At 53.2% G+C, this 184,228-nt stretch carries 165 protein-coding genes, 1 tRNA gene and 5 pseudogenes; 116 read left to right on the forward strand and 55 right to left on the reverse strand.

From position 1 onward, the window contains the following. Window positions 1-119 precede the first annotated feature (119 nt). The 9 genes from CJO09_RS13105 to CJO09_RS13145 are packed head-to-tail and all read right to left on the reverse strand — an operon-like array spanning window position 120 to window position 7,722. Window positions 120-1,112: a serine hydrolase gene (locus CJO09_RS13105; protein WP_119442757.1), complete on the reverse strand. Its 993-nt coding sequence runs from the start codon at window positions 1,110-1,112 to the stop codon at window positions 120-122. Between the two features lie 39 nt (window positions 1,113-1,151). Then, window positions 1,152-1,757, reverse strand: coding sequence for a Maf family protein (locus CJO09_RS13110; RefSeq protein ID WP_119442758.1), 606 nt, complete (start codon window positions 1,755-1,757; stop codon window positions 1,152-1,154). Between the two features lies 1 nt (window position 1,758). Continuing rightward, a complete protein-coding gene (gene pyk, locus CJO09_RS13115) occupies window positions 1,759-3,195 on the reverse strand; it encodes a pyruvate kinase (RefSeq protein ID WP_119442759.1) in 1,437 nt (478 codons plus the stop codon). 29 nt (window positions 3,196-3,224) lie between these two features. Beyond that, entirely contained in the window at window positions 3,225-3,695 is a 471-nt protein-coding gene (rlmH, locus tag CJO09_RS13120) for a 23S rRNA (pseudouridine(1915)-N(3))-methyltransferase RlmH (protein WP_119442760.1), read from the reverse strand. Beyond that, window positions 3,692-4,090 (reverse strand): ribosome silencing factor, encoded by a 399-nt coding sequence (gene rsfS / locus CJO09_RS13125; RefSeq protein WP_119442761.1) that lies wholly within the window; start codon window positions 4,088-4,090, stop codon window positions 3,692-3,694. Before rsfS ends, rlmH begins: the two co-directional genes overlap by 4 nt. Window positions 4,091-4,125: 35 nt before the next feature. After that, a complete protein-coding gene (gene nadD, locus CJO09_RS13130) occupies window positions 4,126-4,722 on the reverse strand; it encodes a nicotinate (nicotinamide) nucleotide adenylyltransferase (RefSeq protein ID WP_119442762.1) in 597 nt (198 codons plus the stop codon). Continuing rightward, window positions 4,713-5,621, reverse strand: a complete 909-nt coding sequence (hemF, locus tag CJO09_RS13135) for an oxygen-dependent coproporphyrinogen oxidase (protein WP_119442763.1) — start codon at window positions 5,619-5,621, stop codon at window positions 4,713-4,715. The genes nadD and hemF overlap by 10 nt, the downstream gene beginning before the upstream one ends. A gap of 25 nt (window positions 5,622-5,646) precedes the next feature. Next, window positions 5,647-6,936: a phosphoribosylamine--glycine ligase gene (gene purD, locus CJO09_RS13140; RefSeq protein ID WP_119442764.1), complete on the reverse strand. Its 1,290-nt coding sequence runs from the start codon at window positions 6,934-6,936 to the stop codon at window positions 5,647-5,649. A gap of 51 nt (window positions 6,937-6,987) precedes the next feature. Beyond that, window positions 6,988-7,722, reverse strand: coding sequence for a YebC/PmpR family DNA-binding transcriptional regulator (locus tag CJO09_RS13145; protein ID WP_114420934.1), 735 nt, complete (start codon window positions 7,720-7,722; stop codon window positions 6,988-6,990). A 132-nt stretch (window positions 7,723-7,854) separates the two neighbouring features. On the opposite strand from CJO09_RS13145, the gene CJO09_RS13150 reads away from it, so the two are divergent. Beyond that, on the forward strand, window positions 7,855-9,348 hold the full coding sequence (locus CJO09_RS13150; protein WP_119442765.1) for a helicase HerA-like C-terminal domain-containing protein: 1,494 nt from the start codon (window positions 7,855-7,857) through the stop codon (window positions 9,346-9,348). Between the two features lie 28 nt (window positions 9,349-9,376). Here CJO09_RS13150 and CJO09_RS13155 read toward each other — a convergent pair whose 3' ends face one another. Further along, the gene (locus CJO09_RS13155; protein ID WP_119442766.1) at window positions 9,377-10,387 is read right to left on the reverse strand and encodes a class 1 fructose-bisphosphatase; all 1,011 of its coding nucleotides are present in this window, start codon (window positions 10,385-10,387) and stop codon (window positions 9,377-9,379) included. 46 nt (window positions 10,388-10,433) lie between these two features. Next, window positions 10,434-13,130, reverse strand: coding sequence for an aminopeptidase N (gene pepN / locus CJO09_RS13160; RefSeq protein WP_119442767.1), 2,697 nt, complete (start codon window positions 13,128-13,130; stop codon window positions 10,434-10,436). Between the two features lie 71 nt (window positions 13,131-13,201). On the opposite strand from pepN, the gene CJO09_RS13165 reads away from it, so the two are divergent. Further along, entirely contained in the window at window positions 13,202-13,834 is a 633-nt protein-coding gene (locus CJO09_RS13165) for a DUF4136 domain-containing protein (protein WP_119442887.1), read from the forward strand. A gap of 1 nt (window position 13,835) precedes the next feature. Here CJO09_RS13165 and CJO09_RS13170 read toward each other — a convergent pair whose 3' ends face one another. Further along, window positions 13,836-14,204, reverse strand: a complete 369-nt coding sequence (locus tag CJO09_RS13170) for an H-NS histone family protein (RefSeq protein WP_119442768.1) — start codon at window positions 14,202-14,204, stop codon at window positions 13,836-13,838. Window positions 14,205-14,344: 140 nt separating this feature from the next. Between CJO09_RS13170 and CJO09_RS13175 the strand changes: the two genes are divergently transcribed. The 7 genes from CJO09_RS13175 to thpD all read left to right on the forward strand — a co-directional run bounded on the left by CJO09_RS13175 (window position 14,345) and on the right by thpD (window position 20,837). Further along, a complete protein-coding gene (locus CJO09_RS13175) occupies window positions 14,345-15,163 on the forward strand; it encodes a carbon-nitrogen hydrolase family protein (protein ID WP_119442769.1) in 819 nt (272 codons plus the stop codon). A gap of 59 nt (window positions 15,164-15,222) precedes the next feature. Beyond that, entirely contained in the window at window positions 15,223-16,680 is a 1,458-nt protein-coding gene (gene tldD, locus CJO09_RS13180) for a metalloprotease TldD (RefSeq protein WP_119442770.1), read from the forward strand. Window positions 16,681-17,008: 328 nt separating this feature from the next. Continuing rightward, window positions 17,009-17,554 carry a MarR family winged helix-turn-helix transcriptional regulator gene (locus CJO09_RS13185; protein ID WP_391523639.1) on the forward strand — a complete coding sequence of 182 codons (546 nt, stop codon included), beginning with the start codon at window positions 17,009-17,011 and terminating at the stop codon, window positions 17,552-17,554. Beyond that, complete coding sequence (gene ectA, locus CJO09_RS13190) at window positions 17,554-18,102, forward strand: diaminobutyrate acetyltransferase (protein WP_245961339.1); 549 nt, start codon at window positions 17,554-17,556, stop codon at window positions 18,100-18,102. Before CJO09_RS13185 ends, ectA begins: the two co-directional genes overlap by 1 nt. Before the next feature lie 92 nt (window positions 18,103-18,194). Continuing rightward, a complete protein-coding gene (gene ectB, locus CJO09_RS13195) occupies window positions 18,195-19,505 on the forward strand; it encodes a diaminobutyrate--2-oxoglutarate transaminase (RefSeq protein WP_119442772.1) in 1,311 nt (436 codons plus the stop codon). Further along, window positions 19,502-19,897, forward strand: a complete 396-nt coding sequence (locus CJO09_RS13200) for an ectoine synthase (protein WP_114420924.1) — start codon at window positions 19,502-19,504, stop codon at window positions 19,895-19,897. Before ectB ends, CJO09_RS13200 begins: the two co-directional genes overlap by 4 nt. Before the next feature lie 19 nt (window positions 19,898-19,916). After that, entirely contained in the window at window positions 19,917-20,837 is a 921-nt protein-coding gene (thpD, locus tag CJO09_RS13205; RefSeq protein ID WP_119442773.1) for an ectoine hydroxylase, read from the forward strand. A gap of 71 nt (window positions 20,838-20,908) precedes the next feature. Here the strand turns inward: thpD and ehuA are convergent, their stop codons facing one another. From ehuA to ehuB, 4 genes are read right to left on the reverse strand one after another with little or no spacing between them, the layout of a single operon-like run. After that, window positions 20,909-21,673: an ectoine/hydroxyectoine ABC transporter ATP-binding protein EhuA gene (gene ehuA, locus CJO09_RS13210; RefSeq protein WP_119442774.1), complete on the reverse strand. Its 765-nt coding sequence runs from the start codon at window positions 21,671-21,673 to the stop codon at window positions 20,909-20,911. Next, window positions 21,670-22,362: an ectoine/hydroxyectoine ABC transporter permease subunit EhuD gene (gene ehuD, locus CJO09_RS13215; protein WP_119442775.1), complete on the reverse strand. Its 693-nt coding sequence runs from the start codon at window positions 22,360-22,362 to the stop codon at window positions 21,670-21,672. Before ehuD ends, ehuA begins: the two co-directional genes overlap by 4 nt. Then, window positions 22,346-23,020, reverse strand: coding sequence for an ectoine/hydroxyectoine ABC transporter permease subunit EhuC (gene ehuC / locus CJO09_RS13220; protein ID WP_119442776.1), 675 nt, complete (start codon window positions 23,018-23,020; stop codon window positions 22,346-22,348). The genes ehuD and ehuC overlap by 17 nt, the downstream gene beginning before the upstream one ends. Before the next feature lie 18 nt (window positions 23,021-23,038). After that, window positions 23,039-23,899 carry an ectoine/hydroxyectoine ABC transporter substrate-binding protein EhuB gene (ehuB, locus tag CJO09_RS13225; protein ID WP_119442777.1) on the reverse strand — a complete coding sequence of 287 codons (861 nt, stop codon included), beginning with the start codon at window positions 23,897-23,899 and terminating at the stop codon, window positions 23,039-23,041. A 295-nt stretch (window positions 23,900-24,194) separates the two neighbouring features. Between ehuB and aroG the strand changes: the two genes are divergently transcribed. The 3 genes from aroG to mnmA are packed head-to-tail and all read left to right on the forward strand — an operon-like array spanning window position 24,195 to window position 27,849. Next, entirely contained in the window at window positions 24,195-25,271 is a 1,077-nt protein-coding gene (gene aroG, locus CJO09_RS13230) for a 3-deoxy-7-phosphoheptulonate synthase AroG (protein WP_114420918.1), read from the forward strand. 26 nt (window positions 25,272-25,297) lie between these two features. Beyond that, window positions 25,298-26,722 carry an FAD-binding oxidoreductase gene (locus tag CJO09_RS13235; protein ID WP_119442778.1) on the forward strand — a complete coding sequence of 475 codons (1,425 nt, stop codon included), beginning with the start codon at window positions 25,298-25,300 and terminating at the stop codon, window positions 26,720-26,722. A 2-nt stretch (window positions 26,723-26,724) separates the two neighbouring features. Beyond that, entirely contained in the window at window positions 26,725-27,849 is a 1,125-nt protein-coding gene (gene mnmA / locus CJO09_RS13240; protein ID WP_119442779.1) for a tRNA 2-thiouridine(34) synthase MnmA, read from the forward strand. Window positions 27,850-27,856: 7 nt separating this feature from the next. On the opposite strand, the gene CJO09_RS13245 is transcribed toward mnmA, so the two are convergent. Next, window positions 27,857-28,477 (reverse strand): glutathione S-transferase, encoded by a 621-nt coding sequence (locus CJO09_RS13245; protein WP_119442889.1) that lies wholly within the window; start codon window positions 28,475-28,477, stop codon window positions 27,857-27,859. 176 nt (window positions 28,478-28,653) lie between these two features. On the opposite strand from CJO09_RS13245, the gene purB reads away from it, so the two are divergent. Continuing rightward, window positions 28,654-30,030 (forward strand): adenylosuccinate lyase, encoded by a 1,377-nt coding sequence (gene purB / locus CJO09_RS13250; protein ID WP_119442780.1) that lies wholly within the window; start codon window positions 28,654-28,656, stop codon window positions 30,028-30,030. On the opposite strand, the gene CJO09_RS13255 is transcribed toward purB, so the two are convergent. The 3 genes from CJO09_RS13255 to CJO09_RS13265 form a co-directional block, all read right to left on the reverse strand. Beyond that, window positions 30,027-30,386, reverse strand: a complete 360-nt coding sequence (locus tag CJO09_RS13255) for a hypothetical protein (RefSeq protein ID WP_114420913.1) — start codon at window positions 30,384-30,386, stop codon at window positions 30,027-30,029. The two genes, purB and CJO09_RS13255, sit on opposite strands and share 4 nt — an antisense overlap. 64 nt (window positions 30,387-30,450) lie before the next feature. Continuing rightward, window positions 30,451-30,609 carry a hypothetical protein gene (locus tag CJO09_RS15615; protein WP_218961065.1) on the reverse strand — a complete coding sequence of 53 codons (159 nt, stop codon included), beginning with the start codon at window positions 30,607-30,609 and terminating at the stop codon, window positions 30,451-30,453. 115 nt (window positions 30,610-30,724) lie between these two features. Beyond that, window positions 30,725-31,006: a hypothetical protein gene (locus tag CJO09_RS13265; protein WP_119442782.1), complete on the reverse strand. Its 282-nt coding sequence runs from the start codon at window positions 31,004-31,006 to the stop codon at window positions 30,725-30,727. Between the two features lie 142 nt (window positions 31,007-31,148). Between CJO09_RS13265 and CJO09_RS13270 the strand changes: the two genes are divergently transcribed. The 9 genes from CJO09_RS13270 to CJO09_RS13310 all read left to right on the forward strand — a co-directional run bounded on the left by CJO09_RS13270 (window position 31,149) and on the right by CJO09_RS13310 (window position 40,324). Then, window positions 31,149-31,337 (forward strand): hypothetical protein, encoded by a 189-nt coding sequence (locus CJO09_RS13270; protein WP_119442783.1) that lies wholly within the window; start codon window positions 31,149-31,151, stop codon window positions 31,335-31,337. A 189-nt stretch (window positions 31,338-31,526) separates the two neighbouring features. Further along, window positions 31,527-32,345: a TcpQ domain-containing protein gene (locus CJO09_RS13275; protein ID WP_119442784.1), complete on the forward strand. Its 819-nt coding sequence runs from the start codon at window positions 31,527-31,529 to the stop codon at window positions 32,343-32,345. Then, entirely contained in the window at window positions 32,342-33,955 is a 1,614-nt protein-coding gene (locus tag CJO09_RS13280; protein WP_119442785.1) for a hypothetical protein, read from the forward strand. Before CJO09_RS13275 ends, CJO09_RS13280 begins: the two co-directional genes overlap by 4 nt. A gap of 8 nt (window positions 33,956-33,963) precedes the next feature. After that, a complete protein-coding gene (locus tag CJO09_RS13285) occupies window positions 33,964-35,271 on the forward strand; it encodes a type IV pilus inner membrane component PilO (protein ID WP_119442786.1) in 1,308 nt (435 codons plus the stop codon). After that, window positions 35,255-35,824, forward strand: a complete 570-nt coding sequence (locus tag CJO09_RS13290; protein ID WP_119442787.1) for a hypothetical protein — start codon at window positions 35,255-35,257, stop codon at window positions 35,822-35,824. The genes CJO09_RS13285 and CJO09_RS13290 overlap by 17 nt, the downstream gene beginning before the upstream one ends. Next, window positions 35,821-37,524, forward strand: coding sequence for an ATPase, T2SS/T4P/T4SS family (locus CJO09_RS13295; RefSeq protein WP_119442788.1), 1,704 nt, complete (start codon window positions 35,821-35,823; stop codon window positions 37,522-37,524). Before CJO09_RS13290 ends, CJO09_RS13295 begins: the two co-directional genes overlap by 4 nt. After that, entirely contained in the window at window positions 37,521-38,624 is a 1,104-nt protein-coding gene (locus CJO09_RS13300; RefSeq protein ID WP_119442789.1) for a type II secretion system F family protein, read from the forward strand. Before CJO09_RS13295 ends, CJO09_RS13300 begins: the two co-directional genes overlap by 4 nt. 55 nt (window positions 38,625-38,679) lie before the next feature. Then, the gene (locus CJO09_RS13305; RefSeq protein ID WP_245961340.1) at window positions 38,680-39,288 is read left to right on the forward strand and encodes a type II secretion system protein; all 609 of its coding nucleotides are present in this window, start codon (window positions 38,680-38,682) and stop codon (window positions 39,286-39,288) included. After that, window positions 39,263-40,324, forward strand: a complete 1,062-nt coding sequence (locus CJO09_RS13310; RefSeq protein ID WP_147404929.1) for a type II secretion system protein — start codon at window positions 39,263-39,265, stop codon at window positions 40,322-40,324. Before CJO09_RS13305 ends, CJO09_RS13310 begins: the two co-directional genes overlap by 26 nt. A 44-nt stretch (window positions 40,325-40,368) precedes the next feature. Here the strand turns inward: CJO09_RS13310 and CJO09_RS13315 are convergent, their stop codons facing one another. Continuing rightward, the gene (locus CJO09_RS13315; protein ID WP_119442791.1) at window positions 40,369-41,646 is read right to left on the reverse strand and encodes a urate hydroxylase PuuD; all 1,278 of its coding nucleotides are present in this window, start codon (window positions 41,644-41,646) and stop codon (window positions 40,369-40,371) included. A gap of 39 nt (window positions 41,647-41,685) precedes the next feature. Continuing rightward, window positions 41,686-42,036: a hydroxyisourate hydrolase gene (gene uraH / locus CJO09_RS13320; RefSeq protein WP_119442792.1), complete on the reverse strand. Its 351-nt coding sequence runs from the start codon at window positions 42,034-42,036 to the stop codon at window positions 41,686-41,688. Between the two features lie 105 nt (window positions 42,037-42,141). On the opposite strand from uraH, the gene CJO09_RS13325 reads away from it, so the two are divergent. The 13 genes from CJO09_RS13325 to trmD all read left to right on the forward strand — a co-directional run bounded on the left by CJO09_RS13325 (window position 42,142) and on the right by trmD (window position 55,554). Next, complete coding sequence (locus CJO09_RS13325) at window positions 42,142-42,906, forward strand: GntR family transcriptional regulator (protein ID WP_119442793.1); 765 nt, start codon at window positions 42,142-42,144, stop codon at window positions 42,904-42,906. Window positions 42,907-42,915: 9 nt separating this feature from the next. Then, the gene (gene puuE / locus CJO09_RS13330) at window positions 42,916-43,842 is read left to right on the forward strand and encodes an allantoinase PuuE (RefSeq protein ID WP_119442794.1); all 927 of its coding nucleotides are present in this window, start codon (window positions 42,916-42,918) and stop codon (window positions 43,840-43,842) included. After that, a complete protein-coding gene (gene uraD, locus CJO09_RS13335; protein WP_119442795.1) occupies window positions 43,843-44,364 on the forward strand; it encodes a 2-oxo-4-hydroxy-4-carboxy-5-ureidoimidazoline decarboxylase in 522 nt (173 codons plus the stop codon). Window positions 44,365-44,483: 119 nt separating this feature from the next. Beyond that, window positions 44,484-45,533 (forward strand): allantoicase, encoded by a 1,050-nt coding sequence (alc, locus tag CJO09_RS13340; protein ID WP_119442796.1) that lies wholly within the window; start codon window positions 44,484-44,486, stop codon window positions 45,531-45,533. A 1-nt stretch (window position 45,534) separates the two neighbouring features. Further along, entirely contained in the window at window positions 45,535-46,059 is a 525-nt protein-coding gene (locus tag CJO09_RS13345; RefSeq protein ID WP_119442797.1) for an ureidoglycolate lyase, read from the forward strand. Window positions 46,060-46,147: 88 nt separating this feature from the next. Next, window positions 46,148-47,605, forward strand: coding sequence for a xanthine dehydrogenase small subunit (gene xdhA, locus CJO09_RS13350; protein WP_119442798.1), 1,458 nt, complete (start codon window positions 46,148-46,150; stop codon window positions 47,603-47,605). Beyond that, complete coding sequence (xdhB, locus tag CJO09_RS13355) at window positions 47,605-49,953, forward strand: xanthine dehydrogenase molybdopterin binding subunit (RefSeq protein WP_119442891.1); 2,349 nt, start codon at window positions 47,605-47,607, stop codon at window positions 49,951-49,953. The genes xdhA and xdhB overlap by 1 nt, the downstream gene beginning before the upstream one ends. After that, complete coding sequence (gene xdhC / locus CJO09_RS13360; protein WP_158582757.1) at window positions 49,946-50,893, forward strand: xanthine dehydrogenase accessory protein XdhC; 948 nt, start codon at window positions 49,946-49,948, stop codon at window positions 50,891-50,893. The genes xdhB and xdhC overlap by 8 nt, the downstream gene beginning before the upstream one ends. Before the next feature lie 58 nt (window positions 50,894-50,951). After that, window positions 50,952-53,573 carry an alanine--tRNA ligase gene (gene alaS / locus CJO09_RS13365; RefSeq protein WP_119442800.1) on the forward strand — a complete coding sequence of 874 codons (2,622 nt, stop codon included), beginning with the start codon at window positions 50,952-50,954 and terminating at the stop codon, window positions 53,571-53,573. Beyond that, window positions 53,570-53,821, forward strand: a complete 252-nt coding sequence (locus CJO09_RS13370) for a sulfurtransferase TusA family protein (RefSeq protein WP_119442801.1) — start codon at window positions 53,570-53,572, stop codon at window positions 53,819-53,821. The genes alaS and CJO09_RS13370 overlap by 4 nt, the downstream gene beginning before the upstream one ends. Before the next feature lie 98 nt (window positions 53,822-53,919). After that, the gene (rpsP, locus tag CJO09_RS13375) at window positions 53,920-54,174 is read left to right on the forward strand and encodes a 30S ribosomal protein S16 (protein WP_119442892.1); all 255 of its coding nucleotides are present in this window, start codon (window positions 53,920-53,922) and stop codon (window positions 54,172-54,174) included. Window positions 54,175-54,181: 7 nt separating this feature from the next. Further along, window positions 54,182-54,796: a ribosome maturation factor RimM gene (gene rimM / locus CJO09_RS13380; protein WP_119442802.1), complete on the forward strand. Its 615-nt coding sequence runs from the start codon at window positions 54,182-54,184 to the stop codon at window positions 54,794-54,796. Between the two features lie 8 nt (window positions 54,797-54,804). Then, window positions 54,805-55,554, forward strand: coding sequence for a tRNA (guanosine(37)-N1)-methyltransferase TrmD (gene trmD / locus CJO09_RS13385; protein WP_119442803.1), 750 nt, complete (start codon window positions 54,805-54,807; stop codon window positions 55,552-55,554). Between the two features lie 106 nt (window positions 55,555-55,660). Here the strand turns inward: trmD and CJO09_RS13390 are convergent, their stop codons facing one another. Then, window positions 55,661-58,510, reverse strand: coding sequence for a valine--tRNA ligase (locus tag CJO09_RS13390; RefSeq protein ID WP_119442804.1), 2,850 nt, complete (start codon window positions 58,508-58,510; stop codon window positions 55,661-55,663). Window positions 58,511-58,700: 190 nt separating this feature from the next. Here CJO09_RS13390 and ndk point away from each other — a divergent pair, with 190 nt between their 5' ends. The 19 genes from ndk to rpoD all read left to right on the forward strand — a co-directional run bounded on the left by ndk (window position 58,701) and on the right by rpoD (window position 79,692). Next, on the forward strand, window positions 58,701-59,126 hold the full coding sequence (gene ndk / locus CJO09_RS13395) for a nucleoside-diphosphate kinase (protein WP_119442893.1): 426 nt from the start codon (window positions 58,701-58,703) through the stop codon (window positions 59,124-59,126). A gap of 3 nt (window positions 59,127-59,129) precedes the next feature. Further along, a complete protein-coding gene (rlmN, locus tag CJO09_RS13400) occupies window positions 59,130-60,284 on the forward strand; it encodes a dual-specificity RNA methyltransferase RlmN (RefSeq protein ID WP_119442805.1) in 1,155 nt (384 codons plus the stop codon). After that, on the forward strand, window positions 60,281-60,778 hold the full coding sequence (locus tag CJO09_RS13405; RefSeq protein ID WP_119442806.1) for a helix-turn-helix domain-containing protein: 498 nt from the start codon (window positions 60,281-60,283) through the stop codon (window positions 60,776-60,778). Before rlmN ends, CJO09_RS13405 begins: the two co-directional genes overlap by 4 nt. 3 nt (window positions 60,779-60,781) lie before the next feature. Next, window positions 60,782-62,065: a flavodoxin-dependent (E)-4-hydroxy-3-methylbut-2-enyl-diphosphate synthase gene (ispG, locus tag CJO09_RS13410; RefSeq protein WP_119442807.1), complete on the forward strand. Its 1,284-nt coding sequence runs from the start codon at window positions 60,782-60,784 to the stop codon at window positions 62,063-62,065. Between the two features lie 34 nt (window positions 62,066-62,099). Beyond that, entirely contained in the window at window positions 62,100-63,389 is a 1,290-nt protein-coding gene (hisS, locus tag CJO09_RS13415; protein WP_119442808.1) for a histidine--tRNA ligase, read from the forward strand. Between the two features lie 7 nt (window positions 63,390-63,396). After that, window positions 63,397-64,032 (forward strand): YfgM family protein, encoded by a 636-nt coding sequence (locus CJO09_RS13420; protein ID WP_119442809.1) that lies wholly within the window; start codon window positions 63,397-63,399, stop codon window positions 64,030-64,032. A gap of 1 nt (window position 64,033) precedes the next feature. Next, entirely contained in the window at window positions 64,034-65,194 is a 1,161-nt protein-coding gene (gene bamB, locus CJO09_RS13425; RefSeq protein WP_391523671.1) for an outer membrane protein assembly factor BamB, read from the forward strand. Beyond that, window positions 65,191-66,642, forward strand: coding sequence for a ribosome biogenesis GTPase Der (gene der, locus CJO09_RS13430; protein WP_179950543.1), 1,452 nt, complete (start codon window positions 65,191-65,193; stop codon window positions 66,640-66,642). Before bamB ends, der begins: the two co-directional genes overlap by 4 nt. Beyond that, window positions 66,639-67,736: a histidinol-phosphate transaminase gene (gene hisC / locus CJO09_RS13435; RefSeq protein WP_119442811.1), complete on the forward strand. Its 1,098-nt coding sequence runs from the start codon at window positions 66,639-66,641 to the stop codon at window positions 67,734-67,736. The genes der and hisC overlap by 4 nt, the downstream gene beginning before the upstream one ends. A 71-nt stretch (window positions 67,737-67,807) precedes the next feature. Further along, a complete protein-coding gene (hfq, locus tag CJO09_RS13440) occupies window positions 67,808-68,047 on the forward strand; it encodes an RNA chaperone Hfq (protein ID WP_114420882.1) in 240 nt (79 codons plus the stop codon). Between the two features lie 76 nt (window positions 68,048-68,123). After that, window positions 68,124-69,221: a GTPase HflX gene (hflX, locus tag CJO09_RS13445; RefSeq protein ID WP_119442812.1), complete on the forward strand. Its 1,098-nt coding sequence runs from the start codon at window positions 68,124-68,126 to the stop codon at window positions 69,219-69,221. Continuing rightward, window positions 69,196-70,557 (forward strand): FtsH protease activity modulator HflK, encoded by a 1,362-nt coding sequence (gene hflK, locus CJO09_RS13450; RefSeq protein WP_119442813.1) that lies wholly within the window; start codon window positions 69,196-69,198, stop codon window positions 70,555-70,557. Before hflX ends, hflK begins: the two co-directional genes overlap by 26 nt. Before the next feature lie 12 nt (window positions 70,558-70,569). Continuing rightward, window positions 70,570-71,469 (forward strand): protease modulator HflC, encoded by a 900-nt coding sequence (gene hflC, locus CJO09_RS13455; RefSeq protein ID WP_119442814.1) that lies wholly within the window; start codon window positions 70,570-70,572, stop codon window positions 71,467-71,469. 169 nt (window positions 71,470-71,638) lie between these two features. After that, on the forward strand, window positions 71,639-72,802 hold the full coding sequence (locus CJO09_RS13460; protein WP_119442815.1) for an ATP phosphoribosyltransferase regulatory subunit: 1,164 nt from the start codon (window positions 71,639-71,641) through the stop codon (window positions 72,800-72,802). Between the two features lie 99 nt (window positions 72,803-72,901). After that, a complete protein-coding gene (locus CJO09_RS13465; protein ID WP_119442816.1) occupies window positions 72,902-74,197 on the forward strand; it encodes an adenylosuccinate synthase in 1,296 nt (431 codons plus the stop codon). An 85-nt stretch (window positions 74,198-74,282) separates the two neighbouring features. After that, window positions 74,283-74,828, forward strand: coding sequence for a phosphoribosyltransferase (locus CJO09_RS13470; protein WP_114420876.1), 546 nt, complete (start codon window positions 74,283-74,285; stop codon window positions 74,826-74,828). Between the two features lie 53 nt (window positions 74,829-74,881). Continuing rightward, window positions 74,882-75,094, forward strand: a complete 213-nt coding sequence (rpsU, locus tag CJO09_RS13475; RefSeq protein ID WP_114420875.1) for a 30S ribosomal protein S21 — start codon at window positions 74,882-74,884, stop codon at window positions 75,092-75,094. Further along, window positions 75,091-77,064, forward strand: a complete 1,974-nt coding sequence (gene dnaG, locus CJO09_RS13480) for a DNA primase (protein ID WP_119442817.1) — start codon at window positions 75,091-75,093, stop codon at window positions 77,062-77,064. Before rpsU ends, dnaG begins: the two co-directional genes overlap by 4 nt. Window positions 77,065-77,424: 360 nt before the next feature. After that, window positions 77,425-79,692 carry an RNA polymerase sigma factor RpoD gene (gene rpoD / locus CJO09_RS13485; protein WP_425454091.1) on the forward strand — a complete coding sequence of 756 codons (2,268 nt, stop codon included), beginning with the start codon at window positions 77,425-77,427 and terminating at the stop codon, window positions 79,690-79,692. Window positions 79,693-79,768: 76 nt separating this feature from the next. On the opposite strand, the gene CJO09_RS13490 is transcribed toward rpoD, so the two are convergent. After that, a complete protein-coding gene (locus CJO09_RS13490) occupies window positions 79,769-81,298 on the reverse strand; it encodes an MDR family MFS transporter (RefSeq protein WP_119442819.1) in 1,530 nt (509 codons plus the stop codon). A gap of 229 nt (window positions 81,299-81,527) precedes the next feature. On the opposite strand from CJO09_RS13490, the gene CJO09_RS13495 reads away from it, so the two are divergent. The 5 genes from CJO09_RS13495 to CJO09_RS13515 all read left to right on the forward strand — a co-directional run bounded on the left by CJO09_RS13495 (window position 81,528) and on the right by CJO09_RS13515 (window position 86,159). Continuing rightward, a complete protein-coding gene (locus CJO09_RS13495) occupies window positions 81,528-82,751 on the forward strand; it encodes an ABC transporter substrate-binding protein (RefSeq protein ID WP_119442820.1) in 1,224 nt (407 codons plus the stop codon). A gap of 91 nt (window positions 82,752-82,842) precedes the next feature. Further along, entirely contained in the window at window positions 82,843-83,712 is an 870-nt protein-coding gene (locus tag CJO09_RS13500) for a branched-chain amino acid ABC transporter permease (protein WP_119442821.1), read from the forward strand. After that, the gene (locus CJO09_RS13505; protein ID WP_114420869.1) at window positions 83,709-84,701 is read left to right on the forward strand and encodes a branched-chain amino acid ABC transporter permease; all 993 of its coding nucleotides are present in this window, start codon (window positions 83,709-83,711) and stop codon (window positions 84,699-84,701) included. The genes CJO09_RS13500 and CJO09_RS13505 overlap by 4 nt, the downstream gene beginning before the upstream one ends. Next, window positions 84,698-85,438 carry an ABC transporter ATP-binding protein gene (locus CJO09_RS13510; RefSeq protein WP_119442822.1) on the forward strand — a complete coding sequence of 247 codons (741 nt, stop codon included), beginning with the start codon at window positions 84,698-84,700 and terminating at the stop codon, window positions 85,436-85,438. The genes CJO09_RS13505 and CJO09_RS13510 overlap by 4 nt, the downstream gene beginning before the upstream one ends. Continuing rightward, on the forward strand, window positions 85,428-86,159 hold the full coding sequence (locus CJO09_RS13515) for an ABC transporter ATP-binding protein (protein WP_174233146.1): 732 nt from the start codon (window positions 85,428-85,430) through the stop codon (window positions 86,157-86,159). Before CJO09_RS13510 ends, CJO09_RS13515 begins: the two co-directional genes overlap by 11 nt. A gap of 16 nt (window positions 86,160-86,175) precedes the next feature. Here CJO09_RS13515 and CJO09_RS13520 read toward each other — a convergent pair whose 3' ends face one another. The 3 genes from CJO09_RS13520 to CJO09_RS13530 are packed head-to-tail and all read right to left on the reverse strand — an operon-like array spanning window position 86,176 to window position 87,953. Beyond that, window positions 86,176-86,400, reverse strand: coding sequence for a DUF3820 family protein (locus CJO09_RS13520; protein WP_119442823.1), 225 nt, complete (start codon window positions 86,398-86,400; stop codon window positions 86,176-86,178). An 8-nt stretch (window positions 86,401-86,408) separates the two neighbouring features. Next, window positions 86,409-87,422 carry an LLM class flavin-dependent oxidoreductase gene (locus CJO09_RS13525; RefSeq protein WP_119442824.1) on the reverse strand — a complete coding sequence of 338 codons (1,014 nt, stop codon included), beginning with the start codon at window positions 87,420-87,422 and terminating at the stop codon, window positions 86,409-86,411. Window positions 87,423-87,431: 9 nt separating this feature from the next. Beyond that, window positions 87,432-87,953, reverse strand: coding sequence for a thermonuclease family protein (locus tag CJO09_RS13530; protein WP_119442825.1), 522 nt, complete (start codon window positions 87,951-87,953; stop codon window positions 87,432-87,434). 111 nt (window positions 87,954-88,064) lie between these two features. Here CJO09_RS13530 and phrB point away from each other — a divergent pair, with 111 nt between their 5' ends. Together phrB and CJO09_RS13540 are read left to right on the forward strand one after the other, a co-directional pair. Further along, window positions 88,065-89,546 carry a deoxyribodipyrimidine photo-lyase gene (phrB, locus tag CJO09_RS13535; RefSeq protein WP_245961341.1) on the forward strand — a complete coding sequence of 494 codons (1,482 nt, stop codon included), beginning with the start codon at window positions 88,065-88,067 and terminating at the stop codon, window positions 89,544-89,546. 74 nt (window positions 89,547-89,620) lie between these two features. After that, on the forward strand, window positions 89,621-91,780 hold the full coding sequence (locus CJO09_RS13540; protein WP_119442826.1) for a TonB-dependent receptor family protein: 2,160 nt from the start codon (window positions 89,621-89,623) through the stop codon (window positions 91,778-91,780). A 31-nt stretch (window positions 91,781-91,811) separates the two neighbouring features. On the opposite strand, the gene CJO09_RS13545 is transcribed toward CJO09_RS13540, so the two are convergent. Beyond that, a complete protein-coding gene (locus CJO09_RS13545) occupies window positions 91,812-93,275 on the reverse strand; it encodes an MFS transporter (RefSeq protein ID WP_119442827.1) in 1,464 nt (487 codons plus the stop codon). Between the two features lie 132 nt (window positions 93,276-93,407). Between CJO09_RS13545 and CJO09_RS13550 the strand changes: the two genes are divergently transcribed. Together CJO09_RS13550 and CJO09_RS13555 are read left to right on the forward strand one after the other, a co-directional pair. Continuing rightward, window positions 93,408-95,054, forward strand: coding sequence for a Na+/H+ antiporter (locus CJO09_RS13550; RefSeq protein WP_119442828.1), 1,647 nt, complete (start codon window positions 93,408-93,410; stop codon window positions 95,052-95,054). Window positions 95,055-95,220: 166 nt separating this feature from the next. After that, the gene (locus CJO09_RS13555) at window positions 95,221-95,991 is read left to right on the forward strand and encodes an alpha/beta hydrolase (protein ID WP_119442829.1); all 771 of its coding nucleotides are present in this window, start codon (window positions 95,221-95,223) and stop codon (window positions 95,989-95,991) included. Here the strand turns inward: CJO09_RS13555 and CJO09_RS13560 are convergent. Further along, window positions 95,955-96,848 carry a pirin family protein gene (locus CJO09_RS13560; protein ID WP_119442830.1) on the reverse strand — a complete coding sequence of 298 codons (894 nt, stop codon included), beginning with the start codon at window positions 96,846-96,848 and terminating at the stop codon, window positions 95,955-95,957. The two genes, CJO09_RS13555 and CJO09_RS13560, sit on opposite strands and share 37 nt — an antisense overlap. A 32-nt stretch (window positions 96,849-96,880) precedes the next feature. On the opposite strand from CJO09_RS13560, the gene CJO09_RS13565 reads away from it, so the two are divergent. Beyond that, the gene (locus tag CJO09_RS13565) at window positions 96,881-97,180 is read left to right on the forward strand and encodes an I78 family peptidase inhibitor (protein WP_119442831.1); all 300 of its coding nucleotides are present in this window, start codon (window positions 96,881-96,883) and stop codon (window positions 97,178-97,180) included. Window positions 97,181-97,203: 23 nt separating this feature from the next. Here the strand turns inward: CJO09_RS13565 and CJO09_RS13570 are convergent, their stop codons facing one another. Continuing rightward, window positions 97,204-98,115 carry a LysR family transcriptional regulator gene (locus CJO09_RS13570; protein WP_119442832.1) on the reverse strand — a complete coding sequence of 304 codons (912 nt, stop codon included), beginning with the start codon at window positions 98,113-98,115 and terminating at the stop codon, window positions 97,204-97,206. Window positions 98,116-98,237: 122 nt separating this feature from the next. Here CJO09_RS13570 and CJO09_RS13575 point away from each other — a divergent pair, with 122 nt between their 5' ends. The 10 genes and pseudogenes from CJO09_RS13575 to CJO09_RS15855 all read left to right on the forward strand — a co-directional run bounded on the left by CJO09_RS13575 (window position 98,238) and on the right by CJO09_RS15855 (window position 109,068). Further along, complete coding sequence (locus tag CJO09_RS13575; RefSeq protein ID WP_119442833.1) at window positions 98,238-99,149, forward strand: branched-chain amino acid transaminase; 912 nt, start codon at window positions 98,238-98,240, stop codon at window positions 99,147-99,149. Between the two features lie 30 nt (window positions 99,150-99,179). Next, window positions 99,180-99,479: an aminopeptidase P family N-terminal domain-containing protein gene (locus CJO09_RS13580; RefSeq protein WP_119442834.1), complete on the forward strand. Its 300-nt coding sequence runs from the start codon at window positions 99,180-99,182 to the stop codon at window positions 99,477-99,479. After that, window positions 99,448-100,338, forward strand: a complete 891-nt coding sequence (locus CJO09_RS13585; protein WP_147404930.1) for a M24 family metallopeptidase — start codon at window positions 99,448-99,450, stop codon at window positions 100,336-100,338. Before CJO09_RS13580 ends, CJO09_RS13585 begins: the two co-directional genes overlap by 32 nt. A gap of 11 nt (window positions 100,339-100,349) precedes the next feature. Further along, window positions 100,350-101,420, forward strand: a complete 1,071-nt coding sequence (locus CJO09_RS13590) for a hypothetical protein (RefSeq protein ID WP_119442836.1) — start codon at window positions 100,350-100,352, stop codon at window positions 101,418-101,420. Then, window positions 101,417-102,709 carry a metal-dependent hydrolase family protein gene (locus CJO09_RS13595; protein ID WP_119442837.1) on the forward strand — a complete coding sequence of 431 codons (1,293 nt, stop codon included), beginning with the start codon at window positions 101,417-101,419 and terminating at the stop codon, window positions 102,707-102,709. Before CJO09_RS13590 ends, CJO09_RS13595 begins: the two co-directional genes overlap by 4 nt. An 84-nt stretch (window positions 102,710-102,793) precedes the next feature. Continuing rightward, window positions 102,794-103,780 (forward strand): TRAP transporter substrate-binding protein DctP, encoded by a 987-nt coding sequence (gene dctP / locus CJO09_RS13600; protein WP_119442838.1) that lies wholly within the window; start codon window positions 102,794-102,796, stop codon window positions 103,778-103,780. A gap of 464 nt (window positions 103,781-104,244) precedes the next feature. Continuing rightward, window positions 104,245-104,505, forward strand: a pseudogene (locus tag CJO09_RS13610) (group II intron reverse transcriptase/maturase); the annotation flags it as partial. A gap of 61 nt (window positions 104,506-104,566) precedes the next feature. Further along, a protein-coding gene (locus tag CJO09_RS13615) for an IS3 family transposase (protein WP_119442839.1) occupies window positions 104,567-105,933 on the forward strand; the annotation gives its coding sequence in 2 pieces (ribosomal slippage) (window positions 104,567-105,076 and window positions 105,079-105,933; 1,365 coding nt in all). A gap of 45 nt (window positions 105,934-105,978) precedes the next feature. Next, window positions 105,979-107,091: pseudogene (gene ltrA / locus CJO09_RS13620) on the forward strand (group II intron reverse transcriptase/maturase); the annotation flags it as partial. Window positions 107,092-107,295: 204 nt separating this feature from the next. Next, on the forward strand, window positions 107,296-109,068 hold the full coding sequence (locus CJO09_RS15855) for a methyl-accepting chemotaxis protein (protein ID WP_281270769.1): 1,773 nt from the start codon (window positions 107,296-107,298) through the stop codon (window positions 109,066-109,068). Here the strand turns inward: CJO09_RS15855 and metE are convergent. Continuing rightward, window positions 109,024-111,318 carry a 5-methyltetrahydropteroyltriglutamate--homocysteine S-methyltransferase gene (gene metE / locus CJO09_RS13630; protein WP_119442842.1) on the reverse strand — a complete coding sequence of 765 codons (2,295 nt, stop codon included), beginning with the start codon at window positions 111,316-111,318 and terminating at the stop codon, window positions 109,024-109,026. The two genes, CJO09_RS15855 and metE, sit on opposite strands and share 45 nt — an antisense overlap. Before the next feature lie 162 nt (window positions 111,319-111,480). Between metE and CJO09_RS13635 the strand changes: the two genes are divergently transcribed. The 6 genes from CJO09_RS13635 to CJO09_RS13660 all read left to right on the forward strand — a co-directional run bounded on the left by CJO09_RS13635 (window position 111,481) and on the right by CJO09_RS13660 (window position 116,058). After that, window positions 111,481-112,374, forward strand: coding sequence for a LysR family transcriptional regulator (locus CJO09_RS13635; protein ID WP_119442897.1), 894 nt, complete (start codon window positions 111,481-111,483; stop codon window positions 112,372-112,374). Window positions 112,375-112,434: 60 nt separating this feature from the next. Continuing rightward, window positions 112,435-113,763: a TrkH family potassium uptake protein gene (locus CJO09_RS13640; RefSeq protein WP_114420851.1), complete on the forward strand. Its 1,329-nt coding sequence runs from the start codon at window positions 112,435-112,437 to the stop codon at window positions 113,761-113,763. Continuing rightward, the gene (locus CJO09_RS13645) at window positions 113,756-114,460 is read left to right on the forward strand and encodes a potassium channel family protein (protein ID WP_218961066.1); all 705 of its coding nucleotides are present in this window, start codon (window positions 113,756-113,758) and stop codon (window positions 114,458-114,460) included. Before CJO09_RS13640 ends, CJO09_RS13645 begins: the two co-directional genes overlap by 8 nt. Before the next feature lie 97 nt (window positions 114,461-114,557). Then, window positions 114,558-114,767 carry a cold-shock protein gene (locus CJO09_RS13650; protein ID WP_114420849.1) on the forward strand — a complete coding sequence of 70 codons (210 nt, stop codon included), beginning with the start codon at window positions 114,558-114,560 and terminating at the stop codon, window positions 114,765-114,767. 206 nt (window positions 114,768-114,973) lie between these two features. Continuing rightward, window positions 114,974-115,360 carry an MbcA/ParS/Xre antitoxin family protein gene (locus tag CJO09_RS13655; RefSeq protein WP_119442844.1) on the forward strand — a complete coding sequence of 129 codons (387 nt, stop codon included), beginning with the start codon at window positions 114,974-114,976 and terminating at the stop codon, window positions 115,358-115,360. Beyond that, window positions 115,360-116,058 carry an RES family NAD+ phosphorylase gene (locus tag CJO09_RS13660; RefSeq protein WP_119442845.1) on the forward strand — a complete coding sequence of 233 codons (699 nt, stop codon included), beginning with the start codon at window positions 115,360-115,362 and terminating at the stop codon, window positions 116,056-116,058. Before CJO09_RS13655 ends, CJO09_RS13660 begins: the two co-directional genes overlap by 1 nt. Window positions 116,059-116,076: 18 nt before the next feature. Here CJO09_RS13660 and CJO09_RS13665 read toward each other — a convergent pair whose 3' ends face one another. From CJO09_RS13665 to CJO09_RS13680, 4 genes are read right to left on the reverse strand one after another with little or no spacing between them, the layout of a single operon-like run. Beyond that, entirely contained in the window at window positions 116,077-116,907 is an 831-nt protein-coding gene (locus tag CJO09_RS13665; protein WP_114420846.1) for an ABC transporter permease, read from the reverse strand. Window positions 116,908-116,911: 4 nt separating this feature from the next. After that, entirely contained in the window at window positions 116,912-118,156 is a 1,245-nt protein-coding gene (locus CJO09_RS13670; protein WP_119442846.1) for an ABC transporter permease, read from the reverse strand. Between the two features lie 3 nt (window positions 118,157-118,159). After that, the gene (locus CJO09_RS13675; protein WP_119442847.1) at window positions 118,160-119,230 is read right to left on the reverse strand and encodes an ABC transporter substrate-binding protein; all 1,071 of its coding nucleotides are present in this window, start codon (window positions 119,228-119,230) and stop codon (window positions 118,160-118,162) included. 2 nt (window positions 119,231-119,232) lie between these two features. Then, entirely contained in the window at window positions 119,233-120,402 is a 1,170-nt protein-coding gene (locus tag CJO09_RS13680) for an ABC transporter ATP-binding protein (protein ID WP_119442848.1), read from the reverse strand. Window positions 120,403-120,556: 154 nt separating this feature from the next. Here CJO09_RS13680 and CJO09_RS13685 point away from each other — a divergent pair, with 154 nt between their 5' ends. The 3 genes from CJO09_RS13685 to CJO09_RS13695 all read left to right on the forward strand — a co-directional run bounded on the left by CJO09_RS13685 (window position 120,557) and on the right by CJO09_RS13695 (window position 129,752). After that, window positions 120,557-122,524: a sensor histidine kinase gene (locus CJO09_RS13685; RefSeq protein WP_119442849.1), complete on the forward strand. Its 1,968-nt coding sequence runs from the start codon at window positions 120,557-120,559 to the stop codon at window positions 122,522-122,524. A 35-nt stretch (window positions 122,525-122,559) separates the two neighbouring features. Continuing rightward, window positions 122,560-123,255: a response regulator transcription factor gene (locus CJO09_RS13690; protein ID WP_119442850.1), complete on the forward strand. Its 696-nt coding sequence runs from the start codon at window positions 122,560-122,562 to the stop codon at window positions 123,253-123,255. 107 nt (window positions 123,256-123,362) lie between these two features. Continuing rightward, the gene (locus tag CJO09_RS13695) at window positions 123,363-129,752 is read left to right on the forward strand and encodes an autotransporter outer membrane beta-barrel domain-containing protein (protein WP_119442851.1); all 6,390 of its coding nucleotides are present in this window, start codon (window positions 123,363-123,365) and stop codon (window positions 129,750-129,752) included. Window positions 129,753-129,759: 7 nt separating this feature from the next. On the opposite strand, the gene CJO09_RS13700 is transcribed toward CJO09_RS13695, so the two are convergent. After that, window positions 129,760-131,325, reverse strand: coding sequence for a class I adenylate-forming enzyme family protein (locus tag CJO09_RS13700; protein ID WP_119442852.1), 1,566 nt, complete (start codon window positions 131,323-131,325; stop codon window positions 129,760-129,762). Window positions 131,326-131,907: 582 nt separating this feature from the next. On the opposite strand from CJO09_RS13700, the gene CJO09_RS13705 reads away from it, so the two are divergent. Then, a complete protein-coding gene (locus tag CJO09_RS13705) occupies window positions 131,908-132,144 on the forward strand; it encodes a putative hemolysin (protein WP_119442853.1) in 237 nt (78 codons plus the stop codon). A 120-nt stretch (window positions 132,145-132,264) separates the two neighbouring features. On the opposite strand, the gene CJO09_RS15860 is transcribed toward CJO09_RS13705, so the two are convergent. Together CJO09_RS15860 and CJO09_RS13710 are read right to left on the reverse strand one after the other, a co-directional pair. Next, window positions 132,265-132,390, reverse strand: a complete 126-nt coding sequence (locus tag CJO09_RS15860) for a hypothetical protein (RefSeq protein ID WP_281270770.1) — start codon at window positions 132,388-132,390, stop codon at window positions 132,265-132,267. Between the two features lie 253 nt (window positions 132,391-132,643). Then, window positions 132,644-133,351: an ankyrin repeat domain-containing protein gene (locus tag CJO09_RS13710; protein WP_245961342.1), complete on the reverse strand. Its 708-nt coding sequence runs from the start codon at window positions 133,349-133,351 to the stop codon at window positions 132,644-132,646. Window positions 133,352-133,439: 88 nt separating this feature from the next. Here CJO09_RS13710 and CJO09_RS13715 point away from each other — a divergent pair. After that, window positions 133,440-133,586, forward strand: a pseudogene (locus CJO09_RS13715) (transposase); the annotation flags it as partial. Between the two features lie 42 nt (window positions 133,587-133,628). Here CJO09_RS13715 and CJO09_RS13720 read toward each other — a convergent pair. Continuing rightward, window positions 133,629-133,707, reverse strand: a tRNA-Ile gene (locus tag CJO09_RS13720). Window positions 133,708-133,759: 52 nt separating this feature from the next. Then, window positions 133,760-133,897, reverse strand: a complete 138-nt coding sequence (locus CJO09_RS15620) for a hypothetical protein (RefSeq protein WP_158536691.1) — start codon at window positions 133,895-133,897, stop codon at window positions 133,760-133,762. A gap of 124 nt (window positions 133,898-134,021) precedes the next feature. Between CJO09_RS15620 and CJO09_RS13725 the strand changes: the two genes are divergently transcribed. Beyond that, window positions 134,022-134,633, forward strand: coding sequence for a SecDF P1 head subdomain-containing protein (locus CJO09_RS13725; RefSeq protein WP_119442854.1), 612 nt, complete (start codon window positions 134,022-134,024; stop codon window positions 134,631-134,633). A 175-nt stretch (window positions 134,634-134,808) separates the two neighbouring features. Next, entirely contained in the window at window positions 134,809-136,104 is a 1,296-nt protein-coding gene (locus tag CJO09_RS13730; RefSeq protein ID WP_119442855.1) for an aspartate carbamoyltransferase, read from the forward strand. Here the strand turns inward: CJO09_RS13730 and CJO09_RS13735 are convergent. Beyond that, window positions 136,101-137,000, reverse strand: coding sequence for a recombination-associated protein RdgC (locus CJO09_RS13735; RefSeq protein WP_119442856.1), 900 nt, complete (start codon window positions 136,998-137,000; stop codon window positions 136,101-136,103). The two genes, CJO09_RS13730 and CJO09_RS13735, sit on opposite strands and share 4 nt — an antisense overlap. A gap of 359 nt (window positions 137,001-137,359) precedes the next feature. Here CJO09_RS13735 and recA point away from each other — a divergent pair, with 359 nt between their 5' ends. From recA to ppa, 11 genes are all read left to right on the forward strand, one after another. Further along, window positions 137,360-138,457, forward strand: a complete 1,098-nt coding sequence (recA, locus tag CJO09_RS13740; RefSeq protein ID WP_114420834.1) for a recombinase RecA — start codon at window positions 137,360-137,362, stop codon at window positions 138,455-138,457. Between the two features lie 36 nt (window positions 138,458-138,493). Continuing rightward, window positions 138,494-139,054 (forward strand): recombination regulator RecX, encoded by a 561-nt coding sequence (gene recX, locus CJO09_RS13745; RefSeq protein ID WP_119442857.1) that lies wholly within the window; start codon window positions 138,494-138,496, stop codon window positions 139,052-139,054. Window positions 139,055-139,216: 162 nt separating this feature from the next. After that, entirely contained in the window at window positions 139,217-139,789 is a 573-nt protein-coding gene (locus CJO09_RS13750) for a DUF2889 domain-containing protein (protein ID WP_114420832.1), read from the forward strand. Between the two features lie 37 nt (window positions 139,790-139,826). Continuing rightward, a complete protein-coding gene (gene sucC, locus CJO09_RS13755) occupies window positions 139,827-140,987 on the forward strand; it encodes an ADP-forming succinate--CoA ligase subunit beta (RefSeq protein ID WP_119442858.1) in 1,161 nt (386 codons plus the stop codon). Window positions 140,988-141,008: 21 nt separating this feature from the next. Next, a complete protein-coding gene (sucD, locus tag CJO09_RS13760; RefSeq protein ID WP_114420830.1) occupies window positions 141,009-141,890 on the forward strand; it encodes a succinate--CoA ligase subunit alpha in 882 nt (293 codons plus the stop codon). A 74-nt stretch (window positions 141,891-141,964) separates the two neighbouring features. Continuing rightward, on the forward strand, window positions 141,965-142,093 hold the full coding sequence (locus tag CJO09_RS15865; RefSeq protein ID WP_255455236.1) for a hypothetical protein: 129 nt from the start codon (window positions 141,965-141,967) through the stop codon (window positions 142,091-142,093). 5 nt (window positions 142,094-142,098) lie between these two features. After that, window positions 142,099-143,052: a hydroxymethylbilane synthase gene (gene hemC / locus CJO09_RS13765; protein ID WP_119442859.1), complete on the forward strand. Its 954-nt coding sequence runs from the start codon at window positions 142,099-142,101 to the stop codon at window positions 143,050-143,052. A gap of 12 nt (window positions 143,053-143,064) precedes the next feature. Then, the gene (locus tag CJO09_RS13770) at window positions 143,065-143,889 is read left to right on the forward strand and encodes a uroporphyrinogen-III synthase (RefSeq protein ID WP_119442860.1); all 825 of its coding nucleotides are present in this window, start codon (window positions 143,065-143,067) and stop codon (window positions 143,887-143,889) included. Window positions 143,890-143,915: 26 nt separating this feature from the next. After that, window positions 143,916-145,184, forward strand: a complete 1,269-nt coding sequence (locus CJO09_RS13775; RefSeq protein ID WP_158582758.1) for a uroporphyrinogen-III C-methyltransferase — start codon at window positions 143,916-143,918, stop codon at window positions 145,182-145,184. Beyond that, complete coding sequence (locus CJO09_RS13780) at window positions 145,181-146,680, forward strand: heme biosynthesis HemY N-terminal domain-containing protein (RefSeq protein WP_119442862.1); 1,500 nt, start codon at window positions 145,181-145,183, stop codon at window positions 146,678-146,680. Before CJO09_RS13775 ends, CJO09_RS13780 begins: the two co-directional genes overlap by 4 nt. 61 nt (window positions 146,681-146,741) lie before the next feature. After that, window positions 146,742-147,278 (forward strand): inorganic diphosphatase, encoded by a 537-nt coding sequence (ppa, locus tag CJO09_RS13785; RefSeq protein ID WP_119442863.1) that lies wholly within the window; start codon window positions 146,742-146,744, stop codon window positions 147,276-147,278. A gap of 95 nt (window positions 147,279-147,373) precedes the next feature. Here the strand turns inward: ppa and pobA are convergent, their stop codons facing one another. Further along, complete coding sequence (pobA, locus tag CJO09_RS13790; protein WP_119442864.1) at window positions 147,374-148,555, reverse strand: 4-hydroxybenzoate 3-monooxygenase; 1,182 nt, start codon at window positions 148,553-148,555, stop codon at window positions 147,374-147,376. Between the two features lie 307 nt (window positions 148,556-148,862). Between pobA and CJO09_RS13795 the strand changes: the two genes are divergently transcribed. Next, window positions 148,863-149,765, forward strand: coding sequence for a helix-turn-helix domain-containing protein (locus CJO09_RS13795; RefSeq protein WP_119442865.1), 903 nt, complete (start codon window positions 148,863-148,865; stop codon window positions 149,763-149,765). A gap of 23 nt (window positions 149,766-149,788) precedes the next feature. On the opposite strand, the gene CJO09_RS13800 is transcribed toward CJO09_RS13795, so the two are convergent. After that, a complete protein-coding gene (locus CJO09_RS13800) occupies window positions 149,789-150,451 on the reverse strand; it encodes a 3-oxoacid CoA-transferase subunit B (protein ID WP_119442866.1) in 663 nt (220 codons plus the stop codon). Window positions 150,452-150,461: 10 nt separating this feature from the next. Beyond that, window positions 150,462-151,160, reverse strand: coding sequence for a 3-oxoacid CoA-transferase subunit A (locus CJO09_RS13805; RefSeq protein WP_119442867.1), 699 nt, complete (start codon window positions 151,158-151,160; stop codon window positions 150,462-150,464). Between the two features lie 106 nt (window positions 151,161-151,266). Here CJO09_RS13805 and CJO09_RS13810 point away from each other — a divergent pair, with 106 nt between their 5' ends. Beyond that, window positions 151,267-152,064: an IclR family transcriptional regulator domain-containing protein gene (locus CJO09_RS13810; RefSeq protein ID WP_119442868.1), complete on the forward strand. Its 798-nt coding sequence runs from the start codon at window positions 151,267-151,269 to the stop codon at window positions 152,062-152,064. A 3-nt stretch (window positions 152,065-152,067) separates the two neighbouring features. On the opposite strand, the gene CJO09_RS13815 is transcribed toward CJO09_RS13810, so the two are convergent. From CJO09_RS13815 to pcaH, 3 genes are all read right to left on the reverse strand, one after another. Next, entirely contained in the window at window positions 152,068-153,819 is a 1,752-nt protein-coding gene (locus CJO09_RS13815) for a cytochrome c/FTR1 family iron permease (RefSeq protein WP_119442869.1), read from the reverse strand. A 146-nt stretch (window positions 153,820-153,965) separates the two neighbouring features. Further along, complete coding sequence (pcaG, locus tag CJO09_RS13820) at window positions 153,966-154,598, reverse strand: protocatechuate 3,4-dioxygenase subunit alpha (protein WP_119442870.1); 633 nt, start codon at window positions 154,596-154,598, stop codon at window positions 153,966-153,968. Then, window positions 154,598-155,338 (reverse strand): protocatechuate 3,4-dioxygenase subunit beta, encoded by a 741-nt coding sequence (gene pcaH / locus CJO09_RS13825; protein ID WP_114420817.1) that lies wholly within the window; start codon window positions 155,336-155,338, stop codon window positions 154,598-154,600. Before pcaH ends, pcaG begins: the two co-directional genes overlap by 1 nt. Before the next feature lie 108 nt (window positions 155,339-155,446). Between pcaH and CJO09_RS13830 the strand changes: the two genes are divergently transcribed. Further along, window positions 155,447-156,430, forward strand: a complete 984-nt coding sequence (locus CJO09_RS13830) for a LysR substrate-binding domain-containing protein (protein WP_218961067.1) — start codon at window positions 155,447-155,449, stop codon at window positions 156,428-156,430. On the opposite strand, the gene pcaCD is transcribed toward CJO09_RS13830, so the two are convergent. The 7 genes from pcaCD to CJO09_RS13865 form a co-directional block, all read right to left on the reverse strand. Beyond that, window positions 156,396-157,661: a bifunctional 4-carboxymuconolactone decarboxylase/3-oxoadipate enol-lactonase PcaCD gene (pcaCD, locus tag CJO09_RS13835; protein ID WP_119442871.1), complete on the reverse strand. Its 1,266-nt coding sequence runs from the start codon at window positions 157,659-157,661 to the stop codon at window positions 156,396-156,398. The two genes, CJO09_RS13830 and pcaCD, sit on opposite strands and share 35 nt — an antisense overlap. 33 nt (window positions 157,662-157,694) lie before the next feature. Next, window positions 157,695-159,062, reverse strand: coding sequence for a 3-carboxy-cis,cis-muconate cycloisomerase (gene pcaB / locus CJO09_RS13840; RefSeq protein WP_119442872.1), 1,368 nt, complete (start codon window positions 159,060-159,062; stop codon window positions 157,695-157,697). An 82-nt stretch (window positions 159,063-159,144) separates the two neighbouring features. Continuing rightward, on the reverse strand, window positions 159,145-160,782 hold the full coding sequence (locus CJO09_RS13845) for a methyl-accepting chemotaxis protein (protein ID WP_119442873.1): 1,638 nt from the start codon (window positions 160,780-160,782) through the stop codon (window positions 159,145-159,147). Between the two features lie 140 nt (window positions 160,783-160,922). Then, entirely contained in the window at window positions 160,923-161,933 is a 1,011-nt protein-coding gene (locus CJO09_RS13850; RefSeq protein ID WP_245961343.1) for an ABC transporter substrate-binding protein, read from the reverse strand. Beyond that, window positions 161,930-163,141, reverse strand: a complete 1,212-nt coding sequence (locus CJO09_RS13855; RefSeq protein ID WP_119442874.1) for an FAD-dependent oxidoreductase — start codon at window positions 163,139-163,141, stop codon at window positions 161,930-161,932. Before CJO09_RS13855 ends, CJO09_RS13850 begins: the two co-directional genes overlap by 4 nt. After that, window positions 163,138-164,142, reverse strand: coding sequence for an aromatic ring-hydroxylating oxygenase subunit alpha (locus CJO09_RS13860; RefSeq protein WP_119442875.1), 1,005 nt, complete (start codon window positions 164,140-164,142; stop codon window positions 163,138-163,140). The genes CJO09_RS13855 and CJO09_RS13860 overlap by 4 nt, the downstream gene beginning before the upstream one ends. 68 nt (window positions 164,143-164,210) lie before the next feature. Beyond that, complete coding sequence (locus CJO09_RS13865; RefSeq protein WP_114420811.1) at window positions 164,211-164,900, reverse strand: TetR/AcrR family transcriptional regulator; 690 nt, start codon at window positions 164,898-164,900, stop codon at window positions 164,211-164,213. Between the two features lie 186 nt (window positions 164,901-165,086). Between CJO09_RS13865 and CJO09_RS13870 the strand changes: the two genes are divergently transcribed. The 15 genes and pseudogenes from CJO09_RS13870 (at window position 165,087) to CJO09_RS13935 (ending at window position 182,891) form a co-directional block, all read left to right on the forward strand. Then, window positions 165,087-165,359, forward strand: a complete 273-nt coding sequence (locus CJO09_RS13870) for a hypothetical protein (protein ID WP_114420810.1) — start codon at window positions 165,087-165,089, stop codon at window positions 165,357-165,359. Next, the gene (locus tag CJO09_RS13875; protein ID WP_245961344.1) at window positions 165,356-166,678 is read left to right on the forward strand and encodes a Tad domain-containing protein; all 1,323 of its coding nucleotides are present in this window, start codon (window positions 165,356-165,358) and stop codon (window positions 166,676-166,678) included. The genes CJO09_RS13870 and CJO09_RS13875 overlap by 4 nt, the downstream gene beginning before the upstream one ends. Beyond that, window positions 166,678-167,457 carry a hypothetical protein gene (locus CJO09_RS13880; RefSeq protein ID WP_119442876.1) on the forward strand — a complete coding sequence of 260 codons (780 nt, stop codon included), beginning with the start codon at window positions 166,678-166,680 and terminating at the stop codon, window positions 167,455-167,457. Before CJO09_RS13875 ends, CJO09_RS13880 begins: the two co-directional genes overlap by 1 nt. After that, entirely contained in the window at window positions 167,454-167,975 is a 522-nt protein-coding gene (locus tag CJO09_RS13885) for a hypothetical protein (RefSeq protein ID WP_119442877.1), read from the forward strand. Before CJO09_RS13880 ends, CJO09_RS13885 begins: the two co-directional genes overlap by 4 nt. Beyond that, on the forward strand, window positions 167,972-168,967 hold the full coding sequence (gene cpaB / locus CJO09_RS13890) for a Flp pilus assembly protein CpaB (protein ID WP_119442878.1): 996 nt from the start codon (window positions 167,972-167,974) through the stop codon (window positions 168,965-168,967). The genes CJO09_RS13885 and cpaB overlap by 4 nt, the downstream gene beginning before the upstream one ends. After that, window positions 168,968-170,308 (forward strand): type II and III secretion system protein family protein, encoded by a 1,341-nt coding sequence (locus tag CJO09_RS13895; RefSeq protein ID WP_119442879.1) that lies wholly within the window; start codon window positions 168,968-168,970, stop codon window positions 170,306-170,308. Beyond that, window positions 170,298-172,055: a TadA family conjugal transfer-associated ATPase gene (locus tag CJO09_RS13900; protein WP_119442880.1), complete on the forward strand. Its 1,758-nt coding sequence runs from the start codon at window positions 170,298-170,300 to the stop codon at window positions 172,053-172,055. Before CJO09_RS13895 ends, CJO09_RS13900 begins: the two co-directional genes overlap by 11 nt. A 1-nt stretch (window position 172,056) precedes the next feature. Next, window positions 172,057-172,902 (forward strand): type II secretion system F family protein, encoded by an 846-nt coding sequence (locus tag CJO09_RS13905; protein WP_119442881.1) that lies wholly within the window; start codon window positions 172,057-172,059, stop codon window positions 172,900-172,902. Next, window positions 172,899-173,801 carry a type II secretion system F family protein gene (locus CJO09_RS13910; RefSeq protein ID WP_119442882.1) on the forward strand — a complete coding sequence of 301 codons (903 nt, stop codon included), beginning with the start codon at window positions 172,899-172,901 and terminating at the stop codon, window positions 173,799-173,801. Before CJO09_RS13905 ends, CJO09_RS13910 begins: the two co-directional genes overlap by 4 nt. Window positions 173,802-173,828: 27 nt before the next feature. Further along, a pseudogene (locus CJO09_RS15870) lies at window positions 173,829-174,104 on the forward strand (DUF192 domain-containing protein); the annotation flags it as partial. A 96-nt stretch (window positions 174,105-174,200) separates the two neighbouring features. Next, on the forward strand, window positions 174,201-174,761 hold the full coding sequence (greB, locus tag CJO09_RS15825; protein ID WP_245961346.1) for a transcription elongation factor GreB: 561 nt from the start codon (window positions 174,201-174,203) through the stop codon (window positions 174,759-174,761). A 40-nt stretch (window positions 174,762-174,801) separates the two neighbouring features. Beyond that, a complete protein-coding gene (gene purL / locus CJO09_RS13920) occupies window positions 174,802-178,836 on the forward strand; it encodes a phosphoribosylformylglycinamidine synthase (RefSeq protein WP_119442884.1) in 4,035 nt (1,344 codons plus the stop codon). A gap of 61 nt (window positions 178,837-178,897) precedes the next feature. Further along, window positions 178,898-180,361: an IMP dehydrogenase gene (gene guaB / locus CJO09_RS13925; protein ID WP_119442885.1), complete on the forward strand. Its 1,464-nt coding sequence runs from the start codon at window positions 178,898-178,900 to the stop codon at window positions 180,359-180,361. A gap of 82 nt (window positions 180,362-180,443) precedes the next feature. Further along, window positions 180,444-182,030, forward strand: a complete 1,587-nt coding sequence (guaA, locus tag CJO09_RS13930) for a glutamine-hydrolyzing GMP synthase (protein ID WP_119442886.1) — start codon at window positions 180,444-180,446, stop codon at window positions 182,028-182,030. Window positions 182,031-182,396: 366 nt separating this feature from the next. Beyond that, window positions 182,397-182,891, forward strand: coding sequence for an integrase arm-type DNA-binding domain-containing protein (locus CJO09_RS13935; protein ID WP_425454092.1), 495 nt, complete (start codon window positions 182,397-182,399; stop codon window positions 182,889-182,891). On the opposite strand, the pseudogene CJO09_RS13940 reads toward CJO09_RS13935, so the two are convergent. Next, window positions 182,859-184,112: pseudogene (locus CJO09_RS13940) on the reverse strand (DUF3141 domain-containing protein); the annotation flags it as partial. The gene CJO09_RS13935 and the pseudogene CJO09_RS13940 overlap by 33 nt on opposite strands. Window positions 184,113-184,228 lie beyond the last annotated feature (116 nt).

A 184,228-nucleotide genomic window follows, 5' to 3' on the forward strand; every position in this document is an offset into this window, starting at 1 on the left:
GCGCCGATGATAGTGGATGTACATCTGTGAAAGTAGGTCATCGTCAGGCTCTTATACCAAAACGCCCCAACATCAAACATGTTGGGGCGTTTTACTTTGTAAGAACGAAAAAACAATAATTAAGCTAGAGAATAAATCATTTCCGAGCTGTATTTTACGAATTGCGCAAACGTGGGTGTAATAGTGGATTCGGCGCCAGACCAATTGGTAATGAAGCAGAAATTGACAGTGCGTGTTCCGGGAATAACCATTTGGCCTGCAATGGTAAAGCAGTTGAAATCGTTCCAGACAATACTTCCCCCCTTGCCATAACCCATAATGCCGTCGGGCATTAAGGAGGGAATGGCATTGGCCATGGCCGATATACGTTTGAACTCTTTCAAGGTGCTTTCATCTTTAAACAGCTTGCCGGAAAGAACGTAGTCGTACCACGCGCGCATTTCCTCCGCGGTGCTCATCATGGTTTGATCGGGATTAATAGGATCGCGAATGGGGCCGAATGACTCGCCTTTTTCCATGGCTTGCATGCCGTCCCAGCCCAAATCTTTGCCAGAAGGGGCGCCGTTCAGATATGAAAATAAAACACGGGTGGAGTCGGGTATTTGGGTGTGATGCAATCCCAGCTTTTTTATTAGTTCCCGCACCCGTGCCGGGCCAACTTGCTTGATGGCCATATCGGTCGACGTATTGTCACTGTGGGCGATCATCATTTCGAGCACGTTACGCGCGGGGATGGTGCCCTGCACGTCGACCAGTACATCGCCTCCGGGAGACCAGACTGCTGGGCCAACTTGAAGCCGCTCATTTTCGTCGAGTTTTCCAGTTTCCACATCCAGCAGATACTGTCCCAAAATATATGTTTTAACTGCGCTACCCACGAATAACGGCTTGGTGCCCAGATGATCGAATCTGTAGGTGCTGTCGGGGTCATGAACGGTGAGACTAACCGATGACTGTCCAGGGTTAATTTGTGCAAAACTTTCCAGGGCCTGGCGAAATTTATCATTGTTTTTTGGATTGCTTGTTGTATGTGCTTTGGCCGTCGTGGCGTGAAGAACAACCGGAGCTGACAGACTGCCTGCCAGAACTTTTAATGCGCTTCTGCGTTTCATAAAGGTCTCCTCTGAAAAGGTTAAGTGCTGCGTATACGCTTAAACGGCTTGTGATTCGTTCATTTTTTTCAGGAGTTGTCCGGTTTCGTAAATGGGTAAACCGACAACACCACTGTAGCTGCCGCTGATATGTTCTATGAACCACGACGCTTTACCCTGTATGCCATATGCACCGGCTTTGCCCCATGGTTCGTTGGTTCTGCAGTATGTTTCTATATCTTGCCGATCAAGATGAGCAAACCTCACGGCAGTAGTACTTAGAATATCGATGCGTTGTTCGTTGAACGCCAGCGTGACGGCGGTATAAACCTGATGGGTATGGCCGGAAAGTTGCGTGAGCATGCTTTTGGCTTCTTCGTATGTGCCCGGCTTACCCAGAATAATGTCATCCAGCGCAACCGTGGTGTCTGCAGTTAGAATGGGTAAGACAGGTAAAGATTGATGTTTTATCCAGGCTAGAGCGCGATCTGATTTTTCTGATGCCGTACGCATGACGTAATGCTTCGGGGATTCTCCTGCAAGACGCGGTTCGTCTTCGCCGGGCGGTGGCGGGACAATGAGGACACGGTGCTGTATACCCATTTGATTGAGTATTTCATGTCTCCTGGGGCTGGCCGAAGCAAGATAAATTTCACGTTCAGGCATATTATTCGGCGCATACAACGCGCAGTGTATTGGTTCCGCCGTCTTGATTCGTGTCGCCGCGGGTGATAATGGCCCATTCACCTTTATTCAACTGCCCGCTTTCAACCAACGCTTCAACAGCAGACGCGCTGACTTGTTCGCGATCCATGCTGCGCGTGTCGAAAGGTAGGGCGTATACGCCCCTGAACAGGGCAACGCGACGTTCTGTAGCAGGGTGCGATGTGTAACAGTAAATCGGTACGCCGGACCGAATGCGCGACATAATCAAAGGGGTATGACCACTTTCGGTGAGGCTTACAATGGCTTTAATCCCGTGAAAATGGTTGGCCGCATACATGGCCGATAATGCAATGGTTTCATCACAGCGAGTAAACGTCTCACCCAGCCGATGTTGGGATTTCGTTGTGCCGGGCTCTTGTTCAGCACCCAGGCAGACACGTGCCATGGCTTTCACGGCCTCAACCGGATAGCGTCCCGAGGCTGATTCCGCCGACAGCATGACAGCATCGGTGTAGTCGAGTACGGCATTGGCTACATCGGATACCTCCGCACGCGTGGGTAATGGGCTGCTTACCATTGACTCCATCATTTGCGTGGCGGTAATAACAAGTTTGTTGTAAGTGCGGGCGTGCAGAATAATCCTTTTCTGTATGCCCGCAAGACGGGCATCGCCCACTTCAACCCCCAGGTCGCCACGGGCCACCATAACACCGTCGCTGGCCATGATCAGTTCATCTAGTGCGTTGTCGTCGATCACCGCTTCAGCGCGTTCAATTTTTGCGATAATCCAGGCCTTACTGCCCGCCGCTTCCAGTAAATGCCGCGCCTCCTCAATATCGCTGCCCTGACGTGGAAACGATACGGCGACATAATCAAGCTCAAGCTCGGCAATAGTTTGAATATCGGCTTTGTCTTTGTCGGTAAGGCTGGGCGCCGAGATTCCGCCGCCCCGGCGATTAATGCCCTTATTGTTGGACAGCGGCCCGCCTTGAGTTACCGTAGTGTGTACGGCGTGGTCGTCGACTTGATTCACCTCAAGGACAACGCGGCCGTCGTCCAGCAGAAGTTCGTCACCAGGCTTGCAATCGTGAATCAGTGTGGGATAGTCGATACCGACAATTTTTTCATTGCCGTCCTCGAGCGGATGTTTGTTCGATAGGGTAAACGGCTGGCCGGCAACCAGTTCAATCTGCCCGTTGCTGAAGCGCGCAATACGAATTTTGGGGCCTTGAAGGTCACCCATGATTGCGACACATTTTTTATGTTGGGCCGCAAGGGCCCGAACGGTTTGCGCCCGTTCACGATGGTCGTCGGCGGTGCCGTGGGAAAAATTCAGCCGGGCTACGTCCATACCCGCCAAAATCAGTTTTTCAATGACTTCCGGGCTTGAGCTTGCAGGCCCCAGGGTGGCGACAATTTTCGTGCGGCGTTTTTGCATGAAGACAACCCCATAATGACTGATGTAAATCAGGCCCGGTGATACGGGTGGTTGGTGTTGATGGCCCAGGCGCGATACAGTTGCTCGGCCAACACTACCCTGACCATCGGGTGTGGCAACGTTAAAGAAGAGAGCCGCATAAGACTATCACAACGTTGTTTCAACTTCGGGTTCAGACCGTCGGGACCGCCGATAAGAAAAGCGACATCACGGCCGCTGCCGCGCCATTTTTCGAGTTCGACAGCAAGTTTGGCGGTTGTGATATCGCGCCCGTGCTCATCCAGTGCAATAGATAGTGCGTTAGTTGGCAGGGCGGCTTGAATACGGTCGGCTTCGGCTTGCATTAGTTGTGCCGGAGATTTTCCGCTCGTGCGCGACTCGGGTTTAATTTCTTTTAGCTCTAAACTGCAGTCGGGAGGAAGTCGCTTCGCGTAGTCATGCCAAGCATCGGTAACCCATTGTGGCATGCGTGTACCTACCGCAATCACCCAAAGCCTCATGTGTCAGGCAACTCATCGTCGTACACCGGGGTGCCGACCGGTGTGGATTGTGGCAGAAGTTTCACCCGCACGGGTTTGCCACCCCAAATTTCTTCCAGGTTATAGTAGCGTCGAATTTCCGGCTGCATGCAATGAACGACAATATCCCCTATGTCGAGCAGAACCCATTCTCCGGTGTCCTGCCCCTCATAGGCAACAATGGGAATTTTGTGCTCACGAGCCGCGTCGGCCACGCTGGCAGCCAAGGCGCGGGTTTGGCGGTTTGAGGTACCGGTTGCCAGTACTACGCGATCAAACATCGTGGTGATTTCTGTGGTGTTGAAGACTTTAATGTCTTGGGCCTTGACGTCTTCAAGGGCGTCAATGACAAGGCGTTGCAATTTCTGAATGTTCATGTAAAAAGGATCAGGATGCCCGCGCACGAATGCGGTTAGGCTTGGTAAAGGTGATGTTCCCGGATGTAGGCGAGAACGTTCTGGTCAAGCATGTCGTTAACCGATTGTCCGCCTGCAAGCAGATCACGAATTTCGGTTGCGGCAATAGGCATAGGTTCAAAAGGAAGCGAGATAAGCGGTTTTTTTAGCGTTTCAAGCATCTTGATCAGCGGCTCGGGAGGAACAGGCTCTGTTCCCGGACGATTGGCGACAACCAGATGGACGTACGCGAGAATATCTTCCCATCGATGCCAGGTACAAAAGTTCTGTAATTGGTCGGTTCCCAGGATCCAAAAATATTGGGCGGTTTTGGGCAAGCCTTCCAACGTATCGATTGTGTAGGTTTTGCCGCCGCGATCGACCTCAACCGTATTCAAGTTCAGGAACGGATACGATGCAATGGCCAGATCCAGCATTTTCATGCGGTGTCGGCGGCTTGCTTTCAAGGCTGGGCGTTGCCAGGGGTCGGCGGCGGGAATCAGTTGCACTTCGTCGAGCGCAAGATGCTTTCTGGCTGTTTCGGCCAGTGCAATGTGGGCGCGGTGTACAGGGTCAAAGCTACCGCCGAGAAGTCCGATTTTTTTTAAATCCATTCGCGTGGTGTTAAAAATTCTGCCAGTTTCGCTTCCGGAGTGCCGGGCTCGGGAGACCAGTTGTATCGCCATGTAGCCAACGGGGGCATCGATAGCAAAATAGATTCGGTCCTTCCCCCCGACTGTAAACCAAATAGGGTGCCGCGGTCGAATACCAGGTTAAATTCAACGTAACGACCGCGTCGATAAGCTTGAAAATCGCGTTCGTGTTCGCCGTACTCCATGTGTCGTCGTTTTTCGACAATGGGCATATAAGCATCCAGAAAGCAGTTTCCGACAGATTGAACGAGGGCAAAACTGTTTTCGAATCCATTTTCGCTCAGATCGTCGAAGAAAATACCGCCAATCCCGCGAGTTTCCTTTCGATGCTTCAGATAAAAATATTGGTCGCACCAGGTTTTGTAAGCGGGATATTTGTCGGGGCCGAAAGGCGCCAGCGCATTCGCGCAGATCTGATGAAAATGCCTGGCGTCTTCTTCAAAAGGGTAGTAGGGGGTGAGGTCGAGTCCGCCGCCGAACCAGAAAATGTCATCTTCGTTGCTGTTATCGGGTGCGCGCGCCACGAATACGCGCACGTTCATATGGGTAGTGGGGATATAGGGATTGCGTGGGTGCAATACCAGTGAAACACCCATGGCCTCCCAGGCACGCCCAGCCAGTTCGGGACGATGAGCGCTGGCCGACGGGGGCAAGGTTTTACCTTGCACATGACTGAACAATACCCCTGCGCGTTCCAGTAACTTGCCGTTCTCAACCAGCCGGGAGATGCCGCCGCCGCCTTCTTCACGCTTCCAATGGTCGGTTTGGAAAGTATCGCCGCCGGCGTCTTCCAGGCGCTTCACAATGCGTGATTGCAGGTCGAGAAAATAATTGTAAGCGGAGGAAATAGGTACAGCCATGTTGGATCCTGGTAACGTGTGGCGCTTACTGAGTATCGGTTGGCAGGGCGCGCCATCCGATATCAGTACGATACTGGCAGCCATCGAAATGGGTCTGCCGCACGGCCTGGTACGCGGCATCTTGCGCACGCTTAACGGATTCACCTAAAGCCGTGACGCACAATACGCGCCCACCCGCGGTTTTCAGCACACCCTCTTCCAGTTTGGTGCCTGCATGAAACACAACACATTCGTCGGTGTTTTCGGGTATGTCGGTAATGACGTCTCCTGTGCGGGGCGTTGCGGGGTAGTTGTGTGCGGCCATGACGACGCCCAGTGCTGTACGCCGGTCCCACTCCAGTTCAGCTTGTTCCAGCGTGCCGTTAACCGCATGCTCGAATACACTGGCCAGATCACTTTTTACCCTCATCATGATAGGTTGGGTTTCCGGGTCACCCATGCGGCAATTAAATTCCAGTACCTTAATGGTGCGATCATTGTCGGCTCCCGGGCCAATCATGAGGCCGGCATAAAGGAAGCCGGAGTAGGGTATGCCGTCTTTGGCCATGCCTTGCAGTGTGGGCTGAATAACTTCCCGCATGATCCGATTATGCAGGGCGGGGGTAATGATGGGCGCGGCGGAGTAGGCTCCCATGCCTCCGGTGTTTGGTCCTTTGTCGTGGTCTTTCAGGCGTTTGTGATCCTGGCTGGTTGCCATAGCCAGTACTTGCTGGTCGTCGCACATCACAATAAAGCTGGCTTCTTCACCTTCCAGGCATTCTTCGATAACAACACGGGCGCCGGCAGCACCGAATGTTCCATCGCCCAGCATTTGTTCGACGGCATCCAGCGCCTCGTTTTCGCTTGTGGCGACCACTACGCCTTTCCCTGCGGCCAAGCCGTCTGCTTTAACAACAATAGGCGCCCCTTGAGTTTTTATATACGTCTTGGCGGCCTCTGGGTCGGTGAAGGTTTGATAGGCTGCGGTGGGGATGTTGTGTCTGATCATGAATGCTTTTGCATAGTCTTTCGAGCTTTCAAGCTGAGCGGCCTGGCGGGTTGGGCCAAAAATTTTCAGCCCGGCTTTTCGAAAAGCGTCGACAATTCCGTCGGCGAGCGGCGCTTCCGGGCCCACCACCGTGTAGGCAATATTCTCTTTGCGAGCAAATTCAATAAGCGAGTCAACGTTGGTGTAGGGAAGGTTTTCAAGAAGCTCTGTCGTGGCGGTCCCGCCGTTTCCGGGAGCGACGAAAACTCGTTGTACACGAGGTGATTTTGACAAGCGCCAGGCGATCGCGTGTTCGCGGCCACCGCTACCAATAACAAGAAGTTTCATAACAAGGAGTCGAAAGTGAGTAAGCGGTAATAGGGGGAACAGCCTGTTGCATCAAGCGCTTGTTTCGTTGAACACAGCAGTGGTATAGACCTGCTGAACGTCATCCAGGCTTTCCAGGACGTCGATCATTTTTTGCATTTTTTCAGCATCGTCGCCTGTTAGCTCAACTTCGTTCAGTGGCTTCATAATAATTTCCTGCCATTCAGGCTCAAGACCGGCATCGTGAAACGCGTTCTTTACGGCGGCGTAATCACTGGGCTCGCAAATGACTTCGATCATGCCGTCGGCATCGGTTTCGATGTCTTCCGCGCCCGCTTCCAGCCCGATTTCCATGACTTTTTCTTCAGAAGTGCCGGGAGCAAACAGGAATTGTCCGCAATGTTTGAACATGAAGGTAACCGAGCCGTCCTGGCCCAAATTACCACCATGCTTTGATAGAGCATGGCGCACTTCTGCGACGGTACGCATGCGGTTATCGGTCATGCAGTCGACAATGACGGCGGCACCGTTTACCCCATAGCCTTCATAACGAATTTCTTCGTAGTTGGAGTCATCGCCCCCTCCTGCGCCTCGGGTGATGGCGCGCTGAATATTGTCTTTAGGCATGTTGGCGGCCGTGGCCTTGTCCCATGCAAGACGTAAACGCGGGTTGCTGTCGGGGTCGGCACCGCCCATTCTTGCGGCAACGGTGATTTCACGAATGATTTTGGTCCAGATTTTGCCCCGTTTGGCGTCTTGACGACCTTTCCGGTGCTGAATATTTGCCCATTTACTGTGTCCGGCCATATGCGTGATCTGTTTTCTATATAAAGTAAAGGTTGTAATTTTAACGCGTGCAGACAGGTACACCGAGATTAAACCTGCGCAACGCTTTAATATTGTGTAAGTTGCTTGATTGTGCTGCTTCCAGGAGCTTTTATGGCCACACCCATTCTTATCGCAAAAAACAACACAACTGAATTGCGGCTATTGCCCCAAATGGCTAACAGACATGGTTGTATCACAGGAGCGACCGGTACTGGAAAAACGGTGTCGTTACAGGTTTTGGCGCAGGCGTTTTCGCAAGCCGGCACGCCTGTTTTTGTGGCGGACATCAAAGGCGATTTAAGCGGTATTTCCCAGGCGGCCCAACCCAGCGAAAAGCTGCAAGCCCGATTGGATAAGCTGGGTCTTCCCACACCCGCCTGGTCTGGGTGCCCGGTGACGTTCTGGGATGTATTCGGCGAGAACGGACACCCTGTTCGCGCGACAGTGTCCGATATGGGGCCGTTGTTGCTGGCGCGAATGCTGGAGCTGAATGATACACAGGAAGGGGTGTTGAATCTTGTGTTTCGTGTGGCCGACGATGAAGGTCATCTGCTACTTGACTTGAAAGACTTGCGCGCTATGTTGCAAGACGTTGCCGACCGGGCCAAAACACTTCGTACCCAATATGGCAATGTGTCCTCTGCATCAATAGGTGCCATTCAACGCAGTTTGCTGCGTCTGGAGTCACAAGGCGCCGAGCAGTTTTTCGGAGAGCCGATGCTGGATATTCACGATTTGATTCGCACCAATGCCCAGGGGCAGGGCATGGTGAATATATTGGCGGCTGATCGTTTAATGCAGTCGCCGCGATTGTATGGAGTCTTTCTGTTGTGGCTGTTGGCGGAAATCTATGAAGCACTACCTGAGGTCGGTGACCTGGAGCAACCGAAGTTCGTTTTCTTTTTCGATGAAGCGCATTTGTTGTTTAGCGATGCACCCAAAGCGTTGGTAGAGAAGATCGAACAAGTGGCGCGGCTAATTCGTTCCAAAGCGGTTGGTGTTTATTTTGTGACGCAAAATCCTTTGGATATTCCCGATACGGTATTAGGGCAGTTGGGGCATCGTGTGCAACACGCTCTGCGTGCGTACACGCCAAGAGATCAAAAGGCGGTTCGTGCCGCCGCTCAAACCATGCGAGTTAATCCCAATCTGGACATTGAGGCGGCGATCACCGAGTTGGGTGTGGGGGAGGCGCTTGTTTCGCTGCTCGACGAAAAAGGGCGCCCGACAATCACGGAAAGAGCCTGGATGGTGGCGCCGGGTAGCCGGATTGGCCCGGCAACCGTACAGGAGCGTCAGGCAATTCGTAATGCGTCTCTGGTGGGTGGCAAGTATGAACGTGCCGTCGACCGAGAGTCTGCGTATGAGCGTCTGGCTCAGCGGGCTGAGGCGGAGCCAGGGCAGGTGGCTCAACACGGTACTGAAGCGGCATCGTCTGATGAGGGTGGGGTGATGGGGGCTGTAAGCGATTTTCTGTTTGGTAGTACAGGGCCTCGGGGCGGACGCCGTGACGGCGTGGTGCAATCGGTTGCCAAAAGTATGGCCCGGCGCGCCGCCACCCGCCTGTTAAGAGGCGTGTTGGGTTCATTAACAGGCGGGCGTTGAACGAGCGTTGCCGGGTACTGAGTTTGCCTCAGTCTTCTAGGTGATAACGACCTACGCGTTCGACCTCATTTTTGGACCCAAGGATAACGCCCACACGCTGGTGCAGCCCTTCGGGGTTAATGTCAAGAATACGTGTATCGCCGTCGGTGGCGGCGCCACCCGCCTGCTCCACCAGGAAACTCATTGGGTTGGCTTCGTACATTAAGCGTAACTTGCCTTTGCGACCCGAAGGGCGGGCATCGCGCGGGTACATGAAAATACCACCTCGTGTCATGATGCGGTGGACATCGGCGACCATTGAGGCAATCCAACGCATGTTGTAGTCTTTGCCCAGTGGCCCCGTGCTGCCGGCCAGACAATCGTTAATGTACAGTTTTACCGGCTCTTCCCAATGCCGCATATTCGACATATTAATGGCGAATTCCGACGTCTCTTCCGGAATAGTCATGTCTTCATGGGTAAGCACCCATGTTCCCATTTCCCGATCCAGCGTAAAGCCCACGACGCCCGTTCCGACGGTTAGAACCAGCATGCTTTGCGGCCCGTAAACGGCGTAGCCGGCCGCAACCTGTTTATTGCCGGGCTGAAGAAAGTCGCTTTCCTCTATGTCGCGGCCGGCGGCGTCGGCAGGTGCCTGCAATACCGAGAATATTGTTCCAATAGAAACGTTTACGTCGATATTGGAAGAACCATCCAGCGGATCAAAGAGCAAAAGATATTCGCCTTTAGGGTAGCGGTTAGGAATGCGGTGCAAGGTTTCCATTTCTTCGGAAGCCATGGCTGCCAGATGGCCGCCCCATTCATTCGCTTCCAGCAATATTTCATTCGACAGAACATCGAGTTTCTTTTGTACTTCACCCTGCACATTTTCACTGTCAAGACTTCCCAATACCCCGCCTAAAGCGCCTTTACCTACTGCGTGGGCAATGGCTTTGCAAGCCCGGGCAACCGTTTCAATTAATAAGCGCACTTCGGCCGAGACTGCTTGTTCCATGCGTTGTTGTTCGACCAGGTATTGAGTAAGCGTTTTACGTTTCATCTTTTAGGGCTCCTGCCTTTGGGTGGGGCAATGGGAAAATAGGGAATTAAAGCTCCAGCGCTTTATTAATAATTTCTGACACATTGCGGGAAAGCGTTGGATGGGCTTGAATTTTCTTAAGTGCGGTTTCAATGGCGTCTCGATACGCTGGTGCAAATCTGCGCCAGTTATCGAAGGCACGGGCCAGGCGCGCGGCAATCTCGGGATTAATCGCATCGAGTGCCAGCACCTGTTCGGCCCAAAATGCGTATCCGGCTTGACTGTGCACGCCTTTTAAGTTGTTCAGGCAAAATTGAAACAATAATGCGCGGGCACGGTTCGGGTTGCGCATTGTGAATGCGGGGTGCGTCATAAGTGACCGCACCGTGTCGACATCGGTAGAGGCGGCAGTCGCTTGTAGCGCAAACCAGCGATCAATAACCAGGGGGTTGTTTTCATAACGCGAATAAAAAGAGGCGAGCGCTTTTTGGATTGTTTGGACAGAGTCTTGGTGAACAATGGTACTTAAGCTTCCCATGCGCTCAGTCATGTTTGTTGCCCCTTCGTACTGCTTTACGGCCAGATCAAGATATTTCTGCGGCTGGCCTGTTACCAGGTAGCTGAGCGCGCAGTTTCTTAGCGCCCGTTGCCCAGCCTGGAGTGGGTTGGGGGCATAGCTTGATTTATTGAGCGTTTCACTGAGATTTTGATAGTGGCTTTGCCAAATGTCTTGCAACGCAATACCCAGCTCCGCCCGCAAGGCGTTGCGTGCAGCGACAATCGCTTGAGGGTCGGCCGGTTTGCACTTTTCAAGCAGAATGCGTTCCGATGGCAGTACAAGGGCTCGTGCAAGGTATGCAGCACTCAGCGTGTCATCGCTAGCCAGTGTTTGCCATGTTTCAACCAGCAAAGCCAGTTCAGGTGCGTTATTGGTTATGTTCTCAGAAACTTGCGCGAGCAGGTAACGCGTTGCCAGTTCCTGGCCGGCCTCCCATCGCGCGAAAGGGTCGGTATCAAAGCGTGCCAGTAAAGCCAACTCGTCATTCCGGTAATCGTATTCCACAATAACCGGTGCGGAAAAGTGACGCAGTAAAGAGGGAACGGGTCGGCCCGGTACGTTTTTAAACGTCCAGCTTTGAGTGTGTTCCGTGAGGTCTAAAACAAGGGTGTCGGTTGTGTCTGAACCGTTTTGCAGTGGAATGGGTGTGCCCTCGGGGCTGAGCAGCCCAAGCGCAAACGGAATATGTAACGGTGGTTTTTCAACCGGTGGGTTCCGGCGTTTTTCTACGCCAACAGGCTCGCAGCGTTGCGATAATGTAATGCTGCACGACTGGTTTGCTGCGTCGTGGTTAATGCTTACGTTAACGCGTGGCGTGCCCGCCTGTGAATACCAGCGTCGGAAAACGGACATGTCTTTGCCCGGATTGCGTGCGCGATACACAGTGTCCATGGCGTCGACGAAGTCGTCGCAGGTAACCGCCTGGCCGTCATGACGGCGAAAATACGTTTGCATGCCGGCCTGAAAACCTTCTTCCCCCAACAGCGTATGTTGCATGCGAATGACTTCCGCTCCTTTTTCATACACAGTGGCGGTGTAGAAATTACCAATTTCCTGGTAGCTTTCGGGCCGAATGGGGTGCGCCATAGGGCCGGCATCTTCAGGGAACTGAGCCGTTCGAAGGGCCACAACGTCGTCGATGCGTTTTACGGCGCGCGCGCTGACTGCTTCTTTTTCGGGAAGCGATGCCGCCATCATATCGGCTGAAAACTCCTGGTCACGAAAGACGGTTAAACCTTCTTTCAGAGAGAGTTGGAACCAATCGCGGCATGTAACGCGGTTACCCGTCCAGTTGTGGAAATATTCATGCCCAATAACACTTTCAATGGCCTCGTAACTGGCATCGGTAGCGGTATCGGGGTCGGCCAGCACGTAAGCCGAATTAAACACGTTAAGGCCTTTATTCTCCATAGCACCCATATTGAAGTCGCGTGCGGCCACAATCATAAAGCGATCAAGGTCGAGTGGCAGGCCAAATCGTTGTTCGTCCCACCTTACTGAACGTTCAAGGCATTGCAATGCCCACGCGGTTTTACCTAAATCACCTTTGTCGCAGTAGACCTGCAACAGCGCTTCACGACCTTCGGCCGTCTTAATGCGCGTTTCACGGCAATCAAAATCGCCTGCAACCAACGCAAACAAGTAGCATGGTTTGGGGTGTGGGTCTTCCCACACCGCTTCGTGGCGCCCGTTGGCAAGGTCCGTCTGCGAAATAAGATTGCCGTTGGACAAAAGCAGAGGATAGCGTTTGGCGTCGGCGCGCAGCGTGACCGTAAAACGCGACATGACATCGGGACGATCAGGAAACCACGTGATACGACGAAAACCTTCAGCTTCGCACTGCGTAAAAAGGCTTTTTCCTGAAACATAAAGGCCCATCAAGCTGGAGTTGTCTATCGGTTTGCAACGGTTTGTAATTTGCAGCGAGAATGACGTGCTTTCCGGGAACAGCGTCAGCGTCTCGGTGTCTAATCGATAATCATTTTCCGACAGAGGTGAACCGTTTACTTCAATGCTGATGAGTTCCAGATGTTCCCCATTCAGTATGAGGGGAACGGGTGTGGTTCCGGTGCGTTCAATATCAAGTGTTGAAACGACGGTGGTTACGTTTTCATCCAGCTCGAAACATAGTCGGGTGGATTTAACGCGATAAGCGTAGGGCTGATAGTCGTGTCGATAAATGGTGGGGGCAGTATCTGTACGCATAAATTTAATCGATGTATTGTATTAATCGGTTTATTGTAATGTTTGTTGTGTGCGGTGTTTTGGAGAAGCAAATGGGCGTTAATCGTTGGCCGATGTTAGGTCGTTTTTGTGCGGGGCTGCTGGCATTGTTGATGTTAGCTGGATGCGCCTCGTCAATTTCCGCACGTGTGACAACCTACGAAAAATGGCCGGAGGATGCGCCAGGCCAAAAATATACAGTAGCGCCGATGGCCGGCCAGGACAGTAATCTTGAGTATCAGTCTTTCGCAGACATGATTCGAGCTTCGATTGGCCGCACCGGGTTGGTAGAGGCCGGCAACCCCTCTGAGGCACGTTTTGTTGTTTCGTTCAGCTACGATAATCCAATGAGCCAGAGTTGGGTGCAGCAATTTGCCGAACCCTACTTTCCGGGCCCGTTTTTTGGGCCGTGGGCAGGTTATTACGGGGGGCCGTATGGCTTTGGCGGCGGCATGTTTTATTCGCCACCGGTTATTAATACGCCGGTGACGACATTTAAAAACAGCCTGACGGTCATTATTAAAGATAACGAGCTCGACGGCGCAGAGGTATATAGATCAACTGCAGTAGTAATAACCGAAAGTGATAACCTGCCGGCCGTTATGCCTTATTTAACCAATGCGATATTCGATGGCTTTCCGGCGAATAATGGCAGTGTGCGCGATATAAGCTATACCATCGATTAATTTATTGGTTGTTTGGCTTAATTAAAAAGGTATCGCGCGAATGGCCTTGTGATTCGGCATTGGAAATCCAACGGGGCGCTTTGCCTCGCCCGGTCCAGGTGGCGCCGGTTTCAGGGTGGCGATATTTCGGCGGCACGACGCCGCGTGATTTACCATTGCTGACATTGGGCGCGCGTTTGCCGGTTTCTTTTGTTTTTGAGAAAGCTTTCGTAATGTCGTCGGGCGTGATGTCGTATTCACGCATTTTCCGGACGATATCTTTAATGACGGGAGTGCGTTGTTTTGCCTTTAGCGCTTCCGCCTGTTTTTTCAGTTTCTGAATTTCTTTTTCTATTTTCTGTTGTAGCGAAGCATAAGATTCACGAGTCATTAATTTTGCCTTGTGGTAATAATTATTAATTCACTAAAAAAACATGGAAAATTTTAACTTATTATTTGTTTGTTAATAAATAAAGAAAATCTTTATTTATTAATATGAAAACCGATACAAAATATTGAGCAAGGTGTTTTATGGTCGAACTCCAGCAGAGTTTTCAGGTTGCCGCACTGCAAACAGTTTCAACAACCAGTGTAAAAAACAATATTCAGCAGGCGGCTGAACTTATTTCCGAAGCGGTGGAAAAGGGGGCGCAATTACTTGTGTTACCTGAGTATTTTTGTTTAATGGGTAAAAATGATCATGACAAAGTTGACATTGGCGAGCCACTCGACAATGGTCCAATTCAGCAATTTTTGGCCGATCAGGCCCAGCGGCACGGTGTTTGGATTGTGGGTGGTACCGTCCCTCTTGTAACAGGGGAATCCAGCCGCATCTATAACACAACACTGGTATTTGACCCGCAAGGGCGTCGCGTGGCTCGTTATGACAAAATTCATTTGTTTGGGTTCAAAAAAGGCACTGAAGCCTACGACGAATCCGTTTCAATCAGGCCGGGCGAAAATGCACCGCAATCGTTCGATGCACCCTGTGGCAAGGTGGGTTTGTCGATCTGCTACGATTTGCGCTTTCCCGAGTTGTATCGTGCTCTGGGTAACGTGAACTTGATTCTGGTGCCGGCGGCTTTTACTTACACTACGGGGTCGGCACACTGGGAAATGCTGCTGCGTGCCCGCGCGGTTGAGAACCAGTGTTATGTGTTGGGTGCGGCTCAAGGCGGCAAACACGAGAACGGTCGCCGAACCTGGGGTCATTCCATGTTGATTGACCCCTGGGGTGAAGTGCTGGCGTGCTTGCCGGAAGGGCCTGGTGTAGTGTCGGGCGCTATTAACCAAACACGTTTATCTGAAGTTCGAACCGCCTTGCCCGCACTTCAGCATCGGGTACTATGATGATGTGTTTTCCCATATTGGAAGATTTATTTGTTAATGCATATTAATTGGCTGAATTTATGAAAGTAGCGGATCCGGGTATTGAGGCACTGGCAACAGCCAAATCGTTGCTGCTCGACCCATGGGAGCTTAACGAAGACCACATGTCGCGAGCGCTGGCCGAGATTTTTTCACGCCAGGTCGATTACGCCGACTTGTATTTCCAGTACACACGAAGTGAGGGCTGGAGTCTTGAAGAGGGCATTGTAAAAACCGGCAGTTTTTCAATTAGCCAGGGTGTTGGTGTTCGTGCCATTAGTGGTGATAAAACGGCCTTTGCGTATTCCGATTCATTATCCCCCGAGGCGTTGTTGTCATCGGCCAAGGCGGTGAAAAGCATCGGGCGCAAAGGGGGCGGCACACAGAAAATGGACGGTAATTTAATTACACCATCCACCAGTTTGTATCCCTTTATCGATCCTGTAAATACGTTGCCGGCGCCTGAGAAAGTGGCCTTGCTTGAACGCGTGGAAGCCATGGCTCGGGCGGTTAACCCGGCTATTGTTCAGGTTATGGCGGGCTTGGGTGCGGAATACGACGTTATTATGGTGGCCGGCAGCGATGGCCGCCTTGTTGCCGATGTTCGCCCGTTGGTGCGTTTGTCTCTCACCGTGATTGCCGAGCGCAATGGTCGCCGCGAAATGGGCCACGCCGGCGGTGGTGGGCGTTCCGGGCTTGAGTACTTCACAGACGACGTGCTTAAAAACTATGCACATCGTGCTGCCGGCGAGGCGTTAACCAACCTTGAAGCGGTAGCCGCACCGGCGGGAGAAATGACTGTTGTATTGGGGTCGGGTTGGCCTGGCATTTTGCTGCACGAAGCGGTGGGGCATGGGCTCGAAGGCGATTTCAATCGCAAAGAATCCAGTATTTTCTCAGGCCGCATTGGAAAGCGTGTGGCATCGAAAGGTGTCACGGTTGTTGACGACGGCACGTTGGCAGGGCGCCGGGGTTCACTGAATATCGACGACGAAGGCAATCCCACCCAGCGTAATGTCCTTATCGAAGATGGTATTTTGCGTGGGTATATGCAAGATTCCATGAATGCGCGTTTAATGGGGGTGCCGGTAACCGGTAACGGACGACGTGAATCATTTGCGCATCTACCTATGCCGCGCATGACCAATACCTTTATGCTGGGGGGGGATGCGCCACCCGAAGAGATTGTGCGGTCAGTCAAGAAAGGTTTATACGCAGCGAATTTTGGTGGTGGGCAGGTCGATATCACCAGCGGTAAGTTTGTTTTTTCTGCGTCTGAGGCTTATTTGATCGAGAACGGAAAAGTTACGCGACCTGTGAAAGGCGCGACGCTTATCGGTAATGGGCCGGACGCAATGACTAAAGTGGGCATGGTCGGCAACGACATGGCGCTCGACTCAGGTGTGGGTACGTGCGGCAAAGAAGGGCAGAGTGTTCCTGTTGGGGTTGGAATGCCCACGATTCGTATTGATGGTTTAACCGTGGGCGGAACAGGTTGAGTGGTACACGGTGTTCAATTAGTTTGCTTAAGTATTAAATGATTTGTGCCGCACCCAAATGATTCGACCTCAATGAATAATTTGTCTGCATAAACCGCTTATTGCTCCGATTTTATTTTTTGTTACAAGGGTTTGCGCTTGTTGTAAAGCGCAAACCCTTTTTTATTTTCAGTTAAATATATTTAACTTCCGTTAAGTTGGCGGTAAGAAAGCGCATTCGTATAGCATTTTTGGAGTTTAATTTGATTCGGGGTTGACAAGAATATTTATTCCCCATATGATTTCAGTACGAATTAATTTTAGTGAAGTCTTTCGTACTATGACGAATATGCCTGAAACTGTACAGCCGTACGATATACGCATCTTGCGTGCGTTACGTCGCATCACACGTGCAGTGGCGCTGCACTCACGCCAGTTGTCCGCCGTTAGCAATATCACGGCGCCTCAGCTTCTTTGTTTGCGAGCCATTGCCGAAAGTGGCCCGCTCACGGCAACGGCAATTAGCCGGGAAGTGCATGTGAGTGCGAGTACGGTGGTCGGCATTCTTGATCGCCTGGAAGATAAAGGGCTGATTCGTCGTGAACGGGGGCGTGAAGATCGACGCATTGTTTTTGTGTCGGCCACGGAAGCGGGCATAGCGTTGGCAAAAGGAACGCCTTCCCCATTGCAGCAAAAGTTGGCCGACTCCTTGAACGAATTACCCGAGCTTGAGCAAGCCACTATTACTTTGTCTCTTGAGCGTATTGTCGATCTCATGGAGTCACGCGGCGTTGCACCCCCTGAGCCTGCCGGTGAACTGGCTTCACCCATTTTGGAAGTACCTGAAACTGGCCTGGATACGGCAGCAACAGGCCTGGAAGTTGAAGAGCAATGATGACAATAAACAATAAGGAAGAGGTTGCGTCGCGAACCAGCGCGCAGCCGGCCAACAAGACACAACCGGTATTGCGCGCGCCAAATCTGGATGACGCCAAGGCCGTTCATGCGCTTATTACGGCAAGTCCCCCCCTCGATGTCAATTCAGTGTATGTGTATTTGCTTTTATCACATCACTTTACCGACACCTGTGTCGTAGCCGAGCTCGACAATGAAATTGTGGGGTTTGTCTCCGCCTATGTACCGCCCAAAACGCCGGATGTGCTTTTTGTTTGGCAGGTGGCCGTACATGAGCGTGGCCGGGGCTTGGGTTTGGGCAAATCAATGTTGCAAGAAATCTTGCAGCGGCCGGGTTTACAAAACATTCGGTTTGTAGAGACAACCGTCGGCCCTGATAACGCAGCGTCTCGTGGCATGTTTGCCTCGCTGGCGCGCAAGGCGGGTACCGAAATTAATGAAACTGCCTTGTTTGAAGGGCATCATTTTGGTGAGCAGGCGCATGAAGATGAGCGTTTGTTGCGAATTGGCCCGTTTACTGAAAAGTAATTGTGCCGTGTGATCAGTAAAAAGAGCCGGGTTACCGGCCGGTTAAGTTACTGAGATCATCAAATTTTAATTTTAACGAGAGGAACCAAATCATGGACTTGAATATTTTTGATCGGATGGAGTCTGAAGTTCGCGGCTACATTCGGTCTTTCCCAGTTATTTTTAGCAAGGCACAGGGTTCGACCCTGTTCGATCAAACCGGTCGTGAGTATATCGACTTCTTTGCCGGTGCCGGAACACTTAACTACGGGCACAACAACCCCAAGCTGAAAGAAAAACTCATCGAATATATCCACAGCGACGGCGTGGTGCATGGCCTCGATATGGCCACCGAAGCGAAGAAACATTTCATGGAAACGTTCGAGCGAGTGTTGCTCAAGCCGCGTGGCATGAATTACAAACTGCAATTTACCGGGCCCACGGGTACCAATGCTGTTGAAGCCGCATTAAAGCTGGCTCGCTTGGTTAAAGGGCGCGAGAACGTGGTTTCCTTTACTCATGGCTTTCACGGTGTAAGCGGCGGCTCGCTCGCCACCACGGCAAATAGCAAGTTTCGCGATGCCGCGGGTGTAGGGCTTGATAACACCACGTTTATCCCCTACTGCGGTTACATGGGCGATAACATTGACACTATCGAGTATTTCGAGCGTTTGCTGGAAGATCCCAGTAGCGGCCTGGACCAGCCTGCTGCGGTGATCGTGGAAACGGTGCAGGGTGAGGGCGGTGTAAATGTGGCAACCAAACGTTGGTTGCTGAGCCTTGAAAAGCTTTGCCGCAAATACGATATGTTGCTCATTGTGGATGACATCCAGGTGGGTTGTGGTCGTACCGGTTCGTTCTTCAGTTTCGATAAATACGGTATTAGTCCCGACATCGTCACGCTATCGAAGTCGTTGTCTGGCTATGGGTTGCCGATGTCGTTGGTACTGATGAAGCCCGAGCTCGATATCTGGGCTCCCGGTTCGCACAGCGGTACTTTCCGCGGTAATAATCTGGCCTTTGTGACGGCTGCCGAGGCGCTGGATACCTATTGGACGAACGATCAGTTCGAACAAGAAATTGCCAAGAAGTCCGAGATGATTCGCAAGTCGCTCGACAACATTGTGTACAACTATCCCAATGAAGGGTTAAGTGTACGGGGTCGCGGCATGATTCAGGGTTTGGTTGCCCCGGCCGATAGCGACGATCTGGCTAATGAAATTGCGCATAAAGCGTTTGAGCACGGTCTGGTTATTGAAACCTCGGGTGCCAACGATGAAGTGCTGAAGCTGTTGCCTGCTTTAACCATTAGCGAAGAGCAGCTTCAAAAAGGTCTTGAAATTATTGAACGCAGTGTTGCCGAAGTCTATAAGGGACGGGGTGTCAGTGCACGTGTATTGAAGTTTGGAGGTAAACGCGGATGATTGTAAAAAACGTTAAAGATGTAATCGGAACAGAGTACGAAATGCGCACTGACAACTGGGTTAGTCGGCGTGTTCTGCTCAAGAAAGACGGCATGGGTTTCTCGTTTCATGAAACCGTTATTCGCCCGGGTACGCAAACGCATATCCATTACAAAAATCACCTGGAAGCGGTGTGGGTTGTAGAAGGTGACGGCGAGATTGAAACCATTGCCGATGGCAAGAAATACAAGCTGGAGCCTGGCGTGGTGTATGCACTCGACGAGCATGACGAGCATTGGCTGCGTGGCGGGAAAGAACCTTTGCGCGTTATTTGCGTGTTTAACCCGCCCTTAACGGGTGACGAAGTTCACGACGAAAAAGGAGTGTATCCAGCTGCAGCAGACGCTGCATAAAGTTTTGCAGGAGGACTGTATGACAACACTACAAGATGTTTATTCTTCGCGTGATGCCCGTACGTCAGCCATAATTGCCCGACAGGATCCGGTCGTTTATGCAAACGGTAGTTATGCCAAAGCGCTAACGGCCGATCAGGTCGACACCTACGCCCGCGACGGCTTCATTGTGCTGGAAAACCTGTTCAATGAAGATGAAGTGCAGGCCATGCTCAATGAAGTCAAGCGCATGGGCGAGGATCCCGAGATTCGCAAGCTCGACGAAGCAATCACCGAGCCCGGAAGCGATGCCGTGCGTTCCATTTTTAGAATGCATGAACTAAGCGGCATGGCTTCCGATATAGCGCGTGACCCGCGTCTTATTCATGTGGCCCGCCAGGTACTGGGGTCGGAAGTGTATATCCACCAGTCCCGAGCCAATCTGAAACCGGGCTTCAAAGGGAAGGAGTTTTATTGGCACTCCGACTTTGAAACCTGGCATATTGAAGACGGTATGCCGCGCATGCGTGCGGTCAGCTGCTCCATTTTGTTAACCGACAACAATGAGTGCAATGGCCCGCTCATGCTTATCCCTGGTTCGCATCAGCAGTTCATTTCGTGCCAGGGAGTCACGCCCGACAACCATTACCGGCAGTCGCTGAAAAAACAAGAGTTTGGTGTGCCCGACCCGATCAGCCTGCAGCTCTTGGTTGAGCAAGGCGGCATTCAGCCGGTATTGGCCAAGGCCGGTTCGGTGATTTTTTTCGAGTGCAACACCATGCATGGATCGGCAAGCAATATTTCGCCGTGGCCACGTGCCAATTTGTTCATGGTGTACAACAGCATCGAAAATACGCTCGACGAGCCAAAGTATGGTTTGAAACCGCGTCCTGAGTATATTGCGACGCGTGAAAAATATGTTCCTCTCGAGCCACTCGAAGCCAATGCAGAAGTTGTATAACTGCCTCTGGCGTTGATGATGGTTTGTTTTTACGTTGCGAAGGAGTCCCACCTTCGCAACGTTTTTTTTGTTTAATCCAACTTCAGAAATTCTCGTGTTCGGGCTTCTTTGGGGTGTGTAAAAATAACCTCTGGAGGGCCGTCTTCAACAATTTCTCCCTTGTCGAAAAAGCACACGCGGTCGGAAATGTTGTGGGCAAATTGCATTTCGTGCGTTACGAGCAACAGGGTTAAATCACTCTCCTGGGAAAGGCGTTGAATGACCGCCAATACTTCGCCGACCAGTTCAGGGTCGAGTGCAGACGTAGGCTCATCGAACAGCATAATACCTGGGCGCATGGCCAGAGCACGTGCGATGGCAACACGTTGTTGCTGACCACCGGATAATTGATGCGGATATTTATCTGCCTGGTCGCTTAAGCCCACAAGTTGCAGGTATTCCTCGGCGCGCGCATTTGCGTCGTTCTTCGATAGACCCAGAACGTGTCTCGGTGCTTCAGTAATGTTGCGCCGAACTGTCATATGTGGGAACAGGTTGAACTGTTGAAAAACCATCCCCATTTCCCTGCGCATTTCACGTAAGTGGCGCTCACCGGCCGGGGCTAACCGACCCTCACGTATTTCATGCCACAAAGGCTGCTCTGCGACGTAAACCGCACCCGATTCTATTTTTTCAAGCGTCATCAATATGCGCAGAACAGTAGATTTTCCGGAGCCGGATGGGCCGATAATACTGACCTTTTCTCCTTTCTTTACCGAGAAATTCAGGTGATTAAGTACCGTAACGTCGCCAAAGCATTTAACAACATCACGAAATTCGATGGCAGTTTCATTCATCGCAATGGTATTCCTTGTTTAGGCAGACGCGTATCCAGGTAACGTACGCCCGCGGCGGCAACCAGTGTCATAACCAGGTAAAGTCCACCCACCATGGAAAGGGGAATGAGGTAGTTGAAGGTACGGTCACCAATAATTTTTGCGACATTCAGCATCTCAAGCACGGAAACGACTGACAGCAGTGGGACGTCTTTCATGATGGAAACCAGATAGTTTCCCAGGGCCGGAATAATGCGTGGAATGGCCTGTGGCAGCACGATGATCCGGAATGTGTGGATGGGAGACAAATCCAGTGCACGGGCGGCCTCATACTGACCTCGTGGTACCGACTCCAGCCCGGCTCGATAAACTTCAGATGCATAAGCGCTGTACTGCAAACCCAAAGCCAGGGCGCCCGTTAGAAAGGCGGGTAACACAATACCGTAGTCCGGCAGCACGTAGTAAAGAAAAAACAATTGCACCAGCAGTGGTGTGTCGCGCAGAAATTCGCTAATGAGTTTGGCCGGCCACGAAACAAGACGCAAAGGTACGCTTTTAAGTGCCGCCAGAACAAGTCCGAAAATGGCGGCGAGCACAAAGCCCACCACAGTGGCCTGCAAGGTTACGACCATGCCGCGCAAAAGAATCGGCAAGATAGACAGTGCGAACTGCCAATTGCTGTCGGTGTTCCACTCAATGCCGAACAGCATGGCGCCACCTTCCTACCAGAAGTTCCAGACTTTTCATGAGCCCGGCCAGCACCAGCGCCATGCCGAAGTACATCAGCAGCAACAGGGTGTAGACCGTGGTACTGTCTTGTGTGAAATTTCGTACCTGTTCGGCTCGGAACGCTAGATCGCCCAAGCTGATCAGCGAGACCAACGCCGTATCTTTCAGATTTTGTATCGCCAAGTTGCCGAAGCTCGGCATCATTTCAGGAATTGCTTGTGGCAAGCTGACGCGCCATAGTGTTTGTCGCGACGAAAAATTCAATGCCGTGGCCGCTTCAAGCTGTGGCTTTGGAACGGCTTGCAAGGCGCCTCTTACGACCTCGGCGCCATACGCGCCTATGTTCAGGCTCAGCGCCAGGGTGCCGGCTAACACGGGAGCCAGTTTCAGGTTCACCCCCAGAGTGTCTCCCAAGATAGGCAGGGCGAAATATAACCAGAACAATTGCACTAAAAGCGAAGTGCCTCGAAAGATCTCGATAACAGCAATGGACGGCAGGCGAATGGCGGCATGTGACGCCAGGCGGCCGATACCCAGAGCAAATGAGATCAACCCGCCCAAAACGGTTGAATAGACGGTCAGTTGAACCGTGACCCAGGCGCCCTCCATTAAAGGAGGTAGATAATTAAGCCATTCCATGCGATCCAGGGCTAAAAATCACGACGCTTTACATAACTGTGCCGTGGTTTTTTGAAAGGATTCGTTTATGTCGGCGGATGAAAAGCCGTAATTTTGCAAAATAGCCTTCCATTGGTCGGTTTTCTTAAACTGTGTCAAAGCGTCGTTTACGGCTTTTTGCAGTTTTTCCGAGCCTTGTGCAAAGGTAAACCCACCCCAACTACGTACCGCTGTTCCATTAATAATGGGGTCGTTGAACGGTTCGGCTGACTCAACCTTGTCACTTTTTGCCGCCAGTTCAGCCACGGTTAAGCTGGTGGCGGCGTAAGCATCGGCACGCCCGGTTGCCACTGTGGAGATCGCGTCAGCATTATTGGCAATGGTTACCATACGAGCACCGGGCACCCCCAGTGCCTGTAGAATTTCAAGTTGGTCGGCGCCTGCCATAATGGCGATTTTCAGGTCGCCTTCTGTAAATTGCTCAAACGCATTCAGTTTCATAGGGTTGCCTTGGGCAACCAGTAGGCCTTCACCGTAGGAACTATTCGGCTCGGAGAATAAAACCTGCCGGCAGCGTTCCGGCAAAATGGCCATTTCCGCCGCAACCATGTCGAAACGGCCTGCTTTTAAGCCGGGAATCAGGGAGCCAAAAGCCGCAGTTTCCCATTTAATGTTGTTGATGCCGAGCACTTTGGCAATATGTTTGGCGATCTCGGGGCCTACCCCTTTGGCATTGCCCGATAAATCCATGAAGCCGTAAGGAATTTCATTGGCAATGGCAATGCGAATTTCGCCCCTTTCTTTGATTTCCTGAAGCGTAACCGCCTGGGTTGTCGAGACGCCCAAGAGGCCAAAAACACTGGCAATCAGGCCAGTGGCAAGAAGTCGGGTGGGTTTCATGCCTGATGTCCTGTTTATTTCGATGTCGATCATCAATATTGAAATGATAGCGCATAAAATAATTCGTACTCAAATGATGGCGTTTGCAGTACTTGGCGCCGGGCGGTATTTTGTGCTAGCATAAGCGCACTATGAACCGCACTCCCGAGTTTTTCTTCTTTTATTTTTATACTTTCCCGGCGCGTCTGGTGGGGGAAGGGAAGAAGGGTTTGTTTCAAACTCGGTAGCAAACAAAAATTTCCCAAAAAGCCGCCAGCCCTGTCGCTAGGCGGCTTTTTTTGTAGGAGTATCCAAAGTGCCACACAATACCGACGACTTGCGCATTCGTGAAATCAAAGAGCTTAGCCCGCCTTCTCATGTGATGCGTGAATTCGCCACTACTGATACGGCGGCGGAAACCGTTTATGCCAGTCGCAAGGCAATCCATAACATATTGCATGGTTCCGACGATCGCCTGGTGGTCATTATCGGGCCTTGTTCTATTCATAACACTGAAGCGGCGCTTGAGTACGCGAATCGCCTGAAGGCACAGCGTGAGCAGTTCAAGGGTGAACTTGAAGTGGTCATGCGGGTGTATTTCGAGAAACCTCGTACTACAGTAGGTTGGAAAGGGCTGATTAACGATCCGGGTTTAGATGGGAGTTTCAATATCAATCTTGGCCTGAGAACAGCGCGTGAGTTGCTGCTGCAAATCAACAGTATGGGTTTGCCTGCAGGTTGCGAGTTTCTGGATATGATTACCCCCCAGTACTTTGCCGATTTGGTTTCTTGGGGCGCGATTGGCGCACGCACCACCGAAAGTCAGGTTCACCGTGAACTGGCATCGGGTCTGTCGTGTCCAGTGGGCTTCAAAAACGGGACGGACGGCAATATCAAGATTGCGATCGACGCCATTAAGGCAGCCTCTCAGCCGCATCATTTTCTCTCTGTTACCAAGGGCGGTCATTCCGCGATTGTTTCCACCGAAGGGAATGAGGACTGTCATGTGATTTTACGTGGCGGGAAAGCGCCGAATTACGATGCCGAACACGTTGAAGATGCATCCACTTATTTGGCCAAAGCTGGGTTACGGCCTCGAATCATGATTGACTCCAGTCACGCCAACAGCAATAAAGACTACCGTAATCAGCCGCTGGTAATCGATGATGTGTCGCAACAACTTGAGTCCGGCGAAGAGCGTATTTTCGGTGTCATGATTGAAAGCCACCTGGTGGCGGGGCGGCAGGATCTTGTGGCTGGTGAGTCGCTGGTATATGGTCAAAGCATTACTGATGGCTGTGTCGACTGGGAAACATCCGTGCAAATGCTGGAGCGCCTGGCTCGTGCTGTACGCAAGCGCCGTGAGGTCGTGGCCAGCGCGCTGGATGCGTAACGGTACGAATAATCCTGGGAGAAAGCGTGAGTATTGGCTTGGAACTTTCTTGTGAACGTCGATTTGTGCCACAAGCTTTATTGGATGCGCTGGCTTCCCGGTTCGGAAGTCGCTTCAGCGTGGCACAGTCGGTGCGTGAGCACCATGGTACCGACGAATCACCGTATCAGCCGATGTTGCCGGATGCAGTTGTGTTTGCCGAAAGCACGGAAGAGGCCGCATATGTTGCCCGACTATGCAACGAGCACAAGGTGCCGCTTATTCCATTTGGAGTGGGCTCTTCCCTTGAGGGGCACGTGCTTGCGGTAGAAGGGGGCATTAGCCTGGATTTAACCGGGATGAACGCCATTCTAAAGGTGAATCCGGAAGATTTAACGGTTACCGTGCAACCCGGGGTGACACGCAAACAACTGAATGAAGAAATTCGCGACACAGGTCTGTTTTTTCCAATTGACCCGGGTGCCGATGCCACTATTGGCGGGATGTCTGCTACGCGGGCCTCGGGCACCAACGCTGTGCGTTATGGCACCATGCGGGAAAATGTGTTGGCGCTTGAGGTCGTCATGGCCGACGGCCGTATTGTGCGCCCCGGCAGCCACGCACGCAAATCCTCGTCGGGGTACGACCTGACCCGCATTTTCGTGGGTAGCGAAGGGACACTGGGCATTATCACCGAAATTACCCTGCGGTTATATCCGCAACCCGAAGCCATTTCCGCGGCTATTTGTAACTTCCCCACGCTGTCTGCGGCGGTGGAAAGTGTTATTCAAATTATTCAGATGGGTATTCCGGTGGCTCGGGTTGAGTTTATGGATGAATGGGCGGTGAAGGCGACTAACGCCTACAGCAAGCTTAATTTGCGTGAATCGCCGTTACTGTTGTTTGAGTTTCACGGCAGCCCGGCTTCGGTACAGGAACAGGCCGAGGCCGTGCAGGACATTGCGCGCGACAACGGTGGCCGTGATTTCGACTGGGCTATGTTGCCCGAAGAGCGTTCCAAACTCTGGACGGCTCGTCACCATGCTTATTTCGCCGGTCTGCAATTGCGCCCTGGGTCGGTCGCCAGTACGACCGATGTCTGTGTGCCTATTTCGTGTTTGGCTGATTGCGTGCTTGAAACGGCGCAAGAGCTCGATCAAGCACCGTTTCCCTATACCATTTTGGGCCATGTGGGAGACGGAAATTTCCACGTCATGATGTTGCTCGATCCCGACAATCCATCCGAGTGGGAAGAATCGCAGGCGCTAAATCGCCGTCTGGCCGAACGTGCCATTCGGATGCAGGGTACGTGTACCGGTGAACATGGAATCGGTCTGCACAAAATTGAATTCATGCAGCTGGAGCACGGTGAAAATGGTCTGGCATTGATGGCTGGTTTGAAGAAAACATTCGACCCAAATAATATTCTGAACCCCGGCAAAATGTTGCCGGCCAAGAGTATGCAGGGCTAAGCATGTCGGATACTGTTGCCAAGAAAGAGCGTGTTGTGATTGGCTTGTCGGGCGGCGTGGATTCGTCGGTTTCCGCGTGGCTTTTAAAACAGCAAGGGTACGACGTTGTGGGTCTTTTTATGAAGAATTGGGAAGACGACGACGACTCCGAATATTGTTCAACGCGTCAGGATTGGCTTGATGCCGCCAGTGTGGCTGATTTGCTGGATATTGAAATTGAGGCGGTAAATTTCGCGACTGAATATAAAGACCGTGTGTTTGCAGACTTTCTGCGCGAATATTCGGCCGGTCGAACGCCTAACCCCGATGTCTTATGCAACGCTGAAATTAAATTCAAGGCGTTTCTGGACCATGCCATGGCGCTGGGCGCCGAAAGGATTGCTACCGGGCATTATGCAAGGGTACGTAAAATAGAAGGCCCGCAAGGGCCGGAGTGGCAGCTTTTGAAGGGTTTGGATCACACCAAAGATCAAAGTTACTTTCTGCATCGCTTGACGCAGAGTCAATTGTCGCGATCCATGTTTCCGTTGGGGGAAATCAAAAAAACCGAAGTGCGCCGAATTGCGCAGGAACTGGGTCTGCCCAATGCTGCCAAGAAAGATTCGACTGGAATCTGTTTTATAGGCGAGCGTCCATTCCGTGAGTTCTTGAATCGTTATCTTCCCACACAGCCAGGCCCCATTAAAGCGCCTGACGGCAAAGTGTTGGGTCGGCATCAGGGTTTGGCTTTTTATACTCTGGGCCAACGTAAAGGGCTGGGGATCGGCGGCGTTAAGGGTCGCCAAAACCCTGACGGGGTGGCGCCGGCATGGTATACAGCGCGCAAAGATATGGAAAACAACACGCTTTATGTTGTGCAGGGGCACGATCACCCGTGGTTGTTACAACATCATCTGCAGGCACAAGAGGCCAGCTGGATTGCCGGTGTACCGCCTGCACAGGGTCAGTATGCGGCCAAGACCCGCTATCGACAAGCTGATGCGCCATGTAATGTGATTCTGGCTGAAGAGGGGCAGGACTCTTTCGAGCTGAGCTTCGATTCAGCGCAGTGGGCCGTTACCCCAGGTCAATCGGCGGTGCTATACGATGGCGACGTCTGTTTGGGCGGCGGTATTATTACCGCCTAGTTTGTAGCTAAACCTGCTGGGGTAATTGCGGTACAGTGCTGGAAAAAGACGGACGCGCTTGCAATTTGGTGTAGAGCTGCGCTAACTGAGGGTGAGATTCACGCCAGCTTTTTTCCGGCATGCGAAAGTCGAGAAAACCCAGTGCACAGCCCACCGCAATGTCGGCCAGGCTGAAATTTACGCCCATGCAGTAACCGTTGCCCTCAAGCCCCCGCTCCATGGAGGCCAGAGCGCCGTCAATTTTACCGAGCTGGCGCTTGATCCAGTCTTCGCTGCGCAATTGTTCCGGTCGGCGCCCCTCTGCCACAATAGTGACGCCGGCATCAAGCAACCCATCGGCAATGGCTTCCCAACATTTGGTTGCCGTCCGATCACGGTTTCCCTGTGGCAACAAACGACCAACCGGTGAGAGGGTATCGAGATATTCGACGATCACCCGGGAGTCAAAGATACTGCCGCCGTCGTCGGTTAAAAGACAGGGTACCTTGCCCAAAGGGTTCCATTGCTGAATTTTGGTATCGGGAGACCAGACATCTTCCGGAACGAACTCGAAATCGAGTTTTTTCTCGGCCATTACGATGCGAACTTTACGTACATAGGGACTGGTCAGTGAACCAATAAGTTTCATGGCGCAATCAGGTAGTTGAAAGGTCGGAAAAGTATAGCAGGCTGTTGCAGGAATAATGATTTCCCGCATGCGTGAATTGACGCGGTTTGTGATTCGTTGCAGATTCTGTTTTATTAACCCAACAGAAATGGGTGGGGTGGTAAAATCCCGCCTTGTTTTTTTATACTTGGGCCGCTATGCAAATCGCCGATCAACTTAGTCAATTAAATGCTCTTTCTCCGCTCGATGGTCGCTATGCGGCTAAGGCGAATGCGTTGCGGGGCTTATTATCCGAGGCGGGCTTCATGGCCCATAGGGTTGAAGTGGAAATTGCGTGGTTAACTGGTTTGTCTGATGCCGGTTTACCTGAGCTACCTGCATTTTCCGATTCAGCACGTGAACGCCTGGCTGCTATGGTGGCTGCATTTTCCGAAAGCGATGCGGCACGCATTAAGGACATTGAGCGCGTTACGAACCACGACGTAAAAGCGGTTGAGTATTGGCTTAAGGAAAAAGTGGCCGACGATGAAGAGTTGTCTCGTGCCGCCGAGTTCATTCATTTTGCCTGCACGTCGGAAGATATCAATAATACCTCGCACGCCTTGATGCTGACGCGTGCGCGCGACCAGGTCATGGTGCCGCATTTGACGGCCGTATTGGACAAGTTGAAAGCACTGGCTCACATTTACGCCGATCAACCCTTGTTGTCGCGTACTCATGGGCAACCGGCCAGCCCAACCACAGTGGGTAAAGAGTTTGCTAATGTTGCTGCGCGCCTGGAGCAAGCGCTGGTCAATATCGAGCGTGTACAACCTCTGGCCAAAATGAATGGCGCAACAGGTAATTACAACGCCCATATAAGCGCCTATCCCGAAATTGATTGGTGTGCATTTAGCGCTCGTGTATTGGGTGATCTGGGTTTACGGCAAAATCCATTTTCAATTCAAATTGAGCCGCACGACTGGATGGCGGAATTGTTCGATGCACTTGCACGCGCTAACACGATTGTGCTTGATTTGAATCGTGATGTATGGGGTTATATTGCCCTGGGTTATTTCAAGCAAAAGCTCAAAGAGGGTGAGGTCGGTTCATCTACCATGCCCCATAAAGTAAATCCAATCGATTTCGAAAACTCCGAAGGTAATATCGGCCTGGCAAACGCTACCTTGCGTCATTTGTCTGAGAAGCTTCCGGTGTCACGGTGGCAGCGCGACCTTACCGACTCAACGGTATTGCGTAATTTGGGTGTGGCTTTTGGCTATTGCATCATTGCCTGGGAAGCGTGCTTGCGAGGTTTGAACAAACTGGAGCTGAACGCTGCAGCGATCGATGCCGATATTGATGCATGTTGGGAAGTTTTGGCTGAGCCGGTACAAACCGTTATGCGTCGTTATGGGTTGCCTCAGCCATACGAACAATTGAAAGCGCTGACACGGGGTAAGGGTATTACCCAAGAAGCATTAACGGAATTTATTAAGGCGCTCGACCTGCCCGAGGAGGCCCGCCGGCGCCTGCTGGCTCTCACTCCCAGGAACTATATCGGACTGGCGGCCGAACTGGCGCGCAAGATTTAGTTGACGGTGGGCGGCGTTTGCATTTGTGCTTGCGCCGCCAGAATACGCTCTTCAAGTTGTGGAGACGTGTGCAATGCCAGAATCGGCGCCTCATCAGCGTCGGTTTCTTCGAGTTGCAACGTAATATGCTGACCTTCGAAGGCGTCGGGGTTAGCCTGAATTTGCTGATATTGTTTCAATAGGCGATCTACCGCTTTTTGCGCTTCGTATAATTGGACTTCAGGGGCTGATTGGGCATGCAGATGAAACTGCTGCTCAATGGTTTTAGCCAGGTCCCAGCTAAAAAATAGCAATGCTTTTTGGCCGAAACATTCAGGATGCAAAAAGCCCCACGATTCGTTTGGTGTCGGATTCAAAATAAAACCATTCTCTTTGTATGTACGTAGGCATATTGTAAAACTTCGATGCCCTTCGTGTCTTTTATCCGGTAACCGACAAATAGATAACCGCCAGTAGGAGTAAGGCGAAATAAACCGCGACGCCGGTTGCAAGACTTTGCCCGACGATGTGCAGTTTTTCTTTGAACGACAGACGGGAATGGCGATTACTGCGGAATAACCACCAAGCGGTGGCAGCCATAGTGATGATGCTAAAGAGAACAATACCAACTTTCATGCAACCATTCTAGCGGCATTTCCAAGCTCCGGGGGAGGAAATCGGGAAATGCCGCTGGAAGGGATTGGATTTCATGGTGTTAGTAGATTGGAATACGGTTGACGGAACCGGCCAATTCGGCCAAAGCTGAGTTAACCGTGTCTGTGTGCGACTTATTATTGGCACTGTTAAGCAGGCGTTGTTCAAGCAACAAGCAACATGCCAGACGGTCGGAGTCGGGTATGCCGGAAAGGGATTCATGAAAGGCTGCCGAATAATCGTCAACCAGCCCGGTTAAGTCTGCAAAAGTGAGTTGATCGGATTCGTAATGATGCGCAATTTTCAGTGCGCGCCCCCAGAACTCTTCAACCAGTTTTTTCATGATGCGTCTCCTGAGCATGCGAACCAGAAAAGCAATGGGTAAAGACGAAGCTGAAATACTTTCTGATTCAGTTGGCGAGACCGTGTTGCGCTGGCTTTTGCTTGGTTATAGGTAGCTCTTCAAAAGCGCAAAGGTAACACGCATGAAAGTGTTTTCTAAGAATAATAATGCTGCGATGAAACTGGTGCGCCCATGGGTTTTATTTTTGGGCGTAGTCAAGCGTACCAAAGTGTTGACGCCCCATGTGTTGCTAAATGAAACAAAGTTTATTGTGATTTGTTTGTCACTATTTTCCCAACAAGAGCAGCCAATCGTTTTTTGGTTTCAATAGTTTTGTTATTTCAATAACTAATTGATTTAAAACAAAAATAATTTAATTTAAGGGGAATTTAAACGCTTTTGGACGGCGTGTCGAATTCATCTATTCGTAAATCTCAGGCTGGTGCTGAAGGCTGACCGGGCCGACGATGTGTTCGTGCGAGCCAGTACGTGGTGTGCGGGCTTCGAAGGGAGAACAAGCATGATCAGTTTCGGCATTTTTTTCCGGTACAGCGTTTTTTCATTGTTGACGATAACAGCCGGTTGCGCGCAGGTGTCGCACTGGGCAAGGATATTCGATACACCCGCCTCCGTGGGTCAGTTCAATTTCGAGTGGGCAATCAAAGGAGATAAACGGGTTACGCCCCTACAGGCGTTCGATGATGGTCGCCGAACCTGGTTGCAGTTCCCGTCCGGTACGCCGGTTCCCGCAATATTTGCAAGACGTGGCCAGGAGGATACTTTACTTACTTACCGTCAATCTGGGGCATACGTGATATTGCCCGGTGTGTGGTCACATCTTGTGATCCAGGGTGGTCATGCGCAAGGGCATGTGTATCGGCAGGCCGAGGTGGCAGGAGATACAAACTCAAAGGCCCCGGTCATGGCCGAACAGGTGGCAACTTCCGTGGTGCCTGATGCGTCGGCCATTCCGGTCGAAGTGATCGCCGCGTCCGAGCCGCTCAAATCCGCCATTCTGGTTGAAAAGATCGAGACCAAGGCCGTCAAAACTTTCAAGGTGAGTCCGGCCGACGGCACCATGCGTGAGGCTCTGGCGCACTGGGCACGGTTCGCGCAATGGGATTTCGGGCCTGAGCACTGGGCGGTTGATGTCGACATCCCAATAGTGGGAAGCGCGCAATTCGATACTTCGTTTGAGGAAGCCGTGCGCGGTTTGGTTGCTTCGAGCGAATTGGGAGACAGGCCTTTACAGCCATGCTTCTATTCCAATCGTGTGTTGCGCATAGTGCCGTTTGCGCAACCTTGTGATCGTGCCCGAACGACGATGAGTGCATCATGAGCCGTCTGAAACTTTTTCGTCTTGTTGCCATATCGACTGCCTATCCGTTATTGGTGTCCATCCTGGCAGGGTGTGCGCTGGGTGATGCGATTCAAAAAGTCACGTTGTCAGCTGCCGAAACCGACAGCAAAGTAACGGCAAGCCATAACGCATTTGCGCAAATGGTGAGTAGCCCGCAGTTGCGTGAGCAAGCTCAACATGTTGATCGTCCCTGGCTTGCAGGGCGCTCTTTACCTTTGGCGCGTGAAGTGACGTTACCCACTGCGTTGCGCAGCCATGTCCGAACGACCTTGTTGTTTTCCGACGGACCGATTGGGTTGACAAGGGTCGCACGGCGTATTACCCAGGCTACCGGCATTCCTGTTTATGTTCATCCAGAGGCTTTGTTGTCAAATGATTTGTTTACACAGCGCTTGTCAGGAGCGGGCAGTGCACAGACACGCGTTGGCCAGAATCGGCAAACGGTCAGTTTGTCAGGCGAATCAGAACCGCTGGCGCGTATTCTTGATCGTGTCGCTGCAGCGCTTGGCGTTTACTGGCGCTATGAACACGAGCGGATTGAATTCTATCGGACTGAGACACGCATTTTTAATGTTCGTGCGCTCACCCTTGCCGTCCAGGCACAAGCAGCGCTGGGCGCAGGGCGAAAATCCGGAGACAGCGGCTTTGCCAGTAGCTCGCGTACGGAGCTGCAAAGCGATGCAGTTAGCGTAATGGAGGTCGTTGAGGCACGTATTCAGCCATTTTTAACTCAGGCGGGTGTGGCAGTTGCGCACGAAGGGGGGAGTGCTCTGGTTGTGGTTACGGATACGCCTCAAGTCCTTCAGCAGGTTGCCGGCTATCTTGAAAAAGAAAATAGGGCTCTTACGCGTCGCGTGAGGCTTATTTTTGAAGAAATTACGTTAATGACCAACGATTCGGTAGAGGCCGGGGTTGACTGGAACATTGTTTTTTCCAGTGCCCGTGTTGCGGCTGCCGCTGCTGCGCCGGGCGCCATCGCGGCTGACATGGCTCAGTTGGGCTTAGGCATACGTAAAGGCCCGTTTAGTGGCAGTGAGGCGATCGTAAGCGCTTTGGGCAAAGTGGGGAAAGTTATACGGCGCAGCAGTGTGCCGGTTTTAACCCTTAACAGACGTCCAGTGACTCATGCTGTGCGTACTACCTTTTCTTATATCGACAGGGTTGAAAGTTCCGTATCCGGCAACTATCTTGATGCGACGCTGCCGACCGTTTCTATCAGTCAAAAGGAAGAGACGGTGGGTTCGCTGTTGACGCTCGTGCCCGATGCGCAAGAGGACGGTCAGATTTTGTTGTCGTTGGCTTACGACAACACCGTTGCCCAGCCGCTGAAGTCCATCACCTTTGGTGATTCAAATAACCCGTTGCAATTGCAACAGGTCACAATCGATGGCAATGGAACAGTTCAACAACTGGCGTTGCGTCCGGGACAACCTGTTTTGGTCTCGGGTTTTGATCGTAGCCAGGAGAGCGCCGACTTGCGTCGCCTTAATCCAGGTATGCCCTTGGTATTAGGCGGCAACGACAAGGCATCACAGCAACGTCTTAAAACGGTCATTGTGATTACCGCGCAGGTAGAAGAAGGGTTTTAGGTGAGACGATGAAAGAGTCTCTTCTTAAATCTGTTGCGGGGAAAACCTTGGCATTTGGCCTGGAATGGTTGCCTCTGATTGAGTCGCTGGGCATACGGGAAGCCCGGCGCAGGGCGGATCGCTATCGGGCCAGTCATTTTGTCTTGGCGTCCGATAAGACGGCGGCGGTTGGATTGGCCAATATTCCCCGACGCAAAGCCTTGGCCATGAATAAACAAGTGGTTTTTTCCGCCGCTCAGAGTGTGGCTACTCTGTATCAGAGCGGTACGTGGGTTGTGTGTTTGAACTTGGCGCCCGATTGTTGGTGGCTTGTAGCGGTTCACGAAGGTGTTGTTGTGATGCGCACCGATGTTCTTGCCTCTGACCCCGAGTCATTCGATGCTGTTGTGATGGAGTTGCGTCGCGCTTATCCCCGGATGGTCTATTTGCAATCAGGTCGTGATAAAGACGCGCCGAGTCTGGGTCTCTTGGCTCAACAGGCAGGACAGGTCAGTGTGCTGCAAGAGCGTCGTCGAATGTGGGTAGGTAAGCCCGTCTGGGTGTCGGCCGCGATTGTCGCCTTATTGATGGGGCTGGCGATTGTTGCAGGTTTTAGCGGGTCCGAATCGGCCGCTGACTCAGAAAGATTGGCAGCAACGACCCAAGACCATGAGCACCAGTGGCGTGTGGCTCAGAAAGCGGCCTTGGATCAGGTTGTTGTGCATGGCGTTGCGGGAACGCGACGGTTGCTGGAGGCACTTTATGAGGTGCCCGTGACGCCTGCGGGGTGGCGATTAAAACAAGTTGAGTGCCTGCCTGCCCGGCAACTTTGGCAGTGTGCCGCGCAGTATCGTCGTCGCCATCCTGCAACGGATATTCAGGCGCTTGAGTCCGCTTTACCGGCTTCCTGGGCGCTGGAGCCGCGCGATCTTGATCGGGTTTCGGCGAGTTGGTCTGTTCCTTACTTTGGGCTGACACTTGCTCAGATGCAGATCGCAACTGCAGCAGAAAGTCGTAAAACCTGGTTGGGCATCCTGCAACGCTCAAGTATTGCGTTCGATCGCATCACATGGGGACAAGCCACGCCGTTTGCAATCGCAGCGCCCATCGGCCCTAAGGGGAGCGCATTGCCGCGACCTGAAGGGTTAACGACTTACCAGTCTCGTTCACTCCAGCTGTCGGGGCCGCTGCGTTCGTATGTTTTGTTATTAGCCGATTTGAATGCAATCCGCTGGTCGCGCGCACGTCTTTCCGTTAAAGACAAAGTTGTTCCGGGTGCACGCGCCAGCCGGCTGCATTTGCTACTTGAAGGGGAGTTTCATGAACGTATTGAATGAATTGCTGTGCGCGTGTTTTCTGAAGCGCCGCGTATTGATAGTGTTTGCCTCGTTGTTTTTGTTGAATGTTTGTGCGCACGCGCAGACGATTAATTTGGGTGAAGCCGGTCGGGTTACGGAGAAAACCGCCGCGGCAGGCATCACGACAACGGAGAATGTCGCGACCGATAACAACACAATGACCGAAGAGTTGGTATCTGTACGTGCGTTGATGAGAATGGAAATGGCCATGGTGTTGGCTCATGCGCGCCAACAGTCGGCACGTTTGGAGCAGACAAAAAAAGCGTCTGGTGGTATGGCATCTCGCCTGGAGTTGCCTCTTTCAAAAGTACGTTTGACTGCGCTTTACGGTACCGGCAGCAAACTGGTGGCGGAAGTACAGGCGGGTACACGCACCCTAACTTACATCAATGGAAAAGCATTGCCCGTGGGGGTGACGTCTGGCGAAACTGTTTATCGTCTTGTTGGGATGAAGGGCCGTTGTTTGACGTTGGTTCGTCAGGGAAAGTCGCAACATGTGTGCATGGATGCCGATGCAGGGGAGACGCCATGAGTCTGTTTTTGCGAGGCAAGCGCAAATATGCTGTTTTGCCGGGCTTCGAAGTATCGGAGCCTGTCTGTTTCGAGCGTTTTGACGTCAGTCGAGCGATTGAATTATCTAATTTTGATGCACTAAGGGCCTTGTCTCCGGCGCTTGTGCGAACGCTGGTTAAAGATCTGGAAGTAGATGCTTTAGCCAATCGGATCTGCCCGGTGCTACGTGCCGATAATAAAGTGGTTTTGCTGGCACTGGCTGCCGATGTGGCCGGCGACCAGGCAGACGAGCTGGCTCGGCGTTTAAGCGCAAGCGGTTACGAACTGGCTGAGCCGCAACGTTATGTCGTGTCGGCGACTATGTTAATGGCAATCGCACGTGGGCAAGCGCTCGGAGCAGTCGCTGTGTTGAATAGCGCGGTCGACGGCGCATATCGGACGACGACGCTGGCTGCCGCGTTTCAGGACATGGTCGAATGGGGCGTGGTTAATCAGGCCAGTGATGTGCACATCAATATTTTTCTGGATGCTCCCGAGTCGGAGGTTCGTTTCACGATTGCCGGTCGTTACGTGATGCCCGAACGTTTCTGCGGAATATCAACTGCTAACTTGATGGATATGGTTGCAGTTGCCTGGATGGACATTCGGGCCGGCAATGGGGCGGTATTCGATCCACTGGCGGAACAACAGGGCGCCATGAGTCGAGTAGTTGGGGGGAGGCGGGTGTTATTACGCTGGGCCTCGATGGCTGCCGAGCGTGGACCCAGCGTGTGTTTGCGTTTGTTGTTGCGTGATCAGATTGCGCCTCAGAATGATTTGTTGAAACTGGGGTATCTGCCGGATCAGGTCAATCAAATAGAGCGGGTGGCCACATCCGAAGGCGGCGCGATTCTATTCGCAGGAAGTGTAGGGTCGGGCAAGTCAACTACGCTGGCCACTTTGATGGCGGCTATTCCCGCACATCGCAAAGTGATGACACTGGAGGATCCCGTTGAATATTTAATACCTCGTGCGGTTCAAAGTGCAATTGCGCGCGATGTCGACACACTTTCTGGTAGTCGTTTTGTCACAAAACTAATGGCATTGAAGCGATCGGCCATGACGGATGTATTGTTGGGCGAAATTCGTGACTTGGAAACCGGCCGGGCTTTCGTTGACCTGGCGAGTTCCGGCGTAAGTGTGTATAGCACCACTCACGCAGCATCGGCCTTGCTTGCGGGGGAGCGTTTGGCATCGTCTTCTGTTGGTGTGCCGAGAGACTTCCTGGCCACCCCAGGTGTGTTGAAAATGCTCGTTTATCAGGTGCTGTTGCCGACACTCTGTCGGGAGTGTGCATTACCCGCCACGAAAATAAAAACACTACCCGCTGCAATGTTGGACCTGATTCAGCATTTGTTTGAAGGAAGTATTAGTGCGTTGAAGTTCCGCAACCCCAATGGTTGCCCCAACTGCATTAACCGCCATTTGCCTGAGTTATCGGGTTATTCAGGGCGTACCGTCGCCGCACATTGTTTGGAGCCTGCTCTGACTAATGGGTACTACCAGGCATTGAGGTCGGCGAATTATGACACTTTGCAAATATCCCAGGAAGATGGCGCGTTTGCCGTCGCTATGCAAAAAGTATTTCAGGGTTTGGTGGATCCGCGTGACATCGAAACGCGTTTTCATGCATTTGAAACAGAGCGCCGATTACGACAGATACGCAGGTGCAATTCATGAGGTTTGCACATAACAGCATGTTGAGATTCATGGCGTGGCGTTTTCATCATCAGCGCGCCGATTATTACGAGTACTTGTCGTGTTTGTTAACGGGGTCGCAAGGCCGCGTGACGCTAAAAGAAATTTTTGAACGAGATGCGGATCGTTATGGTTTGAGAACGGCTCGTGGATATTTGTCTGCTCATTGGGCACGACGTTACCCGCTTACAGGCGGCGACGTATCGGAAACGTGGCAAGCACACTTTCCACCATCGGAGTGTGTGGTACTGCGTGCTGCGCAACGTTCCGGGAACCGTCCGCTGATTAACAGTTTGAGTGATCTGGCACACGCATGCCGATTAATTGAATCGATACGCCGCATGATGTGGGCAGGGGCGTTGCCCGCGTTGATTGCCGTATTAGTGCTGCTTGGCATGACTATTGCTATGCCGCTGTTTACGGTACCGAGGTTGCAGCAGGTTTTCAGTAGCTTGCCTCTTGAGTACTACGGGGCGACTGCAAGTGCCTTGTTCAGATTCGCGGAATACGTTGAGCAGTTTTGGTGGCTTGTGCCCGTTTTCCTATGCATTCTCATGTGGCTCGTTGTTTGGTCACTTTCCAACCTGGTCGGGTCTTTTAGGGGGATCTTGGACGCCAGTTTGTTGTGGCGATTGTATCGCCTGGCGCAAGCCATGCGTTTTTTGGCCGTATTGGTCGTTTTGCTTGAGGCAGACGGGAAAGGTTCGGTGCAGTTGCGCACGGCCATTGAGGCGTTGCGAGCCGGCTCAACGCCATGGATGGAAGAACATTTGTGCCGGATGCTGGCCCGGATTGATGCGGGGGTCGTGGGCGCCCGATCGCTTGATACAGGGCTGCTCGATCGAGAGCTGCTTTGGTATCTGGAAGACATGACCATGGCGCGCAGCCTGGCGCAAGCGTTGATTCTGACGCGGCAAAGGCTTGAACAGCAAATGTTGGGAACGGTTCGTCTTCAGATCGCAGGTTTGCGCTGGCTGGTGCTTTTGGCGTGCGCAATCGGGTTGTTGGCGCTGGGTCTTTGGCATTACGCCGCAATCGATGACTTGCGTCGGGCGCTGATGGTTTATTACTCAGCCCATTGAGTTTCTTTCGCAGTGCCTAATCAATTGGCGGTTTTATTCTTACAGGAGTGGTTTTATGTCGAATGCAATGACTTTTTCTCTTTTCTGCTCGAGATCATCAACGAAAGCAGACGGTTTAACGCCTGCGGTACTGCGTTTTCAACGTGGTTTTTCTCTGGTGGAAGTTGCGGTTGTCACCGCTATTGTTCTGTTGCTGGCCATTATCGGTATTCCGGCCATAGGCAATTATTTAGTTGAGAATAAAGTTCCCAAGGTCGGAGAGGAACTGGCGCGTTTCGTTTTACATACCCAGGTGAATGCTTCCTCAGGAAGCGCCGAACCATATAACGCGATTACCACAGCCAGTTTTGCCAGGATGGTCGGAGACTCAGGGCTGTTTTCTGTTTCCGGGGCGGACGCGACTACGGTTGTCGCTCACGGCCTGGGCACAGATGGTGTAGTAAGTGTGCAGGCGGAAGATCTGGGGGCGGCGTTTTCAATTTCTTTGTCGAATGTCAGTCACGTGGCTTGCCCATCGATTGCTTCGATTATGCAAAGAGTGTCCAAGACGATGACTGTTGCCGGAGTCACGATTAAAGATGCGTCTACACCGTATAGCGCTATTGAAACTGAGTCGGAGTGCGAACATGGTGATGTTAATGATTTTGTGTTCATCGCAGGTTAGGTCCAATGCTCAGGCATGGCAGCGTGAAACTGATTATCGCGGATTTGCGTTGCTGGAACTGATTGTTGCCGCCTTGATCTCAACATTGTTGGCCGTATGGGCGGCTGACATGTGGGTTAATCGCATAAACGATTCAGTCGCACAGTCGTCGGCAAGCTGGATGCGAACTGCCAAAACAGCGGCGGCGCATTATTTGGCTAGGCATGGTTCGACGATTCGTATGGCTGAAAGTGCGACTGCATTGAACGCGGAGGGTTACGACAATTGGGCCCGGCCCACGATATCTGAGCTTATTAATCAAGCATTGTTGCCCCAGGGGTTTCCTGCGCGATTTGCATCTGGTCCCGCGCTGGCGTTGCGCATTCTTCGTTCCGGCACGTGCCCAGGACAAGACTGTGATTTACAGGCGCTAATTTATACAGAAGGGGCATTGATGCCCGAAATCGGCTCCGCTGACTATGCTGCCATGCAAGCTCAATGGATACTTGCCGCGCGAGGTGAAGGCGGGGCCGTGTTTGCCGCTTCACCAAATCGGATTGCGGGTGCAGGTTTTGAGTTTTCGAATCCCCCGGAAATGGGCATGACGGCGTTGCCGGTTGGCGCGGTGGCTATGGCCGTGACGGTTGAACAAACCCAGGCCATGGATTTTCTGAAGGTGAAGGATGAACGGGATCCCCAGTTTCAAGCGACACTCTCGGTCCAAGGTACGGTAACGACGGAGGAATCCTTGCGAGCGGCCGATACACTATGGTTGGGGCATCGGGCTTTTGCTCAGGCGCCTTGTTCAGAGGACGGACTGGTGGCCCGGGAAAATTTTGGTGGTTTGCTTGTGTGTCGGGGAATGCGCTGGGTGTCGGCCGGCGGGGTGGGGGGAGGCGGTTTTTCGGTGAATAGTTCGACCGGTTGCACCATGGATACCATGAACCCGGTAACCGGCGCCTGCACTTGTCCCACTAGTTATACCGCAGTGCGTATTGCAGACAGCGGCGTTGATGCAGGCGCGGGCCGAACCCGGGGTTATATGTGTGTTGGTTAAGCTTCAGCCGGCTAATGGTATTAGATTGTTTGCTTCAGAGGAGCTCACGGGGTCCAGTTGGCAATGAATTCGCGCTCCTCATCGGTCATTTTCGTCATATTGGCCAATGGCATGTAGCCGCTAACAGTGACCTGTTTGATGAGTGCGGGGTTGGCCATTACCTGCTGTTCTGTTTCCAGGGCGATACCGGCAGGTGCCGACGCGAACCCTGCTTGTGTGGGCTGCGCTGCGTGGCATTGCACGCAGCGGGCTTCCACGATTTCCATTACCCGAGCCATTTCGCTGTTTGCAATGGATTCATTATTACCACCGGTGTTATTGGCCGTACCCTGGGCGACTGGGTTTGCAACTTGCGAGTTCGTGGTGGGTTGATTCCCGGGCGCAGACTGCTTGCTTGCCGGTGCGGCAAGGAATGCAATCACAATAAGCAATGCTATGCCGACTATTGGATACGCGATTTTGTTTTGACCCAGATGCCGCAATACAAAATACTGGCGAATCGTCGCACCTGAAAAAATGAACAGGCTCATGATGATCCAGGCGTATGGACTGGTATAGGTGAAGGAGTAGTGGTTGCTTAGCATCAGGAACACAACAGGCAGCGTGAAATAGGTGTTGTGAACCGAACGCTGTTTGCCCCTCTTGCCGTCAAGGGGGTTCGGCGTTTCGCCTTTTTTCATGGCGTTAACCATGCGACGTTGACCGGGAATGATCCAGAAGAACACGTTAGCCGACATGGCGGTGGCCATGACCGCACCTGTCATGAGAAAAGCCGCGCGCCCCTGGAAAATATGTACGCTGAGGTAAGCAACAATCACCATCATGACGGCGACGCCGATACTTAATATGCCGTCGCGCTCCATGTTGGGGCTGATGCGCCGGCAGAGCTGATCGTAAACGACCCATCCGGCGATGAGGAAAAGGATGGCGATAACGTTAACTTGCCACCCTGATAGTTCGCGCACCCATTCCCATGGGCTGGATGGATTGGCCAAATAGAAAGCCGGGTTCGACATATACATAATGACGAAAAGGGCAAAACCCGACAGCCAGGTGGTGTAAGCCTTCCAAAATGACCAATGCAGATCTTTCGGCAACTCGGCTGGTGCGGTCATGTACTTCTGGTTGTGATAAAAACCGCCGCCATGTACAGCCCACATTTCACCCAGAACACCGCGCTTTTTTACCGCGTCGTCGGTGGGCGTTTTCAGGCTATTGTCGAGCATGACGAAGTAAATTGACTCACCAATCCAGGCTATGGCGGCAATAACATGCAACCAGCGCAACAGCAAGTTTCCGAATTCGACCAGGTAGGCTTCCATGATTTTATTTTCCGAGATTGGGGACGGGCGAGGCGTGCATTAGCTGCCGCGATAAGTGGAGTATGTCCAGGGGGTGACCACCAGGGGGACGTGATAGTTTTCTTTGGGGTTTGCGATGCCGAACCGGATAACGACTTGATCGACAAACCGAGGATTGGGCATCACCACGCCTCTGGCGGCAAAGTAGTCGCCCGCGTGAAAAACGATTTCGTACACCCCTGCCTGAATTTCATCCGGGCCGAGTAACGGGGTGTCGCAACGACCGTCGGCGTTGGTCGTGTCTGTTTTCAGGAGTTTCCGGGTTTCGCCGGCAGCGTACAGCTCAATTTTGACGCCCTCAGCCGGGCCTCCATGCATGGTATCGAGTACGTGGGTGGATAGTTTTCCCATGAATCCTCCAAATTGTTAACAATTTATGTTGACGATTTTGTTTTAAGAGCCAATAATTGTCAAGACGTGATTTTGTGAAATGCAACGACCGGGGCGAATAAGGGCATGCTTTATTTAGACCAACACGATGATCTGCAAGGGGAAAGTACCGCCCCGCCTGCGTCTTCGCTGCTTGAAAGGCGCGGCCAAAAAATAGGGCGGGTCTCTGAGGTGGACCGCGTTTACGCAGAAATTTTCGATGCCGTCATGGATCGGCGCTTGCTTCCTGGCGCAAAACTGACCGAATCGGCGTTGTGCGATATTTTCAGTTGCTCGCGTGCAACCGTGCGCGCGGCGCTGGCACAGTTGGGGCACGACAAAATTGTCGTGTTGTTGCCGAACAGAGGCGCGTATGTATGGCAACCAGATCCAGCGGAGACACGAGAGGTTTTCGAGGCACGCAGAACGCTGGAGTGTGTTTTGATCGACAAGTTGCTGCAAATGTCTGATTTGTCCGCGCGTCTGGAACCTTTGCGGGAAATGGTGCGCCAGGAAAAGGAGGCGTTTGAAACAGGTGATCGAATTAGCTGGTTGCGGTTGTCGAACGCGTTTCACGTAAAGATGGCACGTCTGGTGGGCAATCATGTTCTTACCGAGTTCATGCACGCGCTGTGTTGCCGGACCACACTGATTATTGCGTTTCACGACACCCCCAGTTCAAGCACGTGCTCGTATATGGAGCACGACCAGATTCTAGATTTATTACTGGCCGGCAACCGCGAAGGGGCAATAGCGGCCATGTGTCACCACCTGGAAGATTGCGAGCATAGGGTTGAGGAAACCCAAACTCGTAAACCCGATCCCTGGTCGGTATTTACCGTAAAACGTTAAGGAGCTTGCATGCCCGTTGAGTATCCCCGTGACCTGGTCGGTTATGGTCGCAATGTGCCACATGCGCAATGGCCTGGCAAGGCCAAAATTGCGGTTCAGTTTGTGCTGAATTACGAAGAAGGCGGTGAGAACTGTGTGTTGCACGGCGATCCGGCTTCGGAGCAGTTTCTGTCGGAAATTGTTGGGGCGGCGGCGTATCCCGATCGCCATATGTCAATGGAGTCCATATACGAATATGGTTCGCGTGCCGGCGTATGGCGTATTTTGCGTGAATTCGAAAAACGTAAAGTGCCTTTAACGGTTTTCGGCGTCGGCATGGCCCTTGAGCGTCACCCTGAGGTAGCGCAGGCGTTTGTTGAGCTGGGCCACGAAATTGCCTGCCATGGCTATCGCTGGATTCATTATCAGTCTATGCCTGAGTCAATCGAGCGCGAGCATATGCAGCGCTGTGTAGAGGTCATTACCGCCTTATTGGGCGAACACCCGTTGGGCTGGTATACCGGGCGCGACAGCCCCAATACCCGTCGGCTGGTAGTGGAAGAGGGGCAATTTCTTTACGACTCTGATTACTACGGGGATGACCTGCCGTTCTGGACACAAGTTGAACGGCAAGACGGGACGCTTAAACCCCATTTGGTGGTGCCTTACACGCTTGATACCAACGACATGCGCTTTGCAACCCCCCAGGGCTTCAACACCGGTGAACATTTCTTCAGTTACTTGAAAGATGCTTTCGACGTGTTGTATGCAGAAGGGGAGGAAACGCCCAAGATGTTGTCGATAGGCTTGCATTGCCGCTTAATCGGGCGTCCAGGGCGTTTTGTGGCTTTACAACGTTTTCTCGACTACATCCAGCGTCATGATCGTGTGTGGGTATGTCGCCGCGCTGATATTGCGCGTCACTGGGTCGAGCATCATCCATTTCAAGAGGTTTGAATGACCAAAAAAGTTTCACTTTCCGAATTGAATCAGTTATCCGAAGCGGATTTCGTAAAGCTTTTGGGGGGTATTTTCGAGCATTCACCCTGGGTGGCCGAAGGAGCCGCGAGCGCTCGGCCCTATAACAGCGTAGCGGAATTACATGCCGCGATGGTGAAGCAAATTGAAGGGGCCGGAGAACAAGCTCAACTCAAATTGATTCGTGCTCACCCAGAGCTGGCCGGCAAGGCCGCTGTGCGGGGCGAACTCACCGATGAGTCCACGTCGGAACAGGCCGGGGCCGGCCTGGATCAGTGTTCGCCACAGGAATATGCCCGCCTTACCGAGTTAAATGAGGCCTATAACAAAAAGTTTGGTTTTCCTTTCATTCTGGCAGTGAAAGGTTACGACCGTGCCGGCATTATTCAGCAATTCGAACGACGTTTGCAGCTTTCGGTTGAAGATGAAAAGCGTGAAAGCTTGCAGCAAATCTACAAAATTGGTGGTTTCCGCTTGAACGATCTGGTAACCACTGCTTAAGCCCAGCAGGCTTATTGAATGAGATATTGCCGTCCGGCGGGCAAAAAATGCCGGAGAACAGTTGTTTTAATCAATCCGTTAATCGGTTTTCTAATTTTTGTTTTGTCAGGAGTGTAGTCATGGCAGCGCCTCATATGCCCGTTGGTACGGTCATTAACGCCCCAAGCGTTGAGTTTCCGGAGTTTGTGAATCGTTATGCGAATCTGGCGCTCGATGACTTCGGTGCCGAAGTGATTGAATGTTCCGATCAGTGGTTTGGTGACGCCAATCGTATGCTGCAGTCGGCCGAACCCGTTTTTATTGTGGGCAAATTCGACGACCACGGCAAATGGATGGACGGCTGGGAGACGCGTCGTCGTCGCGATGGTGGGCATGACTATGCCGTCATCAAACTGGGCGTTTCGGGTGTGATCAAAGGCATCGATATTGATACCAGCCATTTCACCGGTAATTATCCACCGGCGGCTTCGGTTTTGGCCTGCTATTGTGAGGATACCCCCGACGAGTCTACAGTCTGGACGGAAATCGTGCCTTCCACCACCTTGTCGCCTAGTACTCATCACTTTATCGAGTTCGATGACGATCGTCGCTGGACTCACTGTCGTTTGAATATTTATCCCGATGGCGGGGTGGCCCGCTTCCGTGTGTATGGGCAGCCTGCCACCGACTGGACATCGAAAGACTCCGATGCATTGTACGAAGTATCGGCATTGGCCAACGGTGGCCGAATTGTTGGCTTTAACGATGCACACTTTGGCGTGCCGTTTCGCTTGGTGATGCCCGGTCGTGGCGTGAATATGGGCGACGGTTGGGAAACGCGCCGCCGTCGCGAACCCGGTTATGACTGGGTGGTGGTCGAGCTGGGCCATCCGGTTATTGTTGAAAAAATCGAAGTAGATACCGCACACTTCAAAGGGAATTATCCTGATCGTGTTTCCATTCAGGCTGCCAATGTAACGTACGGTACTGATCAATCGACCATCACACAGGCCATGTTCTGGCCTGTGTTGCTGCGCGAACAAAAAATGGGGCCCGACAAGCAGCATTTTTTCGAGCGTGATCAGTTGGAAGAACTTGGCGCAGTCACGCATGTCAAATTGAATATGCACCCCGACGGCGGGGTTAGCCGCTTGCGCATTTGGGGTCGCCTGGCCAAGAAAGGGAGTTAATGTGCCACAGGTATTAAAGTTAAAACCATTAACCAAAGAGGCGTTCGCGCCTTTTGGCGATGTCATTTCAACGCGCGAGGGTGACGCTTTCCCCATTAACAGCGGTACCACTCAGCGTTATCATCACCTTGGGAAGATTCAGGTTGAAGGAAACGACGGCGAACCCGGAATCAGCATGACGGTGGGGCAGGCATTTGCCTTTCCCATAAAAATTGCCATGCTCGAGCGTCATCCGTTGGGCAGTCAGGCCTGGATTCCCACCACCGGCAATGCTTTTATTGCAGTGGTGGCCCCTGGTGGTGCGAATGACCGCCCGGATGAAACCGCTTTACAGGCTTTCTATGTAAACGGTGATCAAGGGGTGAATTATCACGCCGGTGTGTGGCATCACCCCTTATTGAATTTGGGGCCGGGCGGCAATTTCATTGTGGTTGATCGAATTGGTTCTGCACCCAATTGCGATGAATGTAATTTAAATCAGGTTTTTTTATTAGACGGTACGTTTGCAGAGCCGGCATCCGTCTGATCCAATAATAAGAATGAAGCCGCCGTGCGGGCTTCATGTTTGCACGGCGGGGTCGGTTTAAAAACCGATCCTCACCGGAGATGAAAGAATGACGCAAAGACACACAGTAAGTTTTTATTTGAATGGGCAGTTGCATACCGTGGTGCCTGAATCCCCCACCCAAACCGTGTTGCAGTATTTACGCAACCAGGCGGGGCTGGTGGGCACGAAAGAGGGCTGTGCCGAGGGAGATTGCGGGGCATGTACCGTAACCGAAGCCTCGCTTGAAGACGGTCAGGTTGCATTTCGTGCCATTAACGCTTGCATTCGCTTCTTGCCCACCCTGGACGGCAAAGCAGTGTGGACAGTAGAAGGTCTGGCGGCGCAGGGTGAGCCATTGCATCCGGTGCAGCAAGCCATGCTGGATTACCATGGCTCACAATGTGGCTTCTGCACGCCCGGTTTTATCATGTCGATGTACACCATGTACCGCAAAGGCCAGGTGCGGCCAAGCCGCGAAGAAGTGCTGGATAACTTGTCGGGCAATTTATGTCGTTGTACCGGGTATCGGCCCATTATCGATGCCACCATGAATATGGGTCAGTACCCCGAAGCAGAACAGGCGCTTGAAACGCTTAAGCAACAGCTACAGGAACTGCACGATCAAACCCAAGCACCATTATTCATTGAAACGGCGGATCAAACCTATTGGGCGCCCACAACCAGCAGCCAACTGGCACAATTGTTTAACGAGCATCCCGATGCAACCCTGCTGGCGGGCGGCACTGACCTGGGTTTGATGGTTACCAAGCAACTAAAGCATTTTTCCAAAGTCATTTATTTGGGTAATGTGGCCGATGCCGCCGCTATTAAAGAAGAAGATAACCATCTGGTTATTGGCGCTGCGGTGCTATTGAACGAAGGTTACGAAGCACTGGCCAAGCAGTACCCCGAAGCCACCGAGTTATGGAAACGGTTTGCTTCCATGCCCATTCGTAATTCGGGCACGTTGGTGGGTAATGTTGCCAATGGTTCGCCTATTGGTGATACTGCCCCGTTGTTAATTGCCCTGCAAACCCGGGTGGTCCTGCGCAAGGGCGATAGCCGTCGCGAACTGGCACTTGAGGATTTGTATCTGGATTACCGCAAGCAAGACCGCGAACCGGGCGAGTACCTGGAAGCCATCAAGGTGCCGCTACGTAATCCGGCCATCAAGGTGGCAACTTACAAACTTTCCAAAAGAATTGACCAGGACATCTCGGCGGTGTGCAGTGCCTATGCCATTCAGTTCGATGGCGAAACAGTCGCCTCGGCACGCATTGCGCATGGGGGCATGGCGGCGACGTCGCGTCGTGCGTACGAAGCGGAAAAAGCCCTGGTTGGTCAACCTTGGAATGAGCAAACCGTTGCCGCGGCCATGGCCGCGCTGGAACAAGATTACCAGCCCTTAACCGACATGCGGGCCACCAGCGATTATCGCTTGCAAACCGCACGCAATCTTCTATACCGGTTCTATCTTGAAAGCTCGGGAGAAACCGCCACGCGCATAAGCACGGAGGTCGTATGATGAAAAGTAAATATCGAACAGTCGGCACAGTCGCTCCTCATGAGAGTGCCCACTTGCACGTAAGCGGTCGTGCTCAGTACACCGACGATATCCCCGAGTGGCAGGGTACGCTATATGGCGCGTTCGGTTTGTCCGAACGTGCTCATGCCCGGATCACGAAACTCGATTTGTCGAAAGTACGCTCGGCGCCGGGCGTGGTAGCGGTCATTACAGTCGAAGACGTTCCCGGCGATAAATATATCGGCGCGGCCAAAGCGGATGAGCCGGTGCTGGCCGACGGCCTGGTCGAGTACTACGGGCAACCCATGTTCGCCGTGGCGGCCACGTCCTACGACTTGGCACGCAGAGCGGTGAAGTTAGCCGAAGTTGAGTATGAAGATTTACACCCTGTGCTCGATGTACAGGAAGGGGCAGAGAAAGAGTCTTACGTTTTACCCCCGGTTCGAATCGCTCAGGGCGATATGGAAGGCAAACTGAATGCCGGTCCACATCGTCATCAAGGTAGTTTTTATTGTGGTGGGCAAGAGCAGTTTTATCTGGAAGGGCAGGTGTCGTACGCGGTGCCCGGTGAAGACGGTGAGATGCAGTTGTTCGCATCTACACAGCACCCCACTGAAATGCAGCTTATGATTTCCCATGTGTTGCACCAGCCCTCGCATACCATTAAAGTGCAGTGCCGCCGCATGGGCGGTGGTTTCGGTGGCAAGGAAACCCAATCGTGGCAGTTCGCCGTGAACGCAGCGATGCTGGCCCAAAAAACAGGCCGCCCGGTAAAAATTCGCGCCGACCGCGACGACGACTTCATGATTACCGGTAAACGGCACGACTTTCGCGTTGAGTACGACGTTGCCTATACCGACGATGGCCAAATTACTGCTGTGAAATTCGTCCAGCAACTACGTTGCGGTTATTCAGCCGATTTATCCGGTGCAGTGGCTGATCGTCAGGTTTTTCATTCCGACAACGCTTACTATCTGGATACGTTCGACATTTTGTCGTTGAGGGTAAAAACCAATTCGCAATCGAACACCGCGTTTCGTGGTTTTGGCGGCCCGCAGGGCATTATGGCTATCGAGTATGTTATTGAAGATATAGCTGCCAAGTTGGGTAGGGATCCGCTCGATGTGCGCAAGCTTAATTTTTACGGCCGCACCGATCGCAATATCACCCCATATCAAATGAAGGTGGAAGACAATGTCATCCACGAATTGGTCGACCAGTTGGAAAAAACCTCGCAATACCGCGAGCGTCGTAAAGAGGTCGATACCTTCAACGCAAACAACCGGGTGCTGAAGAAAGGCTTGTCGCTGGTACCTGTGAAATTTGGTATTTCCTTCACGCTGACGCAGTTAAACCAGGCCGGTGCTCTGGTGCATGTGTACACCGACGGATCGGTGTTGGTGAACCATGGTGGTACCGAAATGGGTCAAGGCCTGAATACCAAGGTCGCGCAGGTCGTGGCCGAGGAACTGGGGGTTGACCTGAAGCATGTTCGTTCATCGGCAACTGATACATCGAAAGTGCCCAATACCTCGGCAACCGCCGCTTCAACGGGTACTGACCTGAACGGTAAAGCGGCGCAGGTGGCTGTGCGCAAAATCAAGGCTGCGCTGGCTGATTTCGCGGCTGATCATTATGGTTGTGATGCTGCTGAAGTGGCTTTCGTCGACAACCATGTGGAATGTGGCGACAAGGCTCGTGTGCCATTTGCCAAGTTCGTGCAAACGGCCCATGCCAATCGTATTCCGTTGTGGTCTTCGGGTTTTTATCGCACTCCGAAAATTCATTACGATACGGAAACCTTAACCGGTCGCCCATTCTATTATTTTGTGTATGCGGCCGCCTGCGCCGAGGTCATTATCGACACTCTTACCGGTGAAAACCGGTTGGTACGTGCCGACATTTTGTACGACGCAGGGCGCCCCATTAACCCTGCTGTCGATCTGGGTCAGGTAGAAGGGGGCTTTATTCAAGGCATGGGCTGGTTGACAGCAGAGGAACTTTGGTGGAACGACAAGGGCCGCTTAATGACACATGCGCCGTCTACCTACAAAATTCCGTCGGTGTCCGATTGTCCGGCACAATTCAACGTGGCGTTCTTCGAAAACAACAATCGCGAAGACAGCATTTACCAATCCAAAGCCATGGGGGAGCCGCCACTGCCTCTGGCCTTATCGGTCTTCTTTGCTATTCGAGATGCGGTTCACGCTGCCGGTGATCGCAAGGCAGTGCCGCTTATGGATGCTCCGGCTACAGCTGAGTGCGTACTTAAAGCGCTGGAATCGGTGGGTGGATGTCCGGCCTCGAAATTGGGGCAAGCCGTCGAGGTTGCCGCCGATCATGGCTAACCCGGCTTGGCAACCCGAAGCGGTTGAAGGGTTGCGGGCGGGCAAGCCGACAGTGCTGGTAACCGTATTGCGTTCGGCGGGCTCCGCCCCACGGGGTGGCGGAGCCAAAATTTGGGTAAACGAGACACAAACGTGGGGCACGATCGGTGGGGGGCATCTGGAATATCAGGCTATCGCACTGGCCCGGGAAACGTTGGCCAACAACACAGCGTCGCAACGTAAGGTTCAGCGTTATGCGCTAGGGCCCAGCCTGGGGCAGTGTTGTGGCGGTGTTGTGTGGCTGGCATTCGAGCGCCTGGATGCCGGCGATCTGGCTTGGTGCAATGAAGTAGAGACTGCGCTTGGGCAGCGGCGTTCGGTTATCCGACGGGTACCATTTAATGACGCAGATCCGGTGCAAATTCACTTATCGGAACAAGCCGCTGCTGGGTTTAACGTTGATGAGGCACGTTGGGACGACGATCAGGGCATTCTAGAAGACCGTATCATGGCGGCGTCCCTAACGGTTGTCGTTTGCGGTGCGGGTCATGTAGGGCGCGCTATTATCAATGTGCTGGGCACGTTGCCGGTGAACGTTGTCTGGCTCGACCCGCGTGACGACTTATGGCCCGAACAGGTTCCAGCCAATGTGCAATGCCTGCAGGGAGACGCAGACGACGTGCGCGATTTGCCAAACGATGCATGTTGGCTGGTATTAACCCACAATCATGCGCTTGATCTTGAAATTGTGCAGGAGATCATGGCGCGCAAATCGTTTCGTTTTTTGGGGCTCATTGGTTCGGCCACCAAGAAAGCCCGTTTCGTATCGCGCTTGCGTCGGCAGTTTCCCGAGGCGATGGTGGCGCGTATGCAGTGCCCCATCGGGCTGGTGAAAACCTCCAGTAAACTGCCGGAAGTGATTGCCGTTTCCGCTGTTGCGCAGTTGCTCTCGCTCGACTAAGTCTATAATCTTGCGCTGGTTGCATTCACTCTTGCCAAACAATTACGCTGCACAGCAAATGAAGACATCTGAAATACGTCAAAAATTCCTGTCATTCTTTGAATCGAAAGGCCATCAGGTAGTGCCGTCGTCGCCGTTAATTCCGGCCAACGACCCCACATTGCTGTTTACCAATGCGGGTATGGTGCAATTCAAAGATGTCTTTACCGGCAAGGAAACCCGTGCCTATACGCGTGCGGTCAGTTCACAACGCTGCGTGCGTGCCGGCGGCAAGCATAACGACCTGGAAAACGTAGGCTACACTGCGCGCCACCATACGTTCTTTGAAATGCTGGGTAATTTCAGCTTCGGCGATTATTTCAAACGCGATGCCATTATGTATGCCTGGGAGCTATTGACCCAGGTTTACGGGCTGCCTTCCGATAAGCTGTGGGTGACGGTCTACGAAGAAGACGATGAAGCCTACGACATTTGGGCCAACGAAGTGAATGTGCCCAAAGACCGTATTGTGCGCATTGGCGATAATAAAGGTGCTCGGTACGCTTCCGACAATTTTTGGCAAATGGCAGACACCGGTCCGTGCGGCCCCTGTTCAGAAATTTTTTACGATCATGGTCCGGATGTGTGGGGTGGACCACCCGGGTCGCCGGATGAAGACGGCGACCGTTACATTGAAATCTGGAATCTGGTGTTCATGCAGTTCGAGCGCGATGCGCAAGGCAATATGAACCCGTTGCCAAGCCCGTGTGTTGATACCGGCATGGGGCTGGAGCGCATCGCTGCGGTTTTGCAGCATGTGCATTCGAACTACGAAATTGACCTATTTCAAGCGCTTATTAAAGCCGCCGCGCGTGAAACCAATACGGCCGATCTGGGTAACAACTCGCTGAAAGTTATTGCCGATCACATTCGTGCCTGCAGCTTTTTGGTAATAGACGGCGTGATACCCAGCAATGAGGGCCGGGGTTACGTGCTGCGCCGCATTGTACGGCGTGCACTGCGGCATGGGCATAAATTGGGTCAGTCGGGCTTGTTTTTTCACAAATTGGTCGCCGATCTTGTACAGCAAATGGGCGACGCATACCCTGAGTTGGCTGCCCAGCAAGCCCGGGTAGAGCAAGTGTTGCGCCAAGAGGAGAGCCGTTTCAGCGAGACGCTTGAAAACGGCATGAAAATTCTGGAAGGTGCGCTGGCTGGCCTCAAAGAAGAGGAAGTGCTCGACGGCCAAACGCTGTTCACGCTCTACGACACTTATGGATTTCCAGTTGACTTAACCGCCGATATTTGCCGCGAGCGTAAAGTGGGCGTTGATTTAAGCGGCTTTGAGCAAGCTATGGCACGACAACGTGAACAGGCGCGGGCGGCCGGAAAATTCAAAGCAGTCGAAGGCTTAACTTACGAAGGGGTGGATACCCGCTTCGAGGGTTATGAGCACCTGCAGGCGCAAGGAAAAATTACGGCCTTGTATGTTGATGGCTCGGTTGTAAACGAAATTGAAGCCGGTCAAGACGCCATCGCGGTGCTCGACATCACCCCTTTCTATGCCGAATCAGGTGGCCAGGTGGGTGATGCCGGGCTACTGGAAACCGATAGTGCCTTGTTTGAAGTGCATGACACACAGAAAGTGCAACCCCAGGTGTTCGGCCATCATGGTCGACTCAAGCAGGGGCGGCTCGCGGTGGGTGATTCGGTCCGAGCAACAGTCGATGCTGTGCGCCGTGCCCGCACCATGCGCAACCATTCTGCTACGCACTTGCTGCACAAGGCCTTGCGCGATGTATTGGGTGATCACGTACAGCAACGTGGCTCTTTGGTCGATCATGAAAAAACCCGTTTCGATTTTGCGCACGATGCCCCGGTAAGTGCCAAGGAAATTGTCGAAATTGAGCAGATTGTGAACGCTCAGGTGCTTGAAAATAAAGCGGTTGCAGCGCAACTTATGTCTTACGATGATGCCGTGCAGGGCGGGGCGGTTGCCTTGTTTGGTGAAAAGTACGGCGATGAAGTTCGTGTTCTTGATATTGGTTTTTCACGTGAGCTTTGTGGTGGTACTCACGTGTCGCGTACTGGTGATATCGGCTTGTTCAAAGTGGTGTCGGAAGGTGGCGTGGCGGCGGGTGTGCGTCGTATCGAAGCCATTACAGGCGATAACGCCGTGAACTGGGTGCAGCAAACCCAGGCGACATTGCAAAATGCGGCCGGCCAATTGAAAACTCAGCCTGTCGAGCTTGGTCAGCGTATTTCCATGTTGCAAGGGCAGCTTAAGGCGGCCGAAGCGGAAGTGCAGCGCCTGCAGCAAAAACTGGCCTCATCAGCGGGTAATGACTTACTATCGCAAGCGATCGAGCTAAACGGTGGCGGCCGTTTGCTGGTGGGTCAGTTGGCCGGGGTGGAAGCCAAGGCTTTACGCGGCATGGTCGACGATATGAAACAACGTCTTAAATCCGGCATTGTGTTATTGGCTACGGTAGATGGCGACAAAATAAGCTTAGTGGCAGGCGTAACAAATGATTTAACCGACAAGGTTAAAGCGGGAGATCTGGTTGGGCTGGTAGCCGGCCAGGTAGGCGGTAAGGGCGGTGGCCGTCCCGATATGGCCATGGGCGGCGGCACCGAGGTTCAGGCGTTGCCTAAAGCGTTGGAAAGTGTTGAAGCGTGGGTACGGGAACGGGTGGCATGAGCGGTTCAGAACAATCTTTACCGGAATTTCAACTGGAAGTGGACGCAACTGGGTTAAAATGCCCGTTGCCCATTTTGCGCGCCAAGAAAGCCTTGGCGCAACTGGAAAGTGGTCAGGTTTTGAAAGTGATTACCACCGACCCCAACGCGGTGCGCGACTTTCAGGCCTTTGCCCGTCAAACCGGAAATGCGCTTGTGGCGCAAGTCACCGGGGCCGATAATGCTCTGCATTTCATGGCGCGGCGTTAAATAACTATTTTTGGTGGTTTTGGCGTTTTCTGTTTGCTATAAGCAAAGAAAAAATGCTAGAATCTTTTGTTTTCCACAACATTTTCAAAGGATTACCTATGGTGGTGATTCGTCTAGCCCGTGGTGGCTCGAAGAAGCGTCCGTTTTACAGTTTAGTAGCAGCCGACTCACGTAATCGTCGTGATGGTCGTTTTATTGAACGCATTGGTTTTTACAACCCGTTAGGCGGTGAAGGCCAGGAAAACCTGCGCATTGCCCTAGACCGCGTTGAATACTGGACATCCAATGGTGCCAAGTTGTCGCCTGCTGTTCAGCGTTTGGTGAAAACTTACTCCGAACAGGCTGCAGCCTAATACTGCAGTGACACAGTCTGTCGAAGCGGCGCCGCACGACCTGGTCGAGCTAGGCCGTATCGTTTCAGCCTATGGTGTAAAAGGCTGGGTGAAGATCCAGCCCCATTCGGCTCATGCAGACGTCTTGCTGGGTACCTCCGTTTGGTGGTTAAAAGCGCCCGTCCCGCCTGGGAAGCTGGGCGCTTTTTCGCATCAGGGTAAAAGCTATCGTGTGCAAAGCTCGCGCTTTCATACAGATAGCGTCGTTGCGCAGCTTGATTCTGTTAATGATCGCAATCAAGCAGAGGCGTTGAAGGGTTATACCGTATGGGCGCCGCGCAGTTCGTTTCCTGCAGCCGATGACGATGAGTATTATTGGATAGATCTTATTGGTTGTCGCTTATATGGCGAACAAGGTTCTGAAACGGTATTGCTCGGTGAAATTATCGAAGTCATCGATAACGGAGCCCATGGCGTTTTGCGCGTAGCTCGGGCTTGCGAAACGGAAGGCGGTGTGTTGGAGCGCCTTATGAATGAAAAAGGTCGTGCTCAGGAGGTGTTGGTACCATTCGTGCAGGCTCATGTGCATACGGTCGACCTTCAAAACAAAAGTCTGTACAGTAACTGGCCTGCCGATTGGTAAGGACAGCGATGCGTTTCGACGTTATTACACTTTTCCCCGACATGTTTTCGGTTGTGCGCGATTTGGGCGTAACCGGACGCGCCCATCGGCGGGAACAGTGGGCGCTGCAATTATGGAACCCACGCGACTTTACCCAAGACGTCCACCGCACAGTTGATGATCGCCCCTATGGCGGCGGGCCGGGTATGGTTATGATGGCAGAGCCATTAGAAAAAGCCGTGACGGCGGCGCAAAGCGCCCGTCCCGACAGCCCCGAAGTCATTCTGTTATCGCCCGCCGGCAAGCCATTTACGCAAAATCGGGCTCAGGCATTGGCACATAGCCAGGGCGCTATTCTCATCTGTGGACGTTATGAAGGGCTTGATCAGCGTTTCATTAATCGCTGCGTAACGGAAGAAATTTCACTCGGCGATTTTGTATTGTCGGGCGGTGAGATCCCGGCGTTGGCTGTTATGGATTCTGTTATACGTCTGTTGCCGGGTGTATTGAATGATGCCGATTCGGCTCGCCAGGATTCGTTTAATGAGGATCTGACCGGGTTGCTCGACAGCCCTCATTACACCCGGCCGGAAGTGTACGAAAGTGAGTCGGTTCCGGCTGAGTTATTGTCGGGGCACCACGCTAATATTGCGCAATGGCGCAGGCGGCAATCATTGAAGATAACCGCACAGCGGCGCCCCGATCTTATCGAGGCGGCACGCCGCAACGGCCTGCTTTCCAAGGTGGATGAAGCGTTTCTAAAAACGTTATTATTTTAAGCGCGCCTTAAGAGGCGACAAGCAAATAGTCAAAACCTTAGACCTTAAGCCCGCGGCGCAAACTAATGCGAAGCAGGCACGCAACGCGTGCCTGCTTCCAGCACGTTTACTTCAACTTGTTGAACTGTTCTTTTACTTTCTCAAGTGTTTCCGTAAATTGCACCATGCGGTCCTTTTCCTGCTGGACCACCGCTTCGGGTGCGCGCTGCACAAAATTGTCGTTTGAGAGTTTCGCGTTGGCTTTGCTGATTTCATTGGTTAAGCGCTCAATTTCCTTACCTAACCGGGCGCGCTCGGCAACAACATCGATTTCCACCCTGAGCATTAACTCGGTTGTGCCTACCACTTGAACCGGGGCCCCCATTTCCGGGAGAGTCGCAACAATGTCAACATCGCTTAACTTGGCCAATGCCGATAAATAAGCCTGGTTGCGTGCCAGTGCGGCAGGCTCTCCACGGGCAACAAGCGGGACGCGCTGAGCGGGGGAAATGTTCATTTCGCCGCGTAAGGCGCGCACCGCTTCAACCTGCGCTTTTAGTTCCGCCACTTGGTCTTCAGCAACTTTATTGATTTTGCCGGGTTCTGAGACGGGGTAGGGTTGCACGCTGACACTGGTTTCTTGTTTGACGCTGCGTTTGCCTGCAACCACCGACACTTTCTGCCAAAGTTCTTCGGTAATGAATGGAATAATGGGATGAGCCAAACGCAGCACGGTTTCCAGTACACGAATGAGTGTGCGGCGCGTACCCAGTTGCTGGGCGGGCGTGCCGGTTTGTAATTGAACTTTGGCCAGCTCCAGGTACCAGTCGCAATATTCGTCCCAAACAAAGTGATACAACTTGTTGGCTACGAAGTCGAAACGGTAATCGTTGAAGCCTTTTTCAATATCGGCCTCCAGGCGCTGTAATTGGCTGACAATCCATTGATCGGTAAATTGCAATTCGTCACCGCTGTCGCCCGCCAGGTTATGTCCTTCCGTATTCATCAAGACAAAACGCGAGGCATTCCAGAGTTTGTTGCAAAAATTGCGATAGCCTTCGCAACGCTTCAGGTCGAAGTTGATATTGCGACCCAATGTTGCATAAGCGGCCATGGTGAAGCGCAGTGCATCGGTGCCGTAGGCAGGGAAGCCTTCGGGGTAGTCTTTACGCGTGCGTTTTTCAATGCCGGCGGCCTGGCGTGGGTTCATCAGGCCGGCGGTACGTTTGGCCACCAGCGACTCCAGGTCGATCCCGTCGATTAGGTCGACCGGATCGATGGTATTGCCTTTTGATTTACTCATCTTCTTACCTTCCATGTCGCACACCAGGCCGTGCACATAAACATGTCGGAAGGGAACTTGCCCGGTGAGGTGCATGCTCATCATGACCATGCGGGCCACCCAGAAGAAAATAATGTCAAAACCGGTTACCAACACGCTGGAGGGTAGGTAGCGTGCCAAATCGGGTGTTTGTTCGGGCCAGCCCAAGTCGGTAAAGGGTACCAAGGCCGACGAAAACCAGGTGTCGAGTACGTCCGGGTCTCGGGTTAGGGGGCCGGTAATGCCGGCCGCCGCCGCTTTGCTCTTTGCCTCTTGCTCATTGCGTGCGACGACAATCCGGCCGTCTTCGGCATACCAAGCTGGAATTTGATGTCCCCACCACAATTGACGCGAAATACACCAATCTTGTATTTTTTCGAGCCATTGGTTGTAGGTGGTGCTCCAGTTTTCCGGGAAGAACTGCACGCGACCGTCGGCGACGACTTCCAGTGCGACATCGGTAATGCTTTTGCCGGGGTGCAAGGCATTTTCCGGAGCGGGTTTGCTCATGGCCACGAACCATTGGTCGGTTAGCATCGGTTCAATCACGGTTTGCGTGCGATCGCCGCGTGGAACCATAAGCTTATGTTTTTTAACGTTTTTCAACAGGCCCAGGGCGTCCAGGTCGGCTACGACCTGTTCGCGTGCGTTAAAACGGTCTTTGCCACGGTAGGCCTCGGGCGCGTTGTCATTGATTTTGGCATCTAACGTCAGGATGCTGATTTGTGGCAGAGCATGGCGTTGCCCGACGGCGTAGTCGTTGAAGTCGTGCGCCGGCGTAACTTTAACCGCGCCGGTACCAAACTCTTTGTCGACGTATTCATCGCCAATAATAGGAATTTCCCGATTGCATAATGGCAGTGAAACGGTTTTGCCAATTAAATGAGCGTAGCGTTCGTCTTCAGGGTGCACCATGACAGCAGCATCGCCCAGCATGGTTTCGGGTCGGGTCGTCGCGACAACAACATGGGTTTGATCTCCGTGTGGCTGTGTCAGTGGATAAGCAATTTCCCATAAAAACCCGTCTTCCTCCTCGCTGACGACCTCCAGGTCGGAAACTGCGGTGCCCAAAACCGGATCCCAGTTCACCAGACGCTTGCCGCGGTATATGAGACCTTGCTCGTACAACCGCACAAATGTCTCTACCACCCCGCGTGACAAATTGTCATCCATGGTGAAGTATTCGCGATCCCAATCAGCCGATGAACCGAGCCGGCGGAATTGGCTGGTGATGGTGTTGCCTGATTGTTCCTTCCATTCCCAGACTTTCTCCAGGAATTTTTCGCGGCCAAGGTCGTGGCGGCTCACCTTCTGGGCATCAAGCTGGCGCTCAACCACAATTTGGGTGGCGATGCCGGCGTGGTCGGTGCCCGGAATAAATACAGTGTCGTCGCCGCGCATACGGTGGTAACGCACCAGACCGTCCATGACTGTTTGGTTAAACGCATGACCCATGTGCAGGGTGCCGGTTACGTTTGGCGGTGGGAACTGAATGACATAGGGCTCACTTGCCCGAGAGGCAACGGGTTCCACATGTTGACCCCCTTTAAAGTAACCGCGTCGCTCCCATTCCGGGTACCAGCGCGATTCGATTTCTTGCGGTTCGAAGCTTTTGGGAAGTTGGTCGAGGTCTTGCTTAGTGGAAGAAGAGGTCATATAAAACAGTGAAAAACGAATAAATGGATGAATTGGCAGACAAAATGCCGTTTCTGTTACAAAATGGCTAAAGCCTTCTATTTTATGATGGAGTGGTGGTTTTTGGGCGTGTTAAAATGAACGGTTAACAAAAACTCTAGCAAAGTTCTTGTTTTTATTGGAAAAACCGTTTTTAATCTTTGGATATTTTATGGCAATCGAACGCACCCTTTCCATTATCAAACCCGACGCCGTCGCGAAAAACGTGATTGGCCAAATCGTAGCCCGTTTCGAACAGGCCGGTTTGAAAGTTATTGCAGCATCGTTAAAGCAGTTGTCCCGCTCGGAAGCAGAGCGTTTTTATGCCGTTCACAGCGAACGCCCGTTCTTTAAAGACTTGGTCGATTTCATGGTATCGGGCCCGGTTTTCGTGCAAGTGCTGGAAGGCGATAACGCCATTCAGAAAAATCGCGACCTGATGGGTGCAACCGATCCCAAGAAAGCGGAAGCCGGTACCATTCGCGCCGATTTTGCGGAAAGCATTGATGCTAATGCAGTGCATGGTTCCGATGCCCCTGAAACAGCAGCCGTTGAAATTGCTTTCTTCTTTCCTGAAAGCAACATTCACAGCCGTTAAATTATGACAGAACCGAACGAACCGATCGACGTTTTGGGTATGGGCCCCGCCGAACTGACTGCGCTGGTCGCGCAGTGGGGCGGCAAGCCGTTCCGTGCCCGTCAACTTATGCGCTGGGTGCACCAGCGCGGGGCCGGCTCGTTCGACAACATGTCTGACCTGGCCCGTAGTTTCCGTGAACAGCTATCGCAACATTGCCGTATCGGTGCGCCGCTGGTGCAAACCCGCCAGTGTTCATCCGACGGTACACGCAAGTGGCTGTTCGACGTTGGCCAGGGTAATGCCGTGGAAACGGTTTTCATTCCTGAAGACGACCGCGGTACCTTATGCATTTCAAGCCAGGCGGGTTGCACCGTGGGTTGCCCGTTTTGTTCCACGGGTTATCAAGGGTTCAACCGTAACTTAAGCACTGCTGAAATTATCGGCCAACTCTGGCATGCCAAACGTGAGCTTGAGGCCGAGCGCGATGCCGCTCGTAGTTCAGATGAGGCCAAAAATCCGGCTGACCGCGTAATTACCAATGTGGTCATGATGGGCATGGGCGAGCCGCTGCTGAACTACGACCAGGTCGTAGGCGCCCTTCACTTAATGTTAGACGACAACGCCTATGGCCTGTCACGCCGTCGCGTTACTGTTAGTACGTCGGGTGTGGTGCCGTTTATGGATCGCCTGGCCAAGGATTGCCCGGTTGCGTTGGCGGTATCATTGCACGCGCCCAACGATGCTTTGCGCGATAAACTTGTACCGTTGAACCGCAAGCACCCGTTGTCGGAACTCCTGGATGCCTGCAATCGTTATCTGGAATACGCACCGCGGGATTTCATCACCTTTGAATACATTATGCTCGACGGTGTAAACGATACCGACCAGCACGCCCAGGAGCTTATTGATATTGCGCGTCAGGTACGTTGCAAGTTCAATTTGATTCCGTTCAATCCTTTTCCGCAATCGGGCCTGAAGCGTTCGCCGGCCACTCGGGTCCGTTTGTTTGCCCAGCGTTTAATCGACGCGGGTTTGGTTACAACCGTTCGTAAAACCCGTGGCGATGATATCGCTGCGGCCTGCGGTCAGTTGGCCGGCGATGTAAAAGACAGAACACGTATTAACGAAAGGCTGCCCCATCGTGCAACCATTCTCATGAAAGAGGAGCATGCATGACTCAACCTCTGCTTAAAGAAGACGCTGAATCCGCGTCCGTTATACCGCTGCGTGAAGGCATTGGTTCGGCATTCAAAACGCTGCGTCAGTCCAAACGTATTACGCTGTCCGAAGCTTCCGGCCGAATCAAGTTTTCAACGCGCCAGATTCAGGCGCTTGAGAACGAAGAGTGGGATATTCTGCCTACGGGTGTGCCTTTGCGTGGCTTGGTCAAGAACTATGCTCGTTTTCTCGAGGCCGATGTAGATGCCATGTTGGTGATGCTGGAAAGCCAGGTTGCATCTGCAACGCCGCCGCGTTCTGCAATAGAGCCGGCAAAAGGTGGGGCCGCGTTCACCCCAACCGACCTGCCGTCGCAGGCGGAAGGGGGGGGCTTTCCTTGGGGTTGGTTCCTGATTATCGTGGCGTTGCTTGTGGTAGCCGGCTTTTACGCCGTTGATCAAGGCTGGGTTCCCGAATCGTGGCTGGCGTTTGAGTGGTTTAAGTCTCTGTAATTCATGAATCAACCCTCCTCTTTGCCGCCCTGCGCCGACGCGCCCCTTGCCGTTGGGCCGGCTCCGCGTCGAAATACCCGGCAAGTCAGCGTGCAGTGGGGCAATAACGTAGTGAATGTGGGTGGGAGTGCACCGATTGTGGTGCAGTCAATGACAAACACCGACACGGCCGACGCCATTGCGACTGCCATTCAGGTGAAAGAACTGGCGCAAGCAGGTTCCGAAGTTGTCCGTATTACGGTTAATACACCGGACGCCGCCCGCGAGGTTCCCGCCATTCGGCAACAACTCGATCGCATGGGCATTGATACGCCGTTGGTGGGTGACTTCCATTACAACGGCCATAAGCTGCTAACCCAATTCCCCGAATGCGCCCAGGCTTTATCGAAATATCGAATTAATCCGGGCAATATGGGTGCGGGCAATCGGCGTGAAGACAATTTTGCCCAGATGATTGAAGTGGCATGCCGCTACAACAAACCTGTTCGCATCGGAGTCAATTGGGGTAGCCTAGACAGCACACTTATGGCCCGAATGATGGATGAAAACAGTCGTCGCCGTGAACCCTGGAGTGCCCAGGCAGTGATGCGTGAGGCTTTGGTGGTATCAGCCATCAGTAATGCGCAGCGGGCTGAAGCGCTGGGCCTGCCTGGTAACGCCATCGTGTTGTCGTGCAAAGTCAGTCATGTGCAAGATCTCATTGCCGTGTATCAGAATCTGGCATCGCGTTGTGATTACCCTTTACACCTGGGTTTAACTGAGGCGGGTATGGGTAGCAAAGGTATCGTGGCTTCCACGGCTGCCCTGGCGGTTTTGCTTCAGCAGGGTATTGGCGATACTATTCGCATCTCGCTTACGCCTGAGCCAGGGGGTGATCGTACCCGGGAAGTGGTTGTTGCTCAGGAAATTTTGCAAACGATGGGTTTGCGCGCGTTTACACCTATGGTGGTGGCGTGCCCAGGCTGTGGCCGTACCAGCAGCACAGTATTCCAGCATCTGGCCGACAGCATTCAGGCTTATTTGCGTGAGCAAATGCCGGTATGGCGAACGCGGTATCCTGGCGTGGAAAGGATGAATGTAGCCGTCATGGGATGCGTGGTAAACGGGCCGGGCGAAAGCCAGCATGCCGACATCGGCATCAGTCTTCCGGGCACAGGTGAAGTACCTTCCGCTCCGGTGTATGTTGATGGTCGACGCACTGTAACGTTGAAAGGTGATCACATTGCGCAGGAATTCCAGGCCATCGTCGAGCATTACGTAGAACAACGGTACGGCGCCGGCGCTTGATCGCGCTTTGCGTCTAATTAAAACAAGAGCAGGTATGTCGCAGTCATTTCAGAAGGTTCATGCCATTACGGGCATGAAAGATGTATTGCCCGATGGCAGTGCGCAGTGGGAGCAGTTGGAAAAAATCGTCCGCGAGTGGTTGGCGGCATACGGTTATCGTAATATTCGTACCCCGGTGCTGGAGCACACGCGTTTGTTCGCGCGCGGTATCGGTGAAGTGACCGATATTGTCGAGAAGGAAATGTACTCCTTCACCGACGCGCTCAACGACGAGAAACTTACGCTGCGACCCGAGTTTACCGCCGGTATTGTGCGTGCCACGATTGAGCACAATCTGGTCTACGACCGACCACAACGCGTGTTTTCCATGGGGCCGGTTTTCCGCCACGAGAAGCCGCAGCGCGGGCGTTATCGTCAATTTCACCAAATTGATGTTGAAGCGTTGGGTTTGAAAGGCCCGGATGTGGATGCTGAGCTTATTGTGATGTTGGGGCGCTTGTGGAAAACGCTGGGGCTGAATGATGTGCGTCTGGAGTTGAATTCGCTGGGGCAGGCGGACGAACGTCTGCGGCATCGCGAAGCTTTGGTGGCTTATCTTGAACGGCACGTTGACGTGTTGGACGAAGAAGGGCGTCGTCGTATGTATACCAATCCTTTGCGTGTGCTGGACACAAAAAATCCAGCCATGCAGGAAATGGCCAATGGCGCCCCACGTTTATTTGATTTTTTGGGTAACGAGACTCGTGCGCATTTCGACGGAGTTTGTGATCGTTTGAGCGACGCGGGTATCGCCTATTCTCTGAATCCAAGGCTGGTCCGTGGTCTTGATTACTACAACCTTACCGTGTTTGAGTGGGTTACCGACCAACTTGGGGCTCAAGGCACCGTATGCGGTGGCGGCCGATACGATGGCCTGGTTGAACTGCTGGGGGGTAAGCCTACACCGGCGGTGGGTTTTGCGATCGGGATGGAGCGTTTGCTTGACTTGTGGTCGCAAAGCCGCCCGGCGATTGATACGCCGGAATGCCAGGTTTATATGATTTATCAATCGGAACCCGCCCAGCGCATGTCGGCAACATTGGCCGAGCAGTTGCGCGATGCCGGCTTGCGCGTTATTGTCCATGCCGGCTCCAGCGGTTTTAAGTCGCAATTCAAGCGCGCCGACGCCAGTGGAGCGGTTGTGGCCGTCATTATTGGTGAGCAAGAACACCAGAATAATGAGGTCAGCATAAAATGGCTGCGCGCTGATTTAATTGAAAACGATATTCAACAGGAAACGATTCCCGCAAATCGCCTGGTAGACGCAATAAAACAAAAGGTTTAAAGAAAGAATGGCATACGATCTGGAAGAACAGGAGAAACTAGACGCAATCCGGCAGTGGTGGGAGCGCTATGGCACGCTTATCGTAACTGTTTTGGTTGTTATTGCAGCATCGTTCGCGGGTTGGCGTGGTTGGCAATGGTATGAAACCAATCAGGCCAAGCAGGCCATGGGTTATTTTGAAGCCCTTGAAACGGCAGCCACGAATGAACAAAGTGAAGAATCTTTGGCCCGTGTGCGGGCGGCCAGCGAAACATTACGCGAGGATTTTCCCAAATCGGGTTATGCCTCGCGAGGCGCATTAGTGGCGGCACGTGTATTGCAAGAGCGTGATGATTACGCCGGGGCCACGGAACAATTGAATTGGGTCATTGAACAAAGTGGCGATGCCGCGCTGGTGCCGTTGGCACGTTTGCGTCTGGCTGGTGTTTTGTTACAACAAAAGGAATATGACGCCGCGTTGAAAGCATTGGAAAACCCGCCAGAAGCGTTCGCAGCGCTTTATGCCGATCGTCGTGGCGATATTCTGGCGGCGCAAGGAAAGTCGGATGAAGCCAGGCAAGCATGGCAAAGTGCAGTGGAAACCTTGGGTGATGACCCCATGGTACAAATTATTGAACTCAAAATAGACGCCCTGGGAGACTAAGATAATGCGCAAAGCAGGTTTTCGCCGTTGGCAAAAGGGCGCGGGCGTCGTGATGACGTCGTTCGTCTTGGCAGGTTGCTCCTGGTTTTCTCCCAGTGACCCACGTTACGAGCCCACCCCTCTCACCGAGTATCCGGCGCAAATTTCAGCAGCAGCCGGCTGGAATGTATCCATTGGCAGTGGTTCCGGCCCCGGTTTTGTTCCCCAGTTGGTGGGCGAGTCGGTCTACGCGGCGGCGCCCAATGGCTCAGTGGTTAAAGTTGCATTGGGCAGTGGTGCTGTTCAATGGCGTGCCGATGCAGATATTCCGCTGTCGGCCGGTGCGGGTTCCGATGGCGTGACCACAGCGGTAGCGGGTCCAGACGGCACAGTCGTGGCTTTTAACGATCAAGGCCAGGAGAAATGGCGCGCCAAGGCAAGCAGCGAGGTGTTTATTCCACCGGCGGTAGGTGAGGGCATCGTGGCGGTGCGTAGTAGCGACTACCGCATTCAGGCGTTTGACGCCAACACAGGTGATTTGCTTTGGAGCCTGCAGCGCCCCGGCCCGGCACTGGCCTTAAAAACCAGCATGCAAATGCTGATTATCGAGGGCGTGGTGATCTCCGGTCTGCCCAATGGTCGCGTGATTGTGATTGATGCCCGTAATGGGGCTGTGCAGTGGGAAGGTAATGTCTCTTCGGCGCGCGGTGCAACCGACCTTGAGCGTATCAACGATGTGGTGGGTAAACCGCAGGCGCTTGGGCCTTTGCTTTGCGCTGCATCGTATCAGGGGCGTATTGTATGTTTCGATGTTTCTCAGGGGGGTGTGCCCATCTGGGAGCAGCGTTTCTCGACTTCCCAGGGTATTGTGGCAGACAGCCAGCAAGTGTATGCGGCTAACCAGCGCGACGTGGCCTACGCCTTTAGTCTGAACGATGGTACCGAGCGCTGGAAGCAGGAACAATTGCGCAATCGGCGTCTGTCCGGTCCGGCAGTGGTGCCCCAAGCTGTTGCCTATGGCGACCTCGATGGATATATCCATTTCCTATCGCGAGTGAATGGCGATTTATTGGGCCGTGTGCAGGTTGGCAGTGGACCTATTGTGTCGCCGTTGGTAAGCACGCCGCGAGGGGTGCTGGTGCAAACCGACGGCGGTAATCTCGTACTTGTTGGTGTCAATTGAAAAACACGTTGTTCAAACCCGTTGTCGCGCTGGTTGGGCGCGCCAATGTGGGCAAATCCACACTATTCAACCGTCTTACACGGTCGCGTGCTGCGCTCGTAGCCGACTTCGCCGGCTTAACACGTGATCGTCATTACGGTGAAGGCCGCCTGGGCAATCATGCTTATCTGGTAGTAGACACCGGTGGCTTTGAGCCAATCGCGAAAGAAGGCATTATGGTGGAAATGGCGCGCCAGACCGAGCAAGCCATTGCCGAGGCCGATGTGGTTATTTTTCTTGTAGATGCTCGGGCGGGTATTAACGCACACGATCACGAAATTGCCCGTTTGTTGCGCCGTGCGGGTCAACGTGTTTTGTTGGCGGTAAACAAAGCCGAAGGCATGAAACACGGGTCCGCCGCTGCGGAATTCTATGAATTGGGCCTGGGTGAACCGTACCCTATTTCTGCTTCGCATGGCGATGGCGTGGTCGACTTGATCGACAACGCGCTTTCATTCCTTGATGACGGTGTTGCTGGCCAGGAAAGCGGCCAGGAAGCGTCCGATTGGACGTCTGAGGCCGACGAAAAAGAAATCAACGGTGTCGATGTTGTCGTTGAAGATGTCGCTGAGTCCGGTACCGAAAAAGATAAATATCACCGCATCAAGCTGGCCATTGTCGGTCGGCCGAACGTGGGTAAATCGACGCTCATCAATACTTTAATCGGTGAAGAGCGTGTCATCGCTTTCGATTTGCCGGGTACCACGCGCGACGCGATAGAAATTGAATTCGAGAAAGACGGCACGGCTTATACCTTAATCGATACAGCCGGTTTGAGGCGTCGCGGTAAAGTGTTCCAGGCAGTGGAAAAGTTTTCCGTGATTAAAACCCTGCAGGCTATTGAGGCATGCAATGTGGTGGTTCTCATGCTGGATGCCCATACGGAAATTTCCGATCAGGACGCGCATATCGCCGGTTTTATTCTGGAAACCGGTCGGGCGCTGGTGATTGCCATTAACAAGTGGGATGGGCTGGACGATCACGCCCGCGACCGTATCAAGCGCGACTTTGAACGTAAATTGCGGTTCTTGTCGTTTGCCAAGGTGCATACCATCTCCGCATTAAAAGGGCGGGGCATTCAACCGCTGATTAAATCGGTAAAGCAAGCCCATGCAGCGGCATTTGCCAAGTTGCCCACGCCGCGCCTTACGCGAGTTTTGCATGCCGCGGTCGAGCAACAGCCCCCCCCGCGCAAAGGCATTTTCCGGCCTAAAATGCGGTATGCGCACCAGGGTGGGCAGAATCCACCGCTTATTATTGTTCATGGCAACGCGCTGGATGCCATTCCTGATTCTTATCGGCGCTATCTGGAAACGCGTTTCCGCACGGAGTTCAAGCTGGAAGGTACGCCTTTACGCATTGAGTTCAAATCGTCTCAAAACCCGTATATTCAGCAGGGGGCCAAGTGAGTCGATTCTGGAGTGATCATGTTTCCGGTTTGTCGCCTTATGTGCCGGGAGAGCAGCCGCGGGTAGCCGACCTGCTGAAACTGAATACCAACGAGCATCCGTGGGGCCCTTCGCCCAAAGCGCTGGCGGCCATCAAGGAGGCCGCCGATAATCGCCTGCGTTTATATCCAGACCCGCAAGCCACGGCTTTGCGTGAAGTGTTGGCGGAACATCATGGCGTGACACCCGATTGTATTTTTGTCGGGAACGGGTCTGATGAAGTATTGGCTCATTTATTCAATGCTTTGTTTCGACGCCAGGGTCGGGCGCTGCGTATGCCGGATATCACCTATAGCTTTTACCGCAGCTATTGCAAACTGTTTGGCATCACCCCCGAATTGATCCCTCTCTCAGACGATCTGTCTATACGGCCAAATGACTACTTGCCGCGGGCAGATGGGGATTTAGTCGCAGGGATTATTTTTGCCAATCCGAACGCACCCACCGGACGGGCATTGCCATTGCAGGACATCGCCCGTATTGCCAAGGCGAATCCGGATATTCCGGTGGTGGTTGATGAGGCCTATGTGGATTTTGGAGCCGAGTCATCGGTGGCCTTACTGGAACAGTGCGCCAATATTGTGGCCGTACATACTTTCTCCAAGTCGCGTGCGCTGGCTGGATTAAGGGTGGGTTATGTTGTTGCGAATCCGCCTATCGTGGAAGGGCTGGAGCGTGTCAAAGACAGTTTTAACTCTTATCCACTTGATTCTTTGGCGCTGGCTGGTGCAATTGCGTCGGTGCAAGACGATGATTACTTTCGCCAAGCCTGCAATGCGGTTATCAATGCGCGCGACACCTTGACCCGGAATTTAACTGAACTGGGTTTTCAGGTGTTGCCCAGCGCGGCCAATTTCGTTTTCGCAACCCATCCGCAACACGACGCTGCGTTGTTGTTTAGGGCTTTGCGCAAGCATCATATTTTAGTGCGGCATTTTCCGCTTGAACGAATTGATCAGTATTTACGTATATCAGTGGGAACACCCGACGATAACGAACGCCTGTGCAAGGCGTTGAAAACAATTATTACAACCTCCCACCCATCGTCAGCATAGCGATTTACGGGAAAACCCTGTACAGTTACAGCTTGCGGTATTTCTATAACAACACAATTGGAGTAAAGCCAATGAGCAACAAAGGGCAAACATTACAAGACCCGTTTTTGAACGCACTTCGTAAGGAACATGTTCCCGTTTCCATTTATCTGGTAAATGGTATCAAACTGCAAGGTCAGGTTGAGTCTTTCGATCAATACGTGGTGCTGCTGCGCAATACCGTCACGCAAATGGTATACAAGCATGCCATTTCCACCGTTGTACCGGCACGTCCGGTTAATTTGCAGGTTGATGACGCTGCTGCCGAATAAGTCAGCCGTTTCTGTTGGTCTCAGTAAAACCCGCCATGCACGCTGTGCAGGCGGGTTTTCGTTTCTTTATGTTTGAATGAAATCTTTAATTATCAGTGTTGATCTGGGCAACCCGGATTTCCAGGCTCATTCCGATGAGTTCGTGATGCTTGCCGAAGGTGCCGGCGCCGAGATTGTGGGTCATTTGGTTGCCCGCCGTCAACGGCCTGACGCAGCGTACTTCATTGGCAAAGGCAAACTTGATGAGGCCGCATTATTGGCCGATTCAACTGAGGCCGAAATTATTCTGTTCGATCAACCTTTATCGCCGGCACAACAGCGCAATATTGAGCGGGCGCTCAAGCGCAGGGTCATTGATCGTGTCGCACTCATTCTGGATATTTTCGCGTTGCGTGCGCAAAGCCATGAAGGTAAATTGCAGGTTGAGTTGGCCCAGCTTCAGCATTTGGTGACACGCCTAACACGCATGTGGACCCACCTTGAGCGTCAGCGTGGAGGTATAGGGATGCGTGGCCCCGGTGAGTCTCAACTGGAAATGGACAAGCGCATGATCGGCGCCAAGGTCAAGTTGCTGAAAGAGCGTTTGGCCAAAGCGCAAAAGCAGCGAAACACGCAAAGGCGCGCGCGCACCCGGCGCGGAACCATGTCGGTCTCGTTGGTGGGTTACACCAACGCGGGAAAATCCACCTTATTCAACGCTTTAACACGTGCCGGCGCGTACGAGGCCGATCAATTGTTTGCCACGCTCGATACCACCACCCGCAAGCTCTGGATCGACGGGTTTGGGCAGGTTGTGGTGTCTGATACGGTTGGGTTTATTCGCGATTTGCCTCCAACATTGATCGCGGCTTTTCGCGCCACATTGGAAGAGACTGTCCAGGCTGATTTACTATTGCATGTGGTCGATGCAGCAAGCCCACAACGTGATGAGCAAATTGCCGAAGTAAATAAAGTGCTGGGGGATATTGGGGCTGGCGAAATTCCCCGGGTTCTTGTCTACAATAAAATCGATGCAGCCGGTTATGAACCGTGGGTGGAGCGCGATGAACATGGTACCATTGTGCGAGTGTTCGTTAGTGCGCTGACGCGTGCAGGTCTTGATGGCCTGCGTCAGGCTATCATTGAATCAGGTCAAGTCGCAGGAAACAATGCGTTTAATGTCGAAAATATTTAATTTGAACGACCCGGGCTGGGGTCGCGGTAAAGGCGATGGCAATGACTCGTCGCAGCCCAATAATCAGAATCGCCCCGGTAATAACCAGGGCAATAATGGCGGCCCTCCCGACCTCGACGAGGTCTGGCGTGATTTCAACGGCAAAATAGGCTCACTGTTTGGCCGTAAGCGTCGAGGGGGTGGCAACATGGGCGGTGGCGGCAACGGTGGTGGGCCGGTTCAACTGCCTAAAGGTTCTCCAAAACTGTTTGTCTTTATCGCCATTGTATTGGTTGGTTTATGGCTTTCCAGCGGCTTTATTATTGTGCAGGAAGGGCAGGTTGCCGTGGTGACCAAATTTGGTAAATACACGAAAACACTGAATCCCGGTTTGCAATGGCATATGCCATATCCCATTGAAGAAGCACAGCCTGTAAATATTGCGCAGTTGCGTACCTTTGAAGTGGGTTATCGCGGAAGCGTCGGCAACAAGGTGCTGAACGAATCTCTTATGCTTACGACCGACGAAAATATCGTCGATGTGCAATACGTAGTGCAATATCGCCTCATGCCGGAAGGTGCGCCCAACTACCTGTTTGAAACAGTCGACCCCGACGACTCTGTTCGTCAGGCTGCCGAAACCGCCATGCGCGAAGTGGTCGGCCAGCGGCCTATGGATGTCGTTTTGTATTCCGGTCGTACCGAAATTGCCAATAGTGTTCAGCAGCTTACTCAGGACATTCTCGACCGCTATAAAACCGGTGTACAGGTGAGTACTGTTGCCATACAGAACGTCCAGCCGCCGGAGCAAGTGCAAGCGGCGTTCGATGATGCCGTTAAAGCCGGTCAAGATCGCGAGCGTTTAATTAACGAAGGAAACGCCTACGCCAGTCGCATTATTCCCGAGGCTCGCGGTCGTGCCGATCGTATGGTTTTCGATGCTCAAGGTTATACCGCGCAAGTGATCGGTACGGCGCAGGGTGATACTGCACGTTTCGCCGCAATTGAAACTGAGTTTGCCAAGGCGCCGGAAGTCACCCGCGATCGCATGTATTTAGCCACCATGCAAACAATACTTGAAAACACATCAAAGATACTTATCGACAATCAGTCGGCCAGCAATATGTTGTATTTGCCACTTGATAAAATTATGCAGCAAGCCTCTCGCTCCAACTCGAGCACGGCGTCGCCCGATCCTGCGGCTGGTATGGCGGCAGGTTCTACCAGCCAGTCGTCCGAGGGAGGTGGCAGTTCGTCCGGCAGTACTTCCGGTAGTGGGGGGCGTAACGCCTCTGGTGGGGGTAGCCCCTACAGCAATTCGTCGAATTTGCTGACAAGTCCGTATTCGTCACGCTAAGGAGGCCGCCCCATGCCACGTTTTTTCCCGTATCTGGTTGGTCTGGTCATTTTATTGGCCGTTGCCTCCTCTTGTGTTTTCATAGTGCGCGAACGCGATGCCGCGCTGGTTTTTGCATTGGGTGAAGTGCGCGACACCATCACTGAACCCGGTTTGTATTTCAAGCTGCCCCCTCCGTTTGAAAACGTCGTCCGGCTCGATAAACGTCTTCAAACCATCGAGTCGCAAGACCCTGAGCGTATTCAAACGGCTGAAAAGAAGAATCTGCTTATTGATTCTTATGCCAAATGGCGTATCAGTGATCCACGACAGTACTACGTCACTTTCGGTTTGAATAAAACAGCAGCCGAAGAACGCCTTAGCGCGCAAATCCGCGATGCCTTGAACGCAGCCGTGAACGTGCGCACGGTGAAGCAGGTGGTGTCCAGCGAACGCGGCGACATCATGGATGAAATTTTGGCTAATGTGGCGCGTCGCGCGGCGCCGTTGGGTGTTGATGTGGTTGACGTTCGTCTTATCCGCATCGATTTTTCGCCCGAAATTTCGGAATCGGTTTATCGCCGTATGGAAGCCGAACGTAAAGAAGAGGCCAATCGTTTGCGTGCAACTGGTTCGGCGGAAAGTGAGCGAATTCGTGCCCAGGCCGACCGTGAGCGTGAAGAAATTTTAGCGAAGGCCTATGCCGACGCCCAGAATATTCGTGGTGAAGGTGATGCCGATGCCGCAGCAATTTATTCGGAAACCTACGGCAAGAATCCCGACTTCTATAGTTTCTACCGTAGTTTGGAAAGTTATCGGTCCGCGTTTTCCAACAAAAACGACACGCTGGTGATCAGCCCGGATACCGACTTCTTCCGGTTCTGGGGTAATCCGCAAGGTGGACAAGCCCAAGAAGGAGCGGGCAGCCGTTAGGGCGGCTGCCTTTACTTCCCAAGTGTCACCTTCACTTTGAAAAATGGTCTCAACACGCTACAATACGCCGTAAGTTGAATTACCATCCGCAAGCGACTTGGCGGGCTTACGCCCCAAGTCGCTTTTTGTTTGATTAACGCCATACCCAGGTTCATCAGGGCGCTAAAAAATGTCGAAATGGTTATTGCCGGAAAATCTGGCAGATATCCTTCCTGCAGAAGCACGTCGTATCGAAGAGTTGCGCCGCGAATTACTTGATTTATACCGTTCCCACGGCTTCGAGTTAGTGGCGCCACCGCTCGTTGAATATCTTGACTCTCTTTTGTCCGGCTCAGGTTCCGATCTAAACTTGCGCACATGCAAGTTGGTTGATCAGTTATCGGGTCGTACATTAGGGGTTCGTGCCGATATCACCCCTCAGGTTTCCCGCATAGATGCGCATTTGCTGAATCGCACCGGCGTGACGCGATTGTGCTACTGCGGTACCGTATTGCATGCGCGTCCGGCAGATCTTCTGTCTGATCGCGAGCTTTTGCAAATTGGTGCTGAAGTGTTTGGTCATGAGGGTGTCGAGGCCGATATCCAGATCATTCAAATGGCACTTGAAAGCGTGCAACGTGCGGGAGTGCCGCGTCCGCGACTCGACCTTGGGCATCCTGGTATTTTTCGCGCCATTGTGGCGGCCGACCCCGCCTTGGCTGAAATCGAGGCAGAGTTGTCGGAATGTGTGGCAGCAAAAGATCAGTCCGGCATTCAAGCGTTATGTGCACAGGCCGGGCAAGTTCGGGGCGACTTGGTTGAGGCGCTGCTCACGTTGCCGGGCCTGTATGGTGGTGTGTCGGTGCTTGAGCGGGCGTTACGCAGCTTGCCGTCATTGCCCGCTATCCAGAAAGCGGTACACGACATGCAAACGCTTATTCAGGCGTTACCCGACTATGACTTTAGCGTCGACCTGGCTGATATCGGCACCGGTTATGCGTATCACACCGGGGTGGTATTCGCTGTTTATGCCCAGGGCTGGCACAACGCGGTGGTGCGTGGTGGCCGCTATGACGGCGTAGGTAAAGCTTTCGGTCGGGCTCGCCCGGCAACGGGTTTTAGTCTGGACTTGCGTAAGCTGTCGTCAGGGTTAGAGCCGGCTCCTCTGGCGACTGCCATTCAAGCACCGTGGGGAACCGATGCAGCGCTGATACAGGCTATTCGCAAGTTACGCGAAGCAGGTGAGATCGTGGTTCAGGTCTTGCCGGGGCAATCGCACTCACTCGACGAATTTAATATCGATCGTGAATTGGTGCTGTCCAATGGCCGGTGGCAGGTTGAGTCGGTCGTTTAGTCAGGAATCAGTAAATATAGGGCGCCGGCCCGGGTTTGATTCGAAGGCGGCGCATCATTTAATTTTCAAGCCAACACGGCTTTTATTTTATTACGCAACATGAGCAAGAATATCGTGGTAATCGGCACCCAATGGGGTGACGAAGGCAAAGGAAAGATTGTTGATTGGCTGGCTGAGTCCGCCAATGGCGTGGTGCGCTTTCAGGGTGGGCATAATGCCGGCCATACTTTATGGATTAACGGCACCAAAACCATTTTGCGCCTGATTCCCTCGGGTATTATGCACGCCGGTGTGACCTGCTACATTGGTAATGGGGTAGTGTTGTCGCCGGATGCCTTGCTGAAAGAAATCGGTGAGCTTGAAGAAGCCGGTATCGATGTGCGTTCGCGCCTGCAAATCTCGTGGTCCTGCCCGCTGATTCTTCCCTATCATATTGCGATTGATCAGGCCCGTGAAAAACGTAAGGGTGACGGAAAAATTGGTACGACCGGAAGGGGGATTGGGCCGGCTTACGAAGATAAGGTCGCGCGCCGCGCCATTCGCGTGCAAGATCTCTATGATTTGGATGTATTCGATGCCAAGCTTGAAGAAGCGCTTGACTACCATAACTTCGTTCTAACGCAATATTTGGGCGCTGAGGCCGTTTCGGTTAACGAAGTGCGCGATCAGGCGCTGGCGTTGGGCGAACAAATCAAACCCATGGTGGCCGACGTTTCCGCCAATTTGCATGTGGCTCAAAAAGCCGGTCAAACCTTGTTGTTTGAAGGGGCGCAGGGTGCTTTGCTCGACATCGACCATGGCACGTACCCCTTTGTGACAAGCAGCAATTGTATTGCCGGTGCAGCTGCCGCAGGTGCGGGTGTCGGGCCGCAGTCGTTGAATTATGTTTTGGGCATTGCAAAAGCTTATACCACGCGTGTGGGTTCAGGTCCGTTCCCGACAGAGCTGCACGACGACATAGGCGCTCATCTTGCCAAAGTCGGGCATGAGTTTGGCTCGGTCACCGGTCGCCCGCGCCGTTGCGGTTGGTTCGATGGCGCTGCGATGAAACGGTCGGTCATGATTAATGGCATTTCGGGTTTGTGTGTCACCAAGCTCGATGTCCTGGACGGCCTGGAAACCATTCGTATCGGGGTCGGTTATCGCTACAAGGGCCAGTTTCTCGACGCTTTGCCGCCAGGGGCGCAGGCCGCATCTGAAGCGGAGCCGGTTTTAGAAGAAATGGCCGGTTGGCAAGACTCAACAGTGGGTGTAACCCAGTACGACCAACTTCCTGTGAATGCGCGTCGTTATCTTGAGCGTATCGCCCAAGTGTGCGATGTTCCTATCGACATGGTCTCAACTGGTCCTGATCGCATGGAAACCATTGTGCTGCGCCATCCGTTCAAAAACTAATCACTTTAAACCCGCACAGGTCTTTTCCTGAAGCCTGTGTGGGTTTATTATTACGGACTCTTTTCGCTACACAGGAACTGTTTTCATGAATTTGCCCCCCAGCACCGACCGTGATCTTTGGGTATCGTGGGATGAATACCACGCTTTAATCGACCGTCTTGCTCTAACGATTCATGAGTCGGGTTGGGAGTTTGAGAAAATTATCTGCCTGGCGCGCGGCGGTATGCGGGTAGGTGATATTCTTTCGCGCATTTTCGACGTACCCTTGGGCATACTGGCCACGAGCAGCTATCGTGAAGCCGCCGGCACGCAACAGGGCAAGCTCGACATTGCCCAATTTATTACGATTACCCGCGGCACGCTCGACGGCAAAGTGCTGTTGGTCGACGACATGGTCGATACCGGTATGACGTTTATTCGCGTAGGCGAGCATTTGCGTGAACAGTTCCCCGACATTACCGAGTTGCGTAGTGCCGTGTTGTGGTGGAAAGGGCATGCCAAAGCCCACCCTGATTATTATGTCGACAAGCTGCCCACGAACCCCTGGATTCATCAGCCTTTCGAGGATTACGACAGTTTGCGTCCGCATCAATTGGAAGCCTGGGTGCGAAAAGGGGTTCGCAATTCCTGAAAACATGGTAGAATTTAGGGCTTAATTAACCTGTACCGGATATCGAATACTTTATGCCAACTGTTCGCTTAAAAGAAAACGAGCCTTTTGAAGCCGCATTGCGTCGCTTCAAACGCACTATTGAAAAAAACGGTTTGTTAACCGAGCTGCGTTCGCGTGAATTTTATGAAAAGCCAACGGCCGAGCGTAAGCGTAAGCACGCTGCTGCCGTAAAGCGCCACTATAAGCGTTTGCGTAGCCAGCAACTGCCTCCTCGTCTGTATTGATCCCCGAGTCCTTTGTACAGGAACTACTCGCCCGGGTTGATGTAGCCGACGTCGTCGGGCGGTACGTGCAATTGAAGAAAGGTGGGGCCAACTTGCTTGGCCTCTGTCCTTTCCACAACGAAAAATCCCCTTCTTTTACCGTCAGTCCCACCAAGCAGTTCTACCACTGTTTTGGTTGCGGCGCGCATGGATCGGCAATCACATTTTTAATGGAACATACCGGGGCCAGTTTCCCGGAAGCGGTCCGTTCGTTGGCAGCCGGCGTAGGGATGACGGTACCGGAAGCGCCACGTTCGCCTCAGTCGCGTGAAGCATCCAGACGCCGCAAGGAAGAGGTATCTCGCCATCAGCTGGCGCTGGAATCCGCGCAGCGGTTTTATCTGCAGTCGTTAAAAGCCTCACAGGCGGCAATCCGATATCTGAAAGATCGCGGCTTGTCGGGGGAGGTTGCTGCACGCTTTGGTTTGGGATGGTCCGGTCATGATCGCCGGGGGTTGGCGACAGTTTTCAATAATTATGAAGACCCTTTGTTGGTCGAAGCCGGTTTGGTGGTAGAGGCGGATGACGGTCGTCGTTATGATCGTTTTCGCGAACGGGTGATGTTTCCCATTCGTAATGCCCGAGGTCACTTGATTGGTTTTGGCGGACGCGTCATTGGCAAGGGCGAGCCCAAATACCTTAACTCACCTGAAACGCCTATTTTCTCAAAGGGCCAGGAACTCTACGGGTTGTGGGAAGGGCGCGACGCAATTCGGCGCGAAGGTCATGTGCTGGTGGTGGAAGGCTACATGGATGTGGTGGGGTTGGCGCAACAGGGCGTTGAAAATGCCGTGGCGACACTCGGTACTGCGACAACCGAACAACATATCCAAAAGTTGCTGCGCGTGGCTGACAAGATTGTCTTCAGTTTTGATGGGGATGGCGCCGGACGCAAAGCGGCCTGGCGCGCTTTGCAAACTTGTTTGCCCTTACTGCGCGATGATGTTTCCCTGCGGTTTTTATTTCTGCCCAGTAACCATGATCCGGACTCTTTCGTGCGCGAGCATGGCGCTCAAGCGTTTCGCGACACGGTGGCCGGCGCGCCCGCATTATCGCGCTTCATGTTGGACGAATTGGCTCAACGGCATAACCTGAACGAAGCAGAAGGGCGGGCTGCATGTGTACACGAAGCGCGCCCTCTATTGCTGCAGCTGCCACGTGAAACAACGTTGCGTGTGCAAATTGAGCGCGAGTTTGCACAGCAAGTGAAGCTGACTCCGGAAGAGCTGGCGGCACATCTGGAGGCAAGTGAGCACGCAGCGAGGGAGGCTGAGCAGTGGCGGAATGCGGCGCGTGTGCCGGAACGGCATAACAAGCCATCGCAAGCACATTATGCCGACGATACGCATTTTGAACCTGTATTTGATCATTTCCCTACGGAGCCGCCCGGTTTTATGGATGACATGGATGTCGGCGCAAACACGCCGGGAGTCTCTGCGTCGGGTTTGTCGGCTTCTGCCTCGCGTGTGTCGGGTCGGGCGAAAGCCGGTGGCTCGCCAAGAAGCCGTACACGTGCTGTTACGCCATTGGCCAAGCGGCTGTTGCGGTTGCTGTTGGCGCATCCAGAGCTGGTGCATGCCTTGGGAGATCAACAGCTTGAAACTTTGGCGCGTGGCCCCCATCTAAATATGGTAAGAGCGCTAATTGAATTAATTGGAAGTAGCGGGGCGCGCCATGTTGGTGCAGTCTTGCAGGCGGCCGATCCGGAATCCGATCTGGCAGAAGTGTTGCGCTCGATTTCAACCGATGTTTTGACACAAACCGACTTACCCGAACCCATGGCTGAATGGAACGATGCAATGCATAAAGTTGAGGTCGATGTAATTCGTGCGGAACAATCGGAACTGATCGCGGCGGGTTTGCCCGATGCCGTTTCGCGTGAACGTTATCAACTCCTGACCCGACGGTTGGCGAAATTGTCGGGATCCTGATCCGGCCGCAATATTTCACGCGTTTTAACTGTTTGAATTTGAATAACTATTGTAAAATAAAGGGTTTTACACGTTACTAGTTTCCCACGCGTTTTTAGCGCGTTCTTCACAACATGGCCTTTTGTGCAACCTGTAACCCGAATGTGGTCAGGCATTAATTATTAATGGGCGTGTTTATTGAGGAAAGCAACAAAAACAACGGGCAACCAGGTGTAGAAAACCCTGTTTTTGAGCATCACGCATTGGCCAATAAGCGGTCCAATGACGGTTGGTGCGTCTTCGGAAGCGAATATGACCAAAGCGACTGACAAAACCTTGCACGATGTTGAGTTAACGTCGGCAACCCGCAAGCCCAAAACCATGGCCGCCACAAAAAGCGAAAGCAAGGCCACGGTAAAAGCAGGAACAGAAAAGAAGCCCGCGCGCAAAACTGCCGCGCGTGGCTCCAAGGCGGCGGCCAACCCCGAAGCCGAGGCAGTCGACGTAAAGAAGGCAACCAAGGCTGCTGCGCCGGCCGCCAAAACGCAGGCAGCTGCAGCTGCTGCAGTCGATAAGCCGGCCCGCAAGACGGCAGGCCGTAAAGCCAAAACCGAAACCGATGGCGCTGAGCCGAAGAAACGTAAAGCCCGCGCCGCGCCTACCGGGCGTCGCCCTGGTCGTCCGGCCAAGGCGGCCAACAACGATGGTGCTTTCGACGATAACGACATGGATGTCGAAGCCGAGGTTATCCCTGACCTTAAGCCGGTTTCCAAACGTGGAGGCAAACGTGCCAAAGGCGAGAAAGATACGCCGGCCCGTAACCTGACGCCGGAAGAACAAGAAGCGCGTCGCAATCGTTTGAAGATTCTGATTAAGTTGGGTAAGGAGCGCGGTTACTTAACCTACGGCGAAATTAACGACCACTTGCCTGACGACTTGGTCGATGCCGAAGCAATTGACGGCATCATCAGCACTTTCAGCGACATGGGCATTTCGGTATACGATCAGGCGCCCGATGCAGAATCGTTGCTGTTGAATGACAACGCACCCGTTGCCTCCAGCGATGACGACGTAGAGGACGAGGCGGAAGCGGCCCTTACGACGGTCGATTCCGATTTTGGCCGTACCACCGACCCGGTTCGTATGTATATGCGCGAAATGGGCACGGTTGAGCTGCTCACACGCGAAGGCGAAATTGAAATTGCCAAACGTATCGAAGACGGCTTGAAGCACATGGTGATGGCAATTGCCGCTTGCCCCACCACTGTGAATGAAATTCTGGAGCATGTTCAGCGTGTACGCGACGGTCAGGCGCAAATCGATGAAATCGTCGATGGCCTGATTGACGAAGACGGTGAAGAGTATGCCGGTTCCGGCGTATCCGCCGACGAAGATGACGACGGGCCGGCCGGCGGCATGAGCAGCAAGCAATTGGAGTTGTTGCGCACTAAATCATTGAAGAAGTTCGATGCAGTCAGCCAGTGGTTCGAGAAGATGCGTAAGGCCTTCGAGAACGAAGGTTATGGCTCTTCAGCTTATAAAGAGGCTCAGGAAGCCATCGTTAATGAGCTCATGGGCATTCGCTTTACGGCCAAAATGGTGGAAAAACTGGCTGATCGACTGCGCACCCAGGTAGCTGAGGTTCGTAAGCTGGAACGTGAGATTTTGCACATCTGTGTCGATCGCGCCGGCATGTCGCGTACTTATTTCATTAAGGCTTTTCCTGGCAATGAAACCAATTTGAACTGGGTTCTGGAAGAAGTGGCTGCCGGCCACGGCTATTCGGAAACACTCGAGCGCCACGTGCCTGCTGTTCATGAAACACAGCAAAAGCTTATCGACCTTCAGGTTAGCGTGGTATTACCGCTGAAAGATCTGAAAGACGTTAACAAGCGTATGGCTACGGGCGAAGCCAAGGCGCGCAAAGCCAAGCGTGAAATGACCGAAGCAAACTTGAGGTTGGTTATTTCTATTGCCAAGAAATATACGAATCGCGGGCTGCAGTTCCTGGATCTCATTCAGGAAGGCAATATTGGCTTGATGAAAGCGGTCGACAAGTTTGAATACCGTCGCGGTTATAAGTTCTCGACTTACGCTACATGGTGGATACGTCAGGCCATTACACGTTCCATTGCCGACCAGGCACGCACTATCCGTATTCCGGTACACATGATTGAAACGATCAATAAAATGAACCGGATCAATCGCCAGATTCTGCAGGAAACCGGTGCTGAGCCCGATCCGGCTACCCTGGCGCAAAAAATGGATATGCCGGAAGACAAGGTTCGCAAGATACTGAAAATTGCCAAAGAGCCCATTTCCATGGAAACGCCTATCGGTGACGATGACGATTCCCATCTGGGCGACTTCATTGAGGATTTGGCGAACTTGTCGCCTTCCGATTCGGCTTTGCACGGCTCGATGCGTGATGTTGTCAAAGAGGTGCTTGATTCCTTAACACCACGTGAAGCCAAGGTGTTGCGCATGCGTTTCGGTGTTGAAATGAGCACTGACCAAACGCTTGAGGAAGTCGGTAAGCAGTTCGATGTGACGCGTGAGCGTATTCGCCAAATAGAGGCGAAAGCGTTGCGCAAGTTACGTCACCCCAGCAGGGCCGATAAGCTTCGCAGCTTCCTGGAAGGGCAGTAAGTTCAGGGGCTTGATTGGGTAGCAAAGTGATTATGGCGGTGTGCTCAACGCACACCGCCATTTTTATTGCAGCATATTAGTAATGATGCGATTCAACTTCGGGCTTTTTCTCGCTTAGGCGCCGGTCTGGCGCACTTAGGCAGGCCGCAATTCCAATCAGGGCGATGCCCGCGCTAAGTAAAAATACATGACGAAACGCCAGGGTCCCCGCATCCACCAAAGCTTGCCTTTCTTCAGGGGCGGCCGTTTGCAGGGCGCCTTCTACCATTTCGCCGATCACATCGGTGGCGGAAATAGACAGCGATAGCCCTGCCGGCGTGTACTGTTGAAGTAAAGCGAATAATACGGCGGTAAGAACGGCAATGCCGATAGCCGCACCCAACGAACGAGAAAAACCAATGACGCCGGTTGCAACACCCAAGTGTCGATGTTCCACCGCATTCTGTGCAGCAACAGCGGACGTGGGCAGTAGCAAGCCAATGGCAAAGCCACCCAGCGAGGTGCAAAGGATAATAAGTAACGTACTGTCGGCCGGGGTGTACGCTGTTGCAGCCATGGCGATCGGAAGAATGACCGTGCCCGCGAGTTGTAGACGCCGGTAGTGTCCCAGCTTCGTCATGAGTGAGCCCGCGATCCAGGCGCCAACGGGAATTGAAAGCGATAAAGGCAACAATTGTACTGCCGCCTCATCCGCACCCGCGTGGGTTAGCATTTGTAGACGCAATGGAATCAGAATTGTCATGCAAATCATTTGAATGAACGCGATAAAGAGCATGAGGCTGGACGCTGCCACAGCACGATTTCGCAAAAGCATCAGTGGAATAACCGGGTCGGGCGCTCTTTTTTCCTGCCATATGAACGAGGCCAGAACAGCGACTGAAACGCCGTATAAAAGCAGATTCAGGTTTTCGGTGAGTGCAGTGCCATGACCCACCCGGCTGATGGCAATGAGCAGGATGGTTAACCCGATAGTAAGCAGCAAGGCGCCCAGATAATCGATACTGCGGCGCAGTTTTGGAATGGGGAGTTTGTCCAGAGCGCGGCGCGCAGTGAGGTAGGCCAGGACGCACAACGGAACATTGATCCAGAAAATCCAGCGCCAGGATATGTATTCAGTTAGCAATCCGCCTACGACCGGTCCGGTGACGCTGGCAATTGCAAAGGCGGTGCTAATGTATCCTTGATACCGGCCACGATCACGCGGGGAAATAATATCGCCCACAATTGTCTGTGACACAGCCAGTAAGCCGGCGCCCCCCACGCCCTGAATGACGCGGGCCAGAATCATGACCGGCATCGTGGTTGCCATGGCGCATAGAACGGACGACAGCAGGAAAATGACAATGGCGCTGAACAACATAAGACGGCGCCCGTATATGTCACCCAATTTTCCATAAATGGGGGTGGCAACCGTCATGGCAATCAAATAGCCTGAAATGACCCATGCCAAATACTCTACGCCGCTTAAATCGGCCGACATCAGAGGTAAGGCCACGGCCACAATCGTTTGCTCAAGACCGCCCAGAAAAATGGCGACCAGCAAGCCGAGTACAACGCGTTTGGCTTCACGGTGAGTGAAAGTAATGGTGCTTGATGAATCGGACATATAGAGTAAAGGGTAAGCTTGCGACGTTTGAATCGAAGCAAAATGGTAGACAGAAAAGCGCTATTCTAAGCTATGTTGATACATCAATAAGGGTTTTTCCGCGTAGCCCCTCGGGAACCTCTTCGCTATCATAACAACACGTTTTATAAATAAATTATCGTTTCATATTTAAAACATATATCGATTTTTTTTCTGTTTTGTTTTAATTTGGATCCGCCAGGAGGTAGCTATGAATACACGTTTCTCTCGCCGGTCACTTATCAAGTCGGCCGGGGCCGCTGCGGTAATGAGCGCACTGCCCATGCGTTTTAGCTGGGCGAACAATCATCCCACCAAAGTTGGCGTCATTCTGCCCACCAGCGGTGTTTTGGCTTTTCCGGGGCAGGCATCCCGGCGCGGGGTTGAGTTTGCCGGCATGATCAACAAAGAGCGCAACGGCCCGGCCATGGAGCTGATTTACGCAGATACCGAATCGAAGGCCGAAAACGGTCGTGTGGCTGCCGAAAAGTTGATTCGTGAAGGGTGCTCGGTTTTGATTGGCTGCTGGGATACCGGGGCGACCATTTCCGCCGCTCAGGCATGCGAGGCAGCCAAGGTACCGTTGGTCATCAATATCGCTTCGGCGCCTCAAATTACTGAGCAAGGTTTTACCCAGATTTTCCGTAATTTCACGCCGGCCACGCAATTGGTTTCCAATGCCGTGCAGCGTATTCGGGAACTGGCCGCCAAAACCGACGACCCTCCTAAAACTGCGACGGTGCTGTATGTGAATGACACATTCGGGCAGTCGGCACTGAAAGCGATGCAGGCTGAATGGGCGAAACAGAATCTGCCGATCGAAATTCTGGATACGATCGGCTACGACGTTCGTGCAAAGGATTTGTCTGTTGAAGTGGCAAAAGCCAAGGCGACCGGCGCTGAGTTGTTATTGCCGATTACCCGTGTGAACGATGCCATTATGATTGTTCGCGAAATGGTAAAGCAAGGCTACAACCCCAAAGCCATTATCGGCCCGGGAAGCCCTGGGCCCTACGAAAAAGCGTTTACTGATGCGTTGGGTAAGTACGGCGACGATTACATGGTGTGTGTGCCATGGTTGAATGTGAAGAATCCTCGCGCGGTGGAGTTGGCCAAACGCTTTGAGGCTATGGATAGCAAAAACCGTTTTGAATTGAATGTAGGCTTTTCCTACGAGGCGGTCGATATTGTGGCTGACGCCTTGCGCCGGGCAAAGTCGAATGACGCAGCCGCCATTCATGCGGCACTTAAAACCACTGATATCAAAGACCACGTTATGTGGGGCGGTCCGATCCAGTTTAACGAGAAAGGCCAAAACCCCAACATTGGTGTAGCCTTGCTGCAAAATCAGAATAGCGAGCCGACGGTAGTTGGTCCGGCCGAAGCCGCAGTGGCTGAAGTGGTCTATCCGATGCGGCCGTTCAACGAACGCTGATTTCGCGTTCAAATGATGGTGCTTTGGATGGAGCCCCTTCCGGTGAAGGGGCTCTGTTCAGTTTGTTTGTTCCAAGCCTGAAAGGTTTTCCATGTATTCTTTGTACGCCAATGTGATAGCAGGCGGCGTTCTCATCGGCATTGTTTATGCGCTTATTGCGCTGGGCCTCACCATTATGTTCGGGGTTATGCGCGTGGTGAATTTTGCCCACGGCGAACTTGTGGTGCTGGGTATGTATATCGGCTATTTGCTTTGGCTGTCGCTCGATATTACGCCGGTTATGGCTGTGCCGCTATCCGCAATCATCATGTTTTGTGTCGGTTATGTCTTGCAAATCGGTTTGATCAACCGGTTCATTCGGCGCCCGCATCATGCTCAGTTTATTTTGTTTATAGGTCTGGCGCTCATCATTACCGGCATACACATGCTGGTGTTTGGCCCCGATGCACGTTCGATCGCCGATCCGTCAAGCTTTGAAACTTACGAGGTTTTCGGCTTGCGTCTGGATGCGGTTCGCTTATATGGCGCCGCTGTGGCATTGGTGATGATTGCCCTGTTACTGCTTTTTCTGCGTTACTCCAGCACAGGGTCGGCTATTCGGGCCGCCGCTGATAACCAAACCGGTGCTCAGGCGATTGGATTGCGGGTAAATCGGTTATATGCGGTCACCGCCGGTATTGGTGTGGCATGCGCAGGTGTAGCGGGTACGTTGATTTCCCCAATTTTTGACACACAACCTTATCTGGCCGGTGAGTTAACCCTGTTGGCTTTCATTATTGTCATTATTGGGGGAATGGGAAGTTTGATGGGCGCTTTAGTGGGAGGCATTCTGATTGGAGTATCGGAAAGTGTCGCAGCGCTACTCATTAATCCGGCCATGAAAGCTATGTTCTCTTATGGGTTGATGATTCTGGTGCTGTTGCTGCGTCCGCAAGGTTTATTTGGAGTAAAGCAACGATGAATAATGCAACAACCCGAATGTGGGGTGGGCTGGCTATTGCGTTCTTCGCCATTATGGCTTTTCTGCCTGTCGTCACATCCGACTCCATCATCGCTGTGCTGACCCTGATCATGATGTTTGCTTTTTTCGGGCAGGCATGGAATTTGATGATGGGGTATGTTGGGCAGTTATCGCTGGGGCACGGTTTATATATTGGTTTGGGGGCATATGCCTGCGCCGTGTCGGTGGGTACTTTCGGCCTGTCGCCCTGGCTGGGTATCCTGATTGGGGCAGTAATTAGTGCCGTCGTGGGCGCATTTGTGGCCTGGTTGGGTTTTCGCTTCGCTGTAAAAGGTATTTATTTCACCCTGTTAACGATTGCCGTTGCCGAGTTGGGCCGTTTGTCTTTCGAAAACTGGTCGTTCGTAGGGGGCAATGCCGGATATTTTCTGCGAGTTGCACAAGACACGCATCCCTTGCTCAGTTTGCGCGGCGGTACGACGTTCTACTACTTTTGTTTTCTGGTGCTAAGCATTCTGGGTTTCTGGGGAACCGCATTATTGATTCGATCGCGCTTGGGCTATTTTTGGCGGGCGATCAGGGAAGATGAGGATGCGGCGCGTGCGATTGGTGTGCGGGCGTTACGCCTGAAGATTCTGGCTGTCATGATTAGTGCCGCCATGACCAGCGTGGGTGGTTCTTTCTACGCATTACTTAGCGGTAGCCTGTTTCCCGATACGATGATGGGTATGCGCTTTTCGATTGAAATTATTATTGCGCCTATTATCGGCGGGATGGGCACGTTGTTTGGTCCGATCATAGGGGCGTTTTTTGTGATTCCCATTAATGAGATTTCAAATCACGCGGCGCAATCAATGGGGATTTTTGGTTTAAACACATTAATTTATGGTGTGTTGATCTTGATGGTGATCGTGTTTTTGCCCGATGGCATTTGGCCGCCTGTCGCAAAGCGAATTGAACGGTGGATGAAGGGGGGGGCGTCGTCATGAGTCAACCCAAACCATTACTCCAGGTTCAGGGCATTACCAAGCGTTTTTCCGGTTTGACTGCGGTAAGCCAGGTCAGCTTCGATGTTCCCGAAGGTAAGATCATGGGCCTGATCGGGCCCAACGGAGCGGGTAAAACGACGTGTTTTCAAATGATTGCCGGTGCAATGAAACCAACGCAAGGAAGCGTGGTTTTTGATGGTCGCTCGCTCGACGGCCTGAATCCCGAGGAAATTTGCGAATTGGGTATTGCCCGAACCTTTCAAGTCGTGCGTCCGTTGCAAGAGATGACCGTGCTTGATAACGCGATGGTCGGCGCTCTACTGCGTGCACCTTCGTTAGACGAGGCGCGCGATTTGGCGGCGAGTACGCTTGATCAGATTGGGCTTGGCGCCAAGAAAGATATTCTAGCCATGCACCTAACTTTACCCGACCGCAAGATGCTGGAATTGGCTAAAGCACTCGCCACCCAACCACGCTTATTGCTGCTTGATGAGGTGATGGCGGGCCTGCGTCCTACAGAAGCCGACGAGGTAATAGCGGTTTTGCGTAAGCTGAACGGTGAGGGTCTAACGATTGTGTTGGTAGAGCACGTTATGCGAATTTTGATGTCGATCGCCGATCACGTTGCCGTGTTGCACCATGGAGAATTAATTACCCAAGGGACACCCGAAGCGGTGACGCGTGATCCGAGAGTGATAGAGAGTTATTTGGGCAAGGGGGCGAAACATGGCCATTGAAAAGAAAGCGGCGCCCATACTTGCGGTTGAAAATTTGAAAGTACGTTACGGGGAAGCCGAAGCGTTAGCCGACGTAAGTTTGCATATTCTTCCTGGTGAAATTGTTTCAGTAGTGGGGGCCAATGGCGCGGGGAAAACGACCTTGATTCGCACCATAGCGGGCATGGTGAAGGCTGCGCAAGGGCGTGTTGTGTTTGACGGGCAGGATATTACCGGTCTCGATAGCACCGGTGTTTGTGAATTGGGTATTGCTCAGGTACCGGAAGGGCGGCAAATATTTCCCAGCCTGAGTGTTGTGGAAAATTTGCGCTTAGGTGCTACATTGCGCCGTGCGCAGGCAGATCGTAAACAGAACCTGAGTCGTGTTTATGAAACCTTTCCACGTTTGGCGGAACGGCAAAAGCAACTGGCCGGCACCCTTTCAGGCGGGGAACAGCAAATGCTGGCGATTGGCCGTGCACTTATGGCGAATCCGCGTTTGGTGATGTTCGATGAACCTTCGTTGGGCCTATCACCGATTCTGACCGAAGAAATGTTCGGTGTCGTCAGCAGCTTGCACGACAGTGGTTTTAGCGTGGTGCTGGTAGAACAAAACGTGGTGGAGTCACTTGAGTTATGCGATCGTGCATACGTGCTGGAGACAGGTAACATCGCGCTGGAAGGGGACGGTAAAGCTTTGTTGGGGGACGATCGCGTTCGACAGGCCTATTTAGGGCTTTAATCAGAGGCCGCGGCCCCTACGAGTTAACTTGTTTATTTCGCAACGGATTAAGCAGGGGTTTCAAGCCGTTGTGATCCATTTCCTGCAGTAAGGCAAGCAGACGCCCGATTTCTCCGGGTGGGAACCCCGTGCGTGCAAACCAGTTCAGATAGTGCCCCGGCAAGTCGGCCAGCAAGCGGCCCTTGTACTTGCCGAAGGGCATTTTCCAGGTAACCAGTTTTTCCAGGTCGTCGGGGTGCATTTCAGGCTTTACGCTTCATTAACCTGTTTCTTTTCGTTCAGCGCCTGCATAATTTGCGCTATGTATTCATAAGACTGTAACCGCAAAGAGTGATCGTATATGTCCGATACGATCATTAGTTCGTTTACTCGTGTTTGCGTCAGAATACCTTCAAGCTTTTCGCGCACGGTATCGGGCGACCCGACAACCGACATGGCCAGCATGCGTTGTGCTTGCACCCGTTCATCGATAGACCAGTATGTATTGATATCGGCGATGGGCGGTTTGCTTAAACCGCGGTCACCACGCAGTAAATTCGTTACCGACATACGCTGCGTGCTGGCCAGAAATTCGGCCTCTTCGTCGGAGGGGGCCACAATAATATTGATGCCCATCATGCAGTATGGCGTTGCTTGCTGTTCGGAAGGCTTGAAACGCGACCGGTAGGTTTCCAGTGCGGTATACAGATAATCGGGCGCAAAGTGCGAAGCAAACGCATAGGGTAGGCCGAACTCACCCGCCATGGCGGCGCCGAACGTGCTGGAACCTAATATCCATAAAGGCACATGGCTATTGGCTCCCGGCACAGCACGGATACGCTGGTCGGGCTGAACAGGACCTAGTAATGCCTGCAGTTCCAGAACGTCTTGGGGAAAGTTATCGGCGCTGCCGGGGTGACGGCGTAAGGCGCGTAATGTGAGCTGATCGGTGCCGGGCGCGCGGCCCAGGCCCAGGTCGATACGGCCTGGAAAGAGCGCATCAAGTGTGCCGAATTGTTCTGCAATGACCAGCGGGGAGTGGTTTGGCAGCATGATGCCGCCCGCGCCGACGCGTATTTTTTCGGTGCCTTCCGCCACATGGCCAATGGCCACCGAAGTTGCAGCGCTGGCGATGCCCGGCATGTTGTGGTGTTCGGCCATCCAGAAGCGGGTGTAGCCCCATTGCTCTGCCTGGCGTGCCAAGTTGCGTGCATTGTTCAGCGATATTTTTGCGTTCCCATTTTCGCGGATACGCACGAGATCAAGAATCGAATACTTTGTCATCTGTTTATTTTAGCGCCGGTCGCGCCGATACTCCCAGGGTGCTTGCGCGTTAGGGTCTTGCCACAAACCGCGCTTCGCTTCCCGCGCGCGTTGCTCCAGCTGCACCAGCATCTTATCGTGCTGATACTGACGATACACCCACGCTGCGCCCGACTCCAGCATGGTGGTGGCGACATCTTTCTGCCCGCACTCAACGCCGGCCAGCAAACGGCCGTAATCATCTTTACCGACAATGCTAAATGCGGCGGTGCGGCCGCGCTCGCACAGGCGGCGTAAGGTGTCACGGGAGGTTTTGCCATAAGCCTGCCCGATTTCGGGGGCATCAATCTGGTGAATGCGAATCCGCACCGTATCTTTCATGCCTGGGCAGCGCGCGCGCATGCTGTCGCCATCGTGCACCGAGGTCACTTCACACTGAACCGTTTTGTTCCGCGTTTCTTCATTGCTGGGAACACGGCCTGCAGCCGTTGCGGCCGCGGATGAAAACAGTGCAGCCGCCAATAAAAAAAAACATTGTGCGCGATACTTCATACCTTACTTCTAGAGACAATAAATCCGTAGTGTAACGGTTCACGCGCCTGTGTTTTTTTATGTCGTTCTTGTAACATTCAGGTCGATAATTGAAGATTGAAAGGATACGGTGTGCGCACAACTCAAGCAATTTCAGCCTGCTGGTTTCGCACCGACTTGCGGGTGGCCGATCAACCTGCATTGGCTGCAGCCATGCAGGCAGGCCCGACCGTCGCGTTTTATATTGTGAGTCCGGAGCAGTGGCGTATGCATGATGATGCGCCGATTAAACTGAATTTTTGGCATCGTGCTTTGGCGGCATTGGAAACGGAACTTGCTGCGTTGAATGTGCCATTCGTTGGGCTACACGTTAATACCTGGGCCGAGGTACCTGAAGCTGTGGCACAGTTTTGTGCGCAGTGGCACGTGGAGGCCGTGTATTGCAACCGCGAGGTGGGGGTGAATGAGCGCCGCCGGGATCGTGCCACGTATACATGTCTGCGGGGCGCGGGTATTGCGATGCATGGTTTTGACGGGCAGTGCTTGCTAGTGCCGGGGTCGGTAAAAACGGGTTCAGGCGGGCCGTATAAAGTGTTTACGCCTTTCGCAAAGGCGTGTCGAATGCGTTTAATGGAAGGGCGCAACGCCGGATCGACAATAGGCGGCATTTCTCCGTTATCCGTGCCCAACCCGCAAGTGCCGTTAAGTACGGCGCTTCTGGCCTCTAACAAAGGCTTTCCCGCCCCCAGTGCCCTGAAAGCCTGGGCTGAAGCGACCGGGCCGGCAATATCCAACACGTGTTGGCCGGCTTCATCTCAAGCAGCACATGCTCACCTGGAAGACTTCATCAACACCCGCATCGCGTACTACAAGCAAGATCGCGATTTCCCCGCCAAACCGGGTACCAGCCGGCTATCGCCGTATCTGGCGGCGGGCATTCTTTCGGTCAGGCAATGCCTATACGCAGCTTTACTGGCTAACCAGGGCGAGCTGGAAACCGGCCGAGCCGGTATTTTGACCTGGATTAACGAGTTGCTCTGGCGCGAGTTTTACCTGCATTTAATGGTGAGCTATCCGGCGTTGTCGATGCATCGCGCCATGAAGTCGGAAACGGAAGCTGTGGTGTGGCGTGACGCGCCGGAAGATTTTGAACGGTGGTGCAAGGGTGAAACCGGCGTACCTATTGTGGATGCCGCCATGCGCCAGTTGAACGGTACGGGCTGGATGCATAATCGCCTGCGGATGGTGGCGGCCATGTTTCTAAGCAAGAACTTGCTTATTGATTGGCGCCTGGGAGAGCGTTATTTTATGCAGCATTTGATCGATGGGGAGTTGGCGGCAAACAATGGTGGCTGGCAATGGAGCGCATCGACGGGAGCCGACGCCGCGCCGTATTTTCGCGTGTTTAATCCGGTGAGCCAGTCGGAAAGATTCGACCCCGAGGGCGTATTTATTCGTCAGTGGGTGCCGGAGCTAAAACAGGTTGACGCCAGGGAAATTCACGACCCATCGCCTTTAACCCGGGAAGGGTGTGGTTATCCAACAATGATGGTGGACTTAAAAGTAACGCGGCAGCGTGCGATTGATGCATTCAAAAACCTGAAAAGTAATTAAGTGCGAACATTATCTGGTAATGAGGAGTTAACCCGCGGTTAAGTGACGTGTGGGAACAGGGGGTGCGAAAAAGTATGAAGATATACAGAATTTTGGCAACGGCTTTTCTGCTTCATGCAGGTTCAATCGCTCAAGCACAAGCACCTGCTCAAACGCAATCTACTTCGGCCACCATTCTCGACCCGGTTGTGGTGACGGCTACACGCCTCGAAACCGAAATCCTTGACACGCCCGCATCGATTTCTGTTGTTGAGGGTTACGATCTGCGTCGGGATCAGCCGCAAATCAATTTATCCGAAGGGCTTTCAAGCGTGCCGGGATTGCAAATTCAGAACCGTCAGAATTATGCGCAAGACCTTCAGGTTTCCATTCGAGGGTTTGGGGCACGCTCAACCTTTGGGGTGCGAGGTGTACGGCTTTATGTCGACGGCATTCCTGCCACCATGCCGGATGGCCAGGGGCAAACGTCGAATATTGATATTGCGTCGATTGAATCGGTAGAGGTTTTACGGGGGCCGTTTTCGGCGCTGTATGGTAATGCTTCGGGCGGGGTGATGGTGATCAACACCGAACGGGGTGAGTACCCGCCCAGCATCAGCGGCGACTTTTCTGCAGGTAGTTACGGCACTTATCGTTATGGCTTGAAGGCCGGCGGCATGCTGGATTTGGATGAAACAGAAATGGATTATCTAATAAGCGCCAACCGCTTCACCACGCAGGGCTACCGGGATCACAGCGGTGCGCGCAAGAATTTAATGAATATGAAATTAGGGTTTGATTTTGCCTCGGGCAACCGGCTTACCCTGGTGGCAAACCATGTGGATTTAACTGCCGACGACCCCTTAGGCTTGACACGGCAAGATTTCGAGCAGAACCCACGCAGTGTGGTGCCCAACGCGCTGGCCTACAACACCCGTAAAACGGTGCGCCAAACGCAGGGAGGCTTACGTTATGAACACTCACTGAATGCCGATAATGAATTAACGGCGCTGGTGTATGCGGGGCGACGCCATACCGTTCAATATTTAGCCATTCCTGATTTCGTGCAGCAGAACCCTTTGCAAGCCGGTGGTGTCATTGACTTAACACGCGATTATTACGGTACTGACTTGCGTTGGACAACACAACTTTCCCTGGCCAACCGGCCGTTCACTGTAATAACCGGTGTGGCCTATGATGCCATGAAAGAAGGGCGTAAGGGCTATCGCAACTATATTGACACACCGCAAGGGCGTCAGTTGGGTGTGCAGGGGGCACTGCGTCGGGACGAGCGCAATACTGTGTGGAGTCTAGACCCTTATATTCAAACGTCCTGGGAATTTGCGCCGCGTTTTACACTGGATTTAGGCGCACGCTATAGCACGGTGAGTTTCGAGTCGGCTGATCGCTTTGTTCAGGGAGTAAATGGCGATGACAGCGGCAGTGCACGCTATCAGGCGTTCTCGCCAGTGGGTTCATTGGCATATGCCATGTCAAATAATACCCAAGTGTATGTTTCCGCTGGTCGGGGTTTTGAAACGCCTACTTTTAATGAGTTATCGTACCGCACCGATGGCGGGGCAGGGTTGAATTTTGGTCTGCAACCGGCTTACAGCACCACGTTTGAAGCGGGCTTTAAAACGATGCCCACAGAAAGTAGCTTGCTTACCGCCGCCGTATTTCAAACGCGCACTCGTGACGAAATTGTATCGGCGGGCAGTGCGAATGGCCGCACCAGCTACCAGAACGCCGGTCGTACCAAACGAACCGGGTTTGAGTTGGCTTACACGAACGAATGGGGGCGGCATTGGCGTGCGGATGTGGCCTACACATGGCTTAATGCCCGTTACCAGGACGATTGCATTTCCGGCCCCTGTTCGAACCCAACCCAGCCGGCCCAGTACCTACAAGCGGGAAATCGCATCCCCGGTATTGCTGAACATGCGGTGTTTGCCGCGCTGGGGTGGATACCCCCCACTGGTTGGCGCGCAGGGGTGGAAGGGCGTTTTCTAAGTAATATTGCGGTGAATGACGGCAATACCGAATCGGCGCCATCGTATGCCGTGTTTGCTTTAAGCACAGGCTATACCTGGTTGGCCGGCCCTTGGGAAGTGTCGGCCTTCGCCCGCGTGGATAATTTGTTTGACAAAGATTATGCCGGCTCCGTGATCGTGAACGAAGGGAATGGCCGATATTACGAACCCGCGCCGGGGCGAAACTGGACGGCGGGGGTTCAGGCGCGGTTTATATTTTAAGGTTGTCTTTGGGTGGTTTCGTTGCGATTCGTCAACGCCGTTGTCGACTACGCAAATCTTTAATCGATATCACCAGCGTAATCGACACCACTGAAACAATCAGGCCCAAACCCACCACCACGGCCACTGTCCATGAAGACGACAGGTTTAACGCAAAAAACGCAGCCGCGGTAATGATGGCAATGCCAATGGAAGAACCAATGCGCTGGCCCGTTTGCATAATGGCTCCGGAGCTACCGGCGTGGCCGATGGGCACCTCCGCCAAGGTAAGCGCCTGATTAGGGCTAATAACCAAACCTTGCCCGAGGCCGACAAAGGTAAGGGTTAACAGTAGCCACCAGACAGTGGCCAGATTGTAGGTGTGCAAAACGGCTACCAGCATACTGAGTGTTAGGCCGGTCATGGCCAGAATTATGCCGCCAATGACAATTTGGCGGCCATACTGGGTGATGCGTTTTCCCGCCCAATTTGCGGCATAGGCCGAAACAAGTGCTGATGGCAGGCCGACCAGGCCGGCTTCCAGCGCGCTTTTGCCGGCGCCCAACTGAACATATAACGCTATCAGTACCCATACACTGGTCATGCCAAGGAAGTACAGCGTCATAATAAGGGCGCCATTAGTAAAGCTGCTAATGGAAAAAATAGACAGGTCGACCATGGGGCTATTGCCAGTTCGCGCATACCATTTCTCCCATTTCACCCACGCAAACATAAGCAGCAGGCCCGCGGGCAACAGTAACCACGTAGCGGGTGAGCCACGAAACTGGACGAAGGGGAAGAGCACGGCTAATACAGCCAGGCCTAGCAGCGCAGCACCAACGGGGTCGAGTGCGCGCAGCAAGCCGCCTGGGTTGTGGGCCAGTATCTCGGTGCCGCGCTTTTGTATAAGCGGGCGCGGAAACCAGCGCCAGCCCAAAATAAGCGTCGCTATTCCGAAGGGTACATTAATAAGAAAGGTAAGACGCCAGCCCAGGTCGGGGCCACCCAGGTAAATTAAAAGGCCGCCGAAAACTGGTCCGAATGCCACGGAGAACCCCACTACGGTGCCTAAATAACCAAATGCACGACCCCGCTCGTTACCCTGAAAGTATTGCTGGATCATGCCGATGCCCTGTGGGCTTAGCATGCCTGAGCCCAGACCCTGAAAAAGGCGTGCGACGTTCAGCCACGCAGCGTCGGGTGCCAGCCCAGCACCGATTGAGGCCAGCGTAAAAATTGCGACACCAATAAGAAAGAAGCCGCCACGACCCATAATGTCGCCCGCGCGCCCGGCGCTGACCAATACGACGCCAAACATCAGTGCATAGCCCGATAGTACCCATTGAATACTGGATTGCGATGCCTGGAGCCCATGTTGTATGGAGGGTAGGGCCACGTTGATGATACTGATGGCCATGAGTGACATGAAGAGCGAGATGAGAATAACCTGTAAAACCCGCCATCGGGCGGGGTCAGGTTTGATGTCTTTTTGGCCGGAGGATCGTTTTTGGTTCATATTGGCCAAGCTTAAGGTTAGAACGTCTTGTTGTGCAATGAGTGCAATAAACAGCGACCATAACCGTTTTTGGCAAAGATGTGTTGTGCGACAATGTGGCCGCAGAAACGCTGCCGGAGTTTTAGTTACAACATGGAAAGTCTTGACATTGCATTGGCCATGATGGCTGCCGTTGGAATGAGCGGCGCTTTGGCACGTATGTTGCCGGCAGGCATCCCGTTGCCCCTGATTCAAATTGCGCTGGGTTTTGTGATTGCCGGTGTATTCGAAGAAGGGGTGGAGCTGGATCCGGATGTTTTCTTTCTTTTGTTCTTGCCGCCCCTTTTGTTTCTGGATGGCTGGCGTATCCCCAAGGAAGGACTCTGGCGTGAAAAAGGCGGCATCATTCAGCTGTCTTTTGGCCTGGTACTGTTAACTGTACTGGGGCTGGGATTCATTTTGCACTGGCTGATTCCAGCCATGCCGCTCGCGGTGGCGTTTGCCGTGGCGGCTATTGTGTCGCCAACCGATCCAGTGGCGGTTTCGGCCATTACACGCAAGGTACCGGTGCCCAAGCGCTTAATGTCGGTCCTGGAGGGAGAGTCCCTATTTAACGATGCGACTGGCCTGGTGGCGTTTCGTACAGCCGTGGCGGCGGTGGTAACCGGCACTTTCTCTATATCACATGCGGCTTTGTCGTTTATTTGGGTGGCTGCGGCAGGGCTGGCAACGGGCGTAGTGGTGACGTGGGGTCTATCGCGTGCGCGTACAGCGGTAGTGAGGCGGGTTGGCGAGGAACCGGGCGCCGAGGTGTTACTGAGTTTAATGGTACCGTTTGCCGCCTATTTTGCGGCGGAATATATCGGTGCCTCAGGCATTCTGGCTGCGGTATCTGCCGGCGTGACGATGAGTTACGTGGAACTAAGCGGATCATCCAGCGCATTAACTCGCATGCATCGGCAAAGCACATGGAATGTGGTGCAGTTTGCCCTGAACGGAACAATGTTTGTGTTGCTGGGCGAGCAGTTGCCGGGAATATATACCGGTGCGGTCGAGGCCATTGCCGAGACGGGGCACCATAACCCGCTATGGCTGGTGGTCTATGCGCTGGTTATTTGTATTGTGCTGGGTGTTTTCCGTTTTGGCTGGGTATACGCATCGGTGCGTTTTGAAGGTTGGCGTAAACGGCGACGCGGCATTCCTTTTCCCGAAGTGGGGGCCGGCATGATGATGGTCTTGACACTCGGAGGAGTGCGTGGTGCGATTACCCTGGCCGGTGTGCTTACCCTGCCTTTGGTATTGAACGATGGCACCCCGTTTCCTGCGCGTGATTTGGCCATTCTGTTAGCGGCAACGGTGATTATTACTTCTTTGGTTTTGGCTAGCGCGCTGATGCCGCCGGTGGTGAAAATGTTGCGCCATCAATCCAGTGGTATCAAGCGCGAACAGCAGGAATATTTGGCGGTACAAACGGCGCGAGAGGCGGCTGAACGGGCTCTTCAAGAAGAGGTGGACCGGCTAACGTCGGAGTTTCCCGATGCACGCGAGCAAGATCTTCTGTCTAGTGTGGCCGAGCGTTTGTTAGCTGACATTCGTGCCGTTTCCGCCGTGTCGGAGCTAGGGCTGCCGGATGAGTGGCTGGCGCACGAAAAGCGGGTTGAACAGCGTATGCGTTTGGCGGTTATTGATGCCGCCCGCCAAAGTATTTTTGCGTTGGCAAGGCAGCACAAAATTTCCGATGAGCTGGCAAGGGAAATGGTGGCACGCCTGGATATGGAAGAAGTGCGTAACCGACATTAAGGTCGCTTGGTTTGTATTTATGCGCCATTACTGTTGTTTTTCAAATTTTTTCAGTAGTATGTTTATCTATACACATCCACTTTGACTCGAAATTTAATTGGTTGTTGAATTAAGGTAAGCTGCGGTAACTTCTTGCACGGCATCCTGAAATAAAAGGGGGTTCCCCATGGCAGCATCTCATATTCCAGTAAAACGACCGCGTACTTACGTGTTGATCCACGGTGCCTGGCATGGTGGTTGGGTATGGAAGGAGACGGCCACTGAACTGCGCTATCTGGGGCACGAGGTATATACACCTTCTTTAACCGGCCTGGGCGATAGGGCTCATTTGGCGCACGAGGGCATTACGCTTGATACCCACACCGACGACATTGTGAATTTAATTCGCATGGAGCAATTGAGTGACGTGGTCCTGGTAGGGTGGAGTTACGGCGGCATGGTGGTGAGTAATGTTTTGGCCTGCATCCCCGAGCGTATTGGTGCGGTCATGTATTTCGATGCCTTTGTGCCTGAGTCGGGTAAGTGTCTGGCCGACTATGCCGGTGAAAAAGGGCGCGTATTTCGCGAGCGGACATGGCCCGACCAGCGTGTGCCGCCTTTCCCGTTGAAAGCGTTTGGGGTGACAGACGAAAAGCTGTGTGAACGTGTACAAAAACGTTTGGTGTGCCAACCGCTGCAAACTTTTCTGCAACCTTCTAAGGCTTTGGCTGAGCGCCCGGCTATCCCGCATTCCTATGTGATGGCCGCTGCTTATGATGGAACGCCGTTTCAACAGTTTTACGATAAATTCAATCATGATCCGGGGTGGTCTGTTCATACATTGAACACGGGTCATTTGGCGATGTTAACGGATCCTGTCGGCACGTTCGGTTTATTGGCCGATGTCGCGCCAGGATTCAATCATGTGGGGTATGCCGGGGAAGTCAGCCGACGGTGATTTTGCCCCGGCACCACCCCAAAACGTGTGTGGAACCGATTCCAGTCGAGCACGGCCTGGCGTAGGTTGTCTGATGCGCCACTGACGAAATTCCACCATATCCTGACCGGCTCCGGGAAAGGTTCACCGCCAATAAACAAGAGGCGTGTGCCTGCGGTTAGGTATACATTAAGGGTTGATACCCCCGGTGGCCAATAAGCCAGAACGCCCGGCTTTATCGATTCACCACACGGCAACTGCACTTCGCCATTTAACACCATCATTCCGTGCTCAAATGCGCGGTTCAATTGCAGAATCGCTGAGGCGCCCCCGTTTGGTGCAAAAATGTCGAGCCCTAACAATGGCGTGTGGACAGCCACCGGTGAAGTTTGGTTTTGGAACTGTCCCGCCAACAAGGTGTAGTGCAAACCGCCAAAACGCCATTCCGGCAAGTGGCTATAGTGATGAAACGCCGGTTCGATGGCTTCTTTTTCCGGTGGCAATGCGATCCACAATTGAGCGCCATGCAACCTCTTTTCTCCCGGTAGTGAGTCTTCAGTGTGCGAAACACCTTTTCCGGCGGTCATTAAATTAACTTGCCCAGAGCGGATAACCTGGTTGTAACCAAGACTATCGCGATGACGAATTTGCCCTTCTACCATCCAGGTGAATGTTTGTAGGCCAATGTGTGGATGCGCACCAACATGCATGCCCTGATCAGCATCGAATTCGACAGGGCCAATATGGTCGAGAAAACACCATGCGCCGATCATGCGTTGTTCGCGTGTTGGAAGGGCGCGGCGAATGGAAAACCCAGGGCTTAGTTCATGCGCACGGGCTTGGATCAGGTTAGGGCTGGGAGGCGAATTCTCTGTCATGATATAAGTATGGCGTTACATAAGGAGGAAAAATGCGTTTGCTTTTTTTGGCCCCTTTGGCCGTTATATTGGCAGCTTGCCAGAGTTCGGGTGGTTTGGGTAGTGGTGGCGATTCTCCAATGTCGTCCGGCGGTTCAACTTCGGGGGAGTGCGCGGCGGCCCAGTTCCAGAATCTTGTCGGAACCTCGGCAGACTCCGTTAATCGAAGCAGTCTGCCCAGCGGAACGCGTGTACTGCGCCCAACGACGCCCATGACGCCGGATTACCGGCCCGATCGAATGAACGTTTATATCGATGATTCGGGTCGTGTTGAAAAGGTCGTGTGCGGTTAAGGCTTATTTAACTGTCCGATTATTTAATCCTCTTCTTTAAAAAGAGCGATTAGTTTTTCTCTTAACCAGCGATTTGCCGGGTTATGTTCGTGTCGCGCGTGCCAATGAATGGCAACGTCGCCGGTCGGCACTTCAAATGGTAATTCGAAAACCCGAAATTCTTTTTTTCGATTAAATTCACGCGCGATTCGGCTGGGCAGGGAGCTGACCATGTCGCTGCGACGCAGGATATCCGGCAACACAGTGAAATGGGGAATCTGAAGTGCTACTTGGCGTTTTACGCCTTGCGCTTTTAATGAGTCTTCAAACATACGGTGGGCGTTTGAGTTAGATCCAACCAGCACATGAGATGAAGCCAGAAAATCTTCTTTGGAAAGAGTTTTCCTGCGTGCCAGCGGGTGGTTGGCGCGCACCATGCATGAATACGGTTCGTGAAACAAAATAGTGTGTTGTGTATAAGGATTTAAATTGACCAGATGACCCACCGCCAAGTCGATTGTGCCGGTCCGCAACGAGTTCACCAGGTCTTCCATCGAAACAGGGTCAACCTCAAGACGCACTTGCGGTGCAGCTTGGGCCAATTGTTCACACAAAGGGGGGAGAAATACCATCTCGCCAATGTCTGACATGGTCAAACGGAATGTGCGTTGACTCGTTAAGGGGTCAAATGCGGTATGGCTCTGTAGGGCATCGTGCAGGCTTTCCAGAGCGGCAATAATGGGGGGCGCAAGCCGCTCTGCCGCTTGCGTTGGTAGCATTTTCTGTTGTTTGCGAATAAACAATGGGTCGCCCAGTAATTCGCGCAATCGTGCCAAAGAATAACTTATGGCCGGCTGGGTTAGCCCGAGTCGGTCCGCCACAATGGTAAGGCTTTGCTCCTCGTAGATTGCGCGAAACACGCGCATTAAATTTAGGTCAATCTGATCTACTTTCATGTTTTCCTAGTGTATTCATTAGCCTCTTTTAAATAAGTCTAGTTTATTTATTTAATAAGTTCCATTAGATTGACGAATATCTTGCTGTCCTCCCATACTGCATGGATTGTTTAGGAGGATGCATGGAAAAGGCAGATTACATTTGGATTGACGGCAAAGTCGTTGGCTGGGATGACGCAACATCGCACGTTATCGGCAACACTTTGCATTATGGCTTCGGCGTTTTCGAAGGGATTCGCTGCTACAAAACAGAGCAGGGTCCGGCGGTGTTCCGCCTGCACGATCATTTAATTCGTTTACGTAATTCGGCCAAGATTCTTGGTTTCGAAGTGCCCTACAGCGTAGATGAAATGGTGGAGTCTACGCGTGAAATTATTCGTGCCAACGGCGCGGATGAGTGTTATATACGCCCACTTGCCTACATAGGCGAAGGTGGCATGGGCCTGGCCTATGAAGATTGCCAAGTGAACCTTTTGATCGCCACCTGGTTCTGGGGCGAGTACGTGGGTAAAGGGACGCTGGAGCGCGGCAGCCGCGTGAAGACATCCAGTTATATCCGCCATCACATTAATACCCATATGTCCAAAGCCAAGGCATGCGGCAATTATTTGCTGTTTCAAATGGCGCGTACCGACGCCCGGCGTGACGGCTACGACGAGGCCTTGTTGCTTGATGCAAACGGGCAAGTGGCCGAAGGGTCAGTTGAGCACTTTTTCGTGGTGCGCAATGGGGTGTTGGTGACACCGCCACTGACGCATTTATTAGACGGAATCACGCGAGATACGGTGATTGTGCTGGCGCGCGAGATGGGCTTCGAGGTGCGCGAAGAGGCGTTTTCCCGAGATTACGTTCATACCGCACAGGAAGCGTTTTTTGTGGGTACCGGAGCAGAAGTGACGCCGGTGGTTGAATTGGATCGTCGCCCGATTGGCGATGGTCTACGTGGTCCTGTCACCAAACAATTGCAAGACGCGTATTTCGATGTGGTGAAAGGCCGCTCGAATAGCCACACCGATTGGCTTACTTACGTTTAAACAACGGAAATTGAGTTTTAAGGAGATGGCATGACGCTGCCAATGCCCGTTGATGAGCACGCCAATCGCGTAGCGAAAGCACGCTCGCTTATGGCACAAGCCAATGTCGATGCATTGATTGTGACCGATCCAGTTACTTACGGTTATTTCACCGGTAATCGTGTGCCTGCCTGGATGAAGGCACGGCCATCTATTTTTATTTTGCCGGCTTCAGGCGAACCGGCGCTTATTACCTGGTCTGGCCCCCAGATGTTTGCGCTTGTACAACAAACCGTTTCCCTCCTGGGTGAAAGACAAAGTGATTTACCCCGATGTGCCGTTTACGCGTGAACCACGTACCGATTGGGGCATTCATGGCGTGCTGGAAGATCGGGGTTTATCCAAGGGGCGCCTGGCGATTGAAATGGGGCGTAATACCTGGTTGGGTATACCGTTAAACGACTTTACCTTGTTGCGCGAGCAGGTGCCGCAAGCTGAGTTTGTTGATTCAAGCGAGATTGTGTGGGGTTGCCGCATGATCAAGTCGGAATGGGAAGTTGCCTGTCTTGAGCACGTGTGCGTGATTGGGCAGAAAGCCTGGTATGCAGTGTTGGAAGAAGTGCAGGTTGGCATGACGCCGCGTGAAGTACAGCAACGTATTTTGCAACGTTATCTTGAATTTGGGGCCGATATCGACTCCGGCCCACCAATGGCCATGGGTGCAAGCGGGCCAAACGGCACATTCCAGAAGGGTGACATTCTGTACCTGGATGGCGGGCCTGCATTCCAGGGGTATCAAATGGATATTACGCGTCGGGCCGTGTTTGGCACCCCTTCTGAGCGACAGCGCCACGAGCATGAGGAAATGTGGGACATCATGTTTGAGGTGATCGACCGCATGAAACCGGGCGCATCAATGGCGGAGTTGTTCGAGTTTTCCAGCAAGCGTATGGCCCAGGTCAAAGGTTGGCGCGATTATGCCGACCACCCGGCTAAACGTATCGGCCATGGTATTGGGTTGGAGTCTGAGCCGCCGTCGATGTCGGCGGTAGATGAAACCTTGCTTGCAGAAGGGATGGTGCTTACACCTGAGCCCAAGCTGGAAAGCGTGGATGGCTTGGTGAATCCGGAAGAACAAGTGGCGGTGACGGCCACAGGTTGTCGTTTGCTGTCTGATGACACCGGCGGCCAGTTAATTGTGATTGCGTGACCGGGGGCTGAATGACAATTCGCTTGTTAAGTGTTGAGGATGTCAGGGAATCCAGCCCCAGTATTACGGATATTGTGAAGATTATTCGTCGTACCTACGAGGAAGAAGGCCGGGGTCGCGTTGATGTTCCATTGAAAATCGGTGTTCGGCCGGATCGTCCTGGGACGTTTTTGGATGCGATGCCGGCGTGGGTAGGTGATGATGAAGCCGGCATGGCGGGTTTGAAGTGGGTGTCGTATTACCCCGGCAGTGCTTTTATGCATGCCGGAAAAACGGACTCGTCGGGTTTGATCGTTTTGAATGATCCCCAGCATGGTCAACCCGTTTGTTTGATGGAAGGCATGCTGGTGACCTATTTACGCACCACGATTTGTGCTGCGGTGATGGCGCAGGTAATTCAAACAAGAGGGCGTGATCCGATCAGTTTGGGGTTGGTGGGCTGCGGCGGCCTTGGTAGGTGGTCGCTGCGTGTATTTGGCGAGGTGTTTCCAAGCCTGAAACACGTAAAGGTAGCGTCGCGTAGTGCCGCTTCAAGGCAAGCGTTTTGCGAGGAAATGGCGCGAGAGGGGACTTGGTCGCTGGACGCGGTTGATGACGTGCGTGACGCCGTGGCTGATTGCGATGTGGTGATTTCATCTTTACCCCCCGTCGTCAGCAAGCCCATCGAAGCTCAGTGGCTGGCTCCGGATGCTATTTACGTGCCACTTGATTTAACGCACGCGTGGCAAACCGACGTTTGGAGTAAGGCGGGAACGGTTGTGGCCGACAGCCCGGCGTTTTTGCGCAAGTTGCTGGCCGCGCACCGCCCCGATGTGTCGGTGGATGCGCATCAGGTATTGGCTATTCAGGATTTGGTGGCACAAGGTGACGGTAAGTTATCCAACGCTTTGAAAGGCCCTTTCTTTGCAGCAGTTTGCGGCATTGCCAGCACCGATATTGCCCTGGCCTGGGCCGTATTTCGCAACGCGCAACTGAAAAAGCTGGGAAGCGGTTTCGATATGAAGGCGAGCGATGTGGCATTGCACAGTGCATTGGTTGGCGGGTATACGAACGCCGGACTTCGGCAAGGGGTAAAAGCATGACATTGGGAAAGTTAAGACAAGCGTATACCGGCGCTCGGATTATTGACGGCATGGGTGCGGCGTTTAGCGGTTACATGGTAGTGGAAAACGGCCGCATTATTGACGTGCAAAAAGGAACCTTGCCGGATGCAGTGCGAATGGATGCACAAACCCAAGTGGTTGAGTTGGGCGAATACACCATCTTGCCGGGCATGATTGATTGCCACGTTCATTTAACAATGGACGCTACGCCGCAGGTGGGGCCGATTTCCACTGATGAAGAGAAAATGCTGGCTTTTTTACGTGCCAGTAGAAACGCGCTGCGAACGTTGCATGGCGGTGTGACGACGGTACGTGATTGCGGCACGCAGGGGAATGTGGATTTCGCCTTACGTCGGGCGGCCTCGGAAGGTCTTTGCGTTACACCGCGCTTGCTTCTAAGCGGTGAGGCCTTATGCATGACCGGAGGGCATGGCTGGCGGTTTTTGGGCCAGGAAGTGGACGGGGTCGATGGGGTGCGTAAAGCGGCTCGTCAACGTTTAAAGGCCGGTGCCGACAACGTCAAGCTTATTGCGACCGGCGGCATTTTGACCCCAGGCGGAGCCATTGGCAATGCCCAAATGACCGTGGATGAAATGCGTGCCGCGACGGATGAGGCACACAACGCCGGCAAAATTTCAGCGGCTCATGCACACGCGGCGCAAGGCATCAAAAATGCGGTGTTGGCAAACGTGGATTCGATTGAACACGGTTACTTCATTGATCCCGAAGGCATCGATTTAATGCTGCGTCATGGTACGTGGCTGGTTGCCACCTCAACGCCTATCCGCAATGTGGTCACGCATGGTTTGGCCGGTGGGTTGTCACAAGACATGGTCGACAAAGCGCAGTCGGCCATTGATGCCCATGTGTCGTCGTTCAAACAGGCTCGCGCGGCGGGTGTGAAGTTGGCGATGGGCACCGATGCCGGCGTGCCTTATACCCCACATGGAAGCAATTTGGATGAGTTGGTGTATTTCGTGGAAATGGGCATGACGCCAATGGAGGCGATTCAGGTCACGACGCGTGATAGCGCGCGGATGTTGAAAATGGACCATCTTGTAGGCACGTTGGAGGTGGGCAAATGTGCCGACTTCATTGTCGTGGAAGGTGATCCGCTTGTGAATATTTCGATTTTGCGGGCGCCGGCAGCGATTCGCAAAGTTGTGCTGAATGGCCGTTTGGTAATGGATCGTGATGCCAGCCAGTTTTTGGTAGGTGCGGCGTTTGGTGACCAGGCGGTGATTGGGAGTCGTTTCTTCGATGCGTAAACGGTGTGTGTGAATTCGCAAGCAGGCGCGACAGGTTTGGTGGGTAGCTTAGGTGAGATCGTAAATCTACAAAGGAGAGGTTAAATGAAGTTGTTCAAGAAATCTTTATGTGCGTTGCTGGTTGGGGCGGGAGTTTTGGCCGCCGGCATTGCGTCAGCAGAAGAAGCACGTTTAAGGGCGGTGAGTGCGTTCACGGCGAATACGGCCTTTTCGCGACCTTTTGAGGCGTTCGTGAAAAAGGTGAATGAGAACGGCAAAGGCCTGGTTCAAATCGACATTATTGGCGGCCCTGAAACCATGCCTCCGTTTGAGTTGGGCAATGCCGTTTCCAAAGGGATTGTCGATATGGCCAATGTGCCGGGTGCATTTTACTTAAGCCTTATGCCGGCCGCCGATGCGTTGCGTTTGGCTGAAATTCCCATTGCGGAACAACGCGAAAATGGTGCGTGGGAATACATTAACGAGCTTCATAACAAACATATGAACGTTTGGTATTTGGCACGCACCGCCGATCAACAGAAGTATCACCTGTATTTGGCTGGTAACCCATTGGAAAAACCTGATTTGAAAGGGTTGACCTTGCGGGTATCACCAACGTATCGCTCGTTCTTTGAGGCATTGGGCGCGTCATTGGTGCAAACCCCGCCCGGCGAAGTGTATACGGCATTGGAGCGCGGCGTGGTGCAGGGCTACGGTTGGCCTTTGCAGGGCGTACTGGATCTAAGTTGGGACGAGGTTACCGACTATCGCGTTGATCCCGGTTTTTATACAGTGGATGTAAATGCATTGGTGAATCTGGATAGCTGGAACAAGTTGTCGGTAGAGCAGAAAGCTTTTCTGAGCAAGATGGCGGTTGAGCTTGAACAGGAACTGGCTGCAAATGTAGATGCCCAAAACGCGAAAGAAAAGGCCGGGCAGGCTGAGGCCGGCATTAAAACCATTACTTTCAGCGAGGCTGATGCCAAAACCTGGCTTGAAACCGCGCGTCGTACCGGTTGGGAGCAGGTCGAGTCGCAAGCCCCTCCGGAAGAAGCCAAGCGTTTGAAAGAGCTGTTGACCGTTCAAAAGTAAAGTCTTCGTTGTGTGTTGTTTCCGGGTAGTAAGTTTGCCGGCCTTCGGGCCGGTTTTTTTGTGCGCCCAGCATGGGCGCACTCCTGCGGGTGCAAGTCCCGCCATAAGTTGATCACAGCGAATGAAGTGAAGCGCAACTGCGTGAGGGTGACCGAGCGTGGGGAGGAAGCGTGGAGCATAAGCTGCGAGCCGATGAACAAGAATCGGATAGAAGGCGTCATCAAGCAGGGCGAGCGGGCAAGAAGCCGTGAAGCTCTTGTGATCAAGGCGAGATGGCGTAAATCCGGCGGTTGTGCAGTGAAGGGGTGCGTTCTTACCTGGGGAACCCTCGCCTTGATCCTGAAAGGGTAACGGCGTCGAGCCGGAGCGAGGACTCAGCAGAGGTCATAGTAGCCACAGTAGCGGGGCCGAAGAGGCTGGGAACGAACTGGCGAAGGACCGAACGAGAAGGAGTATGACTCAATATGACGATGCAACTCATATTGCCTCAGATGTCCACATCAGTGGAGCGGGCGGGCGCAGCCAGCGGTGAAGCCGCTGGTGATCCTGTCAGCGAGGAAATGGGCGGCCCGCGTCATGCAAATGAGCATACAGGGTCAGCGCTACTGCAAGCGGCGCTGACAAGAGAGAACCTGCAAGCCGCGTTCAAGCGGGTGCGGGCCAACAAAGGCGCAGCCGGCGTGGACGGCTTGGACATAGACCAGACTGCCCGTCGCCTGGTGACCTGAATCAAACCGGGTTTGAACTGACCCCCAGAAGTTGGACACACTGACCTGGGAGAAATACATGTCAAAATATGACGTGGCCTTCAAACTGAAGGTTGTCCAGCACTTTTTATCAGAAGGTGGGGGACACAAGCGACTGGCCAAGGCATATGGAATACCCGAAGAAAAAATACGCACCTGGACGAGTCGGTATCAGCTTCACGGGCTGAACGGATTAAGCCCTAAACGCAGTTCGTATAGCGCTCAGTTCAAGCTTGATGTACTGTATCGGCAGAAGCGTGAACAACTGTCGAGCCGGCAGGTGGCTGCCATCTACGATATTCGTAATCCCAATCAGGTTGTGGTCTGGCGAAAGGCATTTGATCAAGGTGGCTTTGCGGCGCTTCAGAACAAAAACCGGAGGCATTCTGACGTGGCTGAAGAACAACCGTCATCAGGCCTATTGCTTGGGCCTTCAGAGGCGCAGGCCCAGAGTTCTGCGCTGTCGTTGCAAGAAGAGAATGAACGACTGCGTGCCGAGGTGGCGTATTTAAAAAAGTTGCACGCCTTAATCCTGGAGAGGAAGTCAGCCGCGCTGAGAAAGCAGCGCTCATCCGTGGGTTAAGGCACGATCATAAGCTGTCACTTTTGCTTCAGGTCGCAGGCCTGTCGCGCAGCACATTCTATTATCAATGCCAGGTCCTCTCGAAGCCTGAGAGGCATACAGCGCTGAAGCAGGACATCCGTGCCGTGTATAACAAGCACAAAGGACGATACGGGTATCGCCGCATCGCGGCCGACCTGTGCAAGTCGGGGCGAGCCGTCAACCTGAAGACGGTACAACGCCTGATGCACGAGCTGGGACTCAAAGCATTGATTCGGGTAAAAAAACGCTGTGCGCCCCCAGGGCCAGAAGATGGGATTGCCCCCAACCTTTTGCGACAAGACTTCAATGCTCTGGCGCCCAATGAAAAGTGGGTCACCGATATGACTGAATTTAATGTGAAGGGACAGAAGCTACATCTGTCGGCGTGCATGGACTTGTATGGCGGAGAGGTCATCGCGTGGCGTACCAGTACACGGCCTATGTTTGAATTAGCGATGAAGACCCTTGAAGACGCTCTTGAGCGGCTCAACCCGGGTGAGCGCCCCGTCTTGCATTCGGATCAGGGCTGGCATTATAAAATGCGCCCGTTTCGTGCACTCATCGCCCAGTCCGGGATTACCCAAAGCATGTCCCGAAAAGGCAACTGCTTTGACAACGCGGTGATTGAGAGCTTCTTCGGAACCGTGAAAGAGGAGTTCTTTCGCCTGGCTAAATGTGAGACGCTCAAACAACTGAAGGACGGTTTACGTGACTATATCCAATACTATAATCAGGAGCGGATCAAGCTGAAATTAAATGGACTCAGTCCGGTTCAGTTTCGGCTTCAAAATACTGAAATGTAAAAACGTCCAACTTCTGGGGGTCAGTTCATTCCCGGTTTGATTCAGACCACTTGGCCTGTCATTCGTGCCGAATTGCTTGCGGGGACGTACCGGCCCAGTCCGGTACGACGGGTGATGATTCCCAAGTCTGACGGTAGCCAGCGCGAGCTGGGTATCCCGACGGTGACGGATCGTCTGATCCAGCAGGCGCTGCTGCAAGTGCTGCAACCCGTGCTTGACCCCACTTTCAGCGAACACAGTTACGGCTTCAGGCCGGGGCGCCGTGCGCATGACGCGGTTCTGGCCGCGCATTCGTACGTGCAGTCCGGTCGCCGTATCGTGGTGGACGTGGATCTGGAGAAATTCTTCGACCGGGTCAACCACGACATCCTGATTGACCGCCTACAGAAACGCCTGCCGGATGCCGGAGTGATCCGGCTGATTCGGTCGTATCTGAACAGCGGCATTATGGATGGCGGTGTGGCCGTCGAACGGTATGAGGGCACGCCGCAAGGCGGTCCGCTCTCGCCGATGTTGGCTAACGTGCTGCTTGATGAGGTGGATAAGGAGTTAGAACGCCGGGGCCATTGCTTCGTGCGCTACGCTGATGACTGCAACGTTTACGTTCACAGCCGTCGCGCGGGTGAACGGGTGATGGGCTTACTGCGGCGGCTATACGCTCGGCTGCGCTTGAGGGTCAATGAGATCAAAAGTGCGGTCGCCAGCGTGTTTACCGACCGCAAGTTTCTGGGCTATAGCTTCTGGGTGGACCCTAAAGGGCAGGTCAAGCGTCGGGTGGCGACCAAAGCGCTCGCCACGTTCAAGCAACGTGTGCGGCAACTGACGCGCCGCTCGGGCGGGCGCAGCATGCAGCAGGTGGTGGATCGGCTGCGAGTGTATATCCTGGGATGGAAGGGCTACTTCCGATTGGCGCAAGTCCACAAGGTCTGGCGTGGGCTGGACAAGTGGATTCGTCATCGGTTAAGGGCCATTCAGCTCAGGCAATGGAAACGAGGCAAGACGATGTTCCGGGAGTTGCGCGCCTTGGGGGTGAGTTTTACTGTCGCCCGATGGGTGGCGGCAAATTCCCGCAGCTGGTGGCGCAATAGTGGCGGGTCACTCAATGCGGCCTTGCCCATTGCCCACTTCGACCGACTAGGTGTTCCTAGACTCTCTTAAGCCTCAACTTCTTGAACCGCCCGGTGCGGACCCGCATGCCGGGTGGTGTGGCAGGGGTGCAGTTCACTAGAACTGCCCCCTATGCCGATTGGGGAAACAAGTGCTGTTTGAGTGAGTAACACGCGTTCAACTAAAGAAAACCGGGGCAGTGTCGTTAATTCTGTTTGCAGAAAAAGTTTTGATAGCTTCTTACAGGAGGGGACGGTGAATCGGTTCAAAATTGGTACGCGGCTCACATTGGGTTTTGGCCTGATGCTTGTATTTATGGCCATTCTAATGGCTGTGTCATTAATGCGTATGAATGCGGGCGCGCAGGCCACCAGCGAAATCACTGAGCGCGGGGTGGCGGTAGAGCGCCTGGTGTCACGCTGGTTAAGCGTAATGCACGAAAACAGCATTCAAATGCAAATTTTGGGTTTGTTATACGACCCTGGTTTACGTAAAGAGTTTGAAACCGCTATTGAAAAAGGCAGTGCGGAAAGCACAAAAATTCAAAAAGAGCTGCAGTTAATGCTCAGCGACCCGGAGGCCCTGGCTTTGTTCCAGGACACCCAGCGCAAGCGCGCGGCGTTTGGTAAAGCCAATGACGAGGCCTTGCAGGCTCAGCGCGCCGGCGATTTTGTGCGCGCCGACAACATGCTGCAAAAAACCGTCCCCGGTTTGCGCGCCGAATATGAAAAAAGCGTACGTGCTTTATTGGCGTTTCAACAAAAAAACATGAATGAGGCGGCGGCGCAACTGGATGCGGATAATCAGTTGGCCATCAAGATTGTGTTTGGTGTGGGGGTTGTTGCGCTGATTTTGGGTGTGTTGTTTGCGTTTGGCATTACCCGTTCTATTGTGCGTCCTTTACAAACAGCGGTGGGTTATGCCAAGGCCATTTCCAATCGCGACCTAACGCGTCAGGTTGAGGTGCGTGGCAAGGATGAAACGGCTGAGTTGCTGCAAGCCTTGCGCATGATGAATCAGAATCTGGTGGGCGTGATCAGTAAAGTGCAGTCGGGGTCCGAATCGATTGCCACGGCATCCGGTGAAATTGCGTCGGGTAACACCGACTTATCGTCACGTACGGAAGAGCAGGCCAGTTCCCTGGCCGAAACCGCTGCTACGATGGAGCAGCTCACCACGACCGTACAGCTCAATACAGACAACGCACGTAAAGCGAATCAATTGGCAGGGTCGGCGTCGAAGGTGGCGGTTGAAAGCGGCGACGTGGTCGGCCAAGTGGTTGAAACCATGAGCAGTATCGATCAGCGAGCCAAACAGGTCGCCGATATTATTACCGTCATTGATGGTATTGCCTTTCAAACCAATATTCTGGCGTTGAACGCTGCAGTAGAGGCGGCGCGTGCAGGTGAGCAGGGTAAAGGATTTGCGGTTGTCGCCAGCGAGGTGCGCTCGCTGGCGCAACGCAGCGCGCAGGCGGCCAAGGAAATTAAAGAGCTTATCGAGATGTCGGTGGCCGCGACGAACCAGGGTAATCTTTTGGTTGGCAAGGCTGGGCAGTCAATGAAAGAGACGGTCGACAGTATTAAGCAAGTGGTCGACATTATGGAAGAGATCGCTGCAGCCAGCGAAGAGCAAAGCACGGGCATTGAGCAGGTGAATCAAGCGGTTATGCAAATGGATCAGGTTACCCAGCAAAATGCGGCCCTGGTCGAAGAGGCGTCGGTGGCATCACAGAATATGCAGGCACAGGCGGCCGATTTATCCCGTTTGGTGTCCACATTTAAAGTGAATCTGATAGAGGATTTAAGCTGGAAGAAAACTGACAAAAGTGCGAATTCCGGCAGCGATGATGCTTCGCCTGGTTCCAGTAGTAAGGATGGCCGCACATCGTTGCGTGGATCAAAAAAAGCGTCTTCCCGCAAAGGAGAAGACGCTGAATTTAGCGAAGATGACTGGGTTGACGACGCAGACTCGCCTGAAGGGTCAGACGACCGGGGATCCGGCCCGCGCCTGGCTTTGGGGTATTGATTGACGCAGGCTTTGCGCCGCCTGCACCAAGGCGAGCAAGGCCGGCTTTACTTCGTCCCACTGGCGGGTTTTCAAACCGCAATCGGGGTTGACCCACAAGCGTTCTGCGGGAATGTACTGTGCGGCTTTTTCCATTAGCGCGGTCATCTGAGCGGTGTCGGGTACGGCGGGTGAGTGAATGTCATACACACCGGGCCCGATTTCATTGGGATAGCTGAAGTCTTTGAACGCTTCCAATAGTTTCATGTTGGATCGCGACGTTTCGATGGTGATGACGTCGGCATCCATTTGGGCGATAAACGGCATAATGTCGTTGAATTCCGAATAGCACATATGTGTGTGGATCTGCGTTTCGTCTTGCACGCTGTTGGCGCAAAGACGAAATGCTTCAATCGCCCAATTCAAATAACTTTGCCATTGTGTTTTTCTTAAAGGGAGTCCTTCGCGCAAGGCTGCCTCGTCAATTTGAATGATCTTGATGCCGGCGCGCTCCAAGTCCAAGACTTCCTCGCGCATGGCCAGGGCAAGCTGGCGACACGTAATGGCTCGCGGCTGATCGTTTCGTACGAAAGACCAGTTCAACAGCGTGACCGGGCCGGTTAACATGCCTTTTACCGGGCGTTGCGTTAATGACTGTGCGTAAAGAATCCATTCCACCGTCATGGCCTTGGGGCGTTGTATATCACCATATAAAATCGGCGGTTTAACGCATCGCGACCCGTATGACTGAACCCAACCATATTGGCTGAATGCAAAGCCTTCGAGGTGCTCTGCGAAATACTCGACCATATCATTGCGTTCCGCTTCGCCGTGAACCAGCACGTCGAGCTCAAGTGCCTCCTGCTCTTTAATGCAAGATGCAATTTCAGTTTGCATGGCTGTTTTGTAGGTGATGGCGTCAATTTCCTTTTGACGAAATGCTTTGCGTTGACGACGTATTTCTTTGGTTTGGGGGAAGGAGCCAATGGTTGTTGTTGGGAAAAGCGGCAGGTTCAACCGTGCAGATTGTTTTGTGACACGTTCCTTATAGGTGCTTTGACGCGTGCCGGCGTCAGGAGCAAGGTTGGCCAATGCCAGTTTCACGACGGGGTTGTTAACGCGGCTGGATTGGCGGCGTGACTCCACCGCTGTTTGATTTTCGTGCAAGAACGACGCTACGGCGTGTCTCCCGTTATTCAGTGCCTCAGCCAAAATATGTAATTCCTGCAGTTTTTGTTTGGCGAATGCAAGCCAGGTCACAAGATCTGGGTCAAGTTGCGTTTCTTTCTGCAGATCTACAGGAACATGAAGTAGCGAGCATGACGGGGCCAGCCATAGCCGGTTGCCCAACTGAAGAGCAATAGGTTCAAGCCAATCAAGGGTTGCGTTTAAGTCGGTTTTCCAGATGTTGCGCCCGTCAATAACACCGAGCGATAAGACCCGGTGCTGGGGAAGCACATTCAGCAGCGGGGTAATATCGTTCCGGCCGCGCACGGCATCAACATGTAACCCTGCCACCGGCAAGTTGGCTGCCAGGTAGGCATTTTCCTGCAAGCTGCCAAAATAGGTCGCCAGCAGTATTTTGATGGGGGCACTTTTCAATGTGTGATAGGCAATACTTAATGCGTTCGTCCACTCAGGTGCTAATTCAGTCACTAATATGGGTTCGTCAATTTGTACCCATTCAATTCCCTTTGCTGCCAGCATATTTAACAGCTCGCCGTACGCGGGTAGTAAAGACTCAAGCAAATCCAGTGGGTTGACCCCATCAGTGGATTTGCCCAGTGCAAGGTACGTAACCGGGCCGAGGATAACGGGCTTGGCACGCACATTTTCTGTTTGCGCTTGCTCAATCTGCTTTAACAACGAAGTCGCGTTCAATGCAAAATGCGTGCTGCGATTGAATTCGGGCACGATATAGTGATAATTGGTGTCGAACCATTTGGTCATTTCACCGGCGGCCCGACCCCGGGCCACTTGAAAATAGCGGTCAAGCTCGTTTTTCGGCAATGTACGAAACCGTTCGGGAATGTTCCCGAGCATGAAGCTGGTATCCAGAACGTGGTCGTAGAAAGAAAATTCGCCCACAGGTGTCCAGTCCAGCTTGTTTTGCCATTGCCAGTTTTGGGTGCGTAATTGAGCCGCGATACGATCCAATTCATCGTCGCTTGACTGATCTTTCCAGTATGCCTCCAGGGCGAACTTCAGTTCGCGATTCGGGCCAATTCGGGGAAAGCCAAGGTTGTGCGTGGTTACTTTGTGATGAGTCATGTTTGAGTTATGCAATGTAGTCATGCGTGTGAATAGTCAATTGTTCGAATGATGTGTTGGTTTCAGTCTTACCCGGTGATGAGGGGTTTATTGTTGGTTTTTTGATCAATGAAGTAAAATGGTATTTCTACATAAATCAATGAATTTTGTTCATGCATGGCGATTATTGAACGTATCCATCTCGCAATCATTCGAGCGGTGAATAAGCATGGCTCTTTAACAGCAGCGGCTGATCACCTGCATCTCACTCAGTCGGCCTTAAGTCATGCCATACGTAAACTGGAAAACCAATTGGGCGTGGCGGTTTGGCACCGCGAAGGGCGCAGTCTGCGGCTGACGCAGTCGGGCGAATATTTGTTGGCGATGGCGAATCGACTGGTACCGCAGTTCCTCGACGCAGAAGACCGGCTACGGGAATTTTCCCTGGGAGAACGAGGCCAGTTGCGCATTGGAATGGAATGCCACCCTTGTTATCAGTGGCTATTAAAGGTGGTCTCGCCATATATGCAAGAATGGCCCGATGTGGATATTGATGTAAGGCAAAAATTTCAGTTTGGCGGTATTGGCGCGTTATTCAGCCATGAAATTGATATGTTGGTGACACCGGACCCGTTTTATAAGAGCGGGCTCCATTTTGCGCCCGTCTTTGACTATGAACAGGTTCTTGTCGTAGGAAGGAATCACCTGTTAAGCGGTTTGGATTATGTGGAACCGAGTCATTTGGCAAGCGAGACGCTGGTTACGTATCCGGTTTCCATCGAGCGCCTTGATATTTATTCGCAATTTCTACTTCCAGCGGGGTTGGCCCCCCGACGGCATAAGGAAATTGAAACTACGGATATCATGTTGCAAATGGTGGCATGTGGGCGTGGCGTTGCCGCCTTGCCACGTTGGCTGGTAGACGAAAATGCCGCGCAGTTTGATGTTGTGTCGGTACGTTTGGGGAAGCAAGGAATTCATAAACAGATTCATCTGGGGGTTCGCGACTCCGATTTGAGCATTGGTTATTTGAAAGCATTTATGACGTTGGCGGAAAAATACACGTTAACGGCGTGAGTACTTTCAGCGAATGATTCGGGCGTAAAATGCCCGCACATTCGTTGTTACTCAATTTCCATGAGATTTCTACTTCATCCGGCCAGGGCCGTTGCGTTTGGTTTTCTGGTCGCGATTCTCGCCGGAACGCTGTTGCTGATGTTGCCTGTGTCGCACGCAGCTGCGGAATCGGGGTCCTTGTTGGTTTCTTTTTTTACCGCCGTTTCGGCTGTGTGTGTTACCGGTTTGGTCATTGTGGATACCGGTACGTATTGGTCGATGTTTGGCCAAATGATCATTCTGTTTTTATGCCAGATTGGCGGCTTCGGCATGATGACGGCAGCCACCTTGCTGGGTTTAATGGTGAATCGTTCGTTGCGCCTGCGTACCAAGCTGGTGACGCAAGTGGAAACGCATTCGCTGGGCCTGGGTGACATTGGCAGTGTGGCTAAACTTGTTTTTGTCGTGACCGTTGTGGTGGAAGTGATTACGGCAGTTTTCCTCACTACGCGTTTTTACTCCGCATACCCCATGTCCTTCGCAGATGCGGCTTGGAATGGTGTGTTTCATGCAATTTCCGCATTCAACAACGCGGGCTTTTCAATTTACCCCGATAGTTTGATGAGATTCGCCGTTGATCCATTGATATTGTTGCCCATTATGGTTGCAATCATGGTGGGCGGCATTGGTTTTCCGGTTTTACATGATTTACGGATGAAAATCCGCGATCCCAGGCATTGGTCTTTGCACACAAAGCTGACTTTGTTGGGTACAGGTGTTTTATTGCTGGTTGGTTTTTTGGGGTTATTGGCTTTTGAGTGGCATAACGAACAAACCCTGGGAGCGTTGTCCTTTGTCGATAAACTATGGTCAGCGGCGTTTATGTCGGTTTCGGCTCGCACAGCAGGGTTTAATGCGCTGGATATTGGTTTGCTTAATCATGAAAGCTGGGCGCTGCATTATTTATTAATGTTTATTGGCGGAGGCAGTGCCGGTACGGCTGGTGGCGTTAAAGTTGGCACGGTCGTTATTTTGGTACTGATTGTGATTGCCGAAATTCGCGGGTTGAACGATAGTGAAGCGTTTGGTCGCCGGGTGGGGCCGCAGGCACAGCGGCAGGCGGTGACCGTTCTGGTTTTAGGCAGTGCCCTGGTTGTGACTGCAACAGTGATGATTCTGCGCATGACCGACCTGCCTACCGACCAGGTTATTTTCGAGGTGGTATCCGCCTTTGGCACGGTGGGGTTGTCTACCGGTATTACGGCCGATCTGCCTTCTGAAGCCCAAGTTATTTTGGCCGCTTTAATGTATTTTGGGCGTGTCGGTACGATTACACTGGCAACTTCCATTGTCTTAAGCAAGCGCCGCATGCCCTATCGTTACGCTGAGGAGCATCCCATTGTTGGCTAGTTTATTTACCGAACAGTTTTCGTTTTCCAAAGGCGACAGCGCTGTTGTTATAGGCTTGGGTCGATTCGGCAGTTCGGTTGCCGATGCCTTGACCCGTTTGGGGCATGATGTAATGGGAATTGACCGTGACCCCGAGTTGGTTCAGGTGTGGGCCGATATGCTGACACACGCGGTGCAAGCCGACTCAACGAATGTGAACACCATGCGCCAGCTTGGCGTTGCCGATTTTTCGCACGCCATTATTGGCATTGGTTCAGATTTATCCGCCAGCCTGATGACCTTGATGGCGTTGACCGAGTTGGGCATCAAAGATATCTGGATCAAGGCTTTGACGCCTGAGCATGGCAAGATTGCCCGTAGAATCGGCGCGCATCACGTTGTATCGCCCGAAGCTGACATGGGTGAACGGGTTGCGCATTTGATCACGGCCCGGATGATGGATTTTATTGAATTTGACGATGGTTTTGCCATTGCCAAAATCCGGGCGCCGGAATCAACGCATAATCAAGTGTTGTTCGATTCGCGGGTGCGCGAGAAATTCGGTGTAACGGTTGTTGGCGTTAAACGGGCCCAAACGGATTTCCAGCATGCGGTTCCTGAAACGCGAATATTGCCTGATGACTTGCTCATTGTGTCGGGGCCAACCCGTAAGATCCAGCAATTCGCAAACGATACTGAACGCAAGAAAGACAAATAACAGCGTGTTATTTTGTAACAGTGCTGGCGTTATGTGCGAAATAGGTCCAAAGTGCGTATGGGGATAATTTTTTCCCTTTTATCTTAGGACTATTAAATTGAAAACAGAAATTGGTATTGTGAAATGGTTTAACAACGAAAAAGGTTTCGGCTTCATCATGCCGGAATCCGGTGGTAAAGACCTTTTCGCACATTACAGCGAAATTCAGGGCACAGGCCACAAATCTCTCGAAGAGAACCAGCGTGTGTCGTTTGTAGCAGTTGAAGGCCAGAAAGGCCCTCAGGCTTCAAATATTCAAATCCTTTAATCGCCCCACCCGTTTGTAAAAACGGGTCGCTCGCGATAAAAAACGCCTCCTGAAACAGGAGGCGTTTTGTTTTGGGAATAGGGTTATGTGTATGACCTTTTATTTACCTTATGTGTGTTTCAAGTAAAGGCGGCTTAGCTGTTGCCTAAATAACATATTAGGTTGTTATAATAACAATTATACGGGTTAAATAATAAAGGTTTTGTATGCAAACAGATCACAGTACGCACGGGGTCGACCGCAGCAAAATTAGCGTCATGCTCATGAAGCTATTTGACCACTGGGGTTTAAACAGTACGCAAATGCTGGGTTTGTTGGGTTATTCGCCCACCAATCGCGGTTTGCTGTCTGATTACCGCTCAGGCAAGCCATTGGCGAACGATCGCGACAAGCTCGAACGGGCAGGTATTCTGCTGGGTATTCATAAGTCGTTGCGTTTATTATTCCCGCATAACCGTCAGTTGGCTTATACCTGGATGACGCAGGCCAACCGGGCTTTTGGTGGTTTATCACCTGTTACCGTTGCCGAAAAATACGGCATTATGGGCTTGCATCAGGTACGTTCTTATCTCGACGTTCAGCGGGGCCGTTAATGGCTTTCGCCGACTTGGAAGGTCTGACACTCAAAAATGTTGAGCAGGATTTATTTAGAAATATTGTCTCGTTGCGCCAAGGGCAGGATCTGTTTGACGATTTAAGTGATCATCCGGAGGATTGGCGTTCGGCGATTAACCTGGAGCTTGCGTTCAAGCCACCTTTTTATGAGTCGGAGCAGCCTGTTATTGATCGTCCGTTCGAAGACGCCGCCCATTTTTCCGCCATTCAGTTTCCCTTTGATCATATCGGCCAAAGTCGTTTTAGTGCAGGTAAATTTGGTGTTTGGTACGGTAGTGAATTGCTGGAAACGACCGTATATGAAACCGTTTATCACTGGCAGAATGGGTTGTTGGCTGATGCGGGCTTTCAAAACATTGACAACGTCAAGATAGAGCGCCGGGTTTATTGGGTGCATTGTGAAGCTGCGCTTGTGAATTTGCTGCCTATGGCGAAGGCATGGCCTCAATTAACAGCAAATGACTATGGCGATTGCCAGTTTTTGGGTAACAAACTGCATCGCCAGCGCCACCCAGGGGTGTGGACATCATCGGCACGGCATGTTGGAACGAATGTGGCGGTTTTTACACCCAAGGTGTTAAGCGATCCGCGCGATTATTGTTATTTAACTTATCATCGGTTGAATGGGCGCGTGAATGTGTACCGCGATCCGGATACGGTGTGGTTTTCGATTTAGGCTTTCGCGTTCAAATCATCATTTCGGCATGCGTCGCCGCAACACTTCAAGAGTGGCCAGTAGCGTAACGGAAAATACAATCAGAAGGGTGGCTACAGCCAGAATAGTGGGGTTAATTTGTTCGCGCAAGCCGGAAAACATTTGGCGTGGAATGGTGATTTGGTCGGGCCCGGCAAGGAACAGCACCACAATGACTTCGTCGAATGAAATGCCAAAGGCGAACAGGGCGCCGGAAATAACGCCCGGGCGAATCAGGGGGACGATAACGGTGCAAAATACCTTGAATGGCGACGCACCCATGCTTAAGCCGGCCCGGTAAAGCGATTGATCGAACTGGCTAAGGGTGGCGGTAACGGTAATAATAACGAAAGGTACGCCCAGGGCGGCGTGGGCAATAACAATACCCCAGAAGCTGGCCACCAGGTTAAAGCGGGTGTAGAAAAAAAACATGCCCGCGGCCACAATAATGAGCGGCACGATCATGGGCGAAAGCAACAGTGCCGTAATAGCGCGGCGCCACGGCATGGTGGAACTGGCCAAACCTACCGCAGCCAGGGTGCCCAAGGTGGTGGCGATAAAGGTGGCGCATAGGCCAATTAAGAAGCTGTTGCGTATGGCCAGTTTCCATTTCGCGCTGTCGGCAATGGTGCGATACCACTCCAGCGAATAGGCGGCAGGGTCAAGCCGCAGCATACCCTCGGTGAAAGTAAAAAAGGGTTCTGCGTTGAATGACAGTGGAATGACAATCGCAATGGGCAGCAACAGGAAAAACAAAACCAACCCGGCGCCCAGGCGTAAAAGCCAGACGCTTAAACGATGCTGCCAGGAATAATAGGTGGCTTCTGTCATTTGGCTAGCTCAGTTTCAGGTTACTGGCGCCCACCAGGCGGTCGTAAAGCCAGTACAGAATCACGATAACCGCTAATAGCAGCGAACCCAGTGCCGAAGCCAGCCCCCAATTATTTGATTGCTGCATGTGGTACGCAATGATGTTGGAAATCATTTGCCCTTCGGTGCCGCCTACCAATGCCGGAATAATGTAGTAGCCCACGGCAGTAATGAAAACCAGCAATGAGCCGGCACTGAGCCCCGGCACGGTTTGGGGTAGATATACGCGCACGAAAGCGGAAAACGGGGGGCTGCCTAAAGACAGCGCGGCCTTTACATGGCTGGGGTCGATACCTTTCATGACGCTGTACAGCGGCAGAATCATGAACGGCAGCAAAATATGTGTCATGGCCAAAATAGTGGCCAAGGGAGTGTAGAGGAGCTCGAGTGGTTGGTGAATAATGCCCACGCTTTGCAGTACAGAGTTGATGACACCATTGGTTTGCAGCAGGGCGATCCATGCGGTTGTGCGCACCAGAAAGGATGTCCAGAACGGCAATAACACCATTACCAGTAAAACACCGGCAATCCGGGCAGGGGCGTGGGCCAAACAGTAGGCCACCGGGTAGCCCAGCGCAATGCACAGCAGCGTAATAATCAGCGACATACTGAGCGTTTTACTGTAGAGGTCAATGTAAATGTTGGACGATTGACGCTTTTGAATATTGCCTTGCGCGTCGCGCTCAAGATCAAGCGCGGTCAGGTAGTTGTCTATCCGGTACTTGGCCCCAAGCCGGTCAATGGCTTGCCATAGCTTGGTCTCACTCCAGCGTGGGTCGGTATCAAGTAAGGCCAGGTGCCCGGTTTGCGCCAGTTGGTTGGGGTCGACGTTGCGTAATTTGCGTGCCGTGGCGTTAATTAAGCTGGTGGCGCCGGGATACGACCGGTTAACGGCGGAAGCCAGGCGTCCCGATTCACGTTGTTTTGCCAATTGCTGTAATTCAATACTGAACGTGCGTAGCGTTTCAGGTTTTGGCGTCCCCGTGCGGTCCCAACTGGATAGTGCATTAATAGTGTCGGGTATCAGCTCAACCAATGTGGGGTTGTAGATGCTTCGGTGAAGCATGCTGGAAATCGGCGCGACAAAGGCGAAAAAAAGAAACAGCAAAATAGGTACCACCAGCAGCAAACTATTGCGCCGTCGTCGTTGCTGTTCCTTTCTTTCGGTATGTATTTCGGCGGCCGAAAGGCCGCCTGGGTTTTGATGCATGACTTATTTCAGCAACCACTCGTTGAATTTTTCGGTTAGTGATTCGCCGTAGTCGGCCCAGAATACGTTATTCGCCTTCATGCCTTTATCCAGATGACTGCTGGGCAAATGCGGTAATACATCCGGGTCGACCAGTGCCTGAGAGGATTTACGCGCAGGGCCGTATGCCACGTCCTGGAAACCCACCAGTGGTTTAGTGCGTGTGGTGAACGCAATGAACTCAAGCGCCTGCTCTTTGTTGGGCGACCCCTTTAAAATCGACCAGACATCCATATCAAACAAGGTGTTGTCCCACACAATGGTGAAAGGCCGATTCTCATCGGCAATAGCGTTGTAGATACGGCCGTTAGCCGATTGCACCATCACGGCGCCGCCGTCGTTCAGCAATTGTGGAGCCTGCGACCAACTATCGTACCAAACCACATGGTCTTTAATCGTATCCAGTTTGGCAAAGGCGCGGGCCTGGCCTTCAGGTGTGGCCAATAAGTCGTAGACCTTTTCCGGAGCGACACCGTCGGCCAACAACGCCCATTCCATGTTCACTTGCGGGCGCTTACGCAGAGCGCGTTTGCCGGGAATTTTTTCTACGTTGAAAAAATCTTCCAGGGTGGTGGGCTTCACGTTGCCGACGGTTTCGTTGTTGTAGGCGAAGATGTTGCCCCACAACATGACGCCGATGCCGCATTCATTTTCCAGCGTAACCGGGAAGAAATCTTCTTTGGCCGGTGTACCGTCGTCACCCGGCAAGAGGATGTCGCGCGGGATGACCTCCAGCAGGCCTTCTGCGCAGGCACGCTCCAGATCGATCGACTCAATGTCGACTACATCCCATTGAATGTTGCCCGATTGCACTTGCGCTGTCATTTCCGCCACGCCGCCGGCGTAGCTTTCCATGACGACTTTCTTGCCGGTTTCGGCGGCGTAAGGGTCAACCTGATGTTTCTTTTGCGTTGCCCCATAGGCGCCGCCGAATGAGACGACGGTAAGGGGTCGCTCTTGCGCGCGCGCCTGGCCGGCGATAACAAGGCCGGCCAATACCGTTGTGCCCAACAGTGTTTTCAGCGTTCTGTTCATGTTTAATCTCCTTGAAGAGAGGATGAGTCAGGTTGGAATGCAAAACAATCAGCTTGTTGCCAGCACAGTTCTGTGGTTTGCCCCTCGCGAAAAGACGGAGCATTAAGGCCGTTCAGCGTTTTTGTGGTGATCGTGGTGTCGGTACCCAGGGAGCCGACGGCACCTTCGGGTAAAGAGAAAAAGTCACGCATGAAGTCGCCGACGTAGTGACGCGTGACGAAGGTGACGGCGAGCCGATTTTCCGTTGTGAGGTTGGGCGTTTCCTGGTCTTCGAGTTGCGCTGTTCGCAGCTTTTCCGGACGAACAGAAATAATGCAGGTCGAATCTTTGTCAGAGCAGTTGCCGTTCACTGCAGAAATAACGGTACCGTTTGCCAGTTTTGCTTGCACGATACCGTTAGGTTGAATGCTTTGAATGGCGGCCGGGATGAGATTGTTTTCACCAATAAAACTGGCCACAAAAGCATTGGCGGGGCGTTCATAGAGCGCACTGGGTTCGGCAAATTGTTGCACCTTACCGCGGTTGAAGACCGCAATCCGGTTAGACATGGTAAGCGCTTCAACTTGATCGTGGGTGACGTAAATTACCGTGAACCCCAACTTTTGATGAAGGCGGGTAATTTCGAACTGCATTTGTTCACGCAGCTTCTTATCAAGCGCGCCGAGGGGTTCGTCCATCAGGACCAAGGCGGGTTCGAATATTAATGCGCGGGCAAGCGCAACCCGCTGGCGCTGGCCGCCGGATAACTGACCAGGATGGCGGTTACCGAAATCTTCCATTTCAATGAGCTTAAGATACTCAGTCACTTTCTGCTTGATTTGGGCGCGGGGCAGTTTGCGCACTTTTAGCGGATAAGCCAGATTCTCGGCGACCGTCATGTGGGGAAACAGGGCGTAATTCTGAAACACCATACCAATATTCCGCTTGTAGGGTGGGGTGGCGGTAATTGGTATGCCGTTAATACTGATACTGCCGTTGGTGACATTCTCGAAGCCCGCCAGCATCATTAATACCGTGGTTTTACCAGAGCCTGATGGGCCAAGAAGGGTGACGAACTCGCCTTCTTTTACTTCCAGATTGAAATCTTTTACGACCAGCGTTTTTTGATCGTAGGTTTTCTTAACGTTGCGAAAAGTTAGAAAAGGGTCGGTTGCCGCTTGTGGTTGTTGCATTGGAACGTTGAATTATGCGCGGAGATGCCGCGCTTTGGTGCACGGTCTTCAGGTTGATTTGTTGCTGTGCAGGATAGCACTACCGCCCTAGGTTGGGCACAAGGGTTTCCCCTGTATTTCGTGTACGAGTGACGGGTACGCGGTATAGTGCGCCATGCGTTTTATTGGCAAAGTCCTCAACACCCTATTGATCTTGGCATGTTTCGCCTTTGCCTGGGCATGGGGGCAGGTCGCCGTTGCGCAGACCGCCTTGGGGCAAGGCATTACATTTCAGTGGTATGAGGATGTCGACGGATCGCTCACAGTGGATGAGTTCCTGGCATTGCCAAACGAGAAAATCAAAACCAGTAATCGCGTTTTATCCTTGGGATACACACGTTCTGCATTGTGGGTCCGTTTTTTCGCTCCGGTAGATAACGAGGCGCGGTGGTTACAGTTACGGCCCAATTTTTTGGATGACGTCACCTTGTTTTATCGGCCCAGCGCTGGGCCACAAGTAGCCGAAAATCCGCACCCTTGGGTGGTTCGCCAGACGGGGGATCGGTGGCCGCAAGCCCGCGGGGAAATTGACTATCGTTTTCCTGTCTATGTTTTACCGGCGTTGAGCGATCAAGCGGGGTATGAAGTGCTGGTGCGAGTGCAAAGTACCAGCGCTGTATTGTTGCAGGCGTCGTTGTGGTCGCCCACCGCTTTTGTTCAAGCCTCAACCCGAAGTACCGCATTCTGGGGCTTTTATTTCGGTTTGGCGGCGTTCTCAAGTATTTTGGCGCTGATTGCAGCCGTTTATTTGCGCCGGCGATTGGTGTGGGCGCTGCTGGCGTTCTCTTTATCTTATTGGCTTGTGGCTTGCATACAGGGTTTTGTCGATTGGATGCTGCGTCCGCACTTTGCACTGGTTCAGCACTATTTAACCGGTATTCTCACCCTGCTAACGTATACAAGCCTGCTTTGGCTGGCCACCGAGGCGCTGGATTTGCGCAAGCACCACCCGCGTTTGAATCGGCTGATGTGGTTCATTATTGGTTTGAATCTTTTTCTGCAAGTCAGTATTCCGTTTGATTTTTATGCTTTGGCCATCAATATTCAGGGCGTTGTATTTATTGTGACTGCCGTCGTGTTGGCTGTCAGTGCCTGGACGATTTGGCGCGATGCACAAAGCGGCGTAATGACGTTGGTGGTGGGCTTAATGCCGATGCTGTATGTCATTTCGGGCTTGTTGGCATTGGCGTCTTTATTCGGTTGGATTCCCTACGATGAAACCGTGTATGGTATTTGGCAGTACGTGATTATGGTCAATATGTTCACGATACTTGCCTGGGTGGCTTTGCTTGTACGACAAGAATCGCGGGAAGCGCAAAGTCGCGTTCAATTGGCGCGTGAGCTTGATATCGAGCGCGAAGCCAGCTTTCATCAGCGCCAGTTTATTGGCATGGTCGCGCACGAGTTTCGCAATCCGTTGGCGGTTATTTCAAGTGCATTGGAAAATTTGCAATTGAAGTCTATTTCCGACGTACAGCGTCGGCGTCGATACCGCAATATGCGCCTGGCCACGAATAGGCTGGTTCAACTTACCGACAATTGTCTGGCGGATTCGCGTTTGAATGCAGAAGGGCTAACGTTGCAGCGCGATAGGGTGAATGTGCTGGATATGGTGCGTTCCGCCACCGAAGTGGTGGATCGGTCTGAGCGTCATCGTTGGCGTTTGTCGGTGAACGGCGAGGTAGGCCAACATAATTTGCGTTGTGATGTTCCGGTGCTTGCCGACCAGGCGATGTTGCGTATCGCATTGTCGAATTTGCTCGACAATGCGGTGAAATATAGTGAGCAGGGGCCGGTGGATATCGATGTGACGACACGTACGAGCGGCGTTGAAGAGCGTGTTGTTTGCATTTCGGTTCGTGACCGGGGTAAGGGCGTGGCCGCCGCTGATGCAGACATTATTTTCGAACGTTATCGGCGCCATGCATCGCAAGAAGCAGGGGGCGGTGGGGAAGACCCCGGTGGCACCGGCCTGGGCTTATATGTTGCGCGCCAGATCGCGCGTGCACACGGCGGTGATTTAGTGTTGGCACACAGTTCCGTTGAAGGCAGTTGTTTTAAGTTGTTCATACCCGGTGCATAGGCAGGCCGGATAAGAACCTAAAGGGGAGTGAGTGGGTGAAGGCAGGGCGTCAGGCACGGATTGCCATTATTGAGGATAACGTGGGGCTTCAGGAGGAACTGATTTTCTTTCTGGAGTCGAAAGGGTTTTCCGTGTGGGCCGTGCCCAGTGCAGAGGCATTTTGGAAGCGCTTGCATGCCGCCCCTGTTGATATCGTGCTCGTGGATATTGGCTTGCCGGGAGAAGACGGCTTTAGTGTGCTGGAGTATTTACGCGGACTGGGGGCGTACGGTTTGGTTGTGATGAGTGCGCGTGGCGCTCAAGCCGATCGGGCACGCGGACTAGCGCTCGGTGCGGATGCCTATTTGGTGAAACCAGTTAATTTTGCCGATTTGGCGGTTGTTCTGGCGCGGTTGTGGCAACGCTTAACGCAAGATAGCGATCATGGCGCCGCCGGCAATAGCGACGCATTAGCGTGGGCCTTGCGCGATGCGTGCCTGGTGGCGCCACAGGGGCAAAATTTACGGTTAACAGAACAGGAAACGCGTTTGTTGGAGACGTTGATGCGCTATCCCAATGAGGTTTGCGATAAAGCGTATTTGCATGAACACCTTTTCGGTTTTCATGAAGAACCCGACACGCACCGCATTGACGTGGTGTTGAGCCGTTTGCGAAATAAGGCGCGCAAGGCGCAGTTTCCTTTGCCGATTCGGGTGGTGTTCGGCAAGGGTATTGTGTTCCTGGTTGATTAATTGCGCGCTGTCGTTATTACCACACATTGAGACAATTGAGACAATTGAGACTGACGTAAGAGTGGCATGCTGTGGCACATTTTCAGCAAATCTTTGTTGGAATGTGAATGAAAAAGCCGTTGTTGTTGCCCAATGTTGTATTGATGTCTTTGTTTGCGTACGCGGCCGGCGTGCAGGCGGGTACGGCCAGGGTGGAAACGGATGAGTCTGACCCAACGCGTCAATGGCAAATAAATGGCAGTGCGGTTAATTTAAATACCAATATCGATGTGTCAACGGGCTTTGATGCCGGTCTGAACCTCGACGGACTCTCCAACTTCAAGCAACAGAAGTTGAGTTTTTTGAACAGCGCAAATCAGACGCCGCTTTCCATGACTGCGACTGTGTATGGTGTTGTTCCTAACCGTCCTCAACCCGCCCACTTGATTTCCAACGCGAACCAAAGCCTGGTTTCGGTAGTAGGCGTGGGCTCGAGCGACTTGCACCATAATACAGGTGCTGTTGGTCCTACTATTAACGGCACAATTAAAACAAGTGTTTATGTCGCGCTTGATGGTGGAAAGTACAACGCCAATGACGGTGGGCCCACGAGTGTTTACCACTTTCGTTCGCAAGGTGCCGACGGCAACAGCGATGAGTCGGGGTTCGTGGCGGCAGATCCTTTTGGTGCAAACGGCGGGAATGTGTCGGTTGACCTGTATAACTATGACAGTGCTCGTGCTAATGCGATTACTGCATCGGGAACGTTGGCGCAAGGGTCGAGTAGTTTGCCATGGGAGGCAGGTGCGGCCTTGCTATCGGCCGTTTCACAGGGCGGGCAAGGCACCGTTCGTGACGCATTGCCGTTCGATGGCGGGTTTGGAGGTAATGTGTCGGTATGGACCGATCAGAACGCAGTTCTTACACTGGATGTGAATGCAAAGGCAAATTCCCCAGTGGTGGGTTTACTGGCACTATCGCGCGGTGGAAAAGGCTCTACTGTTGACGATCGTACGGGCCACAACGGTAAAGGCGGGGAAGTGGATGTTACGTTCTCCAGCATTATCGAGGGCAGCAAGCCCTATTCAATGGGCATTGTGGCGGCAAGTGTGGGCGCCGCTTCACAGTATGAAACGTTAACTCGACCCAGCGCTTCCGGTGGCGGCAGCAATGTTTCCGTGCGGCTGGAGTATGCCGATATCAATCTTTCCAGTACAAATACCATTGGCGTGGTGGCAACCAGTACCGCCGAGAACCCCAAAGCCAACGGCAGTATTGGCGGCTCGGGCAACAGCTACCGCGATGTGCTGGTATCGCTTGACTCCTCTAGTTCCATTTCGGTCGGAAATACCACCGACACGGCAACGGCTACTGACACCACAATTGGCGTCTTGGCGAACAGCGCGGTGGGCTGGAGCAGCCAACCGTTTTTGGGTACGGCCCCTAGCTCCATGTCATCGCCCGGCAGTGTGGGTAATGTCACCATAGAAAACAAAGGCAGTATCACGGCATTGGGTAGTGGCGCCATTGGTGTACTGGCGCAGTCGATCGCCGGCAATGGGGCGAGTGCCAGTGGTGGCGTGTTGTCGTTTATTGGTGACTCCGGCGGAGCCGGTGGTACGGCCGGTAAAGTGACTTATAAGGGTGACGGCGGCAAAATTACCGCCAAGGGCGCGGGTGCAACGGGCTTGCTGATGCAGTCTATTGCCGGTGGTGGTGGTGACGGTGGCAATGCCGCAGGCTTGTTTGTGGCTGTGGGCGGCCATGGCGGTCATGGTGGTGAAGCCGGTACGGTGAGTTTTTCACAAAAGAACCGTGCCAGCATCACGACCGAAGGCAATTACGCGCAAGGCGTTGTGCTGCAGTCGGTGGGCGGCGGCGGCGGTAATGGCGGGCATTCCAGCTCGTATTCAGTTGGTGTGCCAACTTCGACTTCAATCGGGGGGCGTGGAGGTATTGGCGGTGATGGCGGAACGCTTGAATTTGGCGGGTTGAGTGATTCAGGGTCGGATCAGACCAGCACCATCACAACCTCCGGGCAGCACGCCCATGGCGTGGTGGCGCATACGATTGGTTCGGGCGGCGGCAAGGGTGGTGCGGCCCACAGTTATGACGGCGGTGTAGGGTTGAACGTAGCGCTGGGCGTGGGCGGTGATGGCGGCCATGCCGGTAACGGCGGCGATATTAAAGGCGTTAGTGGCGCGCCGGCCGCTTCGTCTTTCGGCGACGTTATTACAACGGGGCACGATGCCATTGGCATGCTGCTGCAAAGTATTGGCGGCGGCGGTGGTGTTGGGGGCGCCTCTACGGCCGATGCCTTTTCTACGTTGTCGATTCCGGAAGTGCCCAATATTAACGTGGGCATTGCGGTTGGCGGTACCGGCGGCATGGGCGGCAATGGCGGCAAAATTAATTTTGACCTTGCCAACAACATGACCACTCGCGGTGCGTTTTCCCACGGCTTTGTATTGCAAAGCGTAGGGGGTGGCGGTGGCGTGGGGGGTGATGCCACAGCAGGTGCAGCGGCTATTCTGGCCAACAATGAATTCACCATGAATACTACGTTGGGCTTAGGCGGTGATGGTGGCGCGGGTGGAAAAGGCGGCGCCATTGTCCTGGGTTTATCGGGTACCCAAGCCACACGCGGTCATGGGGCTTTGGCGATTCTTGCGCAGTCGATTGGCGGTGGCGGCGGTGCCGGTGGTGTGGGTAATGCGGCTAGCGTGGTGGCCATTCCGTTGGAAGAGAAGAATTATCAATTGGGTTTAAGTGCCGGCGGTAAAGGAGGCAGCGGAGCTACGGGTGGCAGTATCACGGCGACTACTCATGGTGATTCCGTTTTGAGTACCCTGGGTTCGGGCGCGCCTGCTTTGGTTGCGCAAAGCGTTGGTGGTGGCGGTGGTGTGGCAGGAAATGCAGGTAGCCAGGGCATTGGCGGCAAACTTACTACGAAAGTTTCGGTGGGCGGCGATGGCGGGTCCGGCAATCACGGCGGCAATGTATCGGTTTTGCACTCCGGCAAAATCACAACGGGCGGACGTTACCAGGTGCAGTATCAGACTGAATCGGGCGAAACGGCATTGACCACGCCTATTGCCATAGGCGGCAGTTCTCATGGGATTGTGGCGCAAAGTATTGGCGGTGGTGGCGGCATGGCTGGTAATGCCGACCCGGCGAAAAGTATTCTGCCCGATTTGGCTGAAACCATTATTGACGATGTCAATAAAATCATGGATGCGAAAGGCACCATTTTGTGGATCGCCAGCCGTGTTGTGAATTGGCAGAAAGAAGAGCATGAGTTCCCGAAATCGTATTCGGTTTCGTTGGCCGTGGGGGGAACGGGTGGCGCCGGCGGTAATGGCGGCGATGTCGATGTGACGCTGGAAAAAGGTGCGCAAATCGTTACGCAAGGCCATCGTTCCTACGGTATTTTTGCCCAATCAGTAGGCGGTGGCGGCGGCGAAGCAGGTGAAGCCACCGGTGATGCCATTCTGGACGCCGATGCGGAGTTAAGCCCGCTTACCGGTGCTGATTTTTCCCTGGGTATCAATGTAGGGGGTGGTGGCGGTGCTGCCGGTGATGGTGGTGCGGTTTCCGTGCATACCGGCAATTTTGGCAGCAATCAGCGCGATAATTTTATTACGACGGCCGGCTATGCTTCGCATGCTGTGTTTATGCAGTCGGTAGGCGGTGGCGGTGGCGTAGGGCATGAAGGCTCGATTTTCGGCCTTGGTGAAAAATTGGCAGGCGCCGATGTGCCAACGATCACGCTGGGTAAAGCGCCGAGTAGTTCAGGAGCATCCGGTAAGGGGGGCGAAATTTATTATGGAGCACTTTCCAAGCCCGCTTCCCAACGGGCTTGGATAACCACCGCGGGTGACGATGCCGCCGCCATTTTTGCCCAATCCGTGGGTGGCGCTGGGGGCACGGCGACCATGGGTTGCACGAATAGCGGATTAAGCACGCTACAAGCCACCAGTGCTTGTCATACGAACGCTGAGACAGCGACGTCCGACACGCCATTCAAGGATGTCCCGAAGAGGTTTGTGAACGGGCAACAGAGTTACAAGTTGAGTATTTCACCTCAAGGTGGTGCCTGGAGTGATGGCGGTTCCGTTTCGCTGCTTCCAGGTGCAGGTACATATACAACAACTGGTAACCGTAGCCCCGCCTTCATGGCCCAGTCGATTGGGGGTGGCGGCGGTTACATTACGACTCATAACGAGCATATTGAAAGTGCCACCATTAACGGGATCAACGGCGGTACCGGCGGCGACATTCTGGTTGATTTGCGCGACGTTGCCATTAACACGAGCGGTCATGGCGCCTGGGGTGTGCTGGCGCAGTCGGTTGGATCCGGCGGTGGTGTGTTGGCCGATCTGGCGGGCGAGGTCACATTTGAAAACACCGCGATCTCGTCTTCTCGCAAAGGTGGTCAACACGGCGGCGATATCACTGTAACGGTCAGGTCGGGTTCCGATATTAACGTGGGTACAGGCATGACGTCGGTTGCCAACGCGCACGGTATTGTCGCCCAAAGTTTGGGTTCATCGGGTGGGTTGCGCAGCGATGGCGATAAATTGGTGTTTGACGGTAAAAACAGTTCGGTCAGCGACGGTTATGGTGGCGCCATTACCATTACAGTTGAAGATAATGCCTCGGTGTCCACTGATGCAACAGGTGGCATTGGCATACTGGCCCATAGTTCCGGTCAATATGCCAACCATGATAAAAAAGGCATCACTGTGCAAGTAGACGGCGATGTCAGTGCCGGATATACGGGGAACAGCCCAATCACGGGGCATCACCTGGACGGCGTGGGTGTTATGGTGATGGGCGGCGCGGTGAAAGACTCGGGCTTTGCAAACACGATTAATGTGAACGGCAGGGTCATGCTGGCGTATTCCGACGCGAAGGGTTACGGAATCAAAACCGACTACGGCATAACCAACATTAACAATTTCGGCCTCATTCAAGGCAGCGTTGATATGGGTTCAACGCCTGGTACCCTTACCAACAATCAAAGCGGCACGCTGGAAATGGGCAGCATTTACCGGGTGGGGAACAACAGTCTGCATAATTACGGCACCCTGCAGGTGGGGACCGAGCAGTCTGTTTCCACCACTACTCTTTATGGCACCATGCATCAATATGAAGGCGGGCGGCTGGTGTTTACGGTTGATGCGGCCTCCAGTGGTGACAAGCACGACAAACTGGTTGTCGATGGCACAGCAAACCTGGGTGGTGTCATTGAGGTTTATGCTGACAGTTTGTTGCCCGGTTCCTACGCGTTCATTGATGCCACCAACTTGAATTTTACGGGTAGCTTTGCCGATGCATTGCTTTACGATTGGGTACCTACGTTTAGCGCCAGCGGGCTTTCGGCTACACCGACTGCCAATTTCAATGGCGCACATTTGAATTTAAGGGGCACGGCTGCGAGCCTGGCTGATTATATTGCCCGTGGTTGGCAAAGTGCCGATGTGGCCAAAGCAGGGTTGTTTGCCCATTTGCATCATGTTGAAACAAGCGAAAAATACCAGGAAACGCTGGAGCAGTTGGGTGGCCAGCAGTTCCAGGCGCAAACCCAGCAGATGGTCGCTTCGTCTTTTGGTGGTTTCAATGACGCCTTGCGATGCCCGCGTGACGGTATGGGCGTTCGCCAGGGTGCGCAGGGTTGTGTGTGGGCTGAAGCTACGGGTAATCACACGCGTCAGACTGAACAATCTGAAAACCTGGGGTTTAGCTCCGAGGGTGGCGGAGTGCGCATGGGCGCACAACGCGCACTTAATGATGTGGTGACCCTGGGGTCGGCCTTTGGCGTGAATCGCAACCGGCTAACCTCCACCGGGTTCAGCAGCAAGGGCAATGCGTTCGATGCAACGGTTTCTTTGTCTCGCGACGTGGGGAACTGGACCTTTTCCGGTGCGGTGATGGCGGCGTATGGCCGATTCCACAATGATCGTACAGTTGATTTTGGGGCGGGCGGCGCGTCTCGGGGCATAAACGCCACCTATAGCAGCCGCTCCACCACCACTCTGTTGGGCGCGCGTTTACGTGCGGCATACAACATGAGTTTCAACAATTATTATTTGCGACCTTTAGTGGACGTGGATATATTGCACAGCCGCAGTCCCTCATTTACCGAGTCGGATTCAGGGCCGCTGCAGTTAGAGGTGGGTTCGGCCAAGCAGACACAAATCGTAGTCAGCCCCACCCTTGAAACAGGTGCGTCTTTCGATGTGGGCTCGGAAACGTTGATGCGGGCATATGCCGGCGTCGGCGTGAGTATGTATTCCGATGCCAAGCACACCAGTCAAAATCGCTTTAATAAAGCCCTAACATCAAGCGGAACGTTTACGTCTGAACAAGATACTCCCTCGGTTTTGGGCCGTTTAAGCCTGGGCGTGGAGTTTGCACGTGAAGATAATCTTAGCTTTAGCGCCGAATACGGTTTGCAGGCAGGCGGAGGCTATCGTTCGCAGAACCTGAATGCACGGCTAACCTATCGTTTTTAACGCGGTGTTATTGGCTATATTGGTTTCTGAGCGATTTTCGCATTACTTTTCCGGCACCACTTTTTGGTAGAACCGAAACGAAATAGATTTCTTTGGGGCATTTATAAGCGGCCAGATGGTTACGTAACTGTTGAATAAGTTCATTTTCAGTGGCGGCTTCACCCGATTTCAAGACCACGGCTGCCACAACCTTTTCGACCCATTTTGGGTCTGCAATGCCGAAAACGGCTGCTTCCAGAATACGTGAGTCAGCGTATAAATAGGCTTCAACTTCGGTTGGGTAGACGTTCTCTCCGCCCGTGACGATCATATCGTTCTTGCGGTCAACAATATAGTAGTACCCCTGTTCATCCCGTCGTGCCAGGTCGCCGGTATAGACCCAGCCATTCTGAAACGTGGTGCGCGTGGCTGCATCATCGTTCCAGTAGCCCGTCATAATTCCTGGGCTGCGTACAGTTAGTTCGCCAATTTCTCCTGTTGCAACCTCTTGATCATTGGCGTTCAGTATGCGTATTTGTCGGTTTTTGAAGGGTTTGCCGCACGAAGACAATATGTGCTCGTAGTCCGGACTTTGAGCCAAAATATGGTCTTCGGGATACAAGCCGGTAACGGTGCCGGCCTCGGTTGACCCGTAAGCTTGTGCAAAACTACATTTGTGAAAAGTACGCATGGCGCGGCGCAGGACTTCAGCAGGCATGCTTGAGGCCGCGTACAGAATAATACGTAAATGAGTCAGGTCGAACTGGTCAACACGGGGGTGATTTAATAAAGCACCGACCATCGTAGGTACCAAATGTACGTTGGTTATTTTCCAATCTTGCATAGCCTGAAGGAGTTTTTCCGGGTCGAACTGCGGCATTAACAAACTGGTGCAGCCGGTGGCAAAACTGGGAAACAGGTGATACCACATTCCCCCTACATGGAATAATGGTAAGACGGCTAAAGCGTAGTCATCTTCGGTTAAAGACAACATTTCCTGCGCTTCGCTGCGGCAATTCTCAAGTGCGCCGCGGTGGGTGATTTTTACGCCTTTAGGCGCACCGGTGGTGCCGCTGGTATAAACAAGACACAGCACATCATCGGGTTTTGCCTGGGCTTCAGGCGTTTTTCTGTCGGCCTTTGTCACAAGGTCTTCATATGCAATCCAGCCATTACGCGCCTTACCAATCACAATGTATGTGTCGATTTTATCGAGTTGATTGCGTAGGCTTTCCACGATTGGAACAAAGTTTTCTTCGACAATCAGTGCGCGTGAACCACTATGTTGCAACAAACGCAACAGTTCCGGCGCGGCCAAACGCCAGTTCAACGGCACAACGATCACCCCGGTTTTGGAAAGGCCGAAGACCTCCATATATTCGGGACGGTTGTAAGACAAAATGGCGACTCTGTCTGCTGGTTGAATGCCTTGAGCGCTCAGCGCGTTAAATAAACAATTCGTTCGCTCTTCAAGTTGAGCGAATGTGACGCTGTGCCCGTCGGTTGTGGTAAGCGCTGTTTTGTCTGGGCGCTGAGTAAGGTGGGCGTTGAACACCTCACCCATTGTTAATGCATATTCCCACGGTCTGATCATTTTTGTCCCTTGTTTTGCAGGTGTCTCAGGAAACCATAGGGCCAAAGTGTATGACGCCGTCCACGTTTCAGGATAATGTCGATTAACGATAAGTGTTAGTCGAAAATGACATATCAGAATATGTCATGACCTTTTATTCAGGCATCATATAACCGAGTATTAAGCCAATAGAAAAATATGACGAGCTTTAATGCTGCAACTAGCATATGCTGTTCTATGGCCGCGGCAATTTCGTCCGGCCATCCATTGACCAATGGAGGTCGAAATGGACAAGAAAGGTAAATCTCCGAAGAAACCGCAACGCCCTGCGCCGACATTGAATGAGGCGGGGTGGCCTAACCAGGACAAAGGTTCGGTGCCTAAAAAGGGGAGTGCGATGCAAGATCGCAAACCCGTCGGGCGCAGTGCTCCAAGGGGAAGGTAAAGTCGTACTGTGTCGTGAGATTTTGGAATCGGGTGTGCAGTTGTTTTTTGCACACCCGATTCTTTTGGGTGTTTGCACGATGAGCGGCACCCGTTGCTTGCATGCTGTAAAAGGCAAGGCACGAAGTACAATCGTGCTTAATTTAAAAAGGATTGGTCATGTACAGAATTGGCGTTGCAACGCTAACCGTTTTAATTGCCGGGTGCACGGTGTCGGGACCTGACCCAACGCTTGCGATTGGCATGCCAAACCCCGCCTCTGTGTATTGCATTGAGCGTGGGGGCACCCTGGATATTCAGGAGCATGCCAACGGTAATGTGACGTATTGTGTGCTTTCCGACGGCACGCGAATCGAGGAGTGGAAACTCTACCGGCGGGATCATCCGCAGGAGTAGCGTGATTATTGATCCATGACACGTAACCTGGCGTCATATCACTGTCTTTTGCGGTTGCTACCAAGTTTTCCAGTGGGTTATGCACAGTTTGTGTGGATAACCGGGGGCGTAGATGAATACTTATTCGTTAGCGCGTTTCTGATTGGCGCCCATACGTTTGTTGGCGGCATGAAGGCGCAGGCGACCCAGGCCAAAACCGACGACGCCAAAAAAACATCCAAAAGCAAGTATCTTGATCGTATCCATATACAGACTCTTTGTGGTTGTCGATAGGGTGACTTATAGCGCTATGTCGGTAGGATCAGTGTGTCGAGAAGATAGCACGAAGATCGGTACTTTAGGGGGTATTTGAAGTCGGGTGCTTTTTCAAGATTGACGAACTATTGGAGCGAATCGGCTTGAAAAGGGTAGGTCATCACGCTAAACAGCATAGTTACGACGACTAAACGAACGATTTTCATGGTTTTGTCTCCTCGTCGGTAGGTGAACACTGAGAGTATTATTTGGTGGTTTTGTATGTCAGCAGTATGTCTTCAATTTCTTTGAAGCCGAGCTTTTGGGCGTGTTGTAGCGGAGTGACGCCGTCTCGGTCAGCCAAGTTTGGATTTGCGCCGGCCTTGAGCAAGATGGCTACGATTTCTTGATGTCGTTTTCCTCCGTCACCCAAAATCACGGCCTCAATCAAGGCTGTCCAGCCAAGCCGGTTGACATGGTCGACAGCCACGCCGGCATCGATAAGTGTTTGTACTGTTTCGACGTGCCCGCGTTCGGCGGCTGGGATCAGCGCTGTCCCGCCAAAGCGATTGGTGCTTTTGAGGTCGGCTCCGTTTGCCAATGTCATCTTCAAAATCTCAAGGTGCCCTCTGGCTCCTGCGTAGAGGTATGCGCTATCTTGAATGTTGTCCTTTGCATTTACATTGGCCCCAGCATTAATGAGTACTCTAGCCGCATTAATCGCGTTTGCTTTGGCTGCGGCTATTAGAGGAGTCGCCCCAGTTTGATCGCGCGCCTCGATTGGGCTGCTTGCAGAGAGTAGCCGCTCGACTTCAGTAACATTGTTCTGCTTCGCAGCTGTATGTAGAGGATACTGATCCATAGGATTGGCAAGGGTAATAGGTGAGAAAAATACTAGAGCCAGGGTGATTGAAGTTGCTAGTTTGTTGCAAAACCGGCCCAGGTTGCTTGCCATTTCAACAGTTAGGCGCATATTTTCCTCACAAAAAAACATCAAACTAAGCGTTTGTTAGTTACAGTTCAAAAAAAATAGCCCAGTCAGAGCAATCTGTACAGGGCTATTTTTCAAATCCAATGGCATCACCGAAGGATTCCATACGAAGATGGAAATGATCTCGCGCAGAGCGTATGGGTTCAGAAATTTTGAGAATTACCGCCTGCGCGTTTTGGCTCAGTGCGGTTGGAACGGTGTGATTAACCGTGTTTGATGAATGCCCATCCCCCTTTTATGGGGTAGAGCCAGGAAATCTTGGTGCCCCCCCCGTGAGTCGAACACGGCACCAACGGATTATGAGTCCGCTGCTCTAACCAAGCATGAGCTAGAGGGGCACGAAGCCCGTTATTATGGCATAAACACGGGCTGCTAAAAAAGACGCTTTATTTAATTGCCAAGCATCGCTGCTTGCTGGGCAACGCCTTCCATGCCAACAACAATGAACCCGATAAACACCGCAACCCATATAAGAGTGACAACGGCAGTGACCAGGCCGGGAGAGAATTTCGGGGTGTCGTTCGCCATACTGAAGGCCTCCGGAATGAATCTGTAATAAATTGTTTAATGGTTAACTTTAAGTGCAGCGCCAATTATATACCGGTCAAACTGCTAAAATCGGGGGCCGAGCATCAATAAAGGAAGGGGTAACATGAAAACCGTACAAAAATTGGGTCGGCTTGTATTGCCTTTGAGTTTGCTGGCGTTGGCTGCATGCCAAACCATGCCGGGCGACACCACGTCAACCCAGCCGTCAACAACACCCTCCACCACTGCGCCTGAACCCGGTTCGGCTGCATCACAAGAACAAAGTGAAGCACTGCAGGCTGCGCGTCAAGGTGCGCCAGTGGCTGTATTCCTGGCCGACACACAAGAGCAAGCAGGCTGGCGGGCTGTTCAAATTCAGTCGGGCACGCTCTACATTAATCCGCAGCCTGTTATCACGCGTGAAGATTTGGTTGATGTGCGCGCGGGAACGAGCCGCCAAGGTGATGGTTTATTGGCGTTAGGGCTATCCGAGCTTGGTCGTAAAAAGGTTGAAAACATTACGGCCGCCAACCCGAATAAGCGTTTGGCGTTGGTCGTGGGGCGCACTATGCTGGCCGCACCGGGTTACAGCACACAAGTTTCTACCGATCAGTTGGTGTTCGGCGTGGGTAGTGAAGCCAATGCAACCGCTGCGGCACGGGCGATTGCCGGCGCGCAAGGGGGTGAAGAAAGTAACCCTCCAGCACAGTTAACACCTGCGGCCACGACGAATTAGTCGTTACTGAACTCGCAGCCATCAGGCTGTTACGTTGCAGGAAATAGGATGGACGCCGGTCACGCGAAAGCGGGTCGGCGTTGTTTTTTTCCAAAGATACAAAAAATCATCGATATCTGTCGCTCAAGAAAATAAAATATACGCTTTGCGTATATTTATATTGAAAGGGGCTCCCATGTCTGTTTCTCAACAGGTTTTTCTGCGCGATGCCATGCGTCGTTTGAATTTAACGCGCGACGTTTTTGCGGCGCGTATTGGGGTGAAGCGCCGAGCGCTAGATACATGGCTGCTGCCGGAAGGGTCGCAAGAGGCGCGTTCAATGCCTGAAGTGGTGGGGCGCTTCGTAACGGAAATTGTAGAAAATGAGTCCTTGATGCGCAAATATGCGCAGAGCGCACAGTTCGGCCCTCTGCGTGATCGTATTGCCGTAGAGGGCAAGCACCAGTTGCTGTCAGTGGATCAGTTCACGCGCGAGTCGGTTGAAGAGTTGTTTCGTATCGCTGATTTAATGCAACCCATTGCACGTCGCCAGAAAGTTTCCCGCGTACTGGAAGGTGCGGTTTTGGGTAATTTGTTCTTCGAGGCAAGTACGCGAACCCGTGTAAGTTTTGGTGCAGCGTTCTGTCGCTTGGGCGGGTCGGTGTGCGATACCACAGGCTTTACGTTCTCCTCTATGGCAAAGGGCGAGTCTATTTACGATACGAGCCGGGTGATGAGTGGTTACGTTGATGCCATGGTTATTCGCCACCCCGATCAAGGTTCGGTGGCGGAATTTGCGCAGGCCACCAATATTCCAGTGGTTAACGGGGGGGATGGCCCGGGCGAACATCCCAGCCAGGCATTATTGGATCTTTACACGATTCTGACGGAATTTTCGCGCTTGGGGAAACTGCTCGACGGTGCGCATATTGCCGTAGTGGGTGACCTGAAGTACGGCCGCACAGTGCATTCGCTTATTAAGTTGCTGGCTTTGTACAAAGGGCTGAAATTCACATTAATTGCGCCGCGTGGGCTGGAAATGCCGCAAGACATCATCGATAAGGTAACGCAAGGCACCGATCATGTGATTGAGCAAACGCACTCATTGCGGGAAGGTTTGGTAGGGGTCGACGTCATTTATGCGACCCGGGTGCAGAAAGAGCGATTCTCGGGTGAAGATCTGGAAGGCTATACGGCCGATTTTCAGGTGAACAAAGCGCTGGTGGACCAGTGCTGCGGGCCCGATGTCATTGTGATGCACCCGTTGCCGCGTGACAGTCGTGAGGGTGCCAATGATTTAAGTGTGGACTTGAACGACGATTCCCGCTTGGCGATTTTCCGTCAGACAGACAACGGAATTCCGGTGCGGATGGCAATTTTCGCGGTGTTGCTGGGGGTGGAAACGCTGGTACAGCACTCGCTACGCGACGTGACTTGGAGTCCGCCTACGCATATTGGGCCCGACGACAGCGTTTTCCACGGTATTGATTAAACTTTTTTCTCGCCGCCCAGTGCGTCGACCAGGTCGTTGAGCATTTTGCCCAGTTCCCCGGTCATTAGGGCGAAATCGGTGTCGAATGCATCGGCATCTGCAGTATTTAACGCCTCCTGGTTCTCTTTAAGGACATCAAGTGGAGATATCCGCTTGATGTCTAGTGCATCGGTTAGCACGAACGAGACACGATCCGCCCAGGTCATGGCCAAACGGGTACATTGCTTGCCGTTTTGGACGTGTTTGCGCACTTCTTCGGTCTCAATACTATGGCGCACATAACGCACAGTGGCCCGGTTTTCGCTGGTTGAACGCAATTCCGTGTCTTGATCGATCGTGAAAGCGCCTGGGCCGTCGTTTTCCAGTAACCATTGGGTCATGGCCGAGGCGGGTGAAATTTCGGTGTATAGGGGCGTGGCCGGGAAGGGGTCAAGCGCTTTGGCCAGCATGCCGATGACTTCATCGGCCTTGGCGCCGGCGGCGGCATCGATAGCCAGCCAATGGTTGCGGGTATCGATCCACACACGGGTATCGCGATGCACGCTGAAGGCTTTGGGCAATAGCTCTTCCGTTACCCGTTCTTTGATTTCCTTCATTTGCTTGCGGCCGGGCTTGTATCCTTGCTGCTCTTCAATGTCGGCGGCGCGTGCTCGTGCGACCTGGTTGACAACCGATGACGGCAGTAGTTTTTTATCGACCCGCAGGCTAATAAGATATTGGCCGGCCAGAGCGTGAACCAAGCCGCCTTCATCGGTGGGCGACACCCAACCCATACTGACCATATCCAGGCTGCTGCCCGGGGTAAAGCGTGCCTTTTCCAGGAGGCTTTCGATGGCTTCAGCCGACAGACTAAAATGGCTTGAAAGTCGGAAAATCTTTATATTTTTAAACCACATACATTATCTTTTTAACAAATAACTTCAATTAGAACCAAAATAATTAGAGAAATTGAAAATTTCTCAATAATTCAATTATTTATGAATATTGCTTAATAAATTACATCATAATTTTTTGTTTTTATGTGTTTGTGTCAATGACGTTCCGTTTTGCTGCAAGGCAGGCAGTCATTTCAGTGCACTTTACCGTAACTTAAGACTTTACTTGAAGTTGCGATGCTGACATTTTCATCCGGTTGGCGATTGTAAGCGCAAAGCGAAAACGGCATAGTAACGGTTGCAGATTATTAACTTGTTTATCTGTTTTTTTATACAGTATAATTTAATGCAATAATTCACTTTTTTGCCAAGGAAACTACATGGACGCCAAACAAAGCAAAGCCGCTTCCGCCGAACGGGCCAAAGCACTGGCCGCAGCCTTATCGCAAATTGAAAAGCAGTTCGGTAAAGGGTCGGTCATGCGCTATGGCGATAACCAGGTCGAACACGACATCCAGGTCGTTTCCACTGGTTCGCTGGGGCTTGATATCGCGTTGGGCGTGGGCGGGTTGCCTCGTGGTCGCGTCATTGAAATATACGGCCCGGAATCCTCCGGCAAAACCACGCTTACTTTGCAGGTGATTGCCGAAATGCAAAAAGTAGGCGGCACTTGTGCATTCGTCGATGCTGAACACGCTCTTGATGTTCAGTATGCCAGTCGTTTGGGCGTAAATTTGTCCGATCTTCTCATTTCGCAGCCCGATACGGGTGAACAGGCACTTGAAATTACAGATGCCCTTGTGCGCTCAGGTTCCGTCGATTTGGTGGTAATCGATTCGGTGGCCGCGCTGGTTCCCAAGGCGGAAATCGAGGGCGACATGGGTGATTCCCTGCCTGGCTTGCAGGCTCGTCTCATGAGCCAGGCTTTACGTAAGCTTACGGCTAATATCAAACGCGCCAATTGCATGGTTATTTTCATTAACCAGATTCGCATGAAAATCGGCGTCATGTTTGGCAACCCCGAAACCACCACCGGGGGGAATGCGCTTAAGTTTTATTCCACAGTTCGTCTTGATATCCGCCGCATCGGTTCCATCAAGAAGGGCGACGAGGTCGTGGGCAACGAAACCCGTGTGAAAGTGGTCAAGAATAAAATCGCGCCACCGTTCAAACAGGCCGAGTTCGACATTATGTACGGGGCCGGCATCTCTCGCGAAGGTGAAATTATCGATCTGGGCGTGCAGGCGGGTATTGTCGATAAGGCCGGGGCCTGGTTCAGCTATAACGGTACACGTATTGGCCAGGGCAAAGATAATGTTCGCGAGTACCTGAAAGAGCATCCCGAAATGGCGATCGAAATCGAAAACCGTGTACGGGAACAAATGGGTATTGTGTCGCGTGCCCAGGCCAAGGCGTATACGGAATCGGGTGATTCTCCTACTGGTGATACCGAAGGTTCCGAGGCCGATCTGGCTTAAACATTGGGTTTAAGTTTAGGGGCTAAGGGGGAGGCTATGCGAAAACGCGATTTTTCCGGGCAATCCGGCGAATCTGCGCAGGCCGGCCTCCCTTCTGAAGAGCGCTTTTCCCCGGAAAGCGGTAAATCCTCAAAAACTGGGCCGTCTTTGAAGGCGCGCGCCATTGGGTATTTATCTCGGCGCGAGCATTCCCGTCACGAGTTGGCTCGCAAGTTGGCTCCTCATGTCAGCCCAGACGACCCTGCCGAACTCGACCAGGTGCTGAACGAGCTTGAACAAGGCAATTGGTTGTCGAACGAGCGTTTTGCCCAAAGTCTGGTCAATCGCCGGGCTCCGGGGAAGGGCACGGTTGCGGTCATGCACGAGTTGCGACAGCATGGGCTTGATTCGGGTCAACTTGAATCCATTCGCCAACAACTTGCCGACACCGAACTGCAGCGCGCTCAAGCGGTATGGGAAAAAAAGTTCGGTGTGCCGCCTGCTACTCCAAAGGAAAAGGCACGGCAAATTCGTTTCATGGCGTCGCGAGGCTTTTCCGCAGCTGCATTAGGTAAAATTTTGGGCGATCTGAATAACCTCGACCCGAATAGCGACTAGTTTCAGCGCAGCAGCTTTAATTAACAGCGACTCAAGCCTCAAAGCGAAAATATCCAAGTCTTGGAACGCAAATGTACAAACCTTTGGTTGTACCTGTTCGGGTCGGGTACGTTATACTTGAAAAGTTTACCGCCTTAATTTCATTATTGATTTTCACCTCTCATGCCTTTGCCAGACTCCGAACAAAATCGTGAGCGCCTGCACACACGTACCATCCGTGTTGATGCGTTCGCTCGGGAAGATGGCCTGTGGGATCTTGAAGCCGAGCTGATCGATATCAAAGGCTACGACTTCCCCAAACATGGTGGGGTGATTCATAAGGCGGGGCAACCTGTGCACCATATGCATCTAAGGGTAACTTTTAACCAAGAGTTCACTATTACGGCGGCACAGGCTGCTTACGATGCGGCCCCTTATAACGAATATTGCGCTTCTATTGCACCTAATTACGGTGATCTTGTCGGCCTGAATTTGTTGCGGGGGTTTCGTCACGCCGTTAAGGCGCGTTTCGGGCGTACCGCAGGCTGCACGCACATGACAGAAATGTCCTATGTGTTGCCTACGGTCGCAGTGCAGTCCATGGCAGGGCGTCGCAGAAAGGAAAAATCTCCCGAAGCGCAGAAGAAAAAGCCTTTCCAGCTTGGGGGGTGTCACGCTTTACGGCTCGACAGCCCCATGACAAAGAAGTTTTATCCCGAATGGTATATCGAGCCTGAAGAGGGTTCCGATTCCTGAATCAAGTTTTTATTTTCCACGTTCTGACAGGTAACAAATGAAAATTCACGAGTATCAAGGCAAGGAACTGCTAAAGCAATTTGGCGTGACAGTGCCGCGCGGGTTTCCTGCATTTTCCGTCGATGAAGCGGTTGTAGCCGCTGAAAAATTAGGCGGTCCGGTTTGGGTCGTAAAGGCTCAAATTCACGCAGGCGGTCGCGGCAAGGGCGGTGGCGTAAAGCTGGCACGCTCTATCGACGAAGTGCGTCAGTTGGCTTCCGAAATTCTGGGCATGCAACTAATTACCCACCAAACCGGTGCTGAAGGCCAGAAAGTGCGTCGTTTGCTGGTCGAGGAAGGTGCCGACATCAAGAAAGAATACTATGTCGGTATTGTTACCGATCGCGGCACTCAGCGCGTTTGCGTGATGGCGTCCAGCGAAGGTGGCATGGAAATTGAAGAAGTTGCGGAAAAGAACCCCGACGCCATCCTGAAAGTGTTTGTCGACCCCAAAACAGGGTTAACGGAAGCGGAAGCGTCTGAACTGGCGCGTGGTATTGGTGTGCCCGATGCCTCAGTTGCCCGGGCAGCAGCCGAGTTCCAGAAGTTGTACAAGGCTTATTGGGAAACCGATGCTTCTTTGGCTGAAATCAATCCCCTTATTCTTACCGGTTCGGGCGACATTATCGCGCTTGATGCCAAGTTCAACTTCGACTCCAACGCGTTGTTCCGCCACCCTGAAATTGTGGCTTACCGCGATCTCGACGAAGAAGATCCTGCAGAAGTTGAAGCCAGCAAATTTGATCTGGCTTACATTCAGCTTGAAGGCAATATCGGTTGCCTGGTGAATGGCGCCGGTTTGGCGATGGCCACAATGGACACCATTAAGTTGTTCGGTGGTGAGCCTGCCAACTTCCTCGACGTTGGTGGTGGTGCAACGGCCGAGAAGGTGACGGAAGCTTTCAAGATCATGCTTAAGAACAAGGAAGTGAAAGCTATTCTGGTTAACATTTTCGGTGGCATTATGCGCTGCGACGTGATCGCTGAAGGTGTGATTGCAGCTTGCAAGGCGGTGAACCTAAGCGTACCGCTGGTGGTGCGCATGAAGGGTACCAACGAAGAGTTGGGCAAGAAATTGCTGGCTGAGTCGGGCTTGCCCATTATCAGTGCTGACACCATGGCTGAAGCCGCAACCAAAGTTGTCGCTGCCGCGAAATAAGAATTTGCCGAGGATTTTTAAATGTCGATTTTGATCAACAAGGACACAAAAGTCATCACCCAGGGTATGACAGGTAAAACGGGTCAGTTTCATACCCGTATGTGCCGTGAGTACGCCAATGGCAAGAATGCGTTTGTTGCCGGGGTGCATCCCAAGAAAGCCGGAGAAGAGTTCGAAGGCGTACCTATTTTCGGTACCGTTAAAGACGCCAAGGAAGCTACAGGCGCAACGGTTTCCGTTATTTATGTGCCGCCTGCAGGGGCCGCTGCCGCCATTTGGGAAGCCGTTGACGCCGATCTCGATCTGGTGGTGTGCATTACAGAAGGCATCCCGGTTCGTGACATGCTGGAAGTGCGTAACCGCATGCGTGCCGAAAACAAGAAAACTCTTTTGTTAGGTCCCAACTGCCCGGGTCTTATTACCCCCGACGAGCTGAAAATTGGCATCATGCCGGGCCATATTTCTCGTAAAGGACGCATTGGTGTTGTGTCTCGTTCCGGTACACTCACTTATGAAGCCGTGGCGCAGCTCACCGAATTGGGGCTGGGTCAATCTACTGCTGTTGGTATTGGTGGTGATCCCATCAATGGCCTGAAGCACGTTGATGTTCTGAAAATGTTCAACGACGATCCTGACACCGATGCCGTTGTCATGATTGGTGAAATTGGTGGCCCCGATGAAGTCGATGCAGCGCTTTGGGCAAAAGACAACATGAAGAAGCCGGTTGTTGGCTTTATTGCCGGTGTTACTGCGCCTCCCGGAAAACGTATGGGGCACGCCGGTGCGCTCATTTCCGGCGGTGCCGATACGGCCGATGCAAAACTGGAAGTCATGGAAGAGTGCGGCATTCGTACCACCCGCGACCCATCTGAAATGGGTAAATTGCTTAAATCGGTTCTGTAATCGGTTTGGCAGTTTGGTAAAAGGCTCGCCTCAGGGCGGGCCTTTTTGGTTAATTGGAAAGGGGAAGGAAGTCTATGGGCCTGTTTAAATCACCCAACGACAAAGACGGCAAGGGGCCGGGTATTACCTTGTTGCAGGGGTTGTTAATTTTGGCCGTGCTGGGCATTTTGGGCTGGCTGGTTTCCTCGTACTTTATTTCGTGAGTCGTATGCACACCCCTGAAAAACTTGTTATTGCAACCCGTGCCAGTCGCCTGGCGTTGTGGCAGGCGGAACATGTGCGTGCTTTGCTTCAACAGCGTTACCCATCGTGCGAGATTTCGTTGCTGGAAATGACCACGCGTGGCGACCAGATTCTTGATCGTACTTTGTCGAAAGTGGGGGGCAAGGGCCTGTTTGTCAAAGAACTGGAAACGGCGCTGCTTGACGGCCGTGCCGATTTGGCGGTGCACTCCCTGAAAGACGTGCCGGTTGAACTGACCGACCCTTTTGCGCTTCCGGTTATTTTGGAGCGCGATGATCCTCGAGATGCGTTTGTGTCGAATGAGTACGGCAGCCTGGCCGATATGCCTGCCGGCGCGGTGGTGGGTACATCCAGCTTACGACGCGAGTCTCAGGTGCGGGCTGCGTATCCGCATTTAACCGTTAAGCCTTTGCGAGGCAATCTTGATACGCGGTTGGGCAAGCTCGATCGCGGCGAGTACGGGGCGATTATTCTCGCAGCCGTGGGTTTGCGGCGTTTGAAGCTGGATGAACGTATTCGTTGTTGCCTGGAGCCTTCGGAAAGCCTGCCGGCGGCAGGGCAAGGTACCTTGGGTATCGAAATTTTGGCCGAACGGCATGATCTGGCCCAATGGCTGGCGCCGCTGGCATGCTCAAAAGCAACGGCATGTTCTGTTGCCGAGCGCGCCGTATCGCGTGTTTTGGGCGGTTCGTGCCAGGTTCCACTGGCGGCTTATGCCGAATTGAACGGTGACACCGTGCATCTGGATGCTTTGGTTGCTGAACCGGATGGGACGGTCGTTATTCGTGCATCAGGTACTGCGCCGATACATGAAGCACTTCAAATGGGTGAAAGCGTTGCCCGGGAACTCATGGCAAAAGGGGCTCAACCGATTCTTGCCCGACTGGCTGATGGTGGAAACGCCGCACCGCAAACCTGACGGAGTCGTTTTATGTCTGGTCGCCCGCGTTCCTGCATCGTTTTAACCCGGCCGGCGGGGCGTAACCAGATACTGTCGGCCAGTTTGCGAGGGGCAGGATTCAACGTTCTTGATATGCCGGTGTTGGCCGTGTCGGCGTTACCTTACGATGTGGAATCGTTTGTGTGGCCGGATGACTATCAATTGATGGTTTTCGTGAGTGTTAATGCGGTCGATTTTTATGTCGCGCGTTTAAAGGCGATGATGGCGGGTGCCCGCGCCCAGGTGGATTTGGGTTCGGTCATGTTGGCGGCGGTGGGCCCTTCAACGGCTGCACGCTTGCGCAATGAACCTTTGTTTCGTGCAGCCAGTGTTGTGGCGCCGGTCGAGGGTTACACTTTCGATTCAGAAGGTTTGCTGGCCACGCTCGAGCCCGATTTGCCATTGGTTTCGAAGGCCGTCATCGTACGGGGGCAGGCTGGGCGCAACTGGCTCGCAGAACAGTTAAGTTCCCGGGGTATTCGGGTTGATCGCTATGCCGTGTACCAAAGACACCCGGTTAACTGGTCTGACACCGGACTACAGGTATTGAAGAATTGCGTGCATGAGGGTGGGCGATTAACCGTGTTGTTGACCAGCGCCGAAGCGGTCGATGCGTTTTGCGCCAATCTGAAAGCCGGTGATCTGGCATACTTACTGGGAGCCATGCGCTTCGTGGTCATACACGAACGCGTCGCTGCACGTTTACAATCACAGTTACGCAGTATTCCCGACGCGCAAGTCATGCCCGGGGTTAAACTATGTGCTCCCGACGACGAATCCATGCTTCGGGCCATCATGCTTTCAGCCACTCTTTAATAAAGGCCGGAATAAGAATATTAGCCATGACAGAATCAAAGAACGCTTCGCAGAACGAAAAGCAACACGATGACAAGCAGTCGGCGGGTGCCAAGCCCGACACGCAATCAGGTAAACCGCCGCGCGCTGCAGCAGTAAAACGCAGTGGCAAATCGGTGTGGCCGGGTTTGTTCGTGTTGGTTTTGCTGGTCGCCGTTGCATTGGGTGGTTTTGTTTGGTGGCAACACCAAACGCATCAAAAGCTTCTGGGCGACCTTATGGCTCAAATCCAGCGCAGTACAACTGCTTCGCAGCAGGCGGGCGAGTTGGCGCGGCAGGCGCAAAGTAATACGCAAGCTCAAGCTGCGCGGGTTCGCGAAATGCAGTCGTCGCTGGCGGCCATGCAAGGTCAGGTCTCAGACCTCGATCAGGCCTTCCAGATCATGACGGATAGCGGTTCCGATTTATTGCTTTTGAACGATATCGATCACCTTGTTTCCATTGCTAATCAGCAGTTGTTGCTCGGTGGGAATGTGGCTAATTCGTTGGTGGCGCTGGAAGCGGCACAGGCGCGCCTGGCGCGTGCCAATCGTCCGGCGCTGGCTTCATTGCAACAAACACTGAACGGCGATATCGACCGTCTGCGCGCAGTGGCCACTATCGATGTGAATGTGTTGTCGCGCCAGCTTGAACAGCTTAATGGTTTGCTTGGGCAGGCGCCATTGCTTGTGCCCGATGTAGCCGTTCCCGAGTCGGCGGTACAGGCAAATGGGTTGAACGGTATTTCCTCCTCGTCAAACGCGAATGGCAACGCTTCGGGCAATGCGGCGTCAGATTCAGCTTCGGGTGCCGGTGCGGATGCAGATCCCAATGCCTCCTGGTTGGAACGCAGCTGGGACAATACCGCAACTTGGTCTCGTGAGGCGTGGTCGGTGATTCGTCATGATCTGGCCGGGTTTTTTGATATTCGTCGGGTTGATAACGAGGCGGCGTTGTTGATTTCACCTGATCAGGCAACGCAATTGCGTCAGGCTTTGCGTTTACGAGTCATGACAGCGCAATTGGCCCTAATGATGCGTCAACCTGAGATCTGGCGCTCCGAGTTGCAGGCCGTGCTAACGGCGCTGGAAACCTATTACGATAACCAGTCATCCGTTACTCAACGTGCCGTGCGTCAGGTTACGCGGCTCATTGAAACGCCTGTCGATACAAAGCTTCCCACCTTAAGTAATACCTTGGAAGCTATCGAAATTCTGCGTCATGAGCGTGCCCAGACTTTAACGGATACAACTGATCAGAACGAGGAGACACAATGAGAGCCTGGTTCTGGATGCTATTGCTGTTGGCTTTGGCCGTAGGGCTGGGCGTAGTGCTGCGCGAGCATAGTGGGAATGTTCTCATTATTGCGCAACCATGGCGAATTGAAATGTCGCTGACGCTCTTTGCATTACTGTTGTTGGCCGCATTTGTGGTTCTGTATCTGCTGTTTCGAGGTTTGTCATGGTTGTTATCCAGCCCGGAACGCTTCCGTGAGTGGCGTGGTTTGCGTGCCCGCAAGCGTGATCATGAACTGCTTGAAAGCGGTTGGTTGCATGTGCTGGAGGGGCGTTATCCGCAGGCTGAACAAGAATTGTCGCGTTTGTTGGGGCGTACACGGTCGTCCAATACGCGGGTGTTGGCTGGGCTTGCGTTGGCCCGGGCATGTCATCAACAAGGGCAAATGCAGCGCCGTGATGAAGCCCTTACATTAGCCCGTTCGGCAGTGGGTACGGATTCGCGCCTGAAAGAGTCTTGGGCTACCGCCGTGGCAGAGATGTATCTTGACCAGCATCGCGCTCAGGAAGCGTTAACGTTGCTGCAGCCATATCAGGATACCGGCGCAAAACATTTGAATGCCACCCGATTGTTGCTGCAGGCGCATCAGCAATTGAACAATGCGGATCAGGTTTTTGAGTTAACGCGACAACTTTTGCGGCGCGGCGCCATTGATAAACAAAAGGCGCAGCCGCTTATTGCGCAGTCGGTTGCCGAACGACTGCGGGCGGCAGGGCCGGAAGGGTTCCGCTCGGTATGGGGCGAATTACGTGGCGACGAGAAAACCTTGCCCGAAATAGCGTTGGCAGCCGCGCATGTTCAACAGCAAGCGGGTCATGCCGATGAGGCGGGCAAAATATTAGAAGCGGCGCTGAACGAACAACTTGAGCCACGCTTGCTGAATGCTTATTCCCAAGCCCCCGCTGATCAGGTCTCTCGTCGAATCAACAAAGCGGAAGGCTGGTTGAAAAGTCATCCCGACAGCTCGGCCTTGTTGGCTGCCCTGGGTAACTTGTGCCTTACCGGCCAGCTCTGGGGTTCGGGCGAACGTTATTTGCTGCGTAGCATGGCGATTCGCAGTGATGTTCGCATTCACGCTTTGCTTGGTAATCTGTATGATCGCCTGGGGCGGCAGGCCGACGCAATGAAACATTGGCGTTTGGCGTCAGGAGTGGCTGGGGTGTTGCCGGTATTGCCCGGTAGCACTGTATTGCCCGCCGCCGATACACGGGGTGATCCAACCCTTATCGATGTACAGGACCTGGAGTCTTCTTCGACCGAAGCAGCGTCTTTCGGCGAGGTGCCGGTGGCTGCCAGTGCTGCGGATTATCTTGAATCTGAAGAGTCTGTTAATGCAACGGATCCTGGCGCCGCGTCGGCGAAAACGCCTGACCCTAACCCGCAAGACCCTGATTATCACGAGTATTTCGATAGCGCGCCCATTCCGGGTGTCGACCTTTCGCAAACGTCCGATCGTCCTACCCGGCGTGGCTCTTGAGCTTTTATTCTTTTTGCTTTCGATTTTTATTTCTGTTCATTGATTCACAGGTGTTTAAAACATGAGTTTAGATCGTGTGCCAGCAGGTTCGAACCTGCCTGACGAGTTCAACGTTATTATTGAAATTCCCATGAATGCCGACCCGGTTAAATACGAGGTCGATAAGGATAGCGGTGCGGTGTTTGTTGATCGCTTCATGCTGACCGCCATGCATTATCCTGCGAATTATGGTTATATTCCGCAAACCATTTCCGACGACGGCGACCCGGTTGATGTGCTGGTCGTTGCCCCGTTTCCCATTCAAATTGGCGCAGTCATTCGTTGCCGTGCCATTGGTGTGCTGAACATGGACGACGAAGCGGGTGGTGACGCCAAGTTATTGGCTGTTCCCGTTGATAAACTCTACCCGCCGTATCGGCACATTCAAAAACCGGAAGACTTGCCGGAAGAAGACTTGCGTCGTATTCAGCATTTCTTTGAGCACTACAAAGATCTTGAGAAAGGCAAGTGGGTGAAAGTGCGTGGCTGGGAAGGTGCCGAGGCCGCACGCAAAGAAATTATCGAAAGTTCGGCGCGCTATACGGCCGATTCAAAATAAAACATAGAAATCAGGCCCATAAAGAGCCTGGCGCATTAACTAACCCCCGAAGGCTGGAGATATCTCCAGCCTTCGGGGGTTTTGTATGGCGCTTTTTATTCTACCGGCTCGTAGGGAAGGCCCACGTAGTTTTCGGCAATGGTACGCAAGCCCGCATCGGAGTTGGTGAAATAATCCAATTCAGCCAGTTGCATGCGTTGGCCGAAAGCGTCGTCGTTGAAACGATGCAGCATCGACGTCATCCACCATGAAAAGCGCTCGGCTTTCCAGATTCGGCGTAACGCCAGTTCGGAGTATTTACCCACCAGATCGGTACGACCTTCTTTGTACACCTTGGTCAGGACACGGTACAGGGTAGAGACATCACTGGCTGCCAGGTTCAAGCCTTTGGCGCCGGTGGGCGGCACAATGTGAGCGGCATCACCCACCAGGAACAACCGACCGTAAGTCATGGGTTCGGCGACGAAGCTACGTAATGGTGCAATGCTTTTTTCAATGGATGGACCGGTTACCAGCACGTCGGCTGACTCTTTTGGTATACGGGTTTTCAGTTCTTCCCAGAAACGGTCGTCGGACCAGTCTTCAACTTTGTCATCCAGTGGAACCTGCACATAATAACGGCTTAAATTGGCGTTACGTTGGCTACAAAGGGCGAAACCATTGGGATGGTTGGCGTAAATAAGTTCTTCGTTTACCGGTGGGGTGCGAGACAAGATGCCCAGCCAGCCGAAAGGGTAAACACGTTCATAAGTTTTTATCTGGTCTTCCGGAACAGATTGGCGCGATACGCCGTGAAAGCCGTCGCAACCGGCAATGTAATCGCATTCCAATTCAACTTTTTCCCCGTCTTTGACGAACGTGACACGTGGTTTGTCGGAGTAAAAATCATGTAATTGAACGTCTTCGGCTTCGTAAATACTGACTGCACCGGTTTCGGCGCGAACGTCCATCAGGTCGTGAGTGACTTCTGTTTGCCCATAGACCATGACGGTTTTACCATCGGCATATTTGGTGAAATCAATTCGCTTGAGCTGGTTATTGAAGGAAAGGAACACCCCTTCGTGAATCATGCCTTCCTTGTCCATGCGATGGTTTGCTTTGGCCTCACGCAACAGGTTTACGGTACCTTGCTCCAAAACACCGGCGCGAATTCGACTTAGCACGTACTCGGGCGAGCGGCGCTCTAATATGACGGTGTCGATGCCTTGCAGGTGCAGCAATTGGCCCAATAACAAACCGGAGGGGCCGGCACCGATAATGGCAACTTGTGTTTTCATTAAAAGCTCCTTTTACATGAGTCCGCAGGCAGGAAAGCGTGTTACGGGCCACGTTGATTCAAATGTTCGAATTGGCTGCAGGAACAGGCCGTTGGTGTAATGTTGCGCTGAAAGTCGGCGCTTGAGAATGGATAATTTCGTATAATAATTGCACTTTTGGAAAATAAATTTTCTTTCTTGAACGCTAAAACGTTGAAAATTTAAGTTTTTTCAATATTTTTATAAAGGGCGCCTTGTATTATTGAATTTAAGGGCCTTATGTATTCTGTGGCGACCTTTTGTCCCTATTTCTGTTAGCAGTCGCTTTATGTCCTACCTATCCTCTCCCGCCGCGCCTCGTGTTCCCGTTTATCAGCTTTATGGTGAAAGAGAGCAATGGCCCACACCCGACATGGTGCATTGCGAGTTGATCGCCGATCGCAGTCGCCAGCACGACTGGGAAATCAAGTTGCATCAACATCATGGGTTAACGCAATTGCTCTACCTGAAAGAAGGGGAGGCACGCGTTTGTCTTGATGACCAGTATCATGAAATGATGCAGGGGCAAGTTGTGCTGGTGCCGCAAATGTGTGTGCACGGCTTTCGCTTTTCGCCCAACGCCAAGGGGCACGTGGTAACGCTGGCTTTCCCGTTGCTTGAGCGCCTGGGTCGCTTTTTGGGCGATGTCGACGTGGGTGCATTGGGTGCGGGCATTTACTCTCTTGATGCGCAAGAGGACGCAGTGATCGATCTGGCGTTTAACACGCTCGACCAGGAATACCGCAGAAGCGGCTTGCATCGGAATGTATTGCTAGAGTCTTTGTTGCTAACGATTTTTGTGTGGCTAAGCCGGCGTACAGTACGCGGGCGGCTGGGGCAGGTACAGGAGGTTGATCGCGGCCGAGAGTATTTTCGCCAGTTTAATCAGCTTATAGAAGAACATTACCCCGAACAGTGGTCGGTTGAACGGTATGCGCGGAAAATCGGGATTACGCCGGTTTATTTGAATGTTTTGTGCCGGCAGTGGGCCGGAGAGTCGGCTTTAGCGTTGATTCACCAGCGTGTGGTTCTGGCGGCCAAACGCAGCCTTGTGTATACGTCGATGACGATTAGCGTTGTGTCGTATACATTGGGGTTTAGTGACCCCGCTTATTTCACCCGGTTTTTCAAACGGCATGTGGGCGTATCACCCAAATTATTCAGAAAACAGGCCGCAACTCTGGTTGAGTAGCGGCCTGTGACGGGTGCTTTTATTTATTTCCGTGCGTCTTGCAATTTCACCTCGGTAAGCGTTTGCAATTGCTCGAAGGTCATGCCGTCGATGATGTCAATTACCTTAGCGCCGTCTGCACCCAGGTCGATCACCGCCACGTCGGTATAAATGCGGCTGACGCAACCAATGCCGGTTAAGGGATAGCTGCATTTTTCCACTAGCTTGGGCTCCCCTTTTTTGGTGCGCATTTCCGTCATGACATAAGTTTTCTTGGCGCCGATTGCCAAGTCCATGGCACCACCAACCGCTGGAATGGCATCGGGTGCGCCGGTACTCCAGTTTGCAAGATCACCTGTTGCCGAGACCTGGAACGCACCCAGCACGCATACATCGAGATGGCCGCCACGCATCATGCCGAAACTGTCGGCATGATGAAAGAAACAACCACCTGGAAGCAGAGTAACGGGTTGTTTGCCGGCGTTGATCAGGTCGTAGTCCTCTTGGCCTTCGGCAGGAGCGGGACCCATGCCAATGACACCATTTTCACTGTGCAGAATGACTTCGCGGTCGCTGGGCAGGTGGTTGGCCACCTTGGTGGGCAGGCCAATACCCAGGTTAACGACGGCACCGTCGGGGATGTCTTGCGCCACGCGCGCGGCAATTTCATCGCGAGACCAGCTTGGAAGCGTATTTTGTTCACTCATGATAGTTTCCTTAGTCCTGTTTGAAGCCGGCAGGGCCGGTGGCCGTGCGTGGGACTTTCACGATGCGTTTGACGAACAGACCGGGCGTGACAACGACTTCCGGATCGATTTCGCCTAGTTCGACAATGTTGTGAACTGATGCAATGGTGCATTTGGCCGCAGTCGCCATAATGGGGCCGAAATTACGGGCGGTTTTCCGATATGTCAGGTTGCCCCAGCGGTCGCCGGTTTCTGCCTTGATTAACGCAAAGTCGGCATGAATGGGATATTCGAGCACATATTGACGACCATTGATTTCGCGGGTTTCCTTGCCGTCGGCTAATTCCGTACCGAACCCGGTGGGGGTGAAAAAAGCGCCAATACCGGCACCTGCGGCGCGAATACGTTCGGCCAGGTTGCCCTGGGGAACCAGTTCCAATTCGATTTTCTTGCTGTGATAGAGCTCGTCGAATACGTAGGAATCCGCCTGACGCGGAAAAGAGCAAATAATTTTGCGTACGCGGCCCGCCTTCAACAGTGCGGCCAACCCAACTTCGCCGTTCCCTGCGTTGTTGTTCACAATAACCAAGTCTTTGGCGCCTTGGGCGATAAGGCCGTCGATGAGTTCGGCGGGTTGGCCTGCTCCGCCAAAACCACCAATCATGATCGTGGCGCCGTCGTAAATGCCGGCCAGCGCTTCTTCGACCGAGGGTGAGATTTTGTTAATCATGTTTTCCCTACGAACAGAATATAGATAAGAAGAGTAAATGTTCGTATAATGAACTTTTATTCGTATATAGAACTATCTACCGAAAGCTTAATCAGCGGGACGTCTCTTGTCAACTTTGCCAGATCACAATAAACCCGGCGACAACTATGTGCAATCGTTTGCACGCGGCTTGGCGGTATTGAAAAGTTTCGGGGCCGAGGCGCCGGCACAAACCTTGTCCAACGTGGCGGCCCGAACGGGGCTGACCCGCGCCGGCGCCCGGCGTATTTTGCATACGTTGTTGGCGCTGGGTTATGTGTCGTCGGAAGGGCGGTTGTTCAGGCTTACACCGAAAGTGCTGGAATTGGGTTTTGCTTATTTAACTTCACTACCGGTATGGAGCCAGGCGCAACCGGTGATGGAGGGTTTGGTTGAGCGTTTGCGACAATCCAGTTCGGCTGCTGTTCTGGACGGCAACGAAGTGGTGTATGTACTGCGGGTGCCGGCCCACAAGATTATGTCAATCAATCTGGGCGTAGGTAGCCGTCTGCCGGCGCATTGTTCTTCAATGGGGCGTGTGCTGTTGGCGGGCCTGCCTGATGACCTTTTACACGAGCGATTGGCCGCCATGACGCTAACGGCTTTTACGCGCAGCACCATTACCGACCCCAATCAATTATTTGAAACCTTAATGCAAGTACGCGCGCAGGGTTGGTGTTTGGTGCGTGAGGAGCTTGAGCCGGGTTTGGTCTCGATGGCGGCGCCCATTCGCGATATCTCCGGCCGTGTGGTGGCCGCTATTAATATAAGCGGCCAGGCCGATAAGGCCGATGCCGCTTATTTGCTCGACGAATGTTTGCCGCAATTATTGGCGGCTGCGGCGCGCATTAATATGCTGCTCGGCGCGCCTGCGCAGGGTGCCTAAAGCTTACTTTGTACGGGTGTTGATCCAGTAGGTAAACAGTACCATTATTAACATTACCGCTTGGGCCCCAATGCTTTGGGCACTGGGATAAATACCCAACAGGTCGACCCGAATGAATTGAATGGGCGTAATGTTGATGACGCCCGCCTCCTGAAGCCCCACAATGCCTTTGCCCGTGAGCACAATTGCCAATAACGCCACAATGATTGAACTGGCGGAAAAAAAACGGCCTATGGGTAAACGTTGGCTGCTTTTGAACAAGGCTCTTGCTATAACGGCCAAAACAATGACACCGGCCAAAATACCGCCACTGAACGCCCAGGCTTGCTCCTGTTGCCATAGCGCAGCGTAAAACAAAACCGTTTCAAATACTTCTCGGTACACGGCGATAAAAGCCAAAATGAACAGGAACCACGCTGTGCGGCGGGTTAGCGCGTGGCTGAGCTTGTTTTGAAGGTAGGTTTGCCAACGGTTGGCAACACTCTTGTGATGCATCCAGGCCCCCACCGACAATAAAACGATTGCGGCAAAGAGCGATGACAAGCCTTCCGTCAGTTCTCGGCCTGCACCACTGATGTTAATAAGGGTGGTTGCCGCCAGCCAGGTTGCTCCGCCGGCAAACAAAGCGCTAACCCAGCCCGCATGCACATAAGGTGTTACGTCGCGCCGGTTGGCTTTCACCAGAAATGCCAGCATGGCAACCACAATCAGTAGCGCTTCCAGGCCTTCGCGCACCAGAATGGTAAAAGCGGCGATGAACGTTGCACCGGAATCTGCTTCCGAAGGGCTCAGCGCCGCTTCTGCGTCGATCAGCCAATTTTGCAACTGCGCTTCCGTACTTCTGGCTTCTGTGATGTCATTTCGTCTGACTTGGGTACGAAAAGTGATCATTCCCGATTCGATTTGACGCATTAAGGCATTGTTGCGTATTGCCAGCGCCGCTTCATTTGTTTCGAAGCCGTCCAGGTAAGCCGATAATGCCAACTTAATGGCCGCGTCTTGCTGACCTTGCTCAAGCGCTTTCAGGCTTTTTTCCAACTGGCTGCGAGCCACTGAAAGCCGGCCTGAGGCGCTTTCCTGAGGGGAAGATGATGCAAAATCGGCAACAAAATAAGCTAGCGCCCATCGCTCTTGGTCGCTTAATGCATCGAAACTGGGCATGGCGGTGCCATCGACCCCGTTGCTAATAACCTGGTAGAGCGCCAGCTTGCTGCGTTGCGCGGCACGTGCCGCATCGGTGAAATCCGTGGGTGTTGGATCGAGTTGCGCTGCCAAAGGTCCGTTGCCTTTGCCCGAGGCCCCATGGCACTGAATACAGTTTTCCTGGTAGAGCTGCCGACCCACCGTTAAATCGGGAGGTGATTCCGGTTCCGTTGGAAAAGGGTAGGCATTATGCACCCCTTGTGCCAATTGCCGGGCCGCTTGAGCAACCTGTGTGGGTGCACTTTTGTTTTGAATTTCTTGTTGAAGTGTTTTTACCTCGTCAAGTAATTGGGCTTTATTGGGGTGGGCGGGCAGGTTTTCGAGTTCAAACTGGGCTAAGTTCCCGAATTCTTGCATTTCTGCATATTCAGTCTCGGAAATAATGTGTCCGTTTTCCACTGCACCGGAATAGTCAACCGCGATGTAGTCAAGCAATTGCCACAGCTGGCGGCTTTGTGTTTGAACCCCTTGGGCAACGGCAACGGCGGAAAAGAAAACGCAAACGAAAAGCAGCGCACGAAAAAACCAACGAAAAACCAGCGGGCGCGTCATACAAACCTAATATTGTTTAAAGATAATGATTATAATTCTTAATTACATAAGAAGACAAAAAAATCGGCCTTGCGAAAGACAAGGCCGATAAAGCAAAGACGTTTGCAGCAAGGCAAACGGGGTTAGTACAAGCTGCGCCCGACGCTTTAGGCGTCAAGAAATACGGTTTCGTTGGGCCCTTGCAGGTAAATGTCGAAGGTATAAACAACCTGGCCGTCTTTCTCGTTGCGTTGGGCAATCAGGGTTTTACGACGCTCCACCCATTCAATTCCGTTCAGAATGGGGTCGGCTGCATTTGCGTCGGCTTCGTCGGAAAAATACATGCGGGTTTGCAGGCCAATATTAATGCCACGGGCAACAATCCACAGGTTAATGTGGGGGGCCATGGGTTTGCCGTGACGGCCGGTAACGGAGCCCGGTTTGATGGTGTCGAAATGATAGACACCGCTTTCGAAATCGGAACAGGCGCGGCCCCAGCCACGGAATGTCGGGTCGATGGGTTTGCTTTCCTGCTTGTCGGCCGGATGGTTGTAGCGACCCGCTGCGTTCGCTTGCCAGCACTCAAGCAAAACGTCTTTCACAATGGCGCCGCTGCCGTCGAATACGCGGCCTTCAACACGAATGCGTTCACCTTTGGTTTCCGGTGTTACCAGCACATTGCCGAAGTTGTTCTCAAAAATGTCGAAACCGGCCTGTTTGGGTGCCAGACCAATGTGAACGTAGGGACCGGCCGTTTGCGAGGCGGTTTCTTTCAGATAGACGGGCGTACTCGGATGCATTATTTGCCTCCTTGAATGTGGTTTTCAAACAGCGTGGCACGAGAGCCGCGTACGACGATGTCGAATCGGTAGGCCATGCTGTCCAGAGCAACAAATGCGCCCCGATCCATTTGGGCGATGAGCGTGCGCACGGCGTCTTCATTCGGGATGGATCGCACGATGGGGCAATGTGGAATGAGGGGGTCGCCCTCGAAATACATTTGGGTAATCAGGCGCTGCGCAAAACCGCTGCCGAAAATTGAGTAATGAATATGAGCCGGGCGCCAGTCGTTGATGCCGTTACGCCAAGGATAGGGGCCCGGTTTGATGGTACGGTAAAAATAGTAGCCGTTCTCGTCGGTAATGCAGCGGCCACAGCCGCCGAAGTTCGGGTCGACGGGTGCAATGTATTTGTCGTTTTTATGGCGATAGCGCCCGGACGCATTGGCTTGCCACACTTCAATTAGGGCGTTGGGCACAGGGCGGCCGTTTTCATCGCGCAAGTAACCATGCACCAGAATGCGCTCTCCAATGGGCAGGCCGTCTTTGGCGTAGTTCATGATCAGATCGTTGTCCAGTGCGCCGAGCTCATCTCGCGAGAACAGGGGGCCGGTAATGTCGGACAAGTCGTTTTCAATGGAAATCAGGGCTTTCTGGGGCGAACGCAACACACTGGTTTTATAACCGGGCGTGTAGGCAGGCGGGTGCCATGTGCGGTCGCGCATCAGGAACTCGCCGAATTGTTCGGTAGGCGTGGTCATCAGGTTTCTCCTTGGTTCTGTGTGGGTTATCTCACAGCACAGTAGCGTCATGATAGCGCCGCTCTATCAGTACGGTAAATTGAAATCCTGCACATTATTAGATAACCTATGGTTATGAATAAAGACTATTTTCTTAACCGTGTCCGATTGCGCCATATTCAATGCTTCGTGGCGGTGGCACAAGAGCGCAATCTGGGCAAAGCGGCGGAACGACTCAACCTCAGTCAACCGGCTGTTTCGAAAACGTTGGTTGAGCTTGAGCAGATGGCGGATACCGTACTGGTAAAACGAGGGCGTTTTGGTGCCCGTTTAACTCCCGACGGGGAACTGCTTTTGTCTTACTGCGTTTCCATGCTGGAGGCGCTGGAGGGCGCGCAGCGGTCGCTCTCCCGGGGTTTTTCGGGTAGCCAGGAGTCGGTATCCGTGGGTGCTTTGCCGACAGTCGCGCCGGATCTGTTGCCCGCGGCGCTGGCCGATTTTCGTGTGCAGTATCCGCAAGCGCGTTTGCAAGTGCAGGTGGCAACGAATAATTTGTTGTTGGAAAAGTTGAAAGCGGGCGAAGTGGATTTTGCCGTTGGGCGAATGGCGGAACCCCAAATGATGGTGGGAGTGTCGTTTGAATTCTTGTACGCTGAACCGTTAATAGCGGTTGTGCGTGTCGACCATCCTTTGTTAAATGCGGCAGGCGCAACCTTATTGTCGGAGGTGGTGGCACATCCGTTGGTTGTGTCCGCTGCAGGAACGGTTCCGCGTCATAATACCGAGACGTATCTTAAGGAACGCGGTATGCATTTGCCCGAGCATCGTCTGGAAACGCTGGCGGTGTCGGTTGCCCGTTTAGTGGTGCTGCAGTCAGACGCAGTTTGGTTTACGCCGGCTGGTGCGGCGCGTGACGATCTGCAACGCGGTTTACTGGCTGTGTTGCCGTTGTCGTTCGAGGGCACCGAGGAACCGGTAGGGTTGTTATACCGCAGCGAAGCACCCCTGAACGCGCCCGGGCAAGGGTTGATTCGTATTTTGCGCAATACCAACCGGCGTAAAGAGGGCGCGTTAACGTTTAACGCGCCAGAAAAGCCTGCACGGCGTCGGTAAAGGCCTGCGGCTGCTCGGCAACCGCCAAGTGCGAGGCGTCTTTCAAGATTACAAGTTTTGCTCCGGGGACGGCATTGGTAATGGTTTCCGACATGGAAACCGGTGCGCCTTGATCCAGTTCACCGGCAATAACCAGCGTGGGGACGTTGATTTGATCTAAACGATTCGTGGTGTCGACGGTCCCCACTGCGTTGCAGCAGCCTACATAACCTTCTGCATCGGTGGTAATCAGCCGACGGCGGAACGTGGCAACGGTAGCCGGCCGTTCACGGCGAAATTGTTCGTGAAAATAGCGTTCCATTACAGCATCGGCGATTACTTCGATTCCCTGAGCCTGAACGGTTGCAATGCGTTGCTGCCAAACTTCGCGGACATTATCGGGGTAAGCGGAGGTGGAGTTGGCAATCACCAGCGCGCTGATGAGTTCCGGACGGCGGATCGCCAATTCCTGGCCGACCATCCCGCCCATGGAAAGGCCAATCCAGATCACCGAACCGCAATCCAGCTCCTCCACCAGGCGTGCGGCGTCTTCGGCCAAATCGGCCATTGAGTAAAGGCCGGCCGGGGCATCGGAGGCACCATGCCCACGATGATCATAGGTGACGACGTTGAAGTCGGCCGACAAGGTGGTGGCCAGGCGGTCCCACATAGTAAGGTCGCACCCCAGTGCGTGGCTCAATACAATGGTTTGTTTCTGTTGCGTGTGGTTATTGCGTGCGGCGCGAACGCTGTAATGCAAGGCAGGTTTGCTTTTGGTGACGCGTTCGTGGCCGTAACCGGGATGGCAGGTGTCGCCTGGGTTGGTGGGCGTTAGGGCATAGCCAATTTCTTCACCGATTTCTTTCAGAATAGCCTGCGCATGGCTGAAGCCGGTATTGGCCGCGGGTACACCGGCATAGATTGCTGTTTGAATAAGAATTTCTTTGAGTTCGTCCGGCGTCAGGCGCGTATCGGGCGCACCGCCTTGCAGGCCTGCACGCACATGCAACTCAAACTCCTCCCAACGGCCCAGTGCCATGGTAATGGCCAATACCATGGCGCGGCGTGTTTTCTTGTCGAGTCCTGGACGACCCCAGATTTCTTTCCAGGCAAATCGGGTGATGAGTTCCTGAAATTCCGCGTTGAAATTGTTGGCGCGATCAAAAGAGCGATCAACCCAGGCGTCTCCCAGGATTTCCCGACGATTTTTAAGGCCGCGTTCGAAGTCGTGACGGATAGGATCAAAAGTCATGATGTTCTTTCCAGATAGCGAGTGAGTTTTGGTTTAAGCACGCAGTTGTTGTCGCAATTCGTCTAGCCGCACCGTGGTTAGTTGCTGCGCTGAAACGCTGGCTTTAACAGGGTCAAACAGACTTTTCACGACGTCGATATCCAGCTTTCCGGACAGGTCGGGGTCGTTTTGTACCGTTTCAGTGACAACGTCGGCTAAATGGCATTGCTTTGCCAATGTTTGGCCGGTAAGTTCTTCCATAAGCTGGTGAGCCGCCGGCCGCCCAATGGCTTGGGCCAGATAGACTGAAACGGCTTCAGCAAAAATAAGGCCTTGTAAATTGTCGATATTGCGTCGCATGCGATCGGCGTCGATAACCAAGCCAGAAAACGCCTCACGCAAGGCGCTGACTGAGCCATGGGCACTTAGAAACAGCCCGGGCCATTCCGCCAGTTCTGCCTGCCAGTTACCCAGGCTGCGTTCATGCTCTTGCGGCAGAGTAGCCAGGAGCGTGGCGGCTTTTTGAGGGGTGCGTGCTGCGGCGGCCAGGGCGATCATGGCCGATACCGGGTTACGTTTGTGTGGCATGGCCGACGAGCCGCCGCGCCCTTGTCCTGTGGGTTCGGCCAGTTCGGCCACTTCGCCTTGCGACATCAGGCTGAGATCTTTGCCAATTTTGCCCAGGCTACCCGTTAGAATGGCTACTTCCAGCCCCAGACGTATCCAGTTGTCGCGTTGCGTGTGCCAGTTGCCTTGTGCCGGACTTAGTTCCAGAATATGTGCGACGCGCCGGGCAACGGCGGGGCCTTTCTCACCCATTACTGCAAGGGTGCCGATGGCGCCGCCAAGTTGTACCTGTAACGACATCTCGGCCAGGTCTATTAATGCCTGGCGGCTGCGGATCAGCGGTGCCACCCAGTTCACCATTTTGAAGCCCAGGGTGGTGGTTTGGGCAGGCTGCATGAGTGTGCGGGCCAATACCGGGGTACGAAGGTGTTCCTCAGCCAGATCAAGCAGGCGCGCGCATAGCGGCGCAAGGTCGTTATCGATAACCTTCAGCGCTTGACGGGTCACCAAAACCGAACCGGTATCGATGACGTCTTGGCTGGTGCTGCCCCAATGCACTTTGGTGGCGGCCTCTTTATTTTCTCCGGCGACGGACTGGGTTAACGCTTTAACCAGGGGAATGGCCATGCTGCCCGCACGCCGCGCCGCGATGACGAGTGCCGGAATATCGAATTTTTCTGCTTTGCAGTGGTTCGAAATAAGCGCGGCCGTTTCATTTGAAATCAAGCCCTCCTGGGCTTGTGCCTGGGCCAGGGCAGCTTCGAAGTCGAGCATGGCTTGAACGACATTGGCGTCGTCAAAAACCTGACTCATTTCAGTGGTGGTAAGAAAGCTTTCAAATAACGGCAGGCTCACGGACACTCCAGAAAGACAATCGGGGCCATGTTTTATGGCCCCGATATTGTACGGCGTTGCGCGTGAGCCTGCTGCGTTGGGGCTATGAAGCCCTCAAACGCAGCTCGTCGGAGCCCACCATGGCGGGCCGGCCTTGGCTTTTTAAGCCGGTATTCAGCACGGCAATGGCCTCGGCCAGATTGTCGGCTTCCGCCGAAAGCGTGCGTACAGTTTGGCTTAAATCATTGACCAGATTGGCATTTTGTTGCGTGACCCCATCCATTTGGCCAATGGCCTGGTTGATTTCACTTAGACCGGTGGACTGTTCAACGGATGCGGTGGTGATCTCGTTCATGATGTCGGTAACACGCCGCACCGATTCAACAATTTCCTGCATGGTGTCACCGGCGCGGGCAGCTTGTTGCGAGCCGGCGGTGATGCGTGCATTGGAGTTGTCGATTAAACCTTTCACTTCCTTGGCTGCCTGCGAGCTTTTCAGTGCCAGGTTGCGAACTTCACCGGCCACAACAGCAAAGCTTTTGCCGGCTTCCCCCGCACGAGCTGATTCAACTGCGGCATTAAGGGCAAGAATATTGGTTTGAAAAGCGATTCCTTCAATAAGGGTGACGATATCGGAGATTTTGCCTGAGCTTTCGCTGATGCCATTCATGGTTTGAACGACTTCCGACACCACTTCACCCCCGCGCTGGGCAATAGCCATGCTTTCGTCGGCCAGGCGGTTGGCCAAATGGGCGTTGTCGGTGTTTTGTTTAACCGTAACCGTAATTTCCTCCATGGCCGCGGCGGTTTCCTGCAATGAGGCGGCCTGGTCTTCCGTTCGGGCCGACAAGTGGGCGTTGTTGGCATATAAAACTTGCGCCGTATGGCCAGTGGCGGTAATGCCACTTTGAACATCATTGGCAATGCTGATCAGGCTCTTGCGCATGATGTCGAGATAGAAATTCAAGTTGTTGACTTCTTTGCTCTGGCCTTCTTCGAGCTCAAGGGTGAGGTTACCGGCGGAAATTTGACGTGCCTGGCGGGCGGCGTCGTTCAACGAAGTGAGCATGCGCTGCGCGATGATCCAGCCATACCCCAGCATGCCGGCGGTTAGTAGGCCAATAAGGGGCCAGGCATAGTACTGATGAGATGCCGGAACCCCCCCCGTTGCCGCGTAGTATGCACTGACGGCAATGGCGGCAACGCCCATGGCGCTGGTACGCAATATGCCCGAGCGCAAGCTGCGGCTGAACGGCCGGCCCACCCAATCGAGCAGGCGAAGTACACCCTTGGGCACTTTTTGACCCTCGCGTACGGTGTGCCAACGTGCTTTGCCTTGGTTAATTGCTTCGTAAAATGCTTCAGCGGCCTCAACTTGTTCCTGGCTGGGTTTGATGCGCACCGAGGCATAGCAGGTGACCTCGCCGTTTTCCACTACCGGGTAGGCATTGGCCAGAACCCAGTAAAAACCGCCGTCTTTGCGCCGGTTTTTTACCAGCCCCAGCCAGGGCTTGCCGGCTTTCAGGGTTTCCCACAGATCGGCAAAGGCTTCGGGCGGCATATCGGGGTGACGAATAATATTGTGCGCTTTGCCGATCAGTTCGTCGCGCGTGAAGCCGCTGACTTCGATGAAAGCCGGGTTTGCATAGATAAGGCGTCCTTTCATGTCGGTTTTTGAGATCAGGTACTGATCTTCGCGTACAACAGTTTCTACATTGGTCACCGGCAGATTTTTGCGCATGAATAATTACTCTGATGTTGCAGGCGCAATGCGCGCCTTTCATTACACGACGGGTTGGCGGGCGTAAAGAAAACGCCCTTGCCAGATACACACTGGCAAGGGCGTTAACGACTGCTGAGCCGAATTGTTTAGTTTTGGTGTTACTGGCCGGCGTTTTGAACGAACTCGTTGGTGAACAAGTTGTTCAGGTCGATGCGGTTGCGGATGATTTCCTGGTCAAGGTAGAAGTCTTGCAGGCTGGACACGCGTTGGGGGTCGAAGCGGCCAACGGTTTCCTGGTCTGCATATACGTTGTTGGCGTAATAGGTAAGCACTTTTTCAACAAATGCTTCCCGACCCTTGTATGAAGGCATGAACGACACATACTCTTTGGCGGCCTGGGTCGGGTTATCGCGCACTTCTTTGAAGGCTTTAAGGGTGGCGTTGACAAATTTCTGCACTAGCGCCGGGTTCTTGGCGATCATTTCCTCAGAAGCCAATACGGCTTGAGCCATACCTGGGAAATATTCGCCGGTGGATTGCCAGGTCATGGGAATGCCTTCGGCTTCAACCATGGCGCCGTTTTCCGGGGCGCCAATCATGCCTTGTGCTTTGCCCGACGCAACCAATTGCCAGATTCCTACCGGGCCGGCCGCCTGAATGTCGGCATCGGCACGCGTTAGGCCGGCCTGGGCCAGCACGGCTAACGTGGCATAGAACGAGGTGTCTTGATACGACATAACCGTAATGCTTTTGTCTTTCAGGTCGGCCGGGGCGTTAATGTTGGCGTCTTTGCGCATCATCATTTGATGAAGCGCGCCGCCACCCAGCAAGGCAACGCCTTTAACGGGAATATCGTTCTGGCGCAAAATAATGGGGGTATCGCCCAATGCGCCACCGAGCTCGGCATTGCCGGCACCCAATTGTTTGCCAACATCGGCGCCGCCTTTAACGGTGACGAAATTTACTTTCAGGCCTTCATCTTCGTAATAGCCTTTGTTTTGGGCCAGCATCAGAGGTGCAAATGCGATTACGCCGGCAGGAGCCGGTAACAGGTAAGTCATTTCCGTGGCGCCGGCCGAGGCGTTGGAGGTGCCCAGCCCCATGGTTGCGAAAGTGGTAAGCAGTGCTATGGCGGCCCCGCGTTGCAGTCGTTTCAGGTTTTGGATCATTGTTTCGTCTCCTGGTGATGGTTTGGCGTTACGCCTTTAAATGAGTTAAGTGTTTCGAGTTGCTGGTAAAACTGATCAACTTGCAGTTGTGCTTTTTGCTGCATGTTGTGGTTGCGCGCCAGGCAACTGGCCGCGTCTTCGATGGCACCGGCTTCACCCACTTTACGTGAGGCATCCTGAACAAAACGGCAAACCGGATATCGAGCCGTGCCGAATGCTTCCAGAACCGATGTTTGAAACTGATGTCGTTGTAGAAGCGTTTTTAGAACAACCGCATCCTCAATTGCCATGGCGCCGCCCTGGCCCATGAAAGGCGTGGATGCGTGTGCCGCATCGCCTAACAATAAGACCCGGCCTTTATGCCAGGGTAGGTCGGCGGCCACCTCTTCAACGACGGTATAGAGCACCTCGCTATGCTCCGAAACCTCGTTAAGGAAGGTGCGTGCTGGGCCTTGAAATTCGGCGAATTTTTCGCGCATGATGCGCGGCCAGTCTTGTGGATCGAACCAAGGGTTGCCGGGCTCCGGTACGGTGCCGAAGATGTAGAGTTTGTCGTCGCTAATAGGCATAATGCCCAGGCGTTTGCCGATACCCATTTGCATGTATTTGTCGCGTAAATGGGCAGGGCGCGCATGTACGCTGCGCCAGACCCCGAAATGTGTATTGCGGGGGGATATTTCAGGGAAAATCAGTTGGCGAATTTGAGAGCGGATACCGTCGGCGGCAATAATCAAGTCGAACGTTTCTTCGTTGCCGTCATTAAATACGACATTTGCCGGCGCGGACGGGTCGAAAGCGTTCAAACGTGTAACGGTGGTGGCCAGTTTGATATTTACGCCCAAAGTGGCCAGCTTGCCAGCCAGAATGCGGTGAATTTCGCTGCGTTTAATACCCAAAATAGGCGGAATGCCGGGCGAGACGCTGGGGTAAAACACGTTGGTAATGAGTGCGCCGCTGTGATCCAGATAAATATTTTTACCATCGGGGAGAGCGAAACCGGCTTCCAGTATTTGCGGCAGTACGCCTACCTGCTGCAGGGCTCGCAGGCCGTTGCTGTAAACGAAAATGCCGGAACTTTGAAACCGCCATTGGTCTTGTTTTTCAATAAGCGTAACGCTTAACCCCAGTTCGGCCAGGGTAATGGCGGTGGAACAGCCGGCAATACCGGCGCCCACGATAAGTACTTTTTTTATAGGTTGCGGATTCATTGGCCGGCCTCCGCCTGCGACAGCAAAGCCATAATTGCGTGGGCTTCACGCACGGCTTTGTCGGCTTTCAACCCCATAGGAGGATCGTTCGCCGCCCATTGTTGGTTGCGCTGTTGTGCTTGCGTAATGTCGACGTCTTCCATGTGAACGATACGGGTGTCGTGATCGAGCTGTTGCGAGAACGTGGTGTCGTTCACACGAAAGTTACGTGAAAGCGCCACGTAATAGTGATGAGAGGTATCCGTTTCAGGTGTAATGAAATGATCGGCCCTGAGGTCGACTTGTTCGGACTCGTTTTCGTTGCGAACAAGGACTGTCACGTTGCCGGGAGGCGTCCATTCCGCCATCTGGGTACGGGTAATAGGCGCCGCCAGTTCGTGCCATGCCTTATGTGCCGGGGCCTGTTGGGTGTTGTGAAAAATACGTTGGGTACGCACACATTGCCCTTCGGTGTGAACTTCCAGGGGGTCGTTACCCAGCCGTCGGGCGTCGAATCCTATTGACGCCGAGTGCAAAAAGGCCACATGAGACAAATCCAGCAGGTTGTCGCTCATGTAGCTGTGGTTGGCTTGTACATTGAAGTATTGCACAACGTCGGTATTCCAATGACTTGATTCGCGCCAAGGGCGGTGTGGAAGCGCTGTATCCGAAGCGAGTTCAGGATTCCCCGGAAATATCCAGATCAATCCATAACGTTCTTGTGATGGGTAGCTGCGCACATGAGCGCGCGGGGGGATGGCGTCTTGCGAAGGAATGGAGACGCATTGGCCTTGCCCGTTAAAGGCCATACCGTGATAAATACAGCGCAGGGTGTTGTTCTGAACCGTGCCTTTTGATAGCGGCGCCAAACGATGTGGACAGACATCGCGCAAGATGGACGGGCGGCCGTTATCGGTTCGGAACAACACAACCGGCTCGTTGCAGATGACGCGTGCAAGAGGGGCGCCTGCCTGGAGTTCCTGGCTGGTGCATGCAACATACCAGACGTTTTTCAGCATCATGACTTCGTTTCAACTTAAAAGTTATTAATTCACTAAAGCGTGAATTATGATGCTGTGGCAAAAACGGGTCAATTCGGGTTAGCGCTAGGTTTTTCCGGTTCGCTTTGAACGCCGTTAAGAATTAAGTCTGTTAAAAAATCGATATAACGTTGTTTAATCTCTTCTGGTGGGGTATTCGGGCCGAAAAGCTCCCGCAGAAGCGGCTCGGCAGAGGTAAAGAACTCGGTTAATCCAATGAGTGCAACGTGTAGAAAACGCGGGTCGACAGCCCGCACGGGGGTGTTTGGCGTGTCGTGCAACATGCTTACGGTAAGCGTCAAGCCCCGGGCGGTGACCCGACTTAGAAGCTCGTTTTCCGGGTTCTGCGCCGATTTTCCGTAGATTTGGTCGAGCACAAGGCGATGAAAGTGCGGGTTGGCCTCGATAAGGTCGATCATGCCGGTTAGGCGCGATTTCAGTTTGTCTTGCAGCGGCGCGTGGCTTTGCACCGAGGGACGTACGGTTTCATGTTCGCCTTCGACCAGCCGCTGCGTGGCACGGGTAAGCAAGCCGTCTTTACTGCCAAAGTAATAACGAATTAAGGCTGGGTGAACGCCCGCGCGCTGCGCAACAGCAGCCAGGGTAAGTGCTTGGGGCGTGGTGTGGCGCAGTTCTTCAATGGTTGCGTCCAGCAGAGCCTCGGGGCCCACACCATCTACGGCGTCGGGCCGACCCTTTGCGCGCGGTTTACGGGGTTTGCGTGGTGATTGTGTTGCCATAATTTTGTACGAAATTATCTTGAAAAAGGGAATTTATTTCATTCTACGTGATTAAATAATTCATTAATATGATAATTAATTGATGTGCAATAGGAGCGCGACGGTTTTATCTGCCCCGGCTTTTGCGAATTGTGGGGCTAACCAAGTATCGCCAGACTGGAGCTTCGTTGATGACCGGAGAGCCAGATGAAAACAATTTGCCGCTATGCCCGAGAGCGCGGTCAGGGAATGACTGAGTACATCATTATTGTTGCGTTGGTGGCGGTGGCCGCCATTGCGGTGTATCAAACGTTTGGTCAGGTCATTCGGGCGCAAACGGCCGCAATGGCGCAAGAACTGGCTGGTGAAGACGGGACGGCGCAGTCGCAAATGGCGCAAAGTGCAGCCCAGGCGGGCGCATTGCAAAGCGAAGCGAAAAGCCTCAAGTCGTTCACGGGTAACGCCGGGGCGGGTCAGTGAAAACGTATTCCAAAGCGGAAAAGGGACAGGCCATGGTGTTGGGCTTGTTGCTCTGTGGCGTTGCGATAGTGGCGTTGCTGCATTATTTTTCCCTTGGGCAAGTCTTGGCCGAACGCACCCGGCAGGTTCATGCATTAGATACGGCTGCTTATAGCGGAGCGGTCGTGCAATCACGCGCGTTGAATTTGTTGGCGTTATCGAATCGGGCCATGGTGGGGCATCACCTTGCGATGGGGCATTTGGTAACGCTGGCTTCATGGGCGCAATTAGGTGGGCATCAGGCGCAACAGCGTCTGCGCGCAAATCCGCCGGCTTTTCTTATCGGTATGTTGTTTGGTGTAAATCATGGAACAGCGTACGCCGCTTCATCCGCTGCCCATGGGTTGCAGCGCGAAGCGCTGCAAAGCGGCCAACTGGGGCAGCGCTTTATACAGCATGAGTCCCGCGTGCACGACACATTGGCGGTGGTTCAGTCACAAGTGGTCTCAACGTTGGCGGGTACGCGCGAGGCGGCGATCAAGGCAGTTCTGAACCGGTATTACCCAAATGCGCAATACGATTTGACCATTACGGCACCACCGGTTGGCCAATGGTTGGAACGTCGCGCTGCGCCGTCACTGCATCCTTTTATGCAGCAAATTGCCGGTGGTTACGGTTTCTTGCAGGAACGCAACCATACTGCGCGTAATGCCTGGCTGGTAAGCCCGCGTTGCCCGACCAAGCGCCATCAATTGCGTCGCCGCGGCAACACAGTGCTTGACTCAAGTGGTCGTTGGGAGGCGGCTGATACTCAGTCTTATCATGCATTACGCTCGAACCGTTGGATAGGCTGTTATTTCCGCGAGTATGCAATGGGTTGGGGTTGGCTGGCGTCAAGAAGCACCAGCAAACTTTCTGCACCGCACGTCAATAATCCGCCCGACAACTTCTCATCGCAGCATTTTTGGCGCTGGGTGGCCGACGCCACTAACTGGGATATTTTCACCGGGCAGGATAACCCCATGGCGAATTCGCGCGCGGTCGCTTCACGCGTCGTTTGGCCTACCCGGGGTTATGCAAGTTATTTCGATGTGCGCCCGTTATTACCTGGGGTTGGTGAGGGAGTCGAGTCGCCATTTACGTCGTCTCACTCAGGGCGTTTTCGTTTCGCGGTGAAACTCCGGCGCGTGGGTTATGACAACTTGCGATACACGGTTAACAGTGCGGCCGAATCGTATTTTGAGAGGCCGACGCCGCGTGAAGATGGCCGTTATGAGCAGGCTAATTTATTTAATCCTTATTGGCTGGCGCGGCAAGGTCCCGTGTCGGGAGGGCTCTAATGGTGCGCTTTTTCCCTCCTGCAGCGCGGTTCTTTTGTTTGCGACGAAACAAAGGGCAGGCATTGGCTGAGGGCGTGGTGGTCATGGCGGTCTTGCTCCTGTTATGGGTGATGTCGGGCTGGCTGATTCGCTTGCAAGATCTGGCTTTGCAAGCGTCGAACGCCAGTCGCTATGCGGCTTTCGACCTAGCCCGTCAAGCAAATACGGATCAAGTTCAATTCGCCGCTTCACCTCATGTTTACTTTTCCGGTTTGGGGCAACAATGGAGAGATTTACGTGGTCGCTCGTGGTTGGCAAATGAACGAGCTGTTCGGTTAGACGGCGAGCTTGGTACGCCGCTGCCTGAGTTGGCGCAGCCCGGCGGGGCCAACGCGTTGGCTTCAACTTTACGCTGGCAATGGGCATTGGCCGATACCGGGGTGCGTGAAGTGACGGTCACTGTCGCCCCAAAAACCGGCATAGCGAATCAGCCTGAACACCTTCAACGAAAATCCTTTATCGCGGTGAACACCGGGCATGCAAGCGATGACGGAGATGTGGTTCGACGAGTTCGGGCTTCGGGTTTGGCGTGGGCACAAACGGAGCAGGCGTCGCGTCATGTCGGGCAGTCGATGGGGGTACGGTTGCAACCGCTGGATGATTCATGGTCACGTCCCGAGCCCACGTTCGATTGGTTAAAGCCCTGGCAACATGAGGTGCCGTCAATTCATTTGCAAGACCATGCTCCACCATTGCCGTCCGGCGTGTCCTCGTGGCCGTCAGGAAAGGGGGTGCCATGAAATACATCAATCGGTCTCTCAAATGGCATTTCTATATTTGGATGGCGGGCATGTTAATGCCCTTGCAGGCAGGCTGGGCGAGGCCGCCGTCAAACTGGTTAGACTCATCGTCTGCACGCACTGAGGTCGAGCGTTTTATTGCGCACGTCGGCTTGGCTGATGCGCGTTGGTCTTCGGTTGAGTCCATAAGAGTCCAGGGGGTGTTGTTCCATTTCAGTCGTGTAACGGTGCGCGCCCGGCTTGCATCTGTTCTGGACGCATTCACCGAAAAAGATTCTCCATTTGAGCAAATTTTGTTTGGCGCCAATCAAGTCCTGCTGTCCGGCTGGCGGCAAGAGCGTCATTGGCTTCTGCATTTGAATGCAGCGGAAAGGGAGGTGCAAGGCACGTTGTCTGTTTTGCCGTTTAAACCAGAGGCGCACAATATGCCGATAAACCCAGATCATGCTGCGATCTTGAACGATTGGGCCAGGGCATATTCAAGTTTGGGGCAAGCGCCGTCACAGGAGCTGCCATGATGAACCATTCTGTATTTATGCGTCGGCGTGCGATTTCTTTGCGCACCTGGGTCATTCTAGCCGTCGCGATTGGTTCCGGCGTGCTGGCCGCTTTAACGGCGAAGCAGCATCTGAACAGCCGGGAGCGCCGATTGGCGGAACAGGCGGCTGTGCCCATGGTGCAACGGGTCGTGGCAGCCCGCCCCTTGGCCGCCGGCGTCATTATTGAATCTGAGCATTTGGCCACTCGTGCGTATCCCGCCCATCTTGTCTCCAGTGATAGCGTTTCGCCGGAAACCCACATGTTGCTGGTCGGGCGGGCGTTGCGGGTCGATTTGCAGGCAGGAGATCCCGTTCTTGAGGCGCACACGCGTTTGCAGTCAACTGCGCCATTTTCTTCACGTCTTCAGAAAGGGCGTCGGGCGATTACGTTGCCGGTTGATGTAATTAATTCCGTTTCCGGTCTACTCAGCCCGGGAGACTTAATTGACTTGTATGTGTCGTTTGATTATCAGCGTCGGCGAATCACTGCACCGTTATTGCAGGGTGTTTTGGTATTAGCCACGGGTACTGAGGTGCAGCATGTGGAAAATGGGCTCGCGCAAGATGAATACACCGCGGGTTCGGGTGTTTCGCGGGCGGGGAGCTTTTCCACCGTCACCCTGGATACCTCACCGGAAGATGCCGTGAAGCTGGTGGCTGCGCGTCAAGGGGGAACGCTTACCGCTGTCCTTCGTCGCCAAGACGACATTCATGCGTCGCAAAGGGCGGTGCGGGGGGATCTGGCCAGTTTGCTGGGCGTGGCCCGCCCGGCGCCTTATACCTTCGCCCGTAAACGTGCACCGGTTATTTACGGAAACACCAAAGCGCGTGGTTTACCCAGTTTGCAACCCTCACCGCCTAAGAATCCGCAAACCAGTGGATTGTTTGATTTGCCCTATGTGCCTGGGTTAACGAGTGCCTGGCGGGCAAGTAACGCAGAACCGTCCCTTGAGCCTGAACAGGAGCCTTGAATGTTTTTGCGTTATTTACCGTTAATCAGTGTGATCTTATTCATTGCGTTACAGGCCCGACCCGCCTATGGGGCAACCGAGACACTGCTTAAATTGCAGGTCGGCGAGGTCCGTGTACTGGCCATTCCAGACGTTGCACGCGTTGCCGTCGGCGATGGTCATGTGTTGAATGCGGTTACAACCGAGGAAAAAGAAGTGATTGTTTTCGCGCGCAATGCCGGGTCCAGTGCCTTGCAAATCTGGTCGGCCAATGGTGTACGTCATGGCTACCAAGTCGACGTAGCGCCGGAAGGAGCGCGACAGACTCAGCAAGAGTTGCGCCTGGTGCTAGAACGCATTCCCAACGCGCAGGTTTCCGCGGTGGGCGACAAATTGGTGGTGGAGGGAAATGATTTGTCGGATGGCGATCGCCGACGGTTGGCGGAACTTGCGGAGCGTTATCCCCAGCTTGTTGATTTTACAAGCCAGGTTGGGTGGGACCGCATGGTATTGCTCGATGTGGAAGTGGTTGAGGTGCCCCGGTCTCAGTTAAGGGAGTTGGGTGTACGCTGGGATACGGAAACGCAGGGTGGTTTGAGTGCGGGCGTTGCCTGGGAGGGCGCCTCGTCAAGATTGGAGATGCGCCCGGCGGAAAACCCTTTAACGTTGCCTTTTCCGGCGACCGTGGCGGCGGGTTACTTTGGCGCCAATGCCTTATTGTCGGCGCGTATTAAAGCCATGGCGCAAACCGGGGAGGCGGTAGTGCTGGCACAGCCTCAGTTATTGGCTCGCAGCGGGGCGACGGCCGAGTTTTTAGCGGGCGGTGAAGTTCCTTATTCAACGGTTGACGCCAATGGCAACACCAATACGGCGTTCAAGCCCTATGGGGTTTCTCTGCGTATTACGCCGCAAATTGAAGGCAACGACGTGGTTCGATCGCATATTGAGGTCGAAGTCAGTTCAATTGACCCAGCGCTGTCCATTCCCACCGGGCCGTCTCTTAAAACACGGCGCGCAGCCACTGAGTTCAATGTTCGATCCGGGCAAACTTTGGTGTTGGCTGGTTTTCTGTCGCGTGAGATGTCTGAAAACGTTGATGCGGTGCCCGGTTTAGGCAGTATTCCCATTCTGGGCGAATTGTTTCGCTCAACGCGCTACCAAAAACGTGAAACCGAATTGGCAATTTTTGTGACACCTCGTGTGGTGGGTGCTAACCAGGCGCAGTTGGCGGAACGGATAAAAAAGGGGCGGGCACATGTTGATATGGCTTTTCCCGAGGCGCCGGTAATGAATGTGCCGTTGGTGTCGTCAGACGACCCTCTTCCTATGCAGACATGGGCTAATTCCCAATATGAAAATTGAACTTACTATTCACTATGAAGATGGTCGAACGCAGAAAGTACATTACGATCTGCCCTTAATAATTGGTCGGGATTCCGCTTCAGGACTTTGTTTGAAAGGGTGGCGTGTTGCACGTCAACATGCTCGTATTATTGACGTGGGGGATACGGCACATCTGGAAGATTCAGGCTCACTGGCCGGGACTCTGGTCAACGGTAAGCGCGCGGGTCCGCAAACGGCGTTGCAGAATGGCGACGAGATCATTATTGGCCCATGCCTGATCGAAGTAGGGCGTATTACTCCCGAAGTCGAACCCGCTTTAAGGTGCGAAGCGCCCGTAACACCGCCTCAGCCGCGAAACAAGGTGGAAACTGGGCCAGCCATAACAAATACAGACGTCGGTCCAAACGCCAAGCCGGACACCGGCCTTGAAACCGATGTTGGCACAGTCGTTCTGCCGGACGCTTCAATCGTTCAATCACGCTTGCTGATTCAACGACAAAAATTGCACCGATTGTTGCTGGAAGCACTCGATTTGCGGCGGCGTGACATTTCCGCGTTAAGCGATACGGCATTGCGTGACGAGGCGCGTGCCATCGTCACGCGTTTGGTCGACGCAGAACAGAGTGTGATGCCGGCAACGCAACGGGCGCAGCTTGTGAACGATGTTGTGAACGAAGCAGTGGGTTTGGGGCCGCTTGAAAGCTTGCTCTCCGACCGTGGAATCACTGAGATTATGGTGAATCGACACGATGAAATCTTTGTTGAGCGATCCGGGAAACTGCAACGTCATGCCACTGCATTCAGCAGTGAACAAGCCGTATTGGCTGTCATTGATCGCATTGTGTCGCCCATTGGCCGACGTATCGACGAAAGTGCGCCCATGGTGGACGCTCGCTTGAAAGACGGATCGCGGGTGAATGCGGTTATACCGCCCATTGCCTTGCGGGGTGCCAGTCTAACCATTCGTAAATTTCCCGAGCGCCGCTTGACGATGGGAGACCTTCTGCAGGTTGGGGCGTTGAGCGAACCCATGAGTCGTTTTCTACAGGCCTGCGTGACATACCGACGCAATATTCTTGTGTCCGGCGGGACGGGTTCGGGCAAAACAACCCTGCTGAATGTATTGTCGAATTGCATTCCTGACGGCGAACGGATCGTTACGATTGAGGATTCCGCCGAGCTGAAGTTGGCTCATGCCCATTTGGTCACCCTGGAAGCACGCCCGGCGAACTTGGAGGGGCGCGGTCGAATCGATATTCGTGACCTGGTGCGCAACGCACTTCGCATGCGGCCCGACCGTATTGTGGTGGGCGAGTGTCGCGGGGCGGAAGCGTTCGACATGCTGGCCGCCATGAACACAGGGCATGAAGGGTCGTTAACGACCCTGCATGCCAATACTGCCCGGGACGCGCTGGGTCGACTGGAAACCATGATTCTGATGGCGGGTATGGACCTGCCTTTGGCAGCAGTGCGCGAGCATATTGCAGGGAGCATCGATTTGATCGTGCAGCAAGCGCGCTTGGCCTCAGGTCGTCGATTGATTACAGCCATTGTGGAGGTCACCGGCATTGAAAGCGGGCGCATTCAAACGCAAACGCTGTTTGAGTTTCAGCCGGGCAATCCGCCTGTGTTTCAAGGATGTGGATTGATTCCGGAATGTTTTAGTACGCAGATGCAGCATGATGCGGGCCTTGAACCGGCGGTTTTTAGCGCCCGCGCTATTGTCAATGAAAGTACCGGTGTGCTGTCGAACGAAGGCGCATAGCATGGGGACGCTAACCATTATTTTTACGGGGATTGCCTTTACTGGTTTGGCCTGGCTGGTGCAAGCGGGGCTGAAGTTTGCTTATTCACGCTATCGCGCCAGCTTTACCGACCAGGCGCATATTCAATTAAGTGAAGTCTTTTTATTTCTGGACCCTGTGCAACTTTGGTTTTTAACGGTGTTTGTAGCTGCGGCGTTAGGATTGGTGGCATACGGCTTGATGCAAAGTATTGCCCTGACATTGATTGTCAGCGGCGTTGCATTATTTTGCCCACCCTGGTTAATGCGCTGGCTGCGCCAACGCCGCCACGCGCGGTTCGAATGTCAATTACCGGATCTTCTATTAAGTCTGGCAGGTGCTTTGCGTGCCGGAGCCGGTTTGCAGTCGGCACTGCAAACGATAGTGACGCAATCGCCTGCGCCGTTAGCCCAGGAACTGGGTTTGGTGCTGAAAGAGCAAAGGGTGGGGGTGCCACTGGAGCAAGCGTTATCCAGTTTGCGACGGCGTATGCCCGGTGAAGGTACACAATTACTTGTATCGGCGTTGACTATTGCCTTGCATACCGGGGGGAACCTTGCCGAAACGCTGGAACGTATCGGCCACACTTTACGTGCACGTTTACATTTGCTTGGCCGCATTGATGCCTTAACCGCACAGGGCCGAATGCAAGCCTGGGTGATGGCAGGCCTGCCGTTGCTGCTGGGTCTGGTTTTAACCGGGCTCGAGCCGGACGCCATGCAGGTGTTGTGGCACACGCCTCTTGGGTGGGGCGTTCTGATGTTGGTCGGCGTGCTGGAAATCAGTGGCATTTTTCTCATTCGCAAGATTGTCAGGATCCAGGTATGACATTCTGGTTAAGTTGTTTGTTTGCCGGCCTGAGCCTGGCGTTGTCAACATGGTGGTTGTTTCGGCCTTGGGCTGATATCGACCAACAAAACGCCAGTCCTGTTTCGTCATCAAGGGGAAGGGGGCAGCGTGCTGCGCGGGTTTTAAGCTGCCTCGATCCTTGGGTGGTTGCGTTAGAGCCCTTAGGGCGGCAGTTGTTGGGGTGGCGAGGGCGCAAGAAACTCATGCTGTGTTTGCAGCGCGCCGGGTTGTCTGGCTCATTGACACCGGAGCGAGTCATGGCTTATCGCTTACTGGGTTTCGGTTCAGGCGTGTTAATTGGGTTCGTTACAGGGCGCATGCTGGGTTTATCGGGAACGCTTGAAACGTGGTTGGCGGCTTTAACAACCGGCGGAGCCGGTGCTGCCGCACCAGGCTATTTTTTAAAGCGCTTAACGTCCCATCGACAACGCCGGATGTTGGTGGATTTTCCTTTTTTGCTGGACATGGTCACGCTTTGCGTAGAAGCGGGGTTGAATTTGCAAGGCGCGTTGCAACAGGCGTCACAACATGGGCCCTCGGGCCCATTGCTTGAATTGTTGCGAATTACGCTGGCTGAATTGCGTACAGGTACACCACGCCATGAGGCGTTGAGCTCATTGGCGCATCGATCGGGCTTGTCGGAAATCAAACAATGGGTGCAAACTTTGGAGCAGGCTGAACAGATCGGCATGAATCTGGCACCCGTATTGCGCGCGCAGTCTGATCAACGCCGCGCCGAGCGATTCCTGCGTGCAGAAAAAATGGCCTTGCAGGCGCCGGTGAAAATGCTGTTTCCCATGGTGGTGTGCATTTTTCCTTGCACTTTTTTAATTATTGGCTTTCCGATCGCAATAAAAATTTTTGCGGGTGTTATATGACGAATGTTCTACCAAGGCATTAGGATGATGCGCGCCCCTAATGAAACATTGCGTGTATATAAAGCAACCGGCCTCATGCAGCGATTGCGGGGCCTGCTGTTTCGCCGTAGACTCAAATCAGATGAAGCGATGTGGTTATGCGACACGTGGGCGGTGCATACTTTTGGTATGCGTTATCCACTCGATCTGGTGTTTCTTTGCTCGCGGAACCGGGTGCTCAAAATCGTGCACAATGTGGCGCCTGCGCGTGTTTCCATCTGCCGGCGGGCGCGCTCGGTTATCGAATTGAATGCCGGGTATTGCGCTCGCCGTCCTCTGGCGTTTGTGCCGGGCCGTTCCGTGTTCTTGGGTCAACCTTCGAAAGGGTTGCCGCGTGTTGTTTTTAGTGTGCCTTCCACCATGAATAAAGCATTTGTTAAAGAATCCGACCACGATGATGACGACGACTTGGGGCCCGAAGCGGTGGCTTTGCCCCAGGGCAGCAAAAATTACATGACCAGGTCGGGGTATCAGCGCTTGCGTGCCGAACTGGCTCATTTAATGAACGAAGAGCGCCCTAATGTCGTTCAGGTGGTTTCCTGGGCGGCGTCGAACGGAGATCGCTCGGAAAATGGTGACTATATCTACGGCAAGAAACGTTTGCGCGAAATCGATCGCCGTATTCGTTTTTTAACCAAGCGGCTTGAAGCGGCCGAGGTCGTAGACCCGGCTTTGCAACCTAACCGCGATCAGGTTTTCTTCGGCGCCACTGTGCTGTATTGCGATAAAGCGGGTACAGACCACCGGGTCACCATTGTGGGGGTAGACGAAGCCGACCCACTTAACGGCATGATTAGCTGGATATCCCCGGTTGCACGTGCGTTGCTTAAAGCGCGGGAAGGCGACACCATTACTTTGCGCACCCCGGCCGGGCTTGATGAGCTTGATATTTTGGAAGTCATTTACCCCGAACCGGCTTAGGTTTCGTCGCTTGCAGGCAGGCAGGGGCAAGCGCGTTAAAATGCGTGTTTCTTCTCCTCTTGAACAAGCGCGTCTCACTGTGAATTCCTTTTTGCATTTCCTCGGCTCTTCTGTTCTGTCTGATTTTCGTCGCGAACGCCTGCTGCAAACTTTTTCCTATCTGAAGTTGCCTGTTGCCAATATCGACGGCTTTTACGAGCATTTTGTTTGGGTCGATCAGCCGCTTGATCCCGCCGGGGAGTTGCGTTTAACCCAGTTGCTTGATTACGGCGTTCAAGAACCGGCTTTCAGTGAAGATAAACGCACCCTGGTATTACGTGTAATTCCCCGTCCGGGCACGGTTTCCCCCTGGGCCAGCAAAGCCACCGACATTGCGCATAATTGTGGGTTGCAGGCTGTGCGGCGCATTGAACGCGGGATTCGTTATGTAATTCAGCCCGCGAAAGGGTTACTGGGCACACAGTCTGTTTCGGAAGAGCAACTGGCCCAAATTGCGGCTTGTTTGCACGACCGCATGACCGAAACGGTTGTAGACGCTCAGTTTGAAGGGCAGGCTTTGTTTGCCTCGCTACCTGGCAAGCCCATGGCGTTGATCCCCGTGCTGGAACAAGGCAGGGCGGCGCTGGAACAGGCGAACAAAGAATTGGGCCTGGCGCTTTCCGATGACGAGATTGAGTACCTGGAACAGTCTTTCGCGGGCCTGAAGCGTAACCCGACAGACGTTGAGTTGATGATGTTTGCCCAAGCAAACAGCGAGCACTGCCGTCATAAGATTTTCAACGCGCAGTGGGTCATTAACGGTGAATCTCAGAACAACACCTTGTTCGGCATGATTCGTGCCACGCATGCGGCGCAACCGGCCGGCACCGTCGTGGCCTATTCTGATAACGCCGCCATTATGGAAGGCGGTGAGGCTACGCTTTTTCACGCTGCACCGTCTAACGGGGCTACCGTTTACGGCCATCATCCTGCCACGGTGCATACCTTAATGAAGGTGGAAACGCATAATCACCCCACGGCGATTGCACCCTTTCCCGGTGCCGCTACCGGGGCCGGTGGCGAAATTCGCGACGAAGGGGCTACGGGGCGTGGCTCCAAGCCTAAGGCTGGTCTCACCGGGTTTACGGTTTCGCATTTGCATTTCGAAGAGGCGCCTGAGCCTTGGGAGCAAGACACCCATGGCCGCCCCGACCGTATTGCCAGTGCGCTGGACATTATGGTTGAAGGCCCCTTGGGCGGCGCCGCATTCAATAATGAATTCGGTCGCCCAAATTTGTTGGGCTATTTCCGTAGTTATGAACAAACCGTTGCCGACGTTCGTTGGGGTTATCACAAGCCCATTATGATTGCCGGTGGCCTGGGTTATATCGACGACCGTCTCACACATAAAGATCCCATTCCGCCTGGCGCGTTGCTGGTTCAGTTGGGTGGCCCGGGCATGCGTATTGGCATGGGGGGCAGTGCAGCGTCGAGTATGGGGGTAGGTTCGAACACCGCCGAACTGGATTTCGATTCCGTACAACGGGGCAACCCGGAAATTGAACGGCGCGCGCAAGAAGTCATTGACCGCTGCTGGCAACTGGGCGCGGCCAACCCTATTATTGCGATTCACGATGTGGGCGCAGGGGGGTTGTCGAATGCCTTCCCCGAATTGGTGAACGACGCTGAGCGCGGTGCCGTGTTCGATTTAACCCAGGTGCATCTGGAAGAAAGCGGCTTGTCGGCGGCGGAAATCTGGAGTAACGAAGCCCAAGAGCGTTACGTGCTGGCTATTGCGCCTGAAGATCTCGACCGCTTTGATGCGCTGGCCAAACGAGAACGCTGCCCGTATGCGGTGGTGGGGGTGGCAACCGAAGAGCGTCAGTTGAAAGTGACGCTGGGGGAAGACCTGCCACATTCGGTAGATGTGCCTATTGACGTCATCTTGGGTAAACCACCCCGTATGACGCGTGATGTGCAACGCGAAACACTCGAAACCCCCGCCGTTGATTTACCGCTGATTACGCTGGAAGAGGCTACGCAACGTGTGTTGCGACACCCAACAGTGGCCAATAAAACGTTCTTGATTACCATTGGTGACCGTACCGTGGGTGGCCTAAGCAGCCGGGACCAAATGGTGGGCCCGTGGCAGGTGCCGGTAGCCGACTGCGCGGTCACGTTAAGTGATTTTGAAAGCACACGGGGCGAGGCGATGGCCATGGGAGAACGCACCCCCATTGCAGTCATGAACGCGCCGGCTTCGGGGCGTATGTCGGTGGCCGAAGCGCTGACCAATTTGGTGGCGGCCGATGTGCGTGCCTTAACCGACATCAAACTGTCGGCTAACTGGATGGCCGCCTGCGGCTCAAAAGGCCAGGACGCTGCGTTGTACGATACGGTTTCAGCCGTTAGTGAATGGTGTCAGGCGCTCGATTTGTCCATTCCCGTGGGTAAAGACTCGTTATCGATGCGCACTTCGTGGCGCGAAGATGAGCAGGATCGTGAAGTCATGGCGCCAGTTTCGTTGATCGTCACGGCATTTGCGCCGGTGGCCGACGTACGCCGCAGCCTGACCCCTCAATTAAGAACCGATGCCGGCGATACGGCACTGATTCTGATCGACCTGGGTAAAGGCCAACAACGCATGGGTGGTTCTGTGTTGGCGCACTCGTTCAACCAGGTCGGCAACGAGGTGCCGGACATCGACGACGCAGTCATGATGCGTGCCTTCTTCGAAGCCATTCGTTTGCTGGCCGACGACAACCATATTCTGGCGTATCACGACCGCTCTGACGGCGGTTTGTGGGCCACGATTTGTGAAATGGCGTTTGCCGGGCACACTGGGGTGTCACTGAATCTGGACATGCTTACGATTGATCCGTATGCGGCTGATTGGGGTGATTACAAAATTCGTCCTGAACAAGTCGCGGTGCAGCGTGATGAAATCACGCTGAAAGCCTTGTTCAATGAAGAGGCCGGTGCAGTTATTCAAGTGCCGTTGGCCGAGCGTAATACGGTTTTACAGAAATTGCGCGAAAAGGGCCTGTCGCCCTACAGCCACGTTATCGGCGGCTTGAATCAGGCAGACGAAATCCAGATTTTCCGTGATGGCAAATGCATATACCAGCAGGGTTGGCGCGATCTGGCACAACAATGGAGCGAGGTCAGCCGCCGTATTATGAACCGGCGCGATCATCCTGAATGCGCGCAAGCGGAATTCGACGTTTGGCAAAACCGGGAAGACCCAGGCTTTCAGCCCAAGGTGGCCTTCGACCCTCAGGAAGGCATCGCTGCGCCGTATATTTCCAAAGGCGCAAGGCCGGCCATGGCTATTTTGCGCGAACAAGGTTGCAACAGTCATATTGAAATGGCCTGGGCGTTCGACAAGGCCGGGTTTGAAACGCATGATGTCCATATGACTGACCTGCTGGCCGGGCGCACCGACCTGGCCGACTTCACCGGCCTGGTGGCCGTGGGCGGGTTCAGCTATGGCGACGTGCTGGGCGCCGGGGAAGGGTGGGCACGCACCATTCGTTTCAATGACAACCTGGCTGAACAATTCACCCGTTTCTTTGAGCGTGAAGACAGCTTCGGACTGGGGGTGTGCAATGGCTGCCAAATGATGGCGGCCCTGGCCGATATGATTCCGGGCGCGGAAAATTGGCCACGCTTTACCCGTAACCAATCGGAAAAATACGAAGCCCGTTTAACCATGGTGGAAATTCCCGAATCGCCTTCGCTATTTCTGCAAGGTATGGCGGGCTTGCAAGCACCAATTGCGGTCGCGCACGGCGAAGGCTTTGCCAATTTCGAGCGTCAGGGCAGTATTCAAGACGTAAACGTGGCCATGCGCTATGTGGATAACCAGGGCATTGCCACGGATACCTATCCGTACAACCCGAACGGCAGCCCCGGCGGCGTGGCTGGTGTTACTACTGAAGATGGTCGTTTCACCATTATGATGCCGCACCCCGAGCGTGTGACGCGTAATGTCATGATGTCCTGGGCGCCTACACGGTGGGGAAATCACGACACCGGGGGTGAATTTACACCCTGGCTGCGTCTGTTCCGCAACGCGCGTATGCGTTTAGGCTAGGGCCGTTTGGTTAGGGTTAACCTTGCGTCGTATAATTTTGCTTTGTGTACGGAGTTATTGAATGCGTCTTATCAAAAAAGCGCTCACCTTCGACGATGTGTTGTTGGTGCCGGCCTACTCCCAAATTCTCCCCCGTGATACGTCTCTTGCCACCCGTCTTACCCGTGATATCAGCCTGAATATCCCGCTGGTTTCGGCCGCCATGGATACGGTGACCGAAGCGCGGTTGGCCATTGCCATGGCACAAGAGGGCGGAATTGGCATTATTCACAAGAACCTGACTGCGGACGAACAGGCCCACGAAGTGGCGCGTGTGAAGCGTCATGAATTCGGTATTGTGATCGACCCGGTTACCGTTACCCCCAACATGAAAGTACGCGATGCTGTTGAGTTGCAACGCAAGCACGGCATTTCCGGCTTGCCGGTTGTGGAAGGCGGCAAAGTGGTGGGCATCGTCACGAACCGCGATCTGCGTTTTGAAGATCGGCTCGACGTGCCACTGCGCGACATCATGACGCCGCAAGAACGGCTGGTCACCATGAAAGAGGGTGCTACGCTGGATGAAGCCCAGGCACTGATGCACAAGCATCGGCTTGAGCGCGTGCTGATAGTGAATGACCGTTTTGAGCTCACTGGGCTGGCAACGGTTAAAGACATCGTTAAGAACACGGAACACCCCAGCGCCAGCAAAGACGGCCAAGGGCAGTTGCGTGTAGGCGCCGCCGTGGGTGTGGGTGACGGCACGGAGGAGCGTGTTGAAAAACTGGTGAAAGCCGGTGTCGACGTGCTGGTGGTGGATACCGCACACGGCCATTCAGCCGGTGTACTTGAGCGCGTTCGCTGGGTGAAACAAACTTACCCCAAGGTGCAGGTTATCGGCGGCAATATCGCTACGGCGCAAGCGGCGCGTGATTTGGCCGATGCCGGCGCCGATGGCGTGAAAGTTGGCATTGGCCCCGGCTCTATTTGCACCACGCGTATTGTTGCAGGTGTCGGTGTGCCGCAAATTACCGCGATTGCCGACGTTGCCGAAGCCTTGAAAGATACGGGTATTCCGCTCATTGCAGACGGCGGTATTCGCTTTTCAGGCGATGTGTCCAAAGCTTTGGCCGCCGGCGCTTCCACCTGCATGATGGGCTCCATGTTTGCCGGTACCGAAGAGTCGCCCGGTGAAGTGGTGCTGTATCAGGGGCGGTCTTACAAAGCGTATCGCGGCATGGGCAGCTTGGGTGCCATGGCACAAGGTTCGGCCGATCGCTACTTTCAAGACCCGGCCAACAACGCCGACAAGCTCGTACCGGAAGGTATTGAAGGGCGGGTGGCGTACAAAGGCAGTGTTATTGCCATTATTTACCAATTGGTGGGTGGTGTGCGCGCTTCCATGGGCTATTGCGGCTGCGCATCCATTGAAGAAATGCATCAGAAAGCCGAATTCGTTGAAATTACGGCGGCGGGTTTCCGCGAGTCGCACGTTCACGATGTGCAGATCACCAAAGAAGCACCCAACTACCGCGCTGATTCATAGCATTCGCGTTGTACGGGTTACCTGAACTTTTATTTCACGGTGTCGCATGACACCGTTTTACTTCTAACCATCTTGCCCAATTATGCACCAGCGTATTCTTATTCTTGATTATGGCTCCCAGGTAACCCAGTTGATCGCGCGCAGGGTGCGTGAAGCCGGCGTTTATTGTGAAATTCATCCCGGCGATGTCGATAACGATTTCATTCAGTCGTATTCGAACCTGAAAGGCATTATTTTGTCGGGCAGCCATGCGTCGGCCTACCATGAAGAATCGCTGAAAGTGCCGCCGGCCGTGTTTGAAGCCGGTGTCCCGGTGCTGGGCATTTGCTATGGCATGCAAGCCATGGCCATGCAAATGGGCGGCAAGGTGGCATGGTCGGATCATCGCGAATTCGGCTATGCGGAAGTACGCGCGCGCGGCCATACGCGCCTGCTGGAAGGGATTCAGGATTTCTCCACGCCCGAAGGCCATGGCATGTTGCACGTATGGATGAGCCACGGTGACAAGGTTACGGAATTGCCACCCGGCTTTAAACTCATGGCGTCAACCGATTCCTGCCCCATCGCCGGGATGGCCAATGAGGAAAAAGGGTTCTACGGTGTTCAGTTCCACCCTGAAGTCACGCACACTTTGCAAGGTACGGCCATACTGTCGCGTTTCGTGCGGGAAATCTGTGCCTGTGAAGGCGACTGGAACATGCCCGACTACGTTGAAGAAGCGGTCAAGGCAATTCGTGAACAAGTAGGCGAAGACGAAGTTATTCTGGGCTTGTCGGGCGGGGTGGATTCCTCGGTTGCGGCGGCACTGATTCACAAAGCCATTGGCGACCAGCTAACCTGCGTATTCGTTGACCACGGTTTGCTGCGTTTGAACGAAGGCGAGCAGGTCATGCAAACCTTCGGCGATCATTTTGGCATGAAGATTATTCACGTGGATGCCACCGACCAGTTCATGGGTAAGCTGAAGGGGGTGTCCGACCCGGAAGCCAAGCGCAAGATTATTGGTGGCGAGTTCGTGGAAGTGTTCCAGGCGGAAGCCTCGCGCCTGAAGAATGCCCGCTGGCTGGCCCAGGGCACCATCTACCCCGACGTCATTGAATCGGCGGGCGCCAAAACCGGTAAAGCGGTGGCCATTAAGTCGCACCACAATGTGGGCGGGTTGCCGGAAACCCTGAACCTGAAATTGCTGGAACCCTTGCGCGAACTCTTTAAAGATGAAGTGCGCAAACTGGGTGTGGCACTGGGTTTGCCCCCGGCCATGGTATACCGCCACCCATTCCCCGGCCCCGGCCTGGGTGTTCGCATTCTGGGCGAAGTGCGCAAGGAGTATGCCGATTTGCTACGCCGCGCCGATGCGATCTTCATTGAAGAACTGCGCAAGGCCGAAGACACTAACAGCGGCAAGAACTGGTACGACTTAACCTCGCAAGCCTTTGCCGTTTTCCTGCCGGTTAAATCGGTGGGGGTTATGGGCGATGGCCGCACGTATGACTACGTGGTGGCGCTGCGCGCGGTGCAAACATCGGACTTCATGACGGCTGACTGGGCGGAATTGCCTTATTCGTTGCTAAAGAAGGTATCCAGCCGCATTATTAATGAGGTACGCGGGATTAACCGGGTGACTTATGATGTGTCGAGTAAGCCGCCTGCTACGATTGAGTGGGAGTGATTTGCTGCCTGGCAAGGTAAGGCAGTAACAAGCATTAAAACGACGGAGAGCCTGCATTTATGCGGTTCTCCGTTTTTTCGTCTGGCGTTGTCGGGCAGTATTAAGCAGCGCCAAGCACGTATTAAGAATGGTATTAATGATGGTATGGGCTCTGTGTTATGGTGTCGCCGAGCCCGATACCATCCGTTGATAATTTGTGGCTGGATGGTATTGGAACAGCATATCTTATTGATATAAATAAGATATTTTAAAATAAATAGCTAACTGAAAAGATGGTATTGAAGTCGTTATGCAATACCATCCAAGATGGTTTTTAAAACCAGCAAGCTATTGATTTCACAAAGGAATGCCGTGTTAACCGATACCATGCTTCGCAACATCAAGCCGCGTGATAAACAGTATAAGCTTGCCGACCGTGAGGGTTTGTACGTTGCTGTCAGCGTAACGGGCACGATTTCATTTCGCTATAACTACCGATTAAACAGCCGCAGCGAAACACTGACTTTCGGGCGGTATGGGCCTGATGGCATTACGCTTGCCGAAGCCCGCAATATGCTCCAAGAAGCTAAGAAAAAGATCGCAGCAGGGCAGTCACCCGCGCAGGATAAAGCCCGTAGCAAGGGCAAGTTACGGGCTGAAAAAAGATTCGGTGTCTGGGCGCAAGAGTACCTACGTGGCCACGAGATGGCCGAGTCTACCCGCGATATGCGCCGATCCGTGTATATGCGCGACCTCAAGCCTTTTTTTGACAACCGGCTTTTGCACGAAATTACCGAAGAAGATGTGCGTGGGCGTGCCGATGCCATCGTCGAACGTGGGGCACCAGCCACGCAGGTCAGCAAGACGCGTCGGCTCGATTGAAAGTTCGTGGTTTCGTATTGGGTCAGCGCCCTCATGTGGGGCGACATCTGCGATCGTTGCGCGGTATGTGCCCGCGGGCAGTACATCGATCAGGTCTATATTCGTCGCGAACTTATGATGCTCTTTGCGACTGACCGCCCCAGAAACAAAAATTCCTAAATGGCCCACGCTGTCGTGGGTCGCATAAATGATGGTTTGGTCGTGCGACAGCACGTCTTCGTCATTTTCATAAAGATCGGTAATCCACCCCAACGCCTGTGGTGGTGGCGTAATGTTATCGCCATACGAGCAAAAGACCACAATGGGCGAACGTATGTTGCGCAGGTCTATGCGCACACCGTCGGAAGTCATCAGCTCGGCCGTGGCAAGACGATTACCGATAAACAAGTTGTCGACGATGTACTGCATTTCCACATCATTGAGGTAAACATATCCGCCCCAATACTTTTCAAACCCCAAATAGCGGGGCGCCTCGGTGTCGATGTTCGAATACAAGTGGTATTGCTTACTCCAGAGAGTGTTGGCAGGATTGAGGTTTTCAAAGTTTTGCACCAGCCAGGCACCGTCGAAGCGTCCAGCACCCATGTCACTCGTCATGGCCGTCAGCCAGCTTCCGCCCAATAGTCCTCCGGAATAACGCATGGGATCACGCTCGCGCCATCCTGCCCAATACGACAGTGGGGCGCCAGCGACAATAATTGGACCGAACAATTCCGGGCGGATCGCTGCCGTCATCAAGATCTGCCATCCCGCCTGGCAATTTCCGATGACGGCAGGCTTGCCTTCTCGACAGGGATGCAGCTCAAGCACCTTTTCCATAAAGGCGGCTTGGGCATGCATCACGTCTTCGATCGTCTGCCCAGGCACTGGGTCAGGCAAAAATCCGATGAAATAACAGGGATGCCCGGCATCGATCACAACACCGATTTCGCTGTCGACTTTGAAACCGCCAATGCCGGGACCGTGTCCAGCGCGGGGGTCTATCACTACAAACGGCCGCTTCATAGGGTCGGCAGGCTTATCTGCAGGCGGCACGATCCGCACCAGCCAGTAGTTCACTGGGCGAGGTAAATCCTGACCGGACACGATCACTTCTGAGAGGAAGTCCAAAACGTTTGGCACGTCCTCGGTAAGGTGCGCCTGATACTGGTTCCCACGTTGACGCATCACATCCGCATAGAGAACACTCCGCTGCCAGGTATCGATGGCATACTCCGTCATCGTGTGACCCGGCGGCAGGCCGACTCCTGAAAAAAGTCCTGAATCAAACCGGGAATCGCGGAGGCTGTTTGGTTAAAGTAAAACAGGTTCCGCAGCGGGAGCCGCGAACTGTCGAT

This window comes from Neopusillimonas maritima, assembly GCF_003576595.1.
Lineage (GTDB): Bacteria > Pseudomonadota > Gammaproteobacteria > Burkholderiales > Burkholderiaceae_B > Neopusillimonas > Neopusillimonas maritima.

Coding starts and splice junctions, on each gene's coding strand:
- CJO09_RS13405 (WP_119442806.1), top strand. CDS start 60,281: ATGACTCAACCTCTGCTTAAAGAAGACGCTGAATCCGCGTCCGTTATA.
- CJO09_RS13845 (WP_119442873.1), bottom strand. CDS start 160,782: ATGCGCAAAAATCTGCCGGTGACCAATGTAGAAACTGTTGTACGCGAA.
- CJO09_RS13870 (WP_114420810.1), top strand. CDS start 165,087: ATGAAAACAATTTGCCGCTATGCCCGAGAGCGCGGTCAGGGAATGACT.
- CJO09_RS13670 (WP_119442846.1), bottom strand. CDS start 118,156: ATGCATCAAAACCCAGGCGGCCTTTCGGCCGCCGAAATACATACCGAA.
- CJO09_RS13730 (WP_119442855.1), top strand. CDS start 134,809: ATGTCTGTTTCTCAACAGGTTTTTCTGCGCGATGCCATGCGTCGTTTG.
- CJO09_RS13185 (WP_391523639.1), top strand. CDS start 17,009: ATGCCTGAAACTGTACAGCCGTACGATATACGCATCTTGCGTGCGTTA.
- CJO09_RS13885 (WP_119442877.1), top strand. CDS start 167,454: ATGAAATACATCAATCGGTCTCTCAAATGGCATTTCTATATTTGGATG.
- hemC (WP_119442859.1), top strand. CDS start 142,099: ATGCACACCCCTGAAAAACTTGTTATTGCAACCCGTGCCAGTCGCCTG.
- CJO09_RS13565 (WP_119442831.1), top strand. CDS start 96,881: ATGCGTTTGCTTTTTTTGGCCCCTTTGGCCGTTATATTGGCAGCTTGC.
- CJO09_RS15860 (WP_281270770.1), bottom strand. CDS start 132,390: ATGGATACGATCAAGATACTTGCTTTTGGATGTTTTTTTGGCGTCGTC.
- CJO09_RS13270 (WP_119442783.1), top strand. CDS start 31,149: ATGAAAGTGTTTTCTAAGAATAATAATGCTGCGATGAAACTGGTGCGC.
- CJO09_RS13900 (WP_119442880.1), top strand. CDS start 170,298: ATGAAAATTGAACTTACTATTCACTATGAAGATGGTCGAACGCAGAAA.
- CJO09_RS13895 (WP_119442879.1), top strand. CDS start 168,968: ATGTTTTTGCGTTATTTACCGTTAATCAGTGTGATCTTATTCATTGCG.
- CJO09_RS13805 (WP_119442867.1), bottom strand. CDS start 151,160: ATGATTAACAAAATCTCACCCTCGGTCGAAGAAGCGCTGGCCGGCATT.
- CJO09_RS13315 (WP_119442791.1), bottom strand. CDS start 41,646: ATGGAAGCCTACCTGGTCGAATTCGGAAACTTGCTGTTGCGCTGGTTG.
- ehuA (WP_119442774.1), bottom strand. CDS start 21,673: ATGAATGAAACTGCCATCGAATTTCGTGATGTTGTTAAATGCTTTGGC.
- guaA (WP_119442886.1), top strand. CDS start 180,444: ATGCACCAGCGTATTCTTATTCTTGATTATGGCTCCCAGGTAACCCAG.
- CJO09_RS13170 (WP_119442768.1), bottom strand. CDS start 14,204: ATGACTCGTGAATCTTATGCTTCGCTACAACAGAAAATAGAAAAAGAA.
- puuE (WP_119442794.1), top strand. CDS start 42,916: ATGCCCGTTGAGTATCCCCGTGACCTGGTCGGTTATGGTCGCAATGTG.
- CJO09_RS13520 (WP_119442823.1), bottom strand. CDS start 86,400: ATGCACCCCGACGACCTGGAAAAACTGGTTACCTGGAAAATGCCCTTC.
- CJO09_RS13110 (WP_119442758.1), bottom strand. CDS start 1,757: ATGCCTGAACGTGAAATTTATCTTGCTTCGGCCAGCCCCAGGAGACAT.
- CJO09_RS15865 (WP_255455236.1), top strand. CDS start 141,965: ATGGGCCTGTTTAAATCACCCAACGACAAAGACGGCAAGGGGCCGGGT.
- CJO09_RS13660 (WP_119442845.1), top strand. CDS start 115,360: ATGGCTTTCGCCGACTTGGAAGGTCTGACACTCAAAAATGTTGAGCAG.
- alc (WP_119442796.1), top strand. CDS start 44,484: ATGGCAGCGCCTCATATGCCCGTTGGTACGGTCATTAACGCCCCAAGC.
- cpaB (WP_119442878.1), top strand. CDS start 167,972: ATGATGAACCATTCTGTATTTATGCGTCGGCGTGCGATTTCTTTGCGC.
- CJO09_RS13165 (WP_119442887.1), top strand. CDS start 13,202: ATGGGCGTTAATCGTTGGCCGATGTTAGGTCGTTTTTGTGCGGGGCTG.
- hemF (WP_119442763.1), bottom strand. CDS start 5,621: ATGGCTGTACCTATTTCCTCCGCTTACAATTATTTTCTCGACCTGCAA.
- CJO09_RS13145 (WP_114420934.1), bottom strand. CDS start 7,722: ATGGCCGGACACAGTAAATGGGCAAATATTCAGCACCGGAAAGGTCGT.
- CJO09_RS13490 (WP_119442819.1), bottom strand. CDS start 81,298: ATGTCCGATTCATCAAGCACCATTACTTTCACTCACCGTGAAGCCAAA.
- recA (WP_114420834.1), top strand. CDS start 137,360: ATGGACGCCAAACAAAGCAAAGCCGCTTCCGCCGAACGGGCCAAAGCA.
- rlmH (WP_119442760.1), bottom strand. CDS start 3,695: ATGAGGCTTTGGGTGATTGCGGTAGGTACACGCATGCCACAATGGGTT.
- CJO09_RS13880 (WP_119442876.1), top strand. CDS start 166,678: ATGGTGCGCTTTTTCCCTCCTGCAGCGCGGTTCTTTTGTTTGCGACGA.
- CJO09_RS13575 (WP_119442833.1), top strand. CDS start 98,238: ATGGAAAAGGCAGATTACATTTGGATTGACGGCAAAGTCGTTGGCTGG.
- CJO09_RS13280 (WP_119442785.1), top strand. CDS start 32,342: ATGAGCCGTCTGAAACTTTTTCGTCTTGTTGCCATATCGACTGCCTAT.
- uraD (WP_119442795.1), top strand. CDS start 43,843: ATGACCAAAAAAGTTTCACTTTCCGAATTGAATCAGTTATCCGAAGCG.
- CJO09_RS13865 (WP_114420811.1), bottom strand. CDS start 164,900: ATGGCAACACAATCACCACGCAAACCCCGTAAACCGCGCGCAAAGGGT.
- trmD (WP_119442803.1), top strand. CDS start 54,805: ATGCGTTTCGACGTTATTACACTTTTCCCCGACATGTTTTCGGTTGTG.
- CJO09_RS13500 (WP_119442821.1), top strand. CDS start 82,843: ATGTATTCTTTGTACGCCAATGTGATAGCAGGCGGCGTTCTCATCGGC.
- hflC (WP_119442814.1), top strand. CDS start 70,570: ATGCCACGTTTTTTCCCGTATCTGGTTGGTCTGGTCATTTTATTGGCC.
- CJO09_RS13325 (WP_119442793.1), top strand. CDS start 42,142: ATGCTTTATTTAGACCAACACGATGATCTGCAAGGGGAAAGTACCGCC.
- sucC (WP_119442858.1), top strand. CDS start 139,827: ATGAAAATTCACGAGTATCAAGGCAAGGAACTGCTAAAGCAATTTGGC.
- CJO09_RS13775 (WP_158582758.1), top strand. CDS start 143,916: ATGACAGAATCAAAGAACGCTTCGCAGAACGAAAAGCAACACGATGAC.
- CJO09_RS13685 (WP_119442849.1), top strand. CDS start 120,557: ATGCGTTTTATTGGCAAAGTCCTCAACACCCTATTGATCTTGGCATGT.
- CJO09_RS13830 (WP_218961067.1), top strand. CDS start 155,447: ATGGTTATGAATAAAGACTATTTTCTTAACCGTGTCCGATTGCGCCAT.
- CJO09_RS13560 (WP_119442830.1), bottom strand. CDS start 96,848: ATGACAGAGAATTCGCCTCCCAGCCCTAACCTGATCCAAGCCCGTGCG.
- CJO09_RS13545 (WP_119442827.1), bottom strand. CDS start 93,275: ATGAACCAAAAACGATCCTCCGGCCAAAAAGACATCAAACCTGACCCC.
- CJO09_RS13530 (WP_119442825.1), bottom strand. CDS start 87,953: ATGAAGTATCGCGCACAATGTTTTTTTTTATTGGCGGCTGCACTGTTT.
- ehuC (WP_119442776.1), bottom strand. CDS start 23,020: ATGGAATGGCTTAATTATCTACCTCCTTTAATGGAGGGCGCCTGGGTC.
- CJO09_RS13910 (WP_119442882.1), top strand. CDS start 172,899: ATGACATTCTGGTTAAGTTGTTTGTTTGCCGGCCTGAGCCTGGCGTTG.
- mnmA (WP_119442779.1), top strand. CDS start 26,725: ATGTCGGATACTGTTGCCAAGAAAGAGCGTGTTGTGATTGGCTTGTCG.
- CJO09_RS13300 (WP_119442789.1), top strand. CDS start 37,521: ATGAGGTTTGCACATAACAGCATGTTGAGATTCATGGCGTGGCGTTTT.
- nadD (WP_119442762.1), bottom strand. CDS start 4,722: ATGGATTTAAAAAAAATCGGACTTCTCGGCGGTAGCTTTGACCCTGTA.
- CJO09_RS13695 (WP_119442851.1), top strand. CDS start 123,363: ATGAAAAAGCCGTTGTTGTTGCCCAATGTTGTATTGATGTCTTTGTTT.
- CJO09_RS13275 (WP_119442784.1), top strand. CDS start 31,527: ATGATCAGTTTCGGCATTTTTTTCCGGTACAGCGTTTTTTCATTGTTG.
- purD (WP_119442764.1), bottom strand. CDS start 6,936: ATGAAACTTCTTGTTATTGGTAGCGGTGGCCGCGAACACGCGATCGCC.
- CJO09_RS13770 (WP_119442860.1), top strand. CDS start 143,065: ATGTCTGGTCGCCCGCGTTCCTGCATCGTTTTAACCCGGCCGGCGGGG.
- CJO09_RS13725 (WP_119442854.1), top strand. CDS start 134,022: ATGAAAACCGTACAAAAATTGGGTCGGCTTGTATTGCCTTTGAGTTTG.
- CJO09_RS13150 (WP_119442765.1), top strand. CDS start 7,855: ATGGCCACACCCATTCTTATCGCAAAAAACAACACAACTGAATTGCGG.
- pcaCD (WP_119442871.1), bottom strand. CDS start 157,661: ATGACTTTTGATCCTATCCGTCACGACTTCGAACGCGGCCTTAAAAAT.
- CJO09_RS13390 (WP_119442804.1), bottom strand. CDS start 58,510: ATGACCTCTTCTTCCACTAAGCAAGACCTCGACCAACTTCCCAAAAGC.
- CJO09_RS13665 (WP_114420846.1), bottom strand. CDS start 116,907: ATGACAGAAGCCACCTATTATTCCTGGCAGCATCGTTTAAGCGTCTGG.
- CJO09_RS13420 (WP_119442809.1), top strand. CDS start 63,397: ATGGCATACGATCTGGAAGAACAGGAGAAACTAGACGCAATCCGGCAG.
- CJO09_RS13705 (WP_119442853.1), top strand. CDS start 131,908: ATGTACAGAATTGGCGTTGCAACGCTAACCGTTTTAATTGCCGGGTGC.
- CJO09_RS13905 (WP_119442881.1), top strand. CDS start 172,057: ATGGGGACGCTAACCATTATTTTTACGGGGATTGCCTTTACTGGTTTG.
- rlmN (WP_119442805.1), top strand. CDS start 59,130: ATGACAGAACCGAACGAACCGATCGACGTTTTGGGTATGGGCCCCGCC.
- alaS (WP_119442800.1), top strand. CDS start 50,952: ATGAAGACATCTGAAATACGTCAAAAATTCCTGTCATTCTTTGAATCG.
- CJO09_RS13105 (WP_119442757.1), bottom strand. CDS start 1,112: ATGAAACGCAGAAGCGCATTAAAAGTTCTGGCAGGCAGTCTGTCAGCT.
- CJO09_RS13675 (WP_119442847.1), bottom strand. CDS start 119,230: ATGAACAGAACGCTGAAAACACTGTTGGGCACAACGGTATTGGCCGGC.
- ehuB (WP_119442777.1), bottom strand. CDS start 23,899: ATGAAACCCACCCGACTTCTTGCCACTGGCCTGATTGCCAGTGTTTTT.
- CJO09_RS13555 (WP_119442829.1), top strand. CDS start 95,221: ATGGCAGCATCTCATATTCCAGTAAAACGACCGCGTACTTACGTGTTG.
- CJO09_RS13595 (WP_119442837.1), top strand. CDS start 101,417: ATGACATTGGGAAAGTTAAGACAAGCGTATACCGGCGCTCGGATTATT.
- CJO09_RS13465 (WP_119442816.1), top strand. CDS start 72,902: ATGAGCAAGAATATCGTGGTAATCGGCACCCAATGGGGTGACGAAGGC.
- hisS (WP_119442808.1), top strand. CDS start 62,100: ATGTCGCAGTCATTTCAGAAGGTTCATGCCATTACGGGCATGAAAGAT.
- rsfS (WP_119442761.1), bottom strand. CDS start 4,090: ATGAACATTCAGAAATTGCAACGCCTTGTCATTGACGCCCTTGAAGAC.
- CJO09_RS13370 (WP_119442801.1), top strand. CDS start 53,570: ATGAGCGGTTCAGAACAATCTTTACCGGAATTTCAACTGGAAGTGGAC.
- CJO09_RS13855 (WP_119442874.1), bottom strand. CDS start 163,141: ATGAATCCGCAACCTATAAAAAAAGTACTTATCGTGGGCGCCGGTATT.
- CJO09_RS13795 (WP_119442865.1), top strand. CDS start 148,863: ATGTCCTACCTATCCTCTCCCGCCGCGCCTCGTGTTCCCGTTTATCAG.
- CJO09_RS13510 (WP_119442822.1), top strand. CDS start 84,698: ATGAGTCAACCCAAACCATTACTCCAGGTTCAGGGCATTACCAAGCGT.
- CJO09_RS13680 (WP_119442848.1), bottom strand. CDS start 120,402: ATGCAACAACCACAAGCGGCAACCGACCCTTTTCTAACTTTTCGCAAC.
- CJO09_RS13310 (WP_147404929.1), top strand. CDS start 39,263: ATGATTTTGTGTTCATCGCAGGTTAGGTCCAATGCTCAGGCATGGCAG.
- hfq (WP_114420882.1), top strand. CDS start 67,808: ATGAGCAACAAAGGGCAAACATTACAAGACCCGTTTTTGAACGCACTT.
- CJO09_RS13655 (WP_119442844.1), top strand. CDS start 114,974: ATGCAAACAGATCACAGTACGCACGGGGTCGACCGCAGCAAAATTAGC.
- pyk (WP_119442759.1), bottom strand. CDS start 3,195: ATGCAAAAACGCCGCACGAAAATTGTCGCCACCCTGGGGCCTGCAAGC.
- dctP (WP_119442838.1), top strand. CDS start 102,794: ATGAAGTTGTTCAAGAAATCTTTATGTGCGTTGCTGGTTGGGGCGGGA.
- sucD (WP_114420830.1), top strand. CDS start 141,009: ATGTCGATTTTGATCAACAAGGACACAAAAGTCATCACCCAGGGTATG.
- CJO09_RS13860 (WP_119442875.1), bottom strand. CDS start 164,142: ATGATGCTGAAAAACGTCTGGTATGTTGCATGCACCAGCCAGGAACTC.
- CJO09_RS13505 (WP_114420869.1), top strand. CDS start 83,709: ATGAATAATGCAACAACCCGAATGTGGGGTGGGCTGGCTATTGCGTTC.
- CJO09_RS13800 (WP_119442866.1), bottom strand. CDS start 150,451: ATGAGTGAACAAAATACGCTTCCAAGCTGGTCTCGCGATGAAATTGCC.
- CJO09_RS13265 (WP_119442782.1), bottom strand. CDS start 31,006: ATGAAAAAACTGGTTGAAGAGTTCTGGGGGCGCGCACTGAAAATTGCG.
- CJO09_RS13155 (WP_119442766.1), bottom strand. CDS start 10,387: ATGAAACGTAAAACGCTTACTCAATACCTGGTCGAACAACAACGCATG.
- xdhA (WP_119442798.1), top strand. CDS start 46,148: ATGACGCAAAGACACACAGTAAGTTTTTATTTGAATGGGCAGTTGCAT.
- CJO09_RS13570 (WP_119442832.1), bottom strand. CDS start 98,115: ATGAAAGTAGATCAGATTGACCTAAATTTAATGCGCGTGTTTCGCGCA.
- CJO09_RS13780 (WP_119442862.1), top strand. CDS start 145,181: ATGAGAGCCTGGTTCTGGATGCTATTGCTGTTGGCTTTGGCCGTAGGG.
- thpD (WP_119442773.1), top strand. CDS start 19,917: ATGACAACACTACAAGATGTTTATTCTTCGCGTGATGCCCGTACGTCA.
- ectA (WP_245961339.1), top strand. CDS start 17,554: ATGACAATAAACAATAAGGAAGAGGTTGCGTCGCGAACCAGCGCGCAG.
- CJO09_RS13710 (WP_245961342.1), bottom strand. CDS start 133,351: ATGCGCCTAACTGTTGAAATGGCAAGCAACCTGGGCCGGTTTTGCAAC.
- pepN (WP_119442767.1), bottom strand. CDS start 13,130: ATGCGTACAGATACTGCCCCCACCATTTATCGACACGACTATCAGCCC.
- rpoD (WP_425454091.1), top strand. CDS start 77,425: ATGGCCGCCACAAAAAGCGAAAGCAAGGCCACGGTAAAAGCAGGAACA.
- CJO09_RS13935 (WP_425454092.1), top strand. CDS start 182,397: ATGCTTCGCAACATCAAGCCGCGTGATAAACAGTATAAGCTTGCCGAC.
- pcaH (WP_114420817.1), bottom strand. CDS start 155,338: ATGACCACGCCTACCGAACAATTCGGCGAGTTCCTGATGCGCGACCGC.
- CJO09_RS13640 (WP_114420851.1), top strand. CDS start 112,435: ATGAGATTTCTACTTCATCCGGCCAGGGCCGTTGCGTTTGGTTTTCTG.
- purB (WP_119442780.1), top strand. CDS start 28,654: ATGCAAATCGCCGATCAACTTAGTCAATTAAATGCTCTTTCTCCGCTC.
- guaB (WP_119442885.1), top strand. CDS start 178,898: ATGCGTCTTATCAAAAAAGCGCTCACCTTCGACGATGTGTTGTTGGTG.
- CJO09_RS13290 (WP_119442787.1), top strand. CDS start 35,255: ATGAACGTATTGAATGAATTGCTGTGCGCGTGTTTTCTGAAGCGCCGC.
- ectB (WP_119442772.1), top strand. CDS start 18,195: ATGGACTTGAATATTTTTGATCGGATGGAGTCTGAAGTTCGCGGCTAC.
- ndk (WP_119442893.1), top strand. CDS start 58,701: ATGGCAATCGAACGCACCCTTTCCATTATCAAACCCGACGCCGTCGCG.
- greB (WP_245961346.1), top strand. CDS start 174,201: ATGAATAAAGCATTTGTTAAAGAATCCGACCACGATGATGACGACGAC.
- CJO09_RS13295 (WP_119442788.1), top strand. CDS start 35,821: ATGAGTCTGTTTTTGCGAGGCAAGCGCAAATATGCTGTTTTGCCGGGC.
- ehuD (WP_119442775.1), bottom strand. CDS start 22,362: ATGCTGTTCGGCATTGAGTGGAACACCGACAGCAATTGGCAGTTCGCA.
- CJO09_RS13815 (WP_119442869.1), bottom strand. CDS start 153,819: ATGACGCGCCCGCTGGTTTTTCGTTGGTTTTTTCGTGCGCTGCTTTTC.
- CJO09_RS13470 (WP_114420876.1), top strand. CDS start 74,283: ATGAATTTGCCCCCCAGCACCGACCGTGATCTTTGGGTATCGTGGGAT.
- recX (WP_119442857.1), top strand. CDS start 138,494: ATGCGAAAACGCGATTTTTCCGGGCAATCCGGCGAATCTGCGCAGGCC.
- pobA (WP_119442864.1), bottom strand. CDS start 148,555: ATGAAAACACAAGTTGCCATTATCGGTGCCGGCCCCTCCGGTTTGTTA.
- ispG (WP_119442807.1), top strand. CDS start 60,782: ATGAATCAACCCTCCTCTTTGCCGCCCTGCGCCGACGCGCCCCTTGCC.
- tldD (WP_119442770.1), top strand. CDS start 15,223: ATGAAAGTAGCGGATCCGGGTATTGAGGCACTGGCAACAGCCAAATCG.
- CJO09_RS13515 (WP_174233146.1), top strand. CDS start 85,428: ATGGCCATTGAAAAGAAAGCGGCGCCCATACTTGCGGTTGAAAATTTG.
- CJO09_RS13580 (WP_119442834.1), top strand. CDS start 99,180: ATGACGCTGCCAATGCCCGTTGATGAGCACGCCAATCGCGTAGCGAAA.
- CJO09_RS13175 (WP_119442769.1), top strand. CDS start 14,345: ATGGTCGAACTCCAGCAGAGTTTTCAGGTTGCCGCACTGCAAACAGTT.
- CJO09_RS13285 (WP_119442786.1), top strand. CDS start 33,964: ATGAAAGAGTCTCTTCTTAAATCTGTTGCGGGGAAAACCTTGGCATTT.
- CJO09_RS13590 (WP_119442836.1), top strand. CDS start 100,350: ATGACAATTCGCTTGTTAAGTGTTGAGGATGTCAGGGAATCCAGCCCC.
- CJO09_RS13245 (WP_119442889.1), bottom strand. CDS start 28,477: ATGAAACTTATTGGTTCACTGACCAGTCCCTATGTACGTAAAGTTCGC.
- CJO09_RS13700 (WP_119442852.1), bottom strand. CDS start 131,325: ATGATCAGACCGTGGGAATATGCATTAACAATGGGTGAGGTGTTCAAC.
- pcaG (WP_119442870.1), bottom strand. CDS start 154,598: ATGCATCCGAGTACGCCCGTCTATCTGAAAGAAACCGCCTCGCAAACG.
- ppa (WP_119442863.1), top strand. CDS start 146,742: ATGAGTTTAGATCGTGTGCCAGCAGGTTCGAACCTGCCTGACGAGTTC.
- uraH (WP_119442792.1), bottom strand. CDS start 42,036: ATGGGAAAACTATCCACCCACGTACTCGATACCATGCATGGAGGCCCG.
- xdhB (WP_119442891.1), top strand. CDS start 47,605: ATGAAAAGTAAATATCGAACAGTCGGCACAGTCGCTCCTCATGAGAGT.
- CJO09_RS13495 (WP_119442820.1), top strand. CDS start 81,528: ATGAATACACGTTTCTCTCGCCGGTCACTTATCAAGTCGGCCGGGGCC.
- rpsU (WP_114420875.1), top strand. CDS start 74,882: ATGCCAACTGTTCGCTTAAAAGAAAACGAGCCTTTTGAAGCCGCATTG.
- rpsP (WP_119442892.1), top strand. CDS start 53,920: ATGGTGGTGATTCGTCTAGCCCGTGGTGGCTCGAAGAAGCGTCCGTTT.
- CJO09_RS13200 (WP_114420924.1), top strand. CDS start 19,502: ATGATTGTAAAAAACGTTAAAGATGTAATCGGAACAGAGTACGAAATG.
- CJO09_RS13735 (WP_119442856.1), bottom strand. CDS start 137,000: ATGTGGTTTAAAAATATAAAGATTTTCCGACTTTCAAGCCATTTTAGT.
- metE (WP_119442842.1), bottom strand. CDS start 111,318: ATGACTCATCACAAAGTAACCACGCACAACCTTGGCTTTCCCCGAATT.
- CJO09_RS13305 (WP_245961340.1), top strand. CDS start 38,680: ATGTCGAATGCAATGACTTTTTCTCTTTTCTGCTCGAGATCATCAACG.
- CJO09_RS13525 (WP_119442824.1), bottom strand. CDS start 87,422: ATGACAAAGTATTCGATTCTTGATCTCGTGCGTATCCGCGAAAATGGG.
- xdhC (WP_158582757.1), top strand. CDS start 49,946: ATGGCTAACCCGGCTTGGCAACCCGAAGCGGTTGAAGGGTTGCGGGCG.
- CJO09_RS15615 (WP_218961065.1), bottom strand. CDS start 30,609: ATGGCTGCCACCGCTTGGTGGTTATTCCGCAGTAATCGCCATTCCCGT.
- CJO09_RS13460 (WP_119442815.1), top strand. CDS start 71,639: ATGTCGAAATGGTTATTGCCGGAAAATCTGGCAGATATCCTTCCTGCA.
- purL (WP_119442884.1), top strand. CDS start 174,802: ATGCGTGTTTCTTCTCCTCTTGAACAAGCGCGTCTCACTGTGAATTCC.
- CJO09_RS15620 (WP_158536691.1), bottom strand. CDS start 133,897: ATGGCGAACGACACCCCGAAATTCTCTCCCGGCCTGGTCACTGCCGTT.
- CJO09_RS13850 (WP_245961343.1), bottom strand. CDS start 161,933: ATGATCCAAAACCTGAAACGACTGCAACGCGGGGCCGCCATAGCACTG.
- hflX (WP_119442812.1), top strand. CDS start 68,124: ATGAAATCTTTAATTATCAGTGTTGATCTGGGCAACCCGGATTTCCAG.
- CJO09_RS13750 (WP_114420832.1), top strand. CDS start 139,217: ATGCCTTTGCCAGACTCCGAACAAAATCGTGAGCGCCTGCACACACGT.
- CJO09_RS13540 (WP_119442826.1), top strand. CDS start 89,621: ATGAAGATATACAGAATTTTGGCAACGGCTTTTCTGCTTCATGCAGGT.
- hflK (WP_119442813.1), top strand. CDS start 69,196: ATGCGTTTAATGTCGAAAATATTTAATTTGAACGACCCGGGCTGGGGT.
- CJO09_RS13550 (WP_119442828.1), top strand. CDS start 93,408: ATGGAAAGTCTTGACATTGCATTGGCCATGATGGCTGCCGTTGGAATG.